The organism is Paenibacillus silagei (assembly GCF_017874735.1).
In the GTDB taxonomy this organism is placed as follows: domain Bacteria; phylum Bacillota; class Bacilli; order Paenibacillales; family Paenibacillaceae; genus Paenibacillus_AQ; species Paenibacillus_AQ silagei.
Genome location: NZ_JAGGLV010000006.1, coordinates 1 through 230,686 on the forward strand (window position 1 = coordinate 1; position 230,686 = coordinate 230,686).

The following is a 230,686-nucleotide window of genomic DNA, read 5'->3' on the forward strand; positions in this document are numbered from 1 at the left end:
CTTTTTGTATTGTGCGGGTGTATTCCTCAGCATCGTTTCCGTTTGCTTGTAATGTTCAATTTTATCGGCAAGCATTCTGTTGTAGATGAAGCGAACGCATCCGAACACTTTAGCGAAGTAGTGTTGTTGCCCATGGCTTGGATAGATACGGTATTTGTAGGCTTTCAGCAATGGCGATCACCCTTTCACACCTTGGTTTTCGATGTATTTTTGAATGACGTCTATTGGCGCTCCACCCGTTGTAAGCAAGCAATAGGAGCGTGACCAAAAAGCCTCTTTCCAAAGTGATTTTCGGAGGGTAGGAAACTCCTTCTTGATCAGCCTAGATGATGCACTCTTATAAGCGTTGAGAAATTTAGAAATGTCGGTATTAGGATGAGTTTTCATTAGGATGTGAACGTGATCCCTGTCATGATTCCATTCCTGCAAAGTCACATTGTAAGTAGGCTGAATGTATGCAAATATCTCTTTCAGACGTTCGGATATTGGATCTGTAATTACTTTCCTACGATACTTGATGACTAGAATAAGGTGAAAGTGAAGGGAGAACACTGAATGGTTATTCGAGTCTAATTTCATTAATTTCACTGACCTTTCCAAGATACGACTGAATACTTTAATTATAGCATCTTAGGCGGTTAGAATCCATGTGGATTAGACCGTTTCCGTTCATCCCACACTTAAAGAAGATGGGAGAATTCTGTCAACTGAGGGTTAAATTCACACATAGCTTCTATGACCATTTGCAGCGTGTAGAGCACAAGAAAGAGTCGTATATTGAAAAATTCCGGTATACGCTAATTCAATAAGCAGAAACGGCTGCACCGCTCATTTACAGGACGGCGTTCGTATCAGCGGGAAATATAAGGATAAGTTATTGTGTACAACATATAAATTCATATATTTTAAATTTAAAAACAGCGTCAGTCTATGGACATTACTCTCGTCCATGGCTGACGCTGTTTCTTTGTTTGAGGTCCTGTTACTTAAACACCGGCTCGCGGAACTGGGCCAGCTTGGCGGCGGAATCCTTTTCGACATCGGCATGGAGGCTGTTGCCGTGCGCATCCATGGTCACGATCGCTGCGAAGCCGTCCACCTGCAGATGCCACATCGCCTCAGGAATGCCGAATTCCATGAAGTCTACGGCGTTGACCTTCTTGATACATTCTGCGTAATACTGCGCCGCACCGCCGATTGCATTGAGGTAGACCGCGCCGTGCTCCCCTAAGGCCTTGAGGGTCTTGGGTCCCATACCGCCTTTGCCGATTACAGCGCGGATGCCGAACTTCTTAATAATATCGCCCTGATACGGCTCCTCGCGGATACTGGTCGTCGGGCCAGCCGCCTTCACATGCCAGCCTTCATCATCCTTCAGCATGACCGGGCCACAGTGATAAATGACGGCACCGTTCAGATCGACAGGGGTGTCGTGATCCATGAGGTATTTGTGCAGGGCATCGCGGCCGGTGTGCATCTCGCCGGAGAGGATCACCACATCGCCGACGCGCAGGCTGCGGATATCCTCCTCGCTGATCGGTGTGGTCAGACGGATCTCGCGCGAGCCGCCTGAGCCAGCGGAAGCTGCCGCAGCCGGTTCAGATCCTGCCCCATTCCCTGAAACGGCTGCATCCGAAGCTGCTTCACCCGTCCCGGATACAATAGCCGGTGCCGCAGGAATCGTAGCATCCTCTGGCACCACGCCGGAAGTTGTCCGTTCTGCCGCAGCTACACCCACAGGTTCAGCAACCGGCTGCGGTGCAGCTTCCCCCTCAACAGATATCCCGGTGCCGCTCTCATACAGCCAATCCTGAATGTCACCAGTAGCCGGATGAACCAGAATGCCCTGGCGGCGGAAGGCCCAGCAGTTATAGGCTACAGAGACAAAGAAGCTGGCAGGCAGCCGGTTCATTACCCCGATTTTGCAGCCCAGCAGCGTCACTTCACCGCCGAAGCCCATCGTGCCGATTCCGAGCTTATTGGCATTCTCCATAATGTAATTCTCCAGCTTGCCCAAATCTTCATTAGGATTCACATCCTCGACCTTGCGGAACAGCTGCTTCTTCGCCAGCTCATAGCCCGTGGTACGGTCGCCGCCAATGCCTACACCTATGAATCCTGCGCTACAGCCTTGGCCTTGCGCCTGGTACACGGAATGCAGGATGCACTTGCGGATACCGTCGAGGTCGCGTCCGGCTTTGCCGAGTCCCTCCAGCTCTGCCGGAAGGCTATACTGAATATTCTTGTTCTCGCAGCCGCCGCCCTTCAGGATCAGCCGGACGTCAATGCTCTCTTCCTCCCACTGCTCGAAGTGAATCACCGGAGTGCCTGCCCCCAGATTATCCCCGCTGTTCTCGCCGGTTAGCGAATCCACGGAATTGGGACGCAGCTTGCCGTTCTTCGTAGCGCGGATAATTGCGCTGTGAATATCCTTCTTCATCTCTATCTGATTCACGCCCACCGGCGTATGAATGATAAAAGTCGGCATCCCCGTATCCTGGCAGATCGGCGATATTTGCTGCTCCGCCATCCCGATATTCTGCGCTATCGTGGTTAGTGCCAGTCCGGAGCGTGTCGCCCGGTCTTCCAGCGCCCGCCCTCTGGCCACTGCCCGGCGCACGTCTCCCGGCAGGTTCGTGGAGGTCTCTACAATCAAATTATAAATGCTCTCTTCAAAATGCTGCATCTTCATTCAGTCTCCTCTCCATCTGGTTCAAGCGGCCCTATCTCTGGTACAATTAGTTACTATAATAGCACATTAAGCTGCTCATGAAAGGGGTTACTTCAAAATTGAACTACCATTTCTCCGCCTATCTCTACCGGTTGCAATATATCCAGCGCTGGAGCCTCATGCGCAGCACCGCCCCGGAGAACGTGGCGCAGCATTCGTTCCAGGTCGCCCTGCTGGCGCACATGCTGTGCACCATCGGCAATGCCCATTTCGGCCGGTCGCTGAACGCCGACCGCGCATCCACGATGGCGCTGTTCCACGACGCCACCGAGGTCTTCACCGGCGACATCGCTACGCCGGTGAAGCATGACAACTCGCGTCTGCTGTCCAGCTTCCGCGAGATGGAGCAGGTGGCCGCCGACCGGCTGGCGGCCATGATCCCGCCGGAGCTGAGCGCAGTCTACGCGCCGCTCCTGCAGCCGCACACCAGCCCGCCCGGCTCCGAGGATGCCGGACTGCTCCGCTACGTCAAGGCAGCGGATGTGCTGGACGCTTACCTGAAATGCGTCTGGGAGGTCGCCGCAGGCAACCGCGAATTCGCCGCAGCCAGGGAGCAGACCGCCGCGAAGCTGCATGTGCTGGAGATGCCTGAGATGGAGTATTTCCTTAAACACATGGCTCCGGGCTTCGAAATGTCGCTGGACGAGCTGTCTTCCAGTGCGAGTCAGGGACAGTCTGCCGGAGAGCCTGAATCTATAGAGTAGATAGAGTACAGCATTTGTATATGTTGGCTCCTAGCGTTGGCTGATATACTTACGTGTTAACAATGCTATGCGAATGCCTCTCTTAAACGGCCCGCATTTTCTCCATCCGCACCAATTGTGTTCGGTTTTTCGCCTACATTGGGCCCACATGCAACTTATAACCCTTATACAATGCAAATAACCCGCCATGAAGCGGGTTATTTGCATATGGTCAGGTTAAGTTAGACACGGTTAGTCTAGTCAAGTTAAGTTAGGCACGATTAGTCTGGTCAAGTCAAGTTAAGTTAGGCACGGTTAGTCTGGTCAGTTTAAGTTGATTCGCTTAGTCTAGTCAAGTTAAGTTCATTCGTTTATCCTGATCAGTTTAAATTACATCCGGTTTGGTCACATCAGGCTCAACCAGATTCAGCCTGCCTATCTCAACCCAAGCGGCTCGGACAGGATATCCCAGTCCTTGAATATCGGCTGGAGTCCTTGCGAACGCAGCATCTCGGCCATCTCGTTCACGCTGCGGTTGTCCGAGATTTCAAACTGCGGCGTTCCCCCTTCCAGGGAATGTCCGCCCACTTCGGTGGATACCCCTGCGGACATCTTCGTGATGCCGAGCTGGACCAGATGATCGCGCAGAGCGGCAGGCTCGCGTGTGGACAGCGAGATGCCGGAGCGCGGCAGAAATAGGCGGTAGGCCAGAATGATCTGCACCAGCGCACGGTCGGTTACATCACTTGCGGGATTGAATTCGCCTAAGTAAGGCCGGAACCGGGGAGTCGACAGCCCGATTTCGCATTCCGGGTACTTGTCCTGCAAATATCTCGCATGCAGCGCAGTGGCCAGCGCCTCCTGGCGCCATTCGTACATGCCAAGCAGGGCTCCGATATTCACCGAACGGAACCCGGCCTGACAGCCCCGTTCGGGAGCGTCCAGACGGTTGCGGTAGACGCGTTTGGGTCCTTTTACATGCAGCGCACGATAAGTTTCCTGATGGTAGACCTCCTGATAGAGCGTCAGACCGTCCACGCCAGCTTCTCTGAGCTCAGCATATTCTGCTGTCGAGAGCGGATTCACTTCAATGCTGACGGAGGCAAAATAGCGGCGCAGCACATTCACGCAGTCCCTCACATAACCGGCCGGACTGTCATTCCGGGATTCTCCGGTCAGAATCAGAATGTGGCGCAGGCCTGTGGCTGCGATGGTCTCCGCTTCCCGGGCGACCTGCTCCAGCGTCAGTTTTTTGCGCGGAAAATCATAAATAGAACTGAAGCTGCAATACGTGCAGTGATTCACGCAATAATCAGCCAGGTACATCGGTGTAAACAGCTGCATCACATGGCCGAAATGCGTACGCGTTAACCGGTGCGCCTTCTGCGCCATCTCCTCCAGATAAGGCTCCGCTGCCGGTGACAGCAGGGCCATCAGCCCCTCTTCATCGACCCGCTCTGCACGAAGCGCGCGCTTCACATCCTCTGCCGTATACCGGCTCCATAACGCTTCGTAAGGCAGCTGCTCCAGCCGGGTCATCGTATCATAAAAGCTCATAACCGTTCCCTCCTTCCTATTCCATCTGTCAGGCCAAGAACCCGGTCAACGGTGAAGAGGCTGCCGCCGTCTCCTCTACGGGTCCTAGTCCGGCGAGATAAGCCTTGCGCCCTGCGGCTACCGCGTCACGGAAGGCTTCTGCCATCAGCAGCGGATCCGAGGCGGTGGCAATCGCTGTATTAAGCAGCACCGCTGCGGCCCCCATCTCCATCGCCTCAGCCGCCTCGGACGGTCTGCCGATTCCGGCATCCACGATCACCGGCAGATTCGTCTCGGAGATCAGAATCCGGATCAGTTCCTTGGTCTGCAGTCCGCGGTTGGACCCGATCGGCGCTCCCAGCGGCATCACGGCCGCAGCCCCCGCTGCCTTCAACCGCAGGGCGGCGGACAGGTCAGGACTCATATACGGAAGCACCACGAAGCCCTCTGCTGCAAGGATCTCGGTCGCCCGGATGGTCTCGGTATTATCCGGCAGCAGATATTTCTGGTCGTTGATGACCTCAATCTTCACCCAGTTCCCCAGCCCCGCCGATCTCGCCAGCCGGGCAATCCGTACTGCTTCCTCTGCGGTGCGCGCACCGGAGGTATTAGGCAGTAAGGTCATATGGGAAGGAATATGGCTGACAATATTGTCACTGCTCTCCGGGTCCACCCGGCGCAGAGCAACGGTAATGACCTGTGAGCCTGATCGCGTAATCACCTCGGGAATGAGGGTGTTGCGGCTGTATTTTCCGGTACCAATGAACAGTCTGCTGGTTAGAGTCACTCCGCCAATCATCAATGGATCTTGCATATTAACGCCTCCTGGGATAAGTCTTCGTGTTCAGCCTCCGCCTACAAAATGAACCAGCTCCACCCGGTCCCCCTCACTGAGCAGTGTCTCTCCATAAACCTCTCTGCCAGCAAGCTCACCATTCAGCTCGACAATCACCAGCTTACCGGCCCACTCGGGCCGGGAGAGCAGATCCTCCAGTGTCCGGCAGCTCTCTTCGATTCTTTGCCTCTTCCCGTTAACGGTCACATTCATGCCTGTTCACCTCCTGCTGTGCCTTGTGATTGTGCCATTTCCAGCGCTTCAGCCAGCTCCGCTGCCCTGTCCCTGTGGACCGCTTCCCTGTAAGCCCGGGCCGCTGCCACCGGGTCCGGGGCTCCGCAGATCCCCGACATGACAGCAATGCCAGCCGCCCCTTGGGTCAGCACCGCTCCGGCATTACCCGGGGTAATCCCTCCAAGCGCAATCAGCGGGATGCGGCTCCAGCGGACAGCCTCGGCCAGTTGCGCAAGTCCCCGTGCCTGCTGTCCGGGCTTACAGGCCGTCGGGAACACATGCCCGTAGAGGCAAAAGTCTGCTCCCTGCCTTCCAGCCTCTGCCGCCTCTTCCCACGAGTGGACCGATCTGCCGATCCGCAGGCCCGTTGCAAGCCCGCGTGCTGCGGCTGGCGGAAGGCTATGCCAGGCTAACTGTACACCGCCTGCCCCGGCGGCCAGGGCAACATCGATCCGGTCATTTATGACCAGCTTCGAAGGCGGAACCCCGGCCTGAAGCATCTGCTGCGCCGCCGCCAGCAGTTCGCGGGCGGACATGGCTTTTTCACGGAGATGGATATAATCCACTATGGGATGTACCGCCGCAGCCAGCTCCGCAAGCTTCTCAGGGTGGAGCCGTCCGTCTGAGATGACATGAATTTCGTGCAACACGTCCACCTTCCTCTCCTCAGCGCTACGCTGATCCCTACCTCCAAACACAAAAAAGACCGCCCCCATAAGGAAGCAGTCTGGAATAGAAACAGGAATACCGGTATTAGCCGTATACCCCCGCTGCAATATTCGTTCTCCACTTCCCTACGCTGGTATAACCCAGATCAGGTTCAAAGGGTCCGAGCAGATACGCCCGTCTCAGCCTTGCGGCTCCCCTAGTGATCGTTCTATGCGGTTGTTTGGCCTTGCTTTTTGTATATTAGCATATTATTCCTGTCAGAGCTATACCTACTTCGTCTCACCTCTCAAAAAAGCCAGCCTCCCGGCTGGCTCCTCCACATGTGCTGAGCAAATTGTGTATTAGTATAGTTACGCTGCTTCTTATCCGTTGACCACCTCGCCGCCGTTCACATGCATCACCTGTCCGCTCACATAGGAGGAATCGTCCGAGGCCAGGTATACATACGCCGGTGCCAGCTCTTCAGGCTGCCCCGGGCGCTTCATCGGCTGGGTGCCGCCGAACTCACTGACCTTCTTCGCGTCAAAGGTTGACGGAATCAGCGGGGTCCAGATCGGTCCGGGCGCTACCGCGTTCACGCGGATGCCCTTATCGGCCAGATTCATTGACAGCGAACGGGTGAAGCTGAGAATGGCTCCTTTGGTGGACGAATAGTCCAGCAGCTGCGGGCTGCCGCGATACGCCGTGATGGAGGTCGTGTTAATGATCGTAGCGCCTTTTTTAAGATGAGGCATAGCTGCCTTCGTCAGGTAGAACATGGAGAAAATATTCGTCCGGAACGTACGCTCCAGCTGCTCCGCTGTAATGTCCTCAATATGGTCCTGCGGATGCTGCTCCGCCGCATTGTTGATCAGGATGTCAAGCTTGCCGAGTCCTTCAACGGTTTGACGAATCAAGCTCTGACAGAAGCATTCGTCCCCGATATCCCCGGCGATCAGAATACACGTTCTTCCCTCCTGCTCCACCTGGCGCTTGGTCTCTTCCGCATCCTCATGCTCGTTCAAGTAGGAGATCACCACATCCGCGCCCTCCTTGGCAAAATGAACGGCAACCGCACGCCCGATCCCGCTGTCGCCTCCGGTAATGAGTGCAGCCTTGCCCAGCAGCTTGCCTGCTGCCTTGTACGCCGGTGTCTCAAACTCCGGAAGCGGGTTCATCTCACTCTCAATTCCGGGGCGCTGATCCTGTACCTGCGGGGGCAGAGTTTTGACAGGTTGTTTGTTAGTGTCTGGCATAATCCATTCTCCTTTCGCTGTCCACAGTATTGTTGATTAATCATGTTAGCATGGCTTAAGGTCTGGTGTTTATGCACAGGCAGTGTGCCTGCTTGACTGTACGTTATGTTACTTACCACACTTGGCAGCCGCCCAAACAGCCAATCTTCATTCAACGGTGCCTATATCGGAACGGTAGTACGGTAAGCAACGAACGTTTCCAAAAAGAATATTATCTATATCCGCTAAGGGGAATGTCCTATACTTTGTGGGGAACCACGGCAAGATCGTATCGAAATCATACTAGCAGGAGGTTTACAAAATGAACGCAAGAATCACACTATCTCCGGTCACCCCGGACGATATCGATTTCATCACAGAACTGGAGACCAACACCGCCCTCTGGCCCTTCGAGGATATGATTCCAACTGACAAGGAGGCAGTCCGGAAGACTGTGACGGAACGAATCCATAGCGATTGGCACAGACAATTCCTGATAAGGCTGGCTTCCCCGGAGGCAACCCCTGTAGGGGAAGTGCATATACACTGGTACGTAAAAGAGCGCGAGAGCTGGGAGTTGGGCTACAGCCTGTTCCCTGAATACCGGGGGCAAGGCTACGGCACCGAGGCGGCGCAGCTGGCCTTGAAGCTTGCTTTTGAAGAATGGAAGGCCCATAGAGTCGTGGCTATGTGCAATGAATACAATACCTCACCATCAAGGTGCTGGATAGGTTAGGCATGGTCCGCGAGGGCGTATTCCGGGAAGAAATACACTGGAACCACCAGTGGGTGAACCAGTACTTTTATGCGATACTGGACCGGGAGTACCGGGCGATTATCGGGATATAGCGGAAGGATGCTGTATTCGGTTTTTAGCATACATAAAACCAACATGGCTTCATGGTGCAATTGTATTCGGTTATCTGTGAAAACACGTCTTCTGCGATAAACGCAGGCCTACGCGGCGCGTTCATTCCATTTGTGTTAAGTTTCCCGGGTTAAATATGTTAAATAAATGAACAGACGACATTCTGTTTTTAGGCACGTTGCTCATTTTCATGCTGGAGCTGTGCCTTGAAAGACATGTTTGTTTTCGCATACATCGGGTCGATATCTCTTCATAGCAGTACATCGCCCCTCATGACAAGACCTCACTCCTTGGGGTAGCGGCCTTATTTCCAGAACTCTATTCATCTTCCTTCACAATTGCATCCTGAACCTTACCCGCACCCGTAACCTTCGTTAACGTATTTAGAATCGCCTGCGTCACTGTTGTCCCTTCATCCAGCTCTATCTTAACCCCTGTTGCAGTGGCAGCGGTCTTAAGCGTGCGTATGGAGCCTTTTTGCAGGTGGAGGACGGGTCCTTTGGCTTCAATATTCACATCTCCGAAATTGCCGTTAAGCGTCACTACGATCCCGGCTGCAAGGCCGGATGGCAGATCAATATCTGTGAACCCGTCTCCGGTACCCTCCCCCTCTTCCAGATTTACACCGGACTGTACCGACAATGCCTTCACCCAGGTTGTACCTTCGGTGAGCAGACGGGCAGTTCCACTATTCTTCTGCACAATCACTTGGTTCATGGTTGTGTTCTTGAGCTGCACTGAGGGATCTCCGCTGCCCTGTATGATGACCTTGCCTAGTACTTCAACACTGTCCAAGTTCACCTCTCCGTTGCCGATTCCTTCCTCCAGGACCAGGTCTCCAAAAATCTTCAGATTCTGCAGCAGCACATCATAGCCGGATACAGTGACATTGTTATAGTATTTGATGGCTCCTGGTTCAAAGCTTCCAAGCCCCTCAGAATGGCTGATAGTTACACTCTGCAAGCCGCCGCTTGTGACATTGTAGTAATCCAGCAGTGCAATCGCTTCGGCCCGGGTCATCGCCTGTTCTGGAGCAAACCGCCCGTCCGGGTACCCCTTCATTCCTCCGGCAATGATCAGTGCAGCGACATCGGCTTTACTCCAGCCTGCAATCTGATCCTTATCCCTGAACATGGATAATACCTCCGTGCTTCCCGTCTCAAAATACATCATTCTGCTCACCATAATCGCCGCCTCCTGGCGCATAACGGGATCGCCCGGACGAATCGTGCCTCCGTAACCCTTGATGATGCCCACTTCCAGCGCTTTCGAGATTTCTTCGTATGCCCAGCTCGTCTTAGGCAGATCGCTGAAATCAGCCTTCACCTTGCTCTCAGCCGTCAGCCCGGCCAACTGGTTGATTAACGCGATAAATTCCGCTCTAGTGATCGCCTGATCCGGCCGGACTGACCCGTCCGCGAATCCCTTCAGCCATCCCTTTTCCAGCCAGCGGCTCATCTGCTTCTGCGCCCAGTGTCCTTCATAATCGGCTGCCGCAGACATATGCCCGGCTGAACCCAGCAGCAAGCCTAGACTCAGCCCGACCGTTACTAATTTTCTTCCTATCATTACTGCGCTCACTCCTAAGTATGTATGTGATGCCAAATGAACCAAGCACCTAATCACAGTGTACCGGAATACATAGCCGTTGGGAACAATATCCAACCATGTGCATCCAGACATGCGAAACAGCCCTGGAGGCCGAGGCTTCCAGAGCTGTTATCACACTGCCCATCCGGCAGCAGGTTATTTAGATAATTGTGTTGTATACCATGAAAAAGATCATGACGACCAGCGAGACCATCAGCAGCAGACTCATGGTACGGATCTTGGCAGTCTCCGCAGAGACATCGCGGTTCTCTCTCATGCCAGCCGCAGCAAGGCGCAGGGGCTTGGTCATAATCCCGCCGAACGCGAACATAGCCAGCAGAAGCACCGTAACAATGATCATCCAGGGTACAGAATACTCGCCCTTAGTCATCATGTAGCCGCCGGTCAGCAGCTGAATCACCAGCCCGTATTGGGCAAAGCGGTTGAAGCCGCCGATTGCACTGAGCGTGCCTTCCTTCGCCGGGGAGGACAGCTTAGCCGTCCCGCTTAAGATAAACGGCAACACCAGATAGAAACCGAGTGCCAGTGTCCCGATCATATGCAGAAAAAAGAAAACATGACCCATCATAATCTCCTCCAATTTCAATTTGAGGGGCTCCGGCAGATTGCCGGGGTTACATAGTTACCGAAGAAGTCACCGCGCGGACCGAATCAGCGGACTGGTCGAGTGCCGCCTGTTCCTCCGCCGTAAGCTCCAGTTCAAAAATCCGCTCAATGCCCTCCGCTCCCAAAAGCGCAGGAACTCCCATGAACAGGTTCTCATAGCCGTATTCACCCTCAAGCAGAGCGATTACCGGTATGATCCGTTTCTTGTCCTTGAGAATAGCCTCCGCCATCTGAACCAGGGATGCTGCCGGAGCATAGTACGCGCTGCCGTTCCCAAGCAGGCTGACAATTTCACCGCCGCCCACACGGGTACGCTGCACAATCTCTGCAATGCGATCTGCCGGGATAAGCGTCTCGATTGGAATACCGCCTACGCTGGAATAACGCACTAACGGCACCATATCGTCACCATGGCCGCCCAGCACGAAGCCGCGTACATCCTCTACCGATACATTAAGCTCCTGAGCGATGAAGGTGCAGTAGCGGGCCGTATCCAGCACCCCGGATTGCCCGATGACACGGTTCTTGGGGAAGCCGAGCGCATGATAGGCCACGTATGTCATCGCATCCACCGGATTGGTCAGTATGATCACAATGGACTCTGGGGCCACACGCTTCACATTCCCGCAGACCGATCTGACGATATTCGCATTGGTATTGACCAGATCCTCACGGCTCATGCCGGGCCCCCGGGCAATCCCTGCGGTAATAATAACGATGTCAGAATCCGCTGCGTCCTCATAGCTCGAAGTTCCGGTAATTTGAGCATCGAAGTTCTGCACGGGTCCCGCTTGGAGCATATCCAGCACCTTGCCCTTGGTAGGATTCTCAAGCTGAGGAATGTCAAGCAGCACTACATTGCCAAGCTCCTTCTGGGCAAGCATAAGCGCCGTGGTCGCGCCGGTGAAACCGGCACCTACGACAGTGATTTTTGAACGTTTGATCGCCACGGTAGCCCTCCTAACCTGATGATAGTCTGAAGGCGGCCAACATAGATATAAGCTACACGGATGTGCAGCTTATATCTGTAGTATTTACCGGCCCGGCCTCTTACAGATGGTTGATGATCTCGTCAGCAAAAGCAGAGCATTTCAGCTCAGTCGCGCCTTCCATCTGGCGGGCAAAGTCGTAAGTAACCGTCTTGTTGTTAATCGCCGTACTCATTCCCTGGTAGATCAGGTCAGCCGCTTCCTGCCAGCCCAGATGCTCAAGCAGCATAACACCGGAGAGAATAACAGAGCCCGGATTCACTACATCCTTGTCAGCATACTTAGGTGCCGTACCATGTGTAGCTTCGAAAATAGCATGTCCCGTAATATAGTTAATATTCGCTCCCGGAGCGATACCGATGCCGCCAATCTGGGCAGCCAGGGCGTCGGAGAGATAGTCACCGTTCAGGTTCAGCGTTGCAATGACATCGAAGTCTGTCGGGCGTGTCAATACCTGCTGGAGCGCAATGTCCGCAATGGCATCCTTCACGATGATCTTGCCTGCTGCTTCGGCTTCCTTCTGGGCAGCATTCGCAGCCGCTTCACCGTCGCGTTCCTTGATGACATCGTACTGGTTCCAGGTGAAGACCTTATCGCCGAACTCTTGTTCAGCCACTTCATAGCCCCAGTTCTTAAAGGCGCCTTCAGTGAACTTCATGATGTTGCCTTTGTGTACCAGGGTTACGCTCTTGCGTCCGTGCTTGATCGCATACTCTACTGCTGAACGAACAAGGCGTTTCGAGCCTTCCTCGGATACAGGCTTAATACCGATACCGGATGTTTCCGGGAAGCGGATTTTGTTCACGCCCATTTCCTTCTGCAGGAATTCGATCACTTTTTTCACTTCGGCAGAGCCTTCCTGATATTCGATACCAGCATAGATATCCTCTGTATTCTCACGGAAAATAACCATATCCACCAGCTCAGGATGCTTCACCGGAGAAGGAACGCCGTCGAAGTAGCGCACCGGGCGCAGACATACGTACAGGTCAAGCTCCTGGCGCAGCGCTACGTTTAGGGAGCGGATACCTCCTCCAATCGGAGTGGTCAGCGGGCCCTTGATGGCCACAATATACTCACGGATCGCTTCCAGCGTGTCGTTCGGCAGCCATTCACCATATGTATTGAAGGCCTTCTCGCCGGCAAACACTTCGTACCACGCAATTTTCTTTTTGCCGCCGTAGGCTTTCTCTACAGCTGCATCCAGCACCCGCTTGGAGGCTTTCCAAATGTCACGGCCTGTCCCGTCACCCTCGATGAATGGAATGATCGGCTGATCCGGAACCAGCAGCTTGCCGTCTTCGATTGTAATTTGTTCGCCTTCTGTGGGCAGATCGTATTGTTCCAGTTTCAACATTGGTAGATATTCCTCCTAAAAGTATGATGTATAAGCATTCATATCATTCATTGTACTAAAGGGGTAGAGCAGCCCGCAAGGGCCGCCCTCCCTGCCGGCCTGTTATCGCTCGTCTACAGGGACGTACTTCATGTCGGACATGCCTGTATATTCCGCACGCGGACGGATGATACGGTTGTCTTCGTACTGCTCCAGAATGTGCGCCGTCCAGCCCGAAGTACGGCTGATCGCGAAGATAGGGGTGAACAGCTCCCGTTCAATCCCCAGCTGTGTGTAGACCGATGCCGAATAGAAGTCGACGTTTGGTTTCAGCCCCTTTTGGCTGGTGATCAGCTCTTCCACCTTGACGGACATGTCATAAAGACTGGTGTCATTCTTCATCGTGCCCAGCTCACTGGACATCTTCATCAGGTGCTTGGCGCGCGGGTCGCCGTTCTTGTAGACACGGTGTCCGAAGCCCATAATCTTCTCGCGGCGCTCCAGCTTGCCCTGGATATACGGCTCTACCGCATCCAGGCTGCCGATCTCCTCGAGCATCTTCATTACGGCTTCATTCGCCCCGCCATGCAGCGGCCCTTTAAGCGCCCCGATCGCTGAGGTCACACCGGAATAGATGTCGGACAAGGTCGCAACCGTTACCCGTCCGGCAAAAGTCGAAGCATTCAGCTCATGGTCGGCATGCAGCACAAGCGCCGTATCCAGCGCCTTGACGGATACCGCATCCGGCTCTTTTCCCCACAGCATGTAGAGGAAGTTCTCAGCGATGGTCAAGCCTTCCTTCGGAGCTACCGGCTCCAGGCCTTTGCGGATGCGTGCAAGCGCGGCAACTACGGTCGGAATCTGCGCCTGCAGCTTCAGCGCCTTGGTCTGGTTCGCTTCCTTGCTCATATCATCGGCGGCTTCATCGTACAGCGCCAGACTCGATACGGCAGAGCGCAAAGCGGCCATGGTGTTGGCTTCCTTGGGATACAGCTTCATTTGAGTGAGCACCTGCTCCGGGATCGGAGCGTGAGCGCTGAGGTCGCGCCGCAGAGCTTCAAGCTCCGGCACCGTCGGCAGACTGCCGAACCACAGCAAATAAGCGGTCTCCTCAAATGTGGCATGGTCCGCAAGATCGTCAATATCATAGCCGCGGTAAGTGAGCACTCCATCTACGATAGAGCTGATTGAGGAGGTCGTTGCAACAATGCCTTCAAGTCCTTTAGTAGCTGTCATAGTATCTCTCTCCTTTGCCAACAAGAGTGTATAGTGCCGCTTCAAATCTCATGTAAACATTTACATTTCCAAGTATTTCAACTCTCTCAGAAAAAAAGCTTCAGGACCGGCTCAGAAGATTGCAACTAAATTTCTGCTCTTTAACCTTTAATTATCATACCGGATTTTGACGGTTATGTGAACAACGTGGAAGCTTTACAGGACATCAAATGATTTTATCGGAGGGATAGAAAAAAACGAACGCAAAACCTGTTTCATGAACGCGCTCCCAGGTTATGGATATGCCCGCCGTCTGCCCTTTTCTAGCGTTGCTAGTCTTTTCACACCCCCTATGAATATATATAAGACGAGCCATTGTTTCTGGAATCCGCCAGAGTAGGAGGGACCGAAGATCGATACACTTGTGCTGAAAAGATTGCTGCGCGGCCTCTGGGTCGTGCTTGCCGCCGCCCTGATTTTGCTGGCTGTATATGTACTGCTGCCGCTCCTGTACCCCTTGCTGATCGCCTGGATGCTGGCTTATCTTATGCATCCGCTGGTCCTGATCCTGAAGGGGATGAAGCTCCCCGGCTGGCTCGCCGTATCCCTCTCGCTGCTGTTCTACATCGGAGGCATCGCACTTGTACTGACCGCACTCATCACAAGGCTGGTCAAAGAGCTGATCGGGCTGCTCCAGACCTTCGATCTTCATACCGATCAGTGGCGGGAACTGCTGCTGTCCCTGAGCCGTAATGCCAGCATTCAGAATATTATTAACCAAATCAACCAGTTTTACCACGACAACCCGGGTTATCATGCCACCATTGACAGCAATATCAACCGGACCACTGAAACGGTCGGCCAAGCCGTGACACAGATGATCACCGGCTTCTTCAATATCATCCTGAAGCTGATCTCCTCGCTGCCGAGCCTTGGCACCATTCTGATTGTCATCGTATTGGCCGCCTTTTTCCTGAGCACCGGCTGGGAACGGCATAATGCCAAGCTGACTGCCTTACTCCCGGCCCCGCTGCTGAGACCGGTGTCGGAGATCTGGAAGGATCTGCGCAAAGCGCTGTTCGGCTACATCCGCGCCCAGCTGGTGCTGATCTCCGTAACGGCGGTAATTGTGATCATCGGCCTGCTGCTGCTGGGGGTCAAATCAGCCTTCGCCATCGGCCTGACCATCGGCATCGTCGATCTGATTCCTTATCTGGGTGTCGGTATCGTCATTCTGCCCTGGGCCTTGTATTCATACATGACCGGGAACATGGCGCTGGCCATCGGGCTGCTGGTGCTCTACGGCATCATCCTGATCACCCGCCAGGTACTGGAGCCCAAGGTACTCGCCAGCAGCATCGGCGTCGATCCGCTCGCCATGCTGATCGGCATGTTCGCCGGCCTCCAGCTAATGGGCATGCTCGGCCTGATTCTCGGCCCGGTGCTGCTCGTTATTCTCGACGCATTCGCCCGCGCCGGCGTATTCCGTGCCCTGCGCACTTATATCCTCAGCGGCAGGCTGCATTAGGGGGCCGCGTTCGAAACTAACTTTGCTCCGCACCACTCCCTAACGCCAAAAAGGCATCCAGCCGCAGTATCCTGCAACTGAACACCTTTTGACAAGCCTGATTTCTTCCTTATTACCCGCTTACCTGCGGTAGAAGGTGAACGTGCCGTTCTTCATCTTCTTCTCGATCCATTTCAGCAGAAAAACCCGGTAAAGCGGCCGGGTCAGCGGAAATACCAGAGTAAAGCCGATCAGATCCGTGACAAACCCCGGCAGAATCAGCAGCAGACCGCCGAAGAAAATACATAAGCCGTCCAGCATGGTCCGTCCGGGCACCCGGCCCTCCTGCATATGTGTTCTGCTGTCCTGCAGCACTTTCTTGCCCTCGAACCGCATCATTAGCAATCCGATGACTGAAGTAGCCAGCATGATCAGCAGCGTCTTGGGCGCTCCAAGAAAGCTTGAGACATAGATGAAACCGAATAATTCCACGGCCGGGACTGCAAATAGGGCGGCCCACAGCCATTTGTTCCTGATCATACTGCTCCTCCTTCTTCTTTACGTTAACGCTATTCTTCTTCCTTCAGCGCAGCCAGGATGGCATGGAACAGCTCGGGCTGTGCCCTGTCGATCCGCACCGGCCTCCATTCCCCGTTCAGCCAGACATGGCTCGTCGAGCCGCTGACCAGAAGCTCGCCTGCGGTCCGCTCCTGCCCTTCCTGACCCGCCGCCATCCGGCGGATTTCATAATCATACACAACCCTCAGAGCCGAGAAGGTGGTTAACCGCGCATACACGGTAATAAGATCATCATATCGCGCGGGGCTTTTAAATTGCAAATCTGCAGAGGTTACCGGCAGCAGCAGACCGAGGCCCTCCAGCCTCTTGTAGTCGAAGCCCAGCTCACGGAACATCTCCGTCCGGCCGCACTCAAACCAGATCAAATAGTTGGCATGATAGACGACGCCCATCTGGTCGGTCTCCTGATAACGTACACGGATGGAGGTACTGTGCCAGCGGCTGGCCCATCCCGGTTGATGCGGATTCATATTCATGCTCCTTTCTAAAATACAGTCTACCCGGCAGCCAGCAGAACGCTTAAGCGCCGACACCGCCGGATGCAGACTTCAGCGGCAGCTTGCGGCGCGAGCTTCGGGCAACATAGACCAGCAGGGCCGCGCCCGCAGCCGCACTAAGCATGCAGGAGAGGTTCATCAGCCCGACCCCGCCCTGATTTAGCAGCATCCCGTTCAGCAGATTGCCCAGAATGCCGGCTAACCCGGAGAATACGATGTTAAATACACTTTGCCCGGTCGCCTGCATCTCCGGTGAGGTAATCTTCGATACATATTCAACCGCCGCGATATAAAAGAACCCGAACGAGAGGCCGTGAAGCACCTGTACGCCGATCATGACGGAAGGGTACGGGAAGGCCACCTGAATGCCCCAGCGCAGCACATAGATTAGCGCACCAAGCAGCAGCGTCCGCTCCATGCCGAGCCTGCGGATGACCCGGGAGGCGAAGAACATGGACGGAACATTGGTAATCGACGCCAAGAACAGAGCGATTCCCGCAGAGCTGGTGGACCCGCCGACCGACTGGAAAGCAATCACGAAATAGGTCCCGAAGGCCGTCATGGTCTGATTGACCAGAAAGCTCCCGCCCAGGAAGGCCAGGAAGATGCGGTTGCCGAGCAGCTTTTTGATCCCCTGGGAGAAGGACTGGCTCATCATGTGATTCTCCTCCGCCTGCTTGGGAAGGGTGAAGGCAATGACTACGGCGATGCTATTCAGCAGCAAAAACGGCAGCCAGATGGTCGATACAGAGAACTTGGATACATACTGTCCCCCCGCAATGGCCCCTACGGCGGCGCCTATGCTCATCATCATGCGAATGCTGCCGTAAGTGGCTCCAGCCCTGTTCGCAGCCGCTATGGCGTACGAGTCGGCTATAGGCGCCTGTGTAGAGGAGAAGATCGTGGACACGGTATACACCAGCATCAGCACGATGAAATATTCCGAACGGTACAGAACCGCAAGCACCGCCGGAACCGCCACGCTCAGAATCAGCACCAGCCGCGCCTGGTTATACCGGTCGGAGACCATTCCCCATAAGGGCTGGACACAGATGGCGATCAGCGTACCTATAGCCATCAGCAAGCCGATCTGGCTGACTTCAAGTCCGTTCGATTTCAGCAGCAGCGAGAGGTAGGAGCCGAAAGAGCCCCCGGCCAGTCCCAGAAACAGATAGAACCCGCGCAGCTTTGTTATTTTTTCCATGGGGATTACAAGTCCTCTCTCATTCTTTTTAACAGAATACCCAACCTTCATAGCCACCTGCTGCATTAAATAGAGCACAACCTATTATGAGGCGGTGGACAAGTGGGCCAAGTCAATAGATTAGCACGAAGCAAACCCTGTCTGAAGGATAAACTTAATACGGGCAGAGCCGCCAGTTCAGGCTTCGGCTGGACATCAAGCAACTGGAGCGGTTATGCCATTTCCGGCAAAAAAGGCAGCTACCGGCAGATATCCGCCGACTGGATCGTCCCTTATGTAAAGCCTACGGAAAAAGCTACGTTCTCCTCGGCCTGGATCGGCATCGACGGCTTCAAGAACAGCAGCTTGATCCAGACCGGCACCGGCCATGAGTCGGTGAACGGCAAAGTCAGGTATTATGCATGGTGGGAGATTCTCCCCGCCTCTGAGACTGTAATTCATCTCCCAGTCTCTCCCGGCAACCATATGCGGGCTTCCATTGTCAAGCTCAGTCCCGGAAAATGGTGCATCACCCTGCGCAATCTCAGCAAATGCTGGGTTTTCCGCACGGTACAGCGCTATAACGGACCGCAAAGCTCAGCCGAATGGATTGTCGAAGCGCCGCAGGTGGGGTTCGATATCGCTCCGCTGTCCAAGTTATCCACAGTCTGCTTCACCTGTTGCCAGGTCAATGGACGCAGCCCCAGACTAAAGGCCTCAGACGGCGGCATTATGATCCAGAATAAGAAGCTGCTGGCTGTGCCTTCTCCCCCACGTTCCTGCGGAAGCGCCTTTTCAGTCAGACGAATCTATCATAAAAGTCCCTCTGCCGTGTATTCCAGGAACCCTATTTATACGACTCCCTAACAGGCTGACATGCCGTCTACTCCAGACACTCAGGTCCAATATATCCATTTGCATTATCGATATCAAAAAAGAGCAGCGGCAATCAAGCGCCACTGCTCTTATCATTATATCTTATTCGTGCTGCAGAAGCTCTTCCAAATCCTAGTCGGCTGGAATCGTATCTACCTTCACCAGGTTAGTGGAACCGGAACGTCCAAGCGGGATACCTGCAGTGATGACTACAAGATCGCCAGCTTTAACCAGACCGGAAGCTTTACCGCCGTTAAGAGCTGTTTCCAGCAATTCGTCAGTAGAATGAGCTTCAGGACCGAATACAGGAGTTACGCCCCATACCAACGCCAGTTGACGCATTGTTCTTTCCTGGGTGGTAACAGCAATGATCTGTGATTTAGGACGATATTTGGAAACCACGCGTGCAGTGTGGCCAGTTACCGTCGAAGAAATGATCGCTTTAGCATTCAGATCCAGAGCGGAGATCGCTACGGATTGGCTGATCGCTTCAGTTACAGTAGTTTCTTGAGCAATCTGCTGCTTCATGAAGATCTCACGGTGGTTCAGGGCAGATTCTGCTTTCTCAGCAATACGGGACATAGTCAGTACGGATTCTACCGGATATTTCCCGGCAGCAGTCTCACCGGACAGCATGATTGCATCGGTTCCGTCGAAGATTGCGTTCGCTACGTCACTTGCTTCAGCGCGGGTTGGGCGCGGGTTGCGCTGCATGGAATCCAGCATTTGGGTAGCTGTGATTACCGGTTTGCCGGCAATGTTACATTTCTGAATCATCAGCTTCTGTGCCAAAGGTACATCTTCAGCAGGGATTTCTACACCAAGGTCGCCACGGGCAACCATCAGGCCGTCGGATACTGCCAGGATTTCATCCAGGTTATCGACACCTTCCTGGTTCTCGATCTTGGAGATGATCTGGATGTGGGAAGCATCATGCTTCGCAAGCAGTTCACGGATTTCCAGAACGTCGCTGGCTTTGCGTACGAAAGAAGCGGCAATAAAATCAATGTCCTGTCCGATCCCAAAAATGATATCATTGGTATCTTTTTCCGTAATACCCGGCAGGGAGATGGATACTCCTGGTACGTTAACACCCTTCTTGCTCTTGATCGTACCGCCGTTAACAATACGGGTCTTGATTTCGGTGCCTTGAATGTCGACAACTGTAAGGCCGATCAGGCCGTCGTCGATCAGGATCGTCGATCCTACTTGAACATCGTTAGGCAGGTTGTTGTAAGTGATGGAGATACGGTTGTGGTCGCCAAGGATCTCTTCCGTAGTCAATGTCAGATACTCATCCTGAACCAGTTCAATCGGTTCTACTTCCAGCTTGCCTGTACGAATCTCCGGTCCTTTGGTGTCGAGCAGGATGGCAACAGTCTTGCCAAGTTCCTTGGATGCTTGACGGATCGTGTTGATCCGGGCTCCATGCTCATCAAAATCGCCGTGGGAGAAGTTCAGACGGGCCACATTCATACCAGCCAAAATCAATTTTTTGATATTCTCCAACGATTCACTTGCAGGTCCGATCGTACATACAATTTTACTTTTCCGCATTAGGTTTTCCTCCGTTTTTTCGTTCTCTCTGTCTCATCTTTTCCAACTACAAAATCTACTATAAGGCTTGCTCTTTGTATAGGAACTTTATCACATGTAAAGACATGCACGTTTTATTGCGCCCTTATGAATATTACTGCATGTTGAACACAAAATCAATGTTAGTGCCTGTTTTTGCTGTAAATTAAAGTCGAATAATATAGGATGGCCGATAAAAGAAAAATCATCCCGCAGCAAGCACAGGATGATTATAATGGGAATAATTGTATAACTAATCTTGTCCCGTCCGCGGCCTGGAATAAGCTGGAATGTGTTAAAAAGTGCAAACCGGCGGTACCGGCATTGCCGCTAATTCCCCGGAGAGAAGCTCCTGCTTACTCTACAATTTGCGCTTCATCCTGATCGGCATCCTGCTCCAGCACCGCCTCGGAAAACTCGCCGATTTTGCGGAATTTCAGGTAACGGTCTTCCTTCAGCGCCGCCGCATCCATACCGGACAGCTCCTGCAGGTGACGCCAGACTGTGTCCTTAACCGCCTCCGCCGCAGCTTCGTAATCCCGGTGTGCACCGCCTCTGGGCTCCGGAATAATCTCCTCGATCACTTCCATCTCCAGCAGATCGGTGGCCGTAATCTTCATGGCCTCTGCGGCCTGCTCCGCCTTGGTGGCATCCTTCCACAGAATCGACGCTGCACCGTTAGGGGAGATCGCCGAATAGATCGCATTCTCCAGCATCAGCACACGGTTGCCGACAGCCATCGCTAAGGCTCCGCCGCTGCCGCCCTCGCCGATAATCACGCAGATGACCGGCACGGCCAGCTGGGACATCTCGAACAAATTGCGGGCAATCGCTTCCGATTGTCCGCGTTCCTCTGCGGTATTGCCCGGGTAAGCCCCCTTGGTGTCCACAAAGGTGATGATCGGACGGCCGAACTTCTCCGCCTGCTTCATCAGGCGCAGTGACTTGCGGAAGCCTTCCGGATGGGCGCTGCCGAAGAAGCGCAGAATATTCTCCTTCGTATCCTTGCCGCGCTGTTGACCGATGACAGTTACAGGCCGGCCGTTCAGCTTGGCGATTCCGCCGACTACAGCAAGATCGTCACCGTACAGGCGGTCACCATGCAGCTCGATAAAGTCCGTGAAGATAAGCCCGATCAGATCCAGCGAGGTCGGGCGTACGTGATGCCGGGCCAGATGCATCTTCTGGGCCGGGGATATATTGGAATAGATCTCATTCTCCAGCTCGCTGTAGCGCTCCTCAAGCCGGGCTACCTCATCGCTGAAATCAATGCCCTTCTCTTCGCCGAACTGCTTGAGCTCGGCGATTTTTTTGCGCATTTCTACCAGAGGCATTTCAAAAGGCATCTCTCCTGCCAACCTAAAATCCCCCTTTCACATCATGCAGCTCCAGCAGCTTCGTGAGTGTGGAGCGCATTTCCTTACGGTGCACGACCAGATCCAGCTGTCCGTGCTGCAGATTGAACTCGGCCGTCTGGAAATCCTCCGGCAGCTTCTGACGGATCGTCTGCTCGATGACAATCCGTCCGGCAAAGCCGAAGACCGCTCCTGGCTCGGCAATAATAATGTCGCCCAGGCTGGCAAAGCTCGCCGATACCCCGCCGGTGGTCGGATCAGTAATGACGGAGATATACAGGCCGCCCGCTTCACTGAACCGGGCCAGCGCGGCACTTGTCTTCGCCATCTGCATAAGACTGAGAATGCTCTCCTGCATCCTGGCTCCGCCGGAGGTGGAGAAGATCAGCATCGGCAGTCCCCGCTCTGTCGCTTCTTCTACCGCTCTAGTAATTTTCTCTCCAACCACAGATCCCATGCTGCCTGTGAAGAACTCAAAGTTCATCACGGCTACAATAACCGCATGGCCGCCAATGCTGCCCTGGCCGGTGATTACAGCCTCAACTTGTCCGGTTTTGGACTGCTGCTGCTCAAGCTTGGAAGCATAGCCGGGGAACTTCAGCGGATCAATGGACGCCATCTCGCTGTCGAACTCAATGAACCCTTCCGGATCAAGTATCATCGCAATCCGTTCGGTTGCATTCAGACGCATATGATAGCCGCAGGACGGGCATACTTTCAAATTCTTCTCCAGTTCCTTGCTGTACTGGATTGTTCCGCATTTGGCACACTTGCTCATTAGACCTTCGGGAATCTCCCGCTTAGGGCGCTCGCCTTCTGCCGGTCCGCCGCTTCGCTCCAGACGCTCTGAAGGAATAGTCGCGTACTTCCGTTTTTTCTGAAATAAATCTTTGAACAAGGGTCGCACCTCTTCAGCCGTTTATTTGCGTAAATAGCAGCTTGCCGCTGTCATGAATGTTCTTGAATCTCTACGCCATACTCTTCAGGGATGCAGGATCAGATTGAGGACCTCCTGCACTTCTTCAAGCTCTCCCGAAGGAACCAGAATCTCAAACTGCTGCTTGGACATATTGATGGGACGGCATTTAATCAGAAATCCTTCTTCCGTAAGCTTCCTCTCAATCATCTCCGCCACTTTGGCGGTCGGCGCTATATAGATTACCGTCCACATGCCCTGCAAGGCCTCCCTAATCTCGAATCCAGCCGTATCCTGAATATAATGAAATTATGATAACACAGTTTTCTTTTTTCCCGCAAGCAAGCCCGGCAGGAAGGACTCAGGCCCGGGAGGCCGGTCGCAGCGCATCAGGAGCAGCCGTTATTCGGTCCCGGTCACATGGGGATAGACCTTCGCACCCTCATGCCCGTGGGCGATCCGGGCTGAAGCTGCAGCCGCAATTCCGGCCACAAGATCATCCAGAAATACATGAATGCTCCCCTTATCATCATTCAATTTGCCGATAATTCCAAGCTTTATTTTATCGAGGTAGCCGAAGCTGGTCAGACCGATCATTCCATACACGCTCGTGATGCCCAGCGCCAGCGTCTCGTCCGCCCCATAGAGCGACTCATCCGCTTCCATTACCGCCTGAAACGGCTGGGGCAGCAGCTTCTTCTCGGCCAGCTCATCCAGCGCAATCCCCGTCATGAGCGTATACTGGACCTCTCTTTTGTTCAAGACCGACTTGACGCTGCTCAGGCACTCCTCCTGCGTTAAGCTGGGATAATAGACCGATTGCAGGATATAGACGATCTCTGCGATCGAATCCAGTGATACTCCCCGGCGCCCCAGCAGATCCTCCGCCATTTGATAGGACATGATGTCATTCCCCTTCCGCACGGGACAATGCCCCGCTATGATTTAGCTGAACTTGAGAGTGAAGCCTGACAGATTCATAAGTTCACTCTATTGGTTCCCTAATGTATGCGGAAGAGGGGACAAATGTGCTAAAAAGATCAGTGTATCTATGGCCGGGTTATGGTGCAACGCGTATGCCCAAGTGCATTCTGTACAACTAAACCGTCTGATTTACTGCCGACTATCCATTTAGCTGTAATCGATACAACTAAACTGCCTCTATATGCGGGTTCTCACCTATTCGGGCAGATTTAGTTGTACAGACTACAGTTAGGAGAGGAAAGCCGTCCTTTTCACGGTTTTTACTTGCACATAATACACCTATGTGAATGTTCGCTTTGAACATGCTCCTAGTAGCGATTCAGATTAAAAAAGCGGGTCGGCATGATGAGGCCTGAACGACTAAAAAAGTGAAGTGTTTGGGACAAATGTATGCGAAAACAAACATGTTTTTCAAGGCACAACTCCAGCATCAAAATGAGCAGCGTGGCTAAAAACCAGAACATCGTCTGTTTGTATATAATTAACAAATTTTAACATAAAACCAAACGCAATTGGACCGGGTGAGTAGCGCAGATCGAATGTAATCGAAAAACCGAACACAATTGGAATGGGAGCGCTACGTAAGCCAAATGTAATCGGAAAACCGAACACAATTGGAATGGGGACGCCGCGTAGGCCGAATGTAACCGAAAAACCGAACACAATTGGACTGGGAGCGCCACGTAGGCCAAATGTAATCGGAAAACCGAACACAATTTGGAATGGGAGCGCCACGTAGGCCAAATGTAATCGAAAAACCGAACACAATTGGACTGGGAGCGCCACGTAGGCAAAATGTAATCGAAAAACCGAACACAATTGGACTGGGGACGCCGCGTAGGCCGAATGTAACCGAAAAACCGAACACAATTGGACTGGGGACGCCGCGTAGGCCGAATGTAACCGAAAAACCGAACACAATTGTAGGTGGTATCGTTTTACTGATTCAATCCATAAATTTAATTCTGACGCTACACAAGGATAGCTTGCCTGCTCCTATCTGAGGCGGACGGTTCCGGCACCCAGCATCTCCTCAATGGCTGCGAACAACTCCTCCGAGGGCTCGATCCGGTAGCTGTCGCTCAGCGCAAGCACCTTCTGGTTGCGCTCATAGAACAGCAGCGTCGCTGCGGGTCCCGGATGGGTCTGCAGCAGCGCCTGGAGGCGCGGCAGCAGACCCTTCAGCTCAGCGCCCGGCGTGATCTTGATGAAGACACGCTGGGCGCCTGGCTCCTGCCCCGTGCGCAGCGGGGCAGAGCTGTCCGGCCGCGCGTCTGACGCGGCCGGGACCTTAGGCGCGGCCTGCGCAGCGGCCGCAGAAGCGCGCGCACCGGGCGGCTGTGCCGCCGGTGTGCGCGTGCCCGGTGCAGCGGCGGCGCCAGCTGCACCGCCGGGCCGGGCGCCGGGGCCACCGGCGCCCGTGCGGGCTGCAGGAGCGGCCGCAGGCGCTCCTGCAGGGGCACTGCGGCCCGCGCCGTAGGCGGGCCGTGACCCGGCGCTGCGGCGCTGCAGCAGGCCGCGCACGCTGTCCGAGGTGAGCGGAGCTACCTCCTCGGCCAGCAGCTTGAAGCCCTCGTCCTCCTGCTGCACCTTGGCGCGCAGGGCCAACAGGGCGCCCTTCTCAATCAGGGCGCGGCTGCGTTTCCACACCTCAGGGAAGAGTACAACCTCGCAGCGCTCGATCTGGTCTTCCCACTCCACAAAAGCCATCGCCTTACCGGCTTTGGTCGTGATCTCCTTCAGCGACACGACCATACCGGCCGTCACGGTCATACTCTCATCCGCTGCTTCGCCAAGATCCATCAGCTTCTGCACCCCCGGCTCCTCCAGCAGCCCCGCATGATCATCCAGCGGATGGCCGGAGAGATAGAGCCCGAGCAGCTCACGCTCCAGCTCCAGCTGCTGGGTTCCGCTGAACCTCGGAATATCCGGGTAGCGGATCTCCCAGTTCGGCGTCTCGATCAGGTCATCGAACAGCTGGATTTGCAGCTCATCGCGCTCCTTGCGCCATTTGGCCGCCGCGTCCACTGTCTCATCCAGCATCGCGAGCAGCTGCGCCCGGTGTCCGGGCAGCGCATCGAACGCCCCGGTTTGCAGCAGCGATTCGATCACGCGCTTGTTGCAGACCCGCAGATCGACCCGGCGGCAGAAATCGAGCAGGCTGTCGAACGGCCGCTCCTTGCGGACTACCATGATGTTCTCTACAGCCTGCGTGCCGACATTCTTCACCGCCCCCAGCCCGAAGCGGATATGCCCGCGGCCTTCGCCGGGCACCGGAGTGAACAGCACCCCGCTCTCGTTGACATCCGGCGGCAGTACGCCAATCCCGGACCGGCGGCATTCCAGGACATATTCCGCCACCTTGCGGTGGCTCCCCATCACAGCAGTCAGCATCGCGGCCATGAACTGCACCGGATAATGCGCCTTAAGATAAGCGGTCTGGAAGGCCAGCACCCCGTAAGCAGCCGCATGGGCGCGCGGGAAGCCGTAGTTGGCGAACCGCACGATCATATCGTAGACCGCATGGGCATCCGCTTCGCTGTAGCCCTGCTTCAGACTGCCCTCCACGAAGTGGCTGCGCTCCTGATCGAGTGTCTCCCGCTTCTTCTTGGATACTGCACGGCGCAGCAGATCTGCTTCGCCAAGCGAGAAGCCGGCCATCAGGGAGGCAATCTGCATGATCTGCTCCTGGTAGACGATAATGCCGTACGTATCGGCCAGAATCGGCTGCAGATCCGCATGCGGATAGACAACCTCGAACTCCCCGTGCTTGCCCCCGATGAATTTAGGGATGAATTCCATCGGACCCGGACGGTACAGCGCCACCACCGAGACAATATCCTCGAACCCGCTCGGCTTCAAGTCCTTCAGCACCCGCCGTACACCTGCCGATTCCAGCTGGAATACGCCGGTGGTCTCACCTGCTCCCAGCATCTCATAGGTGAGCGGATCATGATCCGGAATGAAGCGGAAATCCGGTACGCTCCCGGTCATCTCCTTCACCCATTTCATGCAGCGTTCAATAATCGACAAGGTCCGCAGCCCGAGGAAGTCCATCTTGAGCAGCCCTACGCTCTCCAGATGCTCCATAGAGTACTGGGTCAGCGCCGTGCTCTCATTGCCCGCCTGAAGCGGTACGGCATCAGTCAGCGGCCCCTTGGAGATGACCACGCCAGCCGCATGCGTCGAAGCATGGCGCGGCATGCCCTCCACCTTCATCGCCGTATCCAGCAGCGCTCTGGTCTTCGGATTCGTCTCATACAGCGCCTTCAGCTCAGGTGTACTCTCCAGCGCCCGGGTGATGCTGATGCCGAGCTGGCCCGGAATCAGCTTCGCCGCCTTGTCCACCTCGTTATACGGCAGATTCAGCGCCCGGCCCACATCACGGACAGCAGCCCTGGCCGCCATCGTACCGAAGGTGATGATCTGCGCCACATGCTCCTTACCGTACTTGTCCACCACATAGGCAATGACCTCATCGCGGCGTTCGTCGCTGAAGTCGATATCAATATCGGGCATCGTGATCCGCTCAGGATTCAGGAAGCGCTCGAAGAGCAGATTATATTTCAGAGGGTCCACATCGGTAATCTTCAGCGTGTACGCGGTAAGACTCCCTGCGGAGGAACCACGGCCCGGACCGGTAACAATACCGCTGCGGTGACAAAAAGCGATAAAATCCCACACGATCAGGAAGTAATCGCTGAACCCCATGCTCTCAATAACTCCCAGCTCGTAGTCGAGCCGCTTCTCGGCCGTCTCCTTCTGCTCCGGCGATTCCCAAAGCGGAGTATCCGAATAGCGCTGCTCCAGTCCGCTGCGGCACAGCTCGCGCAGATAAGCAGCGGCATCCAGCCCTTCCGGCAGAGGCGAGAATTCCGGAAGAATATGATTGCCGAACGTCAGCTCCAGATTGCATGCTTCAGCGATCCGCTGCGTGTTCTCTATCGCCTGCGGCACATGCGGAAACAAGGAGGCCATCTGCTCTCCGCTTTTGAAGAACAGCTGGTCCGTTCCGATCTTCAGCCGGTCCTCATCGTCTACGGATTTGCCCGTGCCGATGCAGATCAGCACATCCTGGACCTCGGCATCCTCCTTGTCCATATAGTGGACATCATTGGTCACTACCAGCGGAATGTCGAGCTCTTCAGCAAGTGCTATCAGCTGCGGATTCACCCGCTTCTGCTCGGCAATCCCGTGATCCTGCAGCTCCAGATAGAAGTCGCTTCCAAAAATCTCCTTATACCGCAGCGCCGCCTTACGCGCCTCATCCTCCCGGCCGTGCAGCAGATGCTGCGGTACTTCACCGCCCAGGCAGGCACTGAGGCAGATAATGCCTTCGGAATGTGCTGCCAGCGCCTCCATATCAATGCGCGGCTTGTAATGCTGGCCCTCCAGATGGCCGATGGAGATTAGCTTCATCAGATTCCGGTAGCCGGTCATATTCTTCGCCAGCAGAATCAGATGATAGATCGGCTGATCCTTACGGCTCCCCCGCTCACGGCGCGAGCCTGCGGTCAAATAAGCCTCACAGCCGATAATCGGCTTGATTCCCTGCGCCCGGCAGGCTTTATAGAAAGGGATGGCCCCGTACATCACACCATGATCCGTCAGCGCCAGCGATGTCATGCCGTATTCGCCGGCCCAGCGCACGAGATCTGTAATGCGCGCCGCCCCGTCCAGTAAACTGTATTCGCTGTGCACATGCAAATGCACGAATGGGCTCATATTCCCCACTTCCCTTCAGCTCCAAATCAAAACATAAGATGAAACTATTTTATCATATTAGAGGGGGAGCCGCCCATAGAATGGATTAAGAGCATATGGACAGGCAAAAGCCAGGCAGCCGCCTGATCTAAGGAGGGAGCTTTTCATGGATATTTTCTTAAGCAAGGCCGTCCTCGACTTCTTCATCGCGTTCGGCATAGTGCTGGGCGGAGCGATGCTGGGCGGAATCGGCGCCGTCGTCTCTCTTCAACCGCCAACCGATACCATGGTGGAAATCGCAGACCGGATTAAGATATGGGCACTAGCTGCCGCTGTAGGCGGAACCATCGACCCGATGCGGGTCATTGAGAGCAATATGCTGGGAGGCAATCTCTCCCCGGCGATCAAGCAGATTCTCTATCTGGTGTTCGCCTTCCTGGGCGCTCATATGGGCAGTGAGCTGGTCAAGTGGGTCTGCGGCAAGTAGAACCATCATGCCTCCAAGCAAATGCCTATAGATCAAGGGGTGAAAAGATACATGCGACTTCCTCCGTTTGACCGCTACCGCCGCTTCTCGCAGATTGCTGCTGTATTTGTCCTCGGGATGATTGTGGGAGCCGCCCTGTATAACGCAATTTATAACATGGGCTATAACATACTCTGGCTCAACAATCAGGATCTGCGGCTGGAAATTGAACAGTACCGGAATGACATTCTCACGCTCAAAAAGTACAATAATACCTCCACCGTGATCCGGGAGATTAAGGTGCGCAGCGAGGACAGCAAGATCAAGGATGGTGCCGCGGCGCTGGACCCGGTAACAACTAAGGAGGTACTCAGCAAGCTGGCGGGCGATCTGGAGCCGCTGCGCGGACGCAGCATGTTCGATATCGATTCCGACGGCAAGCTGGCGCGCCTGCTGCTGGACAGCAAAATCTATCTGGCCCGCGAGAAGGAATACACCGTCAAAATCCGCACCATGCTGGTGATGGAAGGCGTGCTGCAAATCTGGGTGGAAATCAGCCCTTATAAGCGCAGCTGAGGCGCAAATCATGATACAATAGTGGACAAATCACAATCACAGGATACAGAGTGCCCGGCTGAGGCTACGCTGACTGCCCGGTCCTCCACAAAGGAGCTGTCCGTTCATGATTATGTTCATTAAGTATCTGCTGTTTGCCCTGCTCGTTATCTTCATGGTATGCGCCGCCGCGTACAGCATCTCTTCCCGCAGAACCGCCGACCCGCTCATACAAGGCACTAGGCGCTCAATCATGAATATGCTGCTGGGCGGAATGCTGGTCACGCTTTCATTAATGTCAATGTTCATCTTCCGCGGCTCAACGCTTAACGTGGTCATTGAGGCTGCTTTTCTGCTGCTGGGCCTGTTCAATATCTTCTCGGGACTGCGCAGCTTCAGCTACTACAGCCGGATGCGCAGCGGAAGCTGAGGGTTCAGCCGCCGCCCATACAAATAGACCAGTTGCTACTCCCGATCGCCTGCAGGACAGCCTGGTCTATTTAGATATTTTCGCGAAAATCGTTATTCACCCGTCATTACCCGCTTATCCAGCTACCCATGGTCAATTGACTGCAGCATCAGAACGGCCTTGGCTACAATGGTATCCATATAGCTGATCTCGATCTCCAGCTTGCAGGTGCGGCGGCTGATCTCCAGCAGCTTCGGCATGACGGTGATGGAATGCTCAATCTGTACCGGACGAATGAAATAGGTTGACATATTGTCCAGTACATAGTCATTCCCGGTGATGTCCTTGGCTGCTTTGAAGGCGGACAGGGTCATCAGGGTGGACAGAACCCCTTCCGAGATCGTCCCCAGATCAGTTGCCATCTGCGGGGTAATGAAACCGTGGAAGAATAGTCTTCCTTCCTCATCCCGCTCATCCGCGAACCCGTTCCAGATCAGATGATCGAACGTCTCTCCCAGCTGCGGCTGATTACTGGCGTCGCGCAGGCTCTGCAGCACTTCACGCCGGGTGACCGACCCTACCAGCTTGCGGTTGCGGTCCACAATGGGCAGAAAATCAATCCCCTCCCACATCATAATCTGCGCCGCCGAAGCCAGCGAGGTCTGGAGTGCAGCGGTAACCGGACTACGCACCATCGCCTTCTCGATGCTCTGCCCTTCGCTGAGATCCTCCACATCACGCCGGCCTACAATTCCGATAACCCGGTTCCACTCATCCGTGACCGGAAACCGCTGCTCGCCGCTGGTCTGCGACAGTTCACGCAGCTCGCCTACAGTGCTGGAGATTTTGAGTGTATTCAGGCGCAGCTTGCCCTCCACAATATCCTCTACCAGCATGATCTTCTTCTTGATCAGCCGGTCAAAGATCGCACGGTTAATCATCGAAGCCACCGTAAACGTATCATGTCTGGACGAAATCACCGGCAGATCCAGCTCATCAGCCAGTGCCTTTACCTCTCGGCTGGTGCCGAAGCCCCCCGTTACAAGCACCCCGGCCCCCTGCTCCAGCGCAAGCGAGTGCACATCATCGCGGTTCCCTACGATCAGCAGACTGTCGGCATCGATGTACCGGATCATGGCATCGACCTTCATCGCACCGATCACATATTTATGAAGGTGCTTGTTCAGACCCTCTGCTCCGCCAAGCACATGCCCCTCAACAATATCTACGACATCCCCGAAGGTCAGCTGTTCGGAAATATTGCGCGGCTTCTTCTCCACCCGGACTGTGCCAATCCGTTCCTTGGTAATGACGATCCCCAGGTTCTCCGCTTCCTTCACTGCACGGTAAGCCGTACCTTCGCTGACCCCCATCTCCTTCGCCAGCTTGCGGACGGAGATTTTGGTTCCCACCTTCAGACTCTCAATGTGCTGCAGCAGTTGTTCATGCTTTGTGATATTATCTCCTTGACCTTCCAACTGTTACACCCCCATACCCCGATCTGTACTATTCTGTACCCATTATACATGCTGGGCACACCGGAGTACAACAGGTTACACTGTATCTTTTAAAAGTTATGACAGCTCTATGACAAGCCATTTTAAATGTATGGGAGGTATGCGGAAAGAACGGGCCTTCCCAGGAATGACATCAATGAGTACAGCCGGGAATATATATATAACACCACGTACGTTACTCCCGGCAAAAGTGGCATGTACAGGTAACCCCCGGTCCGCCGCACAGGCAAACAGGGGGTACTTTTGCACCATTAGCTTAATCCCGGAACTATGATCTCTGCGACACCCGGCCTTCTTCGTTCCACTGGCCCTGCCACTGTGCAAGCTTGGCCTTGCGGACGGCATCCAGGCGTTTCTGCTTCTCTTCATCCACCCCGATAATAAAATGCAGATGTGAGGCAATAACCAGGAACGCGAAGACACACCAGACAAGACCGAAGCCCAGCACCCAGCCGGAACCATTCTGAAAAGACAGCTTCGGCAGCGCGTATAACAGCATGGCCAGGGCAACCAGCAGATACACAGAATGTTTGAATTTACTTCTTTTTCTCATTGCAGGACCGCTCCTTCGCTCTACAGGATTGTTAGAATGAATCTATATCTCTATTCTATGAACCTGCGGCCTGAAATATGAGACAAGCTGCGTAATTTTTCAGCAGGATGATCATACCTTGTCAGCAGATTCTATCCTGCATGGCTCGGGTATGAGATGTTATATAGCGAAGGAGGGAATGACCTTGAATCCCATTTATAGCCAGACCCGGTACATCGCCCGCAAAAAAATATTCTCTGCGCTGGGCGGAAAACTACATATCTTGGGTGATTCCGGGGAGCTGCTGCTGTTCTCGGAAATGAAAGCGTTCCGGCTGAGAGAGGACATTACGTTGTACCCAGACGAGACAATGGGGAGGGAGCTGCTGCGGATCAAAGCGCGCAAGATTCTTGATATCAGCTCAACCTATGATGTGTATGATATGGAGACCGGAGAAACGGTCGGCGCACTCCGCCGCAAAGGCCTGAAGTCTCTCATCAAAGACGAGTGGGCTATCCTGGACACGCAAGACAACGAGATCGGCACCATTAAAGAGGATAACGCCTTCCTGGCCTTGCTGCGCCGTGCGCTTGCCATCATTCCGCTGAAATATAACTTGGAGATCGGGGGAATGGTGATTCCTGCCTTCCGGTACAACTTCAACCCGTTTGTCACCAAAATCACTGCCGATTTCTCAAAGGACACCCACGGCAAGCTGGACCGCCGTCTCGGGATGGCTGCTACTATTCTGCTGTGTCTGGTAGAGGGCAAGCAGGATTAGCGGAATATTACAAAAAGGGTGATTCCAGAGCCGTATGGCCCTGAAATCACCCTTTTTCTGTATCAGAGAATCCCCGATGCGCTGCCGGTGCTTATTGTGCGCCGTACATTTGGGACAGACTGTCTGTGATGATTTTGTTCACATCTTCGATGACTACACTGAGGCGGCGTTCTGCGTCGAACAGACGGCGGATGCCGAGGTTCAGATTAAGCACCTCAAAGAGCTTCTCCATCTTCTCCATGTCCTCCTGTGGAGGCATGTCCCCGCTCATCATCCGCTGCTGCAGCTCAATCTGGCTCTGGCGGAAGTTGTCGAGCATCTGCTTACTCTCCGGATCTGCTTCGATCACCTTCATTGCACTGGTAATATCAGATACCTCACTGCTGTCTTTAATGGCACGCGCCAATTCATGCGCCTTGTCAATCACGTTCATTCTATTTCCTCCTCCAATTAATGTTCGTCTCTGCTTCGCTTCAAAAGCCCCCGCTCATCCAGCAGGCAGCGGATCTATGCCTGTCCAGCAGCCAGCCCGGGGGCTGTCCGCGCCCAAATTTGACAGCCGCGCAAGTTCTGCCCGGGCACGCCTACTTCCTTCTGTGCTCCCGCCCTCCGGCCCAGGGCATGCCTGCCAGCCCCCTGGCTGCCGGCGATATTAATCCGCCCGGCACGGCTTTTTCGGGAATAGGTCAATCACCAAGGGTCAGATGTCTCCATATGATGAATGATATGTAACCCTCAAGATTCATATTGCCGGCACCATGCTTGCCTACCGGAAGGAGATTCACGATGTCTAAGCTAAAGATCCCGGTTCAAACGGTCCACTCGGGCATCCTGCAGGAAAATGCTGTAATGCTAGGCGACAAATCCATGAAGAGGCTCAAAATACCGGCGCACGGAACCATTCAGCTGAACTTCGGCTCTTTCCGGCAGGAGGTTACCGTAATTCCTGTCCCCAAATCCGACAGCCTGCGTGTAAGTGAGGCACTCGGCCGGCGGCTTGGCTTAAGACAGCGCTTGACGCTTAACGCTTCCTACAGCACCGGCAGCCGCATTCTGCGTCTGGGGCCGATGATTGGCGTCCTGGTGAGCCGGGACCATCCCGAACAGCCGGAGCGGGTCTTCGGCCAGATCACCATGTTCTGCCGGGAGCTGACTCATGCCTGCCATGCACAAGGCGCCTATGTCTATTTCTTCACCCCGGAAGCGCTGGAATCACGCACCACTACCATCCAGGGCTGGGTCTACGATGAGGGCTGGCGGAAGCTGAGTCTTCCTGTTGCCGATGTGATCAACAATCGGCTGACCACGCGAAAGGTAGAGAATAAACCTAGCGTACAGCATTTTTTGGCAGATGTAAAATCCCGCTACGGAACCCACTTCTTCAACGAAAAGTTCCTAGACAAGACAGAGGTATTCGAGGCGCTGGCTCTGGACCCCGCCCTGCAGCGGTACTTGCCCGAATCGCATGCCCTGAACGGCCTCGCCATACTCAAAAAAATGTGCAGCAGCTACCCCAGCGTGTTCCTCAAGCCGGTACGCGGCAGCCTGGGCAAGGGCATTCTGCGCATTTCCAAAGAGGCAGGCGGCGGCTACCAGCTGCTGTCCACCACTCCGATGGGCACACGCAAGCAGAGCTATTCCAGTCTGGCGAAGCTATTTCAGGCCATTGCCCCCAAGATGAAAACCACCCGCTTCCAGATCCAGCAGGGTCTCTCCCTGATGGAGCTGGGACGGCGTCCGGTCGATTTCCGGGCACTGGTACAGAAGAACGGCACCGGCAAATGGGGCGTCACCTCCATCGTGGCCCGGACCGCCGGAAGCAATCATTTCGTCTCCAATCTTGCCCGCGGCGGCACGCTCAGTACGGTCAAGGAAGCCGTCGGCAAAAGCAGTCTTCCGGCCGGTGTCAAAGAGAGCACTCAGATTCAGCTGCCCCGAGCGGCGCTGGCCATTGCAAGAGGGGTTGAGACCTACATTCCCGCCCATTTCGGGGAGCTCGGCATCGACCTTGCACTTGACCAATCCGGCCGGATCTGGCTGCTGGAGGTCAACTCCAAGCCGTCCAAGAACGACAACACACCCCTGAATGATCAGAAAATCAGACCCTCAGTCAAACAAATGATTCTATACTGCCGTTATCTGGCCGGATTATAAGGAGGACATCATGACCACAACAGCAATGGGGTTCCTTGGCATTATGACAGGCCGTCGCCACGGGATTCCTCCCATCGCAGAGCCGGAGTTCTGCAGTCATCTCTGCCGTGCGGCCCCGCTGTATGAGCTGAAGGTCCTTGTTTTTCATCCGGAGGATGTGGCTGCGGACGGCTCCTATGTCCGCGGATATCAATGGCAGAACGGACAATGGGAGCCTGCGCAGGCTCCGCCGCCCGACATTCTTTATAACCGCTGCTTCTACCGGACACCGGAGGAGAAAAGGGCAGCTTCCGCTGCCCTGTCTGTATTGACCCGCTGTCTGCCCTGGTCACGCGGGCTTCCTGATAAATGGGGAGTCTACGAGATTCTGCGGCGCAGCCCCGCTGCCGCCCCCCTGCTGCCGGAAACTGAGCTATACAGCAGCAGCGAAGCGCTTGGCAATATGCTCGCCGGAAGGGAATACGGCGTCTTTCTGAAGCCCCGGACCGGCTCCCACGGCAAGCGCACCCTGCACGCTGTACTGCTCGGCAGAAGCGAAGGCGGCGGAGTGAAGGTGCGGGGCAGAGACCGGGATAACAAACCTTTTCAATATGTTTTCGGTACGCTGGACGAAGGTCTGGACTGGATCGGCCGCTTCATCGGCCAGCACCGCTATATCATACAGCCTTACCTGCATCTCACCGGCAGCGGAGGACAGCCGTTCGATGTACGTGTGCTGATGCAGAAGAACGGCACTGGTGCCTGGACCCTGACCGGCATGGCCGTCCGGCTCGGCACCCGGGGATCACTGACCTCCAATCTGCACGGCGGAGGCACGGCCGTTCCTGCTCTCCCCTTCCTGCTGGATGAATACGGCGCGGCAGGAAGAGACCTGCTGGAGGAGCTGACCCTGGTGTCTGCGCTCCTGCCTCCGCTGCTGGAAGAATCCTGCGGCAGACTCGGAGAGCTGGGCCTGGATTTTGGTATCGATGCCGGAGGAAGAATCTATCTGCTGGAAGCCAATTCCAAGCCAGGGCGCACGGTGTTCCGGCTGACGGGCGACCGCCGGGCTGCTAGACTCGCCGCCGAGAACCCGCTGCGCTATGCGCGCCATCTGCTGCTTAGCTCAAGCAGCCAGCACAAGCTGCCTCCCGGGCAGCTCCGTTCACACGGGAGAATGATATCTATGGTTCCAAAGGAGGATTCATAAATGGGTCTCACTTTTTGCAATGTCCATTTCACCAAGCAGCCTGATCGAGTAGTATATGTCTCGGGTGAACTGATGAGAAGCCTGAAATTATCCGGCAAGAAAAATATCCGCCTGCGCCTCGGAAAAGATGCCATCCCGGCCACGATCAAGCCGATCAAGCGTGCCGGCAAGCACCTCTTCCTGGCCTCGGGCGTCAAAAGCGCCATCAAGGTCCCGAAGTCCGGCGGCATCTACCTGCGCAATCTGCAGAATGACGAGGTGCAGCTCGGGCCGCTGGTCGGTGTGCTCTCAGACGGACCCGCTTCTGCTGGGCAGCCCTTCGGCTCCCGCACCGGCTTCATCAAGCAGTTGCTGCGCGAAGGCAGCAACAAATGCTACATCTTCGCCTTCATGCCGCGCGATATCGACTGGCAGCAGGAACAGGTCAACGGATATTTTCTGACGGCAAGCGGCCGCTTCGAGCGCAAGCTGGTGCCCCTGCCGGATGTCGTCTATAACCGCCTGCCCAGCCGCAGAGCTGAGACCTCCCCTTACATCAACCAGTTGCGCGAGCGCTTCGGACGCAAGAAGATTCCGTACTTCAACTGGAGCTTTTTCAACAAATCGGATGTCTACCGGCTGCTGGAGAATGACGGGGCAGCGAACCGCTTCGTGCCTGAAACGCACAGTAACCCCAGCTCCGAACAAATGCGGGATATGCTCGACCGTCACCACTTCGTCTATTATAAACCCTCGGCCGGCAGCCTGGGACACGGCATCTACCGCCTGACCTACCTGCCGAAGAAAGGGTATTTCGCCCGGTACCGCCGAAGCGGCAAGAATGTGCTGCTGCGCTTCACCAGCTTCGACAGCCTGATGCGTATGCTGCGGGGACGCCATGGGCAGAGCATGCAGAACTATGTGGTCCAGCAGGGTATCCGCCTTATTGAGATTGACAACTGCCCGATTGATTTCCGCTTCCACATGCACAAGAACGGCAGCAATCAATGGGTCGTCGTCGGAATCGGGGCCAAAAAAGCCGGACGGGGCAGTGTCACCACCCATCTGAAGAACGGCGGAGCGCTATTGACCCCGCAGCAGGCCCTCGGCCGTGTGTTCGGGGCCAGATCAGATGAGGTCCTCCAGCGCGCCAAGACCACTGCCGTCAAGCTAGCAGAATCTCTGGAGCTCCAGCACCGCCATCTGCTCGGCGAGATCGGGTTCGACCTCGGCATTGACCAGGATGAGGATATCTGGATGTTCGAGGCCAATGCCAAACCGGGACGCTCTATCTTCCGCCACCCCTCCCTGCGCGCTGAGGGCAAAGCTTCCATTGAGCACATCCTGGAGCATTGTCTGTATCTCAGCAAATTCCGCAGGAGGGATGACTTGTGAACAGCCGGATACCCGATCCCAGCAAGCCCGTAATCGCCATTCTGACCACCAGTGACCGGCTTAAGCAGTTCCGCGGTAACCGCAATAACTTTCGCGACATTATCCGTACCGGCAGAGAAATGGGCTATATGGTCTATGTCATCACGGTCCGTGACCTGAAGCTAAATGAACAGACCGTGACCGGCTACGTGCCCTCCGCCAGCGGAAAGCTCTGGTACGCCATTCCTGTTCCGCTGCCGCAGGTCATCTATAACCGGATTCCCAACCGCGAGGAGGAGGAGAAGGCACCGGTCGCGCGCAAAATTGCCGAGTGTCTGGAGCATCCCGAAATCTCGCTGTACAATCCGAGCTTCTTCAATAAATGGAATCTCTTCGAGTGGCTCAAGGAATCCAAGGCCACCTCGAGGCATGTGCCCAAAACCCGCCGCCTGCGCAGCGCGGCGACCCTTACCGCGATGCTGAAGAATCACGAGAGCCTCTATCTCAAGCCCGAGAAGGGCAAGGCGGGCAAAGGCATCATGCGGCTGGGATACCGGCCTGACACTCTCCTTCCCTACCGGCTGCAGATTCAGAGCGGCAAAAAAAACACCACCTACAAAGCAGCGTCTGTCGAACGGCTGTGGGCCCGAATCGGCCGGGAAAAAGGGTCCGCCCGCTATATTGTCCAGCAAGCCATCGTGCTTGCCGGACACCATGGCCGCCCCTTCGATCTGCGGGTGCTGCTGCAGAAGAACGGCCGGGGTGCCTGGGCGGTAACCGGTATCGGCGCCCGGTTGGCCGGGGCCCGCAGCATCACCACCCATGTTCCGCGCGGCGGCAGCATTGAAGACCCCTCCAGCATGCTGGAGGGAACCTTCGGGCCCGAGCAGGCAGAGGTTATCCTGAAGAATGTCTCTACCACGGCGCTGCTGGTGGCCCGGCAGATTGAGCGGGCTTCATCCAGCATGCTGGGCGAGATGTCGATGGACCTCGGGGTCGATGAAGAAGGCGGAGTATGGTTTTTTGAAGCCAATTCCCGCCCGATGAAGTTCGACGAGCCGGCAATCCGCAAGCTGTCACTCGAACGCATTTTCCAATACGGCAATCATCTGTCCCGCCAATCCAAATAATCCATTACCCGTCAAAGGAAGTGACACCATGCAGATATCCTCACTCTACGACAGCAATCCCGTACAGTGGGAATCCAGGCGAAACGGATTGCTTGAGTTCCTGAGGGAGTATGGGGAGCAGCGGATTACACTTCGCGGATGCAAGAGGCTGGCCCGGCTGACACCGGATCAGCTCGCCCTTCCGGGAGTCTCCCTGCTCGTTGCCACGGTGCGGGGTCAGAACGGCCGCCAGCTCGCAGGCGTCAGCTTCGTCTCCGGCTACGGCAAAGAGGCCTGTGTAGTCGCCGTACACCCCCTGTACCGGAACAGGCATACGGGCACAGCCCTGCTTGCTGCACAGTTGGAGCGCCTCGGGCATCTGGAATGCCATGTCGCCTGCGACAATGCAGCCAGCCTCAAGATGTGCTTCAACATCGGCCTTTCCGCTGTTGATCTGGTCACCGGCCCTACAGGCAAGCCCACCCTGCTCTTGCGTTCCCCGGGGAGCGGCGTTGATCCCGCCATTCTCCCGCAAGGAGGTGAGCTCCTGTGCCAGAGCCCGTCCTAGGCATCCTCACCCTCTATCTGAACGACGCCAAGCAGCTCGAAGAGAAGAGTGTATACCGGAGGATGATTATTGAAGGCAGCCGGATTGGATTGGATGTCTTTGTGTTCACCCCGGCAGATGTACATGTCAGCAAGGACCTGATCAATGCCATGGTCTATGATGTCAAAAGCGGAGTATGGTCGCGCAAATGGCGCTCCTTCCCGAATATGATCTATGACCGCTGCCGGATTCAGCGCAGCCAGCGCTTCCAGCAGCTGCTGCGCTTCCGTGCGCGGTACGACCATCTGACCTTCCTGAACCGCCCGCTGCGCAATAAATGGACGGTGCATCAGACCTTTTCCCAGCGGAGCCGCTTCCGGCCCCATATGCCGGAGACGCTGCTCTACCAGTCCTCTGCCGATCTGCACCGGATGCTGAAATCCAGCCCCGTCGTCTACGTCAAGCCGATTAATGGCACCGGGGGGCGCGGCATCCTGCGGATCGAACGCCAGCGTGAAGGCAAGTCTCTCTTCGATATCCAGGGACGCCGCCAGAGCCGCCAGATTATCGCCCCGCGCAAGGTGTCGCTGAACCGGCTGGAGACCATCGTCCGCCAGTGGTGCATCAGCGGTAAATTCCTCGTGCAGCAGGGCATCCCGCTGCGGCTGCCCAGCGGCCGGTTCCACGACTACCGGATGCTGGTGCAGAAGAACGGCCAGGGCGACTGGGAGTTCACCGGCATGGCCGGCCGGGTGGGCGCCGCGCGCAGCGTCACCTCGAACCTCCATGGCGGCGGGCATGCCATGAAGGCAGAGACGCTGCTGAAGCAGTGGCTCGGCAGCGAAGAGCGGGCCGACAAGGCCATGCGCGCTGCCGAGAAGCTGGGGATCGAGGCTGCCGCCTATCTCGAAGACAGCTTCGGCGCCCTCTGCGAGCTGGCCCTGGATCTGGCCATCGACCGCGAGGGCAAAATCTACGTGCTGGAGGTCAACCCCAAGCCCGCCCGCGAGGTCTTCGCCCGCTCCGGCGACAACAGCACCTACCGCAAAGCCCTGGTCCGCCCGCTGGAGTACGCGATGTGGGTGTATAAGAATAAGAACACGCCTAGTTCTTCTAAGGTGGTTGAGGAGTAGGGTAGTAGTGCTCTATAAACGAACAAGCGCCTCTCCGTTATATTGGGGAGGCGCTTGGCTTGGCGTAACGGACTGAGGCGCTCTTATTCGGGAAGAAATTCGTCATTTGGGCGAGTAACGGACTTCAAAGGCCTTATCCTTAGCACTTCGGCTCCAAAACGTCTCATAGAGAGACACTAAGGTCCACTGAGTCCGTTAAGCTGCAAAAAGTGGCGTTTTCGCGGGGATAAGATCTCTCTGGTCCGTTATATTCCAAACAACTATGTGGGCTGGGTGCAAATTATTTATAATCAAGAGGGGTTTACCGCTATCAAACAGGCTAATGGAAGAAACATTTTTACCATTCCTGAATCTGGAGTATTAAAAGTAGTTCCGGTACAATCGAGGGGCCTACAGTGCAGAGCTTTTTTGTAGGAACAGAAGCTGAGCTTAAAAATACTCCTGATCCTGGTTATCCTGTTGAAACTCTTTGATATTGAAATAAAACATTTTGATTGGTGATACGCAGTGCTCCCGAACGTTCAAGAGTTCCTTCTAAATAATCGCAGAGCTCATTGAACCTGTCGGTCAGGATATGTAATTGGTCTTCGCTAAAATAGGAGGCCACATATAAAATGAGCGGCGCAGCCGATTGTATGACAATATCATTTTGCAATACGTATTGGGCTGTTACCTTAAAATATTTGCCGAGGATATCCTGGCCATTCTCCAGGTTGAAGTTCTTAACGGCTTCATTAAAAAAAGACAGTCTGCCGTCAAACTCTAATATGAGCTGCAAAAGTTCTCTATAATTGTTCGCGCTTACAGTTGAGGCGTACGCCGTTCCATTAGGAACCAATACGCGGTTGATTTCAGAGAAAATCTTCCTGTGGTCCTGAAAATGGTACAGCAGGTGGTTCGCAATCACAACTTCAAATGAATGATCCGGCCAAGGCATCTTCTCAGCATCAACGACTTCATAGTGAAACCGATTTAGGGGATCATTGATACTCCCTTTTGCCGTCTCTACCATTCCTCTTGAAGCATCAGTCAAGACAATTTCCGATTTGGATGGTAATTTACTCATGTTTTTTTCCCACAACACACCGGTCCCACAACCGATCTCTGCAATCTTCAGACCCTCGGTAAGTCCCAAATGCTCAAATACCCATTCATGCCAATCCTTCTTATGTTCACAATACTGATACAGTTGTATTCTTGCATTCAAGCGATGTTCATTGGAATACTGGTCTTCAGAAAATTTTTGGACATGCGAAAATAACTCATCCCTGTTCATTAATCTGCACAGCACCTTTCGAGAATAGGATCAAAAAGCGTTCTTTCAAGATCATACTCTCCTTCCGGCAATGAGCATATGAGGTTCCGCATTAATTCACCTGCCCTCTAAATTATAAATGTGTTTCTTTTATGTAATGGATTATTTAATCTCTAACCCTAAATCCTCGCATATTTCATACGGTTCACAGTAACTAACACTCTTATCTGTATCTATTACCAAATCTATCATCAGGTTTTCATAATTTTCATTTAAAATCCCAAGCCTAACCCTTTCTCCATACGTCATAGCGAGTAATTTTTCCATATCGTTTATTGAAATATCTTTGTAGGAAGCTTTATTCAATACAATAATGTTAGTACTTCTTATATCCTTGAATCTTTCCCTGCTCTTATCAACATTAACTGAATACGGCAGTTTTTCTTGGTCTATCATAACCTCTACTTTTTCCATAAACTTTTCATGATTCGAATAGCTAATGTTAGAAAGTTCTCGCTGTACTGATGATTTTGCTTCGGCAAGCCAAGGTGCAATGAAAAAGAAAATAACGGTGGTCCCAAAACAAATAGCAAGCAAAAGGGGTAGTTCTTTTTCCATTAAGTGTTTTGCAAAAAAAAGATAGGCTATGATGCATAACAACAAAAGGGTAGCGTAAAAAAATAAAGAATCATAGTGTGTTACTATGTATAGGTCCCCACCTCCAATAGAAAAGACTATCCCTATAACTAAAAACCAAACGCCTACACCCATGGCTGCGCTTAACGCAACAAAAAACAAACTCATTATCATTGTATTCTCCGGTTAAATTGAATTTTTTCCCTTCACTTATAATTATCGGGTTCTCCCTATGAATCTTACATATTAATGTTAAATTCCGGAGGTAAAAAAATTGAAAAAGACACTTTTGCTACTAATACCGTTAATTTTGATACTTGCATCCTGCAGCTCGAATAAAAGCAATCTAAATACATACCTTATTCCAAAAAATTATGTGGGTTGGGTCCAGATTATTTATGATCAAGAGGAGTTTAACGCTATCGAACAGGATCATGGGAGAAACATTTTTACCATTCCTGAATCTGGAGTATTAAAAACATCCACTCCAGATGTTGAATATGGGATATCTTTCGAAGAATTTTATTACTATGATGAACAAAATAAGCAACAAAAATTAGATGTGGATCAAATGATCCACGGTCACACTATAGGCGACGGCGAGTCGGTTACTAGTTCCGGTAAAATCGAGGGGCCTACAGTGCAGAGCTTTTTTGTAGGAACAGAAGCTGAGCTTAAAAATACTCCTGATCCTGGTTATCCTGTTGAACTAATGAAATAAGGAGTTTAATCCGCATGACTGCATAGATGAAGTGTACCGCTATTATGCTCCTTAAGCAGCTTTGAGAAAAGCTGGCTAGAGTAATCTATCTTACGTTCAGGAAAATCGCCGGTAAGTATAATTTTCAACATCTGAAGCAGACGCTTGCCCGTTAATTCCGTAGGCCCGGAAGACCATTGTCTGATACTGGGGTATAGATAGATCAACCCGCTGTAACGAAAGGCAGCCCTCAATCTTTCATAAAAATCAGCATAGCTGAGGGTGACACCGTTTGCGATAAGTTCGTTGTAATACACTTTGGCATCCTCATGGTTGAAATAACCGACCAGATCTATATAAAAAGGAGCGTAATGGCAGAAGCCGAAATCAATAATATACGGCTCTCCCTTATAATAATGGACATGTGAACCATCCACCGATTGTAAATCCCCATGCGTAAGAGTTAGACTGTTCTTCTCACTGTACAAAGAAGCCATATCACGGGCAAAAATGTTGGCTTTCTCACGCAGTAATGGCAGATAAGCGCCAAATTCCTGGAAAAAATCCGGGTTTTGCTCAGCACACGCTTCAAAATGGTCCACAGTCAATTGGGTAACGAAATAATCCTCCCAATACTTACGGTCAGCGTGGGGAAGCCACGGCATCTCAGAACCTCTACGCAGATTACGGGCATGGATTTTTGCCAGTGCTTCTGCAACCCTCGATGTCCAATTTGGGCCAGGCGGAGGTGTCTTGATTCTCCCCAAGTCCTCCATCGCCATCCACTTAGGCTCATCTGTCTCGATATCCGGTGAAAAGACTGCTGGCGTGTTCCGGTGTCCCTGGTCAGTTAATCGTTCCATAGCTAGGCGTTCTTTCAAGGCCGCTTCTTTAAAGATTATACTTCCCTTTTGACCCTCTTCATATCTAACTCCTATGCGGCGCACTTCCGCACCAGACCATCCGCGTTCGTCTTCTGTCATAGACCCTTGCTCCAAATGAAGGACCTTGCCTCGCCCTAGTACATCAGCTAAACCTTGCGCAGCGAGGAGCATATCATGTCTCAAATGAACCTACCACCTTGGCCTTATAATTAAAGTTCATTAGCTAAAAAATAAATTAAAATCCGATGCAATTACTCTAACTATCATCTAGCTTCTTTTTATAAAATAAATCCCTATTCCAAGATTGTAAATCGCATGTACAAGGATGGCAGGAATCAAGGAACCCGTATAATAAAACAATAAAGCACAGACCAGCCCATTAATAAATACGATAGCGTAGGCTACATAAATGCCTTTATATTGCGGTACGTGTATGATCCAGAATAGAAAGGAGCTTATAAGAATGACGACCCCGTCGATGATCGGTTTATAACCAATAAACAACCCTATTAATACACCCCTGAAGAAAAACTCTTCAAAAAAGCTTCCCCCCAGTGAACTAACAGCAATACCGCTTGGAGTCTTCAATAATTTATTGATCATTTCCGCACCTTGCGATGGAGGAAGCTCTGTGTTTGTTTTTATGATGAGACCTATGCTAATTAATACTATAGTCGTACCGACGATCAAGCCCAGTAAGGTGACTGAAAGATAAGAGATCTCATCCGGGACAAACAGCGAAACCATAAAGGGCATGATCTCTCCCCACCTAAAAATCCCAATAAGGATCAGACCCAATATTAAAAACGGTGTTAATCCCAGCAAGATTTGCAGCAATAGCTTATAATGCTGTCTCGAACTTAACGAACTCATACCTAAAGTCACCCCTTTATTCATTACCCTTTTTATAAAACACTTGGATCGCTTGTCCTGCAAACTCCACCACATCAACAGGCAATAAGCTTTTATAGATGTCCAGCTTTTGTTCCAGGTACTGATTTGAATTTGACAGCTCATCTATAACTACAGGTACCCTTTCTAACAATTCTTTTAATTCTCTCTGTACTTCGTGACTTTCGGGGGTTAGTTCATTTTGGATTGCTGCTCGGAAGAAAGATAACAGTCTCCTATTCAACCTATCTAATTCGGATTGTTGAGCTTTACTTTTTGGCATTATAGTATCTACCGTGTTTGCTGAGAAATATTGATTTAATATCACTCTTTGATCTTCTTCTAACCGGATAGAATTCATAAGTAACATAAGATCTTCAGTAGTTAAGTCACCGGCTTCATGGATTAGATTCTTGATTCTGGTTATCATATCGAGAGACTCGTTTATTCTATCTCTCTTATCGAGAAGCATGGCTTCTTGAACCTCTAACATGTCGCTAAAAGAATACTCCGGCTCTTCAAGCCTTTGTTTAATTTCGTCTAAAGGCAGGTTCAAGCTTTTGAGCAGCTGGATATTGTAGAATCTCTTCAATTCATCCCTGGTATATATTTTCTGATTGAATTCATTTCGCTTACCCGGAACAAGCAGCTCAAGTTGCTCATAATGTCTAAGTGTCCTAATCGTTGTATTGACAGCGCTGGAAAATTTCCCTATTGTAAGCTCCAACGAATACCCTCCTTTGCTTTTCTCCAATAAGACCTCTTATGATGTCTATAGTAGACTGTGACGTTACGTCCTCCGCAAGTCCATCTTTAGGGAATGTTCGTTCAAGCAGGTCAATGGGAAAAACATACAACAAAAAATAGATGTCGATCAAATGATCCACGGTCACCCTGTAGGCGACGGCGAGTCGGTTAATAGTCTGAGTTATCCCGATGAGCTTATGAAATAAAAACTGGCATGAATTATAAATTCAGAAACAACGAAAGGATAGTGTACATGGAAAATGTATCTAATGCAGATCAATTAGAATCCATAACCTCTATGCAATCCACAGTCAAAAAACTTGAGAGCGCTTTGTCCCAAATGACTCAAAGTGGCGCCAATACTACCCTGGTAACCAAACGGCTCCATGCTGTATCCATCGGCTTAGCAGTTCTGGAAAATGTCTGGAATCAAAAGCCTCATTCATATACACCTGAAGATTTAGCAGAGGCCGGCAAGGTTCTCACTGGTTTAACCCCTTCAGTGGAGAACAGTTATGCCAAGTCAAAGGCGGGCAGTCCACAAAGAACGCTTTTGGAGCGGAGAATTAAGGCTTTGAGGCTGGCTGTTCAAGCGATTGAGGGAATTTGTTAAACTGAGAATGGTTAATCAAATAAGGACTTAAGTTCTTTCACAAGTTATACAGCAACTAACAGTACGTATGATCCAACGCTGTTGCTGCTCGGTTGCGACAGTCTGACAGCCACATACCAAGTGGAGCCCGCTGCAGCAATGCCATGATCCCATTGATTCTCCCGTACAGAAAAATGGGCAAATGGTTATGATACTAAGGAATAGATAAGTGCGATTGAGAACGCCAATTGAACCTAAGTTATAAAAATGCTCCAGCCAGGTTCAACTCCGCATGAATCATATCGGATTGACACATAGCAGCACATCCTGCTCCTCACCCTTTTGATCCACAATAGAAATTTGCTCAGGCGGTTTTTCCAGGCTTTTCCCTCTAACTAACAGCTGTTGTTCCCCTTCGATGGGGTACCTTCTTATATACACTCCTGAACCGATATCCTCATACGGATACTTGTCAAAATCGCTCCAATTCAGTGCGGCTCCCTTGTCCACTAAGCTCTCTAATTCATTTAACGAAATATAGCCGCTCGTTCCTGGCTCCTTATGACTTTGGCAGGCTGTACTGAACATTAAGAGAAATAACAATGTCACTGAAAGCTTGAGGCATTTGGATAGTGTCATACAATCCCTCCAGGTTCTTATCATTCCACTGGTAATCTTAGGGATAATTATATCGTAATTTAAACAAGGAAGTCATAAAAACCGCCATATTAAATTCACTCCGGCCTTGAGTAAAGCTTTTCAATCAAATGATTTCTATACAATTCAAGAGATTGCTGAGGTGGAACTCGTTAATACATTAACTTAAAAAGGATGTTAAGAGTGTATGCACACTCTTAACATCCTTTTTACTATCTTCACTTCACTTCAGTCCCATAGCTCTCCTTCCAATGCTCCAGCCACTGCGAATAATCCAGCCCTTTGATCTCCTTCAGCGTCTTCCCTTCGATGGAGTACTCTCCGCCGGCCACGATGAGATTCTTGATTATGCTTAGCGGACCCGAGGTTCCGCCTATGACCTCATGATCTGCAAGCATGACATTTACGGCAATCCTGTATTCGTCCGGGGGATATTGCTGTTCCAGGGGATGATTCTCTACGAGGAATCGGTAAGTTATGATTTTTTTGCCGAAATAGGCATCAGGTTCTTGCTTCTGCACCGACCAGAGCTGCATGTAATCCAGATTCTCAAACATGGTCTGATCCAATGTGTATTGGGCAACTTCTCCTGCAGGGTCAACGATCCTGTAACCAAGAGTCTCAACATATCTGGCGGCGATTTGCTCGTCAGTCTCACCTTCGGCGGCGCCCCCCTTGTTGCTGCATCCCATTATGGCCAGCAGTGCCAGACTAAGCATTAGGAATAATCCTATGAGCCGGTTCATTCGTTTCGTCCCAATCTCATTGCAATACGTCTGAGGCTCTTCTTCTCTGGACAGCGGAGATTACAAGCGGGACAGCAAAGACAAGAGATAGTCCGAACAGGACAATAGCTGTAATTAAAGAGTTATGCCCTCCGTCAGAAGAAGCGGCATGATGGCCACCACCCACCAGGATTGCCCCTTCATTGGAATTGCGGTTCATAGAATTCAAGGCATCTGCCGATTCGCTAACCGCATCCCTAACCTCTGAAGGACTGATATTCTGCTCATTCGTTAAATCAATATAGGTCTCGTTAACCTCATTGTTTATATAGAGATAATCCAGCTCGTAGCGTTTGTCGTCAATAAGCTCTACAGTGCCCTTTCCGGCATACTCTGCTTCCAGCCGCTTCACGGTGTTGTCAAAATCATTATGATTACTGATGTTATAGATGGTCCATGCCCCTGACTCCAGTGTAGCTTCGATCACTCCAACCTGGGCCTCTTCCAGATAAAGAGGAAATTTATAACCTGCCATTTCATGTGAAATGGAGTTGTCATGGACATTCAACTGGTAATAGGGGATTCCTTCCCCCAGAGTGGCCTCATGAAAGCTTGTTTTGCCCGTACCATGAAAGTTATCCTTCTGGGCTTCAAGGCTATCCGCATAATACTCTTTATATTCCTGCTCAATGGCCCCTTTGATCTCTGCCCCAGCCTTCTCAAGACCAGAATCGGCATATGCCGCATTTCCAGCCAGTGATAGAGCCAGGACAGCGGTTAATAGCAACGCACGAATTTTCAAAAAAAGCCCTCCAATTGTTGTTTGTATTAGATCATTAATTTCAATTAATATTGTTTACTGTATTAACCCACTTATAAGTGGAATTGCTCTTGAACGTAGAATAGCCTTGAACGTTGCTCGAACCATCTGCCGGATCAATATAATATAAGTTCTGAATATTGTTAGTGGTGTTGTAGTAATACCCTTTAACTACAAAGGCATGGCCAATACTCGAGCCAGCCTTGCTCGTGAACGCAAGAACATTGGAGTAATTATCTATATTGCTGACTAAACTATTGTACGACGGCACACTTAGTGATGCAGATGAGCTTACGCCATAGGCGGCAAGTCCTGCCTGGGCATCGTAGACCGTCCCGGCCGTGTCCATGTATATGCCCTTTGCAGCCTTCACTATATTTTGCTGGGTGGCGCTGGATTTCCCCAGATATTGTCCAGCCATGCTGGATACAGCCGCCCAGCACAGATAGCTGCCCTGTTGTACTTGGGAGGTTACGTCATGAATACGGGCTCCAGAAGCGGCGTATACGCTGCCTGCAAATAGAGAAGCGGAGATTATCGAACTAAACAGAATTGACAGCGATTTCAATTTCATTTTTTTCACTTTTTCAAATCCCTCTTGGAGTATTGATCTATCGGCCGACAGAACTGTAGATAATACTATCATAAAATACTATATTTGGAATATCTATATTAAAGCTTTTATATTGATAATCATAGATTTAACAGTCCGCCAAAAGCTTATTTTCAGCTTGTCTCATCAGATTTAAGTATACATCTTGTGCAGTGAGTTAACTAGACGTATACTTCTAGTAAGGGGGCGATGAGATGAGCAGAATGAAGAAAATCACGATATTTACGGGTATTGGATTGTTGAGCGTTGTTGTCATTTCCATTCTTGCGGTCAATGCTTTTGTAATCCAAAGACCGGTCACTACAACACCTGTCATCGCAGAAGCGAAGCCTTACGAATGGAATAAGGTGAAGCTGGGCGGGAATACCCTTTCCAGTGATGGATCGGAGTATTTCATCTGGACTAAGAGCGGTGAGAGCAACAACTGGATCATCTTCTTTTCCGGCGGCGGGGTCAGCTGGGATGCCCGGAGCGCTGCCCACCCCATTAAAATTATGAACTTTATTAAAGGCGGGGATACAGGCAACTATTTCGCTGACATTCCGTTCTATATGCTGACTTTGCTGGGCGGGATGATGGATACGGACAAACCGGATAATCCTTTTCACGGCTGGAATGTGGTCTACCTCCCTTATTCCACAGGTGACTTCCACATTGGTAACCGCGCCGCTACGTATTCGCGTGAGGACGGGAGCACCTTCACCATGCGGTATAACGGGCGTACTAATGTGCGCAGCAGCCTTGACTGGATCTATGCGAACGTGGCTAAGCCAGATAAGCTGCTGATTGCAGGCGAAAGTGCTGGCGGATTCGGGTCAGCCTTCTGGGCGCCCGAGATTGCTTCACATTACCGGGATTCCGAGATCTTCCAATATGCGGACAGCTCCTTCCTGAAGTCAGACAAGTGGCCGCAGGTGATGAAGCAGGAATGGGACTCGGATTTCACTGCAACCTTCGGGTATGCGCCGGAGGCAGATATCATCGGGGCTGCTTTTCGCGCGAATGGCAGGCTGCTGCCTGCAGGTACGGTACTTTTACAAGCCTACTCGGTATATGATGAGATCCTAATCCACTTTCAGAACAAGATTAACGATTACAACGGACCACGGGACCAGAAACTCATTAAAGAGTGGTCAGAGGAAATGCGGCAATCAGTAGCTGCTCTAGCGGCAACGGTTCCTAATTATTATTACTATCTGACGGATTACGGACTGAACGCTGAGAACGGGACAACCCCGCACACTTTTTCCACCCGGGAGACCTTCTATCAGGCGGAGCAGGATGGTGTGAAGCTTGTGAAGTGGCTGGGGGAGGCGGTCAATCAGCAGAAGCGCTATTCGGTAGGCAGCGAGTTCTTGGGGACAACAGCACCTGCTCAGGAGTAGCTTTTGCAGCAGCGGTATTTTCGCAGGAAGATAGGAGAGAAGATCATTGAATTTACGTGAAAAGCAAATGCAAATGACCAAAGAGCTCATTAAGGAGGCCGCGCTGGGCCTATTCTGTACTCAGGGGATCGAACGGACGGATATGGCACAGATCGCCGGACAAGCCGGTGTCTCCCGCCGCACGTTGTACCTTCATTATAAGGACAAGGAAGATTTAGCCGCTAAGCTCTATGTGGATAATCTGGAGCGGATGTTTGGCAGGCTGCTGTTTGATTTCGATTTTGCCCGGCCTGTTCCCTCCCTGGAGAAGATTCTGGATCAATACCTGGCATTAAAAGATCATCACGAGGCACTGATCTATTATGATGCTATTTTTGGAGTGTATTATAGCACCCTGTCCAAGGATCCGGCGGAGCTTCCTGATTTCAAGAGAGCTATGGAGGTCTGGTATTCCCGGTACATCAACCTTGAGACAGCAGCGGTGGCTCCAGAGTATCAAAAAAAGTGGCTGGATCTTCTGCAGAAGTCCACCCACCTGTATTTCATGTATTTACAAAAAGCCGTTATTCTGTCTCATCAGCGGGGCGGTTCCGTTACGGAGGAAGACCGGGCAGCGGACCGGCAATTCAAGGATTTCATTATGGCTGGCGTGCGGGCAACCTGACGATAATCGTTGTTCCCTCTTTTACCGCACCGTCCAGCTCAATACTGCCCTGATGCAGGGAGACGATTTTTGAGACAATTGCCAGTCCCAGGCCGTTCCCGTTATTACTTCCATTCCGCGACTTGTCTATCGTATAGAATCTTTGGAATACGGCACCCCACTCTTCCGGGGAGATCCCGATGCCACTATCGCTGATCGTGACCGCAACTTCTGCTGCACTGTGGTCTATACGGATGCGGATCTTTCCGCCTTCAGGCGTGAACTTGATGCTGTTGCCCAGCAGATTCATCCACACCTGCTTCAGCTGATCTTCATCGCCATTGATATAGACCGCTTCCGGCAGCTCCAGATCGATAACGATGCTTCGGGCTGACCATTGCGGCTCACAGGTCACCACGATGGTTCTAATCTGCTCATCAAGCCGGAAGGAGACTGCCGAGAAGGGGTGATGCTCGGAATCCAGGGAAGCCAGCTTCAGCAGATTATCACTCAGCCGTGACAGACGTCCACTCTCCGCAATGATGATATCCAGATAGTCCTTACGCTCCTCTTCCGCAATCAAATCATTGTTCTGCAGCGCCTTGGCAAAACCCGAAATGGAGGTAAGCGGTGTCTGGATTTCATGGGAGACATTAGAGACGAAATCCTGCCTCATCTGCTCCAGCTGCTTCAGTTCTCCCGCCATCTCCACATAGCTCTGTGTCAGCTCTCCGATCTCGTCTACACGGTTCATTCTGAGATCCACTTCGAAATCACCTTTGGCCAGTCTTCGGGTGGCATTCGTCAAAGCCTTAATCGGCTCCACCAGGTATCTGGCAGCAATAAGAATGCTTACACTTCCCAGCAACAGCACGAGCAGCAGCACAAAGAGTACCAGACGGTTGACGATATGTTCGTTCTCGGCTGAGTACTGCAGGAACATCGCACGCCACTCCCCCTTGAGCATAAAGGGCATTCCAATGAACGTATCATTATCTTCCGTGGAAGAACGATAGACCTTCCCCTGCAACACTTGCCGGACAGCCCCGGGACTGATGGTAACAGCCGGACTATCCGCGAGCCCATAGAAAGTATGTTCCCCCGACTGGTCGTACAAATGGATAGGATGCGCCGATACCTTAACCATACTATTCAGGAACTCATCCGTATCTTCAGGCCTGGCATCATCATAGCGGTGAATGATCTCCCTGCCCACTGTAATCATCTCGTTCTGTCCCTCATAGCTTATTTGCTTCTGAAATACATACAAGCCGATGAAAAAGGAACAAATCAGACTAAAGACAATAATGCCGAGAAATGTGAGAATGACCCGAACATACAGTGTCTTGATCATGACTCAGGGATCAGGCGGTAGCCCAGACCGCGGGCAGTTTCGATATGAAAACCCTCGCCATTGCCGCTGAATTTCTCTCTCAGCCGGCTGACATGCACATCCACAGTCCGGCCGTCCCCTTCATAATTGAGTCCCCAGATTTGCTGGATCAGCTGTTCTCTGGTGAAGATCTGCCTGGGGTGGCTGACCAGCAAAAACAGAAGATCAAATTCCTTCAAAGGTAACGTGACCGGCATGCCACCGCGTGTAACCTGAAAAGTCCGGCGGTTAAGCACCACATTGCCAAGCTGTACGGACTGGGAAGTGACAACCAGTGAGCGTTTGAGCAGTGCTTTTACCCGCATGACCAGCTCAACCGGATCAAAGGGCTTGGTCAGATAATCGTCCGTTCCGAGCTGAAAGCCTTTCACTTTGTGGGCCGATTCCGCTTTGGCTGTCACCATGAGAAGGGGCAGGTTGGCATCCGTACGCCGGATTTCCCGGCACAGCTCCCAGCCGTTCAGTCCCGGCATCATAATATCCAGAATCACAAGATCGACATGCGAGTTCTCAATGATGGACATCGCCTTGGTGCCATCCCCTGCTTCTTCGAGGTCGAACCCTTCTTTGCGCAGATATAGAGACATTAGCTTCCGGATATTGTCATCATCATCCGCGATCAGTATAGTAGCCACGATCATCCTTCTCTCTTAAGCGTTATCCAAACTGCCAGCCGAGCAGATTCCAATAGTAGAAGAAGAACGTCAGTTGGGCAGCCGACAGCATCACTAAGGTGTAATGCACCCGCCTGAGGGCGGTCCAATATTTATTTTTCCATACCAGTATAGCTGAGACCAGCATTGCTAAGGTCAAGCCCGCCATAATAATTGGCATAACCAAGCTGACAGACAGTAAAGGGCTGATACTGCTGAGCTTCTGCATAATGTCCATGGACATAATAATCATAAACAGAGTCATAAAAGACAACAGCGCCCAAACGGCAGTTCCCGCAGATAATCGGATGGCCCGCTTTTCCGGGAGCGTCATCGCCTTGAACCTGCGTCTGAAGAAGATAGGTCCGGGCAATGCCGTGAGGAAAATGAATCCCAAGACACCAAGCAGGATAAGCCAAAACTTACTCTGATCCAAAAGCGGCGTACGCTCCAGCGGCATCTCCGGAGCCATGTCCAGGAGCATATGTGTCACTGCGCCGGACTCATCCGTCAGGAAGCCGATCTGGTCGGTCCCTTCCTCCAGCTGGAACAGGTTAGGAGCGACTGCTCTGTACAGCTGTTGTTCACTACCGCTTCCCAAGGATATCTTGTTATCCACAATCGTAACATTCAGCTGGGCAAAAAAGTTAAAGAACTTGTCAATATCACTTATGTTGCGGCGTGTAAATTGATAGGAGCCGGCATATTTCTGTACGGATTCCGCGGAAGCGGAGAACTCCGGCTGCTTCACTTCAGGAGCGGGATAGTACTTGTTGAACAAAGCCTGGACCAGATGGGTAGCAGCTTCGCTGCCTTGACCGCCATTGTAGGATAAGAAAATCCCCAGTTGCTTGGCAGGTGCGAGATACAATTCCGTATTAAACATGGGATCGGAGCCGCCATGAGAGATTATTCTCACCCCGTTCACCCGCTTCTCTGCGAATCCGAGAGCTACTCCCGGCAGGCGCTTATCGAGCTGGAATGCCGTTGAATGCATCAATGGAGCCGTCTCAGGCTTCAGAATCTGACCGGTGCCATATTTCCCGTTCTGCAGATGCGCGATCATGAAATGTGCCATGTCTATTGCAGATACAGTACCCGAGCCGGCAGGACGAAATCCGCCCTCGAAGGTAGGTGTGCCCGGAATAAAGCTGCCGTTCCCGCTATTATACCCTACCACCTGGTTAGGGATGAATGACTCCGGCAAAGGCTCCACGACCGTTGAATGCTTCATGTCCAGCGGATCGAAGATATACTTCTGAATATAATCATTATAAGGAATACCGCTGACATCCTCCACGATCATACCTGCAAGCGTTGCTCCATAATTAGAATAGGCACTCATCTCACCTGGCGGTCTGATCCGTGCCAGCATATGTTTATTGAGTGTCTCCGAGATGGAACCGGGCAATCCGGCAGGATCAGTGACGATCTGATAACCGACTCCGCCCTCTTCAAAGCCTGCTGTATGGGTCATCAAATGACGCATGGTGATGGGTTCAGGATAAGTAGCAGGAATCTTCACGGATTTCAGGTAGGTATTAATGTCCGTGTCCAGATCAATCTTGCCCTGTTCCACCAGCTGCATCACTGCTGTCCAGGTGAACAGCTTGGTCGTTGAAGCGATTCGGAACATGCTGGTTGCAGGGTCAACCGGAGCCGCTTGCTCCAGATTGGAACTGCCATACCCCTTGCCCAGAATGATTTTGCCATCCTTGACGATGGAGATCACCGCTCCCGGAATTTGCAGCCGGTTCATATACTCTTCCATCATTCCATCCACGAAGGCTGTCAGACTTGCCGTATCCTCAAGATTGGCAGGCGCTTCAATCCGGGAACCCGGTGAAGCGGCTTGTCCTGTCTCCGCACTGGCATGTTTCCCGGGAAATATAAGGCTCGCACTTAATCCCATCACAGCCAATATAGCCAGAGCAGCGAGCAGCCTTTTTTTCATAAATATCAACATTATTACCCTCCGCATCATCTTCTATATTTAAGATTAGGGCCAATCTCCCTAACACTTCTAGAGATTATCAGAGTAGTGTGAATGGAACGTTAACAGAACTTCTAATCGTTATGTAACGATTAATTTCTTTTCCATACCCTTACACTGATTAAATAATATAAAGTCATAAGAAATTGGATTATTAATATACCCAGCGGAAACAAATAAAGCATTTCAAACTGATATTTTCGGAAAAGCTCAAAGGAAACTACAGCATAGCCTCTGGGTTCAATACCTTGCAATTCCACGAAAAGAAATAAGAGTAAACTGCTTGGAATGACCGTAAATAAAAACCAGGTGATTTGCTCCTCTCTCTTATTAGCCCTAATAAACAATAAAGAATTAATAAAACACATGCATAAGGGCAGGAAGTAGGTTTTGCAAAGTAATATTATTATTCCTGTTGCCCATCCCTCAATTCTTATCTCAAGAAAATAGATTAAAATCAGATGTACTGCAATTGCTGCTAACATATAAAGAACGGCTTGGTATATTGGCTTTATGAATTTCCCCATTCTCTTTTCTCCTTGCTAACATTGTATGAGGCAAAATGATTATTCTTTGGATAATATCATAAACCATATGGAAACCCACAGGAGTAACTGGATAACCGAATAGACAAATGGGAATAACAGCATCAATTCCAAATAACCTTGTTCAAAATGGAATTCTATAAATACAGGTTCGCTCGGCTCCGCACCTGTAATTTCTTTTATTTTAAAAAGGATGGCCGCACTGGGAAGCAGACTGGTCAATAGCCAAACCAGATTATACCTGATCTTCTTCGTTTTCAAAGACCTTACACAAGTTGCATACAACAAAAAAACCGGAGCGCAATATGTCAATGCAATTTGCAGACCCCCTACTTCCTCCCACGCACCCTTTTTTAAATTCAAAAAGCTAATAATCAGCAAATGAATTATACCCACCACTGCAACCTGCGCTAGTCCTTTAATCCTAATCATCATCCGCTCACTCAACTTATCTCCCCCGAGATTATATATATTTTCCTTTTACACCGAATATCGGATTCTCCGCTTGATTTATGTATATCAAAGAACATCAAAAAAGGAGCCGTATACAGATACGGCCCCAACTCATATTATTCTTCTTACAAACGAGATGGTACAGACAGAATCAGGATTGCTATACTTTTAGCTTAATTGCATAGTAGTCAGGCAAGTATCATCACTCTCAAAAGTGGAAATCTCAGACTGGGCCTGCTTACCTTCATGAGTAATGGTCATCTTATAGTTCTGATCACGCGGCAGCCATAGGTCGATGAAGCCGTTCGGCTGGGACTTGACGGTCTGGTTCATGATCTCCTTACCGTCCGCATCTTCGATTGTTACCCCGAAGGATTGGCCGGCCATCTCTCCCTGGCAGCCGGTCAGGCTGTGGGTGGCACAGGGATGTGTATTCTGCACATAAGGGGCAACCGACAGGAAGAACTCATCCTCCGGCAGCCCATAGACTGCTTTGTTAGAACCGCCGCTGTCCACAATCAGCTGGGTCGAGGTAATCGAAGCGGATTCCGCCGTCAAGGTACGTGAGCTGAAGTCAGCCACCATTTGCTTGATGTCCTGACTGGCAGCCTGACTGCTTCCCGGAGTTGTAGCAACCTCCGTTGTCTTCGTCCCCCCACTTCCCGCGTACAGGTAGATTCCCAGCGCTGCAATAACCGCGCAAGTACCCGCTACTACTTTATTGTTCATGTTAAAATTCAGCTCCTTGTAGATGGCATTCAGCCCATTTCTTCCCGCAGATCATGCTCCATGAACAGAATATCACGTTTCATTTCCTTCATGCTAGCTCTGGAGATCCGTCCGGCCTCGAACATCAGCTGAATGTGGTCACGTTCGAGCTGAATGCCTGCTCTCGACAATTCCTGCAGCGATTCTTCGAACTCCCGTTTCGTGGAGGAGATGGACTCTGGACGGGTTAACCGCATTCTTCCCCGCTCATAGCGCAGAATCAGGGAGCTGATTACTTCAGGCTCCATCTCCCCCGTATTCTGCAGCTCTCTCAGCCGCTCAAGAACATAAGCGAAAATCCCGGCCTGCAGCCGGTTTGATTCCTCACGCCGCTCCTGCGCGCTTAAGCGGACCTGCTGAATGACACCTGTGATTTCTTCCCAGCTTTTGAACGGAATCAGATCATTCTTGTACTGCGGATCACGGGTGTATATGAACAGCTGCCGGTTCAGGCGGTTCAGATAGCGGTATGCCGTATACGGGTTCACTTCGTGCTGCTTGAGCGCAAGCATAGTGTATTCCCGCTGCCACTTGAGTGCTGTCACCCCAAGCTTCCGTTCCATTTCCTCAGCGTCTTCATTCTTCTTCAGCAGACGGATTCTTGCGTTATAGATCCCGGTTAGATGATTCAAGGCGAGGCGGGACTGATCTGTTGCCTGCTCATTTAAGCCCGCAACCACACTGCGCAGAATTTCGATTTTGGCCTCGGCCTCCTCAGCATTGTGCTCTGCTTCATGATCTGAGCCAAGCAGCAGCGGCAGCAGAAAGTTAGACGCCAGCAGGGTCCACAGAATGACACCCGCCGCCAGGAAAATAATCAGGTCTCTCGCCGGAAAGTAGGAGCCGTCATCCAGGAAAAACGGCAGTGACATCGTACTCGCCAGGGTAATCGTACCTCGAACCCCCGACAGTGTAAGAATGAGCGCCTTTTTGAATTCCAGCTTCCAGGGTCCGCGCGGCTCCTCCCCTTCGGGAATATCCATGACTAGCATCCAGATCAGCCTCAGACCGAGGACAGCAGCGGTTAATAGCAGGGTATACAGGATAACCTGGACATTCCCTATATCCGGGTTGTTCCAGACGGTCTGAATAATCTCCGGCAGCTGGGTACCCAGCAGCAGGAAGACCAGGCCGTTCAGGACGAAGATAATGACGGACCAGGTGCTTTTGGACACGATACTCAGCTTGGCTACTTCAGGATTCATCTGCTTGTACCCGAAGGAATGGGCGATCCCTGCACTGACCACTGCCAGAATGCCATTGACTCCCAGCTCCTCAGCGGCCATGAAAATTGCAAAGGGTGTCAGAATCTCAATCAGCATATGTAGCGTGACATTCTCCATCCCGAGCCTGCGCAGCCACCGGACGATCCCGTACTTAATGAGCGTGAGCACAAGACCCAGCACCACACCGCCTAGCGAGATGCCAATAAAGCTCAGACTGGCCGTTTTGAAAGAGAATGCGCCTGTAACCATAGCTGCGACTGCAAATTGAAAGGACACCAGACCCGACGCGTCGTTAATCAAAGATTCTCCTTCGAGAATTTGCATCGTCTGATGGGGGATTTTTACTTTTTGCTCCAAAGCGCCTACAGCGATCGCATCCGTAGGGGCCAGTGCCGCAGCCAGCGCAAACGCAGCCGCCAGGGGCAATACCGGCAGCAGCCAGTGCAGGAAATATCCCAGCACCCCTACCGTTAGAAAAACCAGCCCCAGCGCCAGCAGCAATATCGGCTTTTTCAGCTTCCATAAGGCCACTTTATCGGCAAGCCTGCCGTCATTGAACAGCAAGGGAGCAATGAATAATAGCAGGAACAGCTCCGGGTTCAACTCCAGCTCGAAATGCAGGGGCAGCCAGGTCAAGGCCATACCCAGCGCGATCTGAATGATCGGCACGGAGAGCGAGGGGATAAACCGGTTCACCAGATTAGACAGTGACACGGCTGCCAGCATCAACAAAATATACTCAAATAATTCCAATCGGACAAACCTCCATCTCTGCACTTGTATGTGCAGATACTAAATTACGTTATGTATGTAAACTCAGTATAAACGATCTGGAAGGAAATATCCTCTTGGTGGCGGACTATAAAGCATCTATTGCCGCTCCCCCGTGTGCAGGCGTATAATTAGCTCAGACGAAGAACGTCCCAAGCCATCGCTGGCAGAGGGGCGTTCTTTTTTTGCGTAAAGGAGAGATGGAGGGAATGCAAATGGATTTTGAAAAAGCGCATCAGCTGCTCTTGGACCATCATTTGTCGATCAGAACAGGAGAGCGCAGAGGCCGGCTGTCACGGGGGCATCAGTATGCAGAGAAGCTGCTGCTGCGTAATGTCTGGTGGCCGCTGTTTGGCAATCTGGATGATCTGCATCCGGAGTATGAGGTCTACGACTGGAACCGTAAATCGCAATTTCTGGATTTTGCATTTCTTCCGTCGTACGGGAAGTTCGGCCTGGAATGTGATGGTTATCAGAGCCATGTGAAGGATATGGACCGCGAAAGGTTCAGCTACTCACTGAATCGGGAGAATTATCTGAACGGACTGGGCTGGAGGATTGTACATTTCTCCTTCGATGATGTGCAGAATCGTCCGGAAATCTGCCGTATGCTGCTGCAAATGGTCATTTCCCCTTCTTTACTCCGTGTTCAGTCAGGACCCTCACTTTCACCGAGGGAAAGAGAGATTGTCAGACTCTCCTTGAGTCAAAAAAAGGGGTTACGGCCCAAAGATGTGATGCTTCAATACAACGTAAGCTTTCGGACGGCTCGCAAACAACTGCAGGAGCTGGTTCATAAAGGACTGCTGCGCCCTATCATGCTAAACAGATACATTTGCTACTATGAGCCCGTGCAGGGATTACCTGATTTGCATCAGTAAGTACTGATGACTAGCCTTGGGTGAATCGCTCTGAACATAGGTAGGCCTTATGAGTAAATCCTCAGTATGCAATTTGGCGGGGATTGTAGCGGGTTGACAGTCTAGCAGCCTTAATAATGTTGCAGATATTGCAACTTGGCTATCTAGATACTGGGGTGTGCGGGAGAATTGTTGCAGGAAATGCAGGAATCTTAACGTGAAGTTACTTAAATGCGGAGTATTCCTGCTTTTTGTGCAACATTTTCTGATTATGGCCCCTTAATGATAGGTAATGTTGCATTATGTGCAGGAATTGTAATTGCGCTGCCGCCTCCACTTCCAAATCAGCAGGGGATGGCTCAATGTACAGTTCAGCGGATGGTCAGTGGTTGGTCAGCAGATGGCTCAGGGGACGACTCAATGTATAGGTCAGCAAAATGACTCAGCAGGTGAACACATTTACAGAGGAACACCCCGCTTATTTCATAAGCGGGGTAACTTCCTGTTCCATTTGCCCGAGCAACTCGTCAACGGTGGACGTTTGCGTGTAGAGACCGTCCATCAACAGCTGGATCTTCGTATCAATCTGCTGCCAGTTCTTATGTCCTGGCGCGATCCGCGCCGTGGCGATCTGATCGAGCACCGCCCGCTGGATGCTCTCCGGTGAAGGCTTGGATGCTGCCCGCAGGAAGACATCGGATTCCAGAACAGACTTACGTGACGGGACAAAATATTGCGCGGTGATGCTCATAGACTCTGCACTGGTGATGAACTTGAGAAATTCTGCAGCCTCTGCCGGATGACTGGTCTCAAAAACAGATACTCCCGCATAACCGAGGGAGGTCCCTGTCCCCTTAATGCCTGACGGCATCGGAGCGATGTCCCAGGCAAAATCGGTAACCGCGCGGGCCTTGGAAGTATAGCTGTAACGGTCCGTATACATTCCAATCCGGCCGCTGTCGAAGGCAATCTCATCCCCGGGCAGCGGGTGCACCTTGCTCTTGAACATCATGTCACTGTAGAGCTGGAGCGCTTCCTTCCCTGCGGGAGAATTGAGTGCAAATGATGCTCCGCCGCTGTCGAACAGCTCCGCTCCATGCGACCAGAACAGCGGCAGCAGTGCGTCCGACCAGTTGTTCCAATCGCGGACCAGCTTCACGCCGTAGATGCCCCGCTGCGGGTCGGTAAGGCTTCGCGCCGCCTTGAGGAATTCATCGTAGTTCCACTGTCCTTCTTCATACAGCTCCGTTGGCGTCTTCAGTCCACGGGCCTGGAACAGATCCTTATTGTAATAGATCAGCACCGGGGGCGTGGAGAACGGGATGCCATATAACTGGTCTCCCCGCTTAAAAATATCAAGGGTAGACGGATAAATATCCGCATACCGGTAGTCAGAGTCATCCTGAACCGCTGCGGCAATATCAGCCAGTTGGCCTGATTCAAGCAGTTGCGGGATCATCCGCTCCGCCAGCCAGCCGGCATCCGGCGCGGTGCGGGAGGCCAGCATGATTGACAGCTTCTGCTGATAATCCGCAAAGGGAATCATCATAATCTCGACCTCGATCCCGGAATGAAGCTGTTCAAATTCAGCTATAAGCTCCTCCACCATCGCCTTCTGCGCATCATTGCCCCAGATACTGAACTTCAGCTTCACGGGTGCCTGCACAGCAGCCGTCCCGCTCTCCACTTCTCCCTCCCCGGCTAACCCGCCGGGCGCGCCGTTTCCGGCATCCGAAGAACAGCCCCCAGCCAGCAATACCGCAGCGATAAGCGCTAACAGCCTAATCCGCATTATTCCTCTCCTCCTTGCCTGTCCCCTGCGGGTCCGGCATCATTCATCGCCTCCCAGTTCATCGGCAGGCGCAGCGAGACCGTTACGCCCTGCTCTGCCGTATTATCCAGTGTCAGGCCGTAAGGCTCCCCGTAGAGAAGCCGCAGCCGCTGATGGACATTTCGCAGCGCGAACCCCTTGAGTATCCGGCCAAAGCCTCCTTGCTCCGCATCGGCTGCGGCCCGGGGCTGACGGCTATATAGCTGTTCTTCAAGCTCCAGCATCCGTGCGCGGGTGATGCCGAGGCCATTATCCCTAACCGACAGAATCAGATCCTCTTCTTCTACAGAGGCGGTCAAGGTAAGGCACAGCTTGTCCGGTCCCATGGCATGCTCAATGACATTCTCGATCAGCGGCTGCAGAATCAGCTTCGGCACCACACAGGAATCAAAGGAAGAATCAATATGGATCACGGCCTCCAGCTTGTCTCCCAGACGCATGCCTTGAATGCGCAGATAGGCTTCCACGAATTTCACCTCATCCAGCACATACACCATCTGTTCCCGGTGGCCTACGGTATAACGCAGCAGCTTGCCGAGACTGGTTACCACACCGGAGAGCTCCCGGGTATTGCCCTGAAGTGCCAGCATGTTCACCATCTCCAGCGTGTTGTACAGAAAATGCGGATGAATCTGGCTCTGCAGCGCCAGCAGCTCTGCCTCCCGCTCCTTCAGCCGGGTCTCATAGACCTCCTTAACCAGACGGTCAATCTCGCCGATCATCGTGTTGAATCCTTCGGTCAGCTGCCCGATTTCATCGCTGGTGGTGACCGTCGCGCGTTCGAGGAACAGCCCCCGCTTCACCTGCCTCATCTTCGACTGAAGATGAGCAATGGGCTTAATCAGGCGGCTCGACAGCAGTATGGCTGCTACGTAAGCCGCCATAAGGGCCACTATGGAGACAATCAGTGTAGAGTTTGTCAGCTCACGGGCATCCTCCCGAAGCTGCGCCCGGGGCATCAGCGAGGTGACCTTAAGTCCTGTGTACGGTGATTCCGCAGAGGCAGTAATATAAGATTCGCGTGAATCGGGAAGCTTGCCGGCCCCGGAGTACAGAACCACCTGATCCTTGCCAGTAATCTGCAGCAGGCCGCTCCCGCTTGAGCGCACCGTCGAGACAATTGATCCGAAGCCCCGGGGCATCAGATCTACCTTGACAATCCCCAGCATGGCATGGGTGTACGGTTCACGGATGACTCTGGCCACGGAGATGATCCCCTGCTTCGCCTCTGTGTAGTAAGCTGCGCTGTGCGGCGGAAGAATGGCAAGGCCACCGTCCGCCTGCTCTACGGTCTCCATCCACTCTGCCATGCTGCGGTCCCACCGCTTCCTCACACTCTGGTCCAGATTACTGAAGATTCCGCCGTCATTGGTGAACACCAGGATGCTCTCGATTTCCCCCCGGTCAAAAGCCAGCGAAGAGATAAACAGGTTCATCTTCAGCGTCTCATCCGTGCTCAGATAGGTGCCGCCCGAACCCGGCAACCTGTGCTTGCGGAGAATCTGCATCATATCCTCATCATACAGCGGCGCAAGCGTCAGACGGTCCAGCTCCTTAATATAATGCTCCAGATTAATATTAATCTGGCTGACGACCTGATTGGATAGTTCTACCGTGTTGCGTTCTACTCCGGCAATATATTTCTTATAGCTGATGGTGCCGATGACCAGGAACGGAATGGTGATCAGCAAGCAGAATAAAATGATAAACTTCGTGCGCAGCGGCACATAAGCGGATCGGTTGAATCTTTTACCGGATAACATGCGTAACATGCGGACAGCCTCCCCGAACTCTGGTTCTACATCAACATAGCATAATCCGGGATGGAAGTCAGAGCTATCCGCCATGCCCTGCCCAGGCTCAGAGATTCCGGCTCAGCTATTCTCAAGCTCGCTTGACCAGACCTCCGTCTGCCTCCAGAATTCGGCGGCTGTCAGTGTCCCGCTGTGAATCATATACGCGTAATCCAGCAGATTCGGCAAGCAGGGCAGGTCCAGCAGATAACGGCTGAACGCATGCGCAGCGATCTCCGAGGTCTTCGTTACGCCCGCCCGGATACGCAGCGGCCCCAGGGAGAGGCTGCTGATGTCATCCAGCCGCTTATTCGTGTATCCCAGCTCCGTGAACTCCAGATCATGGAACAGCTCATGGGCGAGATGAATGTCGGTAACCTCCCTGAGGCTGAAGGAACGGCCGGGAAGCAGCACACCGGCACATTGCCGCAGCTCCTCCATGGAGGACCGGTACAGTGTAATGACACGTTCCTTGGCCGACAGCTCAATCTGGGCGCGGAAGCGGATCTGCCCGATGGTGCCTTTCCGTTCATTGAGGTTCACCTGGATGCCCCTGTCCCTGCAGATGGCTCCGACATCCGTGCCATAGCGGGCTTTGAACGCCAGAGCCTGCTCCTTCCCGATGGCCAGCGGACGCTCAACATAATAACGCCGTTTACCGCTCGGAATCCGGTGGAACAGCAGGTCGTTCTTCAGTTCGGCATACCCCAGTACATGATCATCCGGCAGTGTACGTGCATCTGTCTTCATCATCCTCTGCACCTCCTACTGGTAGACGACCGCGAGCAGCTCGCTGTTGTCCTCGAGCAACCCTGTCTCCACCTCAAGAATGGAGAACAGCTGCTCCTTGGTCTGCATCCCGGTCAAATCGAGCATTTTTTCCTTATAGAAAACAAAGGTCTTGGGGATCGTGGCATTTGCATCCGAATAGATCGTATTCTCCTCCAGGAACGAGGCGAACCTGTCAGCCATATTCTTCTTCAGAAAAGCCAGGTGATACGCATTCGTCTTCTTGAAGCGCACCACTCCCTCACGGTCGAGCACGCTCACATGGCTGAGCTTCTTCTTCACCAGGCCGAACATCGACTTCTTGATCTCGCTGGCCTCGAACAGATACCATCTGCCGGAGGCTGCCTTCAGCTCCGTCTGCTCCGCAGGCTGGCCCAGCGCATCCGCCGCCGTCTGCATCAGCTCATTCACCGGCACCGCACGGCTGGCCAGATCCTTCGAGCGCAGCTCCGTGGAGCCGGTGGCGATCGCCCGCAGAATATTGCGCTGGGAGTCGATCTCGATTGTGACATCGACCGTGGATTCGTTCGCCCCGGACTGGACGATTCTCTCCATAATCTCTGCCCGGATCAGCTTGATGTCATGCTCGGTGGCACCCACGACCGTCTTCTCGATCTGCTCGCGGACCATCGCCATCCCGACGCCAATCGTGGAGATATACGGCGCATTGTTCGCAATCTGGTGCTTGAAGCCTTCCTTCGCAGCCATGGCCGGGACCAGAACTGCACCGCTGCCTCCGCCGCCTACCAGCGTAATGAATCCGGTGTCCAGCTCATAATCGCTGATCATCTGGTTCACCACCGCCATCACCTTACGGATGGCAATATCCATCGCTGCCCTGGCCGCTTCTTCCGCAGACATCCCCAGATGAGAACCCAGCGCCTGCCAGGCGATCCGCGTGCTCTCCATATTCCCGCGCGCATAATCCGTCTCCGGCACATGGTTCAGCAGATTCGCCGCTCCTGCCAGGGTCAGCGCATATTCATGGCCCCCCCTACTACGAACCGTAACATAATCCGGGTCTCCTTCGCGCGGTCTCACGAGACCGATCGCAGGCTGCTCCAGGTTCTCCTTGCCGGTGAAGCACTCGTATTCCAATCCCGCTATATGCGCACTGCGCGGGCCGACATCCGTGATCTTGCCCCCGCCGATCTGGATCATGCTGCCTCCGGCAACGGCCAGCGTCCGCACATCCAGCGAGCGCAGATAGGTCTTGTGTCCGCCGACCTGGGCGTTCTCAATCATGACCTTACCGTTCTTGATCACGGAAATATCTACGCTGGTGCCGCCGACCTCGAAGAAAATGCCGTCCGATATCTTCTCATACATCAGGGCACCGGCCACGCCGGCCGCCAGCCCCGACAGCATCGTCAGGATCGGGCGCTTGCGCACCTCGTCGATGCTCATGACCCCGCCGTCACAGCGCATGATCATGAGCTGTGAGGTAATTCCCGCTTCTTGGACCGCCTGCTCGGTCATATTGGCCGTCTCCATCATCTTCGGGATCAGGCTCGCATTGACCACCGCTGTGCGGGTCCGCGTCTTCAGCCCGTAGAGCTGAGAGATCTCATGTCCGCCGGTGGCGTACACTCCCCGGCTGCGTGCCGCTTCCATCACTTTCAGCTCATTGGCCGGATCATCGACGCTGTAAGCTTCCGAGGCTACAATGACCTCTGCGCCCTGGGCCAGCAGCTGGTCAATCGCATCGTCAATGGCTTCCGCTGTAAGTTCCCGGGAGTCAATGAACTTGTGATACGTAGTAAGATACTTGCCCGCAGCCAGTTCAATATCCGCCACATTGGTCTCTGAGCGGGCACTGCGGGCATCCAGCCCCGTACCCATCCCCACGATGCCTACACGGGCAACATCGCCTTCCAGCAGTGCATTAGTAGCCTGCGTCGTCCCGTGGGCGATGAACTTGATATCGCCGGGAAGAATCCCGTTCTCGCTCATGATCCGCTGGATGATCTGGACAATCCCGCTGGCGACTCCGCGTTTATCGTGGTGCGTGGTGGGCATTTTGACCTTGGACAGCACCTCAAAGGTCTCATTATCTATCGCCACGGCATCCGTGAAGGTTCCTCCGACATCGATGCCGATTCTGATTTGTTTATTGCTCATAGCAGGTTCTCCTCTCCATGAAGCTTAGGTCTCTAAGAGTCTCTAAAAGGCAATCATCCCCGCGATAATCATCGAGATCATCACCGCAACGAACATCCATGGCAGCGTCTTGCGCAGCGTTTCAATAATATCTGTCTTCGTGTAATCGGCGATCCACACATTGTGCGAGTTGGTCGGATCACTGACAGCCTGCAGATTGCTCACAATACGCAGGGCGAGCATCGCTGCCACTGGGGCCATACCACCAGCCACGATCAGTGCCGCAATTCCGCTGCCGAGCCCCCATACATTGAGCGGCCCCCGGTAGATTGCCAGCGGAGAGAGCAGCGTGAAGACGAGAATATACATTAGCGGACTCGTCGGAATAATGACTTCGATCAGCGGCTGGATTAACGAGGCCACCTGTGGCGCGGTTACCGCACTAAGCAGCATCCCGATTCCGATCATCAGACCCAGCGCACCGGCCACATCCTGAATGCCTTCAACCAGCGCACTCGACAACACATGGAATGGACGCTTAGGGGTGGCCAGCAGCAGGGTGACCAGCGCCCCCATGAAGACCGCCGAGACAATATCCACCTTCAGGAAAAATACGAGCAACACCGGAACAAGCGGGCTGATCAGCGCAATAGCTCTTACGTTCTTGTTATCCTGAGCCTGGAATTCCGGCTTAAGCGGCATTGCCCAGGCGCGGCGGACCTTACCGTCTTTGCGGGTGTAATAGACGATCATAATCAGGGCAATCACAATCAGCGGGACGGCACAGACGAGCGAATAAGAAGCAATCGTGTTCGTCGGTACCTTAAGCACATCGGTATAGATCGCCCAGGTAGAGACGTTGAACACCACACCGACCGCATTGGCCAGTAGTACTACCAGACCGCTTACAAAGGGCTTAAGTCCGGCTGTCAGCATAATAGGGATAGCGATGGTCCCGACCAGAATAACCATACCCAGTCCGTTCGCGGCCGAGAAGATCACAGAGGCGGCGAGGAAAAAGATAATGGCAATCGCCAGCGGCTTATCTCCCGCCAGCTCCGCTGCCTTGCGGATAATGGTCTTCGTGATACCGACCTTGCTGAGAATCTGGCCGAACCAGGCGCCGAAGATCAGTCCGGCGATGGCGGTAGACAGCTTCATGGCTCCGCCTGCAAGCACACCCTTCGTGATGGTAAAGGTGTCCGGGTTATCAGACAGGAGCGGGATGCCCGCAATTGCCGCCAGCAGAATCGCCATCATCGGCAGCGCGAGCAGTGTGGTCAGCTTGCGGGTCATCATCAGACCTACAAACACAATGAATACAAGTAAAATCCCGATAATTTGCACGGTTTCCAAACCAATTCCTCCTAAAGTTTTGTTGAATATACGTTGTTATAAGAATTATTATTTAATTGCAGCCAAGGGTAGATGCTAACAACAGCTAACAACAGTTAGATGTATTTCTACAATTAAACTACACACAGCTTAATAACTGGCCACTTTAGTTGCACATATTACAGTTATGGCGCCGCGCGTTACACTTCCAGATAAGCGCCGTGCGCGACAAGCATCTCCTGCAAGCTCTTATAGTCCACCTGCTGCACTGGAACTCCTTCCCGGACCGCCAGCGCCGCCGCCGTACCGCCCGCCTGTCCGATTGCGCCTACCGTCGGTGTAGTCCGCACAGCCGCCTGGGCTTCAAAGGTAGCCGAGAGGCATCTCCCCACAACAATCAGATTATCGATCTCGCTGGTGATCAGGCAGCGGTAAGGGATGCCGTACATCGCGCCCCACTCCAGATGATCTGTTGCGGTTCCCTCGCCGTCCGGGCTGTGGATATCAATCGGGTAGCCGGAATGGGCGATCACATCCTCGAAGGGCTTCACCGACAGGATATCCTGCGCAGTCAGTGTGTACACACCTTTGATCTGGCGGGAGCCGCGTACGCCGATGGACGGGCCTGTAGAGACAACCACTGAATCTTCGAAACCGGGAATATATTTTTTCAGAAAAACCTCCAGCTCCCGGCACTGCTTGCGGCCCTCAATCTCGGCCTCGCTAAGGCTCCACGGGTCTGTGCTGTCCTTGCCGAGAATCCGCGTCGTGTTCATAATAATCTCACCGGGATTGCTCGTCTCGAAGAATAGTACATCCTCTCTCGGAATACTGATCTCACCGCGCGCCTTCGCTTCACGGAATTGCTTGTCGAAGCCGACGACAGAGAGTCTGGCCGCCGAGTCCATCACCGTAATATCCAGATTCATGCGCGGAAAGTCCTCACGGTGCCCGCAGATGTACGCCTTGATTTTCTCCGTGTCCACTCCCCTCATCTTCATCTTCAGTGTCATCGGCTGCGACTGCTCGTCGGATTCGCGCCCTTTGGTGAACGGGACGCCGGACCAGGCCGCCAGATCGCCATCCCCCGTAGCATCGATGAACACATCCGCCGAGATCCTGCTAAGCCCGCCTTTGTTGCACAAGGTAAGTGATGTAATGCGTCTGCCGGATACTTCAGCACCGGCCAGCATCGTATGATACAGCACCTCGCCTCCGCTCTCCTGCAGCATCAGATCCAGCTCGTATTTCATCGCTTCGGCATCGAACGGTGTCACTGAATAGGTGTAGTTCGTCGCGTCCGGGATATGCCCCGGCGATTTGCCGAGCGCCCGGAGCCGCTGAATCAGCTCATCGGTGATTCCCTGGATAGCCTGCTTATCCCCCGCGTGAAAAGTCATCATCGGTCCTACGCCCGCAGCAGTCAGAGTCCCGCCCAGGAATCCCCCCGCCTCGATGATCAGCGTCCGGGCGCCTGCTCTTGCTGCCGCGATAGCCGCGATGGAGCCGGAAACCCCGCCTCCCGCCACAACCACTTCATATTTCCGCATCCTTGTTCCTCCTTCTTCTAAGTGAACGGTTACATTACTGCTGCTCCCTGTATTGGGTTGGGGTGCAGCCGGTATAGTCCTTGAATACCGCCATGAAATGCTTCGAGCTTAGGTAGCCGGATAATTTGGCAACCTCATAGATTCTGAGATTCGTCTCCTTCAGCAGCTGCTTGGCCCGGTTCATCCGGCACCGGGAGACATAATCCGTGAAGTTCTGTCCGGTCTCCGTCTTGAACAGCACCGACAGGTACTGATGATTCAGATGCACCTGCTCCGCCATATATTGCAGCGAAATTTCCTGATCCAGCCGCTGGGCAACCAGTTCTTTCACTTTGCGGATCAGTTGCCTGCCCTTCTGGTCGGTCTCCCCCTCTTCCGGCTGGCCCGGCAGAGCATTCCGGGCTCCATGCTTGCGCTTGAACTCCCCTAAGGCCTGGGCCAGCTCCGTGCGGTCAACCGGCTTCAGGAGATAATCGCTGATGCCGTATTTGATGGCCTGCTTTGCATATTCGAAATCGGCATACCCGCTCAGAATCAGGATATACAATTCAGGGTACTGGTCACGGACCCGCCGGATCATCTCCAGCCCGTTCATTTCATTCATCCGTATATCCGAGATCAGGACATCAGGCTTCACACTTTTGAGTGCCTCCAGTGCAAGTCTTCCGTTCTCTGCCTCACCCACCACCTGAAAGCCGCCGATGACCTCCTCAATCAAATGCTTGAGGCCCGTACGGATCAGGGCTTCATCCTCAACCAGAAACAGCTTGTGCAACCCTATCCCTCCAAATACAGTATCTGGCCGCCGCTGCGCTTCGCCAAGCTTCTGAGGCTCATTCCTGGTGAAACGCTTACAGTACCAGTATAAAATTTGAGCACCTGCAATGAAACGGCCCTCATTCGAGAAAAGGTATGAAATTTCGAGATGAATCCGCATCCGCTCCGCCAGATATGAAACCGGATGCCCTTCACGCCTATAGTAAGGCGGAAATGACATCCGGTTCTGCTTGCTTGTATATACACAGCCCGCTTCTGGCCTGGCTGATTACAGGCTTTGCGCTGTGCTGTTATCATACAGCGCAATCAATTCATCGAATGATGAGATAATGACATCCGAGCCCTTCAGCTCATCCTGCCGCCCGAAGCCGGCATAGGCGCAGCCGATCACGGTCTGTCCGTTGCCCTTGCCCGCCTGTACATCGGAGGAACGGTCCCCGACCATCCAGGCACTGCCGATCTTGTGATTGTCCAGCAGAAGGCCGAGCAGCTCGGTCTTCGTTGCCGTGCCCGAGCCGCCCGCGCTGTACAGCCCCTCGAACAGGTCCTTCAGCTCGTGTACGACTACGATGCTATGGATATAATCCTCCAGCCCGTTGCTGGCGACGAACAGCTTCACTCCGCGTGCGTGCAGCGCACGCAGCGTCTCGACTACCTTAGGGTACAGTACCGTCCCTCCGGCCTCCAGCCCCTCAATCTCCAGCTGCAGGAGCAGTTCATCCGCCCGGCGGTGTACCGCCTCATCCGCTTCCGGCATTACGTTCTTCCAGATATCCGCAAGCAGCATGCCTAGACTGCCCAGGATGCGCTCCTCCGGCGGAGTCGAGCCGGAATGCAGGCCTTCTTCCCGCAGAATATCGAACATTTTATGATAGGCGGGCAATAACAGGCTTTCTGTCTGAAACAGCGTACCATCCATATCAAATACGATGGCTTCCGGCTGGTTTAAGTTCGGCAGCGGTCTGTTCCCCGCCTGTGTCTGTTCTTCGTTGCTCATGAGGTGAATCATCCCTTCCAATTGTTCTTCGGTCACACGCCCTAATGATATAGGAAGCAGCAGATGTTGTCTACGAACCCCTAATTACAGAAAGGGACCGCAGTGCAAACACATGGAGTGCTTACACTGCGATCCCTTCTGTTCATACTGCATACTGCCTCAGAACCTTAACTTATACGTTGTCGAAGCTTGAGATCAGTTCATCGAGAACATCTTTGCTGACCATTTTACCCTTGAAGTTGATCAGGTTCTCGGAACTTCCGGAGAAGATGCAAGTAGGTTCATATTTTCTGAGAATGATCTTTTCGCCGTCCACAAAAATTTCGAGCGGATCCTTTATGTCAATTCCCATTGTTCTGCGCAGCTCAATCGGAATCACAATACGTCCCAGTTCATCTACTTTTCTTACTATGCCAGTTGCTTTCATCATTATGCATCCTCCCTTGAAATAACACTTGGATCATCATTCGGTGTTAAAAGCTATCAAAGCTTCTAATAAGTAGAAATGATTACTCTATAATTGCATTGTAAAGTGCTATTTCTTTCCTGTCAATTTTATTTCTACATCTTTTGATATTTATCGACAAAAAATTCGACAAAGTTTAGAGTTTTTTCGACAAATTTATAATCGAAACCGTTTTATATCCATTTTATTCTTTTCATTCAATTTTTGCCCGTAATTCTGTAGGGGTATGGCTGAAGCGGTTTTTCCCTTAGCTTACGGCTGCTCCTTAGGAACTATGCTCTTCCTTTACTTGACAAGAAAGATATACAATCTATATATTTTACGTAATATACTATATTGGAGTGTTTCCATGAGCAAAGAAGCTGAGAAAGAGCAAGCCGTCTATACCGTCATGGAGCATATGGCCAGCGTGCAGCAAAAGTCACAGGCGTTCATAGACCGGATTACGAAAAAAGGGTCACTCTCGCAGAACCAGATCATGCTGATGTTCCTGCTGCAGCTCACCGGCTCTCTTAATATTACGGATATCTCAGAGCGGTTAGTCATTACGCCTGGAGCCGCTTCGTTCATGTGCGATAAGCTGGAGGATCTGGGATACATCGAGAGAATTCGCACGAAGGAAGACCGCAGAGTCGTCAATATTGTTCTCACCGGATCAGGGAAGCAGCACATCCTTTCTCTCTTCGACACCTTTGCATTGACTGACCTTGACAAAATATCGGCAGCCCTGCAGAGAATTGATGAGCTGATGGGCGGAATGTTACAGTAGCATCAACGGCTATCCTTTAAGCACAGACTGCATTTCCCATCGGGGAGTGCAGTTTTTTTGTTAAAGAACATATATTGATTAAATATTTTATTTAATATATATTATAGTTACTAAAATAGTATAAAACGGTGGTGATTGAACCTATGCCTGCACTGAACCCGACACCCGCGGCCAATAAACCTCTTAAAATCAACGGCTCCCGGATCTGCCGGGGGGATATGGATGCCTCCCATGTGGAGGTGCTGGGCCACCTGCATGTCAGCGGGAGCTTGACCACAGCACGCCTGAGGCTTAGAGGAGAATGCTCCATAGGGTTATCTTGCAATACGCAGGAGCTGAGCAGCTTCGGCAGTCTGCGCGTTCCTGAACTCAGGGGCGTGAGCATCACGGCCAATGGATACCTGTCTGTTACCGGTGAGGTTGCCGCAGAAGAATTCAAAGCCGAGGGCTGCGTACGTATAGACCGCTTGTCCTGCATGGGAACCATCCGCATCAAGCTGGGGGCCTTGTGCAAGATCAGGCACATGACCTCGGCAGGTGATATTATCGTGTCGCCCTCCTCCAGGCTGCTCCCAATTCCGCTGAGTCCTTTCCGCAAGCTGCGCTGCGGGATCATTGAAGGGGCTGACCTCACCCTATACCGGACGCAGGCAGACCTTGTGTGCGGACAGAATGTTACGCTCGGGTCGGGTTGCTCCATCCGGGAGATCCGTTACCGGGAGACGCTGACGATTCATCCACATTCCCGGATTGGCAAGATTATTCAGATGAATACATAACGATGGAGGTACACGACATGAAATCTTCTTCTTCTTCTTCTTCTGGTGCAATGCCTATACTGCTGAACTATCTGGCAAAAGGATTCGTCATCCTCTTTGCATTGCCCGTACTGGGCGTCTGGGTGGCCGGGAGCCTCATCTGTGCCATCATCGCTCCGATAGCCGGCTTGCTGCGGACCTTCGGAGTCAGTGCCATAGGGATGGGGCTGACCCCATCCTATTCCGTCCCGGTCTTTCTCAGCTTGCCCTTCAGCCTAGTTCTCGCGTTCCTCCTGCTCTTGTCCTTTTATTACACCCGCCGTTTGCTGCTGTTAAGCCTAAGCTTCATCAAGTAGCAAAAAAGGGGTATTTCAGCAGCCATTCACCGGTGCAGAAATACCCCTTTTTGTATGCAAATCACCCCGTATCAGCTGTTCAGCCTCTTCTAGGTGTATGAAGCTGGCCCTACGAACGAAGCTCAAAGAGCCTCGCAGTCTTGCCGGCGGGCAACGTAACGGTCAAGCTGCCTTCCACAGCGTCCCAGCTCCACTGCGCCCCGTGCGCCTCAGGATACGCACACCGTGCCTCCGCCTCACGCCCCATCAGCTCAGGAACGGGCAGCGTGACCGCAGCCGCTTCTCCGGCAATCCGCCATACAGCAATATAGCGGATGTCTCCATGACGCAAGCCGAAGCTGACCCATTCCCCTCCACTGTCAGGCAGACCGAGCGGCCAGAAGGCGAAGGCTTGCGGAATGCAGGCGCGGATAGACTTGTAATAATCCAGCGCCTCCTTCACCAGCGCCCGGCGTCTTGGCGTTAGCTCGGCCAGATGGCCGCTCTGATGAACGCGAAGCAGCAGCGAGTTAACCATATTGAAAATGACCTCTTCATCGTCGCCTTCGCGCAGCGGATACGACCAGACCGCCGATTGCTCGGGAGTCAGTGCAGCCGGAGAGCCTGCGGCAATGGCAGCATACTTCACATAATCCTCCTGATCACTGGTGGACTGGATGCTGTGGCGGCTGAGCATGGCGTAATCCATCCGCATCCCGCCGCTGGAGCAGTTCTCGATGACGAGCTGCGGATAACGGGCGAAGATGCTGTCCAGCCAGGCCAGATAAGCGCGGTTATGCTGCAATAGACCGTCCCCGAAGCTGTCCGCCCCCGTCTCCGTACCAATGCCTGCATTGATATTATAGTCCATCTTGATGTACCCCACGCCGTACTCCCCGACCAGCCGGGCAATCACGCTGTCGGCATGCTTAATGACCGCAGGATTACGGTAATCGAGCTGATAGCGGCTGCGGTCCTTGACCCGCTTGCCATGGCGCATGAAGAACCAGCTGTCGTCGGTCTCCGCAAGCTTCGGGCTGTTGATGCCCATCACCTCCAGCTCCAGCCAGAGGCCGGGAATCATCCCCTTGCTGCGGATCACATCCAGCACATACTTGATGCCTTCCGGGAAGCGCTCAGCCGAAGGCTCCCACTCGCCGACCCCGTCCCACCACTCGCCGGGAGCATACCAGCCCGCGTCGATACAGAAGTATTCACAGCCGACCTCGGCAGCGGCATCAATCAGCGGCAGCAGCTTCTCCGTTGTCGGGCTTCCCCACAGACAGTTCATGTAGTCATTGAAAATCACCCGCAGCAGCTCATTATCCTCATTCGGTCTGCGGATCAGCCGCCGGTATGCGGTAAGCTGCTCTGCCGCCTCTCCGAACCCGCCCTCTACTACACCTGCGGCCACTGGCACGGAGGTAAATGCTTCGCCGGGGGCGAGCCTCCGCCACCAGTGATTGTCATGCTCCGTAGGCCCGCTGACCAGCAGCGTAAGCTGATCTGCCTGATCTGTCAGCTCCCAGTGCCAGGAGCCGTTATGTTCAATCTGCCAGAACAGGCTGCTTCTGCTCTCCTTGTTGCGCAGCACGGCCATTGGCAACAGCTCAGCCGCCGACCAGGAGCCGGTATTGCTGGCGGCAACCCGCTTCGATCCACGATCGGCGAGATGGGACATGCCCAGCTCGGGCAGGCTGTAGCTTTTCCACTGCAGCTCACTCTGCCACCCGCTGTGAGCAATACTCACTTCGATTTTGTCATTGCGGTCTCTGCTGCCCTCTTTGTCCACTCCAGTGAGTGCGAATGAAGAGATATACTCCACAGCCGCTTCCGCACTGCCTTCATTTCGAACCACTGTCCAGGAACGGACAATCCGCACACCGGTATAGAACTGATAATGCTGTACTGCCTTTACACCCGTCAGCGGGTCAGCCAGTGTAAGCTCCAGCTTCCGTCCCAGCGGATTCACCGTGTCCCTATGCCCGTCATACACCATGCGCAATCCCGGATAAGATGCACGGTGCGTCCGCCCGTGATATTCCGCCCGGTCTTCACCCGACAGCTGCAGCTCCAGCAGCCGGAAGCTTGCCTTATGCTTCTCTTCTATGCTCCCTGCTTCCAGCGGCGCTGCGCCAAAATGCAGCAGCCGCACATCCTGCTCCCCAGTAATTTCAATCGTAAGATACAGCCCGTTCTCGGCTATCTCTATGAGCCTGCTGTCCATGTCTAATTTGCCTCCTGACAAATGTTGTGATCTTGGTCTCTTTGTTTTTCTTTGTTTTTCTTTGGTCTCTTTGCACTTCCTGGCCCATCCTGAATATAAAGCCTTCTCTTATATTCGTAATCCCTGAATTTTTGTGCAGCCGCATAAGTGGCGAAGTAACGGAGGGAGGTTTGGAATTGGAGGAGCGGTAGCGACCGCCTTTATGTTTGGATTTCTACTGCGGCCAGCAGTTTAAATCGGGAAATCCAAACATAACAGCGGCCGGAAATCCAAAGCTTCCGCAGTTACGTCCAGCCACTAAACACCGCCGCTCCAAATTTCTATATTACATAAAAAGAAGGCCCCCTCAGTAATAAAGCTTACTTCGGAGGCCGTTAAGGTCAAACCAAAATTTTATTCCGCAGACCCGAATTGAATCCAGGCCTTCTGAATTTCATCCATCGCCTGATCCTTCGTCTTGCTGCCGCCGATATAAGCCTGCATCAGCTCACCGAATTTCTGGTGGAACGTATCCAGAGAGTAGTTCACCGACAGATCGCCGGATTTCTCCGTCTTCAGAATTTCTTCCATTTCCTTAGGCATCTGCAGGTCAGGCATCGGGGCATCCTTGATTGGAGGAATGACCTTGGCTACGTTAGAGAACCAGCTCTTCCCGTAGTCGGAGGTATACAGCCAGTTGAAGAACTCAATCGTCTCTGCCGCTACCGCAGAATCCTTGTTGATCCGCAGTGCCTGATCGGCACCAGTGATAATCTGGGACTGCTCCGGTTTGTCACTGACAGGATACCCGGCGATGCCGAGGTCAAAGTCAGGGGTGATTTTCTTAATCGCTTCTTCATCCCACGCCCCTTTACCGGTCATGAAGGCTGTTTTGCCCAAGGCGAAATCACTGACCTCAGCATTGCTGTCGCGTTCAAGCGGCTTGTCTGTGCCATGTTTAACCGTTGTATCAATGAAGGTGAAGAAGTTATCGCTCAGCACCGGATGATCCTTGAAGGTCGTCTTCCCGGCGATGAAGTCCGCTACGAGCGTCTTGGCATCGGTTCCGGCATCTGTGGCAGCGGCGTCTACGAAGTGCTGGAAGATATGCTTCCATACCCACCACTCTTTGTAGGCGTTGGCGAAAGGCGTGATGCCCTTGGCTTCAAGCTTAGTAATTGCATCGTCCATTTCAGCAGTTGTCTTAGGCACTTCAGTGATGCCGGCATCGGCCAGCAGCTTCTTGTTGTACATCAGGACGAACAGGTTGCCCTTCACCGGCAGTCCGAGGACTTTGCCATCTGTAGAGCTCATGTTGGAGCGGACTGCATCCGTCATCGCTGCGGCCAGCGGTTCATTGGTAAGATCGGCACTGTATTCGGCAAAAGTATCGATATCCCCGCCCGCCGTGGTCTGGAACACATCCGGTGTGCTGCCGGCGGCAATTTTGGATTTCAGCACCGTATTGTAATCTGCCTGCATGATTTCCAGATTGATCGTAACATTCGGCTTAACCTTCTTGTATTCCGCAATATAAGCATTGAAGGCATCCGTGTATTCGGGAGAGGCGGTGAACATATTAATCGTGACGGGCTTGGCGGAATCCGTAGGTGTATTGCCTGCCCCGGCCGTACCACCTGTGTTGTTAGCGGTATTATTGGTGCTATTTCCGCCGCAGCCGGCCAGCAGTCCGCCCACCAGCAGCAGACTCGCAGATAATGCCATGAATCGTTTTAACATGATGTTGCCCCCTTTTTCCTTATGCATCTTGTGGTCTTGCTCATCATTCTAAATAAAAAGAAAAAGGATAAGAATGTACATAAGTGAACTGATGAGGGTAAAAAAGTGTCCATGTAACCGTTTCACTTTTCTACCCCTGGCAGCTGCAGCCGGAACTCAGAAGGGGAGCAATCATAGTAATTGCGGAAAGCCTTGCTGAAATAGTTCTTGTCCTTGTATCCCAGCATTTCAGAGATATCCTGAATTTTGAGGGCAGGGTCGCGTAGCAATGCTTTAGCCTTGTCCATCCTTACCTTTTGCACATACTCATGAATGCCGTAGCCGTATTGTCCCTTGAACAGCTTCATCAGATACTCTCTGCTCAGGAAATATTGTTCCGTGAACATCGATATTTTAATATCCTCGAAATAATGGTTATCAATATATGCCTTGATATTCTCCAGCACGCTGCTGCGGTCTCCGGCCACTGTCCGGCTGATCTCGCCCGCATAACGGTCGAAGATATCATTAAGCACGCCCGCAAACTGCTCAAAGGAGGAGAAGTCGCTGAGGATGCCCAGAGGTGCCAGGCTGCTGTCCTTCCCGCTGCGGATCTGCGGCGGCATGGCACCCAGCTGGGCAGCAATCTCGCCCAGCAGCAGGAGAAAGCCCTGCAGGGTCCGGTCCGCTTCACCAAGAGTAAAACCTTCCGTCTCCTGGCATTTGCGGATGAATTCGCTGAGGATGCTGCGGGCATGGTTCACATTCCCGCCCTCCAGCGCGCTGCGGATCTGCGGCATCCGCCCGGTCAGGGAGGGATTATCCCGTGATACTGGATTCACTGCTCTGCCCTGCGCGATCAGGCTGCCCCTCAGGCTGAGCAGGTCAATCGTATCTAGTGATGCTTTGGCCTGCTCATAAGAAGCGGCAATGCTGAGCGAATCACTGCAAGGCTCCCCGATTCCGCCTGCACAGATGATCCCGAACAGCTCCTTCAGGGTAGAGGCTGCTTTCTTCATATGGTGCAGCGACAGGAAGGCCGCATCCGCTTCATAACCGCCCTTCATGGTGAAGATGGCAATGAATTCGCGTTCCCCCTTGGGGCTGGCGAAGCTGAATGACTCGAACTGCCCGTCCGTGTTCTCGTTCATTACATTCGTTACGGCGAAATGCAGCAGATCCCGGTCCCCATGGAATCTTTCCTTACGCACCTTCTCCAGATTCAGCATCCGCAGAAGGCCGACAGCGAAGTGGCTGGCCGCCCCGTCCGCCCCGATCAGCGGGAGAAAAGCCTCATTGGACTGGGTCTTGAAGCTCCGGTCAATGATGGACAGATACATCTTCTCCTTCAGCTTCGGCAGCGACATATTGAGTGTAATATTGCGGCTTATGAACTCGCTCTCCCGCTTCCGCTTGGCCTCCAGCACCCCCACTGCCTTACGCAGCGCATGGTTAAGATCGATACGGTTCACCGGCTTCAGCAGGTAATCCACCACCTTCGAGCGGATGGCTTGGCGCGTATACTCGAAGTCATTATAGCCGCTGATCACAATCAGCAGCAGGTCCGGGAATTCCTGCTCGGCAATCTGCAGCAGCTCGGCTCCGCTCAGCTCCGGCATTTTCATATCGACCAGCACCAGATCGAACCGCTCACGGCGCAGCAGCTCAAGCCCCGCCTTACCGTCTGTCGCCTCCCGCACCTCGCTGACACCGAGACCCTCCCAATCCCCCAGGATATGAATCGCTTCGCGCAGCGGCTCCTCATCATCAATAATCAGCACTCTATACATGTTGTCCTACTCCTCCCCGCGGCAGCCGCATATCCATTCGTGTTCCCTGCTCCGTGCTATGAATGACCAGACCCGACTCCTCTCCATACAAAAGCTTCAGCCGGGTATTCAGATTCTTCAGCCCGATACTCTCCATCCCGTCCTCTTCGGCCGTGTCCGCTACGCGGTCCTCCCACTGCATCTGAAGGGAGCTGAGCACCTGCTCCAGCCGTTCTCCGCTGATGCCCGGCCCATCGTCCAGCACAGAGATGACGCTGTGTGTGCCGGTGATACGCGCCTCAATGGTGATGGTAACCGTACTCGATACCTTTTCCAGCGCATGCTTGATGCAGTTCTCCACCAGGGTCTGGATCGACAGCTTGGGAATTCGCAGCTCCATCAGGCTCTCATCCCAGGCGTACACCACCTGCATCCGGTTCCCGAACCGCGCCTTCTGCAGCGCCAGATACCGTTCAATATGCCGCAGCTCCTCCCTTGCCTGCACGACATCCTTGCCGCTAATGCAGTATCGCAGGGTCAGGGCCAGGTTGTCCACCATCTCGACAATATCGTCGTTGTTGTTCTTGAGTGCCTTGGTAGAGATCGCCTGGAGCGCATTGTACAGGAAATGGGGATTAATTTCAGCCTCCAGGGCTTTAAGGACGGCGTTCTTTTCAACAATTTTCATTTTATAGCGTTCATTGATCAGCTCATTCGTCTTCTCGACCATCTTGTTGAAATGGCGCGACAGGTAGGCGATCTCATCCTTGCCTGCAACCGCAGCCTGCGCATCGAAGCTCCCGGTACTGAACCGCTGCATTTGGAGCGACAAATTCTTCAGCGGATGGGTAATCCGGTTCGAGGTGAAGCTGACCAGCACCACAGATACGATCAGGAACAGAAGGCCAATCGCCACACTTAACGTACGCGTCGTTGTAGCTGCTTCATAGATTTGGGTGTAGGGAATCGGCTTGACGAGCTTCCAGCCTTCCTTTTGGCTGATATCGTAGATTACCAGGTACTTCTGCCCCTTATCCGACCAGGTTACGCGCCCCTTCTGCTCCGGTGTCAGCAGCTTCGCCAGTCCCGCCTCCCTGCTCTCTCGGTAGAATTCCTTATCATCCACCTTGAAGGGCTCGCCGTCCGGGCTGATATACATCAGATGCTCTCCGGTGCTGAACGGGATATCCCGCATAATCTCATCGGTCACGGAGGAGTTCAAATATAGCGATAATACCGCCTGCGGCTCGCGTGAGACAATGGAGCGGATCAGCCGGTGGTAGCCCATGAACACCTTATTATGGTTGACGGGGTAATCGGCGCTGTTCACGCTGGCCGGCTGCTCCTCCACGAACGACTGATAGGAACGGTTATACGGACTCTTAAGCGCCCGCTTATACCACGGCAGGTCATCAATAGGCGGGTGCTCGGATACCCGGACGGTGATGTTATAGTTCTCCTTAGTGACATAATAATACTTCTGCTCCTTGATTACATAGAGATAGGCAGCCTCCAGATCATTGCGCGAAAAATACAGATTCCGCAGATAATCCTCCACGTACATCCGGGAGCTGTAGTCTTCCGATTCATGCAAAAGCGCATAATTGAACTCATCGTAGGAGATTTGCGGCAGAGACAATTGCTCAATCCCGCTCAGATAACTCTCCAGATTCCGTCCGACCAGGAGCAGGTTGTTGCTAGTACTGGCAATGCTGTTATCGACCGATTCCCGCTGCAGCATGCTATAGGATATGTAGGTGAGTGAACTGACCACCAGGATGATGATAATCGTAAACAACAGAATCAGCTTGTTAGCCAGGCGGCGGGACACCCGCGCCAGTAAAGGCTCGATCAGCTTAACCCACACTTTTCTCATGATGCTCTCCGCTCTCCCCGCTGCCGGTTTTGGGGACTTTTCCGGCCTCCGCAGTCCGTTCACCTTTTTACCCTTAAGTGTACTCTTAAATCCATTTTTGACGATACGGGTCTACTCTATAATACACAATATAGACTAACCGGAATGGTTAAGTGTGGCAAGCCAGGCCTACTACTCCCACCCTATAACTCAAGAAGAGGTGCATCCATGTTAAAAACACTCGGCAAAAGATGGCGCGAGAAATTCGAATTCGGAATCTTCACTCTCCCGGTTCTGATCTGTATCGCTGTAGCCTTCTATATTCCGTTCGCCATGACCATCCGCTATTCAATGACCAAGTGGAACGGGATCTCCAAGCACCCCAAGTTCGTCGGGCTGGATAATTTCAAGCAGATCTTCTCCGGCGATACCAACTTCTCGGATGCTGCCTGGTTCACGATTAAATACGCGGTGCTCTACATTATCATAGTCAACGTGCTGGCGATTCTGCTGGCCGTGCTGCTGGACATGAAGCTGAGAAGCACCTCCTGGCTGAGAGCGGCCTTCTTCATCCCTTATATCCTCAGCCTTGTGATTGTCGGCTTCATCTGGAAATTCATCTTCATGCAGGGCTTCAACTCGCTGGGTGAGAGCACCGGCTGGGCAATCTTCGATCTAAGCTGGCTCGGGACACCGGGACTGGCCTTCATCTCCATCCTGGGCGTATCCATCTGGCAGTCCATCGGGTTCTATCTGGTTATCTACATTGCCGGTCTGCAATCTGTGCCTGAGGATCTCAAGGAAGCCGCTACAGTAGACGGTGCCGGACCGCTGAGACGATTCTTCAGCATTACGCTGCCGCTGCTTGCCCCATCGATCACGATCTCTGTGTTCATGGCGCTCACCAATTCAATCAAGGTATTCGATGTCATCCTGTCGCTGACCGGCGGCGGTCCCGGCGGAACTACCTACAGTATTGCTTATGATATCTACAGGGATACGTTCCAGAACAATCTGTACGGCTACGGCACGGCGAAAGCGCTTATCCTGTTCCTGGCTGTGCTTGTCGTGACGATCATCCAGCTGACAGTCTTCAAACGGAGAGAGGTAGAGGCCTAATGAAAACAAACCACAACAAGGCGGGCAAGATCATACTGGAAATTGTCCTGGTCCTCTTGTCTCTGCTGTTCCTGTATCCACTGTTCCTGACAATCATTAACTCGTTAAAAAGCTTCGGCGAGGTCATGACCGATGTCATCGCCCTCCCGCAGAAGCTGACCTTCAGCAACTATGCCTATGTCTGGGAGTTCATCAACTATCCGCGGCTGTTCCTGAACAACTTCATCATTACGGGTGTCGGCCTGCTCGGTATCGTATTCATCTCCTCCATCGCCGCCTATAAGCTGGCCCGGACCAAGACCAGATGGAGCGGTGTCCTGTACTTCCTGTGCATTATGCCGATGCTGATCCCGTTCCAGTCGATCATGCTGACGGTCCTCCAGACCGCCAAGAACCTCAACCTGTCGGAGAGCACGTGGGGACTGGGTCTCCTGTATTGGGGCTTCGGCGCTCCGCTGGCGGTGTTCATCTATCACGGCTTCGTGAAGGGTATCCCGACAGAGATTGACGAGAGTGCGACGATTGACGGCGCTTCCGGCTTCCGCCTGTTCTTCAGCGTGATCTTCCCGCTGCTGAAATCGGTCACCACGACCATCGTCATCATCGATGTCATGTGGATCTGGAATGACTTCCTGCTCCCGCTGCTGATGGTCAACGGTTCACCGGAGACGAAGACGTTAACGCTGGCCGCTTACACCTTCGTGGGCCAGTATACCTCGGACTGGCAGTATGCCATGACCGCTATGGTAATGGCGGTGCTTCCATCGATCGTGGTCTTCATCTTCCTGCAGAAATACATTGTGAAGGGCGTTGTCGCGGGGGCGGTTAAGGGCTGATCCTGTTCTCACTATGCAAAGAGGCGTCCCCATAAGCCGTGTAACGGCTACATGGGACGCCTTTTCTTTTTGTCACGGGATATACTAATGAGCCTGCAGCCACTCATTCTTGATTTCCGGCGGCAGCTCAAGCCCCAGCTCATTTTTACAAGCCGCTTCAAACTGCTCATACCGTCTGTCGATATTCTCTAATGCGCCGCGTCCTCTATACATGCTAATCAGGAGGCGGTTCATTTCCTCCTCCAACGGATACAGCGACAAGTATTGCTCAAGACGTAATTCCGCTGCTGCTCCATTTCCAGCCGTAAGCTCAGCCGCCGCCAATTCCCGGACCATTGCTGTATATTGCTTGAAGAAGGCTTCCTCTAACGGGATCTTCCATAAGTAATTCTTACCCTCCAGCAGCGGCCCCTGATACAGCGAACAGAGCTCTTCGGCTTGCTCTGTGGTCAGTCTGCCCTCACTGTGAACCTGCTGCAGTTGATGATACTGCAGGAGATCATATTGTTTATTTGCCGTATCCAGCCTGTAACCGTCATTAAGCTTCTGTATGCTCATCGGAATTTTGTTCTCTTTCAGGACCTTTTTTAACAGGTACAGGGTATTATGCAGATTGGATAATCCCCGCTCTCCCTTCGCATCCTGCCACAACAAATCAATGAGCTTCCACTTGCTGATATACCGTCCAGGGTGGCAGAGAAGATAAGCGAATAATTCCTCGGTCCGGCGGGTTCGGAAGTGGACCGGGAGTCCCTCCGGATTAAGGACTTCAAATTCACCGAAGCAGCGGATGGAGAAGCTAGACTTGACGGTCTCTGCGGGAATGTGGGTTGTCCGGTGCTTGAACAGCCGCCCGGTGACCCGCTGAATCGCTTGCGGCGTGACAGGCTTGAGAATATAATCAAGTGCACTTACTTCGAATGCTTCAAGCGCATAATCCTTATAAGCCGTAGTGAACACTATCTCTGCCTGACCCAGCTGTTCATGGATGTGCACTGCAAGCTGCAGCCCGTTCATCCTCGGCATCTCCACATCAATGAACACGATATCCGGCTGCAGCTCCTGCAGATTCGCCAAGGCCTCTACCGGATTCGTAAAAGCTCCTACAATGCTGTAATTGCTATTTTGGCCAACCAGCACCTTCATTAAATCCAGGATTGGCCGTTCATCCTCAACAATCATCGCCCGAAACATGGAAGACCCCTCCTTCACGCAGAATCATATTTACTCCTACTCCTCAGAAGCCCCTTGCCCGGAGCCGCCGCCGCTGAGCGGCAGATAGATCGTTACCTTCGTACCGCTGTCTGCTTCAGAATGAATGCTTAAGCTGGCTCCCGGAATCATATCCAGACGCTTGCGGATATTCTGAATACCAATGCTTCCTTGCAGCTCTCCTTGACTATTCAATATATATAACAGATCAGCGGGAATGCCTACACCGTCATCTTCGACTATAATCCTCATGTAGCCGTCACCAGCCTGAATTCTTAAGGCAACCTTGCCTTGCCCCTCCTTCTCGAACAGTCCATGACGGATGGCATTCTCAATAAATGGCTGGATGCAGAGGGACGGGATATTCACTACCTTCAGGGAATCATCCACCTGGCTGCTATAGTCGAACCTCTCCCCGAAGCGGGCTTGTTCAATTTCAACATAGGCTTGAATCAGCTCCAGCTCCCGGTACAACGGAATGACAAGTGTGGAGCGGTCCATATCCAGAATAAAGCGCATATATTGGCTGAGCATGGTTAACAGATAAGCTGCCTTGACGCCATCGGTATAACAGAATGAGATAATACTGCTCATCGCATTATACAGGAAATGCGGTTTGATCTGGGCTTGATGGAACGCATGCTCATGCCGGATCGCTTCCTGGATCGACAATTTCATGGCCAGCAGGTTATGAATCCGGGCCATCAGCGTCTCGCTCTCAAAGGGCTTGGTCACAAAATCATTCGCCCCGGCCCGGAAGCCCAGCGCAATATCGGAAGGTGCATCCTTGACTGTGGCGAACAGAATCGGCAGATCAAGTATAGAATGACGGCTGCGCAGTGATTGGCATAATTCTATCCCCGATGTACCCGGCATCATGATATCCAGAATGACAAGATCCACTTGCTGATATTCCTGAAGTTTGGTCAATGCTTCCTTGGCGGAGAAGGCTACCAGCACATTATAATCATGACGACGGAGAATATTCAGCAGGGTATGGATGTTGGAGGCCTCATCGTCTACAATCAGAATGGTTTGCCCTTCCCGGTCCAGTACATCAAGCACCGTATAATCAACATCGGCATGCAGCGCGTAAGGTTCGGATACGGCAGCCTGCTGATATTCGGGAATAGGGTCTACTAGGGGCAGCGTAAATACCATGCGGGTTCCCTTGCCCTTCTCGGACCAATCCACCCGAATCACACCGCCCATACGCTCCACCAGCTTCCTGCTGATATACAGCCCTACCCCCATTCCGGTATATCCGTCCTGCGGCAGCAGCCTGTCCACCTGCTCAAAATATTCAAAGATCGCCGCATGGTTCTCTTCGGATATCCCTGTTCCGGTGTCCTCCACTTCAATGAAGACCTCACTCCCGGCTACTCTTGCTGTAATCTGAATCGATCCCTGACGGGTATGCTTAATCGCGTTATGAACCAGGTTATACATTACCTGCCGCAGTCTGCTCTCATCCGCGAGTACCCATGTATCGGCATCCACCTGGTTGAGCAGCTGCACCTCTTTGCCCGCCAGCTCGAACCGGAGAATATCATATACAATTTGGACAGCCACTCTTAGATCAACAGCGGTCTGGTGCAATCGCAGCTCTCCGTGCCTCAACCGGCTGACATCGATCAGATCCTGGATCAGCATCGACAACTTCGTGGACGTATCCTTAATCAGCCACAGATTCTGCTTCTGGCCTGCATGCAAATTCTCTTCCTGATTCTCCAGTAAAAAAGAGGTCATATTCATTATTCCATGAAGCGGTGTCTTGATCTCATGAGAGGTGTTCATCAGGAATTCATCCTTCAGCTGGTTCGCTGTCCATAGCTTACGGGATAGAATCTCTGTTTTGGCATACGCATTCGAGAACCTTACGGCCAGCAGGATATTAATGAGCACAATAAATGCAATAACTCCACATCTTCCTGTAAAATTGCTCTGCACAATATTCTCGGAATAAAGGCCGTCATTCATCAGATAGATCATCAGCGCAGTGGCTCCGCCAATGAACAGCATCAGCTCCGCACGGTCTGCCACCTGACTCTGCCTGCGGATATACAAATAGACCATTCTAGCTACAATGCCGAGCATAACGATCCAGAGATAGAATATAAAGAAATATTTCACTCGAATATGCACCGCATATGGCAAAAGCACAACCATAACAAGATAGGCCATAAACGGGGTAAGAATCAGCTTCAGCCTGCGCAGCGACATCAGGTGCGACTCTACGGTACAAAAGAACACAATAATCAGTATCGCGTTAAGAAAATGGCTGACATCCAGCAGCTTATACGAAAAATCAAAGGGGACCGACGGCAGGAGACGCTGAAACATCTTTTCCCCGTACAAGGAGTTCTGCAAGGCCAGAAACAATAAGAAAAATCCGCTAAGCAAATACTCCTTCTCATGGCGGCCAATAAAATAGAAGCTGAGGTGATAGGCACCGAACATGGCCAAGATCAAAATGATTCCGATATCCGCACCGATCTGTATCATGTTGCGCCGGGTGATGTCCTCTTGTGCTCCAAGCGTGAGGGAGTTCACAATTCCTCCGGTGACAAAATTATAGTTAGAGACTTGGATCACAATCTCGAGCCTGCGGGCATCCGGATGAAAAAATATCGAATACGGTGTGTTTCCGGGTTGAAACGCGCCTTTGTCCGTGGAAGGAAGCCCGCTGGCCCCCTCCTCTTGTCCACCAATAAACAGACGGTGGGCCATGCGGATGCTTCTTATTTTCAAGCCGAGTATTTCATCGGTATCCTTCAATAATACCTGTAAACGGTAGGTGCCTGAACCCCTGCTGCTCATCCCGCCAGCGGGATTCTTGCCGCGCCAGGTACCGGGAACCTTCAAATAGGCAGGCGGAGAATCATACCGGCCTTGCCGGAAATCCTCAGGGCTCAGCAGCTTATCCTGGTAAAACTCCCACTCACCATCCAAATTCACGACTCCCTGCTGCTCAAGATTCCATGAGGACAGATCCAGTACTCCCTTCTCCACGCTTACCTCATTTTGAGGAGGCCGTGTCAGTAAGAAGATTATGAAGATCAAAGAAAAGATAATACAGAAGAATATGCCGATTCCCGCAAGTCTGCGGATATTTACCTTTCTCACAAACAGCCTCCAGTTCAAATCATCGATGTTCTCATTCTAACTTAATGCACTTATAAAAATCTCACAAAATACTTAAACAGAAAAAAGCACCATCCAGCGGAGCTTCCTGGACAGTGCTTCCTTCTTGCATTATCTTGTTAGTCCGATCCGGTACACCTTTGTTGCGGTCACACTATGGAACACGGCAACGGCTTCGCCCTCGAATACCTTCTCCACAGCCATGGCGGCGTCGTCGGCCAGCTTAACAGCACCTGTCCGGCGAGGTGTCGTTTCCAGAACGATCTCGCCCCGGCGCAGTACCTCCCGGAACCGCGACAGGCCGATCTCCCACGGCAGGCCGTTATAGAAATGGTCGTGGAACAGCTGCCCGGCAGCGAAGGCATAGCCCACATTGCCTGTATAATCAATGCTCAGCAGGACTTCTTCCGAACCCTCCAGGACTTCTTCGGGCAACTGGAGGACAACCTTGTGATCCTGAATCCGGCGCATCGTAACGGCGACTTCCTTCTGCGGTACCTGTACCTCATAAGCCTGGAACCAGCCATCCTGTCGTCCGCTGACCGTTGCATCCGCCTGTGCGGTATTCCACTGCGTTGCCGTCTCTGCTCCGCCCGTGTATTCACGGAATGTGAATGCATGATGCCCCTGGCTGATGAATTCAATTCCGCCCGGGGTCTGAACCGGAGGAGCCGGTGAGAAGATGATGCGGCTGCAGCCGTTCTCCTCAAGCTCCCACAGGGTCGCAGCTTCACGTGCACTCATGGCATAGATACGGACTTCTCTGGCTCCGTCCCGCCGGATCACAATCATAGAAGATTGGTGATGCGGAATCAGCACATTATAGCCGCCATTCTCTGCTACGTCTCCGGTCTCCGCGCTCACCTCCAGAATACCGGTATCTGCGTCAATCTGGAATTCAGCGTCGATGCCCTCCGGCATAGAGAAGAAGTAGGTGGCTGCTTCCTCCGTTTCAATAGCCGTAACAGGCTGGGCCGTGGCAGCCTTGAGATTAAGACCATCCAGCGCGAAGTTGAACGGCAGCAGGAAGGAAGCCTTGGGCTGAACCGTCAGCTTGCTCCGCTGCGGGAAGCTTAGCGTCTCCTCTCCCAGTTCTACCGCAAACACAACCTCCTCGTGCGTATCCATCTCCACATGGTCCTGATAATTATTGACGAACAGGAAGCCGGACTTACCGTCCGTGCGGACTGCATAACGCAGCGTGTGCGCATCCTCCGGCGTAACTGCTTCTGCCCCTTCAGGAAGCACAGTTGCCATCGGTGCAAGCCGGTCTGCGAACCGGCGCAGGAAATAATGAAGCGGACGAAGCAGGTGATTCGACTCACGGATCTGGCCGAATTCCCCGATTGGCGCCTGGAAGTCATAAGTCAGCTTCGGCGTAGTGCTCTCATTCAGGTATCCCGTTCTTCCCACCGGATTGGTTCCGCCATGGAACATATAATACCCGATGAAGTTGCAGCCTCCGGCAAGCTTCATTAAGGTCATGGCGATGACACTTTCCGGCTCAACCTGGAACCGGGACAGATACCAGGTCTGCATCCCGCCGCCCATCTCACAGCAAGCGAACGGGTATTTCGTCCGCGCATACGGCGGATTGAATTCGCCGCCCGGCGCCTTGTCATCATGGAAATTCACGAATACATATTCCGGCGTCGGCTTCTGAACCTGATTCGGGTCACTGATGCTCCACGGAGTATAGGCATACCCTCCGTAGAGCGGAAGCACCTCATCCTCCAGGAACGGCGCCTCGCCCCAGCCGGTGCTGGTATAGATCGGAGCGATCAGACCGGAATCCACCGCATACTGCTTAAGCAGACGCATATGCTCAGATCCCGCTTCACCGCTCGCTCCGCCGCTGAGATATTCGTCACCCTGCTTGGCGGTCTCTTCCCAGAGAGCGGCCGCAGCATTCAGCTCATTCTCCAGCTGAATCCCGATCACCGGGCCGCCATCCTTGAACATCTGTCCATCGGCCTGATTGCCGATCTCCTTGAACAGGCGGTTCACATACTTCAGGTAGCCCTCGTCATTGGAGCGCACATCGAATTCCCGGCCGAACAGCCAGTCCGGCAGTCCGCCGTTACGGACCTCGCCATGACAAAACGGACCCACACGCAGGATGACGTATAGGCCATTATCCCGGCACAGCTCCACGAATCTCCGGAGATTGCGGTTGCCTGCCCATTCGAACGCTCCTTCCACCTCTTCATGATGATTCCAGAAGATATAGGTCGCCACCACATTGATGCCGGACAGCTTCATCTTGGCGATTTCACTCCCCCAATCCGCTTCGGGATACCGTGAATAATGGAATTCCCCGCAGATGGCGAAATAAGGCTTGCCGCTGCGCTCCATATAATAATTCGTGAACCGGATCTCATCCCCTTGAGGATTGCTCCCGCCCAGCTTCAGTGTGGACGGGTAGATTTTTTTGGGAGACACCCCAGCCTGTATCGTATATCTCATGAGAATTGCTCCTTTGCCATATTGTATGATCCTTGTACAACCTATACATTCTTATATTTTCATAAAAACTGCCCCAAAGCTATTGCTTTGGAGCAGCCCGTAAGCTTATTCTGTTATTTCTGCGCTGCGAGGAACGCATCGATCTGTGTCTGCATTTCAGTCTGCACCTTATCCAGACCTGCTGATTTCAGCTGCTTGATCAGGTCTGCCTGGCCTTTCGCCAGATCTTCGATCAAGCCATATTCAAGCGGAATCGCATAACGCAGCATCACGTTGCCGATATTAGCTACTTCGTTCTTCACTGGCGTAGTGTCGAAGACGAAGGTTTCCAGCGGGAAGTGATAGATGCTGGACTGCCAAGTGTTGAACATATCGTCCGCTTCCTTAGGATACGCTGCATCCTGACGGTTCAGCGGGGAGTTCCAGCCCCAGTTCGAGAAGCCTGTGTAGTTAGCGGCAGCAGGACCGGCGGTGAACTTCTTGTCGCCTTCCGGGTTGTAGTTGCTTCCGGCGATACCGTACATAGTCAAGTCGTGAATTTCCTTGTCATTCTGCAGTAAATCCAGCAGCATCAGTGCGCGCTCAGGATTCTTAGAGGTTGCATGCACGGACATCCCGTTCTGCGTTGAGATCGCAGCAATTTTCTTTTTGTCCGGGGTAAGGTCAGCAATGCCCAGCTCTACATCCGGTTTGTCACGGCGCATTTCAGCCAGGTTAGCAGCTACAGTACCCAGATTGTGCGCATAAGAGGATACTTTGCCTGCTTTCACATCCTGCCATACATCGTTTTTGTTGCTGACTACGTTCTTGGACCACGCGCCGTTATCGGCCAGGTCTTTGTAATATTTAAGCAGGGAAGTGAATTCCGGTGTGTCATAGATGTTGAAGACTTTACCGGTTGCATCATCCAGCTTGTACGCCAGCGGCAGCAGGCTGGCATCTACCAGGTTGAAGTTGTTGTTCTGCTCCAGCAGCGTCTGATCCAGCTCATGGAATTTCCAGCCGTCCGCCGGCTTGGCTCCATAAGCAGTAATGCCCTTTTCGTCCTTGGCAATCGTCTTCAGGTAAGTCGCGTACGATTCAGGACTGTTGATTTCCGGCAGGTTATGCTTTTTGCGCAGATCCTCACGGTACAGCACCACTTTGTCCGTTACTTCAACATTGTTGTTAGGAACCATATAGAGCTTGCCGTCCACCTTGGCTTGCTGCCAGTTCACTTTCGGCATCGCTTCCCAGGTCTGTGGCATGTATTTGGTCAGCATATCATCCGTTAGCTCCAGGAATCCGCCTTTCAGCGCCTGGTCGTTATAGAAGGCCCAGTTCGCTGTATATACGAGATCGAAGTCTTCATTCGCTGCGAATTTCAGCGGGTATTTCTGGGTCCAGTCAGACCAGTCGAGGAATTCGGTTTCTACGGTAGCATTGATTTTTTCCTTGAGCTTGGTGTTCAGCTCTCCGAAGACCTTGTCATAATCCCCGGGCTGTGGCCCGAGCAGAATCATTTTGAGCTTCACTTCTTTGGAGGTGTCCACAGCGCCGGAATTCGTTCCCTCGGATGCTGCCGGAGCCTTCGTAGCCTCCGCTCCTGTATTACCATTATTATTGCCGCCGCAGGCACTGAGGACCGTTCCAAGCGCCATCATCGTTGCAAGCGTAACTGTCAGTTTCTTTTTCTTGTTCATCATGACCTGTATTTCCCCCTTAAATAATAGTTGCTTTGAGTCTTATATTGATAACCAGGTTGCCCTGTAATCATCCTTTGACTGCGCCAATCGTAAGTCCTGTTACAAAATACTTCTGGATGAACGGATACGCCAGCAGGATCGGTCCTGTAGCCACAATCGTCATGGCCATCTTCAGACTTTCGGTTGGCAGGTCTGTGTTGACCACCGCACCGGAAGCCATCATCGCCTTACGCATTCCATCCATGTTGCCTAACATTTTGTAGAGATAATACTGCAGCGGCATCAGCTCCGACTTGGAGATGAAGAGCAATGCGTTATACCAGTCATTCCAGTAGGCCAAGGCAATGAAGAGGCCAATGGTCGCCAGCGCCGGCTTGGACAACGGCACGATCAGCTGCATGAAGATCCGGAAATCGCCGGCTCCGTCAATTTTGGCGGATTCTGTAATCGCATCCGGGATGCTGCTCATGAAGGACTTCATGACAATAATATAGAAGACGTTCATCATCATCGGCAGAATCAGTACCAGAAGCGTATCCTTCAGATGCAGATAGTTGATAATCATCAGATACCATGGAACCAGACCGCCGCTGAACAATGTAGTGAAGAAGAAGAAGAAGGAGAAGCGGCTGCGCCATTTGAAATCTCTCCGGGACAGCACGTAGGCTGTCATTGACGTAAGGAACAATCCGACGATAGTACCGATGGCCGTAACGGAGATCGTCACGCCATACGCTCTGAGCATCTCAGCCGGATACTTGAACAGCAGGCTGTACGCCTCTGTCGAGAAGGCGGTCGGGAAGATTTGGAACCCTTTCTCGATAATCGCGCTCTCTTCACTCAGAGAGGAAGAGATGACCAGAATGAACGGGAAGATACAGAATATAGCCAGTACCGTTAGGGTTACGTATCCGATGATGGATAGCACCATCTTGTCCCGGTTAGCAGGCTTTCTGCGTACTTCCGGTGATTGAATATTTGCAGTGGTTGAACTCATTGGGCATTACCTCCTTGTCCTAGAATAGAGCGCGATCCTTGTCGTATCGGCGTACTGCATAGTTGGCCAGCATGATGGTTGCGAAGCCGAGCAGGGATTGGTAGAAGCCGGCTGCCGCAGACATCCCGATTTCATTGGATGTGGTCAGCGAGCGGAAGACGAAGGTGTCGATTACGTCTGTGGATGAGAACAGCAGGCCGTTGTTGCCGACCATATTGTAGAACATCCCGAAGTCTCCGCGGAAGATATTACCGATCGCCAGCAGCACCAGAATGATGACAGTCGGCATCAGGTTCGGAATCGTAATTTTCATAATCCGCTGGAAAATATTCGCGCCGTCAATTTCGGCGGCTTCGTACATCTCGGTGTCTATGCTGGTGATGGCGGCCAGATACATGATCGTTCCGTAGCCCAGTGTCTTCCAGGCGGAGACAATGACCAGGATAAACGGCCAGTAGGCTGCCGTATTATAGATATCCACCGGCTGCATACCGAGTCCCTTCAGCAATACGTTAACGGTACCTACATCGAAGTTGAACAGGTTGTACGCAATGGCTCCAACTACAACCCAGGAGATGAAATAAGGCAGGAACAATACCGTTTGGGTCAGCTTGCGGAACCATTTGCCCGCTACCTCGAACAGCAGGATCGCTGCGAAGATCTGAAGCCCGTTGTTCACAACGATGAATGCGATGTTATATAACGCTGTATTTCGGGTTACGCGCCAGGCGTCACCGGAATCAATGAAGAATTTGAAGTTATCCAGCCCGTTCCACGGACTGCCGAATACCCCGCCAGTATAATCAAATTGCTTGAATGCCAGCACTATGCCCGACATGGGCAGATAAGCAAATAGCAGAAAGAACAATACTGCCGGTGTCAGCATAAGAAGCAAGGATCTGTATTTCTTGACGTCATCCCAGAATCCGTGTTGTTTCTGTTTCATCTTGAATCCCCTTTCCCATTCCCATTTCTCTATAGCCTTATTATAAATAAGCGTCCTTCCGGTGTGGATTAGGGCTATCAACTAAAAGTAATACTTTTTCAACGATCCGTTTAAATATATACTTTCCAAAAAAACAAAAAACGTTGCCTCTGATTTGGAAATCAGGACTGGCAACGTTTGGTAATCATCAGCTTAGATTTTCTGCTTCTTTCGGTATTCCCCCGGCGTCATGCCGGTGATCTGCTTGAACTGCCGGTTGAAATAGATAATATTCTTATAGCCCATCCGTTCGGCTATCTCATAGATCTTAAGCGTCGGATCACTGAGCAGCTCGAACACTCTGCCTGTCTTGCGTTCGTTAACATACTCGCTGAAGGGAACCCCATACTCTTCCTTGAACAGGAAGCCCAGATAATTCGGGGTGAAGTCGAAGTGGGCGGCTACCTCCTTCAGCGTGATTTTCTTCTCCAGATTCTCCTCCACATAATTCATAATCTCGTCGATCAGCTTGCGCTTCTGCCGCTGCCGCTTCACATACAGCAGCTCCGACAGCTCGAAGAATCTCCGTCTCATCCACGACAAGATATCGTGAATCGTCTCGAACTGGAACAGGATGTCCGGCTGATGAGACTCCCACTGGAGCAGCTCATACAGATTCTCATTCTGCTGCTGCAGGTCCGCATGCAGCTTGGAGGTGATCCGGATAATCAGCTCATAGACATCCTTCTTGCCCGCATTCGTGAACAGCTCCAGCAGATGATCGTCAATCGCCACCAGATCGTACTGGATGATAGCCTCCAGCAGCTGCACAACGGTCTGTTCAATCCTTGCCCCCGGCGTCCCGCGCGGGGAGGACTCCAGATTATCGCGGATCAGCCGGTTCTTGCCCAGCAGCCACTTCGCACTGAGTGCAGCCGTTGCCTGCTGATAGGATTCATGCAGCCCCGCCTCATCCTGGGCGTAACGCCCGACCCCGATGGTTAAGGTGCAGGGTGAGCTCCCGGCCATCTGCTTAATCAGCTCGTCCAGCAGACTGAGAAAGCTGTCCGGCGGAAGGCTGCACAGAATGACGAACCGGTGATGATGGACGGGGATCAGTGTTCCCAGCTGGGCGCTCTCTACGAACGCTCTGATCAGTCCGGCCATCTGCCGCGTCTTGACCCGCGCATCCTCCTCGGACAGGTCGCGCATTTTCCATTCCAGATCATCAATCTCAATAATCGCTGCAGCCGCCCCCTTCATGAGCAGCGGATTCAGGGCACTGCGCAGATGCTGCTCCGCCGGCTCAGGCGATGCATCCTCGAACCAGCGCAGAATCAGCTCCTTGTTCACCAGGGACAGCGCCTCGGTAAATGAACGGTTCTTCTCCCGTTCCTGCTCCAGAGCGGCAGACAGGGATTCGAGCATGTCGTAGAGATCCTTGTCTTCCACAGGCTTCAATAAATAACCGGAGGCATTGATCTCAATCGCTTCCTTGGCATAGCTGAAATCCTCATGGCCGCTGATGAAGACAATTTTGACCTTCGGATGGATGACCTTCGCCCGGCGCGCGAATTCCGTCCCCGTCATAATGGGCATCCGTATATCGGACAGGATGATATCCACCCGCTCCTGCTCCATAATCTTAAGCGCATTGAAGCCGCTGTTCGCCGTTCCTACCACTGCAAGATCCAGCGGGCTGGCCAGTACTCTGCGCCGCAGCCATTCCAGATCAATCGCTTCATCGTCAACCAGCAATACATTGATACTCATCGCAATCTTGTCCTCCTGTATGTGTAACTGACCCTAAGTCTTACAGCTCCTCATCACCCTGAAGCCCGGCAGGGAGCAGCAGCCGCACAGTTGTTCCGCCTCCGTAGAAGCTGGCAATCGTCACTCCGTACGCATCGCCGTACCTGAGCTTAATCCGCTCATCCACATTTTTCACACCGTACCCGCCTGACTGGCTAGGCCCCTGCATCATACGCTTGACTACCTCGGGGCGCATGCCGATCCCGTTATCGATTACCTTAAGTTCAATATTGTCCCCTACCCGCTTGCCGGTCAGCCGGATGGCAATGGTCTCACCGAACCAGGCGTGCTTGAATATATTCTCCACAAAAGGCTGAAGCAGCAGCTTAATCACCTGCATATGCAGAATCTCCTCGTCCACATCCACGTGCAGCGTGAAGGCATCCGCATATTTGACCCGCTGGATCTCCAAGTAAGTAGCCACCTGGTCCAGCTCCTTCTCCAGCTCAATATAGACATTGCCTTGATTGAGGGTCAGCCGGTAGAACCGGGACAGCCCCTGAACCATCTCCGTGACTTTGCCGATCTCCCCGAGATTAGCAAGGCTACTGATCGTAGAGAGCGTATTATAGAGAAAATGCGGATTAATCTGTGCCTGCAGGGCTTCCAGCTCCGCCTGCTTCTTCTGGATTCCCTGCACATACACGCTGTTGATCAGCCCCTGGATGTTGGAGGCCATATCATTGAAGGAATCTGCGATCTGCACGAATTCATCATTACCGGAGAAGCGGATGCGCTTCTGGAAGTTCCCGTCCTGGAAGGAGCGTACCAGGCCTACGATCCGGCTCATTTTGCGTCCCGATATCCGTGCTACCACATACCCGATCAGGGTCATAACCAGGAAGCTCAGACTGCAGACTGCGATAATCACACGGCGCAGGCGTCCGGCATCCTGAGTGAGATATTTATGCGGAACCATCGCTTCAATTATGAAGTTACTGCCCGGAATCTGCTCCTGCAGCCTGAGGAAGCTCCCCTCCCCGCTGCTATTATTGGCAGGACCCCGCTGGAACAGAACGTCCCCGGTCGTCTCCTCCACCAGCCGCAGCGTAATCCCTTCCTCCAGCGGGAAGGTATCGAAGCCGCCGAACAGGTCCTCCAGCGATACCGTAATCCGCACATAACCGATCAGCGACTTGTAATCACTGAAGTTGACGAGTCTGCGTACATGCGAGAGGTTGCCCAGCTTCTGGTCCGTATCTATCTGCAGCCACAGATTATCACGCTTGGAATCCTTCAGCGAGCGATACCATGGACTGCCTGTAATATCGTCCAGCGGCAGAATGTAGTAATCGCTGGTAATAATCGGATCATCCAGATTATCCCCGGACACAATGTTCAGATCTGGGTTCGGAGTGTAGAGCATGAAGCGGATCTTGTTCCCGAACAGCTGCAGCGGCGCGGTAATCTGGGGGATAATCTCGTCAAGCATCGTCAGATAGATCTCAAACGGCGTCCCCTTCAGCTCAAGCGCACGCTGGAACGGCTGGCTGCCGAACAGGTTGTCCGACATCCGCTGTATTTCATCCATCTGATAGCGGATATTGTTCCTCGACTGCTCCATACCTGTGCGGATGTTGGACTCGGCCATCTCTGTCCTGGAATCGGTCAGCATGGAATAGGAGATATAGCCGATGAACACATCCGTGAGGAGAACCAGCAGCAGATAAGGAATCATCATTTTATAGGTGAAAGGCATGTACTTCTTAAGCTTGGGCATCATTCACTGACATCCTCTGCATGGAATTCGTTACAGCTATTCTATAGAACTAATATTCATATTGTAGAGCAGATTTACTCCGCGCTGTTAGCACAATGCTAAGAATGAATAGCACAAAATGAAGAATACCGGGAAAACGCAAAACAGCCCGGGGAGGATTAGGAAGCGGCTCCCCGGGCTATAAGAGATGGATCATACAGATTCATGGATAAGAACTGTTACGCCGGCTTATTTCACAGCTTCTCACTGACTGCCCCGTTCGCTGCAATCTTCGCATTGAAGGAGAGCTGGTTCAGCTTCTTGATGGTTTCTTTATTGTAGGCATCCCCCATGAAATTCGGCTGGCCGCCAATGATTTTGACCGGTGTAATGCTGCTGGTTACCCCTGACGGGTTAATGGTGAAATTAACCAGCATGGAATGCAGGGTCTTGTCTCCGCCCCGTGTAGAACGGTTGAACACAAAGTTGCCCAGTGAATAATAGATCGGCTTATGCTTGTAATATTCAATACCCATCAGACAATGACTGTGCGCGCCCAGGATGATATCTGCCCCGCTGTCGATCATCTGCTTGGCCAGCTTCCGCGCATACGCTTCCGGGTAATCCTTGAATTCCTGATTCCAGTGAATATAGACAACCGTATAGTCATTATCCTTGGCAGACTTCTTAATCGCACTCAGCAGCGGCTCTGCCGTATAGGCTGAGGCTGCTCCCGGGCTGTTCTTGCCTGCATACCAGGAAGGGTCAGACAGCACGCGGCTTGTACCCAGAACGGCGATCCGCTTGCCCTTGACGGTCTTGACATACGGTTTGAAGGCTTCATCCATATTGGCACCCGCACCGGTGTGTCCAATATTGTTCTTATCCAGATGAATCAGCGTATCCAGCATCGCTGTCCGGCCGTAATCCAGAATATGGTTATTGGCTACAGTGACACCGTCGATCCCCGCTTTGCTCAATCCCGCAAGTGCCGCCGGCTTGGAGCGGAAGGCGAACGTCTTGCTGGCCGCACTCCCGCGCACGGAGACCGGAGTCTCCAAATTGGCAAAAGCAAGATCTGCCTTCTGCAGCACCGGCGCTACCTTGGCGAACGGGAAATCAACACCATATTTGGCAATCTGGTCGCCGACAAAGCCGTCCAGCAGAATATCCCCGGCAAACGTAAGGCGGATCTCCTCCTGCGGAGCAGCCCCCTGGGCACTTATACCCGCGGCAGGGACCAGCAGAAGCAGAATCATGAATATAACAGCATATCTGCGCAAAGTTCTCTAGCTCCTTTTTCTAAGTAATATAATAATGACTGTGACTAGGAAATATAGAACACAACGCAGGATGCACTCGCGCTTGCCTGCTGGTAGAACTCCCGGATGGCCTGGAAATACGTATAGATATAATCAAAGAATTCATCCGCCTCATCATCATCCATCAACGGATAGATTCCTTCCTCCATCATCTGCCGGAAAGGGTAGTGTTCCCGGAGCCAGGCTTCTTCTATTCCTTCCAGCGCCTCTGCGGTTAGCTTCACCTCATCCGGTTCCAGGGCGAACACCTCGGCATCGGAAAAGTGCCCGATATAATGACTGGTCAGAGGAACAGCAGCACCCAGAGGCGAATGATTGCCTTCCTGTCCGCCATTCAGTATATAATGCAGAGCTTGCCAGGACTTATCGATATCCAGCTTGGGTCCAATTTCGTGCAGGCTAACTTCTTCCGTCCGGATCGACTGAAGCATTTCAGCATGTACAGCCAGATAATTGCCGATCATCCCCATGAGATTGTCTCCTTCTTTCTTCTGCCCTTGAAGCTATTCTACTACAATGGAAGGAAACAACCAAATGGTGGATGAACTTTGCTAGATTTGCGCTTTTTTAAGCACTGCCCGGAAGCAGCTCAAGCCGCCCCACTGATCTGTACGCACGGCATCTGCCGGAAGATTGAAATCCGTCTCGCCCCAATACTGGAAGCCGGCCTGCAGCAGAATCTCATTCATCCGCGGCAGGTTGACGGCCGGATGATCAAAGGTCAGCACCAGCAGTCCTTCTCCATTAAGCGTTCTATGAAACTCACGGACCGCTAGTACCGCTTCCTGCACAGACAGATGCTCCAGCACCGAGATACAAAAAACCGTATCAAAGCTCTCATCATCATAAGGCAGTGAGGTCAGATCAGCCTGGGCCAGATGCAGCCTGCTCACAGGTCCGGCCTCCACCTGGCGGGCTGCAGCTGCTCCGATATCCTCGGCAATATTCTGCATAATCGCTTCATGCGACAGAATCCGGGCATCCTTATCACAGGCATAGACCTCAGCGCTATGCTCGGCAAGATAGAATTTGAGCGGATGAGAGATCCCGCAGGCGGCATCCAGCACGACATCATGCGGTGATATGAAATGGGTACACCATTCATATTCATATGGGCGGCTCCACCAGGCTTCCGGCAAATCATAAATCAGCTTGTCACGGCGTGCATCGGTATTCACAAAAAAACGGGAGACGTAAGGATGTGTCGGCATGACCAGGACTCCTTTACTCGTGGGGATTTCGGTAGTCAGAGTATATTCACGAATCCGGGTTTCATGCTATACCTGGGTTATAACCTGACACTGCTTATACACAAACAGGCACCATCCTCTATGGACAGCACCTGTTCCGGTATGAAGAAATATTCTGATAGATACTATTAGTTCTCTTTACACGTAATAGCTAAGCAGCTTCGCATCAACGCCGTGCCTGGCGATCAATCCGTCCAGCATTTTGGACCAATCCTGGTCAACTGTGCACAATTCAGGATGGGCTTCGAACCAGGCCACCGACCGCTTCACGCCTTCCGCGAATGGCAGGGTAGCCTGGAAGTCAGGCACCAGACGCTTGATTTTGCTGTTGTCGAACACACTGCTGACCGCCTGATCCCCAATCAGCCCGTCCGCCGTTCCCGCCGGAGTATTCGCAGCGATGAAATCCGTAGACATGTGTACAACCTTCGGCTCACGGCCGGCTGACTCCCCGATGGCCGCATAGATCTGATTCCAGTTCAGTACCTCATCCGAGGTAATATGAACCGCTTCTCCAATCGCCTCCTGAAGTCCCAGCAATCCAACGAAGGCTTTGGCAAAATCCGTATTATGCGTCAATGTCCATAGAGAGGTACCATCGCCATGGATGACGAGCGGCTGGCCCTTGCGGATGCGTTCCACCAGAGACCATGGATGGCTCCAGCTGGTCAGCGCCGCCGGAATAGCTGTATCTCCGTAAGTATGGGATGGACGGACAATCGTCACCGGGAAGCCGGTGCTCTGATACGCTTCCAGAAGCAGCTGCTCGGAGGCAATCTTATCCCGGGAATACTGCCAATAAGGGTTCACCAGCGGAGTCTCTTCGGTAATCAGATAACTACGCTGGGGCTTCTGGTAAGCGGAAGCAGAGCTGATATAGATATACTGCTGCGTCTTGCCTGTAAACAGATCAATATCTGTCTGCACATGCTCCGGCGTAAAGGCAATCCAGTCCACAACAACATCGAAGTCATGCCCCTTCAGCGCCTCGGCTGCCTTCTCTTTGTCACGGATATCGCCCTGAATCACCTGAGCGCCCTGAGGCACGAAGCCGCTGCGCTCTCCACGGTTGAACAGATACAGTTCTATTCCCCGTTCCACTGCCAGCCGGGAAACCGCCTGACTGATAAGTCCCGTACCTCCGATAAATAGAACCTTCATCTGTATCCTCCCTCTCTCTTAACCGATAATTTCTTCAATTCGGGCCAGTATATCCTCATTCAGCTCAATGCCGGAAGCCTTTACATTCTCCTCCACCTGCTCCGGGCGGCTCGCGCCGACCAGGGCACTGGATACATTCGGCTGGCGCAGAATCCAGGCCAGTGCCAGATTGCCTACAGAGATATCCAGTTCAGCGGCAACCTTGCCCAGCTCCTGAACCTTCGTAAGCTTCTCCTCCGTAATTCCTTTGCGCATCCAGTCGAGCCGGGCAGCCCGGCTGTCTGCCGGAATCTCGGAGACTGAGCTGTATTTGCCGGTCAGCAGGCCTTGAGCGAGCGGAGAGAACACGACTTGTCCGATTCCCTTGCGCTGCCCAAGCGGGATAATCTCCTTCTCGATATAACGTTCGAACATATTATAGACCGGCTGATTGACCACGATATGATCCAGCAGATACCGGTCGGCAACCGCAAGAGCTTCGGTCATCTGTGCCGCTGTCCATTCACTGACCCCCACATAGAGCACTTTGCCCTGACGGACCAGATCATCCAGCGCCCGCAGCGTCTCCTCGATCGGGGTCTCCGGATCATACCGGTGACAATAGAGCAGATCCACGTATTCAGCGCCCAGCCGCTTCAGGCTGGCATGGCATTGCTCGGTAATATGCTTCCGGGACAGACCGCGGTCATTGGGACCGTCGCCCATAACCCCGAACACCTTGGTCGCCAGCACGTAGGATTCGCGCGGATAGCTGCTCAGTGTAGCTCCCAGCACCTTTTCCGCCGCCCCCTTCTCATAGACATTCGCGGTATCAAAAAAATTAATGCCCAGGGAGTAAGCGGTTTCAATGGCCTTAACGGCATTGTCCTGCTCCACATATCCTCCGTAGGTCAACCAGCTTCCCAGGCTAATCTCACTGACCTTAAGTCCGGTCCCACCTAATCTGCGGTATTTCATTAATCCTCTGCTCCTCTCTGAATCCGGCAGTTCCCACCAACCGGTTGCTATATGCACCTATTCATTCTAGAACAATTTGGTAGAAATAGAAAGCGGAGCGGACGGCGGGACCATCTGGTTACGCTCCATGAGTGCCCACAATTGCCCGGATAGCTCTGTTGCTGAATAAGGCGTTGCACGCGTAACCAGCTGTTCGATCATGCCGGTCATTGCCACAGCCAGAAATTGCACCAGGATTCCCTTGTCCATCATCTTGTTAATGCCGCCCATATCCATCTGTTTGTCGAATCCCCGTATCAGTACCGCCTGCAGACGATTTCGGAACGCGGGAACCCCTTGGTTAGCCAGCGCCGCTGCATAGAACGAAGCATGCTCATCGAGGTAACGGAACGTATAGTGCAGAGCCGCCTCAGTAGGAAACAGCGCCTGTTCGCCGCACGGCAGACAGCTGTCAATCAGCTTGACAAAATGTGTCCTGATGCACTGGTCCAGCAGATCGTATTTGTCGGTATAATGCGAATAAACGGTGCCCCGGCTTACATTGGCCCGCTCGGCTATTTCGTTTATCGTAATTTGTTCGAAGTTCTTCTCTGCAATCAGCTGGATAAAGGCTTCAATAATAGCCTCCTGCGATTTACGTATCCTTCTATCCATAGATAACCCCTTCTTCGCCCCGTTCGCCTTGAATTGAACACTTCAACAGATTCTGTACAATACTGAACACATTCCGAAATTCTAGCAATTGATGCAGCTATACCACACTGGTAGGATCATTATAGTGAACGTCTACCCTTAAATCAACAGAGGTTCAAAATACACGGATCGGAGGATTCAGCTATGCATGCAATTGCTATTCAGCATTATGGTAATCCCGAAGTATTCACAGAAGAGGTACTCCCTACTCCCGCTATCACCGAGACTCAGGTGCTCATTGAAATGTACGCCACAACTGTCAGTTCCGCTGACCAACTGGTGCGCTCAGGCGCATTCGAGGAGTTGATGCAGCTGCAGTTCCCCCATGTGCTGGGAGTAGAAGTAGCCGGAATAGTGAGGGCGATTGGGAAAAATGTGTCACGGCTGAAGGTGGGCGACCGCGTCATGGGGCTCTCCAGGTCCGGCGGCGGTTACGCAGACTTCTTAGCTCTGGAAGAGAACTCAGCGGTTGTTATTCCGCCTGAGCTTTCCTTTCAGGAAGCTGCCGCCCTGCCCGCCTCTGCCTTGTCTGCCTGGCAGTCCTTATTCCAGTACGGCAAGCTGCATTCCGGCCAGCGGATTCTTATTCACGCTGGCGCTGGAGGGGTAGGACATCTTGCAGTGCAAATGGCCAAGCGGCACGGCGCCTATGTCCTGGCCACAGCACGGGAGTATAATCATGAATTTGTGCGGCAGCTTGGAGCAGATGAGGTTATTGACTACACGAACACTGATTTCGCAGAAGCAACCGGAACAGTAGATATTGTACTGGATATGGTGAGAGAGACTTCCATTGATGCGGACACTGGAATAGGAGCAACCGAACAGAAGAACCTTCAGATTCTGCAGGACAACGGCAGGCTAATCTCCCTGGTAGACCCGATGATCACCAACCACCCCAAGGTTCGCGGAATCGAAGCCCAGTTTGCCTATATCGAGCCGAACCCAAAGGATCTGGCTTCCATTATCCAGCAAGTCCGCGAGCATAAGCTTAAGGTGCATGTGGAGGAGATTTTCCCGTTTACAATGCAGGGGATAGTAGGTGCGCATAATCATTATGAGACCCGGAAGGTTCGGGGGAAATTAGTGATTCTGAGACAGGGATAGAACATTATACAGAAACAGACTATTATGTCGCACTTGGAGTACAGATAGATTCCAGGTGAATATTCAGCACCCGGATCACACGTTGTTTATTCATCCTGTCAGGCTCCAGCATGGCATGAAGGGCCAGGCCGTCAATCAGAGCATACAGCCGTTCAGCTTCATCCCCCTTATCCAGCCCCTGCTTAAAGAGTGCGTGCTGATCCAGGTAGTCAATAATCTGCACAATCAGCGGATAGATCGCATCATTAAGCTCAACAGGCTTCTCCCCGCCAGTCTTGAGATGGAAGGTAAATGCGAACCATACCTCCATCTCAGCCATGCTGCTGTCGTCCGTAGGGAGCAGCTCCAGCAGCACCTTCATAATCTGCTCCCGCGGAGGAAGCTCCGACTGCATAATGTCCACAATCCTCGCTGTTACGCGCTCCTTTACCAGATTCATAGCAAACTCCAGCAATTCATGCTGAGTGGAGAAATAATGGCGCAGCGCGCCCAAAGAAACACCCGCCTCGGCAGCAATATTACGCACCGTAGCCCCTTTGATTCCCTGCCGGATAATGACCCGCCAGGTGGCTTCGGCAATATTCGATTTTCGTTCGGAATGATCTACAATTTTTGGCATGCCCATATTGTAGCATACCCGAAATAATAAGCACAATTTAAATAATACGGTTGTACTATTTAAAAACCGCTGTTATACTTCGACTAGGCTATAACTACTATCAACAATAACAAGGGGTGCTATATGAATCTGGTGGCATGGGCGATTGTGACCTGTGAGGTCTTGTTCTGGGTGGTCATTCTTGCAGGCTTTACTGCGCGTTATATCTTCAAGCGTCCTACACTGGGGCTGATTTTCCTGGCGATGACTCCGGTCCTCGATATCCTACTGTTACTGATTTCCGGCGTGGATTTGGCACGGGGCGCTACCGCTACGACAGCCCATGCGCTTGCGGCTGTGTATATTTCTGTGTCTCTTGTATTCGGTAAAAGCATGATCGCCTGGGCCGACGAACGCTTCCGCTACTATGTTACCAAGCAAGGGACGAAGCCGGCCAAGCGTTACGGCATGGACCATGCCAAGCATTATTTCAAGGGCTGGGTGAAGCACTTGCTCTCTTTTGTGCTCGCTGCCGGTATTCTGTATGGATTGATATTGTGGATCGACGATGCCGCCCGCACGGAGGCGCTGTTAAGTATCCTGACTGTATGGTCCGTGGTGGTCGGCATTGACCTGATCATCACTGTTACTTATTTCATCTGGCCCAGACAGGCCAAAGGTTCGAGCTAAGCTCCGGCAGGAGCAGCTGGTTCATCGGAAAAAAGCCGGCTTATATGCCGGCTCTTATATTTTTCACCGTCCGCTGTTCCAGTGAGAAGTGCTTGTAGATTCTATCCCCGCCATCGCCAGTAGGGGCCTGCGCCAATAACCCAACCTTGACTGTGTCTCCCACCGGAAGGTTAAAGAAACGCATCATGTCAAACCGTACGCCGTCGGTCGAATAATGAAAAGCAAAGGCATTCCCGGATCTGGCGGCCTGCAGCCATACCTCATTACCCTCAATATTGCAGCCGTTCGCATCATCCGAGGTCTGGTTCGTAACTACGCTGACCACTGCGTGGGTATCAAAATCTGTCAGCTCGAAGCAAGCCTTCGCCCAGACCGACAGATCCTGCATAATCATAATGGAAGAAGAATCGTACGTGTCCCGGAAGTCATGACTTACCTTCACCCGCAGCACGAAATCCCCGGATACTTCAGTATAGAAGAAAGGCGCGTTGGTCAGACTCTCAGGCGTCAGCCCTTCTTCCGCAACCGCCCCGTTATTGCAGAAAAAATCACTGTTAGCAGTGGCCTCTATTATAATACTGTCATCCTCAAACCTGATGTTCCCCTCATTCATCCATTGGTACGCTGCGAAATCAGTCTTGGTCATTTGGTAGTCCTCCTATTAATGGATAATTCTTATGAATTGTAAACGCATTCTCATAATATATCAAAAATACAAATAGATCTCAAAAGTATAATCCCCCTTCATCAATTTTTGCTTATATTTTCAATATCCTGCAAAACCTTCTTAGCATCCTCGGCTGCTAATTCTTGCTTTAAGGTTGTGGAGGAAATAGAGGCGATTATTGCAAAGACAGCATAAATAGGTGGATTATCATAAAATCACAAATTAATTTTCGCAAGAAAATCTTGAAGGATTTTTTTTACTGGTAGGTTAGCAGTGAGTAATAGATCGTTCACCCGTTTAAAAACCTCCTGTTTATCCAATATAATTTTTTTACTGTCTTGATCTGTATAACTCCGCAGTGTATCAATGCATATCTCGAATAATTCCTCATCATTTATAGCGAGTAAGGACAGTAGAATATTAAGTTCATATACATTGCATTCATTATCCAAGCAGTATGCTAATTTCCTCTGCCAATCTATTGGTTTACTAAGCACTTGATTAGACAATTCATCCCAATCCCTTGGATCAAAATCCGAGAGTATCTCGCTTGCAATGACACAGCCATCATCGTACCAAGAATCTACTGTTGTATCAGCACATAAAAGGTTATCTAGTTCTTTGTACATTTTGATGCCTCCAATTAATTTAGAGATTAAAAACCTGACGGGCGTGATGCGTTTATCTTGCCTGTAGGGTAACCGCTTGTAAAATTATCACCAACTTTGATTACATAAATTTCCAAATGTATTCTCTGAGTTCTTTATAACTCCAATCTTTCATGTGTTTCCCTTCCTCTACCCATTCATCGATTTCTGCTTATATTTTTCGATATCCTGCAAAACCTTCTTAGCATCCTCAGTTGCTAATTCTTGCTTTAATGTTGTCGAGGAAATATCAATAATACTATTTAATTCACTTTGTATATCTTCTCTAAGATAATTTTTTTCAAGAGAAAGAAGAGCAACTGTCAAAAAAACAACTAGTTTCTCAACGTTACTCCTTACGATTCCACGATGATATTCAACAAGTAATTTTTCTGTGACTTGCGATAATGATAAGCCTTCCTCCAAAAATTCTTCAAAATCTTCCGCAATAAACCGTTCAAGTTCTTTATAATTACATAGCATTGGGAGCAACCCCTCAATAATTTCTAAAGTTATATCGATCTTAGATACGCAATGGAGCTTTCTCTTATTGTTTTGATATAATTAAAGGCTTCACTTAACTTCACCTCTAATCTAAAGGAACAAAATAAAAAGCAAGCCCTATATGATATTGTATATCCATAGTTGACCTGCTTTCCATAAAGGACTATCGAAATTGATTTTCAAAAAGTCACACTACAATACTATTCAAATAGTGAATTTTCTGCTAAGAGAACTTGCTATTTTAATTTCCACCATTATCAAGGTCAATTCTATCTAAAACTTCATCACTTATGTCTTGTGGAGGAATATCTCTCGTTATTGCTCCAGAGTTACGCGCCCATGCATGATTTCCACATACTAACTCATTATGATGATAACTAATTCTTCCCCCTCTCTCAAACAACTTAATAATCGGGTCATAAAGATCATGAAATTGTAGAGCGATAGGTACTTCTTGGTCCATCGCATATGACCATTCAAGATAAAAATCGCAAAGATATTCTGTAGTCCAATCTAAGTTAACACTTATTAATCTACTATTTTCCTCTTTTATAGTCTCAGGCATGCTAAAATCAATGATCTCGGAAGCATTAAATATAGCACGTCTATTATTATCTTTGGAATTAAAATCCAAAAATATATTTCCTCTTCTTATAAATTCTGTCACTAAGATCACATGTGAAGGTTTATCTATGGAAATAAGATTCCAGTCAATATTTAATATTCTTTTTTTCGCTTGTTCCAAATTAGTTTTCAATTTTCCCACCTCAAAATTTTGGTTTAAAACCTGGAAACCCACCCGGTTGTGGTGGTGCTAGTTCATGAGCACCTTTTGTACCTTCGTTAATTATACCATCCTTGAAATAGTTGATATCACGATATGGCAATCCTTCTTGCATCATTTTACTTTCAGCTAGTTCGTGGTCAGCTAATTGTCTAAACCAAGCCTTTTCCTCGCCAGACAATTCCCCTTTCAGTGATTTTTCCCATCCATATGCAATGTCAATATCTGGGTCAAAGTAACCCTTATAATAATACTTGCCGTTAATAGTATCCACTAAATTAACATTTTCAGTTAGTATTACATGTGTTTTTAATTGAATCGCCTCTTCAAAACTAAGTCCCGTATTCCTTGAAAAGGTTTCTAATTCTATGGTGTCTAAACCAGATGATCTAAGTTTTTCATATGTCTGTAAAGCGATCTCTTCTTGTTTAAAATTAGGAATGAACTGAATAGGTTCTCCACGGGGATCTATTGGCTGAGGTATTACAGCTTTTGTTTTCCCCCCAACCCCTCTAACCCCAGAATCGAAATCCTCCAGCAAAGATTTTGCGGGGCCCTTAACCTCTACCTCATCCAACGCTTTCATCTTACCAAAAGAGCTTCCAGTTATTCCACTGTCAGGCTCTATTTGTCTGTTCTTTTGCGTTCCGGTCCTCACGTTAACGGTCCCCGTCCCGAAGACTTCGCTAATCCGGTCTGCACTCGCTGCTCCACGCAAGACGGACTCGAACTCGCTGGAGAGATCACTGAGTACGAATTGCTGCTCGATCTGCATGCTATAGAATTGGGCGGAGAGTACCTGCTCCAGTTGCGTCTTAGGCTGCGGTTTCTCTCCCGTGAATAATTCAATGAGAGGGTCCACCAGGTATTTATCGATAAAATCCTTTTTGGCCGGCTGGCTCTCCCAATCCGCCAAATCTGGCATGATACCTCCTGCATGTATAGCCTGCAACTGGCCTTTCGCCCACCCGCCTTTATCTCCAGGCTCCATGGCCATCCGCAGCAGCAGCAGATAGGATTCATTCTTAGGCAGCGGCACACTCTTTGTTAAGATGGAGGGATCGTAGTCACATGCCTGAAGCACCGGATGCTTGAAGTACTTACTCAGGTCTTTACCCGCTGTATAGTGCACTTCATCTATCCCCAGTGAAGCCAGTGTCTGGCGCGCTTCTTCTGCCTGCAGATGCACTGCATTCATCTGACTCTTGTTCCCAAAGCTCTCGTAGACTTTATAAGCCATTTGCTCCTTCGCAATCTGATACCGTGCTGTGAAGATATCCTTAAGCTTACTCTCGGCGGCAATAGCTCCGGGGCTTCCCAGCCCCGAGGTCTGGATGCTCATCCGCAGCTGCTTCACGACAGGATCGCTATCCAGCTCATCCCGCCCCTGCAGGGCAGCGAACGAACGGATTAGATTCGTAGCCGCATTTTGTGCAAAAGGCGGGATTGACGTCCGTCCACCAACCTCTTGTGTCCCATAACTCCCGAGCATCCCTGCGAATGCACTGAATTGCTGATCCCACAGGTCCGCATTTCGTGCATTCTCCGCCTGGAGTCCTTCGACTCCCTTAAGGGCAGTTCGGATGATATCCTCCAGCTTCTCTGCCTCTGCGGTTAATTCGTTCATCAGCATCTGGGCTTTCATTAGACGGTCACCCACCGGAATACCGCTCCAACTTCCCGCCTGGCCCTTCATCTGCAGATACAGCCGGTTCGTATCTTGACTCACCTGTCCGATCTTCGTCTGCAGACGCCGGACCTGATCGGTATCAAATATAAGCTTTGCTGAAGCCATATGCTTCCTCCCCGCTTGCAGCTCATAAAATTAGCTATGCAGCGTTCTGCATAGCTAATTGCCTTCTTATGTAATAAAGCTCATGGAGTATGGGTATAAACGAATCATTTTAGAAGCCGGATTGTGCCTTAATAACTGCCTGCGACAGCTCTTTGTATTTATCGGATACATTGTTCATGTGATCTCCCAAACCCTTCAGTGCCTCGGAGAATTGCTTGAACGTTTTGTCCATAGCATTCACTTTTTCCGTGAAATTCTTGGCAGCAGCATCATCCCACACCTGATTAAGGTTCTGCGTGGTAGTTTTTACGTTTTTAATTAAGGTGTCGAAATCCGCCTTTTGTTTCAGGATCACACTTGCCTGCTTCTTCAATCCTTCATAGTCCAATGTAACTTTAGGGCTTGCCATAGTTAACCGCTCCTTTGATTAAATGTTTTATATAAAAATGAATTCAGAAAATCTTGTAAGTCTATGAGAAATTCCAAATTCATTAATATAGCATCAGTTTGCTCTTCCATTATTATCGGTCAACGGAATCAATAATCTTATATATAATCCCTTTAAATATTATTTTTAACTACTAAGGAATTTAATTCAATCTCTTATCTGCCCTGTCCCAGATAGTCATTACGCACCGAGAAATCTGATTCGAAGAGCATAATATCCCCGGATGAAAAGTAAAAGGTCTGTCCCCGTTCATCTGTAGCGCCCGTCATCTGTCCCTCAATCGCCCACATATTCGCAATCGGCGCCTTGTAGCCCAGAATCCGCGTATCCGCATCTCCGTTCTTGAGGGTGTAGATTTCAAACTTCACAAGGATGTAGCCGCCGGTAATAAATTCTGGCTCATACCCGTCCAGTGAACCCCCGTATTGATTCGCAAGATTGAGCAGATTCGTTCCTTTTGGCAGGATATATGGGGCAATGGGCAGGTTATACTCGCCATACCAATGCTGAACACTGCGTACAGCCGTGATTGGATCTACGACTGCCGGGATGTCCGTTGGACCCACCAGGGTACGGGATTTGTAGGACAACACTTCGAGATTATAGCCTGTTCCAATGTTGGTTTTGCGCTTCAGATATTGCGGGTAGAATTTGATCCACGGCTTCTTCTCCCGCTCCTCCTGGGTGAGTATATAGTTATACTCGTAGCTGGCTGAAGTGGATAGCTCACCATCCGCAATATTCCGCAAGCCATCTGCCAGGCGGTAAGTACGGCTATAGCTAAGCTTGTCCTTGGAAGAGCCCACCCCAATCATCTTATTCTTCGACCCGGAAATGTCATAGTACAGATCTACAGGGGCCGCAGCACCTCCAGTCTTGGGGATGAAGTAGAAGCTGGGTTCAATCCTTATCCCCTCGCCCGGCTGCCACAGATTCCCGATGGTCCGAAAATCAAACAGAAAGGAATATCCGTTATGCGGTACCGTCAATTGCTCCGTGGGATGAGAGCCCTTGCGGATCGGCAGCTGCCATTGTGGCTGTCCGTTCAAAGCCGTGGGAATTCCGTTCTCATCATTGCCGCCGGTATAGTACATTGCAGTACTATGCGCAAGAGTGCCTGTCCCGGTACGAAATACCTTTTCAAACCGGAAATCTCCAATATCCCAGATTCTAAAATCAAACAGCCGGCCCACCACACCCACATTGAAGCTTTCCGCTGCACAGTAATTGACAAGATCTCCATTCAGGTTCTGCTGACACAGATATTCGCCGTCTGACGGGGCATTAATCGCCCAAGACTGCGTACGCACAGTATAGTCGCCTTCATTCACCCAGGTCGGCAGAGTAAAAGTCATAGCTGGTGTGCCCACCGGGATGGATATCCAGGTATTGTCGGGATAGTATTGACTGCCCTGAAACACCCCGAACGGAAATTGAATGCGTTTATCCTTCGTATATTTACCGTAGTCCCGGTTGCCATACCCCGGAATCCCCAGATGCTGACCGCTCTCCGTAAAATATACCGTGAAGGGCCGGTCCAGAATCAGCACTGTCCGTGTCATATCCGGCGCCATCCGCTGGTCGAACGGCCGGTTGTCATCAGGAAGCTGGGAGTAATTGACGACTGGGGTATGGACTGTCACGGAGTTAATCGGGGAAATGGGATACTCCTTATCCCCCTCTCCATCCACATTTTCGGGTAGCATAGTGTAATAGATTGTCCCCGTACTGATTGTATCCGGCCGGTTAAGCAAGTATCTGTTAATCATCAGCCCGCCTTCATAGAGCACTTCGTCTCCAATCATGGGCGGATCTGGAATCCTTCCCGGAACGGGTCCGGTTCCTGTAGCAACACTATCATCCATAATCGTCTCCCCGTTAAAGACTAGACGGTCATTTTGAACCTCAGGATCTTCGGTTTGGCTTTCTGCCAGCTCTTTGAGTGTTGCTGTATCATCGACATCATTTTCAGTTGGCTCATGATCGCCTCCATCTACTACATCCGGTGTAAAGGATAGACTCCCCGTCTCTTTAGGAACAACATGGTCCTCAACCTCTGTGCTATTGGCAAGTTCAATTACGGGTGCTTCATAATTGTTAGGGTATAGAGTCACTTCCCCTCCAGGCAATGCATAGTTTGCCATTCGGGCCTGATCGATTTGGTAGACGGATAGCTTGTCTACTTGCCAGTAGGCATATTCTCTTGGGGTCAAGTCAAAGGTGTACGTTTTTTTGAAAAATGAATTTTTAGGCAACGGCAACTGGGGAATCGTTGTATTATCAGGCCCCGGAAGATCCGGCTGCGCTTCCTCCCACTTCGTAGGGTAAGTGACTTCTACTTTGCAGGAGTAGCGGACTTGACCTTTCATATTGGCAAAGGTATGGTCAAACAAATAATTTCTGCCCCAGACATTAGCATATAAGCTCTCTGAAGTAGGAATGCCTATAGGTGCTTCAAAATGAATTCCATTCGCTGAATCGTCACCCTTAATGACTCCATTCGCGCTAGGCTCCATAAAGGATGTTTGCGGCGATCCGGCGGTGCTAGGCGGTTCAATGGTAAATGTGCATTCACCGGATCCTTCTCCTCCACCCGGATCCGGAGGAGTATTTACTTTTTTGTAACTGGCTACCATATTAACTCCGCCTACATACACCTTAAAGTTACGCTGAACTAAACCTGGATCATTTGCAGATTTGCGCTGAATATATAGCTGTTCGCCTGATCTCAGAACCGGTGAAAGCCAAGACTGGTCAATCGCATAGGACTGTCCTCCAGATTCAACGGTTAGCGGGAAAGATTTGGTTATAGTAAAGCCCGCCTTATAATTACCGATTAATTGTTTACTCACGACCGTCCCGTTGGACAGCTTAAGAATCATAGTAACGGGATAATCTTCCCCTTCAAAAGGTACAGTGACATCAAAGTATTGTCTGAAATCTCCGGGATTGGCCCAAGATTCTGCATGCTTGATATCGTATAACGTATGGTAGGGTCCTGATACCTGGGTTGGGTTCGACCTTGGGCCTGTGACTACACGCATAATGGCGCTGGCGTATAACGGAGTCCCTTCTGAAATGACTTGCTCCGCTTTCGCTTTACCGATAGCGTCCAGAACCTCGGCTTTGGTCCAGACAAAGTTTGTAGTCACCTTCCCATTAGCGATAGTTTCCGATTCTATATGTCCTCCGCCAGAATCCTGCAATTTGAACCGTTTGTTGGCCGGTAATTTCGTGGGATCACATTGTTCTTCACCTTCGACAACCTTGCACGTTGACTCTGTGTGAATATACCAGCCTACCGTTTGAAAGCGGATGCTTGAAGTGGCTTCATTAGAAATGGTTGTATAGCTAAATGCCCCATTTTTAAAGCTAGCCATAAATGCAGCCTCAGCAATACCTGATAATGAAGATAACAACAAAGAAGTTAAGAGAATAAATATTACACTATAGCCACTCTTGCGCCGCATCTTCCATCACTTCACTTCATACATAATTGAATTTTCAAACAAACTGGAAGTTGCACCTACTGTCATATGATCGAATGGGTCTCCATTGTAGTAATTCGTGGATACCGCTATATCTGCATACCCTTCATACCAGACTCCCTTTTTTATTCTCTCATTGTTCATATAGTGTGTGGTCGAAAAATACGCATCGAGCATCAATTCTTTATACTCTGTAAAACTATTAATTCTGAACCGGAACTTGGACCGGATACGATAATCCCCTGTTCCAGGATAATACATGACTGAAGGCTCTGGATCGATTGACCCTTCAATCTGAATTCTGTTCTTCTTCACCCATTCAGCATATTCTCTTATATAATTCTCACGAATGGATACGGATTGATTCTCATACTTAAAGACTTCTTGGGCAAAACTTGCCGGATTGATGGTCTTGTAATCCACATTTAAGCGCAGATCGTATCCGATATTCATCCGTTTAATGATCTTTGATATACCTTCACTTGTCACTTCTTTAATAGCATACAAATTCGCCCCAGTGTCAGCTCTCTTGACAATATAATTTATGGTATTTTTCATTTCATACATTTCATTTGGGATGTCTTCCAGAATATAAGGGTAGTCCTTATAATTCTTTGGCAGGTTTGTCGTACGAATTTTTCTGCCGAAATCGTCCAGCTTGCCAAGCTCCTTGCCTGGCGTATGAATATGTACACTTTGAATCAATTCATCCACTTCGACTTCTGCACCCAGAAGATCGCTGACAACCGTTAGGGGAATCATCGTCATCCCGTCTTTCTGTACTACCTTGGCTCCGAGTGCTGTAGGCACTCCGTTTACTTTGGCATAGGAAGAACCTACAGTAAGAATAATATTATTCTCCTTCTGCTTAAGGGTTAGCACCTTCGTAGCTGCGTTCCAGCTTGATTGTGTCCCCAGCTTGCCGGAGATGATGCGGAACGGAATCATCGTTATTCCATTCTCTGCATAGGGATATCCTGCCGATAACGGGGATTTGATCCCGTCAAAAATCACGCTTACCGCCTGGGATGCCGTTCCTTCAGCCCCCGCAGTATTCATCGTCAATACCATGCTCACCATTACACTCATTCCTATGATTAAGCTTTTACTGATGCCGAATACTTTCATTTCATTTCTCCTTTGCTAATGGACCACTCATTCATTTGTACCGGTTTGAATTGTAGGAACAAGATCAAAAAAATAACGAGGATAAAGAATACTATATTTATCATTGTTATGATTTTTGATCGTTTTTTTATCAATGCTTCTCCACCACTCTTGTTATTGAATACGATTAGGGCCTGCAATTCTTATAATTTCATTTCGTAAGGAATAGTAAGCAGCATATGAGGGAACTGAAATAGAAACGATTATGCCCCTTTTGTTCACCCATCCACTTTTCGGTAGTATGTATATAGGTAAATCTGCTGGTTTTTTTTGGAACACAAGGGCTCTGGCATTTAAATTTCCATTGGCAAAGGATTTATAATCATCATTTTCAAGACCACCAAACTCGACTATAAAAAGACTGGTTGGTGAATATCTTTTAGTATCATTATTGAAGTTTACATGGCCCTTTGTATAGATCAAGTAACTATCCAAGTATTTTTCAGTTATCCTAATCCCATCGGGTGAATTATCAAAGGTGTTTTTCCATTTCAAAGTAGCTAAATCAGGAATTTGAGCTAAATTCGGATCATTTTTATCAGCTAAGTCAATGACAAGCAGTTCATCTAGTTCGGCGCTATAAAGACCATCCTTAGAAGTGATTTTCATCTTATCTTCTTTCCAAAGATCGGCCACGGTTAAATCCTTCATAGGATCACCAGTCGTCATAATCTCCGGCATGACCGTAAAAATATTCGTTTTGTGCCAGACCAATTCTGCGCTTCCAACGGCGTACTTATCTATAGGCAGCTTACCTCCGCCTTTAACCGTCAACACGCGCTCGACAGTAACTACTGCTTGGGCTCTAGTGGTATTTTCCTTTTCTCCAAGCTTGCCTGCGCCCAGTCCAGAGATTAAGCCCGTCTTCGTAGCCAGATACATCCACTTGTCATCTTCTTTCGTCTCTAATCCAGTCGCACGGGCAGCAATACGTGCCATCTCCTTGCGAGTTATTTTCGCGTTCCATTCCAGCTCCGAATTAGCAAAATCACTGGTAACGTACAGCTTAGCCTGTTCCGCAGCATTGACGTAGCCTTCATACCATTTCCCTTCCGTCGGCTCCACAGTTTGACCAGTGGCAGTCACGATCATCTTGATGAATTCTGCACGGCTTACATTCGCGTTCGGCATAAATAGTCCGCTGGGATATCCAACTACAATGCCTTTTTTTACTGCCGAGTCAATTCCGCCTTTCGCCCAATGATTCGCCGGAATATCACTGAATTGAACAGAATCTGCCCTTACTCCGGAGGCTGGGAATGAAGCTAGGCCTGTAGCCAGCAGTACCAGAACAACCATTGTTTTTTTGATGCTTTTCACTAGATTATTATTCATAGATAACACCCTCTCAATTCAAGTGTATTAGACTATCCTTTTCCACCAGTGAAAGTGATCGTACTCTGCCTCACCTCACGAAAAATATCGATCGAAGCATCACTTCACTTCATACATAATTGAATTTTCAAACAAACTGGATAATGCATCTACTGTCATATGCTTAAATGGGTCCCCATTATAGTAATTTGTTGACACCGCTATATCAGCATACCCTTCATACCAGACTCCCTTTTTTAATCTCTCATTGTTCATATAGTGTGTGGTCGAAAAATACTCATCAAGTATCAAATCTTTATACTCTGTAAAACTATTAATTCTGAACCGGAACTTGGACCGGACACGGTAATCCCCTGTTCCAGGATAATACATGACTGATGGCTCCGGATCGATTGACCCTTCAATCTGAATTCTGTTCTTCTTCACCCATTCGGCATATTTTCTGATATCATCTTCCCGGATAGATACGGACTGATTCTCATACTTAAAGACTTCCCGGGCAAAGCTCGCCGGATTGATGGTCTTGTAATCCACACTTAAGCGAAGATTATAACCGATATTCATCCGGTTTATGACCTTTGCTATACCTTCACTTGTCACTTCTTTAGTAGCATACAATTTCGCCCCAGTATCAGCTTCCTTGGCAACGTAATTTATGGTGTTTTTCATCTCATACATTTCATTGGGGATGTCTTCCAGAATATAAGGGTAGTCTTTATAATTCTTCGGCAGGTTTGTCGTACGAATTTTTCTGCCGAAATCGTCCAGCTTGCCAAGCTCTTTACCAGGTGTATGAATATGTACACTTTGAATCAATTCATCCACTTCGACTTCTGCACCCAGAAGATCGCTGACAACCGTTAGGGGAATCATCGTCATCCCGTCTTTCTGTACTACCTTGGCTCCGAGTGCTGTAGGCACTCCGTTTACTTTGGCATAGGAAGAACCTACAGTAAGAATAATATTATTCTCCTTCTGCTTAAGGGTTAGCACCTTCGTAGCTGCGTTCCAGCTTGATTGTGTCCCCAGCTTGCCGGAGATGATGCGGAACGGAATCATCGTTATTCCATTCTCTGCATAGGGATATCCTGCCGATAACGGGGATTTGATCCCGTCAAAAATCACGCTTACCGCCTGGGATGCCGTTCCTTCAGCCCCCGCAGTATTCATCGTCAATACCATGCTCACCATTACACTCATTCCTATGATTAAGCTTTTACTGATGCTGAATAATTTCATTTCATTTCTCCTTTGCTAATGAATATAGACCGAACAATCCTCAATAAAATACCCTTTCCGCACAGCCTCCTCCGGATCGAATAGGCTTTCTATCACAGTAGCTCCGGCTGGTAGACAGCTTTCTCCGTAAGCAATATGCCTGCCTGCGGCATTCCGGGTTCCGACCAGACCCTTCCGCTGCATGACCGCCCCGCTGCCTAAAGAGTAAGCATCCAGCAGCTCTCCACCTGGAAGCGGATATCCTTGGATAAACGCCATAATACCGGTGTCCTGTATGGATTGCTCGTGTAAGCCGCGCGGGAGGGTGAACTGCACGGATAATCCCATCCGTCTCACCAGTTCCAGATGTCTGTTAATGGCTGTGGCCAGATCCTTTTCCACCAGTGAAGTGATCGTACTCTGCCTCACCTCTCGAAATCTATCGATCGAAGTAAGCGGGTCAAGATTGGTCTCTGCAGTCAGTGCTGCATACTCACCTTCGTAGAATTCATTAGAGCCGGTATCATACACCCGCGCATGATCATCCAAAGTAAAATAGAGCAAGTTACCGTTCCTCAGCTTATAGTAATAGGGCCGCTCAGGCCAATTGACAGGTGTCAGCTCTTTATCTCCGCTGTAGCTGGCTGTGTCGTCCAGAGTCACTAAGGTGTATCCGTTATAACCGAACATCACCAGTGCAGGAATATGTATTTTCAGATTATTGATTGCGCTCTGATTATTCTCCAGTCCAAACTTCATAGCCAGATTACTGTAAAATACACTGAGCACATCCTGATCCAACTGCAGCTGCCGTTCCCTCCCGTAATGCACCGCTGTGGTGGTTGGCTGCTTCTCCAGCCGTGCCAGGTAGCCTCCCGCATCATCCACCGCAGACTGAAAGTCATCCGAATAGCGTTTATACATCTCCTGATTGGATAATTGAAGCTCCGCTCGCGTGTCATTCATGAGCACCAGCGGGATGATCAGAATCAGAAAAATAAGCACCACACTAAGGGGCTTCACTACGTACCATCCCCCCGTACTTCAGATTGACCGGAATCAGTTCACTATGAAACAGCAGAGAGCGCATCCGTGAGGCCAGCGTTGTGCCTTCGGATTCCAGCCGGACATTGAATAAGTCGCCCACATGCATAGTGAATCTTCTATGGGGATCATCCTCTGCGAATGAAGGACCAGAAGCCGGATACAAGACATTCAGTATATCTTTGGTGAAATAGCCATCGAACCGGACACTGAAGCTGTTCTGGAATGTGGAGTAATCATCCGGATTACCATATAAGGGCTGCAGGTTCTTTTTGTAATATTCCAGCTTGACGTCAAATACACCGTAGGAGGCATCCAGCGAATGAAGGAAGAGCTCATAATCGCCTACGTCCACATACCCTTTGCTGCGAACCGTATCGACGAATTCCACTACCGCTGCATTGGCTGCAAGCTTAGTATTCCTCTCGACAACTTCAGATTGGCGGAATGCCGGATACACCCCGAACACGAAAGCCAGTAGAATTACGATAATTACACCTTTAAGTGCATCTGCCATACAGGCTCTCCTTTCTCAACGGGTGGCAGAGATTTGCTTAATCATCTCATCCGTCCGGGTAACCTCTAACTGATAAGCCGTACCCGGCACTCCACGTAAATCAATTGCTGTGAGATCTGTAGCTTCATTAATAACCATGCCGTCGATATATAAAATATAGTCTCCCTCGAGCGCCGCAGGGATCATGCCCAGCACTTGCTCTCCGCTTATTCGCTTCAAATCACCTGTTCCTGTGTATAACGCCGATGCCACTGTTCGCTGCTCCGGCTGCCGGAATTCAGCAGCAGAGTTCTCCCCTTCCAGCCGCAGAAACGTAAAGCCGCCCATAGCGAACAAAATCCAGGCAAAGAGGGTTAGGAGGAACTGGGTGCTAGTCTTCATTTTCTTTATTGATGTTATTTTGATCAAATACGATTAATCTGACCTCATCATTCTTGTCTCTATATACGTTGGCCTTAAAAAGTGAAAGTGTATTTATATTGTAATTATCTTCATTATTATCCAATGTTTTACTCTGATCCAGCATTTGGGAGACACTATAATGATCATCCGATTCATTATTTACAAAACCAGTGGGGGTGGTATTGGTGGGGTCGGTCCCTGGCTTTACTGGAATACCATAATAAGTTGCATAAGTATTCTCTGCGTAGAAGCCCGCCAAATTCACTCCGGTTTTAATTAGAATAGAGAATTGCGGACGTCCTCTATACTTCATGGCCGCATTAATTACATCCTGGCCAGAGACAACCTTATTATCATAACTGTTGAACTCCGCCTGATTAATCATCTGAGTCTGGGCCAGTGTCTGCTCCTGGGCGCGGATGAAATAATTGTTAATTACCAGGTAGATACTTACACCCGCCGCTACAATTAGAATAGTTACTATAATTCCGATCACCCATTTAAGTCCCGTTGATATATTCTCCATAGTTGCTCTCCTCTTGCGTTATTTTAAGGCTGTCTAAATACAATGAGTCTGACTTCTTGGTTCTTGTCTCTGTACACTTGAGCGTGGAAGCGTCCCAGCGTATTCACGTTACAATCATCATTTTTTATATCCAGCATTTGAGAAACACTTTTGCCCTTCTCACCAGTGTTATTACTCAAGTCTACAATTCCATCAGAACCCGGAACTTCATAATTAGCACCATACGTATTCTCCGCATAAAATCCTTCAGTCTTATTCTCCCCCGTATATATCTTTATCGCGAACTGCGGGCGCCCCTTATAACGCATCGCCGCATTAATTACATCCTGACCGGAGACATCCTTGTTATCGTAGCTGTTGAACTCTGCCTGGTTAATCATCTGGGTCTGGGCCAGCGTCTGCTCCTGGGCACGGATGAAGTAGTTGTTAATGACCAGATAGATGCTGACTCCGGCAGCGATTATCAGAATGGTAACGATGATCCCGATGACCCATTTGAGTCCTGTTGAGATATTTTCCATAGTGCCCTCCCTTTATTTAGCCCTGAAGTAGATAGCGGCAATCCGCTCATTGTGGTCTTTGATTAGCGTCGCCCTGAACCTGGATTGGGGGCTGATATAGTATTGGCTAGAAGCATCCGAGATCATCTTGTCCTTCACTGTGTTAGGATCATTCCCCGTTCCCTCTTTAAATTGCCCCCAGGAATAATCAAAGGCACGGCAATAGCCGTCTCCGCTTGGGTTCATACTAATGTATCTATTAGAATCAGTCTGACCATAGACATATGGCCGTTCCACATATAGACAGAAGTTCTGCTCCGATTCATACCGCCGGTAAGCGGTCAGAATCTGTGAACCGCTGACCAGTTGGTTATCGAAGGCGGAATATTGCTGCTCCGAGAGCTCCCTGGCCTGTGCGGCCGCTTGGCTGTTGGCCAGCTCGACTACAGGCTGTGTTTTACCCCAGAGGAACAGCCCCGCTGAGATGATGGCTAGTGTAATCAGAATGGATATGGTGGTCTTCAAGAAGCTTGCTATATTCTCCATGCCTGTATCTCCTTCACATTTTGCCAGTTACAACAGTCAGGTCACCCAGCTGCTGGAAGGCCATATAGACGAAGGGAAGCAGTAAATATAAGGTGAACGTTGCCTGCATCGGCAAGAACCCGAACATTTTACCCAGTGTGTTCTTCCTGCTGATTACCTTCTCATAGTGCTCCTTACGCTGATCCATGGCGAACGACCGCTCCGCATCCATGTCATCAAACGCCTTCTTCACCGGAATCAGATCTGCCGCAACCTGCAAGCGGTCTGCCAGACGTTCAAGCGGGACGAACCGTGCATCCTCCTTCAGCCGGTCGATGGCATCCCAGCCACCGGCTTCATAGTCCAGCATGCACCGCAGCAATTGCCGTTCGAAGATGTAGCTGTACCGGTGCAGCCACTCTATCATTTCATACACGCTAATATTGGGAAATTGGGATAACATCATCGAGAGAGTATTAAAGCCGTCCACCTCATTCTGCATTTCCCATTTCCGGAGCTGTGTGCGGATGAGCAGGAACAGATCGGGCACGTAGAAGCCGGCACAGGCCAGCGTAAAAGCCAGCACAAGCTCATACCATTTGAAGTATTCCTGATGATATTGGTCTACCTGATGAATCAATTGCTGCGCATACGCATTCTGATCCGTATTGAACTGCAAAAAATGCTTGTTTTCCGCTTTCTCCTGAATATAGATCAGCATCTCATCCGGTGTAATATCCTTTGCTATCAGTTCGCCCATTAATGATTGTTCAAAGACATATCGTTCCTCGCTGAGCATCCTTTGCGATTCGGTCTGATTGCCGCCTGTCGTAATCTGCACATTGGGGTGCAGAAGGTTATGCCTGATGCTCCCATGGATAGAGAATTGAAGCACCAGAATCAGCAGGAAAATCCCAGCTGCCGTTAAGCTTTTCTGCAGATAATAAGCATGCTGGGACAACCCCGAGTTGGCATCCTTCAATCGCCGGGCAACCTTGAAATGAACTGGCTCATGCTCTGCCGGAGTAATCCGGTCTGCTGCCCGGAAGACCCATTTCTGTTTCAGCAGCCGGTTCAGCCATTTCCCTTCATCCTTGATCGCCTGGGTATCTTCATCCACACCCTTGAGAATCCGCAGCGCAATAAAAGATACAATAAAAGTGATATACAGCAGGATTAATGAGTACAGCCCCCACGCAGAATTATAGTAATTAGATACAATCGGAAACATATTCTCCGCCCAATTACGAATCGGGTCCAGCATGAAGACTGGTGAGATTGCCACAAAAACGATGCCATACAGCAGCCGGTCAATCCGCTCCCGGCGGTTAATATCCATATGGATCTCTTCTCTGATGTTGCCGAGCATGGACAAGTAAATGGAACGTTCCCCTTTATGAATATCCGCATCACCATATTCGCCTATCTTGTAACTGACTCCGGCCAATTGCTTCATGTACCGGTTCGGTGCTACTTCATAATATTTCTGCAGCTCATCCTCCGGATCTACTGCCGCAAGAATTCCGGCAATCTGCCGGGCGTGTACAGCAACCATCGGCTTGGAGCGCTCCGCCGAATTCTCCAGGCTGACTTGTACCATATGCGTCTGATGATATTCATGCCGGATGTCGAGAATCATGGAGGACTGGTCATACAGCATCTGCTTCACTAACCGTCCGATGAAGAGATCACTCAGGATGCCTCCCATATAGACGGAGACCAGCATAATGGTTACCCGGCTTACCCATGAAGTGGTCCAAAAGAAGGACAGAAGCGAGATCAGCAGAATGCAGGCCACTATCATGATTGTCAACGCAGCCGAACGGCTTCTGACCATGATCTCATTACCGGCATGGATGATCGTCAGACGAGAACGGATACGGTGAAGAAGCTTCTTCACCACCGGCAGCTCGTCCAGTACCGGGTAGGCTTTATGTGCTTGTTCGAGCCACCTTTTCTCCTTGGTTCGTGTGGGAAGCAGTGCCTTCAGGCGTCTTTGCTCCTGATACTGTGTTCCTTTTAATTTACGCTGCACGATACTGAGCAGAATAAGCAGAATAGCCAGCAAAAGGCCCAGGGAGATCAGGACAATCAACATTACTGTTTGCAGATTCATGCGGACTGCCCCCAATATTGTTCGATAAAGGCTTCAAAACGCCCGGCCTCATCTTTATCCATATTCTTCAGCATCTCTTCTCTTTTCCGGCTGCTGATCGGTTGCTTCGCTACGTACTCCCCGGCTTCCCAGACGATGATATCTGTATAGCTGTAAGCACGCCGGTCCGTCATCCGTCCGAAATATTCGGACATGGTATCCATGAATGCATCCAGCTTCTCCATAGGAGTCTCCCGGTTCTTATATTCCTGAGGATACTCATACTGTGAGTCCGCCGGAATGATCTCGGTAATGCGCTCGATATAACGTTTGCCGGCACGCAATACCAAATGAACATTGAAGCCAAGCGCCTCAACGACCTGAACCTCGGCAATCTTCTCATTGCTGAAGGCTCCCGAAGCGACAAGGCTGTTGCGCAAAGCGCTGATCAAATTGGGCAATGTTTTGCCGTGATGCGTAAAGAGCGTATATTCAGAAGCCACCTGGGCTGCCTGAATGACATAACTGACAACGCTGTGGGTGGCCGCTTCACCGACGATATTCACCGCACCATCGGTTTTCTTCTGCACATCCAGCCCATCCTGTCCGCTGACAGAAGGAGTCTCCCGGAAGGACAGAATATTTTTGCCCGGATACATTTTTCTCGCCCAGATCTCAAAGGATGTCTCCTGAATACGGATGTTCTTTGCATCAATGTACTTGATCAGTGCCTTCAGCAAGGTGGTTTTCCCGGAGCCCTGCCGGCCGGTAATTGCAGTAACCTGATGACCCAGAATCAGAAACTCCAGCATTTCTATAGCCAGCGGCGCCCCTTCATCTGTAATCTGCTGCTCCAGTTCTACCAGGGAGTCATTGAATTTGCGGACAAAAAAAGCCCAGCTCTCCGCCATTTTGGGGCGGACCACCACCACTCTGCTTCCATCCGCCATGTCATTAATAATGTAACCCTTGGATTCGTTCAGCTGTCCCGGATTTCCAAAGCCGTAAATATTCTGACAGACCCGCTTGAGCTCTTTCTCCGAACCGAAGCTTAAGAATTCCAGATGGAGTGACTTTCCGCGGTAGAAGGTCCAGACAGCGTCATAGGATTGCGGAAGGAAATGCTGCTGCTTCGTATACTCCAGAAAATCTGTGGTCTGGACAACATCCGGCGGCATCCCGCTTGTCCCCCCGTTGACACCGTCAATATTCTGGTCCCGCAGCTCATCAATCACACCCAGACCTTTATAGATTTGGTACGCTCTCTGTACAATGACCTCAACCTTGTCCTGAAAGGATAATCCCGGCTGCTCTGCGCTGTAGATGCTGCGAATTTGCTCTTCGGTAACCTTGTAGCCCTTAGAACCATCAGGCAATCTATGCAGCGTATCCAGATTGTATTTGCTAACCATTTCATTGAAGGCATTCTGTCCATAATCTTTCTTGAAGGTATAGAGCAGGATGTCGAAACAGTCCTGGGAAGTCAGCCGGTTAGCATGACCGAAGGGTATCACCTTATCTGCATTCCCCTCATCCAGCCCATAGGTCTGCAGCAGCAGATCCTTCATATAGAGCTTCACATATCTCTTCGCTGATAAATCGCCGTGCATGCAAGAGCGCAGCGCCTTCTGCAGTTCTCTGCGCCGTGCCTTGCGGCGGTTGTATTCTTCCTCGCTGGGGCTTCCTTCATAGAGTGAAGACGCAATAATCTCCTCGAAGGCTCTCCTCAGAAACTGCACAATTTCGTTCATATCGTACTTCAATTGAACGGCAGGCGGCGCCGATTTCTTGCTTTTGCCTACCCATAAGTACAGGAATACTCCAATAGCAGCCAGCACAACAATGATCAGGATGATATTAATCATTCGCAGCGTCCAATTCCACTACAGGGAATATCTCCAAAGTCTGCAGGATCAGCTTCCCCATTTGGCGTGCCGCATCATTGAAGTAGACATCCTCGTTGAAATCCAAGAGCCGCTTCCTGGCTTCCCGTGTCTTGAGCAGGAACGGAATGATGCGTTGTTCGTTCAGAGCATCCATATAATTGATATGATGTGGAATGAAGCCGACTTCATTTTTATGTAATCCGTATAGCTTCATAATTTTTTCTTTATTAAATCTGGCTTTACGTTCATAAGAACCCAGACAATACAGGACCGGTTTGTTGTCTGGCACTGGAGCTCTGCCCTTCTGCGTGAAGTAGGCATTCAGACTGGACTGGCTCTGATTCAGATTCACTACAATTAAATCTGCCTGCTTCATAACCATCTGAGCCACCTCCGGGTCTTCACCGGTAGCAATCTCTACAAACAGCAAATCATAAAAGCGTCTATAGTCTTTAAAAATATGCGGAAGCAACAGCTCCGGCTCATGCTTCTCCGTACTCACTGACCCTCTTAGCAGCTCCAGGCGGTTCTTAAGAATAGATTCTGCATGATCCCGTATTCCTTCAGGAGTAAGCATCCCGCACTGCACCAGCCGCTGAATCGCATCCAGCCCGCCCGAGCTGCTTACAGACTGACCAAGGGATCTTGTCTGTGAGAAGATATACTCCAGCATGCCTTGTCCGGAATCTGTATGGGTCATCAGCACCCGGATATGATGATCCAGCGCGATGGTTGCCGCGACAGCGGCCATATTAGAGGTCGTTCTCCCCTGCCCTTGGGCAGGTCCCCAGAAAGCTACAAGCACAATGAACTACCCCCGTTTCCGTGCATACTGCCACAGCTTCTTAATCTCATGCTTTGGAACATTACAGACTTCAATCAAGAAGTCATTCACAGCCTCAGCGAAATCCTTATCAACTTTCAGGTTCACTCTTCCATCATGAATCCAGTCAATTCTTCTGCCTGGGCTGCTAATGTAGCTAATCTTTGAAGTAATCACCGGATAATAATGATCTATATACTTCAGGCCAAGCCCGCATTCTTCTTCGATAACCAGCAATACAACCGGGAGATGCTTCTGATTAAGCAGCGTATCTACGTTCTCCATAGCGTGACGTTCATAGGTGGTGGCAAAGACAGTAACCTCATCCACCAGTCCTTCCGGGTAACCCTGATGCCAGTCATACAGCACAATATCCGGCTTCTCGGTAACAGAGGAATCTGTGATCGTTATACCGGACGCCTCTCCATCTAAATACTGATAATGCCTGTTGTTATCCGTGATGACCATAACCTCATTGTTAAAATAATTCTTCAGCAGCATTGCTGCTGCAAGTATGAAATCATGCTTCTCGCAATCTCCTGCCACAACGATATTCACAGCTGTCACTCTCCTTCGAGCAGTTGATTCTCAGTTGCCGGTGCATCCTCCGTTAAGCCCGCTGAATTCTGATCTGTACTTGAGTCGATAGGCGCCTGATGGGTCTGATCTATAATTCCGTTCACCGATTGCGAATGATCTACCGGGGCAGTCTGCTCCAGTGCCGCTCCCTGTTGAGACTTCCGCTTGCTGACTCCGCTTCCGCTTGGTTCCTGTGCTCCTATGCGGATTTTGTTGCCATCGTCAATAGCCTTAAGGCGTTTATCCAGCTCTGTACGAAGCTTCTCGGCAAGCCCCCACTTGGCCTGTTCAATAATGGACGGATTGCTCTTGATCACGCCCAGTACATCCAGATTAGGCACATAGTTAATCACGGGTTCTGGCTGCAGCTCCGGCTCCACATACTGCTTCATATACAGCTCTGCATTGTTAATATAAGCATCTACCAGAGCCGAAGTAAGCAATTGCGCCTCTTCTTCATTATCATTGAAGAAGGTGTACTGATTCGCCAAATCAACGTCCTTCAGCGATTTCTTGCCCACTACTATGTAATCTTCACCGTTAGGAAATACAATCCGGATATCAACGACATCTTTCTTCGTCAGGCGGAGCGGAAGCTTGATATATTCCGTCTCTTCTTTACGCTCTGACGGGTCAAGTCTCGCCTCATCACGAACCATCTCCGTCGTTACTGCTGTGCCCGGCATAACATCAATCTTCAGATATTTACCGACAATCGCTTTGGACTCGCCGATCAGATTATCGGGCGAGGAGAACTTGGGGAGCTTCTCCTGGATGACATCCTCCTCAGCAATAGCTTCACCCGCCAGCTTAGGGGTCATCAGCACATAAGCGGTCTGGGACTGATCCATGTAGCGCTGCAAGACCTGATCCTTATCCAGCAGCTGCTGCTCATAAGCGGCCCGTTCGTCAATCAGCTTGGCATTATAGTGGCGGTAGGTTGCAAACCATACACCCGAAGTAATAACGGCAACAAGAGAACCTGAAATAATCGTGTATCGTAGAATTTTTTTGCGCTTGCGTACTGCCACTTCATGACCTCTTTTCTCAGGCTATTTAATTTTCCCCGTCATCTTTGTTGCAGCTGCTTTAGCCCGGTCAGCAGCGGCCTTCTCTTCTGCCTGTAGGGTATCCGCATATCTCAGCATATCCGTCTCAAGGCTGCTAATCGCCTGCTTGAAGGTTTCCATCTTCCGGATCCAATCTGTGCAGTGATTCTTGAACTCTTCCCCGCCCAGATCCACCCAATAACCCGGAAGTCCGGTTATAGCAGCGGTCATTTTATCCTTGCATTCCTGGGCAGGAGACAGCAGCCGGTGACAATTGAATGCGAGCCCTCTAACCGTACCTGAATCCATATTCAGCCTCCTTAATCATTGGTAAGGTATCCTACTGTTTCAAGCCTATCGGCTCTGCGGAACAAACGAAAATCCAATGCCTATTAATAGTAAAGTCACAAACAAAACGGTGCCTGCAATGGCCCAGAGCAGCGTTTGCTTGCGAATGAGTTTTTTCTGAACACTCAGCAGCTTCATCACCCATTCCACTGCCGCCTTATCCGGATATAGCGGATCTTGATGGGCAGGCATCAGCATCGCCTGTATCTCCGGGAAGTCCTTCTTCAGCATGTGCAGCACCTCCTGATGCCCATTCTCCAGCAGCAGTCTGCAGCGCTTTCGTTCATACGGATTAAGCGTGTTTAGCTTCTCTTTGAGCAGCTCGTATTTCCACATGGCTCCATTACCGATCAGGATAGGAATCTGCGAGTTCCACCACAGCTCCAGTCCGCTAATTCCCTTACGCTCCTGATGAATATCCAGCCATAGAATAATATGAGTGAAATCACTGGCCAAGAGCTCTGAGATATCCCACGCATAACCCCTGCGATAGAAAGTGACCCCTTCATATTCAAACATGGTCGAAGTGGAATCCTCTTGCTCGCCCTCAAATACAATCTGCTCCAGCGAGCTGATCTCCGGCCGGTTATCTCCGCATACCAGCGGCTTCCAGCCCAGATCTGCCAGTCCTGCAGCCAGCAAAAAGGCCGCAGCACCTACATCCTCTTCTCCCCCGGCACCGCAGATGCCAATCACCAGCGGCACTTGGCTGCCTAGTAATCTCGCAGTTCCTGCTAAGGAAGGCTGTTGCTGGCTTTCTACCGGTATAGATCGTTCCAGACTCTCCAGCGTTCTGGCATCAGCTGCCGGAGCTTCTGTCCGGGCTGTTGGCCTCGGCCGGGGAGCAGCTCCCCCTCCGCCAGAGCCTGAGGAGGGAGCCTGCCTGACACCAGCCGGTGCTGCTCCTGTTCTTGGACTTGCGGCCGGCTGTGGACGGGCAAGCGAATCCACAGTTCTGGCAGCAGCCTGTTCAGATTCTTCCATAGGCTGAACAGGAGCAGGGGCTGCGGTTGAGCCCTTGAATGAGAACAGGCGCTTCTTTTTGCCAAGGATGCTATAATAATCTCTTGTCGTTTTCTTCTCCCTGATCCAATTCAATAGCTCCTCACCCCGGAATTCCGTGGTGAACTGCAGATCGTGAATATTCATATTGACCATCGTCCGGATGAACTCAATATCTGTTTTCAGTGCCGGATCTAATTGAACAATCAGCCGGGTAGCTTTGAGATACTTCCGGATTAATGTCATGAACGAGACAACTTCGGCTGACTTCACAGGTGTGCTGAGACCTGCTCCGCCCTCTATAATGACTATGGAAGAAGGATCTACCTCTTTACTGCTGAAACCCCGTATAAAGCTGTGAAGTGTAGAATGTTTACCTGAGATCACATACCCCTCATTTTCCAGTGACCGTGACAAAAGCATGATGAGATCAGGCGAGCAGACCAGATGTACGCTTTTCATATGTAACCTCCTCTATAATCCTCCTGTTCAATAGGGCCAAATCCGGATAAGCGCCCCATCCCCCTGAATCATATCCGCCAATACCACTTGTAAACCAAGCTCCGTCCACTCTTCTCCAGTGCTGCTAACCTCACATTTAAATTCCCAGTCACCGGGGAGCCAGCTAGCCTGCTTCAGCCATTCAAGACATTGCCCTGTGGTCATTGTGAGGGTGATATCCAAATCCATTGTTTTCTTGTTCGCTCCATTGAATATTACTGTGGTAACCGCTGTTGACATCTCCTGATCCCCCTGATCATTACACGGCTTGCAGCCATAGGCATAACTCCTCAATAGCCGTTGACAATGTTACTCTGTCCCGAGTGATTTCCTCTTCCGGTTCACGCTTCAGCACCCACATCAGATTCTTATGAATCACTAGATTCAGTTCACGGATGACCTGAGCTTCCTTGCCGATGCACCTGATTTCTGCCAGTGCGTATAGCGATGCTCCGGCGTGAAGAATTTCCTCTGCCCAGCGCTCCAAGTCCGGTTCTTCGAAGAGATCTTGTTCAGAATCTCCTTCACCTTCAAGACTCTGGAGCAGTGGAATCCGCTCTATAACCTGGAACATCATTTCATGCTGTGCATAGAGTTCCTGCATAATATATGTATTGGTCTCAGGCAGATACTCCAGCTGAAACCGCGTGTTCCCCTGATGAAAATAATAGATTCTAGAAGGCTTATCTCCGTTCTGTACAACCTGACAGAGGTAAGAAGCACTATTGGCACCTGCGGCAATACACTCATGAAGCACTTCATTAACTTTGGCAAGTCCCATGAAGTCAATCTCCAGATACCCCTTCGCTTCAAGCGTTCTCATCTGGGCATTCATTAACGCACGCTGCCTGCTCTCCGTTTCTGCTTCCAAATCTACAGCTAACCCCGGAAAACCACTCTCCCCGGTTAATGCAGCTAAATATATAATCTCGAGAGCCTGTAATTCAAAACTCTCACGTGCCGGTTCCATCGCTTCATTCACCTGCCATCTATCATTCTGTTGCCATTCTAATTTGCTTCCTGGAGCCTGCAATAAGCAGCATAGCCTCAGCTGGCTCCATTATTTGATTAAGCTCGTTATACTCCATGCTCTCCAGTAAATGAGCGTAAGCCATATGATCGTTCAACCTTCCGCCGGTCAGCAGCGCGTTGCCGCTATTAATCATCTCACCGGCCAGGTTCGTAATAAGCTGCAGCTGGTTAAGCTCATGCACGTCACTGCCCACCATCAGCAGCACGCCAAGTCCGCCGCCAAAGCGGGCAATCCGCTCCAGGTGATCCAGTGAATCATTCTCCATCCGGTCAAAGGCCGACTTGAAATGCGGCATTACCAAGACAAGAAGCGGATACTTGGACAAAATATAATCCGTTTCATCAAATTCCCCAGGTGCGGAGCTGTCAGCCAAAGCTTGACGGGCATCATTTTTTCTAAGCTGCAATTGCTCTATGAAGGTATGAGTGAGCTGCAGAAACTCTTCTGCTGTATCCATAACCGTAAGAGCGGAAACGGATTTCAAGTCTGCCCACTTAAAAGTGTTGCTGTCGAATACATACAGCTCCTTGGTTATGGAATCCGCCGAGGCTTCAAACGCCTTCAGGATCGAAGTAAACGTTAGCTCCACATCCTGCTGCCCGGTATAAGAGACTACAAAGCTGCTGATTTCCTTCAGATTGAGCTCTACCGGCAGTGTCGTGGCCTGTTCCAGTCCAAGCGGCACCAGCGTTCCCCCGGTTCCTTCCGGCCGGTTCTTGACTGCACGCTCCAGAAGCTCTGCAAGTGAAAGCTTATCCGGTATTACAGAAATCTGGGCAGGACTAGTGTCTCCTGCTACGGCTCTCATCTCTGAGCTGATCCGGCGGATGGAAGCCGCGATTTGATCATCCGAGCTGCCTTGGGCCGGCTGCGCAATATGGAATTCCAGAATCCCGTTTTCTTTTAGCAAGCCACGGCCCACTGTATTGGTCGGTTCCATTCCATCTGTCCTGCCCAGAACACTGGAGTAATCCAGCCTGTCAGACATTTGAAATACAAGCGACTGCTTAATATTCTGGCTAATCCGGTAAGGATAGGAGCTGACTGTATTGGCCGTAAACACAAAGTAAATTCCGTAGCCTCCCCCTTCGCGCACAAGCTTAGCCAGATCCATAACATAGTCGTCGTACGCCTCTGCGAAGCCTGTGAAATTATCCAGCATAATAACGATATAAGGGACTTTTTCTCCGGTTGCGTTACAGTAAGAGACCAGATTGCTGATGCCAAGCTGAGAAAATTTACGTTTACGCTCATTTAGTTGGGCGAGTAGCCAGCTAATCAGCTTCCCGAGCTTTTGTTCATCCTCCGGATAAATGACATCCCCCAGATGCGGAAGCTCATGATAGACGCCTAAAGTTCTTGTACCGAAATCCAGAATATAAAAATTCACATATCCCGGATCATATTTCATGGCAAGCGACATGATCATTGTCTTCAGTAGAGTGGTCTTCCCGCTGCTTGGTGCTCCATAGACCAGCAAATGTCCATTTACATTAAAATTAATGTCCAGATTGTACTGCTCCTGATCCGAAGGATTGTCTACCCGCCCAACGCTTGCTACCAGTTGATCCCTTGGCTCCTGCCACTGCTGCCCATTCCATATCCGTTCCTGATCAAGCACCTCCGACAGCGCCAAAGTCTCCGGAAGCGGAGGAAGCCACAGCTGGAAGGCCTCTCCAATGGATTCCTTTGCTGAAATATCGGCAATGTGTTGAACTACAGCCTGCAGTTCACTTAACGCCAAGTTATTGTCGTCCTGTTGCTGCTTCGGAAGCAGTGCTCTGCGCTCCCCGCTTAATGAAACGATGTCCAGCTTAGGCATCCCCTCACCTTCAGCTTCACCCGAATGGTAAGGCGCCCCGCTCCAGGAAGACTGGAACAAGGTGAACAGCTCATTATTGCCCACCTGCAGATAGCCGCGGCCCTTTTCTTTGATCTCGGCAGCCTCCGGACGTTTCAGCATCTCATTACTGTCAGAGGGAGTCTGCACCTTCAGGCACAGCTTAAATCTGGAGTTACTCCAGATTTGATCGTCCACCACTCCGGATGGCTTCTGAGTTGCCAGTATTAAATGAATGCCCAAGCTTCTTCCGACCCGCGCCGCACTGACCAGCTCCTTCATGAACTCCGGCTGATCCGATTTCAGCTCTGCAAACTCATCGACTACGATAATCAAGTGCGGCAGGGGCAGCCGTACCTCCTTATTGCGGTAAAGAACAATATAACTGTCAATACTGGTCACACCAGCTTCACTGAAGAGTCTTTGCCTCCGCATCAGCTCGCTTTTGATGGAGGCCAGCGCCCGGTTAATCTGATTGCCGCCCAGGTTGGTGATCGTTCCCACCAGATGCGGAAGTCCCGTGAAGGCATTGGCCATCCCGCCACCCTTATAGTCAATCAGCACAAACGCAATTTCATGCGGATGATAATTCACCGCCAGACCGAGCAGCAGAGATTGAAGCAGCTCACTTTTCCCTGATCCGGTTGTACCCGCTACCAGTCCATGGGGACCGTAGCTAGTCTCATGCATATCGAAGACAAGAGACTTTCCGCCTGCACCCAGCCCAAGGGGAGTGGACAGCGTACGGTTAGCCTGGTTTCTGGACCAGCGTTCCAGTACCTTCAGCTCCTCAACCTGCTGAGCCTCAAAGCTCTCCAGAAAAGTAACCATAGGCGGAATGTAGCTGTTATTCTGTCCGGCCTTAATGCGGAGCGGTGCCAAAGAACGGGCGAAAAACTCTGCTTGAGTGTTATCCATTGCATCTGCCGTGAACAAATCAGCCAAATGACTCAGCAGATTCTGAGTATCCTTGCGGACCAGTCCTTGCCCGTCCTTAATCTCCAGAATGACCTGGCAATTCAGCGGCAACGCAACGTCGATTTTCTCCGATACAAAAACACTTGTCATTCCAAGCTTCGAATCACCTGACAGCAAGTATTTCATCATCTCCGTACTGTCCCACAGTTCAGGAGCAAAAACCAAAAAAACATAGTGCGGTGTCTGCAAATTCTGCAAGCCGTAGCTTCCTTTGTTACCCTCTTCTCTCTTCCTGAGGTCCGCAAGCAGCTCATCGGCAATCGCAGAAGCTTCGTAGGCTGTCGTGGCCAGAGTTCTTTGACTCCGGTCCTTATTCCAGGTATGCGGCAGCCATTTCAGCCACTCCCAGTGCTCCAGATCTTCCGGCTGCATGACACACACGATTCTTACATCATCGTATCCGTGGTGTGTGGTGAGATGAACGATTGCAGCATTCAGGAAATTGCGGACCTCAGGCCGCTTACCGTATAACCCGAGCGTGCTGATACTGCTTAGAGGAATATAGACCGGGATATCTTTTACGTAATACATCTCCTCGCAGATCTTACTGGCGATCTCTTCAAGCGGATTCTCATCATCGATAGCCTTGGTGGTCGGGGTGTATGTAGGTACGAGAGAGATCGGCTGAACCCCGACCCCAATCCGTATATGTAAAAAATCATCCTCAATAGCTGTTCTCTCCCAGAGCTGTTTACTCCGGCTACGGGCAATTTCTGTACAGCTTTGAATACTTGGATGAATATATGTATGGGCCTCACGCTGCGTACTAGCAGCTCCTTGCAGATCATTGCGAACCTGGAATAAGTAATTGAGATATTTCTTTTCTAACTTTTTGTTTTGCTCCAGATGCTTGTTCACACTGGCTCTATAATTCATGACCGAGACCATCACCGTGAGCGCCGTCATACCCATCGTGGAGACAAGCATAATATAGGACCTGGTCAGGGTTGACATAAATATGGATATGATCAGCATTCCCAGCGGCGGGACGATAATCGTTAACCAGGAGAAGGACGGTTTCTCCGAAGGCCTGGCGGGATCTTCCAGCTCCAGCACGCCTACCGGGTAGTTTGGTTTAATCCGGGGGGTTCTTTGTACCTGATTGGTTGTCATTTCTTGAATGTTCATTCTTTTCATCACCACTGGATAGGAATTTTGGATTACGAAGAAGATAATTTAATTTTTAAACAATTATTGTATATTTTCATTAAATTGGGACGGGCTTTATTTTTTATCGGATCAGCAAGTGAATAGTTTATATTTTACATAACATTTTCTGCTAAAATAGTTCATTGATCCCTTATGAGCGTTTTTTATCTTTACTCTATTAAAGTTAATAGAGGAGAAAGTTATAGTTCCTTAGTCATATTTTTTTGTCGAAACGAATTTAGATATAAGGATTTTGTCGGATTTACGTTTCATCTATACTTCAATCTAAAAAGTGTCTTGACTTAAACCTTGGTTTAAGTCGTATCCTATAACTGTCGACACCTAAACAATCAATTGGAGGCCTCCAGATGAACTATTATTCCATTGGCGAAGCTGCAACGCGGTTAGGGATTCCGGAATCTACCATACGTTTTTATGAGAAGCAGGGGTTACTGCCCCGGATGGAGCGGGATGAAGCGGGCAGGCGGATTTTCACGGAGGATTACCTCGTTTTCCTTAAGATCATCCTCTATCTGAAAAACACACAGATGCCCATAAGCCAGATCAGGCAATATGTAGACTGGATGGCGGAGGGGGACAGCACGATTGCATTGCGGCTTGCCATGTTTCAAGAACATAAGCAGGCTGTATTGGCACAAATCGCGCTCATGACCGAATCCTTGCAGGGAATTGAGAAGAAAATAGAACGTTATACGAATTATTTAGAGACTAACGGGAAAGAGGTTTTATCATGAAGCTCTCAGGAAACACTCTTCTGATTACAGGCGGAGGCTCCGGCATCGGACTGGCTATGGCGGAACGGTTCATCCAAATGGGGAACACAGTCATCATTACCGGACGGCGTGAGCAAGTGCTACAGTCGGCTAAGGACAAAGTCCCCGGCCTGATTACCCGCTCGTGCGATTTAATGGTAGAGTCAGAACGCCTTGCTCTCTTAGACTGGGTAACATCAAGCTATCCGGGAGTCAATGTCCTGGTGAACAATGCCGGGATTCAGCAGCGCTTCAATATACAGACAGCGGATGTTAGAAACCATTGGGCTGATTTCAATCAAGAAATTACCACCAACCTTGAAGCCCCTCTTCATCTGGCTATGCTGTTTGCTCCATTCTTCGCAAGCCAGGAGGCTGCAACCATCATTAACGTGACCTCAGGTCTGGCCTTTACTCCGTTTGCCATCGCACCCATCTATTCAGCAACGAAGGCGGCCCTTCATTCCTTCACGGTAAGTCTCAGACTCCAGCTCTCCGGGACCCGCGTTGAGGTCATCGAGGTGGCCCCGCCGGCCGTAAATACCGATCTCGGCGGATCAGGGCTGCATGTACATGGCGAGCCGTTAGATGCGTTCACGGATGGAATTTTTCAGGGATTCGCTGAAGGACTCCAGGAGATCGGATACGGCACCTCTGTGGACCGTCTGCGCATGTCACGGGACCGGATTGACGAATATGCAGCGCAAATGTATGAGGCGACGAAAGGCTACATTGAATAAAAGATTTGAATCAAAACGCAGCAAAGAGACCGGCTGAGGGTAGCCGGTCTCTTTGCTGCATATGCATTTATTTATCGATATGCATTTATTTATCGTCTTCTTATCCGTTACTAAGAGAACGAAACTTACATCAGCTTCTTAATCTTCTCTACCGGTAACTCCACCGCTTTGGAGACCTCTTCCGGAGTGAATCCGTGAAGCAGTAACTTGCGGATAATCTCCGCCTGGCCTTTTTCTACTCCTTGTTGGATTCCTTGTTCGATTCCTTGTTCAATTCCTCGTTCGATTCCTTGTTCTATGCCTTTCTCAATTCCCTGTTCTATTCCTTCAGCTATACCTTCTTCATATCCCCAACGCTTCCAGGCTGGCATGAGTTCCATAATCGCTTCACCCTCCTCCGGGTATTGTATCATTAATTCTTTTATGATCTCTTCATCCTGGGCCCGGTCCGGCTGGAAATATAAATCTGCCACTGACATCACAAGCGCCAGCCGTCCTTGATCGAGCCGTGTCTTCAGCTTCATGAACATGCGTAGGAACTCCCGGCGCACATCTCTTGCTTCTCTTGTAGTATACCCCATCTTGGCTAGTAACGCAGCAGCTACTGCATTGTCTGAATCAATAAATCTTCGCCAGTTCTGCTTACGTAATTCTACCTTGAGAAACTGAAAGCGCAGGATCTGATGCTCAGGAATAACCATCTCCAAGGTGTCCTGCTCCTCCCTGATCTCATCTGAAGTGAAGATGGCAATCGGAATAATCAGCTTATGTTCTTTGCGGTAGCGCTCAAATAGACGGCTGAAATAAATAAACATCCGTTCATGAAACTGTGAATCCCGATACGACTGCGGCTCCAGGTGAATGAGAATATAACCGTCCAATCCTTTGTAGCGGATTTCCAGCAGGAGATCCAGTTCCCGCGCTTCCTCACCAACAATATCCACCAGCAATTCCTGCATCAGAAACCGGGTCTCCCTATAATCCAGCATCGAATCAAGCTCAGGGAAAAACAACTCAATGAATTCCTGAAAGAACGTCTCCAGCAGCTTCTTAAAAGCCTCATCATGTGGTAAAGGTATTTTAGTCGCCTCCTGTTATATCCTGCTTGTTTCTTGTGATTATATTCCATTTCAATGGAATATAATATAACAAAAAGCACGTGTGTTCGTATTTCAATCATAGAAAACTGCCTTACCCTCCGCTTTACCTTGCTAAAAAAAGAGCAGCCCCGATTAAATGGGGCTGCCCTTGTCTGCTCAGAAGCTTTAGCTTTGTCTACTTATCCTACTCCTCACCAGCTTCAACAAGCTTATCCATGAGCCGGACGATCATCACTACGGCTTCCGCGCGGGAAGCAGAATCCTTTGGTTTGAAGGCGCGATTGCCTTTCCCTGTGACAATTCCTGCATTAGCGAAAGCATTAATTGGCTCTGCCGCCCAGCTTGCCGGGAGGTCAGAGAATGGTGCCGGTGTGCCGGGAACATAGCTCGTAAGACGCGCCAGCATAGTCACAGCTTCCGCGCGGGTGATCTCCTGCTTGGGTTGGAAGGAACCATCGGCGTAGCCCTGAATAACTCCATGCTGTTGAAGCGCCGCAAGTGCCTTCGAAGCCCAATGTCCCTCCGTATCGGAGAATCCGGTCCCCTGCGCCCCCGTGAGACCAAAAGCTTTTGTGAGCATTACAGCAAACTCAGCGCGTGATACTTTGGCTTCAGGATGGAATGAACCATCCGCGTAACCCGTTATCATCCCCATCCGGGCTGCACGATCAATGAATGATGCACTCCACAGAACGGCAGGTACATCCTGGAACTTGACAACTGCAGCCGTCCGGCCTTTTGCAACGATAGATTTAAGCGCATCTAAGTCCAAGGTGTCTTTCAGGACAGGCCTGGTTACCGTTGGCTTTGCGGGACCGGCAGTTATAGCCGGTGTTGGTGCCGGTGTCGTCGTTGCTGTTGGTGACGGTGTTGCTGTCGGTGTTACCGCCGGCTTTGGTGCTGGCGTTGCTGCCGGTGTTCCTCCCGATTGTGGCGTTGGTGTCGGCGTTGCCACCGGTACCTTTCCGCCCTCAACCACGATGGGAATCGCAATGGTTAAGCCGCCGAAGGAAGCAGTAATTGTTACCCCGTCCCCCGCTGCAATACCCGTAATGATCCCCTTGTCCGATACCGAGGCGACCGCAGGATCTGAAGTTGTCCAACGAACCTGATCCGTAACCACTATATTTGCTCCATTGTCATATACCGCTGTAATCACGGAAGCTGCTTGCTTGTTCACCTGTAAGGTGTGTGTGCCAGGCTCGGCGGTCAGCTTCAGCAGCTTAGGCACCGTGCCTTCTGCCTGAACCGTTACCGATAGCTTCACCGGCGGCATGTTACCGTAATTCGCCTGGATGGTAGCTTCTCCCACTTCAACGGCATGAATGATACCCTGGGCGTCTACTGTAGCTGCCCGCTCATTAGAAGATGTCCATACCGCTTGATTCGTGACATCGGCAGTGGAGTTATCGCTATAGGTAGCCGTAAGCACCGTCGCGTGCGTGTCGCCGACATTCAGCTTCAATTCGGCCGGGGCTACGGCCACGGAAGTCACTGTCCGCTCATCCTTTTTCACAATCGTATAGTTGTCAATTAATTCTGCGCTCTGCGTAGTGCGGGCTTGGATAATGATCTCATCATGGCTTACCTGAATGGCAGAATAGACGGGAACATCCTCGTCAAACATGAAATCAAGATACTCGTATTTGCTTCCATCGTAGAACTTCCAGCCCGACGCTCCGCCGTCCAGATAGACTGTTCCTTGCTCTCCGCTTGGCAGCGGCTTGCCTTTGCTCATCGGATAGGTGCGTGCATATACATGGTCATGGCCTTCCAGCACCAGATCGACCTTCAATTCTTCGAGAATAGGGGCAAAATAAGTCTGTGTGTATTCAATCAGATTGCCGCGTCCATCTTCGGTATGATAGGCAGGTTTGTGGAACATGACAATCTTCCATTTTTTATGACTGTTCAGAAGATCCTCCCGCAGCCACTCCGCTTGCTTGCCCATCGTGACTTCGTCTGCTTCAGAGTTCAGTACCACGAAATGCACCTCTCCTGAATCGAACGAATAGGCATACTCCTTCTGGAGCTCAGGTCCGTTAACAGGTAGCCCCAAGGCTTTGGCGAAAATGTACTTTCCTTCCCCTTTTACATCATGATTCCCCATGGCATACGCTGAAGGAACAGAAGAGGTATAGATCGATGAGGCTTGCCAGAACTGGTTCCATTCATTCAAAACCGCCCCATCATCGACCATATCACCGCCATGCATAACGAACTGGGTATCGGGATAATTCGTGAACGCATTCTGGATCAATTGCTGATAAGTCTCCAGCCCATTGTCCCCTTTGGTATGCGAATCGGTTACAAATACAAAGGAAACAGGCTTGTCCGGCGCAGCCTCCACCGTCTTATAATTGGACCAATCGCTCCAATGGCCTTCGTAGCCAACTCTGTAATGATAGCCCGTACCTGGCTCAAGACCCGTGACTAATGCGTTATGAAGCTTGATCTCGCCCATAGGTCCGCCTGCAACCTCAGGAATGACCTCCACCTCGGAGAGCGCGCGCTGCGTGGCTGCTTTTGCCGGAGCATTCGTCAGATCACTATCCACCCAATCACTATCTTTCATATACTGGATGTAAGCTTCTTGAACACTTGGCGCGCTCTGCCACCCTACACTCATCATCGTCTTCATATCTTCGGTTACAAAGGTCTGCACATATTGCGGATCTGCCCCGCCAAACGGAGCTACAACATTCATACTGATACTCTCGCTGGTACCGCCATCCTTGACAGCCTGAACGCTCCAAGTGCCAATGGCAAGGTTCGTCAGGGACGTATGAATCTCTCCCAAGGCATCCGTCAAGCCTATTCCTGCGGTAAGATCACTCTGCTCCACATCTGCGGATGAGATGTACCCTGCCTTGCTGCCATCCGGCAAATACACCTTTATGAATCCGGAAGCACTACCAGTTGTGGCGAACATCCGCGCGTCTTTCTCTACAGCAAGCAACACTGCGGACGATGGATCGGCTTTGGCATACACTTTGGACTCATCGGCGGTTACACGCACATAAGTCTGAGGACCGCTGGTATCGCTAAAATCAATCCCGGCTCCTTCCACCGGCGCTCCTGCGCGGGAGGTAACCGTGATGATACTCTGAGTGTGCAGCGCTGATCCCTTGATGCTGAGCTTGTAAGGAAACCCGATCTTATACCTAAGCAGGGAGGCTAAGGAAGGAACTGGCGTCCCGCTTTCATACCCGAAACTGCCTTCCACCATAGCCATCTGCTTAGCCGTCTCGCCGCGTTCCATTTTCGCAGACCGGTTCACCTCAAAATCAATACTTGCCAGCGCATCCGCCTGATCCCCTTGCAATCCCTCGGCACTGACTTCAACATAGCCGCCTGAATTATCGAGGACTGTCTGCACATGGCTGAGGCCGGAGCGTGCAGTAATCACATTGGCCTGCAATGTCTCTGGATCGAACTTGATTCTGGCATGGAAGCTCTTAGCCTCGCCTACGTCCGTCGCCTTCAGCTTCAGCCGGTAGGTCTCATTACTGACAGCCTCTTCCGGGGCTTCCAAGGTAAATCTGGCCCCATGCTCAATCTGAAAAGCATATTCTGCTGTTGCCGGATTGCCGGCCATATCCTTCACTTCTGCCAGCACTTGATGATAACCTCCGGCCAGCGGATGCTCCGGGTGATAGGTAATCTGCTTATGATTCAGATCATAGACATAAGTTGACGGTGCCGCAGGCTGACCATCCACCGTTAACCGGATGGAATCCGGGTCAATGCCCGACTTGGCATCCTCCGCTGACAGAATAATGTCAGAGACAGGGGCGCTCAAGGTTTGATTAGGAGCCGGTGCCGCTGGACTTAACACAGGCACATCCATATCTTCATTAACCGGCTCATCATAGATCAGCCTGACGTCATCAATCCAGATCGAGCCTTTATTCTTTTTGCTCATTTGTCTTTCTTTCATCTGGAAGTAGAAGGCCAGTGTACCCGGCATGGTCAGGTCTGAACCTATATCCGCCTCAACATACTTCCAGCCGCTCCAGTCGATCCCGGTCTCTTCACTCCTGATTTCATACGTTTTGGATTTGCCGGTGGAAGACACGTAGAACTTGGAGGTAAGACCATGACCTTCCTGATTGGCGTATACCCACATCCCGATTCTTTTTGGGGTTCGGTTCGTCAATGGTAGCTGAGTCGCCGGACCCACGGCAACCTGAGACGGGTTATCGGTTATGCCAATGAAGTCATAATCAATCCGCAGGGACTTTGCTCCGCTATGTACGTATTTCGGATTGGTCTCCAGCGCCAGACTGCCGCTATGAATGCGGGCGCTGTCAAAGGTTAGATCCGCTAAGCGTACCTGTTCAAAATCCTCTACCTTCACGACCCCGCTAGGTTCCCCTGCCTCCCCATAGACGGTGGGTGATTGGGTTAGAGAGGGTGGCATGAGCGGAAGCAGAACTGTTACTGCCAGAATTCCGCTCAAGACTCTCTTTACAAATGGATGATTACTCACGAACTTTCACGCTCCTTGTTGTCTGTTCTAGTAGACAGCATAACGGCGTAATATGTTCGTAGAATCATCGCAATGTAAGCATATTAAATTTTATTGTATTAGACAGCAATCGCCTTAAGGTCCGGGGAGATCCATAGCTCGGCCCCTGTAGCCTTCTGAACGTCTTCCACCGTCAGACCCGGTGCAATTTCCATCAGCATCAGCCCCTGGCCCGGGATTACCTCGATGACCGCCATTTCAGTGACAATCGTGTTTACGACATGTACCGCCGTCAGGGGTAGCGTGCAGGCTTTGACTATTTTCGGCTGCCCGTCCTTACTCACATGATCCATGGCGATAATGACCCGCTTGGCCCCGACTACCAGATCCATCGCCCCGCCCATGCCCGGCACCTTTTTGCCTGGAATCATCCAGCTGGCCAGATTGCCCTGCTCATCGACTTCAAGCGCACCCAGCACAGTGATGTCCACATGCCCGCCACGGATGATTGAGAAGGAGACCGCACTGTCAAAAAAGCAGGCTCCAGCCACGGTGGTCACGAAGCTCCCGCCAGAATCGATGCAGTCGATGTTCTCCTCGGCCTTAGCCGCCTTGGGGCCGACTCCGAGTATTCCGTTCTCCGCCTGCAGCATAATCTGGACATGATCAGGAATATAATCGACTGCCAGGGTCGGCATACCGATCCCCAGATTCACCACATCGCCGTCCTTGAACTCCTGGGCGATTCTTCTCACAATGAATTCCCGGTTATTCATGCGTATTCCCCACCTTTACAATGGCATCAATCAAAATTCCCGGGACATTGACATGATTGGGATCAATCTCCCCGAGCTTCACATAAGTATCTACCTCAGCTACTACATAATCCGCCGCCATCGCCATTACGAAATTAAAGTTCCGGGAAGAGCCGTCAATCACCAGATTCCCGGCCTCGTCCGCCTTATGGGCCCGGATCAGCGCCACATTCGCATGGAGGGGCAGCTCGAGCAGATATTCCCTTCCTTCAATATCGAGCTTCCTCTTCCCCTCCTCCACAATCGTTCCTACGCCTACAGGGGTTAAAACACCACCCAGCCCCGCTCCACCAGCCCGGATTTTCTCAGCTAACGTGCCCTGCGGATAGAGATTCACCTCCGCTTCTTTGGTCATCAGCAGTCTTCCCGTTTCCGGGTTGGAGCCGATATAAGAGGCATAGATGTGCTTGACCCGGCCGCTTTGTACCAGCTTATAGATCGATAATTCAGGGGTGCCGGTATCATTGGAAATGAGCGAGAGCTGACCGGCTGACTGCGTCTCGACAAGCGCACGCACCAATTCTTCGGGGTGGCCTCCAGCCAGAAAACCGCCGACCATCACGGTATCTCCATCCTTCACCCTCTTCACAGCGTCTTCGGCGGAGATTAATTTGTTTATCATAGATTTCAGGCTCCTTGTTTATTATTGGAGAAAAGCTGGCTACTGGATGATATAGTCATGAATGACTTTGCCGTAGGGCAGCGTTAGATCAGCAATGAAATGCTTTCCCCCGCGGTACGTCTTCACCGGCAAATCGGCCACAGGGGCATTCACATGGGGGATCAGGCTTAAGCGGGCCGGCCCGTTCCAAGCGCCTTTTACGTGAACATCTTCAAGAGTGTAGGCAACCAGCTGCGCAATCTTGGGGGTCCCATCCACATCGGGAATGAGCTTCAGATTCACTTGAGTTTTGGCGATAGCTCTAGCTGTGTCCTCTGTATCCAGCAGGTTATGCTTGTAAGGCATGGTTCCCGCAGCCACCAGCACATCGTTATAATGCAGCGTGCCAGTCAGCGTCTCTGTTCCTGCAACTGTCAGGCGGGGAGAGGCCCACTTTTTGGGGAACCCCCAGATCTCCCGTCCTCCCAGAATGGCAGGCGCATTATTCAGATACATCTGAGCCACAAAATTGCACGGCTCCCCCTGAAAGGTACACGGAATCACGATCCCGCTCTCCTCATAGCTTCCCAGACCCGACGAATCGGGCATCTTGATCCATTCATAAGACACGGTGTTACTTCCATCCGGCTGCAAGGGTTCCGGGACCGCCTGTCTGATCGCCGCAGGGTCAGATTCATAAGTGATGACCATAAATTCACGGTTAATGAAGCGGTAAGGCGGACGCCCGTAACCCGGACTGGCCGCAGGCATGGATTGCAGCGTAAGAACCTCTTTTGCATTCATAATGATCTTAAACTCCCTTCCTGTCAGAGTTGTGTTAATAACGTGCGTTCTCAACCAGCATGGCAATACCCATCCCCGTTCCGATGCACAAGCTGGCTATACCGTAATGCGACGATCTCCGTACCATTTCATGCACCAGCGTAACTAACACTCTGGCTCCGCTGGCCCCGACAGGATGTCCAATCGCAATCGCGCCGCCGTTGACATTCACCTTCTCCGGGTTAATCTCAAGCTCATGCAATACCGCTATGGCCTGTGCCGCGAAGGCTTCATTAATCTCGAACAGATCAATGGCCTCAAGAGGAATGTCCTGATTCTTAAGCAGCGACTTAATAGCTCGTACCGGACCCATCCCCATATACGCAGGGTCAACGCCAACCAATGAATAGCCCTTAATATAGGCAAAAGGCTCAACCTCATGCTCCTTGCATTTGTCCTCCGACATCACCAGCACAGCCGCCGCTCCATCATTGATCCCCGAGGCATTTCCGGCAGTCACCGATCCGTTTTCTTTAAAAGCAGGCTTTAGATGAGCAAGCTTCTCTTTGCTGACCTCTCCTCTTACATGCTCGTCCTCCGCGAACCATACAGTTTCCTTTTTGCTGGTGGTCATCACGGGTACAATCTGCTCAGCAAAAACCTTATTTCTCTTAGCTTCGGCGGCCTTGATCTGGCTGTCATAAGCAAATTCATCCTGCTCCAGTCGCGAAATATGATATTTCTCGGCAATGTTCTCGGCTGTAATGCCCATATGGTAATGATTGATCGGGCAGGTCAGCCCGTCAGCGACCACGGTATCTATCAGCTCGCTGTTTCCAAGCTTATAGCCGTTTCTTGCATTTCTCAGCACATAAGGGGCATTCGACATACTCTCCATCCCTCCGGCCAGGAGGACACTCCCTTGTTCAGCCCGAATAGAGTTGTAAGCTAAAGCGACGGCATGAAGCCCTGAACCGCAAACGGTGTTGATAGTTGTTGCAGGCACTTCAATAGGGATACCGGCTTGCAGTGCCGCCTGTCTGGCAGGATTCTGGCCCTCGCCCGCCTGTAGGACATTGCCCAGATAGATCTGCTCCACTAACGCAGGCTCTACATGGCTTTGCTGAAGGCAGGCCGTCATCACGTTCGCTCCTAATTCTGTAGCACTCAGTGTCGAAAGTCCGTTGTTAAATGAACCAACTGCAGTCCGTAAGGGACTTACCAATGCAACTCTGTTCACAAAATCTCACATTCCTTTCTGATTGTAGTGGACTTACGTGCGGGTATGATCACGATGTATGAGAGAGTATGCGTTACGGCTTAGATCGGCTTAATCAGCTTAGTCAGCTTGTTTAGCTTGATTAGCTTGATCCGCTATGCCGCCTTGATCGCCTTCCTCCATTCGAATATTTGGTATTTATTTACATATTCAGTGTAAGCCTAAACGCCGGTTTCCTCAACACTCAAAAATATACATAATTTTACATACAAATAGCTCTAAGCCCTTGTACACTCCCCCAACGAGGTCATGCTATCATATCCTTTGAAATTCTGGTTATTAATGGTTATTTCAGAAAAACGAATGAAAACATACCAAAAGAGTTCATATTTAAAACGCCTCCGGCCCTTACTTGGGTCTGGAGGCGTTTTTTTGCAGCTCTCTTAGCATATTATTCCGTTATTTGGAGGATCCCTGCTTACATCAGCTTCTTAATCTCGTCCACCGGTAACTCTACGGCTTTGGACACATCTTCCGGAGTAAATCCATGAAGCAGTAACTTACGGATAATCTCGGCTTGGCCCTTTTCTATTCCTTGTTCTATTCCTTCAGCTATACCTTCTTCGTATCCCCAACGCTTCCAGGCTGGCATGAGTTCCATAATCGCTTCACCCTCCTCCGGGTATTGTATCATTAATTCTTTTATAATCTCTTCATCCTGGGCCCGGTCCGGCTTAAAATATAAATCTGCCACTGACATAATCAGCGCCAACCGCCCTTGATCCAAGCGTGTCTTCAGCTTCATGAACATGCGCAGGAACTCCCGGCGCACTTCTCTTGCTTCTCTTGTAGTATACCCCATCTTGGCTAGTAACGCAGCAGCCACTGCATTGTCCGAATCAATAAATCTTCGCCAGTTCTGCTCACGCAACTCCACCTTTAGGAACTGGAAGCGCAAAATCTGGTGCTCAGGGATAACCATCTCCAAGGTGTCCTGCTCTTCTCTGATCTCATCTGAAGTGAAGATCGCAATCGGAATAATCAGCTTATGCTCTTTACGGTAGCGTTCAAATAGACGGCTGAAGTAAATAAACATCCGTTCGTGAAACTTTGTGTCCCGATACGACTGCGGCTCCAGATGAATCAAAATATAACCGTCCAGTCCTTTGTACCGGATTTCCAGCAGGAGATCCAGCTCCCGCGCTTCCTCGCCAACAATATCCACGAGCAATTCCTGCATCAGAAACCGGGTTTCACTGTAGTCCAGCATAGAATCCAGCTCAGGAAAAAACAACTCAATAAATTCCTGAAAGAACGTCTCCAGCAGCTTCTTAAAAGCTTCATCATGCGGTAAGGGTATTTTAGTCGCCTCCTGTTATATCTTGCTTGTTTCTTGTGAGCATATCCCATTTTAATGGAATTCAATATAACAAAAAGCACACATGTTCGCATTCAATGCAAAAAGAGCCGCAGATGTTGCTCCTGCGGCTCTTCTTTTCAAGCTATCTATTCAATTTGTGTATACATCATCCTCAGAACACCCGCTTCTTATCCTTCTCCTCAATCAAGATCTGCACCGATTCCTTGAACCGGATCGCATGAATGATCTCCCGCTCGCGCAGGAACTTGAGGCTGTCCTGCAGATCCACATCGTCGGTCATGTCAATCAGCCACTGGTATGTAGCCCGGGCCTTCTCTTCGGCCGCAATGTCCTCATACAGATCCGCGATTGGATCTCCCTTCGCAGCGATGTAGGCAGCTGTGAACGGAACACCTGCAGAGTTGTTATAGAACAACGCATGATCCCGCTGCGCATAGTTCGGGCCTAAGCCTGCAGCTTCCAGCTCCTGCACCGAGGCGTCCTTGGTCAGCTTGTAGATCATAGTGGCAATCATTTCGAGGTGGGCAAATTCCTCGGTGGAAATATCAGTCAAAACACCAATTACCTTATCGGGTATAGCATACCGCTGGTTCATATAGCGCAACGCCGCAGCCAGCTCGCCGTCCGCACCGCCGTATTGCTCCATCAGATACCGGGCCATCCGCACATCACATTTGCCGACACGCACCGGGTATTGCAGCTTTTTCTCATAGATCCACATTCGTGAACTTCCCCCTCCTTAAGGCTATTTCATTCCCGGCTTCATGCCTTAGACTTGCCAAGGCCAGGGACTCTCGCTCCATTGCCATGGAGCCTTGGAATAGGCGCGGCCGAAATTCTGCAGCGGTCCGTATAGCTCCTGGAACTGGTTCGCCAGCTTGGTGCGCTCATACGTCAGCTGATTGAACTGCTCAATCGCCTTCACATCCTGCGGATGAGTGTCCAGGTACAGATTCAGCTCTACGAGTGCAAAATCAAGTACCTGCAGCTGCTCCAGCATCTCGTAATAACGGGGCTCGCAAGGATTAGCTTCCATAGCCTACTTCCCTCCTTTGAACTTGGACTCATAAGGGCTGTATAGCGATGGCCATAACGTTCCATGCTTGAGCGCCTCCGGCAGGGAGAACTGCGGCAGATTCGGGGGCTGAAACGTGACGAATTGATTCGGCGGCACAACATACGTCTTGAACGGCACCGGCGGACAAGGATCAAACGGTCCCCTATACGGTGTCCATACGCGATCCTGGGAGTTCAATGATCATTCCTCCTCGTAAGGTTTTGACGGCATTGCCTGATGGATGTCCAGATCTCTGATCGTTACCTTCGTAACTAACTTATGACAGTCCAAGGGTGGAAAAGAACAACTGCCCAATAAAATCGCCCTAAGCAACAAAAAAACAGGGACCCCAAAAGCCCTGCAAACCGGCTTCTGAAGTACCCTGCTCTATTTAAAAATACGAGTTACACTTCTGCTTACTCCTTCTCCTCTTCCACAGCTTCCGCATCCTCTTCGGACTCTGGCGGCGGCTCGCGGTGGATGTTGATCCGGGTGATCCGCAGCCGGGTGGATTCCTCCACCTCGAAGGTGACGTCGCCTACCACAACTTTCTTGCCCTTGGACGGATTGCCCTCCAGCTCCTTGAACAGCCAGCCGCCGATGGAATCCACCTCGTCATCCTCAATCACGACGCCTGTGAGATCGTTGACGTCTTCAATCAGCATCCGGCCCTCTACGGAGATGTAATCGCCGTTACGCTCTACGCTGGGGCGTTCATCCTCGAACTCGTCATGCAGATCGCCGACGATCTCCTCCAGGATCTCTTCGGCGGTCAGCAGCCCCGCCGTTCCGCCGTACTCGTCAACGACCAGCGTCAGCTGGGCCTTGTTCTTCTGCATCAGCCGCAGCGCATGGCTGATCTCCATCGATTCCGGCACGTTCAGAATCGGCCGGACCAGGGAAGCCAGATCATTCTGCTGCTCCGGCGGGGCGAACAGCAGATCCGTAATATGGATGAAGCCGATAATCCGGTCCTTGTCCTCGAAGGCCACCGGATAACGCGAATGCTTCGTTTCCGTAATGATCCGCATGTTCTCCTCCAGCGGAAGATTGCTGTACAGTACATCCATATCGGTACGCGGCAGCATCACCTCACGGGCCAGCAGGTCCGAGAATTCGAAGATGTTATCCATCAGCTTCATCTCATCCTGATCGATCACCCCGCTCTTCGCGCTCTGATTCATCAGAATGCGGATTTCCTCCTCCGAATGGGCAGCCTCGGCTTCACTGGCCGGCTCCACGCCGAACAATCTCAGCAGAGCGTTCGCTGACGCATTCAGCACCCAGATGAAGGGCAGAAACAGATTATAGAAGAACATCAGCGGAGCGGACAGCAGCAGTGCTGACCCTTCCGTTTTTTGAATAGCCAGAGACTTCGGTGCCAGTTCCCCCAGCACAATATGTAAAAAGGTAATAATCGAGAAGCCGATAATCACAGATACCGTTGAGATTAGCGTCTGGTCAGTAACACCGATCTGGTACATCAGGGGCTCCACCAGCAGCTCCGAGATCGCCGGTTCCCCGACCCAGCCGAGTCCAAGGGAAGCGAGTGTGATCCCGAACTGGGTGGCCGACAGATACGAATCCAGCCGCTTGTTGACCTTAAGCGCATATCCCGCCATTTTGTTCCCTTCGCTGACCAGCTGGGTCAGACGGGACTGTCTGACCTTGACCAGCGAGAATTCCGCCGCAACAAATACACCATTTAATAATACGAGCACCAGAACGAGCAAAAGATTAAGCACTAATCTTCCTATTTCAAATTCCGTATGCACTATAATAACGCCCCATTTCTACAAGGTGATCGCTTTTCTGGTTTTGAAATCGACCCCGGGATAATACATATCGGCCACGAGCAGGTTAGGCCCGCAGCAGCCTGCCGCATCGCAGTAACAATTCACTTGCTGATTCAAGGGATGCTTAGTCTGCCACTCGGTGAAAATGTCATCCAGCTTCGAGTCGCTGATATTGCCAAAGGCGGATATGTCGGCGAAGTCTGTTACAAAGACATCGCCCGTGAACAGGTTGACATTGACCCGGTTTCTTCCGTCCGGATCATTGCGCAGCGTTACATTCTTCTCGCTGCGCAGTCTGCTCAGCAGCTGCTGGTCTTCCTCCAGGAAGCTGCAGGCGAAGAACGGCAGCGTGCCGAACAGCATCCACATCTCCGGGTCACGATGGTCAAGGAGGGAATGAATAGCAGTATTCATCTCCCGGAGCGACAGCACAGGCAGCTTCGAGGCGAAGCTGGATGCGTACATCGGGTGTACCTCATGCCGTCTTGCCCCCATGTCCCCGATCAGCCGGTGAATCTCGGGAAGCTTGGTGTGTGTACGGTAGTTGATCATCGACTCGGCAGAGATCAGCATTCCGTCGCTGCTCAGCCGGCGGGAATTCTCCAGCATCGTGTCGTACAGCCGGTAGGCGGCCTCCTTCGAGACCGGGTGCCCGCTGTTCGCGAAGCCCACCTCGTGGAAGTCATCGCCGTTCACATAATTGAACGAGATATGCATGACATCCAGGTAAGGGAGCAGCTGCTCATAACGGGAATACGGCATGGTCAGATTGGAGTTGATCTGCGAACGGATGCCCCGCGCCCGTGCATATTTCAGCAGCGGTACGATAGTATTCTCCACCGTCCCGGCACGGAACATCGGCTCCCCGCCCGTAATGCTGATAGTCTGCAGATGCTCTACCTCGTCCAGACGCTTCAGCATCTTGGTTAAAGGCAGCAGCTCTCCCTCTTTCATCGTAAGACTGTCGCCGACGGCGCAATGCTCGCAGCGCATATTGCATAGATTCGTGACCGTCATCTCTACACTGGTCAGCACATGCTGCCCGTATTCACGGAGTGAAGTAATCGGATCCCACGGATCATACTCCGGCGACAGCTCTTTTACAGGGATTATAGATGATGGCTCTAATATACTCATTTCTTAATGCTCCTTTAATGCTTATTCCTTATTATTAACCCAAAACAAAAGAAAAAGAACGATAACTTAAGCTATATCATACCACGACTACTCAAAAAAACAGCAAGGCGGAGAATACAGCTCCGCAATTCCTGCAGATACCCTATTCTCTCCTCGCTGCGCAGAACACCTATCCGGTACTTTTCACTACAGGTTCTCCCCCGTCTGTCACATCCACAATGACTACAGAGAGGGCTTTGCTGAGATCACGCTCATAGGGGGTAACCGTTTCGCCTTCGGGTCCATTCAGTACCCGGACAACAGGCCGATGTGGTGTGCTGGGATCAATCTTGACCACCACACCGCTCTCGCCGGAGCTGAGCTTCACCGTAAGTCCCAGCGGATAGATGGCCACGCGGTCTCTGAATAACTCCAGCTGCTTCTGCTCATACAAAGTTCCTGAGCCGACATACAGCGCTTCTACCGCCTGATGGGGCAGCATGGCTTTTTTGTAAATCCGGTTGGAGGTCATCGCATCATAGGAATCGGCGACCCCCAGCCATTTCGCATATTCATGGATCTGCGGACCCGTCAGGCCGCGCGGATAGCCGGAGCCGTCAATCCGTTCATGATGCTGCAGGGCACAGTGGGCCGCCAGCAGAGGAATATTCGGCTCTTCCTTGAGAATGCGGTATCCGATCTCCGTATGCGCCTGCATATGGCGGAACTCCTCCTCGCTGAGCATGCCGGGCTTCTGAACAATTTTGACAGGAATCTGCGTCTTGCCGATATCATGCAGCAGCGCACCAAGCCCGATGACCCGCAGCTCTTCTTTGCTGTAGCCGTGGGCAATGCCCAGAACCAGCGTATACAGGCATACGTTCAGGGAATGGACATACAGGTAGTTGTCAGCGGTGTGCATGTCAAGCAGCATGATCATCGGGTCCTCCTGCAGGGACATGTCATCAAGGATGGAATCCATCACCTTGGAGAACTTTTTATCCAGATGATAAAAGCCCTTGGTAATTCCCGAGGCGCCGGACATCTGCTGGAACTGGTTCCGGATGACCTTGAGCGCCTGATTGCGCGTCTCGTCCTGCAGCATTCCGGGGATCACTATATCCTCCGTGAGCGAATCCTCAATATAGATATAGCCGATATCGATTCTGGCGAGCCGCTTGATCAGGGAATCGGTAAGCTCCACTCCGTCCGCAAGCAGAACCAGCCCTTCATCATTATATATTTTTTTACCCAGCTTCATTCCGGCCTGAAGCCGATTGACGGATACTAGACGCACCTTGGCTCACTCCTGCCTTTAAACGGTAAAATTGCTTTTCTGTGATGCCAAGCTGAGAATCAACGCATAATAAACAGCCAGAAGGCGGCTGCAAGGATAAAGCGGTAGATGGCAAAATGCGTCGGTCTGATCTTCTGGATCATTCTCATGAACAGAACTACCACCACATAAGCCACGATGAAGGAAATAATGAAGCCGATGACAAAATACCCGATCGTCTCACTCGTGAAATTCTTGTAGGAATCCAGCAGCTCATACCCCGAGGCCGCGCACATAATCGGAATCGCGATGAGGAAGGAGAAGTCGGCCGAGGCCTTGTAGCTCACTCCGCTCAGCATCCCCCCGGAAATCGTCGAGCCGGAGCGGGAGAACCCGGGCCAGAGGACGGAAATAATCTGGAACAGTCCGATCGAGAGTGCCTGCCCGTAGGACAGATCATCCAGATCATGCGCCGTCACGCGTATCTTACGTTTGTTGACCCATTCGGCAATGATCATCAGAATACCGCCTGCGACCAGCGCCCAGAGGACGGTGGATGCCCCGAAGAGGCTTTTAATGAAGTCCCGGGCAAAAAAAGCTACAGCGAGCGCAGGCACAATGCCCAGCAGCACATGAATCAGGTTCAGGCGGGCTGCCGGCATTACGCCCCCTCTGTCTCTGCGGCCGAATCCGAGCAGATCCACAATCCGCTGGCGGTAAACCAGCGCAATCGCCAGTATAGCCCCCAGCTGAATCACGATCTCATACGTCTTCATAATCGAATCCTGCTCGTTAAATCCCAGAAGCTTAGTCGTTAGAATCATGTGTCCCGTCGAAGAAACCGGAATGAACTCCGTGATTCCTTCCACAATTGCCAGAATAATGGCTGTAATTGTATCCATATTACTCCTCCTGATCTAGTCAATGAAACCTGGTACTGTGTTAACTATCAATTTAATAAAACATGGTGTGGATCATCAGGTGGATTGCCTCTCCCAGCGAACCGCTTCACACTCATCCAGACTCCCCGGGCGCTGCAGCTCCATCCGCAGCAGATCGCGCAGGAAATGAGGCAGCAAATATACCGCCTCCCGGCCATTGGCTATACTCTCATAGCCTGTACGGAACGTAAACATATCCAGCGTGCCGACACTATATACCTTGGTATCCTCCAGTTGCTCCCCGCCGGCAAAAATCGCAATACCGTTATCATAAGGCATGACCCTTGGATCGTACAAGATTTTTAATCCGTCCACGGCCAGGGTGCCCAGCACCTCTCCCCGGAAGCCATATCCGTAGATGACTTTATTCCGGAACTCTGCCATCAGACTTTGTTCAAGTGCGGTGCGGATATCCTTGCCTGTCAGCTGTACAATACAAGGATTAATCGGAGAAGGACATAAGGCATGCAGCATGCCTGTGGTGATATTCCCTTCCGGGAGCGGGCCAAGCAGCTGGCCTGTATTCACGAGTGAGATGGGACTGCCTGTGAACTGGCGGACCGCCTGTGCCAGCAGGTTGCCAAAAGGGGACTCCCCCTGCAGATCCAGCGGCAGCATGCGGTCGCTGATGGCAACCGTCTCCTCCAGGGCCTCACGCCCGCGCAGCAGATGGATCGCTGCCGCCGGAGCGATCAGCTCCTCCGTCAAGGCAGGATCAACTTCCGTGCAGCCTCCTTCGGCCAGGTGAAACGCTCCGTCCGGCTGCTGCCGCTCGAAGACCACCCGTCCGGCGTACCGGCCGAATTTGCCGGCTCCGCATACGGCTGTCCCGTTAATCATCTGCGGCTGCTCCAGCATATGGTGGGTGTGCCCGCCCAGAATGGCATGCACGCCCTCCAGGTTCTCTGCCAGCCTCTGGTCTGCGGGTAACCCCAGATGAGACAGAATGATCACGATATCCACCTGCGGGGCAAGCAGCTGAACCTGCTCGCGCAGCGCCTCTTCCGGGTCCAGCACATCCCAGCCGAGCAGGGAATAGAAGGAGGTGAACGCCGCCGTAGCACCCGTCAGTCCAATCTTGATGCCGTCCTTCTCCAGAACCGCGCGGCGCTGCATCCAGTGCGGCGGCTCACCGGTAGCGGACTCCAGGAAATTGCAGCATACCACAGGACACTGGATACCTGTAAATATGGCTGAGAGCATCTCCTTGGAGAAGGTGAGGCCTTCGTTATTGCCGATGGTGACTGCATCGTATCCGGTCAGATTCATAATGTCTATGTTGGCCTGTCCCATCGTGCCTTCCGTCTCTACAGCAGCGCGGTCCATATGATCTCCGATATCAAGCAGCAGCACCGGATCCTCGCCTGCCGCTGCCTTCATTGCGGATATCACTGCCGCAAGCGGACTCATCATTTCAAAGTGGCTATGTATATCATTGGTATGAATAATGGTTAATCTTTGCGGCCCAGGCTTCATAAGCTGGCTTCCCTCCCACTTGTACAGCCGTTTATAAAGTAAGCGGCAGGCTTGTTCAGTTCTAGAGTTAGCATAACATTTTCAGACCCAATATGGTATATTGTAATCATTATAAGCTGTCCTAAGCTTAAGTCCAGAAAGGGTGAAGAAAGCATGCATATCTCCATCCGGCTGTTCGCCGGTCTGGCCGAAATCATCGGCTCCTCCACTCTGGTCTTCCACGCCCAGGAGTCCCCTTTGACAGCAGGCAGGCTGAAAGAACTCCTCTCCGCCTCCTATCCCGATGCCGCGCCGCAGATCAGTGTGTCTCTTGTAGCCGTTGATCAGGAATATGCGCCTGATGATACGGATATTACCGAAGGTTCAGAGGTGGCCTTCATTCCGCCCGTATCCGGCGGTTAACCGGACCGTTCCCCTTCCGCGAATCTGCATAGATACACAACAGGGTAGGACCAGCGGGTTGCACAATCTGCAAGCTACAATCAGTACTCTTACACCATTGAATATTGCGGACTTTGTTGCTATGCTGTAAAAAATTGCTATAGTAAGGTGGCCTAGTCATTGAGAGTACACGTGATGGATCTTAAACCGGGTGATCATCTGCGGATGGATACCTTCAGCTCCCGCGGGCTGCATGTACTCCCTAAGGGATCACGGCTGCAAATGGAGGAAATCGCCAAGCTGATACAGCACGGCGTGGATTATGTAGACATTGAAACGGTACAGGAAGAGCCCGCCCCTTCCAGCCGGACATCAATCATTCAGGCCGCAGCCAGCAGCTTCGATACCACGATTGACGGTTTTGAATCTCTATATATGGAAGCGCTCAGCAAAGGCAGCTTCAATCAGTCCGTAGTGGATGATATTCTGCAGCCGACCTTGTCCACGCTGGACAAACATAAGGACGTAGTGACACTCCTGCTGCTGCTGGACCGGGAAGATAACTATACCTACAATCATTCCCTGCAGGTAGGCATGCTCTCGTATTATCTTGCCTCGTGGCTCGGATATTCCAAGACAGAGTGCTACGAGATCGGGCGTGCGGGATACCTGATTGATATCGGCAAATGCCGCATCTCCCCCGCAATTCTGAATAAGCCTGGTAAGTTAACCCCTGATGAATACGAAGAGATCAAATTACATACGATTTACGGATACGAAATCATACAGAACTCCATGAACGATCCTTTCACTGCTCTGGTTGCCCTGCAGCATCATGAACGCGAGGACGGCTCCGGTTATCCCAAGCAGCTGACCAAGACAGATATTCATCCTTACGCCCAGATCGCAGCCGTTGCGGATATTTACAGTGCCATGACCACTCACCGGGTCTATCAGTCCAAGCAGGAGCTGATTTCCGTTCTGCGTGAGATCAACTCCCTCAGCTTCGGGAAGCTGAACGGCAAACCGGTCCAGGCCTTCATCAATCACCTGATGCCTAACTTCATCGGCAAGCGCGTTCTGCTGAGCACCGGTGATATGGGTGTTATCGTGATGAACAACCCGCTGGATGTCTTCCGTCCGCTTGTACAGAGCGAAGGCAAGTTCCTTGACCTGTCCCGCGAACGCAAAATTGCCGTCGTTGAGATTTATATGGAGTAGAGAGATTTCCTCTACGCAAAATAAATCAAGCAGCCCCTCCTGCGTTACCGCAGAAGTGCTGCTTGAAGTTGAATACCAACAGAAGCCTCCCCCGGCCGGGGGAGGCTATCCTTTTATCGGATAAGTGTAAGCAGCAGCTCACCGCTAGGCACTTCTGTCCCTGTGCTCTTAAGCACATCAAGGTATTGTGCTGAGTTGGTGACAATCACAGGCGTGGCGGTTACAAATCCGGCTGCACGGATGGCTTCAAGGTCAAATTCAAGCAATAGCTGACCCTTGACTACCTTGTCGCCTTCCTGCACTTTTTTGGTAAAATGCTGACCCTTAAGCTTCACGGTATTGACACCGACATGAATCAGCAGCTCCGCACCGCCCTCCGAAGTGATGCCGATGGCATGTCCTGTCGGGAATACAGTAGTTACCGTTCCGTTCACAGGGCTGGTTAAGATGCCGGAAGAAGGCTCGATTACAATGCCCTTGCCCATGGCGCCGGAAGCAAAAGCTTCGTCAGGCAGGGTGTCAAGCGGCTGCAGCGTTCCTGCCAGCGGGCTTACAATCAGTTCTTTATCAATCAGCGTCGGTGTAGTCGTACCCGAGGTTGCACTTAAGTTAACCGGTGCCGCAGCATCTGTCTCAGGCTCCTTGTAGCCAAACACCAGCACCAGTACAGCGGCCAGTACAAATGCTACCAGTATACCAATGACTACCCAGACAAATCCGGTACCGAAATAGGTCGGCAGAGCCAGCAGACCCGGCAGTGAGAAGGATAATGCTCTTGCGCCGCCTGTTGCAATAATTGCACCGCCGATAGCGCCGGAGATACACGCATAGATGAACGGTTTTTTGAGCTTCAGGGTAACTCCATAAATGGTTGGTTCAGTAATCCCGAAGACCGCAGATAGTGTAGAAGAACCGGCGAGTGCCTTAAGCTGCGGGTTCCGCGATTTCAGGAATACACCGAATACAGCCCCGGCCTGCGACAGAACGGCCGCACTGAGAATAGGCAGCATGGTATCCTGTCCCAGTGTAGCAATATTGCTGAGCATGATCGGTACGAAGCCCCAGTGTACACCGAAGATTACGAACACCTGCCAGAACGCCCCGGCAATGGCTCCGGCCACAAGCGGACTGAGATTGTAGAGCCAAGTATAACCGGAAGCGAGTCCCTCACTGATCATTGAACCTACAGGTCCGAAGGCCAGGAACGTAAGCGGAATAACAATGAGCAGTGCGAACATGGGAACCAGGATATTCCGGACCGATTCATGAATGAACGAGCGGAACCATTTTTCTACATAGGATTGTACCCATACCGCCAGAATAATCGGGATTACACTGGAGGAATAGTTGATCAGTACGATCTTGATCCCCAGGAAGTGCAGCGGGTCAGGTGAGCCTACAGCCGCAATGACTGCGGGATAGATCAAGGCTCCGGCTATGGCAATGGACACGAATTGATTCGCCTTGAATTTGCGCGCTGCCGTAACCGCCAGGAAGACAGGCAGGAAATAGAACACGCTGTCGGCAGCCGCATTGAGGATCATGTAAGTGCCGCTGGCAGCACTAATCCACTCCAGTGACAGAATCAGGGCCAGCAAGCCCTTGAGAATCCCTGCCCCGGCCAGTGCACCCAGAATCGGCGAGAAAATACTCGAAATGATGTCCACCGCTTTACCCAGAACTCCGGTGCTTTCCGAGCTTTCGTCACTGCCGCTTTTCTCCGCATCCTGAAGCGAGGTTTCCTTCATAATCTGCTCGAATACCTGGCTGACATTGTTGCCGATGACTACCTGGAATTGCCCGCTGTTCTCAACCACTGTAATGACTCCAGGAGTCTTCTCGAGCGCTGCTTTATTGGCTTTGCTGTTATCCTTCAGCTTGAATCTTAAGCGTGTGGCACAATGGAAGACGGAATTCACATTCCCTTCTCCGCCAACGAGTGTGATAATTTGTTTGGATAAGTCTTTATTGCTCATTTGGGTTTGCTCCTTTTGAGATCTGTAATATAAGCATCGCTGCAGAGGCGAGTTGTGCCAGCCCTTCTATCTTTCCCCTCTGCAAACAAGAAAAACCTGAACTCAAGGCAAAAAAGGCGTAGAACACACACGCTATTTTGCCATCAGCTCAGGTTTTGCCTGCATGACCAGTTACACCCTGACAGATGATATGAAAATATATGAAATAAATATTGTAGTCTTACGTATGTTACGTGTTACTCCAAGTTATTGCGTTCAGTTACACGCTGAATGTGAATCGTCAAATAGACATATTCATCCTTGCTGAGGCTCTGGCCATGGGATTTCTCCAGATATTCATTAATCTTGCCTACGCATTCGAAAGCCTTGACATAGGTTAGCCTCACCTGATTGTACAGGAACTCTTCCCCGCTGTTATTGGTCTCCTTCTTCAGCACCCGCATGGAAAAATACTGCAGATGGGTCAGGAACCGCGAATAGTTAAGCGAGGTCTCGTCCAGCACAACCTTATAATGATAGGTAACGATGTTCAGGATATTCTGAACGATCTCCGTCATCTTGATCGTCGATCTTACCTCCGTGCCATCCATTCTGGCGTTGACTAGGTGAAGGGCAATGAAGCCGGCTTCATCCTCACCCAGCGAGAGGCCGGTGGTCTGTTCAATCATCTTCAGGGCATCCAGCCCGATCCCGAATTCCTTTTGGTAAAAGCGCTTAATCTCAAACAGCATCGCATTCTTCAGCTGAATCCCCTTCTCAAAACGCTCCAGCGCGAAATGAATATGATCCGTCAGCGTCAGATAGAGATTATCGTTCAGCTCTGTGTGCAGCACTCCACTCGCGTAGGTGACGATGTCACTGGCCAGCTCCAGGTGAGCTACCGGAATATCATTCAGCAGTTCAGTCAGCCGGGCAGTGAATTCATTCTCATTCAGCAGAAAAATCTTATCCACCTTGGCAGGATCCACATAATCCCCCGCCACCTTATTGAAGGAAATTCCTCTGCCCATCACAATAACCTCCTTGCCCTTCTGGTTCTTGGTCAGGAGCACATTATTGTTCAGCACCTTCTCGATAATCATCTCTATTTCACCTCCTGACGCATAGTTTGTACAAAAAAAGCCTAAGTTGATCCCAATATCATTCATAAAAATGATACTCGCATCAGCTTAGGCATTGCCCGCGTTACCGGTCACAATCCTGTATTACTGCTATTGTAGCATAAATAAAAGCGATTTCAAGAATTTTTTTTATTCTAAAGATCTGAATATTCATATTTGGCTTCATTCCGGTTTGAAACCGTATCTCCAGGGTCACGCTAATAGCAGACAATAATACAAGGGAGGAGATATGATGCTTGCGGTTCACCAGCGCCTTGCCGAGCTATATACCCTGAGTCTGAAGCGTCCACTGGCTCCGGCGGAGCAAGACGAGCTTCAGCATTGCCTGCATGTTAACACCGTCTACTGCTGGGAAATGGCCCGCCTCCATATCGAAGCTCTGTTGGCAGAGAGTACTCAAGATACCGGGTGGCAGCAGGAGATCAGTGCGCAGCTGCTGGAGGTCCGGGTAAGCGGGAAGCCGGGAAAACGGCCTTAACGGGAAGGAACTCTACGCTTCCCCTTATCATTCCAGACGCAAAAAAAACAGCAGCCCCTCCCCCACATCGGGGCCAGGCTGCTGCATGTGCTTCTATAAGAAGCGGAACTGTGCTTCTATTAATCCGTTATAAATACCGTCGTGCTTGGTGAGCTCAGCATGGTTGCCTTCTTCCTTGATCTCGCCGTGATCCAGCACCACGATCTTATCCGCATGGCGGATGGTCGAGAGGCGGTGGGCGACGATGAAGGAGGTCCGGCCCTGAAGCAGCAGCTTCAGCGCTTCCTGAATCTTGATCTCCGTCTCCGTATCAATGCTGGCGGTCGCTTCATCCAGAATCAGAATCCGCGGATCAGCCAGCAGCGCCCGGGCGAAGGACAGCAGCTGGCGTTGTCCCATGGACAGTGCGCTTCCCCGCTCCTCTACCTCGGTATCATAACCGGCAGGCAGCTTGACGATGAAATCATGGGCGTCTACAGCCTTAGCGGCCGCTTCAATCTCTTCGTCCGTGGCATCCAGCCGCCCGAAGCGGATGTTGTCGCGGATCGTTCCCGAGAAGATGAAGGTATCCTGCAAGACTATCCCGATCTGTTCGCGCAGACTCTGGAGTGTAACCTCGCGGATATCCCGTCCATCAATGGTGATGCCGCCGCTCTTGATATCATAGAACCGGCCGATCAGGTTGATGATCGTGCTTTTGCCGGAGCCGGTATGTCCTACGAGTGCAATGGATTGGCCTGCCTGGACATCCAGGTTAATGCCCTTGAGAGCCGCACGGCCCTTCTCATATTCAAACACAACATTATCGAAGTGAATATCTCCCTTAATCTTGGACAGCGGAGTTGCTCCCGGCTTATCCTGAACCGCAGGCTGTTCGTCGAGATATTCGAAGATCCGCTCGGAGGAGGCCATCGCCACCAGCAGCTGATTGTACATCTGTCCCAGCCGGTTGATCGGGTCCCAGAAGTTGCTGACATAACTGCTGAAGGCGACCAGGAAGCCGACCGTAAGCTCTCCCGACTGAATCAGGTACGCCCCGAACCAGAAGAGAATCATCGTCCCGAAGCCGCCGGTGACTTCAATGATCGGACCGAATGCCTGGTTCATGGCTGAGGCCTTGTTCCACGACTTCCGGCTGTCCATATTCATGGCATCGAAATAATGCATGTTCTCTTCTTCCTGCGTGTAGGCCTGGGTGACGCGAATCCCCTGAATTGACTCATTCAGATGGGAGTTGATCCGCGAGTTCTTCATACGCACATCCTGCCAGGCAATACGGATTCTCTGCCGCAGCTTGGTCGAGATCAGGAACATAATGGGCACCGTAATCATCACGGCCAGCCCCAGCTTCCAGTTGATCAGCAGCAGAATTATCATAATGCCGAACAGCTGCACACAGTCAATCATTAGATTGACGACCCCGTTGGTGAACAAATCCTGCAGCGAGTTAATATCATTGGTCACCCGGACCAGGACTGATCCGGCCGGACGTTTATCAAAGAAGTTGAAGGACAGCTTCTGGATATGCCGGAACAGGTCCGAGCGCAGATCATAGATCACCCGCTGGCCGATCACATTCGTATATTTGATCCGGTATACACCCGCAATCCATTGAATCAGATACAGAATGATTACACTGGCTGTGAGCGTGTAGAGCAGCGTCAAGCTGGTGTTTCCGTCTTTTGGAGCAATCGCTTTATCAATCGCCATACTGGTCAGGAATGGAACCGTCAGCTTGGTAATCGTCCCCAGAATCATCATGATCGAGACCAGCGGCAGCATCTGCCTCGCATATGGCTTCATATAACTGAATAAGCGGGTGAACTGCTTCCAGTCAAAAGCCTTGTCGATCACATCATCGTCTTTGTAGATAAAACGTTCTTCAAGCGTCTGTTCTTCAACCTTACTGTTGTCGGTATTTAATACGCCGTCAGCGGTCTGCTTGGAGGTCTCAAGACTCATGCCGGATCACCCGCCTCTCGCTTTATATCCCTGGCTAAATAATCGGCATACTGAATCCGGTACACATCCTGGTAAGGTCCCGGGACCGCGATCAATTCCTGATGGGTGCCCTGCTGGACCATTCTCCCTTCATTCATGACAATGATCTGATCGGCATGACGCAGGGAGGAGATCCGGTGGGCAATAATCAAGGTGGTCCGTCCGCGCATAACCTCCTGGAACCCGGCCTGAATCTCATGCTCTGTCTCCATGTCCACCGCACTGGTGGCATCATCCAGAATAAGAATCCGCGGATTCTTGAGCAGTGCGCGCGCGATGGCAATCCGCTGCTTTTGGCCGCCCGAGAGACCCATTCCCCGCTCCCCGACTACCGTATCGTAGCCTTCCGGCATCTCCATAATGAAGTCATGCGCCTTCGCCAGCTCGGCGGCACGGATGATCTCATCCATGCTGACATTCTTCAGTCCATAAGAGATATTATTGCGGATCGATGAGGAGAACAGGAAGGTCTCCTGGAATACCGTCGATATTTGCGAGCGCAGACTACGGACCTGGAACTCACGGATATCCACGCCATCGAGCTTGATACTGCCCTGATTCACATCATAAGCACGCATCATGAGCTGGGTAATCGTGGATTTACCGGATCCCGTTCCGCCAAGGAATCCAATGACCGCACCAGGCTCCGCATGGAAATGAATATCCTTGACTGCCGGCATTTTGTTGCCGTAAGCGAAGGTGACATGATCGAACTCCACCTCACCCTTCACTTCTGCCGCTGCAAGCTCGCGGGCATTCTCTTGATCCCGGACATCGATTGTCTGATTCAGCACTTCCAGCACACGTTCGCCAGAGGCCTTCGACTGGGTATAGTTATTGATGTGGAACCCGAGTCCCCAGACCGGACCGATGATGTACCAGATCAGGCTAAAGAACGCAACCAGCTCACCCAGCGACATCTGCTTGTTGATAACCAGCGTACCGCCGACACCCAGCAGGATTGCTACACTGACTGACGCAAGCAGCTCCATGAACGGGAAGAATTTACTCCACAGCTCGGCCGCAAAAATCTGATTATCTTTATAACGTTCATTACGGTGTGAGAATTTCTCAACTTCGTAGGCCTCTCTGGCAAACGATTTGACCGTTCTTACCCCGGTGACATTCTCCTGTACAGCCGTTGTCAGGGAACTTAACGCCAGGCGCATCTCCTGAAAGGCCGGATGAATCTTGGATTCAAATCTGAGTGCGACTACCGCCAGAAACGGCATTGTGATCAGAGTAACCAGCGTCAGCTGCCAATTGATGGTAAACATCATAATGGAGCCGAACAAAACCATGAAAAATACATTCAGCAGTTGGGCAAATCCGAACCCGATAAACATCCGGATCGCTTCCAAATCCCCGGTCAGCCGGGACATCAGGTCACCTGTCTTCGCCGTATCATAATAACGGAAGGACAGAAATTGCAGCTTCTCATAGCAGGCATTGCGCAGCCGGTAGGCCAGGAAATTCCCCAGCCGTCCGCCAAAAAATCCATGGGCAAACTGCAGGCACGCCTTGACAATAATGACAGCAAGCACACTGAGAGCGAGTACGGGCACCTCAGTAAACTTTAGGGGAACAATAACATCATCGATCAATCTCCTTAACAAATTGGGGGTAATAAGCCCCACTGCAGTTGCGGCCGCCAAACATACAATCGACAGAATCAGATAGTGCAGCTTCTCCCGATAAAAGCCCCGCAGTTGCCTGAGAACATCCATATCTCTCCTCCTTAAAGCTTTACGAAGTAAAGCTGGCTCCGTAAGCATAAACTTAGCTTTACGAAGTAACCTGCTCCGTAAGCATAAACTTGGTCTCTAAATATCGCACCGTAAGCTAGCTTTTTTAGCGCTTCCAATTTAGTGACTTTAAGCAGTTTATCATCCCTAATTTAATGCGGCAAAGGGGAGAAACCACCGTTTTCCCTCTTTTTCCGGAATAAACCGGGCTTAAGCAGGGGCTAATGGACGCCCGTAGTTTTAAATGCTGCTATTTCCTCGCAAATACTGCTCAATTAAGATATAGCAAGATTCAACGATGCGAAGCAGCTTTTTGAAAGCCCAATAAAAGGTATTTTATGTTCCTATAAAACACAAAAGTGCCCACAGAGCTTTGACCAACCTGCATCAAAGTTCTGTGGACACTCACTGTATATCGCCTGGTTATTGAAAGAAGCAGCTAGTTACCCGATACTGCCTTCCATTTCAAACTTGATCAATCTGTTCATCTCGACCGCATATTCCATCGGCAGCTCTTTGGTGAACGGCTCGATGAAGCCCATAATAATCATCTGCGTGGCATCAGCTTCGGAGAGACCGCGGCTCATGAGGTAGAATAGCTGCTCCTCAGATACCTTGGAGACCGTCGCTTCGTGCTCAAGCACAATGTTATCGTTCATGATCTCATTGTAAGGAATCGTGTCCGAGGTGGACTCATTATCCAGAATGAGCGTATCGCATTTGATATTGGATTTCGCGCCTTCTGCCTTGCGGCCGAAGGAAGCGAGTCCACGGTACGTGACCTTGCCGCCGTGCTTGCTGATCGACTTGGATACGATGGTTGAGGTGGTATCCGGTGCCAAGTGGATCATTTTGGCGCCTGCATCCTGATGCTGATTCTTGCCCGCTACCGCGATGGACAATACAGAACCCTTGGCTCCACGGCCTTTCAGAACAACCGCAGGATATTTCATAGTCAGCTTGGAGCCGATGTTGCCATCTACCCATTCCATCGTAGCATTCTCTTCGGCAACCGCACGCTTGGTAACGAGGTTGTAGATGTTCGGTGCCCAGTTCTGAATGGTGGTATAACGGACACGGGCGTTCTTCATGCAGAGAATTTCAACCACTGCACTATGCAGCGAGTTCGTGCTGTAGATCGGGGCAGTACAGCCTTCAACGTAATGCACGAAGCTGTCTTCGTCTGCCAGAATCAGAGTACGCTCGAATTGTCCCATATTCTCGGAGTTGATGCGGAAGTAAGCCTGCAAAGGAACTTCACACTTCACACCCTTCGGAACATAGATGAAGCTGCCTCCAGACCAAACGGCACTGTTAAGTGCGGCGAACTTGTTGTCTGCAGGCGGAATGATTGTACCGAAGAACTTCTTGAACAGCTCAGGATGATCACGCAGTGCGGAATCCGTATCTGTGAAGATCACACCCTGATCCTCCAGGTTCTGCTGCATGCTGTGATAGACTACCTCAGATTCATACTGTGCAGAGACACCGGCAAGGAACTTCTGCTCCGCTTCCGGAATTCCCAGCTTGTCAAAGGTCTCTTTGATCTCGGAAGGTACCTCCTCCCAAGTCTTGCCCTGCTTCTCGGAAGGTCTAACATAATATTGGATATCCTCGAAATCCAGATCATCCAGATTGCCGCCCCACTTCGGCATTGGCATCTTACGGAACTGCTCCAGGGATTTCAGCCGGAATTCCAGCATCCATTCCGGCTCGTTTTTGATTGCGGAGATTTCCCGGACGATTTCTTCCGTGAGTCCTTTACCAGACTGAAATATCGACTTGTGCTCGTCACGGAATCCGTACTGGTATTCCTCCATATCAGGCGCTTTCTTAGCCATGGTGTCAGCCTCCTTGTGTGTAATATTATTTTATAAGCTTCTTTGCGTATCTATGCCTTTGCGAAGCGCGTTCCAGGCCAGAGTGGCACATTTGATCCGCGCCGGAAATTTATTAACACCGGACAGGGCTTCAATATCTTCGTAGTCACCGAAATCTGCTTCCTCACCCTTCATTAGAGAGGAGAAGCTGTCGGCCATCTCAAGCGCATGCGCTATCGATTGGCCCTTGACCGCTTCCGTCATCATCGAAGCCGACGACATGCTGATTGAACAGCCTTCGCCGCTGAAACGGGCGTCCTGGACGACGCCATCCTCCACCTTAAGCTGAAGCGTAATGCGGTCGCCGCAGGTAGGGTTATTGAGCTCAATCTTAAGTGCGTCATCTTCAAATGAGCCGCGATTCCGGGGATTTTTGTAATGATCCATAATTACGCCTCTATATAAGTCATCCAAGTTCATAGCTGAAATACTCCTTTGCCTTAAGTAAGGCTTGAACCAGCGCATCTACATCCTGTTCAGTGTTGTACAGGTAGAAGCTCGCCCGGGCGGTGGAGCTAACCTCCAGCCAGCGCATGAGCGGCTGGCAGCAATGATGCCCCGCGCGGACAGCCACGCCTTCCGCATCCAGCACGGTGGCCACATCATGCGGATGAACATCACCCAGGTTGAAGGTGACTACCCCCACCTGACGGTTGCGGGGACCATAGATCGTCAGATCACTGACCTCCGACAGCCGCTGCTCCGCATATGCTGCAAGCTGCATTTCGTGGCGGTGAATCTCATCCATCCCGACCTCCTGCAGGAAATCAATCGCTGCTCCTAAGCCGACGGCACCAGCAATAATCGGTGTTCCGCCTTCGAACTTCCACGGCAGCTCCTTCCAGGTAGACTCATACAGCCCGACATCATCAATCATCTCGCCGCCGAATTCAACCGGCTCCATAGCTTCCAGCAGCGCCTTCTTGCCGTAGAGAGCACCGATACCAGTAGGCGCAAGCATCTTGTGCCCGGACAAGGCGTAGAAATCGCAATCCAGGTCCTGCACATCCACCTTCAGGTGCGGTGTGCTCTGTGCACCGTCCACCACGATTACTGCACCGTTCCGGTGGGCAATCGCTGCAAGCTCTTTGATAGGATGAGTAACGCCCATGACATTGGATACATACGCAATGGCTACGATCTTGGTCCGGGCAGTAATCGTCTGCTCGGCATCCTCCAGCGTGATCGTACCGTCCTTTTGCAGCGGCAGGAATTTCAGGGTAGCCCCGGTGTTCTTGGCCAGCTGCTGCCAGGGAATGAAATTGCTGTGATGCTCCATCTGGGTAATCACGATCTCATCCCCTTCCTTCAGGACGGAAGGACCGTAAGAGGAAGCTACAATATTAAGCGCGGTCGTTGTCCCGCGTGTGAAGATAATTTCCTTCACACTGCGGGCATTAATGAAGTTCTTCAGCTTCTCGCGGGCACCTTCGTACGCATCGGTTGCCCGGCTCCCCAGGGTATGCACCCCGCGGTGTACGTTGGCATTATCCCATTCGTAGTAAGACTTGACCGCCTCAATGACCTGGCGCGGCTTCTGTGAAGTGGCCGCACTGTCCAGGTAGACCAGCGGATGGCCGTTGATCTTCTGGTTCAGGATGGGAAACTGCTCCCGGATCTGACTGCTAATCATTGGCCTAACTTCCTTTCCACAAGAGATTGGAGCTGATTGCGCAGTCCCTCCAGTGGAATTTGCGATACAACAGGTGCAAGGAAGCCGTATATGATCAGTGTTTCTGCGTCATGCCGCGATAATCCCCGGGACATCAGATAATAGACTTGCTCGTAATTGACCTGTCCTACGGAAGCGGCATGGCCTGCGGTTACATCATCTTCATCTATAAGGAGGATCGGGTTGGCGTCTCCGCGCGCTTTGGGGCTTAGCATCAGAACCTTCTCTGTCTGCTGTCCGTCAGCTCTGGTAGCGCCCTTCTCAATCTTCGTAATTCCGTTAATAATCGAGGTTGCTGAATCCCGCATAACAGCACGCGTGATCATGTCACTTGGTGTATTTCTGCCGAAGTGCTGGGCTTGTGTAGTATAGCTCAGCTTCTGCGAACCGGAGCCTACAGCAATGACCTTCGCATCTGAGCTTGAGCCGTTGCCTTTAAGCACCGATTTGGTATCGCTGGCTGTATCTCCATAGTTCATCTCACCGATGATCCATTCAATGGTGCCGTCATTCTCCACAACGGCGCGGCGGTACGTCACATCCGTTGTATCCTGCCCCAGCTGATGTACGGTAGCGTATCTCACAGTGGCACCTGCACCTACGAATACTTCAACGGCTCCGTTATGCAGACCCGCTTCAGTCTTATCCGATACGTAGTTATCCACGTAGGTCAACGAACTGTTAGTATCGGCAACAATCAGAATATGCGGTACAAAGGCAGCTTCAGCGTCATCTGTGAGCAGAACCGCCTGCAGCGGAGTCTCGATGACAACATTCTTCGGAACATAGAGGAATACCCCGCCGTTCCATAGTGCTGCATGCAGTGCGGCGATGGAGTGCTCTTCCGGCAATACTGCCTTATGCAGATAACGCTGAACAAGGTCTCCATGCTCTCTGACTGCAGTCTGCAAATCGGTGAAAATAACACCTTGCGCAGCCAGCTCCGGAGCCAGTCGGGCATATACAGCCCCTGAATTCCGTTGAATAATCAGGCTGCCTTCCTCTTGTCCTTCAATCAGCCCGGCAATAGAAGCCGGTGCATCTTGAAGTGCCGCCAGCGCCTGGCTTGGCTTGTATTCCCCGTAGTTGTTGATATTCCAGCGGTCAATCCGTGTCTTCTCCAGCTTCGGCAGGTCAAGCCCTGCGGCAAGCTCCAGAGCCTTCAAACGGCTGTCCTTCAGCCAGCCCGGTTCGCCGCTGCTCTGCGATTGTGCGCCGAGCTGCTGTGCATCCACGGGAAGAATGGTTTGCGTCGTCATAAGTGGTTTCCTCCTTCCAGCGTTTCTAAGCTTCTTGTCCTACAGTTTCGTCTTCAATGCCGAGCTCTTCCTTGATCCATTCGTAACCTTCTGCTTCCAGTTTCTGTGCCAGCTCAGGACCGCCGGATTTCACAATCCGTCCCTGCATCATGACATGCACATAGTCAGGTTTGATATAATTAAGCAACCGCTGATAGTGGGTAATAACTAGGAATCCGCGTTCCGGGCTGCGCATGGAGTTCACGCCATCAGCAACAATTTTGAGTGCGTCAATATCAAGGCCGGAGTCAATTTCGTCAAGAATGACGATCTTAGGGTCCAGCATCATCATTTGCAGAATCTCGTTACGCTTCTTCTCCCCGCCGGAGAAGCCTTCATTCAGATAACGGTGCAGGAATTCAGGGTTCATATCCAGTTCTTTCATCTTGGCTTCCATCTGGCGGATGAAGCGGATCAGTGAGATCTCACTGCCCTCTTCACGGCGCGAGTTAATCGCACTGCGCAGGAAGTCGGAGTTCGTCACTCCGCTGATTTCACTTGGATATTGCATCCCGAGGAACAACCCGGCGCGGGCGCGCTCATCCACTGCCATCTCCAGCAGATCTTCACCTTCGAGCAAGGCCGTACCTTCTGTAACCACATACTTGGGATGACCCATCAGAGCTGAGGCCAGCGTACTTTTACCAGTACCATTCGGTCCCATCACGGCGTGAATTTCTCCGCCCTTCATCTGAAGGTTAATCCCCTTCAGAATTTCTTTTCCTTCAATCGTCGCTTTCAGTCCCTCAATGACAAATTCTGCTGCCATAATTATTATTCCCTCCATTGATCGATTTGCGAAATCAGAAAGTTGTATTGTCACAGGTTAACCCTGATTACAAGCAATTAGATTTTATATCACATTATAATTATTATAAAGTGAATCAGGATGATTATCAATGATTCTCACTAATTTTATTACATCGGCCCTTTTTTATCAAATTAATTAATGGTTATCTTCACTGCGGGAATAGGAAAAACGGAATTTGAATACCGCTTATGTTCCCCCGCTTCAAGTACTGCGACGATCCGTTCCAGCGGACGAAGCCCGAAGGACTCACACCGCTTCCGGTCATAGACCCATTCCGGAATCCTGCGGCGCACCTGCCACCCTTCAGACCGGGCCAGCAGTTGAAAATTCTGTATCAGGCTGCACACCGCGGCATAATCCTCGTCCTGCTTGTGCGGGTCCGTCTCTTCTCTGGCTACGACCAGCAGAAACGGCGGTGAAGGTGCCTCTTCAGAGAACTGCAGTTTGCCTGATGCCTCTGTCTTATCACCCGTTACATAGATGAACCGCCAAGGCTCCCGCATGCCGTCATTCGGTGCCCAGACCGCCTCATTCAGCAGCCTAAGGACATTGTACGCGGAGAAAGGAGCGGCATCCTCAAGCTGGCGGCTGTCTTCCCCGATAATCGTCCATTTCCGTTCTGCCGGTGTTCTTTTCCGTCCTCGCGGCGCTTTGTCGAAGGAGCCGATTTCCAGTATCCCCGCAAACCGCTCTCCTTCACGCCAGCCGATGAGCTTATAGAACGATTCGCTCAGAATCAAGGGATCTGTGTACCACAGCATCCCCAGCCCCTGTTCCCAGCCCAGAAGCTGAACCGTTTGCATGATGCTGCTGACCGCCGCGTAATTCTCATCCCGCTCCCGCTCCGTGCCGGCGGACTCGGCAATGAAGATTACATGAGCGGGAGTACCCGTGATTTGCCTTCTTAGAAGATCTGTCATTGGGGCAGGAAGGAGCTTCCCCAGCCGGCCGCCCGTCACCTTCGCCATCATGGATTCAGCCAGCTCTTCACGGGACTCGGGAGTGCCGAAGTAAAGACAGCGCCAGTGCGGCGTTCCTTCGGACTCGTATAAGCCAGCCGCCTCATTTACCAAGGAAATAATCCGTTCTTGTTCAACCGGCGCAGCGCTGAATCTCCGAATGGTCCGCCGTTCCCTAACCGTTGTGGACACATCCTTCATCTTCATCCCCCCAAAATATCGTTTGGCATTCAATAATTAATATTGTTTACCAGTTAACTATATTTTGAAAGAAATACGATGTCAATCTTTATTATTTAGTTTAAGATCAGCAATTTACCATAAATACATTGTCTGAATATTTAGTTTACACGTTAATAATTTTAAGTTAGAATAAAGGTACTTTGCAGAAAGGAGATGCTAAGCCCCATGCATTCCTCTGAAGGACTTAAGCGGCTGCTGTATGACCGTTTTCTCCACCTCTCCCATTTAGTTGAAGAGACTTTCGTAACCGAAATGGATGTATTTACGGATCTCACACGGAAGTACGGGATTACTCTCACTTCAACCAGCTTGACCAGTATTCATGTCATCGACTGCATTGGCAATCACGAGCCTGTCAACAGCACTACCATCGCGGAGAGCTTGAAATTGTCCAAGGCGAGCATCACTAAGATCAGCACCAAGCTTCTCCAGGATGGCTGCATTAAGCGGAGCCGGATGAATGACAACAAGAAAGAAATCTACTTCAGCCTTACTCCTAAAGGCAGACAGCTCTTTGAACTCCACGCCCGGATGCACGAGAACCTGGAGGAGAAATTCATTGAGAAAATGGGTGAATTCTCGGAACCGGAGCTGCAGGCTTCACTGAAATTCATTCAAATGATGATTGATGAGAATAGAATGCTCCCCCTGAATCTTAGTGAATTAGAGTAGAAAGGGCTACGCTGCCCTTTTAAAGGGGATCATGCGAAGCACATGAATCCTTATATTTTGAAAAATAAATAAAGCCTCCCTTCAGGGGAGACTTTATTCCTATATTCAAATCATTGTGCTGCTTATCCCGCAATCATCCCAGGAAAGCGCGCAGCATCCACTGGTTCTTCTCCAGATCCGTGCGGATCTTGATGAACAGGTCTGCCGTAGGCTGGTCGCTGATTTCTTCCGCCAGCTCGATGCCCTCTGTCAGTTCTTCCGCTACTGTAGCGAAATCTTCGATCAGCGCCTGAACCATACCGCGGGCATCTTCTTTGCCTGTGGCTTCCTGAATGGTAGCCAGTTCCAGATATTCTTTCATAGTTGCTGCAGGGCTGCCTTTGATGCTCAGCAAGCGCTCAGCTACCTCGTCCATTTTGAGTGTAATATCATCGTACAGCTCTTCGAACTTCACATGCAGGGCGAAGAACTGCTCCCCCTTCACATACCAGTGATAGTTATGCACTTTCACATACAATACGTTCAGGTTGGCAACCTGACGGTTCAGTACCTGTTCCAATGAAGCGGTGTTCACTTTGTTTGATGCTTTAGCCATGAGATGATCCCTTCCTTATCCATTAAATTTAGCCGGCTGCTTGTCCATTGTCCGGCCTTGCAGTTGTCTATTCTCCATTTACCCTTTTGCTTGGAGGGCGAAACAAGCCTGGCCCCGGACAATCCCTCTTCCCCGCCGCCGGCTGCATGCTTGTGTCTTCACCCGTAGGATGAACCAAGCAAGCGCCGGTTATGCTAATTGATGCGGTTCAAGACAGAATAAAGTCAGCCAAGGGGCCGGGAAGCTCCTTGGCTGACTACACATTGCTATGTGCCTTACATCATTAGCAGCAGGGCCTCTGCACCGGACATGCCCGGAACGATTCCCAGCTTCTCTGCTTCTATAGTTACGGACTCCAGCGGCGCGGCCAGCAGCTGTTGAAGCGTGCGCACCCCGACAGCCCTTGCCGCAATAATCTTCCGGTCGCTCAGCACCTCGTTCAGCAGTCCTATGTCCAGCGCCCCGCACATGATATATCCCTTGTCTGTGCTGATGCTGAGCAGCGTCGTTTTGGGCAGCTTCACCTCAACCCCCACCAGGACATGATCGCCCACCTGCATGGGCTCTATTGTTACCATCTGCAGCACCTCCTCCTTTCACATTCACGTTGTAGGTTATGCGTACGGTTCAGGCCACGTGTGGACGATTGTCCTAGTTCATGGAGAAATCGGAGGGTCAGAAGTCCTTATTTCTATGCAGGAGGGTATATAATTTCCGCTTATTTAATGGTATAGTTTATACACTAATTTAAATTAAAGAAATCGTGATTAACGATTAAGCTGGGGGATTAATGGATAAGAAACTACAACATACCGACGGCAATTATCTTTTCAATGTCGACATCCTGATTAATGCCCGCACCAACCCGCTTGCGCTGCAATTCCTGCTTGAAATGTTGAATTCAAGCGACAAAGTCACTGATTTCAACATCAACTCCGGGCTGGAGCTTGGAAGAGCCATCGATCATCTGCTGAAGTCTGCAAAAATGGCTCTGAAGAATGACAGCTTCACACCTGCTCCGGTGCCAGTGAAATTGCCGGAGAAGCCGGCAGACTCTCAGGCAGCCAAGCCTGCGGAGAAGCCCGCAGCCAAGAAGCCTGCAGCAGCTCCGGCAGAAACTCCAGCAGATGTATTCGGCAAAATCAGACAGTACATTCAGAATAACCAGCTCGTCCGGCTGCGTGCGAACCGGCATGGCAAACAGGTATCCATGCCCTGCCGTATTCTGAACTTAGACGAAACGGAGAATTCGCTGAGTGTATACCATGTAGACGAGAAGCAGGTCTACACGTTCAAGCTTAATGAAATCGATGAATTTCTGTAAGAGAAAGAAGCACCCGCTCCGGGTTCCGGGGCGGGTGCTTCTTTCTCTTACGATTATTTTGGCGGATACGCAGCTCTTGCCGCACTTATTCACTTCTTGCGCGAGAAGGCCTCCAAGGCCAGGCAAATCCAGCCCGCAATGAAGCATACGCCTCCCAGCGGAGTGATTGCTCCGAGAACCTTGACACCGGAAATACTGAGGATGTACAAGCTGCCCGAGAACAGGACAACCCCGGCAACCATCAGCCGCCCTGCCCAGCGCAGACGGACACTTTCGCCCCACTGCCCAGCGGTAAGCCCGATAAGTATCAAGGCCAGCGCATGGAACATATGATACTGGACGCCCGTCTCGTACACCTGCAGATAGTGCTCACTGATTACAGGCTTCAGGATATGCGATCCGAACGCGCCTATGGCAACAGACAGCATACCCAGCAAGGCTCCCCAGCCCACCAATCTTCGTTGCATGGATATACAGCTCCTTCCCTGAGTTGAACTTCTCCTATCTTAACAATCAGCTTCGCCTTTTGCCAGCCGCATCATTCTGTAGCTTGTATTCCTGAGGACTTGCATTTAGAGCGCTGTTATGATGAAGTGGTAGTAATAACCTATTACACCCCAAGGAGTGCAGCCAAATGGACTATCATACACCTCCCAAATCGGACACCGCCGCAACCGAGCCTGCAAGATGGGGCTCTTCTGAACAAGACATGAACCCGGATTATGTATACCAGGAGAACAAACGCGACTATAAGCACTCGGGCCCCGGTATCGCTTCGTTCGTAATAGCTCTACTTACATTGGTCTGCTATGCCATTACCTTCGTGTATGTAGGAGCGCAAGCGTCTTCTCTGATGAATGAGCATAATAAACTGATTGCCGATTCGGCAGAAACGATTATGTATTTGGGCCTGACGATGCTGATCCTGGTCGCAGTGAATATCATCGGGGCGGTTACCGGTATTATCGGCCTGACCCTGCGCAGACGGCGCAAGGTTTTTGCTATTATCGGCACCATCATCAACGCCGGCTTCCTCCTTCTGTTCATGCTTCTGCTATCCGTTGTTCTGGTAAATGCCGGAGCATCATGATAACTCGTGTACGCAAACACAGCATATCCCTTTGAACCGGGACATGCTGTGTTTTGTTGTGGAGCCTTATATACAGAGCTGGACGCTTAGATCTCGAACTCTTCGCTTGAATCGGACAGTCCGCCGTTCTGCACGCCAGAGCTGTTGGCTACCGCAAGCACGTATACCTTATACTTGGTGCCTTTGACAATCGGATTACCGTTAATATCTCTGGCTGCAGCCGCTATAGAGAGATTGCTTCCGTTAGGGACTGCTGATCTGTAGTATGAGGATTGCACGCCAAGGGCTTCTGCACTACCGAAGCTCTGCTTGGAAGGGACTACGAATACCCGGTATTCGGAAATATTCGACTCACGGGCAGACTTGGTGAAGTTAACCACAAGTTTGCCGTTATCCATGCCGTAGGTCACATTTGTCACGGAGGTGACTGGAAGCTTAGCCGATAAGGTAATGGCTGCCGATCCCTCCGATAATACATTAGCTCCCTGGTAGCTGCCGTTTCTGACAGTCAATACATATACCCGGTAGCTGATTCCCGGCTTGATGGCTGCGCCGCGTACGTCCTTGGCTGAGCTATCGAGCACCTGATTGGTGCTGTCCCCGGATGTACCTGCGGTTGTATAATTCCCCGCATTATTCGCATCCGACAAGCTGAAGCTGTTGTAATAATTCATAGGCACCACCAGAATCCGGTAATGGCTGATGTAGGATTCGTCTCCGGCATGATTGAACGATACTCTCAGATCACGGCCGTCTCCATAATCGTTCACATCACTCACACTTAGATTCGATATGGCACTGAGGCCGGAGGTATTCACCAGCGTAATCGCCGGAGAAGCAGCGGATAGCACATTCGAACCCGAATTGTTCCAGTTGCCTGCCGCGAGCACATACACCTTGTAGCTGGTTCCGTTCCTGATCAGGGAACCGCGAACATCTCTGCTGGAAGAATTCAGGATCTGTTCGGTATAGGTTCCTGATGTGTTTACCGCCGTATAATTCGCACTGGATACGTTATTCGCATCATTTAAGCTGAAGCTGCTGTAATAATTCACAGGCACCACCAGAATGCGGTATTGGCTAATATTGGTCTCGTCTGTAGCATGGTTGAAGGTAACCTTCAAATCCCGCCCGTCATTATAATCATTCACATCGGTCACGTTCAGGTTGGATACCCCTGCATTGGCCAGTGTAAGGGCCGTTGAAGCAGGTGACAGCACATTATTCGCAGCATTGCTGCTGTCAACCGCCAGTACGTATACCCGGTAGCTGACACCCGTCTTGATCAGCGCTCCATCTGTATCTCTGGAGCCGGAGGAGAGGTTCAGGCTGATGTTGTTCCCCGTCTTGTTGATCTGCGTGTAATTGCTGCTGGAGACCGCATTGGCTCTGCCCAGGTCAAACACTGTGGAATTGGACGCTTTGACTACGAAGATCCGGTAAGAGCTTATCTTGCTCTCATCGGCCAGCTTGTTGAAGCTGACTGAGAGATCCCGGCCATCCCCGTAATCACTGGTATCCGTTGCCTGGACGGTGCCCAGTGCCGGAACTGCCTTGTTCTGCAATGTAATAACGGCAGCTGCACTGGAGAGGGCACTGGTATTGTTGCCTTTGCCGACTGTCACTACATATACGCTATATCCCTGATTATTCTTAATCAGGTCACCGTCGATCGTTCTGGCGGCAGCGTTCAGCTTCACAACAGGATTAGCTCCTGTTACCAGAGCAACGGAGTAGTTATTGGCACCTACTGCCAGTGCAGACGACAGGTTCAGTGAAGTACCGGTCTTGGCGACAAGCACTCGGTATTGATCCACCAGCGATTCGTCAGCCGCACGGTTGAAGCTGATCTGCAGATCCCGGCCGTCTCCATAATCGCTGATATCCTGGGCGGTTACTCCCGATACCGGAGCCGCATTCCCGCCTACCGGAACCGGAGTGGTGATCGTGACAATCTGCGCAGCCGGATTCCAGCCGACCTCGCGGCCGAGCGCTTCACTTACGAAGCGTGTAGGCACCATTGTGCGGCCCTTCAGATTCTGGCCCGGCACATCCAGGCTGACTGCCTTGTTGTTGATGGTTGCGATCTTGGAGCCAATCTTCAGTACAATCGTTGTATCGTTCTGGGAAGCTGTTACTGTCTGTGTCTTCTGATTCCACTTGATGTCGGCATTGAAGGCTTCAAAGATAGCCCGCAGCGGAACCATGGTCCGTCCGTTCACCATTACCGGCGGCTGGTCTGTGGACAAGGTCACTCCATCAATAATAACCCTGATGGGTTTTGCTGCTGCCTGGGCCGGAGCCTGAAACAACATCGGGAACACCAATAATCCTGCTACAATCGAAATCCATAACTTTTTCACAAGCTCACCCTCCCGGATAGGAAAACAATCTCAATTTCTATCTCTTTGACGCAAGCCGGGCGGAAAAAGTTTCTCTCTGAACCGGTTACAAAAAAATAACCTTTGGAGCCGATTCCAAAGGCGGCAAAAAGAACTGCAATGGCGGATACCCATGGGGTATTCCGCCATTGCAGCCCGGGTTCGGGTTCAGGGCACTCTGCCGAATCAGTCCGCTTTGGCCAGACTGGACAATACCCGCTGAATCACGACAGGATCTTTTCCGACTATTTTTTCCACATAAGTAAATACTACAGGATCATCCATCTCAAGTCCTTCCGGCGCATCCGCTGTGCCTGCACCGAGTTCAAAGGCCGTCGGCCCTTCTTCTGTCACAATCTCCACGGAATGGGTATCCATCTGCCCGACATAAGTGCCTGAGCCCTGGATCTTCTCTGACTCTGCGGCTGCGGAAGGACCAGGCTTCAGCACCGGACTGGCGAGAGGTAACGCCACTGTCTGTACAGGGATTCCCGATGAGCCTGCTGAGGACGATTCTCCGGGGGCTTCCGCAGGGCTGTTCCCGCCGCAAGCCGTCAGGGTGAGCATCAATACAGCGATTGCTGTCATAGCGGGTAGCGTACGCTCTAGTCTCATGATGTGTACCTCCTCTGTTGGTTGTGTGCTGCTTACCTTACCTATGGATTACCCCATAAGCCGGGTAGTGTAAACTTGCCGTTACGGGCTGGGCATCAGCCGTACGCACAGAAGCGCCGGACTAATACAATAGATGAAGAGCCTTATTCAGCATTTGAAGGAGTGGTATCCCTTGAGAATCGATATCGGCTGCGGCCCCGGCAAAGAGTCAGGGTATCTGGGAATCGACCGCACACAGTACCCCGGGGTGGATATCGTCTGCGATATTTGCGAAGGAATCCCCCTGCCCGACAATACGGCTGAATTCGTTATGGCCAGCCGGGTGATGCCTTATGTGAACGATCTGTTTGCAGCGATGTCAGAGATTTATAGAATAAGCACACACCAAGCGGTTGTGTGTATTCTCTCACCCTATGCCCATAGCTTCCCGCATGCCTCCAACCCTATGTTTAAGCAAAAGTTCGATGAGTATACCCCACGGTATTTCACCGGCCGCTTCTTCCAGCCCTATCAGAGCCCGCTGTGCCCGGAGATCCCGGATTATCCCGTGCCGCTGCCGCCGTTTGACTTCAGACTGCTGCGGATGGAGCTGTTCTATCAATATCCGTATGATGACAATCTGTATGATGCGGAAGAGCTCGAGGTTCTGAAGACGCTGCAGTCCAATGTCATTCACGAAATTATGTACCACTTCGCCGTCATTAAGCGGGAGATTACCGATGAGGAACTGGAGGCGATGAGCCGGAAGGTGCTGCCTGAACCACAGGCACTGCTGGCGCGCCGGCTTCGGCTGCAGAACAGGAAATATATGTTATAAAATTCGGGATGGACATACAAGATTGCCCAAAACGGAACATAGGTTAATACAACACAAGCAAGATGGCATATCGGCTCACACAGGAGCCGGTCTGCTTTTTTTTGAAAATAGAAGAATTTATTTGTTTCACATGATAACTTATCCTTCTATTTCTCGCTGAAACGGTACCGTCCTTTAAAAGGACGGAAAAGCCGTTTCCACTTGCTGTCTGAGCTTCTATTCAAAAGGAGGTGAAAATTATTCCTCTAGTCGTTCGGTCTACGGTTAATGCAACAGGCGCCATCACTTTCACTGGCAACACGCTGGGACTAAGCCGCTCTGAGACTGCCGGTGTACCGGGTACACAGGACAGTATCGGAGGCTTCTCTACGATCAATACAGCTTCTGTATACGGAACTTACCCAGCTGGCACTACCAGTCTATATCAGAGCAACAGTTCAGCAGCCATTCTGGTTCTCCCTGCCGGAAGCACAGTTCTGTATGCCGAGCTGATCTGGGGCGGTTCCTATGTTAATGGTACCGTAAATCTCACTGCGGCAATCAACAACCCTGTATCCTTCACTACACCGCTAGGGAACACGGTCAGTGTAACCCCCGATTCAGCCACAGCCAATTCGGTGGATCTGGGCGGGGGTGCACTCGCATATGTCCGTTCCGCCAATGTCACCAGCACTATTCAAGCCTCCGGTGCCGGAACCTATGTCACTGGCGGTGTAGTCGGAACTATTGTAATTCCCGGAGATTCCACTGCCAACCATGCCGGCTGGACACTTGCTGTCATCTACCAGAATCCGTCGCTGCCCTTCCGCAACATGTCCCTGCGCGCAGGCGCTGTCCTTGTCCAGGCCTCCTCGGCCCCGGTGGTCACCACCATTACCGGCTTCGCCACACCTGTTACCGGCGCGCTGGGCGGACGTATCCAGTTCAGCGCCCAGGAAGGAGATGCTAACCGCTCGGGAGACCAGGCGCTTTTCGGCCCTACTTCTACTACTCAGGTCGCCCTGTCCGGTCCTAATAACTTTGCCAACAACTTTTTTGCCTCGCAGATTAACAATGATGCCGGCAATCTGAATACGACCGGCACGTTCGGCACCCGCAACCAGACCAACGGCAGTCCAGGCTCCAACATTGTCGGGGGGCGGCAGGGCTGGGATATCACGAATGTGGATGTCTCTGCGCGCCTGGTCAATAACCAGTCCTCCGCACTCCTGACCTTAACTACTTCGGGCGATGCGTATGTCGTTAACGCCAACGGGCTGCAAATTGACATCAATGCGCCCAAGATCTCCTTGACCAAAAGCGCAAATGCCGCCGGCACCATCGTTGGCGATCTGGTCACCTACACCGTAACGGTCAACAATACAGGTACGGCAAGTGCAGCCAGTGTTGTATTGTCGGATACTTTACCGGCAGGTCTTACTTTTGTCGCAGGAAGTGTGGTGGTAGCCGGTGTTGCCAGGCCGACTTATGATATAACCTCCGGCATCCCGCTGGGATCACTGGCCCTTGGCACTTCTATAACGGTTACCTATCAAGCCAGGGTAACTTCCTTGCCTAATCCGCAGTTTGTTCCCAACACAGCCACCGCCGCCTTCACCTTCCAGAGTGTGGCCGGAGGCCCGATTGTGAGCGGGGTTATTCCATCCAATACACAATCGTTGCCGGTATATTCTCCCGTTCTCGGCATTGTCAAAAGCGCCAATACTACCAACGCAACCGTCGGAGACCAGATTCTCTACACCCTGCAAATCTCCAACACCGGCAATATCGGAGCTACTACTACGCTCACGGATAACATTCCTGCCGGCAGCTCCTATATTCCGGGAAGCTTCACGGTAAACGGCACGCCTGTGGCGGGTAATCCCGCCGCCGGGATCGCCATCGGCACCATCGCGGCGGGAGGAAGCTCTACCGTCCAGTTCCGTGTACTGGTGAACAGTCTGCCTTCTCCCCCGCAGCTGGTGGACCAGGCTACAGCCGCCTATACCTTCCAGGTTCCTGACGGGCGGACCGTGAGCGGTACGGCTGCCTCCAATACGCTCACCATACCGGTCAGACTGCCAAATGTTGCCCTTGTCAAAAGCGCCAGCTTCCCGGATGTCGCCGTAGGCGATACCCTGCAGTATACGTCTGTGGTTACTAATAACGGAATCGTCGCCATCACGAACGTTGTGCTCTCTGATCCGATACCCGCCAGCAGCACTCTGGTGCCTGGAAGCGTGGTGGTAGCGGGAACCGCACGGCCTGCCGCTGATCCGGCTTCGGGGATATCCGTGGGCACCATTGCCCCGGGAGCCAGCGTAACGGTAACCTTCCAGGTAAGTGTCACCTCTGTGCCGGGAAACGGCCAGCTCGCCAACCAGTCATCGGCCTCTTACAGCTCCGGGACATTTAACGCCATCACACAGTCCAATACAATCCTCACTCCTGTGTACCAGCCAATAATCGCTATCGTCAAAAGCTCCAGTCCAAGCAGCGCCACGGTTGGAGGAAATGTACAATACACGCTGCAGGTGCAGAACACCGGTAATCTCGCAGCGAATGTGACCCTAACTGACACGATCCCTGCCGGGTCTGCCTTCGTCGCCGGAAGCGTCACAGTAAACGGTGCGGTCCGTCCGTCAGATTCTCCGGTAAGCGGAATCCCGCTCGGGTCCGTAGCACCGGGAGCCGCCTTGACCGTAACCTTCCTGACGAATGTCCAGTCCCTGCCGTCTCCGGCAACCTTGACCGACCAGGGCAGCAGCAGCTATACCTATCAGTTGCCCAGCGGACGCTCTCTGTCCGGCGGAAGTGTATCCAATACGGTGACTATTCCAGTCTCTGCCCCCAACATCACGATTCTCAAAAATGCCAATCTCACCTCAGTGGCTGTAGGCGAATATCTTACCTACACCGTCTCTGTATCCAACCCAAGCGGCGTAGCTGTTAACAATGTAGTGCTGTCTGATCCGGCTCCGGCAGGCAGTGCCTTTGTAGCAGGAACTGTCACGGTGAACGGGACGGCCGTACCCTCTGCCAATCCAAATGCCGGGATTGCTCTCGGAACACTTGCTGCGGGCGCCACAAGCATCGTTGTCTTCCAGGTGAATGCCAACTCGATTCCAAGCCCGCCTCAACTGAGCAACCGGGCCAGCGCATCCTTTACGGCCGGATCATTCAGCGGAACAGCCCTGTCCAATACAGTGTCTACCCCGGTCTTCATTCCAGTCATTGGACTGGTCAAAAGCTCAAGCCCTGCGCAGGCCTCTGTCGGCAGTCTGCTCTCCTTCTCCATCCTGGCCAGCAACACTGGCAATATCGCCGCAATGCTGAATCTGACCGATGCCCTGCCGCCGCAGACGGTATTCGAGACCAACAGCGTAAGTATAGGCGGGACCCCGCTGCCTGGGTACAGCCCATTAACAGGCATTCCGGTGGGGCCGCTTGCTCCCGGAGACAGCGTCGTAGTCAGCTTCCTTGTTACGGTTACTTCGCTTCCCCCAAACCAGCAGCTGCCTAACTCGGCAGCTGCATCCTATACTTTCACCCTGCCGGATGGGCGTCAGCTTGGCGGTAACACCGTGTCGAACACACTTACGGTTCCCGTCTCGGCACCGAATGTCAGTGTTGTCAAAAGCGTCAATGCCATTGATGCCGTGACCGGCGACATCCTTACATTCACCTCCGTGCTGACGAATAACAGCATTACCTCTGTCAGCAATATCATTCTCAGCGATCCCTTGCCAGAGAATGCAGCGTTCCTTCCCGGAACCGTAATTGTCGGCGGCGTCTCCCAGCCGTTGTCAGTTCCGTCGGCCGGCATCCCAATCGGCAGCCTGGGGCCTGGAGCCTCCGTTGCCGTCACATTCGAGGTGAGAATAACCATGCCGATTCCTTCACAGGTGAATAACCAGTCCACCGTCAGTTTCACCTCCGGGGTCTTCTCCGGCTCTTCATCGTCCAACGTCACCACCACACCGGTCACACAACCGCAGATCTCCCTTGTCAAAAGCGCCAGTGACCTGAACGCCACAGTAGGCGATACGGTCATCTATACCATTGTAGTCAGCAATAGCGGTAACCTTGCAGCCAATGTTACGTTAACCGACAACATCCCGGCGGGTACTACATTTGACCCCAACAGCGTCATTGTCGGCGGATTCCCTCAGCCGGGGGCTGCACCGGATACCGGAATTACTGTTGGAACTGTAGCTCCCGGTGCCAGTGTATCTGTCAGCTTCACGGTCTTCATCGTGTCTCTGCCTTCACCGCAGCAGCTTGTCAATCAGGCAAACGCCACCTATACCTTCACTCCGCCTGACGGGCGGCTGCTCAGCGGAAGTGCCGTCTCCAATACCGTGACCATCGCAGTCTCTGCCCCTAACCTGTCGGTGGTTAAGAGCACCTCCTCCACTTCAGTGGCACTAGGTGACACTATTGCGTATTCCGTCAATATCACGAATAACGGTATAGACCCGGTGAACAATGTGATCCTCAGTGATCCAACACCAGACGGGGCTGCCTTTGTGCCGGGCAGCGTATCGGTGAACGGGGTGCCTTTTCCGAATGCCAACCCGGCATCAGGGATTACACTCAGTACGCTTGCCTCCGGGGCTAGTGCCGTCGTCTCGTACAGTGTCACTGTCACCTCTGTCCCCGGGGATGCCTCCATAGACAATCAGGCTAAAGTAACTTACACCTCAGGTGTATTTAGCGGCTCAACCTTCTCCAATCCCGTGGCGGTGCCTGTCTTCCAGCCCAATATCGCTGCGGTCAAAACAGCCAATACCGCCAATGCCACGGTCGGCGATACCGTAACCTACACCATAAATGTCACCAATACCGGCAACTACGGAGCAAGCCTTACAGTAACGGACAACATTCCCGCCGGCACTACCTTTGTAGACAACAGCGTGCTGATTGGGGGGCTGCCTCTGCCGCAGGCTAATCCCTCCACAGGAATCGCTGCCGGAACTATCGCTCCGGGGGCCACTGTAGCTGTGTCGTTCTCGGTGGTGATTACTTCACTGCCATCGCCGCAGCTGCTGGTGAATCAGGGAACGGTTGCTTACAGCTTCACCTTGCCTGACGGAAGAACCCTGGGAGGGTCGGTGCTCACCAACACCCTGACCATCCCTGTCTCGAACCCGAATCTGGCTGTCGTCAAAACCACCGCAACCACCGCAACCAATGTGGGCGACACCATCACTTATTCCGTGACCCTGACCAATAACGGTATTGCTACGGTTAATAATGTGGTATTCACAGATGCTCTGCCTGCCGGTACCGCCTTTGTTCCGGGCAGTGTGCTCGTAGACGGCGTGTCTCGCCCTGCTTCTTCACCAGCTACCGGGGTGACCATAGGCAGCATCGCTCCAGGCGCTTCTGTAACGGTGGCCTTTAACGTAACGGTTACGTCTCTGCCGGCTTCAGGTGTACTGAACAATCAGTCATCCGTCAGCTTCACTTCCGGCGCCCTGTCCAGTGTAGCCTTCTCGAACATTGTGACCACTCCGGTCTTCCAGCCGGTTATCGCTGCAGCCAAGAGCTCCAGCTCTCAGAATGCAACGGTAGGCGATACCATTGTCTATACCGTCAATGTCAGCAATTCAGGGAACTATGCGGCATCGGCCACGCTGACTGATACCATTCCCGCAGGTACAACTCTGGTTCCGAACAGTGTACTGATTAACGGCTTCCCTGCTCCGGGTGCAGATCCCGCTACCGGAATCCCTATGGTCAGTGTTGCAGCCGGTGCATCACTGACCATAGTATTCTCTGTAGTGATCGACACACTGCCAGCCAGCCAGCAGCTCAGCAATCAGGCCATTATCGCCTTCAACTATACGCTGCCTGACGGACGCGTCTTCAATCAATCCGCCAGCTCGAACATCAACCAGATTTCCGTATCTTCGCCGAATGTACTTGTGGTCAAGAGCACCACTGTTACCGATGCCGTAGTGACCGATACCGTTCCGTACAGCATCGCAGTCACCAATAACGGAATTGCACCGGTTAACAATGCAGTGCTGAGCGATCCGATTCCGGCCGGTTCTTCCTTTGTAGCCGGCAGCGTGGTCGTGGACGGCACTCCGCTGCCGGGGGCGAACCCTGCGAACGGGATCTCGCTCGGCACTATCGCCCCTGGTGCGGTGGTCCAGGTCACCTTCAATATTCTCGTCAACAGTCTTCCTAATCCGGCCACACTGAACAATCAGGCTTCGGTCAGCTTCACCTCCGGTGCATTCTCCGGCGCCTCTTATTCCAATAATCTAATTACCCCGGTATTCCAGCCGATTATCGGTATCCTGAAATCTGCGGATACCACTAATGCCACGGTTGGAGATACTGTCACTTATGCACTCAGCGTCACCAATACAGGTAATCTTGCGGCAGTCGTTACCTTAACCGATTCTATCCCTGCGGGAGCTGTCTTCATACCGAACAGTGTACTGGTTAACGGCCAGCCCGTTCCCGGCGCTGATCCGACTACCGGAATCAATCTGGGTACAGTTCCAGCGGGTGCCACAGTTACTATGCTCGTAACCCTGCAAGTTACGCTGGCTTCCCTGCCTTCACCGCAGCAGCTGGTGAACCAGGCGGCGGCAACCTTCACCTTCACGCCGCCTGATGGACGCCTGCTCTCAGGCTCTACACTATCGAATACACTCGTCATTCCAGTCTCTTCACCGGACGTAACGGCAGTCAAGAGCACTCCGGCTGTCGATGCTGTAGTCGGCGATATCATCACCTATACGATTGCCGTAACCAACAACGGCATTGTTCCCGTCAACAATGTGGTCCTTGTTGACCCGATCCCTGCCGGCAGCCAGTTCGTTGCAGGCAGCGTAACTGTGGACGGAACTCCGCGTCCCGGAGCAAATCCGGGCACCGGTATCGTGATCGGAACGATCGCCCCGGGAGCTACCACAACGGTAACCTTCCAGGTTCAGGTGATCGTCATATGACAGACGGCTCACAGCTCCAGCCTGTCGTAAGTAATCAGTCCATGGTTCTGTACAGCTCGGCAGAGGGCACTGAATCGGTTACCTATTCCAATACCGTCAATACGCTTGTCGTGGGCCCGGTATTATCGCTGCTGAAGCAGGCAGACCGCCAGAGCGCCTCCCTGGGGGAGACACTCGTCTACACGGTAACCGCCAGGAACAGCGGCAATACCGGGGCTGTCGTCACCATCACAGATGTGCTTCCCCCGGGCGTCTCGTTCATTGCCAACAGCGTGCTTAGAGACGGAGTCCCCCTTCCGGGGGTCACTCCGTCTTCCGGCATTCCCCTTGGCCTGCTCGCCCCCCATTCGGGAGTCAGTATCGCCTTCCAGGTCATTGTTATCTCGCTTCCGCCTTCACTCGCGCTGCATAACAGGGCGGTTGGCACGTATTCCTTCACTACACCTGAAGGAAGAACGGTGAACGGGGAGATCCGTTCCAACCCGGTTAGTGTCTCCCTGCTGTCCTACCAGTTGTCCTCCCTGCTCTCGGCCAGCACTCCCACTACCTTCATTGGGGATGTCGTCACCTATACCCTTCAACTCAGGAACGAAGGCACCCGGCCGCTGACCGGAGTCATGGCCACGCTTCCCGTTCCGGAAGGCACCACCTTCCTTCCCGGAAGTGTTATCGCTGGCGGGATTTATCAGCCTGAGGCCGACCCACATTCAGGCATCGGGCTGGGCTCGCTCCCTGCAGGCGCAGCCGCCGAGGTCTCCTACCGTGTGAGGGTGGCCTCGAACCCTCCAGGATCGGCGATTATGGCGAACGCGCAGATCTTTTATGAGGTCAACGACAACAGAACCTCCACTGCAAGCAATACGGTTCAGGTTACGGTCATCCAGCCCGGATTATCGGTAAGGCTGAAGGTTGATCTGTACAGCGCGGCGCCCGGTGACAACTTGCGGTACGAGTTCACTGTACAGAATAGCGGTAATATGGCGGTGAACGCACTGCTGACGGACGCCATTCCGCCAAGCGTACTGTTCATCTGGGACAGTGTCCGTATTGACGGGGTTCCCCAGAGAGGCGTCCGCCCCGGGGACGGAATTCCGCTGGGCACCTTACGGGCAGGCGCTGTTATGGCGGTAGATTTTCTCGTATCTATTCCAGGTGCCACCGATATCCGCCAGACGCCGGCCATTCAGAATCAGGGAGTGGTCCAGTATACGTTCTCCCTGCCGGACGGGCGCAATGTCGGGCAGCTCTCCCGCTCCAATGCGGTGACCACGTTGCTGTTCACGCCCATCATTTCCATTCAGATTGAGGGCGAGCCGCCCATCGTCGAGCCTGGAGGTATCGCGGAATTCAACATTTACGTGTCCAATAGCGGGAATTATCCGGCAGAGGTCTCGGTGATCCGAATTGTACCGCAGGGCACCGTCATTAATCCCGATATCGTTACCATAAGCGCTATCGCCGTGCCCGGTACGCCATATAGCGGAACAGTTGCTCTGGGAACGCTGGAAGCGGGGCAGACCGTCACACTCACTTACTTTGTCACAATAAATTCGGATTATATGGGCAAGGATCTTCAAGGCTCCACGGCTGCCCTGTATCTGTTCACCATCGACGGACGCCGGTACTCCGGCGAAGCCCGTTCTAACACCTACAGGCTGTTCATGGAAGAAATCAGTGAATAATACAGCTCACATATCCCCCATCTCCCTGAATATACTTTAGTTACAACCTGCTGCTTCGTCTTAGTCTCCGTAGTGACATTACCGAATAACACAGTCCATGGGAGGTGGTCATCCTTGTCCCAGCCGTCCGGTCCATACGCATTTGTCGTATCCAAAGAAGACTGGTCCCTTCACCGCAAAGGCCATCAGGATCAGGAGCGTCACCAGCAAAAGGTCAGAGAAGCCATCAAGGGCAATTTGCCCGATCTGGTTACCGAGGAGAATATTATTTTGTCAGGCGGCAAGCAGATTGTGAAGGTGCCGATCCGCAGTCTGGATGAATACCGGATTATCTATAATTTCCGCAAGCAGAAGCATGTCGGACAGGGAGACGGGGACAGCCAGGTGGGGGATGTACTTGGTCGCGATTCCCAGTCGGCCCAGCCGGGCAAAGGGGATAAGGCGGGCGATCAGCCCGGAGCGGATACCGTTGAGGCCGAGGTCGATCTGGAGGATCTGGAGGATATTCTGTTCCAGGACATGGAGCTTCCCCATCTGAAGCCGAAGGATAAGGAAGAGATTGAGGTCAAATCGATTGTCTTCAATGATATCCGCAAAAAAGGCATGATGTCGAACATCGATAAAAAGCGTACACTGCTTGAGAATCTGCGGCGCAATGCCAGCAGCGGCAATCCCGGAATACACAGCATCAGCCCCGATGATCTGCGTTACAAAACCTGGGATGACATCACGGTCCCTCACTCGAATGCCGTGATTATCGCCATGATGGACACCTCAGGCAGTATGGGCACTTTTGAAAAATACTGCGCCCGCAGCTTCTTCTTCTGGATGACCCGCTTCCTGCGCCGCCAGTATGAGAAGGTGGATATTGTGTTCCTGGCCCATCATACGGAAGCCAAGGAGGTCAGCGAGCATGACTTCTTCACCCGGGGGGAGAGCGGGGGGACGATCTGCTCCTCGGCGTACCAGAAAGCACTGGAGATTATCGACAGCCGCTATCCGCCTGCCAAATACAACATCTATCCCTTCCATTTCTCGGATGGCGACAATCTGACCTCCGACAATGAGCGCTGCGTCAAGCTGATCGGCGAGCTGCTGAAGCGCAGCAACATGTTCGGCTACGGCGAGGTGAACCAGTACAACCGCAGCAGCACCCTGATGTCCGCCTACCGCCACCTGAAGCAGGAACAGTTCATGCATTATGTGATTAAGGATAAGAAGGAAGTGTATCTGGCGCTGAAGGCTTTTTTCGGCAAAAAAGCAATCGAAGCCTGAGCAGCTGCTCTCCAGACTGACCGTAGAATGAGCTTTACGCGCAGATTCATACTGTAAGAATGATCCCCTGCAAACCGTGTGAACGGCAGGCAGGGGATTTTTGGTGCGCGGATGTTGGCTGCAAAAACCCTGTTGACTATTATATCGGCAGCCGATATACTAAATGTATCGGTTGACGATATATCGACACATGTTATAACGTCAGATGCTATAACGCCGAATGATACAAAGGAAATTCCCGGTCTGTGAAATGAGACTCAAAGATGCGCGATAAGGAAGGTGATGGCATTGTCCGGCAACAATGAATACGGGGCGCTGACCGAAGGCGTCTATTATATCCTCTTGTCCCTGCTCACCCCGATGCACGGCTACGGGATTATGCAGAACGTGAAGCTGCTGAGCAATCAGCGTGTGGAGCTGGGTGCAGGCACGTTATACGGGGCGTTAAGCACACTTGTGGAACGAGGCTGGATCAAGCTGCTGGCTGGCGGAGAAGATTCCCGCAAGAAGGAGTATCAGATTACGGAGCTAGGCAAATCGATCGTCCAGAGTGAAATGACAAGGCTTGACGAGTTGCTCACTAATGGAAGAAAACTAATGGGAGGCGAAGTGTAATGAGTCAGGTGGTGCGCAAATTTTTCATGGATTTCGAGAAGGAAGAAGCGTGGCTGAATGAAATGTCGGCCAAGGGATTGGCCCTGGTGGAGCATTCTTGGGCCCGTTATGTGTTCGAAGAGAGCGCTAAGGGGGAGTATATTTACCGGATTGAGCTGCTGGAGAAGGACCCGAAGGAGGCGGCAGGCTACTTGCAATTCATGGAGGAGACCGGAGCCGAGCGGGTGCCATCCGGGACCCCTACCAAGGCCAATCGTGCCTTCATGAACCAACGCTGGGTGTTCTTCAGAAGGAAGGCCTCGGAAGGCCCCTTCCAGATCTATACCGATGCAGATTCCAAGATCAAGCACTATCAGAGAATCTATAAAGTCTATCTGTCCCTCGCGTTCATGGAGCTGATCATCGGCTCTTTAAATCTCATGCTGATTATGCTGAACACTTCTTCTAACATCTACAAAATCAACCTCATCGTGGGAGTGTCCGTTATCATTCTGGGCCTGTTCTTCATCTGGCTCAGCCTGCCTATCCGCCGCAAGATCGCGCGGCTGCAGCAGGAGAAGCTGATTCGGGAGTGAGGGGATGCTTTACAATCTCGCAAACAGCGGAAATAGTAGAATTAATACTCCTGCGGGCTAACCATAGCTACAGCATCCACAACCACTGCAGATAACAAGTGGATTAATGCAGCTTAATTCTTCAACGTTTGACGATTATAGGGAACTAAGTGGAAAAACAGCATCTGCTATTGCCGATTTGGCTGCTACCGGGAGAGGTATGAATATTTAAGTGTTGTTTTTCCAACTCTTGCCGGAGTATCGTCTATTTATTGGTTAGCAAGTGCCCAATATCCACCTATTTCCCCCATCACAGCAAGGGGAGCCGTTTTTCGCATACATCTGGCCCACGTACCTGCTCTCCAGCAAATTGTGTTCGGTTTTTCGCATACACATACACCCGGACCCTGCGCGCTCGCCCCCCACCTCCACCTACGCCAAAATAAAGGGCTATCCCAAGCAGTCATCATGACTTTTGGGACAGCCCTAATTCCAATCTTTCTCCGCTCCGACCAGGCTTATGCCTGCTCCGCTTACTGCACCTTCTCGCGGTCCTTGCCCTTGTCGGATTCCCCGGCGTTCTTGTTCGCGGCTTCGCGGTCCTGCATCATCTCGTCTACTGACTTCACCTTGAGCCGGGCGGCGCCTTCGTTGCCGGCATTCGTCGGGATCAGGTCACCGGAGGCAAGGCGTTCCTTCGCTTCTGCAATAGCTGCGCTGTACTGCGGCAGCCACTGTTCTCCGGCCACCAGCATCTCGTCAACCATCTGCCAGATCTCCTTCGGATTGCAGACGGCGCCGACCAGCGGGTCCATCATGAACGCCTGGCGCAGCAGCTTGTCGTCGCCATGCACACCTGCTTCTACCGCCAGGCGCTGCACGGAGATGCTGACGTTGCAGACCGCCGCCGGTCCAAGCGGCAGGTCACCGACCAGCGGCATCGAGATGCCGTTGCGGTCCACGTAGCCCGGCGCTTCAATAATGGCATCATCCGGCAGATTGGAGATCACGCCGTTGTTCACCATGTTGAAGTGGCCTCTGTACACGCGTCCTGTCTCCAGCCCTTCGATAATAAACGAGCCATGCTCCTCGCCCCGCTTCTCCGGGATGTACTCCAGCGCCGGGTCCTTCATCCAGTTCGGAAAGTCCGTCTCGAACCAGTTACGGCCTTCCGTGCAGACCCGCAGGTAGCCGCCCGTCTCCCCGTTGATCCACACGCCCAGATCAATCCAGTCCATGATCTCGCTCGGGCGCTTGCGGTACCAGGGTACATATTCGCTCAGGTGACCGTTCGATTCCGTGCTGTAATAGCCGAAGCGGCGGAGCATATCGATCCGTACCTTCTCGGTACGGCTGTACTCAGGGTGCTTCTCGAAAGCCTCGAGCAGACCTGCCGTCAGATCCTTGCCTTCATGCTTCGCAGAGATGTACCAGGTCTGGTGATTGATCCCGGCACAGATAATGTCCACCTGCGATTTCTCCAGGCCGTACACCTGAGCGATTTGCTGATGTCCATGCTGTACGCCATGGCAGAGCCCGATGGTCTGCACACCGCCGTATTTATTACAGGCCCAGGTCAGCATAGCCATCGGATTCGAGTAGTTCAGCAGCAATACATCCGGCGCAGCTGTCTCACGGATATCACGGCAGATCTCCAGCATCTCCGCAATCCCGCGCTGCCCGTACATAATCCCGCCTGCGCACAGCGTATCTCCTACACACTGATCCACGCCATACTTCAGCGGAATATCCACATCGGTAGCGAAGGCCTCAAGGCCCCCCATACGAATAGTACAAAATACGTACTTGGCCCCCTTGAGCGCTTCCCTGCGGTCCGTAGTGGAAGAGATGGTGATATCCAGACCATTCTCCTTAATATCCCGCTGGCACAGCTCAGTGACCATGTCCAGGTTATGGCTGTTTATATCCATGAACGAAACTTCGATATTACGAAATTCCGGCACAGTCAGCAGGTCGCGCAGCAGTCCGCGGGTGAACCCGATACTGCCTGCCCCGATAAAGGTTACTTTAAAAGACATAATAATCATCCTCCGGCAATGAATTATTGACTCCTGTCCATTGTAACAAGGGGACTGCCGGAAGCGTAACCAATATCATGACCACTTTGCCGGCATCCTGTCAACAATCCTAACTTTCTATACGCCATACCCTTCCCCGGTTGAACACGAAACTATCCTTCACTCCAGTAATGGCGTTCGATAGAGTTGCGGTATTCGATAGGAGTGCAGCCTGAATATTTCTTGAATAGCAGATGAAAATACTGCCTGCTGCTGATCCCCACATAGTCGGCAATCTCCGCTACCGGAATCTCCCCCTGTCCCAGCAGCATCCGGGCCTTCTCTATACGCAGCTGGTTCAGGTAGTCCGTCAGGGTCTGCCCTGTGTGCGTCCGGAAGATGCGGTGCAGATAACCCGGGTGAATATTCACGGAGAGAGCAACCTCCTTAACCTGAATGCTCCGGTCATAATTCTGGTGCAGGAACTCGATGGCCCGCCGCACGTAGAGCTGTGAGGGCTGCTGGCTGGACGGGAGCGACTCCATGCGCAGCCGGGCCAGACGCAGGAGCAGCTCCGCAAAGAGCAGATGCACCATGCTGCTCCCCTTCCGCCCGCGTTGATCCAGCTCCAGCACCAGCGCCTTCAACACATGGAAAACCTCCTCCTGATCGGACAACACCAGACTATCGAACGGATGCCGCAGCAGCTCTGCCAACACCTCCTCCTCCCGGGCCAAGCTGCCAATGGACGGAACTACGCCCCCATATTCGGTAAAAGCAAATTCCACATTTAGCATCCGGCATGAGGAGCCCTCTTCCACAATAAGCCGGTGCGGCACCTCCGCATCCAGCAGAATCATCTCTCCCCGCTTCAGCCGGAAGGGCGTATCGCCGCCCGCTTCATCCCGCACCTCCACTACACAGCTGCCCGAGATAAGATACATGATCTCCGTGGAGTTGTGATGATGGTAAGCCATCGTATAATTGCTCCATTGCTTATAATAGTAAGCCAGAAAGTGCGGGCTATAATCCCGCTCCAGCAATCCCTGCTCAAAAAGACTCCCGTTCATCTCCGCCACACCGCCCGCCTCCCCTCCGCCAGTATCGATAGCACAAGTGTATCGCTTGAGCGCAGGCAGGACAAGAAGCGAGCGAGTTGCCCCCTCGCCAGCAAATTATGTTCGGCTTTCCGCATACATTTCGCCCACGACCCTCTCGCCAGCAAATTATGTTCGGCTTTCCGCATACATTCCGCCTACGCACCCCTTGCCAGCAAATTGTGTTCGGTTTTCCGATTACATTCCGCCACCACGCCCCTCGCCAGCCAATTGTGATCGGTTTTTCGATTACATTCCGCCACCACGCCCTTCGCCAGCCAATTGTGATCGGTTTTTCGATTACATTCCACCACCACGCCCCTCGCCAGCCGATTGTGATCGGTTTTCCACATACATTCCGCCTACATGCCTTCATACCAGTCTGGAGCCTAAATGCCCAGGTTCCCCGGCGCAAAAAAAGAGCAGAAGGCCCGCGCCCTCTGCTCCCCGTTCATTATCCTCAATGAATCTTTGTTAATATTCCATTCACCAGACTATACACCCCGCCGCCCTCTATCTCTTCGGGCTGTCCATTCAGCAGGTAGATGCCGGTCTCTTCGTCAATTCCGTAATTCGGCAGCTCCCCGAGGGTACGTACCGCTGTCCGTAAATGCTCCTCCTCATCCCACTGGGTGAAATGGACGGATAGCAGCAGATCAGGAATCAGATTGAGGCCCTTGCGGTGTTTGAATTGTCTGCTCTCATTATCCTTGGCGGAAATTACACAGCGCTCCGGGCTAATCAAGGCTCCTGCCGAGAAGCCGGTAACCGGCACACCGGACTCATACCGCTGCCGGATCACCTCACCGATAGCGGTATCCACAATGAGGTCGGCATACAGATCCGTATCCCCGCCTCCGATAAAGATCCCGCCGCAAGCCCGCAGACTCTCCATAGCTGTCTCCACCGCTGTGGATTTCAGCGGCAAATAACGGATCTCGGATATCCCCGCGTCAACCAGCGGCTGCATGCAAGCTGCCATATAGTCCGGCCAGTCTTCGCCTTCTTCAAATAATACAGCGACTGGTCCTGCTGCCATCACGCTTACGAACCTCCGTGCCAGTCCACGGGTAAACGGAGGACCGCCGCCGTTCAGAAATAAATGCTTGTCCATGACATCACCTTCAGTATTCAGGATATCCTGCATCTAACCTTATCCATCTTATAGAAAAGCGCAGGTTCCCGCAATACGCTTCCTCGCCCGCTCCCCCTCAGCCTTTTATCCCATCATCCCTGAAAAGAAATCATCGACTGCTTCAGCTGCTCCGCCAGCTCCTCCAGCCTGTGCGACAGGGCGACCAGCTCCCTGCTGACCGTGAATTGCTGTGAGGACATGGACGCCACCTCTTCCGTAGAGGCGCTGGTCTGCTGCACTACCGAGATCACACTCGCCATGGATTGTCCCAGCTGCTGCTGGTATTCGGCCAGCTCGGAGACCGCCGCCGAGGATTGGTTCAGAACTCCGCTGAACACCTCCATCTCGGCCCTTACACTCCCGAAGATGAGCGAGGATTCCCGGACCGAGGCCAGCTGGCTGTGGAACATCGGTGCAGCCTCACTCACAACCTTGACCGTGTTCTCGATATGGCTACTGATCTCCTCGGTAATCCGGGAGACGGAGGCAATCGATTCGCTCGACTGATTGGCCAGCCCTCTGATCTCATTGGCAATGACTATGAAGCCTCTCCCGGCGGCGCCTGCGCGCACGGCTTCAATTGAAGCGTTCAGCGCCAGAATATTCGTCTGCTTGTTCATCGCAATCATCGGGGAGAGAATGCTGCGGATCAGCACCGTGCTATCCCGCAGCATGGCTGAATTCTCCTGAATCAGGTCCATCAGCTTCAGCACATCCTCACTCTGCGATACCAGCTTCTTCATCCGCTCCGCTCCCTGGTCACTGACCTCCATGACCTTCTCAGCGGAAGCGGCCATCACTGCATTCCTTTCTGCTACTTCGCTGGTCTTGCCGCCCATCAGCTCCACCTTGGCATTGCTGCTCTCGGCCTCGGCTGCCAGACTGGCGGCTCCCCCGGCGATTTCGCCGGTAGCAGTTGCGACCTCACTGGCCTGGCCGCTGATCGCGCCGGAAGCGGCAACGAGTTGCTCCGAGGTCACCAGCACTTCAGCAGCCGAGTTGCTGCTCTGCCCGGCCATCCGGGAGATCTGCTCCATCATCCGGTTAAAACTGTGGCCCAGCCGTCCGATCTCATCCCGGCCCTTGAAGCTGGTCCGCACCTGCAGATTGCCCTGCTCGCCCTCTTCCATCAGCCGGGCCAGCTTGCCAAGCGGACGGCCGATCAGCCGCACCAGAACATAGCCAATGATCAGAGCAATCAAGGCTGCAGCCAAGACTACCAGCAAGGTAATATAGAGCAGCCTGTCGGCCGATTTGGTGAAATCGCTCACCGGCGCATAACCCAGCAGCGTCCAGTCCGCTGTACTCAACGGCTGGTAGACTACCAGCTGCGCACTCCCCTGCTCATCCCCGGCTGTGAAGGACCGTTTCCCGCTCTCCCCTTGCCGTGCTCCGGCCGGCTCTTGTCCCTCATTCTCCCGTTTTCCGGTCAGCTCCCGCTCCTCACTCTTCACTGCCCCAGGCAGCTTCTGCTCCTCACCCTTTTGCACTCCCGTCAGCGCCCCGTCCTTTAACGCTCCAGTATGTATGTAAGAAGCCTGCCCGAGCAGTGCATCGTCAGCACTGTATGCAACCCGGCCCGAAGAATCGAGGATGCGGATCTCCCCACCCAGCCCGATATGCAGGTTGGACAGCACATCTGTCAGTGCCTGCCCCTTCACCTCGATCAGCATATAATACTCTGCCGCCGGATTCTGAATATTCCGCAGCAGACGGCCCATCGTCAGGGAGGACTGGCTGTATGCATCGAAGAAGCCTTTGGCCCGGACGGGGAACCATACGGGATTGCCTTTGCCGTTATCGATCTCCTTCATCCGGGCCAGGATGCCTTCATCACTGCGCACTCCGCTAATCCCCGTCGATTTGTAGGATTCGGCGTCCACCATGCTTCTTGCGACCAGCCGGACTCCGAGCAGCCGCTCATCCGATCCTCTGACGGAGTCCAGCTTGCGGCGTATCCGGTCCTCTGCGGCTGACCTTGCAACCGTACCGGCGGACGGGCGATTAACCGTCTCCATATCAGCCTTTAACGCCGGATCTACAGCGAATTGCCTGGAGAGCGCTTCATATTCAGCGAACAGGAAATCGAGCTTGTCCGCCGCCTGGACAATGGACTGTGAGGAGGCTGCTGCCACCTCATCGGTAATGATCCCTTTTGCCGCATAATAGGAGGTTAAGCCCAAAACTGAGGACAACAGGACAATAGTACAGAACAGAATTACGAATAACTTGACGCCAACCGAGCTGAAATTAATGAATCGCCGCCGTTTCATTACACTCTCCCCTTATCATGCAGATTACGATTTCTCCTCCATAAAAGAAAGGTGCAGCCCCTCAGAACTGCTTCAAGGCCGCACCCGTTATTCGTACATACATGGTCTAATTACTATTTTCTATCCCTTGCTTGCCCCCGCCGTCAGGCCGTCCACGAGCAGCCGCTGCAGGAAGGCGAAAAGAATCATAATCGGTACAGAGATCAGTACGGCTCCGGCCGCGAACAGCGTGAAGTTGGAATTCTGCATCGTATTGACCATATCCCACATCCCCACGGCAACCGTCCAGTTCTCCTTGGTCCGCAGAATCAGCTTGGCGAAGATGAAATCCACCCATGGGCCGACAAACAGGGTCAACGCTATATAAGTGATCATCGGACGGGACAACGGCAGAATAATCCGGGTAAAAATCCCGAAGTTGCTCGCCCCGTCAATCCGTGCGGCTTCATCCAGCGAACGCGGAATCGTGTCCAGGAACCCCTTGGCGATCAGCGTTCCTCCGAGCGGCGCTCCGGCCGCATAGACGATAATCAGCGCCAGATGGGTATCCAGCAGGTTGAATTCCTTCAGGAGCAGATAGATGGCAATCATGCTCATGAAGCCCGGGAACATCCCGAGAATCAGCAGTGTGGACATGGTGGTCTTGCGGCTTCTGAACCGGAACCGGGATAAGGCATAGCTGGTCAACAGCGTCAGCACCACCCCGATCAGCATCGAGAACACCGCAATCTTAAGCGTATTCCCATACCAGGTTCCAAACATATAGACCGGTGAGGTGAACAGCTCCTTATAGTGGGCGAGGGTGAATGTCTCGGGAATCAGCGTCTTGCTGTACAGGGATTTACCCGGCCGGAACGAGGCAAGCAGGATCCAGAGTGCCGGATAGATTGCAGCAACCGCCAGTGCAACAAGAACGATATAGCTTAAGCAGAGACGAATAAAATTCGCTGCCTTGCGTCCGATGATCATTGAATCATATCCTCCTCTTGGAACGATTTGGTCCGGCGGTAATTGTACAGGGAGAACCCGGCAACAATGATGAACAGGATAATGCCGATCGCAGACGCCATATTATTCTTGTTCTGATCCAGCGTCAGCTTATATAGCCAGGTAACAAGCAGATCCGTCGAGCCGGCGTACTGGTAGTTCCCGTTCACCGGGTTCCCTCCTGTCAGCAGGAAGATCGCATTGAAGTTGTTGATGTTCCCGGCGAACTGCATAATCAGCGTAGGTGCGGTAGAGAACAGAATCATCGGCAGGGTAACGATACGGAATTTCTGGTAATTAGTCGCGCCGTCCACCTCAGCCGCCTCATACATATCGCGGGGAATCGTAGTCAGCACCCCCATAATCAGCAGCATCGATACCGGAATTCCTACCCACATGTTGACGACAATAACCGTAACCTTGGCCCAGAATGGATCAGTCAGCCAAGGCAGGCCGCCTAGTCCGAAATAGCCGAGATACTGATTGATCGGGCCGAACTGCCCGTTGAACAGGTTGCGCATCAAGAGGAGCGAGATCATCTGCGGAATGGCGTAAGGAATGATCAGGAGCATTCTCCACATGCCTTTGAAGCGTATGCCTTTTTGGCTGATCAGCAGGGCAACCAGCATCCCGCCGAAATAAGTAGTTACAGTCGAAAGAACCGCCCAGATAATGGTCCAGGTAAGTACACCGTAAAAGGTATGGCTCCATGATTTCAGCACCAGCAGATTGCGGAAGGTCTCGAACCCTACCCAGTCTACAAGCTTCGCCGGAGGAATGTGGTTCGGTGCAGCATAGTTGGTAAAGGCCAGCATGATCATAAAGATGATCGGCATAATGGTGAAGAACAGAATGCCCATACCCGGGAGCAGCAGGAAGCTCTGGGCGAATTTATAGTCGAGGATGTAACGTACAGATTGTTTAAATGTATTGGACGGACGGCCGTTTTCGCGTTCTGCTCCGATTTTATAGGCATCCCTAATATTCATGTACCAGATGATCAGGAATAACACAAAGAACAGCAGGGTGATCAGGCTTTCAATCAGAATGACGATGGAATGGTCCCCGGGAACCATTTTGGCAATCCCCTTTACCTTTTCCAGACGGCTTGGAGATTCCCCGAGCGTAGTAATCCCCCAGAAGGCTCTTCCCAGATTGCTAATGAAATAGATAAGTGCCACAGCTTCTACAGCTATGAACATAAGCCCTTTGATGAATTGGCGGTTATATATTTGCCCGAGTCCCATAAAAATGGCCGACAGTATTCCAGCTCTCGCTTTGTGTCGCTGCATTTCCCTTCCGTTCTCCTCTCCGTGCGGAATTCAAGGAAACTGCCCGCCGCAGGCTATGCGGCGGGCAACTCTAATTCCACGGTAAGCTGTTGATTGTGTAGTTACTGGGCAGAAGCCCCGTTGTTCAGGTCTTTAATCTGCTCTACGGCTTTGTCCATGGCTGCCTTCGGATCAGTATTGTTATCCCAGATGGCCGGAAGTGCAGCATTCACCGGGCTCCAGACGTTCCCCATCTCAGGAATCGAAGGCATCGGCTGGGAGTTCTTCGCCTGTTCTGCGAACGCGGATACGAACTCGTCACCCGTAATCTGCGGATCTTTCAGCGCTTCGAGGTTCGTCGGCACGGAGCCGACCAGCTTGTTAAGTGTCAGCTGCGAATCTTTGCCGGAAGCAAAGTGTGCATAGAGTTTAGCCGCATTCGGATACTGAGTGTAGGCGTTGACGGTGAAAATTTTGATCCCGGAGAAGGTAATGGCGGTTTTGCCGTCAATAGTAGGAACCGGAGCAATTCCGAGGTTGTCGCCCAGCGCTTCTTTATATCCCGCAAGCTCCCAAGGTCCTGTAATATCCATGGCGACATCCCCGCTGTTGAACAGGCTGCGCTTGATGTCCGGGTTGATGTCACCGCTCTTGATCGGCAGGACTTCCTTCAGCTTGGCAAATTCAGTCAGGCCTTTGATCGCACCTTCATTGTTCAGGCCGATATCGTCCTTGTCGGTACCGTCTTTGCCGAACAGGTAACCTCCGGTAGTGGCGATGAACGGATAGTTGAAGTACATGTTGCCTACTTCCCACATAATGCCGTAACGGTTCTTGGCTTTATCCGTGAACGTTTTGCTGAAGGCAATGACGTCATCGAAGGATTTGGGAGCTTCTTTGACCAGAGACTTGTTGTAGAACAGCGCATAGGTCTCCGCCGCTCTCGGATAGCCGTACAGCTCGCCGTCATAGGAAGAACCCACGATGGAAGCCTCAGTGTTCTCCGCCTTGGTCTGTTCTGCAAAAATATCATTAGGGAGCAGCAGACTCGCGCTTGCCGCCTTGCCGAGATTATCATGAGGAATGATGATGACGTCCGCAGCCAGGCCGGAAGGGCCATCCTGGGTGAGCTTGCCAACCTGATCCGGCGGGGCTACCTCTTCAATTTTGACCGGAACGTTATACTTGGCAGTGAACTGCTTCGCAACTTCTTCAGCGAACTGTCTTTCTTCCTTACTCTCCCAGATCACAAGTGAAGCGCCCTCTTCCGGGACGATCTCACCTGCTGCCGGTGCGTTGTCACTGCCTGCCCCCGCATTATCGGTAGCTGCTGCATTATCCGCAGGAGCATTAGTCGCTGCCGCATTTCCTCCGGCATTGTTGTTTGAGCCGCACGCCGTAATTGACATTGCCATCGAGCACGCTGCGGTGAGAACCATAAGTTTTTTGAGATTCATTCCTTTTAACCCCTCCTGTGTGTGTATATCACTTGATTTGACGATGATGCTTCTTTGACTTAACGATGATGCTCCCTAACTTTGCGCAAACGATTTCAGAGGATTCAAAAAAAATTCTGCTTTCTCCAATTGCCTCTTCCGAATACGTTATACCCGGTTTAGAAAGCGCTTCATTCCTGAATCCATAATACATCAGCTAACTCGCAGTTGTAAAAACGTTTGCACATAGTAAATTCAATAGAATTCAGCCTTTTATTATGGATAATGTTACCTTTACTCTTTTTATCGCATGATTTCTTTAAATAACTTGGATATACTTCGGTTTAAAAATTCTTTTCTGCATTTTTTGTCGTATTTAGACGAATATTGTTGTATAATTGCTAAATATTATCAATTTACAGACTTTGGAAATCGGTTTCCCCTTCCTAAAACTTTGTGCAACTGTTTGTACAAACCTCTTGAACCTCATTTTGTTCCGTGCTATAATCCAAACCATCATGAAACACCTCATTCTTCACCAATCTAAAGGCACTGTCCCTTCTCGGGTACAACCTCGGCGTAATCTAACCGGCGGTTGTGCCTTTTTGTTGTGTGCAGAATCGGGTGTGGAATCTAGCTAGATAAGATGCACCTAAGAATTGAACTTGAAGCATCGACGTCGCTGCGGTGAACATTTGGCCCTCCGGCCGCTGTTGTATTTGGATTTCCTTATTAGAACCGCTCCCGCGGTAGAAATCCAAATACAAAGGCGTACGCTACCGCTCCTCCAGTTCCAAATTTCCCCTCCGCTTCTTTTTGCTTTTTGTTAATGTCTCTAGTGCTTCTTATCCAATCCAAATTTGGGAGGAATTAATATGTTATTAGAAGCCGTGTATCATCGTCCCCGTCTGAACTGGTCGTATGCCTATGATCACAACACCATACACCTGCGGCTGCGTGCCAAGAAGGGGGATCTGACCGAGGTCTTCGCCTGGGCGGGTGATAAATATGCCTGGGACACCACCAAGGAATTGATCCCGATGACCCTGTTCACTTCCGATGCAATGTTCGATTACTGGGAATGCGAATCGGTTCCGCTCTACCGCAGGCTGAAATATGGCTTCCTGCTGCAGCAGGGCCAAGAACGGATCTGGATGACAGAGAGTGATTTCCAGAAGGAGCGTCCCGCGAACCCCAACCGGCTGTTTGAATTCCCCTACATAAGCCGCGGTGATGTCTTCACGCCTCCGGCCTGGGTCAAGGATGCGGTGTTTTATCAGATTTTCCCGGAACGGTTCGCTAACGGCAATCCCGGCATAAGCCCTGCTAATGTGGAGCCTTGGGGCGGAACCCCCCGGCCGGATAATTTCTTCGGCGGAGATCTGCAGGGTGTCATAGATCATCTCGACCATCTGACGGAGCTGGGCATTACGGGCATTTATTTCACACCGGTCTTCACTGCCACCACCAATCACAAATATGACACGGAGGACTATATGCAGGTCGATCCGCATTTCGGTGATGTGGACACGCTGAAAAGATTGGTCGATGCTTGTCATGAGCGCGGCATCCGTGTGCTGCTGGACGCGGTCTTCAACCATGCGGGCCGTACCTTCGCCCCGTTCGTGGATGTACTGGAGAAGGGCGAGGATTCGGAGTATAAGAACTGGTTCCATATCAGGGAATATCCGCTCCAGGTCGTGAACAACATTCCAACCTACGATGCCTTCGCCTTCGAGCCGCTGATGCCGAAGCTGAACACAGAGCATCCTGAGGTGAAGGAGTATCTGCTGAAGGTCGCCGAGTATTGGATCAAGGAGGTGGGCATCGACGGCTGGCGTCTGGATGTGGCCAACGAGGTGGATCACGAATTCTGGCGTGATTTCCGCAAAGTCGTGAAGCGTGCCAATCCCGAAGCTTACATTCTGGGCGAGATCTGGCATGAATCAGCCCCTTGGCTGGAAGGCGACAAATTCGATGCCGTCATGAACTACCCGTTCACAGATGCAGTGCTTGACTTCTTCGTCTACGGAACGCTGGATGCGGAAGGCTTCGCCCATTCGATCGGCAGACAGCTGTCCCGGTATCCGCTCCAGGCCAGTGAGGTCGCCTTCAATCTGCTGGACAGCCATGATACTGCGCGTCTGCTGACTGTAGCCGAGGGCGATAAGAACGTCATGAAGCTGGCTGCGCTCTTCCAGTTCACCTTCATGGGCACGCCCTGCATTTACTACGGGGACGAGATCGGAATGGATGGCGGAGGGGACCCGGACTGCCGTAAATGTATGGAGTGGGACCCGGAGCGGCAGGACCGCGATTTGTTTAACTTTTACCGTAAGCTGATTGAGATCCGCGGCAGCCATCCGGCACTGCGCACCGGACGCTTCACCTTCCTTGAAGCCGGAGCCGGGGGCAGCAAGCTGGCCTACGAGCGCAGTCTGGACGATGATCTGATCATCGTACTGATCAATACGGAGGAGACGGTGCAGACCTTCCGGCTGGACGTTCAGGAACGCAATTGGGAGAACCTGTGGACCGGCGAAGCGCTCCATGCCGAACGCGGCAAGCTGTCATTGAGGCTGCCTGCATACGGCTTCGCTGTGCTTCAGGCCAATATGTCCTAAACTCTGATCGCTTTCTTATGGGCTGATTCAGAACATTTTAGCGCAAACGTTTGTAGAATGAGACAGAGCTACTACTTTAGTACAGGACACAATAGAATCAATTCTGTTGTGTCCTTTGTATTATGAGTATTCATAGGTGTTTGTTGAAATTTTTGAACCTGCTCATCTTCCGGAAAAGTAATGTTCAACTGCTTACTTTTTAGAGATTGATAAGCCAAACTCTACTCTATTTGCACTAATTTTGCACAAAATCCCCTTGTTCATTGCACAGATTTGCATACCCCTCTGCTCCACTTCCAGATTCACAATAGCTTAAGCCGTATCGCTGTGTAGTGCTCAGAACGTAGAAGCCACGGGGATTACGCCCTATGCGAGGTTTCACTATTTACAATCATCCCCACTTCGATTAATATTACTGTGTAAAGCAAACGGTTCCATTAGGAGGTTTCTATGACAGTTACCATTAAGGACGTTGCCAAGAAAGCGGGGGTCTCACCCTCCACGGTGTCCCGGGTGTTGTCAGGCCATCCCAGAATCAGCTTAGAAACTTCCCGTAAGGTCAAAGTGATTATGGAAGAAATGGGCTACACCCCGAATATGATGGCCAAAAGTCTGGTATCCAAGACCACTAACAGCATCTGCATCATTCTTCCGAAACCGGCTGAAGAGCTGTTCTCCAATTTGTTTTTTATGGAATTAATCCGCGGGATCGTCACTCAGTCCAGCCGTTCCGGCTATGATGTGCTGATCAGCTCCGGAGCAAACGAGAAGGAGGAGCTTGAAGCTGTCTCCCGTCTGCTCAAGGGACGCCGCGTGGACGGCGTTATTTTGCTGTATTCCCGAAAAGACGATGCGGTGATCGATTTCCTGCAGTCGGGCGGTTATCCCTTTGTCCTGGTGGGACGGAGCGACCGCTACGAGGATATTCTGTCAGTGGACAATGATAATATCATGGCCGCCTATGATGCGACGAATCATCTTATCTCCATGGGGCATGAACGCATTGGCTTCGTCAGCGGGCCGCCGAACCTCATCGTCTCGCGCGACCGGCTGGAGGGTTACCGCAAGGCCATGCAGGGCAAGGGTCTGGAAATGAAGGATGAATGGATCGTTGAAGGCGAATTCCTGCAGGACAGCGGCTATAGGGCAATGTCCTTCTTCATGAATCTTCCGAACCGTCCGACAGCGCTTGTCGCGGTGGATGATATGGTCTCATTCGGGGTACTCCGCGGATTGAACGAGCTGAAGTACAAGGTCCCTGAGGATCTGGCGATTGTCAGCTTCAACAATATCCCGCTTTCCGAGCTGTCCAGTCCTCCGATCAGCAGCATTGATATCGGGATTTATCATCTTGGCTATACGGCCTCTCAGGTGTTGATCCAGAACATTCAGAAGCCGGATAATCAGGACGGATATACGAATCGTTTTGTCATTCCCCACCGTCTAATTGTACGGGAGTCCTCTATGCATACTCCGGGAAATTAAGGCATGTACAAGAAAATGAATGAAGCAGAGTTACGCTTCATTTATTTTTTGGAACTTTGTACAAACGTTTGCGCTAAAGTTCAGAATGTTGCTGGTAGGGGGATTCCCGCCTGCGGCTACTGGCGGTGAGGCTGGGGCTGATACACACTTTTTTAGTTTTCACTGTTCGCCCCTCGTGTGAATAGGAATTGTTGCACATTTTGCAGGAATTCCACCAGCAGGGCACGATTCGCAGAGAAATGTTGCATATTTTGCAGGATTCTTGCCCAGTTGGCGCGATAACCACATCTAATTGTTAACTAATCATATTAGGAGGTTCAACATGTCAGATATCAAAGCCTGCCTGTTCGATCTGGACGGTGTTCTCGTGGACACTGCCCGGTATCACTATATTGCCTGGAGGGAGCTGGCCGAAGAGCTTGGATTTGTCTTCACAGAGCAGGATAATGAGCGGCTCAAGGGCGTCAGCCGGGCCGCTTCGCTGAATATTCTGCTGGAGATCGGCGGCATCACACTTGGTGAAGACGAGAAAGCCCGGCTGGCCGAGCAGAAGAATAACCGCTATGTCGAGTATATCGCCAAGATGGACAGCTCGGAGATTCTGCCCGGCGCCCTGGACTTTCTGCAGGAATGCCGGACCTCCGGCATCAAGGTAGCCCTCGGCTCCGCCAGCAAGAACGCCATGACCATCCTGAACAATACCGGCCTGACCCCATACTTCGATGCCATCATCGACGGCACGCATACCAGCGCGGCCAAGCCTGACCCGGAGGTCTTCCTGCTGGGCGCGAAGGCTCTGGACACCGTTCCCGCACACTGCGTCGTCTTCGAGGATGCCGCTGCCGGTATCCTGGCCGCTTCCCGTGCCGGTATGCGCAGCGTGGGCATAGGCTCACCCGAGACGCTAGGCGAAGCAACACTAGTTGTCCCTTCCCTGCAACAGCTTACTGTTGCCACGCTGAAGGAATCTTTTGCCACTGTATGACGAATAGTAACAGAGCCTGAGCCTAGCCGTGAGCCCTTCCGCTCAAGCGGCATCTCTAGTCCGCCGGACAGCCTAACTGTACTTTGTACAACTATATTGCCAATTTATCCCCCGGTTATCGGCTTAGTTGTACTTTGTACAATTATGCTATCCCTTTTAAGCTGATATGACCATTTAGGGCAAATTTAGTTGTACAGACTACAGTTATACGACTCAAGTCCCTCTAATCGCAACTTTTTAATGCACAGAATACAACTAACTCTAAGTCTGAACCTCTGAGCTTCGCTCATGGTGCAGAAAACATCAATTACTCCCTGCACTCATGAGTTGAGGTCATCATTTCACATCATTAGTTCAGTTGATAAGTTAATCATCCATCTCAGATCATCAGTCAGATCGGATGCTGTACTTGCATCTTCTACCCTACCATCAGTAAAAGAACTGAAGGTAGTTATTAAATTCATGGGGATGAAGCTGCGGAGTGAAAGTTTGGAGCTGTAGGAGCGTTAGCGACCGCCTGAAAGCTTTCCGTAGGAAAGCTCGCATCGGAAGCATATGCTTGAATCAGATTTCATCCGCTGAGAACCCCTTCAATAAAGAAATCTGATTATAACAGCGGCCGGAAGCCCAAATTTTTCGCGCAGTGGCGATGTAGTCACCATAATTTTATTACGAGGTTCAGTTCATTTCATATCCCCCTTAAAGGAGCCAAAATCATGAAACAATACTTAACAATCAACGAATGGTCCATTATCGAAGAGTCCTTTGATCCGCAGACCCAGGAAATATCCGAAAGCGTATTTAGTATCGGGAACGGATACATGGGCGGCAGAGCCAACTTCGAGGAGCAGTACAGCGGACCCAGCCTGCAAGGCAGCTATATGGCCGGGGTCTATTACCCTGACAAGACTCGGGTCGGCTGGTGGAAGAACGGGTACCCGGAGTATTTTGCCAAAGTGCTGAACAGCACCAACTGGATCGGAATTAACATCGGGCTGGACGGGACCCCGCTGGATCTGGCCAACTGTACGGTCAGCGAGTTCCGCCGGGTACTCAATATGAAGGAAGGCACGCTCTCACGCAGCTTCACCGCAACCACCCAAGACGGCAAAGAAGTGAAGGTTGAGAGCATCCGCATCGTCAGCATGGTCCGTCAGGAGATCGGGGCGATCCGCTATTCGCTCACTCCGCTCAATTTTGCAGGGAATATTACCGTAACCCCCTACCTGGACGGCGATATCAAGAACAAGGACTCCAACTATGACGAGAAGTTCTGGAACGAAGTGGAGAAGAAGGCCGGACCAGAAGGCGGACATTTGACCCTGAAGACCAAAAAGCTTGATTTCCATGTCACCTCCGCCTTCGTCTTCGACATTCTGCTGAATGGGGAGCCGGTTGCGGCCGAAGCAGAGGTGTTGGAGCAGGACAAATATGTGGGCAGTACAGTGAATGTTCCGGTACAATCCGGCGATCAGCTGGTTATTTATAAGTATGCTGCGAATGTGACCTCCCGCAATTACGGGCTGGGACAGCTCGTGGATGCCGCATCGGCTGCACTTCAGAGTGCCCAGGAAGCTGGATTCGTGGCGCTACTCACGGAGCAGGCAACGGCTTGGGGCGACAAGTGGAAAGAGAGCGACATTATTATCGAGGGTGATGTGTCGGCGCAGCAGGCGATCCGGTTCAATATTTTTCAGCTGAATCAGACGTATACGGGCGAGGATGACCGGCTCAACATCGGACCGAAGGGCTTCACCGGGGAAAAATACGGCGGCAGCACCTACTGGGATACGGAAGCTTATTGTGTGCCGTTCTATCTCAGTACCGCCGACTCCGCGATTGCCCGCAATCTGCTGATCTACCGCTACAAGCACCTGGAGAAGGCCAAGGAGAACGCCCGTAAGCTCGGCTACCGCAAAGGCGCGCTCTACCCGATGGTCACGATGAACGGTGAGGAGTGCCACAACGAGTGGGAGATTACATTCGAGGAGATTCACCGCAACGGCGCGATTGCCTACGCCATCTATAACTATGTGAATTATACCGGCGACAAGGCTTACCTGGGCCAATACGGCCTGGAAGTGCTGGTGGAGATTGCGCGCTTCTGGGAGGAGCGTGTGAACTATGTGGCGCATAAGGACAAATACGTGATGCTGGGCGTCACCGGCCCGAATGAATACGAGAATAACGTCAATAACAACTGGTACACGAACCGGATGGCCGCCTGGACGATGGAATACACGCTTGAGGCTCTGGCCTATGTGCAAGAGAATGAGGGTTCGCGTTACGCTGAGCTGGCCGACAAGCTGGAGCTGCTGGAGAGCGAAACGGCCAAGTGGAGTGAGATTATCGCCAAAATGTACTATCCGGCTGACGAGGAACGCGGAATCTTTCTCCAGCAGGACGGCTTTCTTGACAAGGAGATCATCCAGGTCAAGGATGTGTTGCCGGAAAACCTGCCGCTGAACCAGAAATGGTCATGGGACCGGATTCTACGCTCCTGCTTTATCAAGCAGGCGGATGTGCTGCAGGGACTCTATTTCCTGGGCGACCGCTACGATCTGGAGACCAAGAAGCGCAACTTCGACTTTTACGAGCCGATTACCGTGCATGAGTCCTCCCTCTCCCCTTGCATCCATTCCATTCTGGCCAGTGAGCTGGGCTACAAGGAGAAGGCGTATGAGATGTACCTGCGGACCTCACGCCTGGATCTCGACAATTACAATAACGATACGGAGGACGGCTGCCATACCACCAGCATGGCGGGTACATGGATGTCCGTTGTTCATGGCTTCGGCGGACTTCGCGTGCTGAACGACCGGCTGGTTCTGAACCCGTCCAATCCGGGACACTGGACCTCCTATTCGTTCAAAATTATGTTCCGCGGCTCCCGGCTAAAAGTGACCGTGACCGATGCACAGGTTACCGTCAGCAACGAAACCGAGGTTCCAGCCTCCCTCACCATTCACGGCAAGGAGTATATGGTGAACGGACTAGGCACTGTCAGTGCCGGGGGCGCTTCTGTCACGGTGTAAGCTTATCAGCCCCGAAGATGTATGGCTTCTTCGGGGCTTTTTTTAATAAGAGCTCCACTAATTCTGCCAAATCATCAATAACTGCATCCGCTTCGGCCACTGTGACAAACTGTTGATTCCGTTTCCAGACGGCCTTCATTCCCGCTTCGCGGCTTGCCCGAATATCGTTATCCGGATGATCGCCAACAAAAAGAGCATTGCCCGCGTCTACACCTAATCTTGTTAATGCACGATGAAAGATGGCCGGATCTGGTTTACGGAGTCCCTCCCATTCGGAGATAAGCACCTCATCGAATAAATGCCCGATGTTCAATGCCTTGAAATTATCGTATTGAAATTGACCATAACCGTTCGAGATTAACGCAATCTTCAGATCATGATTCTTCAGTTCAGTAAGCATACTTAATAAATTCGGGAAACCTGTACAGTGTTGCTGGAAGTTGTATAAGTAATCATCCAATAGCAAGTTCCAGTCCAGCTTCGAAATAGAGAACTCTTGTAAGATCTGTTGATATACTTTGTCCTTCCACAGGTAACCGTGATTATCAAGCTCGATAAAGCGCTGAACAAACAGATCGTGATCAATGGTCTGAAGCTCCGGGTAACGCCGGTATTGATCTTGTACGAACTTTAACAGGGATGTATCCCGGTCTAGCAATGTCCCATCCAAATCAAAAAGAACCGCTTGAATTGTCAATCCAATCCCTCCATTCCCTTGCAACCTATAAACCTAATATACCATGGTAATGGAGCTACATTTATGAAAAGAACCTTTTGGAAAGAAGCCGTAGTCTACCAGATCTGCCCGCGCTACACCGAGATTAATGGGGAGCAGGCACCGGCTGATGCGGACTCGGTATTTTATTATTATCAAGAATTGATTCGTCTGCGTAAGCAGCATCCCATTATGGTCTATGCCGATTATGAGCTGCTGCTGCCGGAGCATGAATATATCTATGCCTATACCCGCACCCTGGAAGGTGAAAAGTGACTAATCCTAGAGCCTGCCGGATCGGATAGTCTAACGAATGCTGACAAACCCCTTCAAGTATGACATCATAGGTGGATAGGACGCAGGCAGAACCCTGTCATGAATGAGCAGAGAATAACAGGAACATCTGTGCGGTGGTATGATAGGATGATTTCAGAAGGAGATGGGGAGCTTGGAATGGCTGATCCGAATGAAGAATGCACTGGACTATATGGAGCTGAAAATGACTGAAACGCTGCGCATTGAGGAAGTGGCTGAGGTGGCCTTTGTCTCACCGTTCCACTTCCAGCGCATGTTCAGTATGCTGACCGGCTTCACCGTGGCCGACTATATCCGCAAGCGCAGATTGACGCTGGCCGCCCAGGAGCTGGCCGTGTCCAAGGTCCGTGTGCTGGATGTGGCGCTGAAATACGGTTACGACTCGCCGGAGTCCTTCGCCAAGGCGTTCCGCAAAGCCCATGGGATTACCCCCTCGGAAGCGCGTAAGTCCGGCGTACAGCTCAAAGCCTTCCCCCGCATCTCGTTCCACCTATCATTGAAGGGAGATCAGGACATGGACTACAAAATCGTGGATAAACCAGCTTTTACCGTCATCGGCAAATCAATAGAGGTAACTACCCGGGACGGGGAGAATCTCCGGAGAATCCCGCAGTTCTGGGACGAATGCAATGAGGACGGCACTTCCGATAAGTTGATCGAGCTTGCGTCTTCCCGCGAATGGCTTGGCATCTGCACGGATATGGATATGAAAAAGGAACAGCTTACCTACTGGATCGGGGTGGAAGGAACGCCGGAGACAGATGCACAAGGGTATGAGACCACTGTCGTTCCGGCCGCCAGCTGGGCAGTCTTCCGGTCCGAGGGTGCTTTGCCGCATGCCATTCAAGGAGTCTGGCAACGCATTTTCCAGGAATGGTTCCCGGGAACCGGCTACGAGCATACCGGCGGCCCTGAGATCGAGTTATACCCGCCCGGCGATACGAGATCAGAGGATTATGTCTGTGAAGTATGGATTCCGGTGATGAAGAAATAAGAGCAGTGCTGATATTTGGGGAACGGCTTCGCTGTCTGCTTGGACAGTGGAGCTGTTTTTTTGTTTTGAGATTCTTCCCAAGCTTGGTATAATAAATAGATTATAGTTTTCATAATCTAGTGTATTCTCATCCGAGATCGGTGAAGGAGATATTCATGTCTATCGTAAAAATCTTTTCAGACAGCACTTCCGATTTGCCGCAAGGCTGGAAGGACACATATGATATCGGCATTGTGCCGTTATATGTAGTTTTTGAGAACGGTACCTTCAAGGACGGGGTCGAAATCACCCCCGAGGAGGTCTACCGCCGGGTTGCTGCGGGCGGTGCCCTGCCTAAGACCGCTGCACCTTCCCCTGCTGATTTCATCGCCGCGTTTCAGCCGGTGATCAGCAGCGGCCATGATATTGTCTATATCAGTCTATCCTCTGCTCTATCTTCTACATATCAGAATGCTCTACTGGCAGCGGGTGAATTCCCGGTGGGCCGGGTGCATGTCGTAGATTCTGAGACCTTATGCGGCGGAATCGCGCTGCTGGTCATGAAGGCTGCACGTGCCGCAGCCGCAGGCGAGAGCGCTGCCAACATCGCAGCAATGATTACCGAAGCCCGTAACCGGGTAGAATCGGAATTCGTTGTCGATACGCTGGACTACTTATACATGGGTGGCCGCTGTTCTGGGATGCAGAACTTTATCGGCAGCCTGTTGAAGATCCGTCCGGTTCTCCGGCTGGTGGACGGAGCCATTGTCCCCGTTGCCCGCATCCGTGGCAAGAAGGAGAAGGCCGTGGAACAGATGCTCCACCATGCGCTGGCGAATGCCGCCGATATGGACAAGGAGCTGCTCATTATTGCCCATACGCTGGCAGAAGAGGATGCCAAGATGCTGGAGACCGCGCTGCGCGCACAGACCAGTGTTAAGGAAATCGCCGTCATTCATGCCGGCTGCGTCATCGGGAGTCACTGCGGACCTGCTACGGTAGGTCTGATGTATATGCGCTAGAACGGGTGGGCCCACACAATACATTTGGGCCCACTTGCCATAGCGCCAGTACAATGTGATCGGTTTTTCGATTATATTTGGCTAACTTGCCTCACGATTGCACAATGTGATCGGTTTTTCGATTACATTTGGCTCACTTGCCTCACGATAGTGCAATGTGATCGGTTTTTCGATCACATTCTGCCTACTTGCTTCAAGCTAACAGCAGGTCCCCAAATGGAGACCTGCTGTTAGCTTGCTTGATACTATTACGTTGTCCTATCAGGATATAACGGTCTTAACAGTACCTCAACAGCATCGGCAACCAGCGTGTAGAATTCGGGGAATCCCGGGTGCTCGGCACTCTTGATTTCTTCGAAGGTACGGATATATAATCCGTGCGAAGCGACAGAGGTTAGGATATCCCCCAGCGTCCAGCTCCGCACCACCACTTGTCCTAAGCCGGAACGCTCCTCTTCAGGAAGCAGCTTGGCGAACGCAACTTCACTTTCTCTAAGCGTATCGTCAAAATAATTGCCGGTGGGATGCTGTAGCGTCTTCGTGGTCAGCCATGCCCTGGCGAACGGGTGGAAGTCGGTCAGCAGAAGTCGTCCATTTGCCTTCAGCCGTCTGCGGACCAAGGCAAACACCGCATTCAAATCAGTGAAATAATGCAAAATCCCAAACTCCATCAGCACCACGTCGAACGTTCCCAAGGCTTCTTCTTCTGGGATATTCATGACGTCTGCACAGATGTAATCCAGCTTCACCCCCGCTGCTTCCGCTACCTCGCAGGCATATAAGCGGTTCTCTTCCGAAATGTCCACGACGGTAACATCAGCGCCAAGCAACGCGAAGCAAATGGCCTTCCTGCCGTGAGAGCCAAGCAGATTGAGCACCTTCAAGCCTGACGGATCGCCCGTGTACTTGAGCCAATACCGTAGCGTATGTGCGGGATCCTGCTGTAGCTGCACTGCAAGCTCCTCAGGTGAACCATGGTACTGCGTCCAAGCCTGATAGGCTTTTGTCTCCCAAGCCGCCTTATTCGTACGTGACATCTGCTCTTGCATGTTACTCCCCCTTGTAAGAAGAATTTGGTAATAGCACTTTCTGATTTTACTATAATCCGCTTATAATGCAACAAGCGGAATGGCCGCGCCAAATAAATTCTTACATATGAACCAAGAAGTCTGAGAAAAGATGGCCGTTGCCAGCAAGTAAATAGAAAAACGTAGCTTATTTCGCCGGATTCAGCGGATCATAGAGCAACAAGTGGAAAAACAGCAACTAAAATTGACATTTTTTCCTCTCAAGCTGAATTGGGCTGAATTAAGTGCTGATTTTCCAACTGCTGTCCCAGTAAGAGCCTATCGAAGATAAGCAAGTGGAGAAAATCCAATTATTTGCGCTGCCCATGCGTCAGAGTGGATATAGCGGACAGAAATAACCCGCTCCCACTGTATCTTGGGGAACGGGTTGTCTGGCTTGATAGTTGAGAATACAGGTGATTGTCCTCGATATACGAGAACACAAGTGAGTGTCAGCCCCCGGCTCCGGTTAACCCTCAGGAGAGTAACTCCGGCTCCAGCTCCGCCTCTTCCTTCATAAAAGGCAGCATGAACCGGAAGATCGATCCCCGGTCCTCCTCGCTCTCCACGAAGATCGTTCCGCCCATCAGCTCCACGAGCTGCTTACAGATGGCAAGTCCCAGTCCGGTTCCGCCGTATTTGCGGTTAATGGACGGATGCAGCTGGGAGAAGGACTGGAAGAGCAGATTCAGCTTGCTGTCGGCAATGCCTACACCGGTATCACGGACCGAGAACTCCAGCAGATATTCCGGTGAGGCAGGCAGCGGGATGTTCTTGACTGACAAGGTGACACTGCCCCGATCGGTGAATTTCAGCGCGTTGCCGACCAGATTGACGATAATCTGGCGCAGCCGGCTCGGATCGGTCGTGACGATGTCCGGCACACTGGTATCTGCCCACCAGCGCAAAGAGAGCTTCTTCTCCTCCGCCTTTGGAGTGAACAGATCAATAATGCCCTCCAGCATCTCCCGCAGATCGAAGCGTTCGGATTGCAGCGGCATCTTGCCCGCCTCCATCTTGCTGAAATCAAGGATGTCATTGAGAATCTGCAGCAGGCTGTAGCTGCTGCTGCGCAGAATCTCGGCGTAGCTGCGCTGCTCCTCCCCAAGCTCGGTCTCCAGTAGCAGGTCGGCCATACCGATCATTCCGTTCATCGGCGTACGGATCTCATGGCTCATCATTGCCAGGAAATCCGACTTGGCCTGTGCGGCCCGCTCTGCCGATTCCTTGGCGCGGAGAATCTCCCGCTCGTTCGTAATATCGCTGAAGGAAATAACCACACCGCAGATCATCCCTCTGTCCAGCAGCGGAGCGATCCGGTAATTCACGAAGAAGCTGGTCCCATCCTTGCGCCAGAACACTTCATCCGCCTTGCTGCGGGTAACTCCGTCTTGCAGGGTAAGCGTGATGGGACACTCCAGCAGAGAATGGAGGGGCGCGCCTCCATGCATGTAATGGATTATCTCCATCATCGGCAGCCCGGTCAGCTCTGACGGCTCGTAGCCCAGCATCTCTGCCCCTTCACGGTTAATGAAGATGGTCCGGCCGAGGTTGTCCAGGCCGAAAATCCCGGCAGAGACGGAGTTCAGAATGAGGCTAAGCCGTTTGTCCTCGGCCATCTCGAACACGAATTCGGCCTGCGGCAGCTCCTCGTCATCCTTCGCGGCGGCCACTTCATCCGCATACGCAGAACACTCGTCTCCTGCCTGCACATTCCGCTCAGCACCTGCCGCAAGACTGCTGCTCATGCTCACCCAGCTATGCAGCAGACTGGACAGGGGGCGGTTCCCGGGATCATGGAGGATAGCGAATAAACCGGCAATGCCTTCGTCTGTGTGAAGCGGCACATAGCGTACCGTAACCCCTGAACCGCAAGCATTTCCCGTTCCCTTGGCACTTCCAGAACTCCCAGCACTCTCAGTACTTCCAGCACCAGCACTTACCACATTTCCAGCACTGGTACTTCCCGCACTTCCCGCACCATAATTTCCCTCAGGCTCAGCACCGCCGGCCCCTCTCCCCGTCTCTTCATGTCCTTCCGAGGCTTCCACGGCCAGCTCGAAGCTCGATGTAATCCCGGCCAGGGCAGCTGCGAAATGAGCCTCACCGGGCGGATGCATCCGGCAATCGTTCAGTCTGCCTGCCTCCTCGGCACTTAACATCCGGTTACTGTCCCTGTACCTTCCCTGCCTGTCCAGCACAATGATGAAGTCCGGATGATGATCGAACAACGCCCTATAAGCACTTTCACCAGATAGCGCGTTGTCCAGAATAGAAGCCCAGTCCTTAAGCATAGCCCACCTCCTCCGCTGCTCCTTCAACCCTGCTATCGTTAGCGTCCGAAGACTGCAGAAACGCTCTGATTATGTAGAACTCTCTGAATTAGTTCCTATTATAGCAAAAAAAACGTTAGCGGTCGCCAGAAAAACATAGCACTAACCGGGCTGTACAACAACAAAAACAGTGCAAGTCCTTCAGGAGGACCGCACTGTCTGCTTCATTTCTAAGAGTGGACCGGCTTCGATTCCGGCAGCCTCAGCTTACATCCTGATGCTCGATATTGCGGATCGAGAAGTAGGCAACCGCCACCCCGGCCAGGGCCAGGCCAACCGAGATCCCGAGCAGGTCACCCATGCGGAAGCTTCCGTTCCCGAAGCCGGAGGAGATCAGCATCACGATCAGGACGGCGGAGACAATCGTAGCCGGCACCGATTTGCGACGCATCCCGAAATATAACGGAATCAGTCCGATACCGGCCGCGTAGAGCGCATCCATTCCCGCTTGCATAGAGTAGGTCATGACCACATCCATCGTCAGCGTTCCCTCAATGAGGTCAGGCAGGAAATATCCAATACCTGCAAGAATACCGCTGATCACTATATTAGACAGCCAAATAGTAAAGAAGGTAAACAGAAAGACAATAATCAGTTTGGCCGCCATGAGCATTTTACGCGGTACCGGATACATGAACAGCACTGTGATTGTATTATTCTTATATTCGTCGATGACCAGCTTGCTGATCAGTACAGAGGCGAAGATGATATAGATTGCTTTTACAAAAACAGATACCCCTTGAAACAAATCGCCATACGTCCCGAAGTCTCCTTCATCCATGCCCGTAAAAGCAATGAGAATCATGAAGCCCAGAATGGCCAAATCCGCAATCAGCACGCCCTTAAGAAAAGTGAATTTACTCTTGCGCAGCTCCAGCCGGATTAACTTAAACATGGTTGACGCCCCCCATCAGTTCCACAAAATGATCCTCCAGCGAATGATGCTTCTTGCTCATACTCTCCAGCTCCACCTCTGCTGCGGACAGGGCCCGGCTCAGCTCTAGCTGCGGGATGTCTTCATAGACACGAATGGTCCGCGGATCAAGCACCTTGTAATTGCGGAGGCCCAGCTTCCCCTCCAGGACGAAGACGGCTTTCGTGCACTCGCTGGTCACCAGCTCGATATACTGGGTTTGCTGGCTCCGGATCGTATCCATTGCCACCTGCTCCACCAGCACCCCTTCACGGATTACGCCGATCGTGTCGGCAATCTGCTCGATTTCGCCCAGAATATGGCTGGAGATCAGCAGTGTCATGCCATAATCACGGCTCAGCATACGGAACACCTCGCGCAGCTCCTTGATTCCAAGCGGGTCCAGCCCGTTGATCGGTTCATCGAGGATCAGCAGCTCCGGCTTGGTCATGACCGCTCTGGCAATGCCCAGCCGCTGCTTCATCCCCAGGGAGAAATTCTTCACCGGTTTGCTGTCCACGGCTCTCAGCTTCACTAATTCGAGCGCTTCCTCTATCGCATTGGCATCATAAAAACCCATATACTCCCCATGCAGCGCCAGATTCTCGCGGGCACTCAGCTTGTCGTAGAACACCGGGTATTCAATAATGCTGCCCATGCGCTTAAGCATGTCGTAAGAGCGGTGGGTCATCTTCTCCCCGGCAAATTCAATCTCGCCCGCCGTCGGCTTCACCAGATTCGTGATCATTTTCATCACCGTTGTTTTGCCGGCGCCGTTCGGTCCCAGGAATCCGTAAATTTCACCCTGCTTAATCTCCATATTCACACTGCTAACAATTTCCTTATCCTCATAGACCTTGGTCAGATCCCATGTCCGGAGTATCGTTGTCATTTTCCGTTATCCCCTTTAGCATCGTCTTGTTCTTCCTGGTATTTATTCTACAGGGCGGAATTTGCTTTTTTCTTACTGAAATCTTACTTAATTCTTAAGAAGCTTCAGAAGGACTGTCTGGGAAAAGAGAGCGTAAATGCCGTACGCACATTCGGCTGGCTGCTCAGGGAAATAGTCCCGTTCATCTGCTCGGTCAGCCGCTTCGTAATCGTCAGTCCCAGGCCGCTGCCCTGATAGTCGCGGTTACGCGAATCCTCCAGGGTGTACAGCCGCTCGAACACCTTATCCTCGTGGCCTTCGGCGATGCCCTTGCCCCGGTCCCACACTTCTATGCAGACCCGTCCGGCGTCAGGGTACAGCTTCAGCCCCAGCACTCCCCCTGCATTACCGTAGGTAATCGCGTTGGAGAGCAGATTCGTCAGAATCCGGTCCAGTGCCTCATCGTTGCCCATGATATGAAGAGGCTCTTCCGGGATCTCAATCTGCACTTCCGTGCCGCTCTCACTAAGCAGATCATAGAAGGAGAGAATATTCCGGCGGCAGACCTCGCCCAGCTCTACCCGCGAGAGCGGGATATCCCGGTCCCCCGACTCCAGCTTCGCCAGATCAAAGAACCGGTTCATCAGCACAATGACCTCACCTGCCTTGGTATGAATCGTCCGCAGCATCCGTTCCTGCTCTTCCTTGGATATCGCCTCATCATGCAGCAGCGTCTCAATATAGCCCAGCACCACCGTCAGGGGCGTCTTCAGATCATGCGACACATTCGCCAGCATTCCGCGCATGGATTGCTCCAGCTTACTCCGCTTAGCCGCTCCCTGATGATTGACATCCAGCAGCCGGTTCAGGTCGGTCAGCAGCTGCTGCACCTGCGGACTGCTGCTCATCAGCAGCAGCCGCTCATGCGATCCGCCTTCTATAATGCTCTCCAGCTTATAGTGAATGTAGTCCAACTGGCGGGCATGCTGCCGTGATTTCAAGAACTGTAACGTAGTGACCACAAGCAACAGTACAAGTAGAACCAGCAACAGAATAATCACAGCAGCACATCCCCCAGCTTGTAGCCGATCCCCCACAGCGTTTTGATATACTCCGGATGGGAGGGATCATCCTCGATTTTCTCGCGCAATCTGCGCATATGTACATTAATTACATTCTCATCGCCATAATAATCCTCTTCCCAGACTTGGCTGTAGATCTGCGCCTTGGTGAATACCCGGCCCGGACTGCTCACGAACAGCTTCAGGATGTGGAACTCCTTGGCGGTCAGCTTCAGCTCTTGCCCATTCTTCCGCACCGAGAAATTATCCAGGTCCACACTCAGCCCGCGCAGCTCGATTCCCTTCGGCTTCTCCGGCTGTGTCTCTCCGCCATCCTGCACCCCGCTCACGGCAGCAGCCTGGCTTCCAGATGCAGCATACCCCGCCCGGCGGATCGCCGCCTTCACCCGGGCCGCCAGTTCAATCATCGAGAACGGCTTGGTAATATAATCATCCGCGCCGAAGCCCAGCCCCAGCGCCTTATCCACATCGCTGTCCTTTGCCGACATAATCAGCACCGGCACAAGGCTGCCGCTGCGGATCATCTGCAGCACATCCGTGCCGCTGCGCTTCGGCAGCATCAGATCCAGCAGCACCAGATCATAAGGAAGACCTCCGACGAACTTGCTCACCGCCGCTTCCCCGTCATATGCGGTCTCTACCTCGTAGCCCTCTTTGGTCAAATAAGAATGAACCATTTCGCTGATCGCTTCATCATCTTCGATCAGCAGCACCCTCTGTTGCATAATGAACCTCCCGTACTCCTATTTGTTAAAGTATATCAATGCTGCAGACGCGATTCTACTAAAAAGAGCTAACCATACATACGGTTGTGTACTGAATGACTATTGAATAAGGTTTACATGCAACAGAGCAGCGGCTCTCCGGCAATGGGAGAAGCGCTGCTCTGTTTTTCCAGATCATCTGCTGTATTCGGTTATTATTCCTTAGCCAAAATAATATCGAGGGGATCAACAAGCAAGCCCTCTTCAACTTTAAATATACGATTTATATCGATTCTCTTTTGATGCTCAGCATCCCAATAGAATAATACATCGTATTCCCCATCCGGCAGATAAAAATCAAAATTGCCATTGGTAACTGTTGCTGCATAGGAAAGCGGAGAATCCGTACCGGCCTCAGTAATCATTAGCACTCCATTAGCATGTGGAGTTCCATCCTCATTATAGATCTTGCCTGATATTGCTAAAGGTACCTTGATATCAATCGGTCCGGCGGCAGGTTCACCATTGACAATTGTTATCTGTGTGCGTAAGGCTATACTTTCTGAATTCTTAATGTTCAGCAGCTGTATGTTATAGTCGCCATCCGGTAAATAAAGATCAAACTTACCTGCAACCACAGGGACCCTGTAAATTCCGTAATTCTGAGCATTCATTTCTCTAATTTCCAGCCATCCGTCGTCAATCGGGGAGCCATCCACGAAGCTAATGTTTCCTTCAATTTTTGGAGGCAATTTTATATCCAGATTGCTCTTGCCGTCAATGACCTCAAATAAATAATTAATTCTTAATTGATTGTTGGTTTCGCCATAGATTAACATTTCTACGTTATAATGACCGTCCGGTAGATTAAAGTTGAACCTGCCTGCTTGGATTTCGGCACTATACCAGCCAAGCGGTCCGCTGTCTAAGCGCTGTACAATAATTTCCCCATTCTCAAATGCGGTCCCGTCCGAATACTGGATCGTACCGGCCTGCTGCTCAGGAATGAGAATATGCACTTCTCTATCTGCCTTGCCATTCATAATGTAAAACATATAGTAGAGTGAAATGATCTCTTGTGTAGTTGTGGAACGCAGCGAGTAAATCTTGTACGGCCCATCCGGCAAATCTATTGAGAATTCCCCGTTCGTCAGTGCAGCGGTGTAAATCATATGATCGCTATCCCGTTCTAGGTACAAGATGCCTGTATCAACAGCCTTCCCGTCTGCACGCTCAATGAAACCTTTTACAACACCATGATTTACAATGGGCGGTGTAGGTGCCACCGTTGACCCAGGTGTAGGTATTGGCCCTGGGAATGTTGATGATGGCGAAGGTGTCGGTGAAAACACCGCTGTTGGTGTCGCTAACGGCGACGGTGACGGTGAAGTCACCGCCGTTGGCGTCGCTGTTGATTCTGGTGTTGGTGCTGGTGTTGGTTCCTCCGTCGGTTCTGGTGTTGGCACTGGTGTTGGTTCCTCCGTCGGTTCTGGTGTTGGCACCGGTGTTGGTTCCTCCGTCGGGACTGGTGTTGGAGCCGGTGTCGGTTCTTCCGTCGGGACTGGTGTCGGCGTCGCTGCTGGCGCCGGTGTCTCTACCGTACTGCCACCTCCATCGCCTCCACCAGCTCCTCCCCCTCCGCCGCCAACTAGTACAGCCGCTGTTGGGGCCGCCGAAGACGCAGCAACCGTTAGATCAGAACCGGCTATATTTACTTTCACATCTGCCGGAACATCTGTGCCGATCGTAAGTTTACCTGGAGCATTCTCCATCGTAATGCCCGAAGCGTTGACAACCGCATTCCCGATGTTGCCTTTACCTGATATTTGTATACCGGCGTTCATTGTCATGGACTTGATATTGCTGCTATTGGACAATTTATTACTGCCCGCTGTTTTATCAAGATTGACTGCCTCCACAGTGCCCCCGCTGAGTTCGATGTTAAGGCGTGAGGCAAGAATATTTACAGCCTTGAAGCTACCGGTCAACAGAATGCGGGCATCCGCTGGAATTTCAGGAGATAACGTGAGAGTGCTGATCTCAGCTCCGGTGAGGGATTCAACGGCAGCAGCGGACTGAATCTGAAGGTTATGGATTTGGGTCTTTCCTTCAGCGACCACTCTTACACTGCCATCTTCCTTGTCAACACGTACAGAACCCAGTGTGGAATCGGCAAGATGAATACTGTTCACCCCGCCGCCTTCAATTGCGGTATTGCCTTTTACTGTTACATTCTGGAGCCGCACATCGCCTTCAGCTATGCCTTCTCCCAGCAGCAGATCTCCAGTGATATTCATATTACGGAGTGTGATACCCGGCACGCTGACCACTACATCACTGTCTACTTCCGACATTCCTGACAACGGACCATATATACCTGGGGTTTCATAGATGATTACATATTCATCGGAATCTGCATTTAGCACCGATAGAGCCCTATCCAAAATGACTACGGTCTCTGCCCGGCTTGCAAAAGCGAGGGGCCGAAAGTTCCCATCACCGGAACCCTTCATGATACCTTGTTCACTGACAGCCCCGATCGCACCTTTGCTCCAAGCTGCACTCTTAGTAATATCCTTGAACTCAGGAGCCGCAGCCGGTGCTGTCAGCTTGAGCAGCTTGCTGATGATCACAGCCAGCTCTTGCCGGTTGATCTTCTGATCAGGCTTAAAGGCCCCATCCTCGTAGCCTTGAATGTAACCTGCAGCATTAGCCTGCAAAATACTTGAATAATACCATTTACTGCTGGAGATATCGTTAAAATTAGCTTTTTTCGTTTCAGTGAATCCAAAAGCCCTATTAATCAAAACCGTTAATTCCGCCCGGGTGACCGGGTTATCCGGCTTGAATTCCCCATCCGGGTAGCCGGAGATCAGACCTTGATCCATCCATTTACTGATTTGATTCTTGGCCCAGTTTCCTGCCAGATCCGGCGCATTACCCGCAAAAGCTGCGCCTGCCGGCAATATCGCAAGACATATGGCTAGTGCTCCAGCGACTACTTTTTTGCTTACACTTCTTTTAATAAACAAACTGATTCCCCCGACTATGTAGTTATAAAAGCATACAAATTATAAATTTCCTTGCTCTAACTAATCCTTAAGCCCTATGAATCCGTTAAAATTATAGCATGATTCCGGTAAAAGATTGGTATATTTCCGGATTTTATTTTCTAACCGGGAAAGTGAAAATACCGCCTAATGACTGCCCGTTTCTAGTCATATCATCCAGTCTATGAATTCTGCGAACCTGACAGGCTGTCGTCCAGTTCCTCCTATTATAATGAATGATATAATCTCTTATTCAATCTGACAGACAAGGTGGTATGATCATGGCAACCAAAACCAATAAGCAGCTCATTCTTGAATTCGAATCCTTCATCCCCTATATTCAATCGCTGGACAGCATGGAAGATGCAGACTGGGAGGCTCCGCTGGAGGCCGGAAAATGGTCCCTGCAGGATGTCCTTTGCCACATCATGCTGTGGGACAAATACTTTTATGAGGAGGCCCTGGTCAAAATCCAAGAAGGCCTGCCGCTGACAGCCGCACATCTGGACTTCAATGCATTCAATGCCAATGCGGTTCTATACGCCAGGACAGTAACCCGGCAGGAAGCCATCCGGCAATTCGTCCTGTACCGGACCAAGATTACCGGACTTGCGGCCTCCTTCAGCGATGCGGCGCTAGAACAGAATCATCCCGATGGTGACGGCAAGAAATTCAGTATCCGCAAGTATCTGAGAGATTTCATCTCCCACGACAAGCATCACAAGAAGCAGATAGAGAAATATGCAGCAACGGTTGCAGTCACTAAAGCATAAAACTGCGGCCCCGTCTGTCCACTGAAATCTGGATAGATGGAGCCGCAGTTTTTATCATTCTTTTGGATATAAACGATGCTTAATCTTGATTCCTAATCACAATATCGAACCTCTCATGAACCGGATGCATGAATAATTATACTGAATTCTACGCTGTTCATAGGACTTCATTAAGTATCCGATATCCGTGCCCCGCTCAGCCACATCCCGGATCCCCCTGCGCCTCAGCTCGGTCTCCCCATCCGTGTGCAGGTATACTTTGAGGTCATACAGCCTATTGCCCGGCAACGTACCTCTCCACTTCAAGAGAAGCCAGCAGCAGCGGCGCAATACCCATAGGTACATCAGATACAACTTCTTCGGAAATGTAGTAATCGTAGGAGCCGTTGCGGTCCTTGCTGAGCCCTGCCCCGTGACAGATCTGGTGCAGATGAACGCCTTGTTCATCTTCGGTCACCAGATGCTTAAGGATTCCCTCGTAGCCGCTTAACATCGCTGCCTTGAAGGAAGGCTCCAGATAGCGCAGCCGCAGGGCTTTGGCCATCGCATAGACGAACATGCAAGAGCCTGTCGCTTCGAGGTAGTTGCCCTTGCGTCCCGCCTGATCCAGCACCTGATACCAGAGGCTGCTCTCCTTATCCTGCACCTCAACCAGCGCACCGCACATCCGCTGAAAAATCCCCATCACAGTTCCCCGCTGCGGATGGGTCAGCGGGAAATGCTCCAGGCAGTCCACGGCGGCCATCGCGTACCAGCCCATCGCCCGGCTCCAGAAATGGGCCGACAATCCGGTGGAGGAATCCGCCCACTCCTGCTCCCGGGATTCATCCCAGCCGTGATAGAACAGGCCGGTACGGGGATCACGGGTTCGGCGCTCAATCAGCAGCAGCTGACGGGCAGCTTCATCGATCAGCTCCGGGCGCCCGAAGACTGCCCCGTATTCGGCCAGGAACGGCGAAGCCATGTATAATCCGTCCAGCCACATCTGGAAGGGATATATTTTCTTATGCCAGAAGCCGCCTTCAGAGGTCCGGGGCTGTCCGATGAGCTGCGCTGCCAGCAGATGAGCGGCTTCCGCGTAGCGCTGCTCACCCGTCTGACGGTACAGCCAGAACAGATTCTTGCCCTGATTGATCTGATCCAGGTTATATTCCTCCAGCGAATAGGAGCGGATGCTTCCGTCCTCCCCGATGAAGCTGTCCATATGCCGCTGCATGAACGAGAGGTACTCAGGCTCGTTATGCTGCATCCCGGCCCGGGCCACTGACATCAGCAGCATGCCGGGGACATACGCCCAGCGCTCCATTACATACTCGTGCTTCCCTTGTTCATTGCATTGTCCGATGAAGGTATCCGCGATTCTGCGGGATAAGCCTGTGCTTACTGCTTCTGATATAGACATCTCTATTCCTCCTGTCGTTTGCGCTACCTGTTACCCTACTCCTGCGGACCGGCAAGCTGCTTAAGCAGCCACGCATACGCCGGTTCCCCATGAATCTCATGACCCCCTGTGAAAAAATCCGCAGCAAGCTGCCCGCCATGACCTTCTGCCGCATAAATAAGCTCCAGCCGGTCCAAGGCTTGCCTCGCGGCGGCGGGACCAAACAGATGGTCCGCGTCCCCCGCCTCCAGGAACAGCCCGCGCGGAGCAATCAGTCCCAGCAGATCCGGCATCTCCGCTTCCAGCAGAATGCCCGGAATGTAATTGTCCAGACAATGATTCCGCGTGAGAATGCTGTCTTGGAACGTATTGGCGTAGCCGCTGACCACCGCACTGCTGATCCGTTCATCCAGTGCAGCCGTGAAGCTTGCCACCAGCCCGCCGCCGGAGATGCCCATAATGCCGATCCGCTCACCGTCCACCTCATCCCGCTGCTGCAGATAATCCAGCGCCCGCATCGTCTCATAGATGCGGCAGCCTGCCATCGTCTGCCCTGTCATCAGCAGCGCCGCGGACAGGCGGAAGCAGGAATTACGTCCGGGCTCGCCGCTGGCAAGATCCTCAGCCAGACGCCTGTCTCCGAATCCGAGCACCTCCGGAGCCGCAACGACGAAGCCCTGCTTCACCAGAGAGATGGCAAAATCCTTATGCAGTCCCGGGTCCCCCGTCCGCTCCGACCCGTCCGGGTTCAAGCCGGTAATCTCGCGGCTGCCATAGCCATGCCCGTGAATAGCCAGCACAGCCGGGCAGGGAGAGCCTGCCGGCTCTTCCGGGATCAGGAGATACAGGGCCATTCTAAGTCCTTCATAGGTGGTGATCTCTATACGTTCACGGATATATCCGCTGCAGACTGTACGCTCCAGCTGTACCGGTTCAAGTGCCGCTCTCTGAGCAGGGAATCCGCCCAGCCGCTCTATGAACCTCGCGGTAAGGGATGCCCTCCATTGTCCGAATGGAAGGTCTGCGCTGAAGGCAGAGCTGCGCGGTGCAGACGCCGTCAGTTGATTGATATATTGTTCAAGTGATTCCATCAGGGAAATCCTCCAATCCTGAATGCCTGGGTCCGGGTGTACCACGGTCCAAGTGATTAATAGCCCTCGGGATGCCAGCCGTCCAGCACAGACAGGATCCGGTACTGTGCGGCTTCCTGCGCAGTTAACTGGCGAGACCACGCCACCCGGCCTTCGGGGCAAGCGCCCGGACCGCTGCTGCCGTACTCTTCATAGCGGCTGGACTGCTCCCGGTCCGGCTGCCCCCAGTTATGCCAGCCTTCTCCGGTCACCGATCCGTCCATCACCGTGCGGATGAAGGCGACATGCGCGTAAGGGCGCCAAGGGCGTCCGAGATAGCACTCACTTACCCCTTCGCCGCCGGTAATCCGGCAATCCAGGAACACATAACCGAAGGCGGCTCCCTCCGGCGTTGAAGCCGCTGTGATATACCCTCTGGAGCGCTTGTTATGGAGATGGCAGCGGTCAAACAACGCGGTGGCCGGGCCAAAAATATAATCCACATCCCCCTCAATGTAGCAATCATCATAATATTGCCGCCCCGGCCCGGTATATAGGGTATCCTGATCCCCTAGCAGACGCACACGCCGGAACACAGCCTGCCCGGCATCCACGAACGCCGCGACCGCCTGTCCTGTTCCCGGGCCGGAAGTGTTGCGGATGGTCAGATTCTCGGCAGTGAAGCCTTCTGCGAACACGTTCAGCGTCCCGGTGCGGAAGGTACGCAGCGGTTCACCGTCCGCGCCGAGCGTATGGGCATTATCATTCCACGAGATAATCGTGGAATGCTGATCCTCTCCCAGCAGCAGGATGGGCGGGGCTTCGCGGACAACCGTAACCTTTTCCTCATAGATCCCGGGCTTAATCCGTATGGTTACGGCTTGCATCTCCCCCGGCGGAATGGAATCCAGCGCCTCCTGCAGACTGCTGAATCCTTCTCCGGCATTCTTCGAGACTATCATTAACATTGAACGGCTCCTTTCACAGCAACCTGAATGTATTCTATAATAACCGTAACAGCTTCCAGGAGAAGAGGAGATGTATGAACAGCGTATCTGGCCCTAATCCCAAATATTATCTTGAAGACGGACGCTTCAGCATCCAGCATATGAAGCGCAAAGGCATCACTGCCATGCCGCGCCCCCACAGCCATCAATGGACTGAGCTGTATTATCTGACGGACGGGGAGCGTGTATATTTCGTGGACGACCGGGTGGTTACGGTTCACAAAGGCGAGCTCATTCTGATTCCCGGCCGCGAGCTCCATTCCACGGCCAGCTCTGAGAAGGCCGAGTTCGAGCGGATCCTGATCAACTATGACCCGCTGCTGCTGCCCCCGGTGCTGAGGGACGAGCAGCAGTGGTTCCAGAGCCGCCGCTACCGCTTGTTCAGGCTGACTCTGCGCGAGCAGAATGAAGCGGAGTCCCTGCTGAACCGCATGCTGGAGGAATCCCGCCTCCGTCGGCCCTTGTACGAAGCCTGTGTCACTGCGCTATTGACCGAGCTGATGATTCTGCTCCAGCGTTCGGAGAGCACGGCCCAGTCCGGCGGGACCCTCCATCCGCTGCACCATCTGGTAACCGATGTCGCCACCTATATCCGTGCCCATTACCGGGAAGCGCTTACGCTGGAAGAGACCGCCAAGGACTTTTTCATCAGTCCGTCCTATTTGAGCCGGGTATTTCATCGCCTGACCGGCTTTCATTTCCGGGAATATATTGTCCATATCCGGGTCCGCGAGGCCCAGCGCCTGCTGGCCGGTACCCCCGCCAGAATCCAGGAGATTGCAGGCGCAGTCGGCTTCGAGCATCTGTCCCATTTCAATAAAACTTTCAAGAAATCAACCGGCCTGACCCCGCTCCAGTACCGAAAGGAAGCGGGGGCACTGCCTGCACCGGAGTCTGGAGGGTAGTATCCGTTCCGCCCCGTACCTCTGCTTAATGCTCTGTGATGGCCAGCTCTCCTGAACGGACAAGCTCAACATCACTGCACTTATGCATCTGTACCTGCGGCTCCTCCTGCGTCTGCAGCCTGATCCGGTCCAGCTTCAGACCTGCGGCATGGCGCAGGATGATGCCCCGCCTGCTTATGGCGCTGAAATTCTCCACCGTAAGCGCAGCAAGCGGCATTTCCGGCAGCCCGTTCACCAGCAGGGCGGTTGCCGCCCCGTGGCAGGCCATATTCCGTAGCGTGATGTTACGGAACTGCGGAGTCTCCTCCGTGACTGGAACCTCCTGCTCATCATAGCCCTCAGACCCCTCAACCCCGGCATAGAACAGGTGGAAGGAGACCGCTTCATGGACGATGCCTGACATCTGTATATTTTCCACCCGGATATCCTCTACTACGCCGCCTCTTCCCCGGGTACTCTTGAAGCGCAGCCCGATGTCCGTACCCATGAACACGCAGTCGTTCACCCGGACCGCATGTACACCGCCCGACATTTCACTGCCGATCACTACCCCGCCATGCCCGTGATAGACCGTACAATAGCGGATCGTAATGTACCGGCAAGCTCTTCCTGCCCGGCGGCCCTCCTCATCCTTGCCCGATTTCAGGCAGATGGCATCGTCGCCTACATCGAACCCGCAGTGCTCGACCAGCGCATGTGTACAGGACTCCAGATCCAGCCCGTCCCCGTTCTGGGAGTACCACGGATTGCGCACTTGAATATGTCTGATCGTAACCTGCTCACAGCCCATGGGGTGCAGACACCAGGCAGGAGAATTCTGAAAGGTCGGCCCCTCCAGCAGCACTCTACGGCAATTCCGCAGGCTCAGCAGCGCTGGACGCAGATACGCACGGGCAGGGAGGTAGGCTTCCATTGCTGTCTCGCCTTTTTTCTTCAGGCTCAGATAACAGGCTTCTCCCGCAAGCGCTTCCTTGGAAGGCCACCAGATCTCACCCTGTTCATCCAAGGCCCCCCCGGAGGCAAGCAGGCTATTCCACTCCAGTTCCGTCCGCTTGAAGCGCTTCACCGGACGCCAGGCCTCACCGCTGCCATCGAAGATGCCTTCACCGGTAATGGCTACATCGCTCAGATCCTCTCCGTCCAGCGGAGCCTGGCACCGCCCGCCGGCAGTCCCTTCGTAATGGGAGAACAGCAGGGGATACCGCGAATAGTCGGGTTCAAAGCATACCAGTGCCCCCCGCTCGGCACACAGATTAATTCGGCTGTGCAGCGTCAGCGGCCCGGTACGCCAGATTCCCGGCGGGATGATCACCGTTCCTCCTCCCGCAGCTGCGCAGGCATCCAGCGTATCCTGTATAGCAGATGTACAGAGCAGCCCTTCAGCTTCTGCCCCATAGTCTGTAATACGGAAGGTCCGCTGCGGAATCTCCGGCAGCTCCGGGATTGGATAAACTTCGGAATCATGTATATTAGTCATCGTATTCCTCCATCTCTGTCTAATCAAGATCTATTCAAGCTCTTCATAGCTGAACCAGCCGTAATCCGCAACATTGCTGCTCTGCGCTCCGCCCGCACTGGCGTACATTCCGATATAGGCCCCTGTAAAACCTCCGGCCCAATCCGTGCTCAGCACCCGGCCGTCAGCCTGTTCATGCAGTGCGGTCCAGGTGTCTGATCCTGAAGCTCTATAATAAAAGCTGTAATCCTGCCCCCTGGCTTCTACCTTAAGCTGTACGGTATCCAGCGGATAAGGCGCAGAGGCCAGCAATTGCTCAGCTCCTCTGCTGCGCACAGTCAGCTTCAGCAGCTGCCTGCCATCCTCCGCCACCCGTTCATAGCGGAAGTGGTTATCCGCATTCTGGATGAGGGCCAGTCCGGCGCTCTCGCCTGCGGCCTCCGGCTGGAAGCGCATCTCCGCTGCGGCTCTGAAGCTGAGATGCTGCTGCCGTCTTCCGATATAAGCCGGATTGCCGGTCTCTGCCAGCACCTCCGGCTTCAGCCGCAGCCGCAGATGTCCCGGATGCTCGCTGAGGCTCCAGAATTCACCGCGCGGCGTGCGCAGGAAGTTCCAGGCGGGGCTAAGCTCCCCGTCAGCAAAATCATCACGCACCGGCAACAGCGGCCACTGCGTCACCGGCAGATCCGGCGCTGGCCCCTCAAGCTCCAGTACGCCCTTACCGGGATTCACTACCGGCCATTCGTCCTCCCATTTGACCGGTGCCAGAAAGGTCTCCCGGCCCAGGTTGCGGTAATATCCCCCGCAGGTCCGGGAGGCCAGGCAGAGCATCCACCACTGCCCATGCTGCGTCTCGACAAGTTCCCCGTGACCCGTATTCACTATGGGGTACTCCCTGCCGAGATGGCGGTGGGTCAGGATCGGGTTGGCCCGGTGCCCCTCATAAGGCCCCGTCACGTTCCGGCTTCTGGCAACCGTTACCGCATGGGTATGGCCGGTGCCGCCCTCAGCGATCAGCAGATAATACCATCCTCCTATGGAATACAGATGCGGCCCTTCCTGGGCATGCGCAGTCTTCAGCGCACCTTGCCAGAGACTGTGCTTCGGGCCGGTAAGCCTGCCCTGCGCCAGATCAATCTCCTGCAGCCAGATGTCCATATGCTTCGGATAATCCTGGCCCCCGGGAGGCACCCGGTTACCAGTGTAGTAGACCTTGCCGTCCTTATCGAAGAACAGGGAGGGATCAATGCCGGGCGCATCCTCCAGCCAGACCGGATCTGACCAGTCTCCCGCCGGATCAGCTGTGGTTACATAGAAATTATGCGGCTGTTTGTGATTATCAACAAATGTCGTGATCATATAAAAGAGACCCTGATGGTACCGGAGAGTCGGTGCCCAAATCCCCCTCGACGGGAGAATTCCGTCCAGATTGAGCTGGGACGGACGGTCCAGCACATGGCCCAGCTGGCGCCAGTGGACAAGGTCTCTGCTGTGAAAGACCGGAACCCCGGGGTAGAATTCAAAGCTTGAAGTAACCAGATAATAGTCCTCTCCTACACGGATGGCCGAAGGATCAGGGTAGAAGCCCGGCAGCACCGGATTACGGAATGTTCTCAAATTCGGAAGTCCTCCTTCACACGGGCAATAGGTACGAATACTCAATCAACGATAGGTAAGCATAACCCATTATAGTTCGGATAAGTTTAATTTTCTTGCGCTTTCTATGTTCTTTTTCTTGTTTTTTATACTTTCTTGTCCTGCAAACAGAAACAGCGACAGCAGAGGACGGATAACGTCTCTGGCTGTCGCTGTATTATGGAAGCAGAATTCACTCTGGCAACGGCTGCTGGAATGACTGAATCAGACTGAATCAGATTGCATTAATCAAGTGTTTTAGCATACTCTCTCAGCTGTTCAGGCTCACTTGTGTGATAGACCATTTGTTCATGATCAAAAATTACAATTACGGGCCGTTTCGCTTCCAGGCCCAGTACCTCCAGCCACTTCAGCTTCTTCTCCTCTGTATGCACAGTCACATGCGGGATATGCTCCACGAGCGCAGGCTCGGAATTAAGTACCTCATTTACTTCGTCATCCCAATCCCGTGAATTGGAGAACATATGCATGTGAAGTACGTTCTCTTCCTTGGACACTAGCTGATCAATGACATCTGCTTTCGTAGGGCCGCAACCTGCTACAAACAACAAGAATACTGAGACCAGTAAGAATAATCTAAATCTGTGCTTAAGCATACAATTCCCCTCCCTATTCCATCTACATACCCATATATTACTACAATGATTCGGCCCTACTTCCTCACATAGAGCGAATAGGTCTCTGGAGCGGCAAAATGTAGTTTCTGCGCTAACCGGATAGAGGCAATATTGTGAAGGTCACAGTCCCATCTTGGCGTGATCTGACGTTCTAAGCACTCTAGGATAAAAGCTTCGGCAACACATTGAGCCACGCCCTTTCCCCTAAACAAAGGATTCGTCACTATATCAATTTCAGCGTACTGTTCGGACGAGAATATAGAGACACATTCCCCAGCAATTACATCGTGTTCTGTAACAAAGAAACCGAAGCCCTTGTCCGCAAAACGCTCCACCGATCCCCAGTATTTCCGGATGTACGCTGCATCGAACTCTCTATTCACCTCAAGCGATTCCTTGTTCGTCCTGTTCAGCCGGAAGCCATCCGGTATACCCGCTCTTTGCGATTGCATGAAACGGTGCTCATTGAATGTAAAAGAATACCTCGGCATCCGCTGCAGCTTCGCCCCTAAAAGCTCATTGATTCTGCGATCCCATCGTTCAGAGGATGAAAATAACGTAAATCTCTGATTAAGCATCTCTCGACGCTTGAATTCGTGCATAAGCATGGGTGCAAAATCATCATTTGTCTCATCCCCCACCACTGCATAAATACCTGAAGAAGTACCGATCAGCGCCGAAGACTTATCGATGATGATGTCCCCGTCAATGTAACGATCTAATACCGAATACGCAAATGTGGGATATCGCTTACCTTGGCTGGCATCCATAATATTTCTGGCGGCGATGACAGAAGCATCCTCTTTCATTACCATTCAATCCTTTCTACAGTGAAAAAACATTTAGTATATATCAAATTAGATAATTAACTAATTACATAGTAATGCAATATACTGAATTATACAATTGTTATTAATTACACACGGTGCAGCTTACGGTACCGGGATGGCGTTAATCCCAGCTTCGCCGTGAACACCCGGCTCAGGTAGAAGCCGTTCTCGTAACCGCACTGCTGGGCGATCAGTTCAATGGGCAACCTTGAATCCTCCAAGAGCTGGCAGGCGCGTCTGAGCCGGAGTCCAGTTACAAAGTCTGAAGGGGCCGTCCCGAAGGCCGCACGGAATCGCCGCGTTAATTGTACCGGAGTAATATCAAGGGTAGCGGCCAGCTCCTGCAGGGTCATAGGTGTACAGGCATGCTCCAGCAGCCATTGCTTAGCCTGTTGCATCAGCGGGCCCGGGCTTGTCTCTCCAGAGCGCAGCTCCTCGGATGCACTGCTGCGCTCGATTTCAAGCAGCCTCCACAGATCCTCCAGCATATGCTTCATCCGGCTATAGCCCGGCTCCTCCTGAATCCCTCTTCCGATACTCCGCATATAGCGGTAGGTAGACATCAGGCGCTCCACATCCCTGACAGTCCATCTGCCTCCAAGCGTTGCGGCGTCCTCCGGTCCCCCCTCTTCCTCCCATTCGAATTGTATGAAATGAAAGGTCAACGGACTAAGCGTTCTCCGGTAAAAGGTTGTCCCCGGCGGACATACAATGATGTCCCCGGACCCTCCTTCCCCTTCGTGGTCTCCGAAGCGGTAAGCGAATTGTCCCTGCTCCACCGCAAATAAGGTCCACACAGGGTAGGTGTCGTGCTCCAGCAGGAACTGTTTTTTCTGCTCCCAATAGATGTGGGCTGCCGGACGAACCGACCAATTCATGCGCATGTTCTGACTCCCCTCAGATGCATTATTCAATGAAATAAAGTGTATAAATCAAGAAATTATATGCATTTCATTTGATTATTGATTATTCTATCATGAAACTACGGATATATTAACACACACCAAAGGAGAGGTTCAACAATGCGTAGTGAAACGGTCAACACGGATGTAACTGTGGTAGGCGGCGGACTGGCAGGGGTATGCGCGGCGATTGCGGCAGCCCGTCTGGGCCAGCGTGTGGCGCTGATTAATAACCGTCCGGTGCTCGGCGGTAACTCCAGCAGTGAGGTGCGGGTATGGGTATGCGGTGCAACCTCGCACGGTATCCACCGGTATGCCCGTGAAACGGGGATTATGGGCGAGCTGTTTGTGGAGAACCAGTACCGCAACAAAGACGGCAATCCGTATCTCTGGGATATGGTTGTGCTTGAAGCGGTTAAGGCCGAGCCGAACATTCAGCTGTTTCTGAACACGGATGTTCATGAGGTCGATGCTTCCAAGGATGCCAGCGGCCAGCGGAGCATCCGGTCCGTGACCGGGTGGATGATGGGGTCGGAGCGGAGAATTACTTTTGAAAGCGCGGTCTTTCTGGACTGTACGGGGGATGGCCTGGTAGGCTTTCTGGCAGGGGCAGAGTACCGGCTGGGCCGTGAAGCACGCGAAGAATATAATGAGGAATGGGCGCCGCTGGTCGCAGATGATATTACGCTCGGAAGCACACTGCTTTTCTATACCAAGGACGCAGGCCATCCGGTCAAATATATCGCTCCAGCCATGGCAAAGGATATTACACAAACCTCTATTGCCGAGCGCCGCATCATCCGCAGCGGCGACAACGGCTGCGCCTACTGGTGGATCGAATTCGGCGGCGAGCAGGACACTGTTCATGACAATGAGGCCATCCGCGACGAGCTGTGGTCTGTGATCTACGGGATCTGGGACTATATTAAGAACTCTGGCAAATTCGACGCGGACAACATGACGCTGGAATGGGTCGGCTCGACTCCGGGCAAGCGGGAGTACCGCCGGTTCATTGGCGATTATGTCCTGAATCAGAATGATATCCTGGCCCAGCGCGAATTCCCGGACCGCGTTGCGTTCGGCGGCTGGTCCATTGACCTGCATCCGCCGCAGGGAGTGTACGCTACAGAGTCAGGCTCGAAGCATATGTATTCGGACGGCAGCTATCACATCCCGTTCCGTTCGCTGTATTCGGTGAACGTCAGCAATCTGCTGATGGCCGGCCGCGACATCAGCGCCTCGCATGTCGCGTTCGGCACGACCCGCGTCATGGCTACCTGCGCGGTCATCGGCGAAGCCGCCGGTATCGGCGCGGCACTCTGCGCCGCCAAGGGAATATCGCCGCGCGAACTGCATGCGGCCCACCTGAACGAGCTGCAGCAGACGATGCTGCGCCAGGATGCTTCCGTCCTCGGGCTACGCAACGAGGATGATGCCGATCTGGCGCTGAAGGCTGCGCTCAGCGCTTCCAGTGAGCGGAGCCGGTTCGGTGTGGAGCAATCCGCATTCAGCGTCCCGCTCACAGCGAACATCGGCATCACCGTTGCGGCCGATCCGGGGCTGGACG

Annotated in this window: 201 protein-coding genes, 1 pseudogene and 1 riboswitch (1 of these 203 cut by a window edge); of the genes and pseudogenes, 51 read left to right on the forward strand and 151 right to left on the reverse strand. The window is 51.9% G+C overall.

Annotated elements, in window-relative coordinates; genetic code table 11:
• The 3 genes from J2Z70_RS33865 to J2Z70_RS10660 form a co-directional block, all read right to left on the reverse strand.
• Window positions 1-108: helix-turn-helix domain-containing protein (locus J2Z70_RS33865; RefSeq protein ID WP_342593009.1), on the reverse strand; the 108-nt coding region annotated here is incomplete at its 3' end.
• Between the two features lie 69 nt (window positions 109-177).
• Window positions 178-579: an IS200/IS605 family transposase gene (gene tnpA / locus J2Z70_RS10655; protein WP_143803733.1), complete on the reverse strand. Its 402-nt coding sequence runs from the start codon at window positions 577-579 to the stop codon at window positions 178-180.
• Between the two features lie 403 nt (window positions 580-982).
• Complete coding sequence (locus J2Z70_RS10660; protein WP_209873009.1) at window positions 983-2,686, reverse strand: fumarate hydratase; 1,704 nt, start codon at window positions 2,684-2,686, stop codon at window positions 983-985.
• Window positions 2,687-2,790: 104 nt separating this feature from the next.
• On the opposite strand from J2Z70_RS10660, the gene yfbR reads away from it, so the two are divergent.
• Window positions 2,791-3,435: a 5'-deoxynucleotidase gene (yfbR, locus tag J2Z70_RS10665; protein WP_155991445.1), complete on the forward strand. Its 645-nt coding sequence runs from the start codon at window positions 2,791-2,793 to the stop codon at window positions 3,433-3,435.
• Between the two features lie 414 nt (window positions 3,436-3,849).
• Here yfbR and thiH read toward each other — a convergent pair whose 3' ends face one another.
• The 5 genes from thiH to J2Z70_RS10690 form a co-directional block, all read right to left on the reverse strand.
• Window positions 3,850-4,971 (reverse strand): 2-iminoacetate synthase ThiH, encoded by a 1,122-nt coding sequence (thiH, locus tag J2Z70_RS10670; RefSeq protein ID WP_209872513.1) that lies wholly within the window; start codon window positions 4,969-4,971, stop codon window positions 3,850-3,852.
• Between the two features lie 28 nt (window positions 4,972-4,999).
• Complete coding sequence (locus J2Z70_RS10675; protein ID WP_209872516.1) at window positions 5,000-5,764, reverse strand: thiazole synthase; 765 nt, start codon at window positions 5,762-5,764, stop codon at window positions 5,000-5,002.
• A 30-nt stretch (window positions 5,765-5,794) separates the two neighbouring features.
• Window positions 5,795-5,998: a sulfur carrier protein ThiS gene (thiS, locus tag J2Z70_RS10680; protein WP_036725578.1), complete on the reverse strand. Its 204-nt coding sequence runs from the start codon at window positions 5,996-5,998 to the stop codon at window positions 5,795-5,797.
• Complete coding sequence (locus J2Z70_RS10685) at window positions 5,995-6,669, reverse strand: thiamine phosphate synthase (protein WP_342593007.1); 675 nt, start codon at window positions 6,667-6,669, stop codon at window positions 5,995-5,997. Before J2Z70_RS10685 ends, thiS begins: the two co-directional genes overlap by 4 nt.
• 124 nt (window positions 6,670-6,793) lie before the next feature.
• Window positions 6,794-6,896: riboswitch (TPP riboswitch) on the reverse strand.
• A 154-nt stretch (window positions 6,897-7,050) separates the two neighbouring features.
• Window positions 7,051-7,923 (reverse strand): SDR family oxidoreductase, encoded by an 873-nt coding sequence (locus J2Z70_RS10690; RefSeq protein WP_209872520.1) that lies wholly within the window; start codon window positions 7,921-7,923, stop codon window positions 7,051-7,053.
• A gap of 301 nt (window positions 7,924-8,224) precedes the next feature.
• Between J2Z70_RS10690 and J2Z70_RS10695 the strand changes: the two genes are divergently transcribed.
• Window positions 8,225-8,638: a GNAT family N-acetyltransferase gene (locus J2Z70_RS10695; RefSeq protein WP_209872524.1), complete on the forward strand. Its 414-nt coding sequence runs from the start codon at window positions 8,225-8,227 to the stop codon at window positions 8,636-8,638.
• Window positions 8,639-9,088: 450 nt separating this feature from the next.
• Here J2Z70_RS10695 and J2Z70_RS10700 read toward each other — a convergent pair whose 3' ends face one another.
• From J2Z70_RS10700 to citZ, 5 genes are all read right to left on the reverse strand, one after another.
• Window positions 9,089-10,339, reverse strand: a complete 1,251-nt coding sequence (locus J2Z70_RS10700; protein WP_209872527.1) for an S-layer homology domain-containing protein — start codon at window positions 10,337-10,339, stop codon at window positions 9,089-9,091.
• A gap of 181 nt (window positions 10,340-10,520) precedes the next feature.
• Entirely contained in the window at window positions 10,521-10,946 is a 426-nt protein-coding gene (locus tag J2Z70_RS10705; protein ID WP_036695834.1) for a hypothetical protein, read from the reverse strand.
• A 49-nt stretch (window positions 10,947-10,995) separates the two neighbouring features.
• Entirely contained in the window at window positions 10,996-11,937 is a 942-nt protein-coding gene (mdh, locus tag J2Z70_RS10710; RefSeq protein ID WP_036725589.1) for a malate dehydrogenase, read from the reverse strand.
• Between the two features lie 100 nt (window positions 11,938-12,037).
• Window positions 12,038-13,333, reverse strand: a complete 1,296-nt coding sequence (gene icd, locus J2Z70_RS10715; protein ID WP_036725590.1) for an NADP-dependent isocitrate dehydrogenase — start codon at window positions 13,331-13,333, stop codon at window positions 12,038-12,040.
• A gap of 102 nt (window positions 13,334-13,435) precedes the next feature.
• Window positions 13,436-14,548, reverse strand: coding sequence for a citrate synthase (citZ, locus tag J2Z70_RS10720; RefSeq protein WP_036725592.1), 1,113 nt, complete (start codon window positions 14,546-14,548; stop codon window positions 13,436-13,438).
• Between the two features lie 391 nt (window positions 14,549-14,939).
• Between citZ and ytvI the strand changes: the two genes are divergently transcribed.
• Window positions 14,940-16,055, forward strand: coding sequence for a sporulation integral membrane protein YtvI (gene ytvI, locus J2Z70_RS10725; protein ID WP_209873013.1), 1,116 nt, complete (start codon window positions 14,940-14,942; stop codon window positions 16,053-16,055).
• 120 nt (window positions 16,056-16,175) lie between these two features.
• Here ytvI and J2Z70_RS10730 read toward each other — a convergent pair whose 3' ends face one another.
• The 3 genes from J2Z70_RS10730 to J2Z70_RS10740 are packed head-to-tail and all read right to left on the reverse strand — an operon-like array spanning window position 16,176 to window position 18,314.
• Complete coding sequence (locus J2Z70_RS10730; RefSeq protein ID WP_036695825.1) at window positions 16,176-16,574, reverse strand: FxsA family protein; 399 nt, start codon at window positions 16,572-16,574, stop codon at window positions 16,176-16,178.
• 29 nt (window positions 16,575-16,603) lie between these two features.
• Window positions 16,604-17,083 (reverse strand): acyl-CoA thioesterase, encoded by a 480-nt coding sequence (locus J2Z70_RS10735; protein WP_209872530.1) that lies wholly within the window; start codon window positions 17,081-17,083, stop codon window positions 16,604-16,606.
• Window positions 17,084-17,132: 49 nt separating this feature from the next.
• Window positions 17,133-18,314 (reverse strand): MFS transporter, encoded by a 1,182-nt coding sequence (locus tag J2Z70_RS10740; RefSeq protein WP_209872534.1) that lies wholly within the window; start codon window positions 18,312-18,314, stop codon window positions 17,133-17,135.
• A 102-nt stretch (window positions 18,315-18,416) separates the two neighbouring features.
• Between J2Z70_RS10740 and J2Z70_RS10745 the strand changes: the two genes are divergently transcribed.
• Window positions 18,417-19,160: a G1 family glutamic endopeptidase gene (locus tag J2Z70_RS10745; protein ID WP_209872535.1), complete on the forward strand. Its 744-nt coding sequence runs from the start codon at window positions 18,417-18,419 to the stop codon at window positions 19,158-19,160.
• 141 nt (window positions 19,161-19,301) lie between these two features.
• Here J2Z70_RS10745 and pyk read toward each other — a convergent pair whose 3' ends face one another.
• The 6 genes from pyk to J2Z70_RS10775 all read right to left on the reverse strand — a co-directional run bounded on the left by pyk (window position 19,302) and on the right by J2Z70_RS10775 (window position 28,724).
• Window positions 19,302-20,726, reverse strand: coding sequence for a pyruvate kinase (gene pyk, locus J2Z70_RS10750; protein ID WP_036725599.1), 1,425 nt, complete (start codon window positions 20,724-20,726; stop codon window positions 19,302-19,304).
• Between the two features lie 374 nt (window positions 20,727-21,100).
• A complete protein-coding gene (locus tag J2Z70_RS10755; RefSeq protein ID WP_076082927.1) occupies window positions 21,101-22,102 on the reverse strand; it encodes an acetyl-CoA carboxylase carboxyltransferase subunit alpha in 1,002 nt (333 codons plus the stop codon).
• 1 nt (window position 22,103) lies between these two features.
• A complete protein-coding gene (accD, locus tag J2Z70_RS10760) occupies window positions 22,104-22,997 on the reverse strand; it encodes an acetyl-CoA carboxylase, carboxyltransferase subunit beta (protein ID WP_036725603.1) in 894 nt (297 codons plus the stop codon).
• An 84-nt stretch (window positions 22,998-23,081) separates the two neighbouring features.
• Window positions 23,082-23,270, reverse strand: coding sequence for a hypothetical protein (locus tag J2Z70_RS10765; RefSeq protein ID WP_036725605.1), 189 nt, complete (start codon window positions 23,268-23,270; stop codon window positions 23,082-23,084).
• A gap of 147 nt (window positions 23,271-23,417) precedes the next feature.
• The gene (locus J2Z70_RS10770; protein ID WP_209872538.1) at window positions 23,418-23,918 is read right to left on the reverse strand and encodes a phosphatidylglycerophosphatase A family protein; all 501 of its coding nucleotides are present in this window, start codon (window positions 23,916-23,918) and stop codon (window positions 23,418-23,420) included.
• Window positions 23,919-24,995: 1,077 nt separating this feature from the next.
• On the reverse strand, window positions 24,996-28,724 hold the full coding sequence (locus J2Z70_RS10775) for a DNA polymerase III subunit alpha (protein WP_209872542.1): 3,729 nt from the start codon (window positions 28,722-28,724) through the stop codon (window positions 24,996-24,998).
• Window positions 28,725-28,869: 145 nt separating this feature from the next.
• On the opposite strand from J2Z70_RS10775, the gene J2Z70_RS10780 reads away from it, so the two are divergent.
• The 3 genes from J2Z70_RS10780 (at window position 28,870) to J2Z70_RS10790 (ending at window position 30,154) form a co-directional block, all read left to right on the forward strand.
• Entirely contained in the window at window positions 28,870-29,190 is a 321-nt protein-coding gene (locus tag J2Z70_RS10780; RefSeq protein WP_036721610.1) for a YtrH family sporulation protein, read from the forward strand.
• A gap of 51 nt (window positions 29,191-29,241) precedes the next feature.
• On the forward strand, window positions 29,242-29,745 hold the full coding sequence (locus J2Z70_RS10785) for a sporulation membrane protein YtrI (RefSeq protein ID WP_209872545.1): 504 nt from the start codon (window positions 29,242-29,244) through the stop codon (window positions 29,743-29,745).
• 106 nt (window positions 29,746-29,851) lie between these two features.
• Window positions 29,852-30,154 (forward strand): YtpI family protein, encoded by a 303-nt coding sequence (locus J2Z70_RS10790; protein WP_076082940.1) that lies wholly within the window; start codon window positions 29,852-29,854, stop codon window positions 30,152-30,154.
• A 122-nt stretch (window positions 30,155-30,276) separates the two neighbouring features.
• Here J2Z70_RS10790 and J2Z70_RS10795 read toward each other — a convergent pair whose 3' ends face one another.
• Both J2Z70_RS10795 and J2Z70_RS10800 read right to left on the reverse strand, forming a co-directional pair.
• A complete protein-coding gene (locus J2Z70_RS10795; protein ID WP_209872548.1) occupies window positions 30,277-31,611 on the reverse strand; it encodes a DRTGG domain-containing protein in 1,335 nt (444 codons plus the stop codon).
• Window positions 31,612-31,918: 307 nt separating this feature from the next.
• Window positions 31,919-32,203: a hypothetical protein gene (locus tag J2Z70_RS10800; RefSeq protein WP_036721603.1), complete on the reverse strand. Its 285-nt coding sequence runs from the start codon at window positions 32,201-32,203 to the stop codon at window positions 31,919-31,921.
• Window positions 32,204-32,381: 178 nt separating this feature from the next.
• On the opposite strand from J2Z70_RS10800, the gene J2Z70_RS10805 reads away from it, so the two are divergent.
• A complete protein-coding gene (locus J2Z70_RS10805) occupies window positions 32,382-32,963 on the forward strand; it encodes an LURP-one-related family protein (RefSeq protein ID WP_245368166.1) in 582 nt (193 codons plus the stop codon).
• 91 nt (window positions 32,964-33,054) lie between these two features.
• On the opposite strand, the gene J2Z70_RS10810 is transcribed toward J2Z70_RS10805, so the two are convergent.
• Both J2Z70_RS10810 and J2Z70_RS10815 read right to left on the reverse strand, forming a co-directional pair.
• Window positions 33,055-33,396 carry a YlbF family regulator gene (locus tag J2Z70_RS10810; protein WP_036691219.1) on the reverse strand — a complete coding sequence of 114 codons (342 nt, stop codon included), beginning with the start codon at window positions 33,394-33,396 and terminating at the stop codon, window positions 33,055-33,057.
• 74 nt (window positions 33,397-33,470) lie between these two features.
• Complete coding sequence (locus J2Z70_RS10815) at window positions 33,471-33,653, reverse strand: hypothetical protein (protein ID WP_209872553.1); 183 nt, start codon at window positions 33,651-33,653, stop codon at window positions 33,471-33,473.
• Window positions 33,654-33,749: 96 nt separating this feature from the next.
• Here J2Z70_RS10815 and J2Z70_RS10820 point away from each other — a divergent pair, with 96 nt between their 5' ends.
• The 7 genes from J2Z70_RS10820 (at window position 33,750) to J2Z70_RS33975 (ending at window position 40,862) form a co-directional block, all read left to right on the forward strand.
• Window positions 33,750-35,117, forward strand: a complete 1,368-nt coding sequence (locus J2Z70_RS10820; RefSeq protein WP_036721601.1) for a YheC/YheD family endospore coat-associated protein — start codon at window positions 33,750-33,752, stop codon at window positions 35,115-35,117.
• 10 nt (window positions 35,118-35,127) lie between these two features.
• Window positions 35,128-36,306, forward strand: coding sequence for a YheC/YheD family endospore coat-associated protein (locus J2Z70_RS10825; protein ID WP_051477744.1), 1,179 nt, complete (start codon window positions 35,128-35,130; stop codon window positions 36,304-36,306).
• Entirely contained in the window at window positions 36,307-37,680 is a 1,374-nt protein-coding gene (locus J2Z70_RS10830) for a YheC/YheD family endospore coat-associated protein (RefSeq protein WP_209872556.1), read from the forward strand.
• Complete coding sequence (locus tag J2Z70_RS10835) at window positions 37,677-38,789, forward strand: YheC/YheD family endospore coat-associated protein (protein WP_036721597.1); 1,113 nt, start codon at window positions 37,677-37,679, stop codon at window positions 38,787-38,789. The genes J2Z70_RS10830 and J2Z70_RS10835 overlap by 4 nt, the downstream gene beginning before the upstream one ends.
• Window positions 38,790-38,817: 28 nt before the next feature.
• A complete protein-coding gene (locus J2Z70_RS10840) occupies window positions 38,818-39,336 on the forward strand; it encodes a GNAT family N-acetyltransferase (RefSeq protein WP_209872560.1) in 519 nt (172 codons plus the stop codon).
• Window positions 39,318-40,448 carry a YheC/YheD family endospore coat-associated protein gene (locus tag J2Z70_RS10845; RefSeq protein ID WP_209872563.1) on the forward strand — a complete coding sequence of 377 codons (1,131 nt, stop codon included), beginning with the start codon at window positions 39,318-39,320 and terminating at the stop codon, window positions 40,446-40,448. Before J2Z70_RS10840 ends, J2Z70_RS10845 begins: the two co-directional genes overlap by 19 nt.
• A gap of 249 nt (window positions 40,449-40,697) precedes the next feature.
• Entirely contained in the window at window positions 40,698-40,862 is a 165-nt protein-coding gene (locus J2Z70_RS33975; protein ID WP_425355108.1) for a DUF6843 domain-containing protein, read from the forward strand.
• Between the two features lie 37 nt (window positions 40,863-40,899).
• Here the strand turns inward: J2Z70_RS33975 and J2Z70_RS10850 are convergent, their stop codons facing one another.
• Window positions 40,900-41,724, reverse strand: coding sequence for a class I SAM-dependent methyltransferase (locus tag J2Z70_RS10850; RefSeq protein WP_209872566.1), 825 nt, complete (start codon window positions 41,722-41,724; stop codon window positions 40,900-40,902).
• Window positions 41,725-41,865: 141 nt separating this feature from the next.
• Window positions 41,866-42,513 carry a hypothetical protein gene (locus J2Z70_RS10855; RefSeq protein ID WP_036721588.1) on the reverse strand — a complete coding sequence of 216 codons (648 nt, stop codon included), beginning with the start codon at window positions 42,511-42,513 and terminating at the stop codon, window positions 41,866-41,868.
• Between the two features lie 100 nt (window positions 42,514-42,613).
• Between J2Z70_RS10855 and J2Z70_RS10860 the strand changes: the two genes are divergently transcribed.
• Complete coding sequence (locus J2Z70_RS10860) at window positions 42,614-43,060, forward strand: DUF6843 domain-containing protein (RefSeq protein ID WP_209872569.1); 447 nt, start codon at window positions 42,614-42,616, stop codon at window positions 43,058-43,060.
• Window positions 43,061-43,065: 5 nt separating this feature from the next.
• Here the strand turns inward: J2Z70_RS10860 and J2Z70_RS10865 are convergent, their stop codons facing one another.
• The 3 genes from J2Z70_RS10865 to J2Z70_RS10875 all read right to left on the reverse strand — a co-directional run bounded on the left by J2Z70_RS10865 (window position 43,066) and on the right by J2Z70_RS10875 (window position 45,541).
• A complete protein-coding gene (locus tag J2Z70_RS10865) occupies window positions 43,066-44,022 on the reverse strand; it encodes a phosphotransferase (protein WP_209872572.1) in 957 nt (318 codons plus the stop codon).
• Between the two features lie 168 nt (window positions 44,023-44,190).
• Complete coding sequence (locus J2Z70_RS10870; RefSeq protein ID WP_209872575.1) at window positions 44,191-44,820, reverse strand: CPBP family intramembrane glutamic endopeptidase; 630 nt, start codon at window positions 44,818-44,820, stop codon at window positions 44,191-44,193.
• Window positions 44,813-45,541 (reverse strand): MerR family transcriptional regulator, encoded by a 729-nt coding sequence (locus tag J2Z70_RS10875; protein WP_209872578.1) that lies wholly within the window; start codon window positions 45,539-45,541, stop codon window positions 44,813-44,815. Before J2Z70_RS10875 ends, J2Z70_RS10870 begins: the two co-directional genes overlap by 8 nt.
• A 273-nt stretch (window positions 45,542-45,814) precedes the next feature.
• Here J2Z70_RS10875 and J2Z70_RS10880 point away from each other — a divergent pair, with 273 nt between their 5' ends.
• On the forward strand, window positions 45,815-46,174 hold the full coding sequence (locus J2Z70_RS10880) for a hypothetical protein (RefSeq protein ID WP_209872580.1): 360 nt from the start codon (window positions 45,815-45,817) through the stop codon (window positions 46,172-46,174).
• 276 nt (window positions 46,175-46,450) lie between these two features.
• On the opposite strand, the gene J2Z70_RS10885 is transcribed toward J2Z70_RS10880, so the two are convergent.
• The 4 genes from J2Z70_RS10885 to J2Z70_RS10900 all read right to left on the reverse strand — a co-directional run bounded on the left by J2Z70_RS10885 (window position 46,451) and on the right by J2Z70_RS10900 (window position 48,929).
• Window positions 46,451-46,792, reverse strand: coding sequence for a hypothetical protein (locus J2Z70_RS10885; protein WP_209872582.1), 342 nt, complete (start codon window positions 46,790-46,792; stop codon window positions 46,451-46,453).
• Window positions 46,793-47,028: 236 nt separating this feature from the next.
• A complete protein-coding gene (locus J2Z70_RS10890) occupies window positions 47,029-47,529 on the reverse strand; it encodes a hypothetical protein (protein WP_209872585.1) in 501 nt (166 codons plus the stop codon).
• Between the two features lie 43 nt (window positions 47,530-47,572).
• Entirely contained in the window at window positions 47,573-48,337 is a 765-nt protein-coding gene (locus J2Z70_RS10895; RefSeq protein WP_036721573.1) for a hypothetical protein, read from the reverse strand.
• A gap of 40 nt (window positions 48,338-48,377) precedes the next feature.
• Window positions 48,378-48,929 (reverse strand): papain-like cysteine protease family protein, encoded by a 552-nt coding sequence (locus tag J2Z70_RS10900; RefSeq protein WP_245368169.1) that lies wholly within the window; start codon window positions 48,927-48,929, stop codon window positions 48,378-48,380.
• A 233-nt stretch (window positions 48,930-49,162) separates the two neighbouring features.
• Between J2Z70_RS10900 and J2Z70_RS10905 the strand changes: the two genes are divergently transcribed.
• Both J2Z70_RS10905 and J2Z70_RS10910 read left to right on the forward strand, forming a co-directional pair.
• The gene (locus J2Z70_RS10905; RefSeq protein ID WP_209872587.1) at window positions 49,163-50,353 is read left to right on the forward strand and encodes a pectin acetylesterase-family hydrolase; all 1,191 of its coding nucleotides are present in this window, start codon (window positions 49,163-49,165) and stop codon (window positions 50,351-50,353) included.
• A 46-nt stretch (window positions 50,354-50,399) separates the two neighbouring features.
• Complete coding sequence (locus J2Z70_RS10910) at window positions 50,400-51,017, forward strand: TetR/AcrR family transcriptional regulator (RefSeq protein WP_051477741.1); 618 nt, start codon at window positions 50,400-50,402, stop codon at window positions 51,015-51,017.
• Here the strand turns inward: J2Z70_RS10910 and J2Z70_RS10915 are convergent.
• From J2Z70_RS10915 to J2Z70_RS10945, 7 genes are all read right to left on the reverse strand, one after another.
• On the reverse strand, window positions 50,992-52,350 hold the full coding sequence (locus J2Z70_RS10915) for a sensor histidine kinase (protein ID WP_209872590.1): 1,359 nt from the start codon (window positions 52,348-52,350) through the stop codon (window positions 50,992-50,994). The two genes, J2Z70_RS10910 and J2Z70_RS10915, sit on opposite strands and share 26 nt — an antisense overlap.
• Window positions 52,347-53,024: a response regulator transcription factor gene (locus J2Z70_RS10920; protein WP_036721658.1), complete on the reverse strand. Its 678-nt coding sequence runs from the start codon at window positions 53,022-53,024 to the stop codon at window positions 52,347-52,349. The genes J2Z70_RS10915 and J2Z70_RS10920 overlap by 4 nt, the downstream gene beginning before the upstream one ends.
• A gap of 22 nt (window positions 53,025-53,046) precedes the next feature.
• Window positions 53,047-54,996 (reverse strand): serine hydrolase domain-containing protein, encoded by a 1,950-nt coding sequence (locus tag J2Z70_RS10925; RefSeq protein WP_245368151.1) that lies wholly within the window; start codon window positions 54,994-54,996, stop codon window positions 53,047-53,049.
• A gap of 131 nt (window positions 54,997-55,127) precedes the next feature.
• The gene (locus tag J2Z70_RS10930; RefSeq protein ID WP_209872593.1) at window positions 55,128-55,562 is read right to left on the reverse strand and encodes a hypothetical protein; all 435 of its coding nucleotides are present in this window, start codon (window positions 55,560-55,562) and stop codon (window positions 55,128-55,130) included.
• Window positions 55,563-55,601: 39 nt separating this feature from the next.
• Window positions 55,602-56,027, reverse strand: coding sequence for a hypothetical protein (locus tag J2Z70_RS10935; RefSeq protein WP_209872596.1), 426 nt, complete (start codon window positions 56,025-56,027; stop codon window positions 55,602-55,604).
• A 174-nt stretch (window positions 56,028-56,201) separates the two neighbouring features.
• Entirely contained in the window at window positions 56,202-56,762 is a 561-nt protein-coding gene (locus J2Z70_RS10940; protein ID WP_209872599.1) for a CueP family metal-binding protein, read from the reverse strand.
• A gap of 29 nt (window positions 56,763-56,791) precedes the next feature.
• Window positions 56,792-58,780 carry a Na+/H+ antiporter gene (locus tag J2Z70_RS10945; RefSeq protein WP_209872602.1) on the reverse strand — a complete coding sequence of 663 codons (1,989 nt, stop codon included), beginning with the start codon at window positions 58,778-58,780 and terminating at the stop codon, window positions 56,792-56,794.
• 233 nt (window positions 58,781-59,013) lie between these two features.
• Here J2Z70_RS10945 and J2Z70_RS10950 point away from each other — a divergent pair, with 233 nt between their 5' ends.
• On the forward strand, window positions 59,014-59,679 hold the full coding sequence (locus J2Z70_RS10950; RefSeq protein WP_209872605.1) for a hypothetical protein: 666 nt from the start codon (window positions 59,014-59,016) through the stop codon (window positions 59,677-59,679).
• A gap of 457 nt (window positions 59,680-60,136) precedes the next feature.
• Here the strand turns inward: J2Z70_RS10950 and J2Z70_RS10955 are convergent, their stop codons facing one another.
• The 9 genes from J2Z70_RS10955 to J2Z70_RS10995 form a co-directional block, all read right to left on the reverse strand.
• On the reverse strand, window positions 60,137-61,450 hold the full coding sequence (locus tag J2Z70_RS10955; RefSeq protein WP_209872608.1) for an ABC transporter substrate-binding protein: 1,314 nt from the start codon (window positions 61,448-61,450) through the stop codon (window positions 60,137-60,139).
• Window positions 61,450-63,261 (reverse strand): sensor histidine kinase, encoded by a 1,812-nt coding sequence (locus J2Z70_RS10960; protein ID WP_209872611.1) that lies wholly within the window; start codon window positions 63,259-63,261, stop codon window positions 61,450-61,452. Before J2Z70_RS10960 ends, J2Z70_RS10955 begins: the two co-directional genes overlap by 1 nt.
• 102 nt (window positions 63,262-63,363) lie before the next feature.
• Window positions 63,364-64,035 carry a hypothetical protein gene (locus J2Z70_RS10965; protein WP_209872614.1) on the reverse strand — a complete coding sequence of 224 codons (672 nt, stop codon included), beginning with the start codon at window positions 64,033-64,035 and terminating at the stop codon, window positions 63,364-63,366.
• Between the two features lie 12 nt (window positions 64,036-64,047).
• A complete protein-coding gene (locus J2Z70_RS10970) occupies window positions 64,048-66,192 on the reverse strand; it encodes a hydantoinase/oxoprolinase family protein (protein ID WP_209872617.1) in 2,145 nt (714 codons plus the stop codon).
• A gap of 42 nt (window positions 66,193-66,234) precedes the next feature.
• Window positions 66,235-67,518, reverse strand: a complete 1,284-nt coding sequence (locus tag J2Z70_RS10975; RefSeq protein ID WP_235191726.1) for a citrate transporter — start codon at window positions 67,516-67,518, stop codon at window positions 66,235-66,237.
• A gap of 188 nt (window positions 67,519-67,706) precedes the next feature.
• A complete protein-coding gene (locus J2Z70_RS10980) occupies window positions 67,707-69,056 on the reverse strand; it encodes an FAD-dependent oxidoreductase (protein WP_209872620.1) in 1,350 nt (449 codons plus the stop codon).
• Window positions 69,057-69,090: 34 nt separating this feature from the next.
• Window positions 69,091-69,831 carry a response regulator transcription factor gene (locus J2Z70_RS10985; RefSeq protein ID WP_209872623.1) on the reverse strand — a complete coding sequence of 247 codons (741 nt, stop codon included), beginning with the start codon at window positions 69,829-69,831 and terminating at the stop codon, window positions 69,091-69,093.
• 270 nt (window positions 69,832-70,101) lie between these two features.
• The gene (locus J2Z70_RS10990; protein WP_209872626.1) at window positions 70,102-70,830 is read right to left on the reverse strand and encodes an HAD family hydrolase; all 729 of its coding nucleotides are present in this window, start codon (window positions 70,828-70,830) and stop codon (window positions 70,102-70,104) included.
• 172 nt (window positions 70,831-71,002) lie between these two features.
• Window positions 71,003-71,260, reverse strand: a complete 258-nt coding sequence (locus J2Z70_RS10995; protein WP_036721536.1) for an AbrB/MazE/SpoVT family DNA-binding domain-containing protein — start codon at window positions 71,258-71,260, stop codon at window positions 71,003-71,005.
• A 385-nt stretch (window positions 71,261-71,645) separates the two neighbouring features.
• Here J2Z70_RS10995 and J2Z70_RS11000 point away from each other — a divergent pair, with 385 nt between their 5' ends.
• From J2Z70_RS11000 to J2Z70_RS11010, 3 genes are all read left to right on the forward strand, one after another.
• Window positions 71,646-72,065 carry a MarR family winged helix-turn-helix transcriptional regulator gene (locus tag J2Z70_RS11000; protein ID WP_209872629.1) on the forward strand — a complete coding sequence of 140 codons (420 nt, stop codon included), beginning with the start codon at window positions 71,646-71,648 and terminating at the stop codon, window positions 72,063-72,065.
• Window positions 72,066-72,208: 143 nt separating this feature from the next.
• A complete protein-coding gene (locus J2Z70_RS11005; protein WP_209872631.1) occupies window positions 72,209-72,844 on the forward strand; it encodes a hypothetical protein in 636 nt (211 codons plus the stop codon).
• Window positions 72,845-72,861: 17 nt separating this feature from the next.
• Complete coding sequence (locus J2Z70_RS11010) at window positions 72,862-73,179, forward strand: hypothetical protein (RefSeq protein ID WP_209872634.1); 318 nt, start codon at window positions 72,862-72,864, stop codon at window positions 73,177-73,179.
• A 109-nt stretch (window positions 73,180-73,288) separates the two neighbouring features.
• On the opposite strand, the gene J2Z70_RS11015 is transcribed toward J2Z70_RS11010, so the two are convergent.
• From J2Z70_RS11015 to J2Z70_RS11030, 4 genes are all read right to left on the reverse strand, one after another.
• Complete coding sequence (locus tag J2Z70_RS11015; protein ID WP_209872637.1) at window positions 73,289-75,385, reverse strand: glycoside hydrolase family 36 protein; 2,097 nt, start codon at window positions 75,383-75,385, stop codon at window positions 73,289-73,291.
• 393 nt (window positions 75,386-75,778) lie between these two features.
• The gene (locus J2Z70_RS11020; RefSeq protein WP_209872641.1) at window positions 75,779-77,104 is read right to left on the reverse strand and encodes an ABC transporter substrate-binding protein; all 1,326 of its coding nucleotides are present in this window, start codon (window positions 77,102-77,104) and stop codon (window positions 75,779-75,781) included.
• Window positions 77,105-77,226: 122 nt separating this feature from the next.
• The gene (locus J2Z70_RS11025; protein ID WP_209872644.1) at window positions 77,227-78,873 is read right to left on the reverse strand and encodes a response regulator transcription factor; all 1,647 of its coding nucleotides are present in this window, start codon (window positions 78,871-78,873) and stop codon (window positions 77,227-77,229) included.
• On the reverse strand, window positions 78,866-80,728 hold the full coding sequence (locus J2Z70_RS11030; protein ID WP_209872647.1) for a cache domain-containing sensor histidine kinase: 1,863 nt from the start codon (window positions 80,726-80,728) through the stop codon (window positions 78,866-78,868). The genes J2Z70_RS11025 and J2Z70_RS11030 overlap by 8 nt, the downstream gene beginning before the upstream one ends.
• Before the next feature lie 207 nt (window positions 80,729-80,935).
• Between J2Z70_RS11030 and J2Z70_RS11035 the strand changes: the two genes are divergently transcribed.
• Both J2Z70_RS11035 and J2Z70_RS11040 read left to right on the forward strand, forming a co-directional pair.
• Window positions 80,936-81,826: a carbohydrate ABC transporter permease gene (locus tag J2Z70_RS11035; protein WP_036721513.1), complete on the forward strand. Its 891-nt coding sequence runs from the start codon at window positions 80,936-80,938 to the stop codon at window positions 81,824-81,826.
• Window positions 81,826-82,662 carry a carbohydrate ABC transporter permease gene (locus tag J2Z70_RS11040; protein WP_036721510.1) on the forward strand — a complete coding sequence of 279 codons (837 nt, stop codon included), beginning with the start codon at window positions 81,826-81,828 and terminating at the stop codon, window positions 82,660-82,662. The genes J2Z70_RS11035 and J2Z70_RS11040 overlap by 1 nt, the downstream gene beginning before the upstream one ends.
• Before the next feature lie 84 nt (window positions 82,663-82,746).
• Here the strand turns inward: J2Z70_RS11040 and J2Z70_RS11045 are convergent, their stop codons facing one another.
• From J2Z70_RS11045 to J2Z70_RS11110, 14 genes are all read right to left on the reverse strand, one after another.
• Complete coding sequence (locus tag J2Z70_RS11045; protein ID WP_209872650.1) at window positions 82,747-83,856, reverse strand: response regulator; 1,110 nt, start codon at window positions 83,854-83,856, stop codon at window positions 82,747-82,749.
• 36 nt (window positions 83,857-83,892) lie between these two features.
• Window positions 83,893-86,886 carry an ATP-binding protein gene (locus J2Z70_RS11050; protein WP_342593008.1) on the reverse strand — a complete coding sequence of 998 codons (2,994 nt, stop codon included), beginning with the start codon at window positions 86,884-86,886 and terminating at the stop codon, window positions 83,893-83,895.
• Between the two features lie 243 nt (window positions 86,887-87,129).
• Window positions 87,130-89,484 carry a beta-galactosidase gene (locus J2Z70_RS11055; protein ID WP_209872653.1) on the reverse strand — a complete coding sequence of 785 codons (2,355 nt, stop codon included), beginning with the start codon at window positions 89,482-89,484 and terminating at the stop codon, window positions 87,130-87,132.
• A 113-nt stretch (window positions 89,485-89,597) separates the two neighbouring features.
• Window positions 89,598-91,166 (reverse strand): DUF3502 domain-containing protein, encoded by a 1,569-nt coding sequence (locus J2Z70_RS11060; RefSeq protein ID WP_425355109.1) that lies wholly within the window; start codon window positions 91,164-91,166, stop codon window positions 89,598-89,600.
• A 70-nt stretch (window positions 91,167-91,236) separates the two neighbouring features.
• On the reverse strand, window positions 91,237-92,100 hold the full coding sequence (locus tag J2Z70_RS11065) for a carbohydrate ABC transporter permease (protein ID WP_425355110.1): 864 nt from the start codon (window positions 92,098-92,100) through the stop codon (window positions 91,237-91,239).
• A gap of 85 nt (window positions 92,101-92,185) precedes the next feature.
• Window positions 92,186-93,112, reverse strand: coding sequence for an ABC transporter permease (locus J2Z70_RS11070; RefSeq protein WP_036721498.1), 927 nt, complete (start codon window positions 93,110-93,112; stop codon window positions 92,186-92,188).
• A 192-nt stretch (window positions 93,113-93,304) separates the two neighbouring features.
• Window positions 93,305-94,864: a response regulator gene (locus tag J2Z70_RS11075; protein WP_209872659.1), complete on the reverse strand. Its 1,560-nt coding sequence runs from the start codon at window positions 94,862-94,864 to the stop codon at window positions 93,305-93,307.
• A 40-nt stretch (window positions 94,865-94,904) separates the two neighbouring features.
• Window positions 94,905-96,626 (reverse strand): sensor histidine kinase, encoded by a 1,722-nt coding sequence (locus J2Z70_RS11080; protein ID WP_209872662.1) that lies wholly within the window; start codon window positions 96,624-96,626, stop codon window positions 94,905-94,907.
• 230 nt (window positions 96,627-96,856) lie between these two features.
• Window positions 96,857-97,861 (reverse strand): CapA family protein, encoded by a 1,005-nt coding sequence (locus J2Z70_RS11085; RefSeq protein ID WP_209872664.1) that lies wholly within the window; start codon window positions 97,859-97,861, stop codon window positions 96,857-96,859.
• Between the two features lie 68 nt (window positions 97,862-97,929).
• Window positions 97,930-98,394 (reverse strand): YfbM family protein, encoded by a 465-nt coding sequence (locus J2Z70_RS11090; RefSeq protein WP_209872667.1) that lies wholly within the window; start codon window positions 98,392-98,394, stop codon window positions 97,930-97,932.
• Between the two features lie 81 nt (window positions 98,395-98,475).
• On the reverse strand, window positions 98,476-99,135 hold the full coding sequence (locus tag J2Z70_RS11095) for a class I SAM-dependent methyltransferase (RefSeq protein WP_209872670.1): 660 nt from the start codon (window positions 99,133-99,135) through the stop codon (window positions 98,476-98,478).
• Window positions 99,136-99,312: 177 nt separating this feature from the next.
• The gene (locus tag J2Z70_RS11100) at window positions 99,313-100,335 is read right to left on the reverse strand and encodes an SDR family oxidoreductase (protein ID WP_209872673.1); all 1,023 of its coding nucleotides are present in this window, start codon (window positions 100,333-100,335) and stop codon (window positions 99,313-99,315) included.
• 18 nt (window positions 100,336-100,353) lie between these two features.
• Entirely contained in the window at window positions 100,354-101,292 is a 939-nt protein-coding gene (locus J2Z70_RS11105; RefSeq protein WP_209872675.1) for an aldo/keto reductase family protein, read from the reverse strand.
• A 66-nt stretch (window positions 101,293-101,358) separates the two neighbouring features.
• Window positions 101,359-101,946 carry a TetR/AcrR family transcriptional regulator gene (locus J2Z70_RS11110; RefSeq protein WP_209872679.1) on the reverse strand — a complete coding sequence of 196 codons (588 nt, stop codon included), beginning with the start codon at window positions 101,944-101,946 and terminating at the stop codon, window positions 101,359-101,361.
• A gap of 183 nt (window positions 101,947-102,129) precedes the next feature.
• Here J2Z70_RS11110 and J2Z70_RS11115 point away from each other — a divergent pair, with 183 nt between their 5' ends.
• Window positions 102,130-103,092 carry an NADP-dependent oxidoreductase gene (locus J2Z70_RS11115; RefSeq protein WP_209872682.1) on the forward strand — a complete coding sequence of 321 codons (963 nt, stop codon included), beginning with the start codon at window positions 102,130-102,132 and terminating at the stop codon, window positions 103,090-103,092.
• Window positions 103,093-103,114: 22 nt separating this feature from the next.
• Here the strand turns inward: J2Z70_RS11115 and J2Z70_RS11120 are convergent, their stop codons facing one another.
• Window positions 103,115-103,711: a TetR/AcrR family transcriptional regulator gene (locus J2Z70_RS11120; protein WP_209872686.1), complete on the reverse strand. Its 597-nt coding sequence runs from the start codon at window positions 103,709-103,711 to the stop codon at window positions 103,115-103,117.
• 123 nt (window positions 103,712-103,834) lie between these two features.
• On the opposite strand from J2Z70_RS11120, the gene J2Z70_RS11125 reads away from it, so the two are divergent.
• Entirely contained in the window at window positions 103,835-104,380 is a 546-nt protein-coding gene (locus J2Z70_RS11125; RefSeq protein WP_076079043.1) for a hypothetical protein, read from the forward strand.
• Between the two features lie 40 nt (window positions 104,381-104,420).
• Here J2Z70_RS11125 and J2Z70_RS11130 read toward each other — a convergent pair whose 3' ends face one another.
• The 26 genes from J2Z70_RS11130 to essC all read right to left on the reverse strand — a co-directional run bounded on the left by J2Z70_RS11130 (window position 104,421) and on the right by essC (window position 133,209).
• Window positions 104,421-105,026, reverse strand: a complete 606-nt coding sequence (locus tag J2Z70_RS11130) for a DUF1349 domain-containing protein (protein WP_036721478.1) — start codon at window positions 105,024-105,026, stop codon at window positions 104,421-104,423.
• Window positions 105,027-105,262: 236 nt separating this feature from the next.
• Complete coding sequence (locus J2Z70_RS11135; RefSeq protein WP_209872689.1) at window positions 105,263-105,676, reverse strand: hypothetical protein; 414 nt, start codon at window positions 105,674-105,676, stop codon at window positions 105,263-105,265.
• Between the two features lie 168 nt (window positions 105,677-105,844).
• Complete coding sequence (locus tag J2Z70_RS11140; protein ID WP_209872692.1) at window positions 105,845-106,177, reverse strand: hypothetical protein; 333 nt, start codon at window positions 106,175-106,177, stop codon at window positions 105,845-105,847.
• Window positions 106,178-106,439: 262 nt separating this feature from the next.
• Window positions 106,440-106,964, reverse strand: a complete 525-nt coding sequence (locus J2Z70_RS11145; protein WP_209872695.1) for a hypothetical protein — start codon at window positions 106,962-106,964, stop codon at window positions 106,440-106,442.
• A gap of 1 nt (window position 106,965) precedes the next feature.
• Entirely contained in the window at window positions 106,966-108,777 is a 1,812-nt protein-coding gene (locus tag J2Z70_RS11150) for a hypothetical protein (protein ID WP_209872698.1), read from the reverse strand.
• 109 nt (window positions 108,778-108,886) lie between these two features.
• Window positions 108,887-109,186: a WXG100 family type VII secretion target gene (locus J2Z70_RS11155; protein WP_076079049.1), complete on the reverse strand. Its 300-nt coding sequence runs from the start codon at window positions 109,184-109,186 to the stop codon at window positions 108,887-108,889.
• 194 nt (window positions 109,187-109,380) lie between these two features.
• Window positions 109,381-112,377: a DUF5704 domain-containing protein gene (locus J2Z70_RS11160; RefSeq protein ID WP_209872701.1), complete on the reverse strand. Its 2,997-nt coding sequence runs from the start codon at window positions 112,375-112,377 to the stop codon at window positions 109,381-109,383.
• A gap of 324 nt (window positions 112,378-112,701) precedes the next feature.
• The gene (locus J2Z70_RS11165; RefSeq protein WP_209872704.1) at window positions 112,702-113,841 is read right to left on the reverse strand and encodes a copper amine oxidase N-terminal domain-containing protein; all 1,140 of its coding nucleotides are present in this window, start codon (window positions 113,839-113,841) and stop codon (window positions 112,702-112,704) included.
• A 153-nt stretch (window positions 113,842-113,994) separates the two neighbouring features.
• Window positions 113,995-115,215, reverse strand: coding sequence for an S-layer homology domain-containing protein (locus J2Z70_RS11170; protein ID WP_209872707.1), 1,221 nt, complete (start codon window positions 115,213-115,215; stop codon window positions 113,995-113,997).
• Between the two features lie 99 nt (window positions 115,216-115,314).
• Entirely contained in the window at window positions 115,315-116,454 is a 1,140-nt protein-coding gene (locus J2Z70_RS11175) for a copper amine oxidase N-terminal domain-containing protein (protein WP_209872710.1), read from the reverse strand.
• Window positions 116,455-116,469: 15 nt separating this feature from the next.
• Window positions 116,470-117,456: a hypothetical protein gene (locus tag J2Z70_RS11180; RefSeq protein ID WP_209872713.1), complete on the reverse strand. Its 987-nt coding sequence runs from the start codon at window positions 117,454-117,456 to the stop codon at window positions 116,470-116,472.
• Window positions 117,443-117,994: a hypothetical protein gene (locus tag J2Z70_RS11185; RefSeq protein WP_209872716.1), complete on the reverse strand. Its 552-nt coding sequence runs from the start codon at window positions 117,992-117,994 to the stop codon at window positions 117,443-117,445. Before J2Z70_RS11185 ends, J2Z70_RS11180 begins: the two co-directional genes overlap by 14 nt.
• A 15-nt stretch (window positions 117,995-118,009) precedes the next feature.
• On the reverse strand, window positions 118,010-118,375 hold the full coding sequence (locus J2Z70_RS11190) for a hypothetical protein (RefSeq protein WP_209872719.1): 366 nt from the start codon (window positions 118,373-118,375) through the stop codon (window positions 118,010-118,012).
• Complete coding sequence (locus J2Z70_RS11195; RefSeq protein WP_209872721.1) at window positions 118,365-118,922, reverse strand: hypothetical protein; 558 nt, start codon at window positions 118,920-118,922, stop codon at window positions 118,365-118,367. The genes J2Z70_RS11190 and J2Z70_RS11195 overlap by 11 nt, the downstream gene beginning before the upstream one ends.
• Window positions 118,923-118,945: 23 nt before the next feature.
• Entirely contained in the window at window positions 118,946-119,443 is a 498-nt protein-coding gene (locus tag J2Z70_RS11200) for a hypothetical protein (RefSeq protein WP_209872724.1), read from the reverse strand.
• Between the two features lie 12 nt (window positions 119,444-119,455).
• Entirely contained in the window at window positions 119,456-119,968 is a 513-nt protein-coding gene (locus J2Z70_RS11205; RefSeq protein WP_209872727.1) for a hypothetical protein, read from the reverse strand.
• A gap of 13 nt (window positions 119,969-119,981) precedes the next feature.
• A complete protein-coding gene (locus J2Z70_RS11210) occupies window positions 119,982-122,063 on the reverse strand; it encodes a hypothetical protein (RefSeq protein WP_209872730.1) in 2,082 nt (693 codons plus the stop codon).
• Window positions 122,060-123,907: an ATPase, T2SS/T4P/T4SS family gene (locus tag J2Z70_RS11215; protein ID WP_209872733.1), complete on the reverse strand. Its 1,848-nt coding sequence runs from the start codon at window positions 123,905-123,907 to the stop codon at window positions 122,060-122,062. The genes J2Z70_RS11210 and J2Z70_RS11215 overlap by 4 nt, the downstream gene beginning before the upstream one ends.
• Window positions 123,900-124,733: a hypothetical protein gene (locus J2Z70_RS11220; RefSeq protein ID WP_209872736.1), complete on the reverse strand. Its 834-nt coding sequence runs from the start codon at window positions 124,731-124,733 to the stop codon at window positions 123,900-123,902. The genes J2Z70_RS11215 and J2Z70_RS11220 overlap by 8 nt, the downstream gene beginning before the upstream one ends.
• 6 nt (window positions 124,734-124,739) lie before the next feature.
• Window positions 124,740-125,309, reverse strand: a complete 570-nt coding sequence (locus tag J2Z70_RS11225) for a hypothetical protein (protein ID WP_209872739.1) — start codon at window positions 125,307-125,309, stop codon at window positions 124,740-124,742.
• Between the two features lie 5 nt (window positions 125,310-125,314).
• Window positions 125,315-126,361: an SAF domain-containing protein gene (locus J2Z70_RS11230; protein ID WP_209872742.1), complete on the reverse strand. Its 1,047-nt coding sequence runs from the start codon at window positions 126,359-126,361 to the stop codon at window positions 125,315-125,317.
• A 21-nt stretch (window positions 126,362-126,382) separates the two neighbouring features.
• Window positions 126,383-126,688 (reverse strand): hypothetical protein, encoded by a 306-nt coding sequence (locus J2Z70_RS11235; RefSeq protein WP_076079061.1) that lies wholly within the window; start codon window positions 126,686-126,688, stop codon window positions 126,383-126,385.
• Window positions 126,689-126,733: 45 nt separating this feature from the next.
• The gene (locus tag J2Z70_RS11240; RefSeq protein ID WP_209872745.1) at window positions 126,734-128,191 is read right to left on the reverse strand and encodes a hypothetical protein; all 1,458 of its coding nucleotides are present in this window, start codon (window positions 128,189-128,191) and stop codon (window positions 126,734-126,736) included.
• 27 nt (window positions 128,192-128,218) lie between these two features.
• Window positions 128,219-128,470, reverse strand: a complete 252-nt coding sequence (locus tag J2Z70_RS11245; protein ID WP_209872747.1) for a hypothetical protein — start codon at window positions 128,468-128,470, stop codon at window positions 128,219-128,221.
• Window positions 128,471-128,489: 19 nt separating this feature from the next.
• Window positions 128,490-129,212 carry a hypothetical protein gene (locus tag J2Z70_RS11250; protein ID WP_209872748.1) on the reverse strand — a complete coding sequence of 241 codons (723 nt, stop codon included), beginning with the start codon at window positions 129,210-129,212 and terminating at the stop codon, window positions 128,490-128,492.
• A 10-nt stretch (window positions 129,213-129,222) separates the two neighbouring features.
• Window positions 129,223-133,209: a type VII secretion protein EssC gene (gene essC / locus J2Z70_RS11255; RefSeq protein ID WP_209872749.1), complete on the reverse strand. Its 3,987-nt coding sequence runs from the start codon at window positions 133,207-133,209 to the stop codon at window positions 129,223-129,225.
• Between the two features lie 389 nt (window positions 133,210-133,598).
• Here essC and J2Z70_RS11260 point away from each other — a divergent pair, with 389 nt between their 5' ends.
• Both J2Z70_RS11260 and J2Z70_RS11265 read left to right on the forward strand, forming a co-directional pair.
• The gene (locus tag J2Z70_RS11260; protein WP_209872750.1) at window positions 133,599-133,985 is read left to right on the forward strand and encodes a MerR family transcriptional regulator; all 387 of its coding nucleotides are present in this window, start codon (window positions 133,599-133,601) and stop codon (window positions 133,983-133,985) included.
• Window positions 133,982-134,743 (forward strand): SDR family oxidoreductase, encoded by a 762-nt coding sequence (locus J2Z70_RS11265; protein ID WP_209872752.1) that lies wholly within the window; start codon window positions 133,982-133,984, stop codon window positions 134,741-134,743. Before J2Z70_RS11260 ends, J2Z70_RS11265 begins: the two co-directional genes overlap by 4 nt.
• A 125-nt stretch (window positions 134,744-134,868) precedes the next feature.
• Here the strand turns inward: J2Z70_RS11265 and J2Z70_RS11270 are convergent, their stop codons facing one another.
• From J2Z70_RS11270 to J2Z70_RS11340, 15 genes are all read right to left on the reverse strand, one after another.
• On the reverse strand, window positions 134,869-135,822 hold the full coding sequence (locus J2Z70_RS11270) for an Rpn family recombination-promoting nuclease/putative transposase (RefSeq protein ID WP_209873021.1): 954 nt from the start codon (window positions 135,820-135,822) through the stop codon (window positions 134,869-134,871).
• A gap of 205 nt (window positions 135,823-136,027) precedes the next feature.
• Window positions 136,028-140,335, reverse strand: coding sequence for an S-layer homology domain-containing protein (locus J2Z70_RS33870; RefSeq protein ID WP_209872754.1), 4,308 nt, complete (start codon window positions 140,333-140,335; stop codon window positions 136,028-136,030).
• 98 nt (window positions 140,336-140,433) lie between these two features.
• Window positions 140,434-141,090 carry a 3-oxoacid CoA-transferase subunit B gene (locus tag J2Z70_RS11280; RefSeq protein ID WP_209872756.1) on the reverse strand — a complete coding sequence of 219 codons (657 nt, stop codon included), beginning with the start codon at window positions 141,088-141,090 and terminating at the stop codon, window positions 140,434-140,436.
• Entirely contained in the window at window positions 141,083-141,751 is a 669-nt protein-coding gene (locus J2Z70_RS11285) for a CoA transferase subunit A (protein WP_209872758.1), read from the reverse strand. Before J2Z70_RS11285 ends, J2Z70_RS11280 begins: the two co-directional genes overlap by 8 nt.
• A gap of 39 nt (window positions 141,752-141,790) precedes the next feature.
• Entirely contained in the window at window positions 141,791-142,534 is a 744-nt protein-coding gene (locus tag J2Z70_RS11290; RefSeq protein ID WP_209872760.1) for an acetoacetate decarboxylase, read from the reverse strand.
• A 34-nt stretch (window positions 142,535-142,568) separates the two neighbouring features.
• Window positions 142,569-143,753 (reverse strand): acetyl-CoA C-acetyltransferase, encoded by a 1,185-nt coding sequence (locus J2Z70_RS11295; protein WP_209872762.1) that lies wholly within the window; start codon window positions 143,751-143,753, stop codon window positions 142,569-142,571.
• A gap of 457 nt (window positions 143,754-144,210) precedes the next feature.
• On the reverse strand, window positions 144,211-145,092 hold the full coding sequence (locus J2Z70_RS11300; RefSeq protein WP_209873024.1) for an Rpn family recombination-promoting nuclease/putative transposase: 882 nt from the start codon (window positions 145,090-145,092) through the stop codon (window positions 144,211-144,213).
• Window positions 145,093-145,264: 172 nt separating this feature from the next.
• Window positions 145,265-145,834: a manganese catalase family protein gene (locus J2Z70_RS11305; RefSeq protein WP_036692823.1), complete on the reverse strand. Its 570-nt coding sequence runs from the start codon at window positions 145,832-145,834 to the stop codon at window positions 145,265-145,267.
• A gap of 48 nt (window positions 145,835-145,882) precedes the next feature.
• A complete protein-coding gene (locus J2Z70_RS11310; protein WP_036721463.1) occupies window positions 145,883-146,149 on the reverse strand; it encodes a spore coat protein CotJB in 267 nt (88 codons plus the stop codon).
• 3 nt (window positions 146,150-146,152) lie between these two features.
• Complete coding sequence (locus J2Z70_RS11315) at window positions 146,153-146,368, reverse strand: spore coat associated protein CotJA (protein WP_036692819.1); 216 nt, start codon at window positions 146,366-146,368, stop codon at window positions 146,153-146,155.
• Window positions 146,369-146,586: 218 nt separating this feature from the next.
• On the reverse strand, window positions 146,587-147,945 hold the full coding sequence (locus tag J2Z70_RS11320; RefSeq protein ID WP_036721461.1) for a hemolysin family protein: 1,359 nt from the start codon (window positions 147,943-147,945) through the stop codon (window positions 146,587-146,589).
• Window positions 147,946-147,963: 18 nt separating this feature from the next.
• The gene (gene yfkAB, locus J2Z70_RS11325) at window positions 147,964-149,103 is read right to left on the reverse strand and encodes a radical SAM/CxCxxxxC motif protein YfkAB (protein ID WP_209872764.1); all 1,140 of its coding nucleotides are present in this window, start codon (window positions 149,101-149,103) and stop codon (window positions 147,964-147,966) included.
• A gap of 169 nt (window positions 149,104-149,272) precedes the next feature.
• The gene (locus tag J2Z70_RS11330) at window positions 149,273-150,379 is read right to left on the reverse strand and encodes an HD-GYP domain-containing protein (RefSeq protein ID WP_036721458.1); all 1,107 of its coding nucleotides are present in this window, start codon (window positions 150,377-150,379) and stop codon (window positions 149,273-149,275) included.
• Between the two features lie 59 nt (window positions 150,380-150,438).
• Window positions 150,439-151,260: an undecaprenyl-diphosphate phosphatase gene (locus J2Z70_RS11335; RefSeq protein WP_209872766.1), complete on the reverse strand. Its 822-nt coding sequence runs from the start codon at window positions 151,258-151,260 to the stop codon at window positions 150,439-150,441.
• Between the two features lie 75 nt (window positions 151,261-151,335).
• Window positions 151,336-152,775: a bifunctional metallophosphatase/5'-nucleotidase gene (locus J2Z70_RS11340; RefSeq protein WP_209872769.1), complete on the reverse strand. Its 1,440-nt coding sequence runs from the start codon at window positions 152,773-152,775 to the stop codon at window positions 151,336-151,338.
• 153 nt (window positions 152,776-152,928) lie between these two features.
• Here J2Z70_RS11340 and moaD point away from each other — a divergent pair, with 153 nt between their 5' ends.
• Together moaD and J2Z70_RS11350 are read left to right on the forward strand one after the other, a co-directional pair.
• The gene (gene moaD / locus J2Z70_RS11345; protein WP_036721451.1) at window positions 152,929-153,177 is read left to right on the forward strand and encodes a molybdopterin converting factor subunit 1; all 249 of its coding nucleotides are present in this window, start codon (window positions 152,929-152,931) and stop codon (window positions 153,175-153,177) included.
• 159 nt (window positions 153,178-153,336) lie between these two features.
• Window positions 153,337-154,377 carry an HD-GYP domain-containing protein gene (locus J2Z70_RS11350; RefSeq protein WP_036721450.1) on the forward strand — a complete coding sequence of 347 codons (1,041 nt, stop codon included), beginning with the start codon at window positions 153,337-153,339 and terminating at the stop codon, window positions 154,375-154,377.
• Between the two features lie 113 nt (window positions 154,378-154,490).
• On the opposite strand, the gene J2Z70_RS11355 is transcribed toward J2Z70_RS11350, so the two are convergent.
• Complete coding sequence (locus J2Z70_RS11355; RefSeq protein ID WP_209872772.1) at window positions 154,491-156,353, reverse strand: beta-glucoside-specific PTS transporter subunit IIABC; 1,863 nt, start codon at window positions 156,351-156,353, stop codon at window positions 154,491-154,493.
• 236 nt (window positions 156,354-156,589) lie between these two features.
• The gene (gene licT / locus J2Z70_RS11360; protein WP_209872775.1) at window positions 156,590-157,435 is read right to left on the reverse strand and encodes a BglG family transcription antiterminator LicT; all 846 of its coding nucleotides are present in this window, start codon (window positions 157,433-157,435) and stop codon (window positions 156,590-156,592) included.
• A 271-nt stretch (window positions 157,436-157,706) separates the two neighbouring features.
• On the opposite strand from licT, the gene J2Z70_RS11365 reads away from it, so the two are divergent.
• Entirely contained in the window at window positions 157,707-157,952 is a 246-nt protein-coding gene (locus J2Z70_RS11365; protein WP_209872778.1) for a DUF7667 family protein, read from the forward strand.
• Window positions 157,953-158,045: 93 nt separating this feature from the next.
• Here the strand turns inward: J2Z70_RS11365 and J2Z70_RS11370 are convergent, their stop codons facing one another.
• The 8 genes from J2Z70_RS11370 to J2Z70_RS11405 all read right to left on the reverse strand — a co-directional run bounded on the left by J2Z70_RS11370 (window position 158,046) and on the right by J2Z70_RS11405 (window position 168,519).
• Window positions 158,046-159,914 carry an ABC transporter ATP-binding protein gene (locus J2Z70_RS11370; RefSeq protein WP_245368155.1) on the reverse strand — a complete coding sequence of 623 codons (1,869 nt, stop codon included), beginning with the start codon at window positions 159,912-159,914 and terminating at the stop codon, window positions 158,046-158,048.
• Entirely contained in the window at window positions 159,911-161,680 is a 1,770-nt protein-coding gene (locus J2Z70_RS11375) for an ABC transporter ATP-binding protein (protein WP_209872782.1), read from the reverse strand. The genes J2Z70_RS11370 and J2Z70_RS11375 overlap by 4 nt, the downstream gene beginning before the upstream one ends.
• Window positions 161,681-162,141: 461 nt before the next feature.
• A complete protein-coding gene (gene sufB, locus J2Z70_RS11380; RefSeq protein WP_036721442.1) occupies window positions 162,142-163,539 on the reverse strand; it encodes a Fe-S cluster assembly protein SufB in 1,398 nt (465 codons plus the stop codon).
• 30 nt (window positions 163,540-163,569) lie between these two features.
• Window positions 163,570-163,998, reverse strand: coding sequence for a Fe-S cluster assembly sulfur transfer protein SufU (sufU, locus tag J2Z70_RS11385; RefSeq protein WP_209872785.1), 429 nt, complete (start codon window positions 163,996-163,998; stop codon window positions 163,570-163,572).
• Window positions 163,985-165,211: a cysteine desulfurase gene (locus J2Z70_RS11390; protein WP_076079079.1), complete on the reverse strand. Its 1,227-nt coding sequence runs from the start codon at window positions 165,209-165,211 to the stop codon at window positions 163,985-163,987. Before J2Z70_RS11390 ends, sufU begins: the two co-directional genes overlap by 14 nt.
• Window positions 165,208-166,509, reverse strand: a complete 1,302-nt coding sequence (gene sufD, locus J2Z70_RS11395) for a Fe-S cluster assembly protein SufD (RefSeq protein ID WP_036721436.1) — start codon at window positions 166,507-166,509, stop codon at window positions 165,208-165,210. Before sufD ends, J2Z70_RS11390 begins: the two co-directional genes overlap by 4 nt.
• Window positions 166,510-166,534: 25 nt before the next feature.
• Window positions 166,535-167,317, reverse strand: coding sequence for a Fe-S cluster assembly ATPase SufC (gene sufC, locus J2Z70_RS11400; RefSeq protein WP_036721433.1), 783 nt, complete (start codon window positions 167,315-167,317; stop codon window positions 166,535-166,537).
• Window positions 167,318-167,490: 173 nt separating this feature from the next.
• Window positions 167,491-168,519, reverse strand: coding sequence for a nitroreductase family protein (locus J2Z70_RS11405; protein WP_209872788.1), 1,029 nt, complete (start codon window positions 168,517-168,519; stop codon window positions 167,491-167,493).
• A 207-nt stretch (window positions 168,520-168,726) separates the two neighbouring features.
• Here J2Z70_RS11405 and J2Z70_RS11410 point away from each other — a divergent pair, with 207 nt between their 5' ends.
• Window positions 168,727-169,233 carry a MarR family transcriptional regulator gene (locus tag J2Z70_RS11410; RefSeq protein WP_209872791.1) on the forward strand — a complete coding sequence of 169 codons (507 nt, stop codon included), beginning with the start codon at window positions 168,727-168,729 and terminating at the stop codon, window positions 169,231-169,233.
• 133 nt (window positions 169,234-169,366) lie between these two features.
• Here the strand turns inward: J2Z70_RS11410 and J2Z70_RS11415 are convergent, their stop codons facing one another.
• Complete coding sequence (locus tag J2Z70_RS11415; protein ID WP_036692784.1) at window positions 169,367-169,828, reverse strand: Dps family protein; 462 nt, start codon at window positions 169,826-169,828, stop codon at window positions 169,367-169,369.
• Between the two features lie 275 nt (window positions 169,829-170,103).
• Complete coding sequence (locus tag J2Z70_RS11420; RefSeq protein WP_209872793.1) at window positions 170,104-170,406, reverse strand: YunC family protein; 303 nt, start codon at window positions 170,404-170,406, stop codon at window positions 170,104-170,106.
• Window positions 170,407-170,618: 212 nt separating this feature from the next.
• Here J2Z70_RS11420 and J2Z70_RS11425 point away from each other — a divergent pair, with 212 nt between their 5' ends.
• Entirely contained in the window at window positions 170,619-171,152 is a 534-nt protein-coding gene (locus J2Z70_RS11425) for a hypothetical protein (RefSeq protein ID WP_209872795.1), read from the forward strand.
• Between the two features lie 89 nt (window positions 171,153-171,241).
• Here the strand turns inward: J2Z70_RS11425 and J2Z70_RS11430 are convergent, their stop codons facing one another.
• On the reverse strand, window positions 171,242-171,619 hold the full coding sequence (locus J2Z70_RS11430) for a DUF423 domain-containing protein (protein WP_036721421.1): 378 nt from the start codon (window positions 171,617-171,619) through the stop codon (window positions 171,242-171,244).
• 167 nt (window positions 171,620-171,786) lie between these two features.
• On the opposite strand from J2Z70_RS11430, the gene J2Z70_RS11435 reads away from it, so the two are divergent.
• Window positions 171,787-172,242 carry a hypothetical protein gene (locus J2Z70_RS11435; protein WP_036721420.1) on the forward strand — a complete coding sequence of 152 codons (456 nt, stop codon included), beginning with the start codon at window positions 171,787-171,789 and terminating at the stop codon, window positions 172,240-172,242.
• 86 nt (window positions 172,243-172,328) lie between these two features.
• On the opposite strand, the gene J2Z70_RS11440 is transcribed toward J2Z70_RS11435, so the two are convergent.
• Window positions 172,329-174,605, reverse strand: a complete 2,277-nt coding sequence (locus J2Z70_RS11440; RefSeq protein ID WP_209872798.1) for a stalk domain-containing protein — start codon at window positions 174,603-174,605, stop codon at window positions 172,329-172,331.
• A gap of 204 nt (window positions 174,606-174,809) precedes the next feature.
• On the reverse strand, window positions 174,810-175,238 hold the full coding sequence (locus tag J2Z70_RS11445; RefSeq protein WP_209872801.1) for a hypothetical protein: 429 nt from the start codon (window positions 175,236-175,238) through the stop codon (window positions 174,810-174,812).
• A 172-nt stretch (window positions 175,239-175,410) separates the two neighbouring features.
• Here J2Z70_RS11445 and J2Z70_RS11450 point away from each other — a divergent pair, with 172 nt between their 5' ends.
• From J2Z70_RS11450 to J2Z70_RS11475, 6 genes are all read left to right on the forward strand, one after another.
• Complete coding sequence (locus J2Z70_RS11450) at window positions 175,411-176,055, forward strand: methyltransferase domain-containing protein (protein ID WP_209872804.1); 645 nt, start codon at window positions 175,411-175,413, stop codon at window positions 176,053-176,055.
• 230 nt (window positions 176,056-176,285) lie between these two features.
• Window positions 176,286-183,005, forward strand: coding sequence for a DUF7507 domain-containing protein (locus J2Z70_RS11455; RefSeq protein ID WP_209872807.1), 6,720 nt, complete (start codon window positions 176,286-176,288; stop codon window positions 183,003-183,005).
• The gene (locus J2Z70_RS11460) at window positions 183,002-184,687 is read left to right on the forward strand and encodes a DUF11 domain-containing protein (protein ID WP_209872811.1); all 1,686 of its coding nucleotides are present in this window, start codon (window positions 183,002-183,004) and stop codon (window positions 184,685-184,687) included. Before J2Z70_RS11455 ends, J2Z70_RS11460 begins: the two co-directional genes overlap by 4 nt.
• Before the next feature lie 114 nt (window positions 184,688-184,801).
• Window positions 184,802-185,962, forward strand: coding sequence for a sporulation protein YhbH (yhbH, locus tag J2Z70_RS11465; RefSeq protein WP_209872814.1), 1,161 nt, complete (start codon window positions 184,802-184,804; stop codon window positions 185,960-185,962).
• A 282-nt stretch (window positions 185,963-186,244) separates the two neighbouring features.
• A complete protein-coding gene (locus J2Z70_RS11470) occupies window positions 186,245-186,577 on the forward strand; it encodes a PadR family transcriptional regulator (protein WP_036721415.1) in 333 nt (110 codons plus the stop codon).
• Window positions 186,577-187,152: a DUF2812 domain-containing protein gene (locus J2Z70_RS11475; RefSeq protein ID WP_209872817.1), complete on the forward strand. Its 576-nt coding sequence runs from the start codon at window positions 186,577-186,579 to the stop codon at window positions 187,150-187,152. Before J2Z70_RS11470 ends, J2Z70_RS11475 begins: the two co-directional genes overlap by 1 nt.
• Window positions 187,153-187,664: 512 nt before the next feature.
• On the opposite strand, the gene melA is transcribed toward J2Z70_RS11475, so the two are convergent.
• From melA to J2Z70_RS11515, 8 genes are all read right to left on the reverse strand, one after another.
• Window positions 187,665-189,170 carry an alpha-glucosidase/alpha-galactosidase gene (melA, locus tag J2Z70_RS11480; RefSeq protein WP_209872820.1) on the reverse strand — a complete coding sequence of 502 codons (1,506 nt, stop codon included), beginning with the start codon at window positions 189,168-189,170 and terminating at the stop codon, window positions 187,665-187,667.
• Between the two features lie 152 nt (window positions 189,171-189,322).
• Entirely contained in the window at window positions 189,323-190,219 is an 897-nt protein-coding gene (locus tag J2Z70_RS11485) for an AraC family transcriptional regulator (protein ID WP_209873026.1), read from the reverse strand.
• 185 nt (window positions 190,220-190,404) lie between these two features.
• Window positions 190,405-190,599, reverse strand: a complete 195-nt coding sequence (locus tag J2Z70_RS11490; protein ID WP_209872823.1) for a hypothetical protein — start codon at window positions 190,597-190,599, stop codon at window positions 190,405-190,407.
• 107 nt (window positions 190,600-190,706) lie between these two features.
• Complete coding sequence (locus tag J2Z70_RS11495) at window positions 190,707-191,360, reverse strand: Type 1 glutamine amidotransferase-like domain-containing protein (protein ID WP_209872826.1); 654 nt, start codon at window positions 191,358-191,360, stop codon at window positions 190,707-190,709.
• A gap of 113 nt (window positions 191,361-191,473) precedes the next feature.
• Window positions 191,474-193,654, reverse strand: coding sequence for a methyl-accepting chemotaxis protein (locus J2Z70_RS11500; RefSeq protein WP_209872829.1), 2,181 nt, complete (start codon window positions 193,652-193,654; stop codon window positions 191,474-191,476).
• 120 nt (window positions 193,655-193,774) lie between these two features.
• The gene (locus J2Z70_RS11505) at window positions 193,775-194,623 is read right to left on the reverse strand and encodes a sugar ABC transporter permease (protein WP_209872832.1); all 849 of its coding nucleotides are present in this window, start codon (window positions 194,621-194,623) and stop codon (window positions 193,775-193,777) included.
• Entirely contained in the window at window positions 194,620-195,933 is a 1,314-nt protein-coding gene (locus tag J2Z70_RS11510; RefSeq protein ID WP_209872835.1) for a sugar ABC transporter permease, read from the reverse strand. The genes J2Z70_RS11505 and J2Z70_RS11510 overlap by 4 nt, the downstream gene beginning before the upstream one ends.
• Window positions 195,934-196,034: 101 nt before the next feature.
• Entirely contained in the window at window positions 196,035-197,369 is a 1,335-nt protein-coding gene (locus tag J2Z70_RS11515) for a sugar ABC transporter substrate-binding protein (protein ID WP_036721401.1), read from the reverse strand.
• Window positions 197,370-198,223: 854 nt separating this feature from the next.
• Here J2Z70_RS11515 and J2Z70_RS11520 point away from each other — a divergent pair.
• From J2Z70_RS11520 to J2Z70_RS11535, 4 genes are all read left to right on the forward strand, one after another.
• Window positions 198,224-199,972: an alpha-glycosidase gene (locus tag J2Z70_RS11520; RefSeq protein WP_209872838.1), complete on the forward strand. Its 1,749-nt coding sequence runs from the start codon at window positions 198,224-198,226 to the stop codon at window positions 199,970-199,972.
• Window positions 199,973-200,422: 450 nt separating this feature from the next.
• Complete coding sequence (locus J2Z70_RS11525) at window positions 200,423-201,457, forward strand: LacI family DNA-binding transcriptional regulator (protein ID WP_036721398.1); 1,035 nt, start codon at window positions 200,423-200,425, stop codon at window positions 201,455-201,457.
• Window positions 201,458-201,779: 322 nt separating this feature from the next.
• Window positions 201,780-202,442 carry a beta-phosphoglucomutase gene (gene pgmB, locus J2Z70_RS11530; protein WP_209872841.1) on the forward strand — a complete coding sequence of 221 codons (663 nt, stop codon included), beginning with the start codon at window positions 201,780-201,782 and terminating at the stop codon, window positions 202,440-202,442.
• Between the two features lie 716 nt (window positions 202,443-203,158).
• Window positions 203,159-205,477, forward strand: coding sequence for a glycoside hydrolase family 65 protein (locus J2Z70_RS11535; RefSeq protein WP_209872843.1), 2,319 nt, complete (start codon window positions 203,159-203,161; stop codon window positions 205,475-205,477).
• Here J2Z70_RS11535 and J2Z70_RS11540 read toward each other — a convergent pair.
• A complete protein-coding gene (locus tag J2Z70_RS11540; RefSeq protein ID WP_209872846.1) occupies window positions 205,467-206,174 on the reverse strand; it encodes an HAD family hydrolase in 708 nt (235 codons plus the stop codon). The two genes, J2Z70_RS11535 and J2Z70_RS11540, sit on opposite strands and share 11 nt — an antisense overlap.
• Before the next feature lie 63 nt (window positions 206,175-206,237).
• Here J2Z70_RS11540 and J2Z70_RS11545 point away from each other — a divergent pair, with 63 nt between their 5' ends.
• The 3 genes from J2Z70_RS11545 (at window position 206,238) to J2Z70_RS11555 (ending at window position 208,502) form a co-directional block, all read left to right on the forward strand.
• A complete protein-coding gene (locus J2Z70_RS11545; RefSeq protein ID WP_209872848.1) occupies window positions 206,238-206,468 on the forward strand; it encodes an alpha-amylase family glycosyl hydrolase in 231 nt (76 codons plus the stop codon).
• 190 nt (window positions 206,469-206,658) lie between these two features.
• Window positions 206,659-207,501, forward strand: a complete 843-nt coding sequence (locus J2Z70_RS11550; RefSeq protein WP_245368156.1) for an AraC family transcriptional regulator — start codon at window positions 206,659-206,661, stop codon at window positions 207,499-207,501.
• A 155-nt stretch (window positions 207,502-207,656) separates the two neighbouring features.
• Window positions 207,657-208,502: a DegV family protein gene (locus J2Z70_RS11555; protein WP_209872851.1), complete on the forward strand. Its 846-nt coding sequence runs from the start codon at window positions 207,657-207,659 to the stop codon at window positions 208,500-208,502.
• Window positions 208,503-208,750: 248 nt separating this feature from the next.
• On the opposite strand, the gene J2Z70_RS11560 is transcribed toward J2Z70_RS11555, so the two are convergent.
• The 7 genes from J2Z70_RS11560 to J2Z70_RS11590 form a co-directional block, all read right to left on the reverse strand.
• Window positions 208,751-209,551 (reverse strand): class I SAM-dependent methyltransferase, encoded by an 801-nt coding sequence (locus J2Z70_RS11560; RefSeq protein WP_209872854.1) that lies wholly within the window; start codon window positions 209,549-209,551, stop codon window positions 208,751-208,753.
• 494 nt (window positions 209,552-210,045) lie between these two features.
• On the reverse strand, window positions 210,046-211,863 hold the full coding sequence (locus J2Z70_RS11565; RefSeq protein ID WP_209872857.1) for a PAS domain-containing sensor histidine kinase: 1,818 nt from the start codon (window positions 211,861-211,863) through the stop codon (window positions 210,046-210,048).
• Between the two features lie 241 nt (window positions 211,864-212,104).
• Window positions 212,105-212,797 (reverse strand): ABC transporter permease, encoded by a 693-nt coding sequence (locus J2Z70_RS11570; RefSeq protein ID WP_209872860.1) that lies wholly within the window; start codon window positions 212,795-212,797, stop codon window positions 212,105-212,107.
• Window positions 212,790-213,707: an ABC transporter ATP-binding protein gene (locus J2Z70_RS11575; protein WP_076079106.1), complete on the reverse strand. Its 918-nt coding sequence runs from the start codon at window positions 213,705-213,707 to the stop codon at window positions 212,790-212,792. The genes J2Z70_RS11570 and J2Z70_RS11575 overlap by 8 nt, the downstream gene beginning before the upstream one ends.
• A gap of 104 nt (window positions 213,708-213,811) precedes the next feature.
• Window positions 213,812-214,747 carry a sensor histidine kinase gene (locus J2Z70_RS11580; RefSeq protein WP_209872862.1) on the reverse strand — a complete coding sequence of 312 codons (936 nt, stop codon included), beginning with the start codon at window positions 214,745-214,747 and terminating at the stop codon, window positions 213,812-213,814.
• Window positions 214,744-215,493 carry a response regulator transcription factor gene (locus J2Z70_RS11585; RefSeq protein ID WP_281068142.1) on the reverse strand — a complete coding sequence of 250 codons (750 nt, stop codon included), beginning with the start codon at window positions 215,491-215,493 and terminating at the stop codon, window positions 214,744-214,746. The genes J2Z70_RS11580 and J2Z70_RS11585 overlap by 4 nt, the downstream gene beginning before the upstream one ends.
• A 194-nt stretch (window positions 215,494-215,687) precedes the next feature.
• A complete protein-coding gene (locus J2Z70_RS11590; protein ID WP_209872865.1) occupies window positions 215,688-218,504 on the reverse strand; it encodes an S-layer homology domain-containing protein in 2,817 nt (938 codons plus the stop codon).
• A gap of 299 nt (window positions 218,505-218,803) precedes the next feature.
• Here J2Z70_RS11590 and J2Z70_RS11595 point away from each other — a divergent pair, with 299 nt between their 5' ends.
• Window positions 218,804-219,295, forward strand: a complete 492-nt coding sequence (locus J2Z70_RS11595) for a DinB family protein (RefSeq protein WP_209872868.1) — start codon at window positions 218,804-218,806, stop codon at window positions 219,293-219,295.
• 79 nt (window positions 219,296-219,374) lie between these two features.
• Here the strand turns inward: J2Z70_RS11595 and J2Z70_RS11600 are convergent.
• The 4 genes and pseudogenes from J2Z70_RS11600 to J2Z70_RS11615 all read right to left on the reverse strand — a co-directional run.
• Window positions 219,375-219,568 (reverse strand): annotated as a pseudogene (locus J2Z70_RS11600) (phosphoribulokinase); the annotation flags it as partial.
• Window position 219,569: 1 nt separating this feature from the next.
• Entirely contained in the window at window positions 219,570-220,697 is a 1,128-nt protein-coding gene (locus J2Z70_RS11605; protein WP_209872872.1) for a glycoside hydrolase family 88/105 protein, read from the reverse strand.
• 35 nt (window positions 220,698-220,732) lie between these two features.
• The gene (locus J2Z70_RS11610) at window positions 220,733-221,767 is read right to left on the reverse strand and encodes a dienelactone hydrolase family protein (protein ID WP_209872875.1); all 1,035 of its coding nucleotides are present in this window, start codon (window positions 221,765-221,767) and stop codon (window positions 220,733-220,735) included.
• A gap of 56 nt (window positions 221,768-221,823) precedes the next feature.
• A complete protein-coding gene (locus J2Z70_RS11615; RefSeq protein WP_245368157.1) occupies window positions 221,824-222,714 on the reverse strand; it encodes a pectinesterase family protein in 891 nt (296 codons plus the stop codon).
• Between the two features lie 74 nt (window positions 222,715-222,788).
• Here J2Z70_RS11615 and J2Z70_RS11620 point away from each other — a divergent pair, with 74 nt between their 5' ends.
• Window positions 222,789-223,658: a helix-turn-helix domain-containing protein gene (locus tag J2Z70_RS11620; RefSeq protein ID WP_209872878.1), complete on the forward strand. Its 870-nt coding sequence runs from the start codon at window positions 222,789-222,791 to the stop codon at window positions 223,656-223,658.
• A gap of 25 nt (window positions 223,659-223,683) precedes the next feature.
• Here J2Z70_RS11620 and J2Z70_RS11625 read toward each other — a convergent pair whose 3' ends face one another.
• From J2Z70_RS11625 to J2Z70_RS11645, 5 genes are all read right to left on the reverse strand, one after another.
• Window positions 223,684-225,135 carry a glycoside hydrolase family 28 protein gene (locus J2Z70_RS11625; protein WP_209872880.1) on the reverse strand — a complete coding sequence of 484 codons (1,452 nt, stop codon included), beginning with the start codon at window positions 225,133-225,135 and terminating at the stop codon, window positions 223,684-223,686.
• 30 nt (window positions 225,136-225,165) lie between these two features.
• Window positions 225,166-226,731: a glycoside hydrolase family 43 protein gene (locus J2Z70_RS11630; protein WP_209872883.1), complete on the reverse strand. Its 1,566-nt coding sequence runs from the start codon at window positions 226,729-226,731 to the stop codon at window positions 225,166-225,168.
• 263 nt (window positions 226,732-226,994) lie between these two features.
• Window positions 226,995-227,366, reverse strand: a complete 372-nt coding sequence (locus J2Z70_RS11635) for a hypothetical protein (protein ID WP_036721357.1) — start codon at window positions 227,364-227,366, stop codon at window positions 226,995-226,997.
• A gap of 56 nt (window positions 227,367-227,422) precedes the next feature.
• Window positions 227,423-228,196, reverse strand: coding sequence for a GNAT family N-acetyltransferase (locus tag J2Z70_RS11640; RefSeq protein WP_209872886.1), 774 nt, complete (start codon window positions 228,194-228,196; stop codon window positions 227,423-227,425).
• 107 nt (window positions 228,197-228,303) lie between these two features.
• Window positions 228,304-229,101: an AraC family transcriptional regulator gene (locus J2Z70_RS11645; protein ID WP_051477728.1), complete on the reverse strand. Its 798-nt coding sequence runs from the start codon at window positions 229,099-229,101 to the stop codon at window positions 228,304-228,306.
• A 138-nt stretch (window positions 229,102-229,239) separates the two neighbouring features.
• On the opposite strand from J2Z70_RS11645, the gene J2Z70_RS11650 reads away from it, so the two are divergent.
• Window positions 229,240-230,686 carry the 5' portion of an FAD-dependent oxidoreductase gene (locus J2Z70_RS11650; protein WP_209872889.1) on the forward strand. It continues 806 nt past the right edge of the window, so only the first 1,447 of its 2,253 coding nucleotides appear in the window; it begins with the start codon at window positions 229,240-229,242; the stop codon falls past the right edge of the window.

Coding starts and splice junctions, on each gene's coding strand:
- J2Z70_RS10940 (WP_209872599.1), bottom strand. CDS start 56,762: ATGAACAATAAAGTAGTAGCGGGTACTTGCGCGGTTATTGCAGCGCTG.
- J2Z70_RS11150 (WP_209872698.1), bottom strand. CDS start 108,777: ATGGCTTCAGCAAAGCTTATATTTGATACCGATCAGGTCCGGCGTCTG.
- J2Z70_RS11140 (WP_209872692.1), bottom strand. CDS start 106,177: ATGCTATGTAATTATAAAGAACTTGAACGGTTTATTGCGGAAGATTTT.
- melA (WP_209872820.1), bottom strand. CDS start 189,170: ATGTCTTTTAAAGTAACCTTTATCGGGGCAGGCAGTATCGGGTTCACC.
- J2Z70_RS11620 (WP_209872878.1), top strand. CDS start 222,789: ATGAACAGCGTATCTGGCCCTAATCCCAAATATTATCTTGAAGACGGA.
- J2Z70_RS10990 (WP_209872626.1), bottom strand. CDS start 70,830: ATGAGCAACGAAGAACAGACACAGGCGGGGAACAGACCGCTGCCGAAC.
- J2Z70_RS10825 (WP_051477744.1), top strand. CDS start 35,128: ATGACCACAACAGCAATGGGGTTCCTTGGCATTATGACAGGCCGTCGC.
- J2Z70_RS11615 (WP_245368157.1), bottom strand. CDS start 222,714: ATGTTAATGATAGTCTCGAAGAATGCCGGAGAAGGATTCAGCAGTCTG.
- yfkAB (WP_209872764.1), bottom strand. CDS start 149,103: ATGAGTATATTAGAGCCATCATCTATAATCCCTGTAAAAGAGCTGTCG.
- pgmB (WP_209872841.1), top strand. CDS start 201,780: ATGTCAGATATCAAAGCCTGCCTGTTCGATCTGGACGGTGTTCTCGTG.
- J2Z70_RS10705 (WP_036695834.1), bottom strand. CDS start 10,946: ATGGGTCATGTTTTCTTTTTTCTGCATATGATCGGGACACTGGCACTC.
- J2Z70_RS10970 (WP_209872617.1), bottom strand. CDS start 66,192: ATGAGCAATAAACAAATCAGAATCGGCATCGATGTCGGAGGAACCTTC.
- J2Z70_RS11415 (WP_036692784.1), bottom strand. CDS start 169,828: ATGGCTAAAGCATCAAACAAAGTGAACACCGCTTCATTGGAACAGGTA.
- J2Z70_RS10915 (WP_209872590.1), bottom strand. CDS start 52,350: ATGATCAAGACACTGTATGTTCGGGTCATTCTCACATTTCTCGGCATT.
- J2Z70_RS11095 (WP_209872670.1), bottom strand. CDS start 99,135: ATGCCGACACATCCTTACGTCTCCCGTTTTTTTGTGAATACCGATGCA.
- J2Z70_RS11560 (WP_209872854.1), bottom strand. CDS start 209,551: ATGCAAGAGCAGATGTCACGTACGAATAAGGCGGCTTGGGAGACAAAA.
- J2Z70_RS10690 (WP_209872520.1), bottom strand. CDS start 7,923: ATGCCAGACACTAACAAACAACCTGTCAAAACTCTGCCCCCGCAGGTA.
- J2Z70_RS11235 (WP_076079061.1), bottom strand. CDS start 126,688: ATGGATTCAGGTACGGTTAGAGGGCTCGCATTCAATTGTCACCGGCTG.
- J2Z70_RS11505 (WP_209872832.1), bottom strand. CDS start 194,623: ATGATCATCGGACGCAAGGCAGCGAATTTTATTCGTCTCTGCTTAAGC.
- J2Z70_RS10840 (WP_209872560.1), top strand. CDS start 38,818: ATGCAGATATCCTCACTCTACGACAGCAATCCCGTACAGTGGGAATCC.
- thiS (WP_036725578.1), bottom strand. CDS start 5,998: ATGAATGTGACCGTTAACGGGAAGAGGCAAAGAATCGAAGAGAGCTGC.
- J2Z70_RS11495 (WP_209872826.1), bottom strand. CDS start 191,360: ATGGACAAGCATTTATTTCTGAACGGCGGCGGTCCTCCGTTTACCCGT.
- J2Z70_RS10870 (WP_209872575.1), bottom strand. CDS start 44,820: ATGAATAAAGGGGTGACTTTAGGTATGAGTTCGTTAAGTTCGAGACAG.
- J2Z70_RS11075 (WP_209872659.1), bottom strand. CDS start 94,864: ATGAGTATCAATGTATTGCTGGTTGACGATGAAGCGATTGATCTGGAA.
- J2Z70_RS11125 (WP_076079043.1), top strand. CDS start 103,835: ATGAATCTGGTGGCATGGGCGATTGTGACCTGTGAGGTCTTGTTCTGG.
- J2Z70_RS10965 (WP_209872614.1), bottom strand. CDS start 64,035: ATGATGAAGACAGATGCACGTACACTGCCGGATGATCATGTACTGGGG.
- J2Z70_RS11520 (WP_209872838.1), top strand. CDS start 198,224: ATGTTATTAGAAGCCGTGTATCATCGTCCCCGTCTGAACTGGTCGTAT.
- J2Z70_RS10675 (WP_209872516.1), bottom strand. CDS start 5,764: ATGCAAGATCCATTGATGATTGGCGGAGTGACTCTAACCAGCAGACTG.
- J2Z70_RS11485 (WP_209873026.1), bottom strand. CDS start 190,219: ATGAACGGGAGTCTTTTTGAGCAGGGATTGCTGGAGCGGGATTATAGC.
- J2Z70_RS11185 (WP_209872716.1), bottom strand. CDS start 117,994: ATGGCAGATGCACTTAAAGGTGTAATTATCGTAATTCTACTGGCTTTC.
- J2Z70_RS11035 (WP_036721513.1), top strand. CDS start 80,936: ATGTTAAAAACACTCGGCAAAAGATGGCGCGAGAAATTCGAATTCGGA.
- J2Z70_RS11290 (WP_209872760.1), bottom strand. CDS start 142,534: ATGAATGCAAAAGAGGTTCTTACGCTGCAATCCATGCCTGCGGCCAGT.
- J2Z70_RS11595 (WP_209872868.1), top strand. CDS start 218,804: ATGGCAACCAAAACCAATAAGCAGCTCATTCTTGAATTCGAATCCTTC.
- J2Z70_RS11405 (WP_209872788.1), bottom strand. CDS start 168,519: ATGAAGGATGTGTCCACAACGGTTAGGGAACGGCGGACCATTCGGAGA.
- J2Z70_RS10890 (WP_209872585.1), bottom strand. CDS start 47,529: ATGCTTAGTCTGGCACTGCTGGCCATAATGGGATGCAGCAACAAGGGG.
- J2Z70_RS11055 (WP_209872653.1), bottom strand. CDS start 89,484: ATGAGATATACGATACAGGCTGGGGTGTCTCCCAAAAAAATCTACCCG.
- icd (WP_036725590.1), bottom strand. CDS start 13,333: ATGTTGAAACTGGAACAATACGATCTGCCCACAGAAGGCGAACAAATT.
- J2Z70_RS10810 (WP_036691219.1), bottom strand. CDS start 33,396: ATGAACGTGATTGACAAGGCGCATGAATTGGCGCGTGCCATTAAAGAC.
- J2Z70_RS10830 (WP_209872556.1), top strand. CDS start 36,307: ATGGGTCTCACTTTTTGCAATGTCCATTTCACCAAGCAGCCTGATCGA.
- J2Z70_RS10805 (WP_245368166.1), top strand. CDS start 32,382: ATGACCTTGAATCCCATTTATAGCCAGACCCGGTACATCGCCCGCAAA.
- J2Z70_RS11490 (WP_209872823.1), bottom strand. CDS start 190,599: ATGTGGAAAACCGATCACAATCGGCTGGCGAGGGGCGTGGTGGTGGAA.
- J2Z70_RS11000 (WP_209872629.1), top strand. CDS start 71,646: ATGAGCAAAGAAGCTGAGAAAGAGCAAGCCGTCTATACCGTCATGGAG.
- J2Z70_RS11030 (WP_209872647.1), bottom strand. CDS start 80,728: ATGAGAAAAGTGTGGGTTAAGCTGATCGAGCCTTTACTGGCGCGGGTG.
- J2Z70_RS11165 (WP_209872704.1), bottom strand. CDS start 113,841: ATGAAAGTATTCGGCATCAGTAAAAGCTTAATCATAGGAATGAGTGTA.
- J2Z70_RS11370 (WP_245368155.1), bottom strand. CDS start 159,914: ATGAGTCTTGAGACCTCCAAGCAGACCGCTGACGGCGTATTAAATACC.
- J2Z70_RS11425 (WP_209872795.1), top strand. CDS start 170,619: ATGGATAAGAAACTACAACATACCGACGGCAATTATCTTTTCAATGTC.
- J2Z70_RS11635 (WP_036721357.1), bottom strand. CDS start 227,366: ATGCTTAAGCACAGATTTAGATTATTCTTACTGGTCTCAGTATTCTTG.
- J2Z70_RS11460 (WP_209872811.1), top strand. CDS start 183,002: ATGACAGACGGCTCACAGCTCCAGCCTGTCGTAAGTAATCAGTCCATG.
- J2Z70_RS11475 (WP_209872817.1), top strand. CDS start 186,577: ATGAGTCAGGTGGTGCGCAAATTTTTCATGGATTTCGAGAAGGAAGAA.
- J2Z70_RS10695 (WP_209872524.1), top strand. CDS start 8,225: ATGAACGCAAGAATCACACTATCTCCGGTCACCCCGGACGATATCGAT.
- J2Z70_RS11110 (WP_209872679.1), bottom strand. CDS start 101,946: ATGGATAGAAGGATACGTAAATCGCAGGAGGCTATTATTGAAGCCTTT.
- J2Z70_RS10955 (WP_209872608.1), bottom strand. CDS start 61,450: ATGCGGATTAGGCTGTTAGCGCTTATCGCTGCGGTATTGCTGGCTGGG.
- J2Z70_RS11280 (WP_209872756.1), bottom strand. CDS start 141,090: ATGAATAACCGGGAATTCATTGTGAGAAGAATCGCCCAGGAGTTCAAG.
- J2Z70_RS11205 (WP_209872727.1), bottom strand. CDS start 119,968: ATGGAGAATATAGCAAGCTTCTTGAAGACCACCATATCCATTCTGATT.
- J2Z70_RS10780 (WP_036721610.1), top strand. CDS start 28,870: ATGGATATTTTCTTAAGCAAGGCCGTCCTCGACTTCTTCATCGCGTTC.
- J2Z70_RS11015 (WP_209872637.1), bottom strand. CDS start 75,385: ATGGACAGCAGGCTCATAGAGATAGCCGAGAACGGGCTGTATCTTACG.
- J2Z70_RS11545 (WP_209872848.1), top strand. CDS start 206,238: ATGAAAAGAACCTTTTGGAAAGAAGCCGTAGTCTACCAGATCTGCCCG.
- J2Z70_RS11245 (WP_209872747.1), bottom strand. CDS start 128,470: ATGTCAACAGCGGTTACCACAGTAATATTCAATGGAGCGAACAAGAAA.
- sufC (WP_036721433.1), bottom strand. CDS start 167,317: ATGGCAGCAGAATTTGTCATTGAGGGACTGAAAGCGACGATTGAAGGA.
- J2Z70_RS10905 (WP_209872587.1), top strand. CDS start 49,163: ATGAGCAGAATGAAGAAAATCACGATATTTACGGGTATTGGATTGTTG.
- J2Z70_RS11355 (WP_209872772.1), bottom strand. CDS start 156,353: ATGAGCAATAAAGACTTATCCAAACAAATTATCACACTCGTTGGCGGA.
- J2Z70_RS11640 (WP_209872886.1), bottom strand. CDS start 228,196: ATGAAAGAGGATGCTTCTGTCATCGCCGCCAGAAATATTATGGATGCC.
- J2Z70_RS10800 (WP_036721603.1), bottom strand. CDS start 32,203: ATGAGAAAAAGAAGTAAATTCAAACATTCTGTGTATCTGCTGGTTGCC.
- J2Z70_RS10880 (WP_209872580.1), top strand. CDS start 45,815: ATGGAAAATGTATCTAATGCAGATCAATTAGAATCCATAACCTCTATG.
- J2Z70_RS11130 (WP_036721478.1), bottom strand. CDS start 105,026: ATGACCAAGACTGATTTCGCAGCGTACCAATGGATGAATGAGGGGAAC.
- J2Z70_RS11645 (WP_051477728.1), bottom strand. CDS start 229,101: ATGCGCATGAATTGGTCGGTTCGTCCGGCAGCCCACATCTATTGGGAG.
- J2Z70_RS11435 (WP_036721420.1), top strand. CDS start 171,787: ATGGACTATCATACACCTCCCAAATCGGACACCGCCGCAACCGAGCCT.
- J2Z70_RS10785 (WP_209872545.1), top strand. CDS start 29,242: ATGCGACTTCCTCCGTTTGACCGCTACCGCCGCTTCTCGCAGATTGCT.
- J2Z70_RS11410 (WP_209872791.1), top strand. CDS start 168,727: ATGCATTCCTCTGAAGGACTTAAGCGGCTGCTGTATGACCGTTTTCTC.
- J2Z70_RS10775 (WP_209872542.1), bottom strand. CDS start 28,724: ATGAGCCCATTCGTGCATTTGCATGTGCACAGCGAATACAGTTTACTG.
- J2Z70_RS10740 (WP_209872534.1), bottom strand. CDS start 18,314: ATGGAAAAAATAACAAAGCTGCGCGGGTTCTATCTGTTTCTGGGACTG.
- J2Z70_RS11080 (WP_209872662.1), bottom strand. CDS start 96,626: ATGATGCCCAAGCTTAAGAAGTACATGCCTTTCACCTATAAAATGATG.
- J2Z70_RS11240 (WP_209872745.1), bottom strand. CDS start 128,191: ATGAAAAGCGTACATCTGGTCTGCTCGCCTGATCTCATCATGCTTTTG.
- J2Z70_RS10820 (WP_036721601.1), top strand. CDS start 33,750: ATGTCTAAGCTAAAGATCCCGGTTCAAACGGTCCACTCGGGCATCCTG.
- J2Z70_RS11195 (WP_209872721.1), bottom strand. CDS start 118,922: ATGGAGAATATATCAACGGGACTTAAATGGGTGATCGGAATTATAGTA.
- J2Z70_RS11215 (WP_209872733.1), bottom strand. CDS start 123,907: ATGATTAATATCATCCTGATCATTGTTGTGCTGGCTGCTATTGGAGTA.
- J2Z70_RS11575 (WP_076079106.1), bottom strand. CDS start 213,707: ATGACAACGATACTCCGGACATGGGATCTGACCAAGGTCTATGAGGAT.
- J2Z70_RS10700 (WP_209872527.1), bottom strand. CDS start 10,339: ATGATAGGAAGAAAATTAGTAACGGTCGGGCTGAGTCTAGGCTTGCTG.
- J2Z70_RS11210 (WP_209872730.1), bottom strand. CDS start 122,063: ATGAATCTGCAAACAGTAATGTTGATTGTCCTGATCTCCCTGGGCCTT.
- J2Z70_RS11625 (WP_209872880.1), bottom strand. CDS start 225,135: ATGACTAATATACATGATTCCGAAGTTTATCCAATCCCGGAGCTGCCG.
- J2Z70_RS11120 (WP_209872686.1), bottom strand. CDS start 103,711: ATGCCAAAAATTGTAGATCATTCCGAACGAAAATCGAATATTGCCGAA.
- J2Z70_RS11550 (WP_245368156.1), top strand. CDS start 206,659: ATGAAGAATGCACTGGACTATATGGAGCTGAAAATGACTGAAACGCTG.
- J2Z70_RS10885 (WP_209872582.1), bottom strand. CDS start 46,792: ATGACACTATCCAAATGCCTCAAGCTTTCAGTGACATTGTTATTTCTC.
- J2Z70_RS11565 (WP_209872857.1), bottom strand. CDS start 211,863: ATGCTTAAGGACTGGGCTTCTATTCTGGACAACGCGCTATCTGGTGAA.
- J2Z70_RS11060 (WP_425355109.1), bottom strand. CDS start 91,166: ATGAACAAGAAAAAGAAACTGACAGTTACGCTTGCAACGATGATGGCG.
- J2Z70_RS10865 (WP_209872572.1), bottom strand. CDS start 44,022: ATGACAGAAGACGAACGCGGATGGTCTGGTGCGGAAGTGCGCCGCATA.
- J2Z70_RS11025 (WP_209872644.1), bottom strand. CDS start 78,873: ATGTATAGAGTGCTGATTATTGATGATGAGGAGCCGCTGCGCGAAGCG.
- J2Z70_RS11585 (WP_281068142.1), bottom strand. CDS start 215,493: ATGCAACAGAGGGTGCTGCTGATCGAAGATGATGAAGCGATCAGCGAA.
- J2Z70_RS11510 (WP_209872835.1), bottom strand. CDS start 195,933: ATGCAGCGACACAAAGCGAGAGCTGGAATACTGTCGGCCATTTTTATG.
- J2Z70_RS10960 (WP_209872611.1), bottom strand. CDS start 63,261: ATGTTACGCATGTTATCCGGTAAAAGATTCAACCGATCCGCTTATGTG.
- J2Z70_RS11305 (WP_036692823.1), bottom strand. CDS start 145,834: ATGTGGATCTATGAGAAAAAGCTGCAATACCCGGTGCGTGTCGGCAAA.
- J2Z70_RS11065 (WP_425355110.1), bottom strand. CDS start 92,100: ATGGTGCTATCCATCATCGGATACGTAACCCTAACGGTACTGGCTATA.
- J2Z70_RS11070 (WP_036721498.1), bottom strand. CDS start 93,112: ATGAAACAGAAACAACACGGATTCTGGGATGACGTCAAGAAATACAGA.
- J2Z70_RS10950 (WP_209872605.1), top strand. CDS start 59,014: ATGGATTTTGAAAAAGCGCATCAGCTGCTCTTGGACCATCATTTGTCG.
- J2Z70_RS11470 (WP_036721415.1), top strand. CDS start 186,245: ATGGCATTGTCCGGCAACAATGAATACGGGGCGCTGACCGAAGGCGTC.
- J2Z70_RS11155 (WP_076079049.1), bottom strand. CDS start 109,186: ATGGCAAGCCCTAAAGTTACATTGGACTATGAAGGATTGAAGAAGCAG.
- J2Z70_RS11430 (WP_036721421.1), bottom strand. CDS start 171,619: ATGCAACGAAGATTGGTGGGCTGGGGAGCCTTGCTGGGTATGCTGTCT.
- J2Z70_RS11555 (WP_209872851.1), top strand. CDS start 207,657: ATGTCTATCGTAAAAATCTTTTCAGACAGCACTTCCGATTTGCCGCAA.
- J2Z70_RS11170 (WP_209872707.1), bottom strand. CDS start 115,215: ATGAATAATAATCTAGTGAAAAGCATCAAAAAAACAATGGTTGTTCTG.
- J2Z70_RS11365 (WP_209872778.1), top strand. CDS start 157,707: ATGCTTGCGGTTCACCAGCGCCTTGCCGAGCTATATACCCTGAGTCTG.
- J2Z70_RS11285 (WP_209872758.1), bottom strand. CDS start 141,751: ATGATAAACAAATTAATCTCCGCCGAAGACGCTGTGAAGAGGGTGAAG.
- J2Z70_RS11535 (WP_209872843.1), top strand. CDS start 203,159: ATGAAACAATACTTAACAATCAACGAATGGTCCATTATCGAAGAGTCC.
- J2Z70_RS11100 (WP_209872673.1), bottom strand. CDS start 100,335: ATGAAGGTTCTATTTATCGGAGGTACGGGACTTATCAGTCAGGCGGTT.
- J2Z70_RS11515 (WP_036721401.1), bottom strand. CDS start 197,369: ATGAATCTCAAAAAACTTATGGTTCTCACCGCAGCGTGCTCGATGGCA.
- J2Z70_RS11040 (WP_036721510.1), top strand. CDS start 81,826: ATGAAAACAAACCACAACAAGGCGGGCAAGATCATACTGGAAATTGTC.
- J2Z70_RS11525 (WP_036721398.1), top strand. CDS start 200,423: ATGACAGTTACCATTAAGGACGTTGCCAAGAAAGCGGGGGTCTCACCC.
- J2Z70_RS10930 (WP_209872593.1), bottom strand. CDS start 55,562: ATGGGGAAATTCATAAAGCCAATATACCAAGCCGTTCTTTATATGTTA.
- licT (WP_209872775.1), bottom strand. CDS start 157,435: ATGATTATCGAGAAGGTGCTGAACAATAATGTGCTCCTGACCAAGAAC.
- sufB (WP_036721442.1), bottom strand. CDS start 163,539: ATGGCTAAGAAAGCGCCTGATATGGAGGAATACCAGTACGGATTCCGT.
- J2Z70_RS10855 (WP_036721588.1), bottom strand. CDS start 42,513: ATGATAATGAGTTTGTTTTTTGTTGCGTTAAGCGCAGCCATGGGTGTA.
- J2Z70_RS10765 (WP_036725605.1), bottom strand. CDS start 23,270: ATGTGGACGGTAATCTATATAGCGCCGACCGCCAAAGTGGCGGAGATG.
- pyk (WP_036725599.1), bottom strand. CDS start 20,726: ATGCGGAAAAGTAAAATTGTATGTACGATCGGACCTGCAAGTGAATCG.
- J2Z70_RS11010 (WP_209872634.1), top strand. CDS start 72,862: ATGAAATCTTCTTCTTCTTCTTCTTCTGGTGCAATGCCTATACTGCTG.
- sufU (WP_209872785.1), bottom strand. CDS start 163,998: ATGAACTTGGATGACTTATATAGAGGCGTAATTATGGATCATTACAAA.
- J2Z70_RS11310 (WP_036721463.1), bottom strand. CDS start 146,149: ATGGAAGCTAATCCTTGCGAGCCCCGTTATTACGAGATGCTGGAGCAG.
- J2Z70_RS10770 (WP_209872538.1), bottom strand. CDS start 23,918: ATGTCCTATCAAATGGCGGAGGATCTGCTGGGGCGCCGGGGAGTATCA.
- J2Z70_RS11500 (WP_209872829.1), bottom strand. CDS start 193,654: ATGAAACGGCGGCGATTCATTAATTTCAGCTCGGTTGGCGTCAAGTTA.
- J2Z70_RS11105 (WP_209872675.1), bottom strand. CDS start 101,292: ATGAAATACCGCAGATTAGGTGGGACCGGACTTAAGGTCAGTGAGATT.
- J2Z70_RS11420 (WP_209872793.1), bottom strand. CDS start 170,406: ATGGTAACAATAGAGCCCATGCAGGTGGGCGATCATGTCCTGGTGGGG.
- citZ (WP_036725592.1), bottom strand. CDS start 14,548: ATGACAGCTACTAAAGGACTTGAAGGCATTGTTGCAACGACCTCCTCA.
- J2Z70_RS11190 (WP_209872719.1), bottom strand. CDS start 118,375: ATGAAGACTAGCACCCAGTTCCTCCTAACCCTCTTTGCCTGGATTTTG.
- J2Z70_RS11005 (WP_209872631.1), top strand. CDS start 72,209: ATGCCTGCACTGAACCCGACACCCGCGGCCAATAAACCTCTTAAAATC.
- J2Z70_RS11085 (WP_209872664.1), bottom strand. CDS start 97,861: ATGATTCTGCTTCTGCTGGTCCCTGCCGCGGGTATAAGTGCCCAGGGG.
- moaD (WP_036721451.1), top strand. CDS start 152,929: ATGCATATCTCCATCCGGCTGTTCGCCGGTCTGGCCGAAATCATCGGC.
- J2Z70_RS10850 (WP_209872566.1), bottom strand. CDS start 41,724: ATGAACAGGGATGAGTTATTTTCGCATGTCCAAAAATTTTCTGAAGAC.
- J2Z70_RS11135 (WP_209872689.1), bottom strand. CDS start 105,676: ATGTACAAAGAACTAGATAACCTTTTATGTGCTGATACAACAGTAGAT.
- J2Z70_RS10995 (WP_036721536.1), bottom strand. CDS start 71,260: ATGATGAAAGCAACTGGCATAGTAAGAAAAGTAGATGAACTGGGACGT.
- J2Z70_RS11265 (WP_209872752.1), top strand. CDS start 133,982: ATGAAGCTCTCAGGAAACACTCTTCTGATTACAGGCGGAGGCTCCGGC.
- J2Z70_RS11115 (WP_209872682.1), top strand. CDS start 102,130: ATGCATGCAATTGCTATTCAGCATTATGGTAATCCCGAAGTATTCACA.
- J2Z70_RS11175 (WP_209872710.1), bottom strand. CDS start 116,454: ATGAAATTATTCAGCATCAGTAAAAGCTTAATCATAGGAATGAGTGTA.
- J2Z70_RS10980 (WP_209872620.1), bottom strand. CDS start 69,056: ATGCGGAAATATGAAGTGGTTGTGGCGGGAGGCGGGGTTTCCGGCTCC.
- J2Z70_RS11605 (WP_209872872.1), bottom strand. CDS start 220,697: ATGTCTATATCAGAAGCAGTAAGCACAGGCTTATCCCGCAGAATCGCG.
- J2Z70_RS10900 (WP_245368169.1), bottom strand. CDS start 48,929: ATGAAATTGAAATCGCTGTCAATTCTGTTTAGTTCGATAATCTCCGCT.
- J2Z70_RS11375 (WP_209872782.1), bottom strand. CDS start 161,680: ATGGATGTTCTCAGGCAACTGCGGGGCTTTTATCGGGAGAAGCTGCAC.
- thiH (WP_209872513.1), bottom strand. CDS start 4,971: ATGAGCTTTTATGATACGATGACCCGGCTGGAGCAGCTGCCTTACGAA.
- J2Z70_RS11570 (WP_209872860.1), bottom strand. CDS start 212,797: ATGTTTAAGTTAATCCGGCTGGAGCTGCGCAAGAGTAAATTCACTTTT.
- J2Z70_RS10735 (WP_209872530.1), bottom strand. CDS start 17,083: ATGAATCCGCATCAACCGGGATGGGCCAGCCGCTGGCACAGTACCTCC.
- J2Z70_RS10925 (WP_245368151.1), bottom strand. CDS start 54,996: ATGAAAAAAAGGCTGCTCGCTGCTCTGGCTATATTGGCTGTGATGGGA.
- J2Z70_RS11445 (WP_209872801.1), bottom strand. CDS start 175,238: ATGAGACTAGAGCGTACGCTACCCGCTATGACAGCAATCGCTGTATTG.
- J2Z70_RS11340 (WP_209872769.1), bottom strand. CDS start 152,775: ATGAAGCCTGGGCCGCAAAGATTAACCATTATTCATACCAATGATATA.
- J2Z70_RS11610 (WP_209872875.1), bottom strand. CDS start 221,767: ATGGAATCACTTGAACAATATATCAATCAACTGACGGCGTCTGCACCG.
- J2Z70_RS10790 (WP_076082940.1), top strand. CDS start 29,852: ATGATTATGTTCATTAAGTATCTGCTGTTTGCCCTGCTCGTTATCTTC.
- J2Z70_RS11200 (WP_209872724.1), bottom strand. CDS start 119,443: ATGGAAAATATCTCAACAGGACTCAAATGGGTCATCGGGATCATCGTT.
- sufD (WP_036721436.1), bottom strand. CDS start 166,509: ATGACGACGCAAACCATTCTTCCCGTGGATGCACAGCAGCTCGGCGCA.
- J2Z70_RS11390 (WP_076079079.1), bottom strand. CDS start 165,211: ATGATTAGCAGTCAGATCCGGGAGCAGTTTCCCATCCTGAACCAGAAG.
- essC (WP_209872749.1), bottom strand. CDS start 133,209: ATGAACATTCAAGAAATGACAACCAATCAGGTACAAAGAACCCCCCGG.
- J2Z70_RS10660 (WP_209873009.1), bottom strand. CDS start 2,686: ATGCAGCATTTTGAAGAGAGCATTTATAATTTGATTGTAGAGACCTCC.
- J2Z70_RS11090 (WP_209872667.1), bottom strand. CDS start 98,394: ATGGGGATGATCGGCAATTATCTGGCTGTACATGCTGAAATGCTTCAG.
- J2Z70_RS11335 (WP_209872766.1), bottom strand. CDS start 151,260: ATGGATACAATTACAGCCATTATTCTGGCAATTGTGGAAGGAATCACG.
- J2Z70_RS11020 (WP_209872641.1), bottom strand. CDS start 77,104: ATGTTAAAACGATTCATGGCATTATCTGCGAGTCTGCTGCTGGTGGGC.
- J2Z70_RS11260 (WP_209872750.1), top strand. CDS start 133,599: ATGAACTATTATTCCATTGGCGAAGCTGCAACGCGGTTAGGGATTCCG.
- J2Z70_RS11045 (WP_209872650.1), bottom strand. CDS start 83,856: ATGTTTCGGGCGATGATTGTTGAGGATGAACGGCCAATCCTGGATTTA.
- tnpA (WP_143803733.1), bottom strand. CDS start 579: ATGAAATTAGACTCGAATAACCATTCAGTGTTCTCCCTTCACTTTCAC.
- J2Z70_RS10730 (WP_036695825.1), bottom strand. CDS start 16,574: ATGATCAGGAACAAATGGCTGTGGGCCGCCCTATTTGCAGTCCCGGCC.